The sequence below is a fragment of the Paenibacillus aestuarii genome, assembly GCF_027789125.1.
Lineage (GTDB): Bacteria > Bacillota > Bacilli > Paenibacillales > NBRC-103111 > Paenibacillus_E > Paenibacillus_E aestuarii.
The window spans coordinates 1-230,686 of record NZ_JAQFVF010000026.1 but is presented as its reverse complement, the minus strand read 5'-3'; the positions used below and the strand labels follow the sequence as shown (position 1 = coordinate 230,686).

Annotated in this window: 196 protein-coding genes, 3 pseudogenes and 2 riboswitches (1 of these 201 cut by a window edge); of the genes and pseudogenes, 32 read left to right on the top strand and 167 right to left on the bottom strand. The window is 49.7% G+C overall.

Going from position 1 to position 230,686, the window contains the following annotated elements; genetic code table 11:
- On the top strand, nt 1-432 hold the end of the coding sequence (locus O9139_RS12415; protein ID WP_270879787.1) for an ATP-binding protein. The gene continues 804 nt to the left of window position 1, outside the view; the window shows 432 of its 1,236 coding nt (coding positions 805-1,236); its start codon lies beyond the left edge, outside the window; the stop codon is at nt 430-432.
- A 2-nt stretch (nt 433-434) separates the two neighbouring features.
- Here the strand turns inward: O9139_RS12415 and O9139_RS12410 are convergent, their stop codons facing one another.
- Nucleotides 435-827, bottom strand: a complete 393-nt coding sequence (locus tag O9139_RS12410) for a DoxX family protein (protein ID WP_270879786.1) — start codon at nt 825-827, stop codon at nt 435-437.
- Nucleotides 828-1,025: 198 nt separating this feature from the next.
- Here O9139_RS12410 and O9139_RS12405 point away from each other — a divergent pair, with 198 nt between their 5' ends.
- Entirely contained in the window at nt 1,026-1,454 is a 429-nt protein-coding gene (locus O9139_RS12405; protein WP_270879785.1) for an SRPBCC family protein, read from the top strand.
- Nucleotides 1,455-1,646: 192 nt separating this feature from the next.
- Nucleotides 1,647-2,381, top strand: a complete 735-nt coding sequence (locus O9139_RS12400) for a YheC/YheD family protein (protein WP_270879784.1) — start codon at nt 1,647-1,649, stop codon at nt 2,379-2,381.
- 54 nt (nt 2,382-2,435) lie between these two features.
- On the opposite strand, the gene O9139_RS12395 is transcribed toward O9139_RS12400, so the two are convergent.
- From O9139_RS12395 to O9139_RS12310, 18 genes are all read right to left on the bottom strand, one after another.
- On the bottom strand, nt 2,436-3,764 hold the full coding sequence (locus tag O9139_RS12395) for a polysaccharide deacetylase family protein (protein WP_270879783.1): 1,329 nt from the start codon (nt 3,762-3,764) through the stop codon (nt 2,436-2,438).
- A 143-nt stretch (nt 3,765-3,907) separates the two neighbouring features.
- The gene (locus O9139_RS12390; RefSeq protein ID WP_270879782.1) at nt 3,908-7,036 is read right to left on the bottom strand and encodes an efflux RND transporter permease subunit; all 3,129 of its coding nucleotides are present in this window, start codon (nt 7,034-7,036) and stop codon (nt 3,908-3,910) included.
- 40 nt (nt 7,037-7,076) lie between these two features.
- The gene (locus tag O9139_RS12385; protein ID WP_270879781.1) at nt 7,077-7,691 is read right to left on the bottom strand and encodes a TetR/AcrR family transcriptional regulator; all 615 of its coding nucleotides are present in this window, start codon (nt 7,689-7,691) and stop codon (nt 7,077-7,079) included.
- 18 nt (nt 7,692-7,709) lie between these two features.
- The gene (locus O9139_RS12380; RefSeq protein ID WP_270879780.1) at nt 7,710-8,948 is read right to left on the bottom strand and encodes an efflux RND transporter periplasmic adaptor subunit; all 1,239 of its coding nucleotides are present in this window, start codon (nt 8,946-8,948) and stop codon (nt 7,710-7,712) included.
- A 192-nt stretch (nt 8,949-9,140) separates the two neighbouring features.
- Nucleotides 9,141-9,497 (bottom strand): hypothetical protein, encoded by a 357-nt coding sequence (locus tag O9139_RS12375; protein WP_270879779.1) that lies wholly within the window; start codon nt 9,495-9,497, stop codon nt 9,141-9,143.
- Nucleotides 9,498-9,687: 190 nt separating this feature from the next.
- On the bottom strand, nt 9,688-11,490 hold the full coding sequence (gene atzF / locus O9139_RS12370) for an allophanate hydrolase (protein WP_377525013.1): 1,803 nt from the start codon (nt 11,488-11,490) through the stop codon (nt 9,688-9,690).
- 13 nt (nt 11,491-11,503) lie between these two features.
- Complete coding sequence (gene uca, locus O9139_RS12365; RefSeq protein WP_270879778.1) at nt 11,504-15,136, bottom strand: urea carboxylase; 3,633 nt, start codon at nt 15,134-15,136, stop codon at nt 11,504-11,506.
- A 27-nt stretch (nt 15,137-15,163) separates the two neighbouring features.
- Nucleotides 15,164-15,814 carry an urea amidolyase associated protein UAAP2 gene (locus O9139_RS12360; protein WP_270879777.1) on the bottom strand — a complete coding sequence of 217 codons (651 nt, stop codon included), beginning with the start codon at nt 15,812-15,814 and terminating at the stop codon, nt 15,164-15,166.
- 46 nt (nt 15,815-15,860) lie between these two features.
- Nucleotides 15,861-16,580, bottom strand: coding sequence for an urea amidolyase associated protein UAAP1 (locus tag O9139_RS12355; protein ID WP_270879776.1), 720 nt, complete (start codon nt 16,578-16,580; stop codon nt 15,861-15,863).
- 36 nt (nt 16,581-16,616) lie between these two features.
- On the bottom strand, nt 16,617-17,981 hold the full coding sequence (locus tag O9139_RS12350) for an APC family permease (RefSeq protein WP_270879775.1): 1,365 nt from the start codon (nt 17,979-17,981) through the stop codon (nt 16,617-16,619).
- A 65-nt stretch (nt 17,982-18,046) separates the two neighbouring features.
- Nucleotides 18,047-18,184: riboswitch (guanidine-I (ykkC/yxkD leader) on the bottom strand.
- A gap of 181 nt (nt 18,185-18,365) precedes the next feature.
- Entirely contained in the window at nt 18,366-19,505 is a 1,140-nt protein-coding gene (locus O9139_RS12345; protein ID WP_270879818.1) for an ROK family transcriptional regulator, read from the bottom strand.
- Between the two features lie 36 nt (nt 19,506-19,541).
- Nucleotides 19,542-20,261 (bottom strand): glycerophosphodiester phosphodiesterase, encoded by a 720-nt coding sequence (locus O9139_RS12340; protein WP_270879774.1) that lies wholly within the window; start codon nt 20,259-20,261, stop codon nt 19,542-19,544.
- Nucleotides 20,262-20,275: 14 nt separating this feature from the next.
- A complete protein-coding gene (locus O9139_RS12335; RefSeq protein ID WP_270879773.1) occupies nt 20,276-21,577 on the bottom strand; it encodes an ABC transporter substrate-binding protein in 1,302 nt (433 codons plus the stop codon).
- Nucleotides 21,578-21,635: 58 nt separating this feature from the next.
- Nucleotides 21,636-22,559 carry a carbohydrate ABC transporter permease gene (locus O9139_RS12330; protein ID WP_270879772.1) on the bottom strand — a complete coding sequence of 308 codons (924 nt, stop codon included), beginning with the start codon at nt 22,557-22,559 and terminating at the stop codon, nt 21,636-21,638.
- A gap of 19 nt (nt 22,560-22,578) precedes the next feature.
- Complete coding sequence (locus O9139_RS12325) at nt 22,579-23,457, bottom strand: carbohydrate ABC transporter permease (protein ID WP_270879771.1); 879 nt, start codon at nt 23,455-23,457, stop codon at nt 22,579-22,581.
- Nucleotides 23,458-23,628: 171 nt separating this feature from the next.
- Nucleotides 23,629-25,428, bottom strand: coding sequence for a methyl-accepting chemotaxis protein (locus O9139_RS12320; protein WP_270879770.1), 1,800 nt, complete (start codon nt 25,426-25,428; stop codon nt 23,629-23,631).
- Nucleotides 25,429-25,542: 114 nt separating this feature from the next.
- The gene (locus tag O9139_RS12315) at nt 25,543-26,532 is read right to left on the bottom strand and encodes a GGDEF domain-containing protein (RefSeq protein WP_270879769.1); all 990 of its coding nucleotides are present in this window, start codon (nt 26,530-26,532) and stop codon (nt 25,543-25,545) included.
- The gene (locus O9139_RS12310) at nt 26,501-27,208 is read right to left on the bottom strand and encodes an HD-GYP domain-containing protein (RefSeq protein WP_270879768.1); all 708 of its coding nucleotides are present in this window, start codon (nt 27,206-27,208) and stop codon (nt 26,501-26,503) included. The genes O9139_RS12315 and O9139_RS12310 overlap by 32 nt, the downstream gene beginning before the upstream one ends.
- A 443-nt stretch (nt 27,209-27,651) precedes the next feature.
- Here O9139_RS12310 and O9139_RS12305 point away from each other — a divergent pair, with 443 nt between their 5' ends.
- A complete protein-coding gene (locus O9139_RS12305) occupies nt 27,652-28,170 on the top strand; it encodes a DUF2062 domain-containing protein (RefSeq protein WP_270879767.1) in 519 nt (172 codons plus the stop codon).
- 106 nt (nt 28,171-28,276) lie between these two features.
- Nucleotides 28,277-29,920 carry a family 14 glycosylhydrolase gene (locus O9139_RS12300; RefSeq protein ID WP_270879766.1) on the top strand — a complete coding sequence of 548 codons (1,644 nt, stop codon included), beginning with the start codon at nt 28,277-28,279 and terminating at the stop codon, nt 29,918-29,920.
- 353 nt (nt 29,921-30,273) lie between these two features.
- Here O9139_RS12300 and O9139_RS12295 read toward each other — a convergent pair whose 3' ends face one another.
- From O9139_RS12295 to O9139_RS12245, 11 genes are all read right to left on the bottom strand, one after another.
- Nucleotides 30,274-30,591 carry a DUF6092 family protein gene (locus O9139_RS12295; RefSeq protein ID WP_270879765.1) on the bottom strand — a complete coding sequence of 106 codons (318 nt, stop codon included), beginning with the start codon at nt 30,589-30,591 and terminating at the stop codon, nt 30,274-30,276.
- Nucleotides 30,563-31,102, bottom strand: coding sequence for a nitroreductase family protein (locus O9139_RS12290; protein WP_270879764.1), 540 nt, complete (start codon nt 31,100-31,102; stop codon nt 30,563-30,565). Before O9139_RS12290 ends, O9139_RS12295 begins: the two co-directional genes overlap by 29 nt.
- 20 nt (nt 31,103-31,122) lie before the next feature.
- Nucleotides 31,123-31,983 carry an NADPH-dependent oxidoreductase gene (locus O9139_RS12285; protein ID WP_270879763.1) on the bottom strand — a complete coding sequence of 287 codons (861 nt, stop codon included), beginning with the start codon at nt 31,981-31,983 and terminating at the stop codon, nt 31,123-31,125.
- A complete protein-coding gene (locus tag O9139_RS12280) occupies nt 31,980-32,927 on the bottom strand; it encodes an aminopeptidase (protein ID WP_270879762.1) in 948 nt (315 codons plus the stop codon). Before O9139_RS12280 ends, O9139_RS12285 begins: the two co-directional genes overlap by 4 nt.
- Nucleotides 32,928-32,972: 45 nt before the next feature.
- Entirely contained in the window at nt 32,973-33,644 is a 672-nt protein-coding gene (locus tag O9139_RS12275; RefSeq protein ID WP_270879761.1) for an AroM family protein, read from the bottom strand.
- Nucleotides 33,645-33,687: 43 nt separating this feature from the next.
- Entirely contained in the window at nt 33,688-34,635 is a 948-nt protein-coding gene (locus tag O9139_RS12270) for a DUF1177 domain-containing protein (protein ID WP_270879760.1), read from the bottom strand.
- A gap of 66 nt (nt 34,636-34,701) precedes the next feature.
- Nucleotides 34,702-35,763, bottom strand: coding sequence for a DUF917 domain-containing protein (locus O9139_RS12265; RefSeq protein ID WP_270879759.1), 1,062 nt, complete (start codon nt 35,761-35,763; stop codon nt 34,702-34,704).
- An 11-nt stretch (nt 35,764-35,774) separates the two neighbouring features.
- A complete protein-coding gene (locus tag O9139_RS12260; RefSeq protein WP_270879758.1) occupies nt 35,775-37,406 on the bottom strand; it encodes an OPT/YSL family transporter in 1,632 nt (543 codons plus the stop codon).
- On the bottom strand, nt 37,372-38,325 hold the full coding sequence (locus tag O9139_RS12255; protein ID WP_270879757.1) for a DMT family transporter: 954 nt from the start codon (nt 38,323-38,325) through the stop codon (nt 37,372-37,374). The genes O9139_RS12260 and O9139_RS12255 overlap by 35 nt, the downstream gene beginning before the upstream one ends.
- Nucleotides 38,318-38,977: an aspartate/glutamate racemase family protein gene (locus O9139_RS12250; RefSeq protein WP_270879756.1), complete on the bottom strand. Its 660-nt coding sequence runs from the start codon at nt 38,975-38,977 to the stop codon at nt 38,318-38,320. The genes O9139_RS12255 and O9139_RS12250 overlap by 8 nt, the downstream gene beginning before the upstream one ends.
- A gap of 154 nt (nt 38,978-39,131) precedes the next feature.
- The gene (locus O9139_RS12245) at nt 39,132-40,676 is read right to left on the bottom strand and encodes a PucR family transcriptional regulator (RefSeq protein ID WP_270879755.1); all 1,545 of its coding nucleotides are present in this window, start codon (nt 40,674-40,676) and stop codon (nt 39,132-39,134) included.
- Nucleotides 40,677-40,896: 220 nt separating this feature from the next.
- On the opposite strand from O9139_RS12245, the gene O9139_RS12240 reads away from it, so the two are divergent.
- On the top strand, nt 40,897-41,673 hold the full coding sequence (locus O9139_RS12240) for an NYN domain-containing protein (protein ID WP_270879817.1): 777 nt from the start codon (nt 40,897-40,899) through the stop codon (nt 41,671-41,673).
- A 247-nt stretch (nt 41,674-41,920) separates the two neighbouring features.
- Here the strand turns inward: O9139_RS12240 and O9139_RS12235 are convergent, their stop codons facing one another.
- Nucleotides 41,921-43,177, bottom strand: coding sequence for an MDR family MFS transporter (locus O9139_RS12235; protein WP_270879754.1), 1,257 nt, complete (start codon nt 43,175-43,177; stop codon nt 41,921-41,923).
- A 187-nt stretch (nt 43,178-43,364) separates the two neighbouring features.
- Here O9139_RS12235 and O9139_RS12230 point away from each other — a divergent pair, with 187 nt between their 5' ends.
- The 3 genes from O9139_RS12230 to O9139_RS12220 all read left to right on the top strand — a co-directional run bounded on the left by O9139_RS12230 (nt 43,365) and on the right by O9139_RS12220 (nt 45,717).
- Nucleotides 43,365-44,339: an SDR family NAD(P)-dependent oxidoreductase gene (locus O9139_RS12230; RefSeq protein ID WP_270879753.1), complete on the top strand. Its 975-nt coding sequence runs from the start codon at nt 43,365-43,367 to the stop codon at nt 44,337-44,339.
- A gap of 100 nt (nt 44,340-44,439) precedes the next feature.
- The gene (locus tag O9139_RS12225; RefSeq protein WP_270879752.1) at nt 44,440-44,961 is read left to right on the top strand and encodes a TetR/AcrR family transcriptional regulator; all 522 of its coding nucleotides are present in this window, start codon (nt 44,440-44,442) and stop codon (nt 44,959-44,961) included.
- A 129-nt stretch (nt 44,962-45,090) separates the two neighbouring features.
- On the top strand, nt 45,091-45,717 hold the full coding sequence (locus O9139_RS12220) for a 50S ribosomal protein L25 (RefSeq protein ID WP_270879751.1): 627 nt from the start codon (nt 45,091-45,093) through the stop codon (nt 45,715-45,717).
- 67 nt (nt 45,718-45,784) lie between these two features.
- On the opposite strand, the gene O9139_RS12215 is transcribed toward O9139_RS12220, so the two are convergent.
- The 6 genes from O9139_RS12215 to O9139_RS12190 form a co-directional block, all read right to left on the bottom strand.
- Entirely contained in the window at nt 45,785-46,285 is a 501-nt protein-coding gene (locus O9139_RS12215; protein WP_270879750.1) for a GNAT family N-acetyltransferase, read from the bottom strand.
- 113 nt (nt 46,286-46,398) lie between these two features.
- Nucleotides 46,399-46,638, bottom strand: a complete 240-nt coding sequence (locus tag O9139_RS12210; RefSeq protein WP_270879749.1) for an S-layer homology domain-containing protein — start codon at nt 46,636-46,638, stop codon at nt 46,399-46,401.
- A gap of 123 nt (nt 46,639-46,761) precedes the next feature.
- Nucleotides 46,762-47,337 (bottom strand): TetR/AcrR family transcriptional regulator, encoded by a 576-nt coding sequence (locus O9139_RS12205; RefSeq protein WP_270879748.1) that lies wholly within the window; start codon nt 47,335-47,337, stop codon nt 46,762-46,764.
- A gap of 95 nt (nt 47,338-47,432) precedes the next feature.
- Nucleotides 47,433-48,665 (bottom strand): MFS transporter, encoded by a 1,233-nt coding sequence (locus tag O9139_RS12200; RefSeq protein WP_270879747.1) that lies wholly within the window; start codon nt 48,663-48,665, stop codon nt 47,433-47,435.
- A gap of 32 nt (nt 48,666-48,697) precedes the next feature.
- On the bottom strand, nt 48,698-49,729 hold the full coding sequence (locus tag O9139_RS12195; RefSeq protein WP_270879746.1) for an ROK family protein: 1,032 nt from the start codon (nt 49,727-49,729) through the stop codon (nt 48,698-48,700).
- A gap of 85 nt (nt 49,730-49,814) precedes the next feature.
- The gene (locus tag O9139_RS12190) at nt 49,815-51,194 is read right to left on the bottom strand and encodes a DJ-1/PfpI family protein (RefSeq protein ID WP_270879745.1); all 1,380 of its coding nucleotides are present in this window, start codon (nt 51,192-51,194) and stop codon (nt 49,815-49,817) included.
- A 189-nt stretch (nt 51,195-51,383) separates the two neighbouring features.
- Here O9139_RS12190 and O9139_RS12185 point away from each other — a divergent pair, with 189 nt between their 5' ends.
- A complete protein-coding gene (locus tag O9139_RS12185; RefSeq protein ID WP_270879744.1) occupies nt 51,384-52,619 on the top strand; it encodes an MFS transporter in 1,236 nt (411 codons plus the stop codon).
- Nucleotides 52,620-52,726: 107 nt separating this feature from the next.
- On the opposite strand, the gene O9139_RS12180 is transcribed toward O9139_RS12185, so the two are convergent.
- The 4 genes from O9139_RS12180 to O9139_RS12165 all read right to left on the bottom strand — a co-directional run bounded on the left by O9139_RS12180 (nt 52,727) and on the right by O9139_RS12165 (nt 55,486).
- Nucleotides 52,727-53,605, bottom strand: coding sequence for a serine/threonine protein kinase (locus O9139_RS12180; protein WP_270879743.1), 879 nt, complete (start codon nt 53,603-53,605; stop codon nt 52,727-52,729).
- A 54-nt stretch (nt 53,606-53,659) separates the two neighbouring features.
- Complete coding sequence (locus O9139_RS12175) at nt 53,660-54,124, bottom strand: MarR family winged helix-turn-helix transcriptional regulator (RefSeq protein WP_270879742.1); 465 nt, start codon at nt 54,122-54,124, stop codon at nt 53,660-53,662.
- A 106-nt stretch (nt 54,125-54,230) separates the two neighbouring features.
- Entirely contained in the window at nt 54,231-54,812 is a 582-nt protein-coding gene (locus tag O9139_RS12170) for a histidine phosphatase family protein (RefSeq protein WP_270879741.1), read from the bottom strand.
- 188 nt (nt 54,813-55,000) lie between these two features.
- Complete coding sequence (locus tag O9139_RS12165) at nt 55,001-55,486, bottom strand: GNAT family N-acetyltransferase (protein ID WP_270879740.1); 486 nt, start codon at nt 55,484-55,486, stop codon at nt 55,001-55,003.
- Nucleotides 55,487-55,801: 315 nt separating this feature from the next.
- On the opposite strand from O9139_RS12165, the gene O9139_RS12160 reads away from it, so the two are divergent.
- Nucleotides 55,802-57,937 (top strand): GMC family oxidoreductase, encoded by a 2,136-nt coding sequence (locus O9139_RS12160; protein ID WP_270879739.1) that lies wholly within the window; start codon nt 55,802-55,804, stop codon nt 57,935-57,937.
- Between the two features lie 124 nt (nt 57,938-58,061).
- Here O9139_RS12160 and O9139_RS12155 read toward each other — a convergent pair whose 3' ends face one another.
- From O9139_RS12155 to O9139_RS12045, 23 genes and pseudogenes are all read right to left on the bottom strand, one after another.
- The gene (locus O9139_RS12155; RefSeq protein ID WP_270879738.1) at nt 58,062-59,639 is read right to left on the bottom strand and encodes a phytoene desaturase family protein; all 1,578 of its coding nucleotides are present in this window, start codon (nt 59,637-59,639) and stop codon (nt 58,062-58,064) included.
- 159 nt (nt 59,640-59,798) lie between these two features.
- The gene (locus tag O9139_RS12150) at nt 59,799-61,139 is read right to left on the bottom strand and encodes an LLM class flavin-dependent oxidoreductase (RefSeq protein WP_270879737.1); all 1,341 of its coding nucleotides are present in this window, start codon (nt 61,137-61,139) and stop codon (nt 59,799-59,801) included.
- Nucleotides 61,140-61,155: 16 nt separating this feature from the next.
- Entirely contained in the window at nt 61,156-62,298 is a 1,143-nt protein-coding gene (solA, locus tag O9139_RS12145) for an N-methyl-L-tryptophan oxidase (protein ID WP_270879736.1), read from the bottom strand.
- Complete coding sequence (locus O9139_RS12140) at nt 62,295-63,494, bottom strand: amidohydrolase (RefSeq protein ID WP_270879735.1); 1,200 nt, start codon at nt 63,492-63,494, stop codon at nt 62,295-62,297. Before O9139_RS12140 ends, solA begins: the two co-directional genes overlap by 4 nt.
- Nucleotides 63,464-64,519 (bottom strand): LLM class flavin-dependent oxidoreductase, encoded by a 1,056-nt coding sequence (locus tag O9139_RS12135; RefSeq protein WP_270879734.1) that lies wholly within the window; start codon nt 64,517-64,519, stop codon nt 63,464-63,466. The genes O9139_RS12140 and O9139_RS12135 overlap by 31 nt, the downstream gene beginning before the upstream one ends.
- 41 nt (nt 64,520-64,560) lie before the next feature.
- Nucleotides 64,561-65,430, bottom strand: coding sequence for a LysR family transcriptional regulator (locus tag O9139_RS12130; protein ID WP_270879733.1), 870 nt, complete (start codon nt 65,428-65,430; stop codon nt 64,561-64,563).
- A gap of 212 nt (nt 65,431-65,642) precedes the next feature.
- On the bottom strand, nt 65,643-66,185 hold the full coding sequence (locus O9139_RS12125) for a GNAT family N-acetyltransferase (protein ID WP_270879732.1): 543 nt from the start codon (nt 66,183-66,185) through the stop codon (nt 65,643-65,645).
- A 47-nt stretch (nt 66,186-66,232) separates the two neighbouring features.
- Nucleotides 66,233-68,239 carry an ABC transporter ATP-binding protein gene (locus O9139_RS12120; protein WP_270879731.1) on the bottom strand — a complete coding sequence of 669 codons (2,007 nt, stop codon included), beginning with the start codon at nt 68,237-68,239 and terminating at the stop codon, nt 66,233-66,235.
- Between the two features lie 12 nt (nt 68,240-68,251).
- Nucleotides 68,252-69,145 carry an ABC transporter permease gene (locus O9139_RS12115; RefSeq protein WP_270879730.1) on the bottom strand — a complete coding sequence of 298 codons (894 nt, stop codon included), beginning with the start codon at nt 69,143-69,145 and terminating at the stop codon, nt 68,252-68,254.
- Nucleotides 69,146-70,087 (bottom strand): ABC transporter permease, encoded by a 942-nt coding sequence (locus tag O9139_RS12110; RefSeq protein ID WP_270879729.1) that lies wholly within the window; start codon nt 70,085-70,087, stop codon nt 69,146-69,148.
- A 15-nt stretch (nt 70,088-70,102) separates the two neighbouring features.
- Nucleotides 70,103-71,746, bottom strand: coding sequence for an ABC transporter substrate-binding protein (locus O9139_RS12105; protein ID WP_270879728.1), 1,644 nt, complete (start codon nt 71,744-71,746; stop codon nt 70,103-70,105).
- Nucleotides 71,747-71,978: 232 nt separating this feature from the next.
- Nucleotides 71,979-73,109 carry an LLM class flavin-dependent oxidoreductase gene (locus O9139_RS12100; RefSeq protein ID WP_270879727.1) on the bottom strand — a complete coding sequence of 377 codons (1,131 nt, stop codon included), beginning with the start codon at nt 73,107-73,109 and terminating at the stop codon, nt 71,979-71,981.
- On the bottom strand, nt 73,106-73,654 hold the full coding sequence (locus O9139_RS12095; protein ID WP_270879726.1) for an OsmC family protein: 549 nt from the start codon (nt 73,652-73,654) through the stop codon (nt 73,106-73,108). The genes O9139_RS12100 and O9139_RS12095 overlap by 4 nt, the downstream gene beginning before the upstream one ends.
- Nucleotides 73,651-74,265 (bottom strand): thioredoxin family protein, encoded by a 615-nt coding sequence (locus O9139_RS12090; protein WP_270879725.1) that lies wholly within the window; start codon nt 74,263-74,265, stop codon nt 73,651-73,653. Before O9139_RS12090 ends, O9139_RS12095 begins: the two co-directional genes overlap by 4 nt.
- Before the next feature lie 19 nt (nt 74,266-74,284).
- Nucleotides 74,285-74,857 (bottom strand): GNAT family N-acetyltransferase, encoded by a 573-nt coding sequence (locus O9139_RS12085; protein WP_270879816.1) that lies wholly within the window; start codon nt 74,855-74,857, stop codon nt 74,285-74,287.
- A 63-nt stretch (nt 74,858-74,920) separates the two neighbouring features.
- A pseudogene (locus O9139_RS12080) lies at nt 74,921-75,283 on the bottom strand (GNAT family N-acetyltransferase); the annotation flags it as partial.
- Between the two features lie 51 nt (nt 75,284-75,334).
- A complete protein-coding gene (locus tag O9139_RS12075) occupies nt 75,335-76,693 on the bottom strand; it encodes an LLM class flavin-dependent oxidoreductase (protein WP_270879724.1) in 1,359 nt (452 codons plus the stop codon).
- Between the two features lie 17 nt (nt 76,694-76,710).
- Nucleotides 76,711-77,178 carry a DinB family protein gene (locus O9139_RS12070; RefSeq protein ID WP_270879723.1) on the bottom strand — a complete coding sequence of 156 codons (468 nt, stop codon included), beginning with the start codon at nt 77,176-77,178 and terminating at the stop codon, nt 76,711-76,713.
- A 43-nt stretch (nt 77,179-77,221) separates the two neighbouring features.
- On the bottom strand, nt 77,222-77,974 hold the full coding sequence (locus O9139_RS12065; RefSeq protein ID WP_270879722.1) for an amino acid ABC transporter ATP-binding protein: 753 nt from the start codon (nt 77,972-77,974) through the stop codon (nt 77,222-77,224).
- Between the two features lie 157 nt (nt 77,975-78,131).
- Nucleotides 78,132-78,800 (bottom strand): amino acid ABC transporter permease, encoded by a 669-nt coding sequence (locus O9139_RS12060; protein WP_270879721.1) that lies wholly within the window; start codon nt 78,798-78,800, stop codon nt 78,132-78,134.
- 54 nt (nt 78,801-78,854) lie between these two features.
- Entirely contained in the window at nt 78,855-79,562 is a 708-nt protein-coding gene (locus O9139_RS12055; protein ID WP_270879720.1) for an amino acid ABC transporter permease, read from the bottom strand.
- Nucleotides 79,563-79,595: 33 nt separating this feature from the next.
- Nucleotides 79,596-80,486, bottom strand: coding sequence for a transporter substrate-binding domain-containing protein (locus O9139_RS12050; RefSeq protein WP_377524975.1), 891 nt, complete (start codon nt 80,484-80,486; stop codon nt 79,596-79,598).
- Between the two features lie 30 nt (nt 80,487-80,516).
- Nucleotides 80,517-81,839, bottom strand: a complete 1,323-nt coding sequence (locus O9139_RS12045) for an LLM class flavin-dependent oxidoreductase (protein WP_270879719.1) — start codon at nt 81,837-81,839, stop codon at nt 80,517-80,519.
- A gap of 264 nt (nt 81,840-82,103) precedes the next feature.
- Between O9139_RS12045 and O9139_RS12040 the strand changes: the two genes are divergently transcribed.
- Nucleotides 82,104-83,309 carry an MFS transporter gene (locus O9139_RS12040; RefSeq protein WP_270879718.1) on the top strand — a complete coding sequence of 402 codons (1,206 nt, stop codon included), beginning with the start codon at nt 82,104-82,106 and terminating at the stop codon, nt 83,307-83,309.
- Between the two features lie 56 nt (nt 83,310-83,365).
- Here the strand turns inward: O9139_RS12040 and O9139_RS12035 are convergent, their stop codons facing one another.
- The 8 genes from O9139_RS12035 to O9139_RS12000 all read right to left on the bottom strand — a co-directional run bounded on the left by O9139_RS12035 (nt 83,366) and on the right by O9139_RS12000 (nt 92,965).
- Entirely contained in the window at nt 83,366-84,208 is an 843-nt protein-coding gene (locus O9139_RS12035) for a carbohydrate ABC transporter permease (protein WP_270879717.1), read from the bottom strand.
- Nucleotides 84,208-85,146, bottom strand: coding sequence for a carbohydrate ABC transporter permease (locus tag O9139_RS12030; RefSeq protein WP_270879716.1), 939 nt, complete (start codon nt 85,144-85,146; stop codon nt 84,208-84,210). Before O9139_RS12030 ends, O9139_RS12035 begins: the two co-directional genes overlap by 1 nt.
- A 24-nt stretch (nt 85,147-85,170) precedes the next feature.
- Nucleotides 85,171-86,517 (bottom strand): extracellular solute-binding protein, encoded by a 1,347-nt coding sequence (locus O9139_RS12025; protein ID WP_270879715.1) that lies wholly within the window; start codon nt 86,515-86,517, stop codon nt 85,171-85,173.
- Complete coding sequence (locus O9139_RS12020) at nt 86,501-87,466, bottom strand: amidohydrolase family protein (RefSeq protein WP_270879714.1); 966 nt, start codon at nt 87,464-87,466, stop codon at nt 86,501-86,503. Before O9139_RS12020 ends, O9139_RS12025 begins: the two co-directional genes overlap by 17 nt.
- A gap of 18 nt (nt 87,467-87,484) precedes the next feature.
- Complete coding sequence (argH, locus tag O9139_RS12015) at nt 87,485-88,945, bottom strand: argininosuccinate lyase (protein WP_270879713.1); 1,461 nt, start codon at nt 88,943-88,945, stop codon at nt 87,485-87,487.
- Between the two features lie 310 nt (nt 88,946-89,255).
- Nucleotides 89,256-90,254, bottom strand: a complete 999-nt coding sequence (locus O9139_RS12010; RefSeq protein ID WP_270879814.1) for an ABC transporter permease — start codon at nt 90,252-90,254, stop codon at nt 89,256-89,258.
- Nucleotides 90,247-91,785 (bottom strand): sugar ABC transporter ATP-binding protein, encoded by a 1,539-nt coding sequence (locus O9139_RS12005; RefSeq protein ID WP_270879712.1) that lies wholly within the window; start codon nt 91,783-91,785, stop codon nt 90,247-90,249. Before O9139_RS12005 ends, O9139_RS12010 begins: the two co-directional genes overlap by 8 nt.
- A gap of 82 nt (nt 91,786-91,867) precedes the next feature.
- Nucleotides 91,868-92,965 carry a sugar ABC transporter substrate-binding protein gene (locus O9139_RS12000; RefSeq protein WP_270879711.1) on the bottom strand — a complete coding sequence of 366 codons (1,098 nt, stop codon included), beginning with the start codon at nt 92,963-92,965 and terminating at the stop codon, nt 91,868-91,870.
- A gap of 179 nt (nt 92,966-93,144) precedes the next feature.
- Here O9139_RS12000 and O9139_RS11995 point away from each other — a divergent pair, with 179 nt between their 5' ends.
- Nucleotides 93,145-93,597, top strand: coding sequence for a DUF4395 domain-containing protein (locus O9139_RS11995; RefSeq protein ID WP_270879710.1), 453 nt, complete (start codon nt 93,145-93,147; stop codon nt 93,595-93,597).
- A 33-nt stretch (nt 93,598-93,630) separates the two neighbouring features.
- On the opposite strand, the gene O9139_RS11990 is transcribed toward O9139_RS11995, so the two are convergent.
- Nucleotides 93,631-94,062, bottom strand: coding sequence for a YjgB family protein (locus tag O9139_RS11990; RefSeq protein ID WP_270879709.1), 432 nt, complete (start codon nt 94,060-94,062; stop codon nt 93,631-93,633).
- On the opposite strand from O9139_RS11990, the gene O9139_RS11985 reads away from it, so the two are divergent.
- Nucleotides 94,040-94,303 (top strand): hypothetical protein, encoded by a 264-nt coding sequence (locus O9139_RS11985; protein WP_270879708.1) that lies wholly within the window; start codon nt 94,040-94,042, stop codon nt 94,301-94,303. The two genes, O9139_RS11990 and O9139_RS11985, sit on opposite strands and share 23 nt — an antisense overlap.
- A gap of 155 nt (nt 94,304-94,458) precedes the next feature.
- Here the strand turns inward: O9139_RS11985 and O9139_RS11980 are convergent, their stop codons facing one another.
- The 14 genes from O9139_RS11980 to O9139_RS11915 form a co-directional block, all read right to left on the bottom strand.
- Nucleotides 94,459-95,673, bottom strand: a complete 1,215-nt coding sequence (locus O9139_RS11980; protein ID WP_270879707.1) for a threonine synthase — start codon at nt 95,671-95,673, stop codon at nt 94,459-94,461.
- A 39-nt stretch (nt 95,674-95,712) separates the two neighbouring features.
- Complete coding sequence (locus O9139_RS11975) at nt 95,713-96,771, bottom strand: aliphatic sulfonate ABC transporter substrate-binding protein (protein WP_270879706.1); 1,059 nt, start codon at nt 96,769-96,771, stop codon at nt 95,713-95,715.
- The gene (locus O9139_RS11970; protein WP_270879705.1) at nt 96,768-98,141 is read right to left on the bottom strand and encodes an LLM class flavin-dependent oxidoreductase; all 1,374 of its coding nucleotides are present in this window, start codon (nt 98,139-98,141) and stop codon (nt 96,768-96,770) included. Before O9139_RS11970 ends, O9139_RS11975 begins: the two co-directional genes overlap by 4 nt.
- A 216-nt stretch (nt 98,142-98,357) precedes the next feature.
- The gene (locus O9139_RS11965) at nt 98,358-99,338 is read right to left on the bottom strand and encodes an aldo/keto reductase (RefSeq protein WP_270879704.1); all 981 of its coding nucleotides are present in this window, start codon (nt 99,336-99,338) and stop codon (nt 98,358-98,360) included.
- Between the two features lie 224 nt (nt 99,339-99,562).
- Complete coding sequence (locus O9139_RS11960) at nt 99,563-99,859, bottom strand: transposase (protein WP_377524963.1); 297 nt, start codon at nt 99,857-99,859, stop codon at nt 99,563-99,565.
- Between the two features lie 273 nt (nt 99,860-100,132).
- Nucleotides 100,133-101,125: a carbohydrate kinase family protein gene (locus O9139_RS11955; RefSeq protein ID WP_270879703.1), complete on the bottom strand. Its 993-nt coding sequence runs from the start codon at nt 101,123-101,125 to the stop codon at nt 100,133-100,135.
- Nucleotides 101,126-101,157: 32 nt separating this feature from the next.
- Nucleotides 101,158-102,780: a response regulator gene (locus O9139_RS11950; RefSeq protein WP_270879702.1), complete on the bottom strand. Its 1,623-nt coding sequence runs from the start codon at nt 102,778-102,780 to the stop codon at nt 101,158-101,160.
- Nucleotides 102,781-102,796: 16 nt separating this feature from the next.
- Entirely contained in the window at nt 102,797-104,272 is a 1,476-nt protein-coding gene (locus O9139_RS11945; RefSeq protein ID WP_270879701.1) for a glycoside hydrolase family 32 protein, read from the bottom strand.
- Between the two features lie 25 nt (nt 104,273-104,297).
- Nucleotides 104,298-105,128, bottom strand: a complete 831-nt coding sequence (locus O9139_RS11940; protein ID WP_270879700.1) for a carbohydrate ABC transporter permease — start codon at nt 105,126-105,128, stop codon at nt 104,298-104,300.
- A gap of 18 nt (nt 105,129-105,146) precedes the next feature.
- Nucleotides 105,147-106,079, bottom strand: coding sequence for a carbohydrate ABC transporter permease (locus O9139_RS11935; RefSeq protein WP_270879699.1), 933 nt, complete (start codon nt 106,077-106,079; stop codon nt 105,147-105,149).
- A gap of 125 nt (nt 106,080-106,204) precedes the next feature.
- On the bottom strand, nt 106,205-107,521 hold the full coding sequence (locus O9139_RS11930; RefSeq protein WP_270879698.1) for an extracellular solute-binding protein: 1,317 nt from the start codon (nt 107,519-107,521) through the stop codon (nt 106,205-106,207).
- Between the two features lie 183 nt (nt 107,522-107,704).
- Nucleotides 107,705-109,519, bottom strand: a complete 1,815-nt coding sequence (locus O9139_RS11925) for a cache domain-containing sensor histidine kinase (protein ID WP_270879697.1) — start codon at nt 109,517-109,519, stop codon at nt 107,705-107,707.
- 450 nt (nt 109,520-109,969) lie between these two features.
- A complete protein-coding gene (locus O9139_RS11920; RefSeq protein ID WP_270879696.1) occupies nt 109,970-113,029 on the bottom strand; it encodes an amino acid adenylation domain-containing protein in 3,060 nt (1,019 codons plus the stop codon).
- Between the two features lie 77 nt (nt 113,030-113,106).
- Nucleotides 113,107-114,852 (bottom strand): methyl-accepting chemotaxis protein, encoded by a 1,746-nt coding sequence (locus tag O9139_RS11915; RefSeq protein ID WP_270879695.1) that lies wholly within the window; start codon nt 114,850-114,852, stop codon nt 113,107-113,109.
- A 221-nt stretch (nt 114,853-115,073) separates the two neighbouring features.
- Nucleotides 115,074-115,161, bottom strand: a riboswitch (cyclic di-GMP riboswitch).
- 250 nt (nt 115,162-115,411) lie between these two features.
- Here O9139_RS11915 and O9139_RS11910 point away from each other — a divergent pair.
- Complete coding sequence (locus O9139_RS11910; RefSeq protein ID WP_270879694.1) at nt 115,412-116,656, top strand: esterase-like activity of phytase family protein; 1,245 nt, start codon at nt 115,412-115,414, stop codon at nt 116,654-116,656.
- Nucleotides 116,657-116,751: 95 nt separating this feature from the next.
- On the opposite strand, the gene O9139_RS11905 is transcribed toward O9139_RS11910, so the two are convergent.
- Nucleotides 116,752-117,927, bottom strand: a complete 1,176-nt coding sequence (locus O9139_RS11905) for an acyltransferase family protein (protein WP_270879693.1) — start codon at nt 117,925-117,927, stop codon at nt 116,752-116,754.
- A gap of 211 nt (nt 117,928-118,138) precedes the next feature.
- On the opposite strand from O9139_RS11905, the gene O9139_RS11900 reads away from it, so the two are divergent.
- The 4 genes from O9139_RS11900 to O9139_RS11885 all read left to right on the top strand — a co-directional run bounded on the left by O9139_RS11900 (nt 118,139) and on the right by O9139_RS11885 (nt 121,953).
- A complete protein-coding gene (locus O9139_RS11900; RefSeq protein WP_270879692.1) occupies nt 118,139-119,536 on the top strand; it encodes a carotenoid oxygenase family protein in 1,398 nt (465 codons plus the stop codon).
- A 26-nt stretch (nt 119,537-119,562) separates the two neighbouring features.
- On the top strand, nt 119,563-120,231 hold the full coding sequence (locus tag O9139_RS11895; RefSeq protein ID WP_270879691.1) for a VC0807 family protein: 669 nt from the start codon (nt 119,563-119,565) through the stop codon (nt 120,229-120,231).
- 130 nt (nt 120,232-120,361) lie between these two features.
- Nucleotides 120,362-120,808, top strand: coding sequence for a GNAT family N-acetyltransferase (locus O9139_RS11890; RefSeq protein ID WP_270879690.1), 447 nt, complete (start codon nt 120,362-120,364; stop codon nt 120,806-120,808).
- Between the two features lie 221 nt (nt 120,809-121,029).
- The gene (locus O9139_RS11885) at nt 121,030-121,953 is read left to right on the top strand and encodes an AEC family transporter (protein ID WP_270879689.1); all 924 of its coding nucleotides are present in this window, start codon (nt 121,030-121,032) and stop codon (nt 121,951-121,953) included.
- Between the two features lie 55 nt (nt 121,954-122,008).
- On the opposite strand, the gene O9139_RS11880 is transcribed toward O9139_RS11885, so the two are convergent.
- The 4 genes from O9139_RS11880 to O9139_RS11865 form a co-directional block, all read right to left on the bottom strand.
- Nucleotides 122,009-124,198 carry a PAS domain S-box protein gene (locus O9139_RS11880; RefSeq protein ID WP_270879688.1) on the bottom strand — a complete coding sequence of 730 codons (2,190 nt, stop codon included), beginning with the start codon at nt 124,196-124,198 and terminating at the stop codon, nt 122,009-122,011.
- Between the two features lie 189 nt (nt 124,199-124,387).
- Nucleotides 124,388-125,239 carry a carbohydrate ABC transporter permease gene (locus O9139_RS11875; protein ID WP_270879687.1) on the bottom strand — a complete coding sequence of 284 codons (852 nt, stop codon included), beginning with the start codon at nt 125,237-125,239 and terminating at the stop codon, nt 124,388-124,390.
- Nucleotides 125,199-126,164, bottom strand: a complete 966-nt coding sequence (locus tag O9139_RS11870; protein ID WP_270879686.1) for a carbohydrate ABC transporter permease — start codon at nt 126,162-126,164, stop codon at nt 125,199-125,201. Before O9139_RS11870 ends, O9139_RS11875 begins: the two co-directional genes overlap by 41 nt.
- Before the next feature lie 65 nt (nt 126,165-126,229).
- Nucleotides 126,230-127,546 (bottom strand): ABC transporter substrate-binding protein, encoded by a 1,317-nt coding sequence (locus O9139_RS11865; RefSeq protein WP_270879685.1) that lies wholly within the window; start codon nt 127,544-127,546, stop codon nt 126,230-126,232.
- A gap of 242 nt (nt 127,547-127,788) precedes the next feature.
- Here O9139_RS11865 and O9139_RS11860 point away from each other — a divergent pair, with 242 nt between their 5' ends.
- Entirely contained in the window at nt 127,789-130,125 is a 2,337-nt protein-coding gene (locus O9139_RS11860; protein WP_270879684.1) for a helix-turn-helix domain-containing protein, read from the top strand.
- Between the two features lie 210 nt (nt 130,126-130,335).
- Here O9139_RS11860 and O9139_RS11855 read toward each other — a convergent pair whose 3' ends face one another.
- From O9139_RS11855 to O9139_RS11810, 10 genes are all read right to left on the bottom strand, one after another.
- Nucleotides 130,336-132,699 carry a family 43 glycosylhydrolase gene (locus tag O9139_RS11855; RefSeq protein ID WP_270879683.1) on the bottom strand — a complete coding sequence of 788 codons (2,364 nt, stop codon included), beginning with the start codon at nt 132,697-132,699 and terminating at the stop codon, nt 130,336-130,338.
- 11 nt (nt 132,700-132,710) lie between these two features.
- Complete coding sequence (locus O9139_RS11850; protein WP_270879682.1) at nt 132,711-134,732, bottom strand: alpha-L-arabinofuranosidase C-terminal domain-containing protein; 2,022 nt, start codon at nt 134,730-134,732, stop codon at nt 132,711-132,713.
- A gap of 24 nt (nt 134,733-134,756) precedes the next feature.
- Nucleotides 134,757-135,650 (bottom strand): carbohydrate ABC transporter permease, encoded by an 894-nt coding sequence (locus O9139_RS11845; RefSeq protein ID WP_270879681.1) that lies wholly within the window; start codon nt 135,648-135,650, stop codon nt 134,757-134,759.
- A 14-nt stretch (nt 135,651-135,664) separates the two neighbouring features.
- Nucleotides 135,665-136,621: an ABC transporter permease gene (locus tag O9139_RS11840; protein ID WP_270879680.1), complete on the bottom strand. Its 957-nt coding sequence runs from the start codon at nt 136,619-136,621 to the stop codon at nt 135,665-135,667.
- Between the two features lie 27 nt (nt 136,622-136,648).
- The gene (locus O9139_RS11835; RefSeq protein ID WP_270879679.1) at nt 136,649-138,241 is read right to left on the bottom strand and encodes an extracellular solute-binding protein; all 1,593 of its coding nucleotides are present in this window, start codon (nt 138,239-138,241) and stop codon (nt 136,649-136,651) included.
- Between the two features lie 121 nt (nt 138,242-138,362).
- Nucleotides 138,363-139,979: a response regulator transcription factor gene (locus O9139_RS11830; protein WP_270879678.1), complete on the bottom strand. Its 1,617-nt coding sequence runs from the start codon at nt 139,977-139,979 to the stop codon at nt 138,363-138,365.
- Nucleotides 139,980-139,982: 3 nt separating this feature from the next.
- Nucleotides 139,983-141,761, bottom strand: coding sequence for a cache domain-containing sensor histidine kinase (locus O9139_RS11825; RefSeq protein WP_270879677.1), 1,779 nt, complete (start codon nt 141,759-141,761; stop codon nt 139,983-139,985).
- Between the two features lie 83 nt (nt 141,762-141,844).
- A complete protein-coding gene (locus tag O9139_RS11820; RefSeq protein WP_270879676.1) occupies nt 141,845-142,873 on the bottom strand; it encodes a family 43 glycosylhydrolase in 1,029 nt (342 codons plus the stop codon).
- A 21-nt stretch (nt 142,874-142,894) separates the two neighbouring features.
- The gene (locus tag O9139_RS11815) at nt 142,895-143,632 is read right to left on the bottom strand and encodes a family 43 glycosylhydrolase (protein WP_270879675.1); all 738 of its coding nucleotides are present in this window, start codon (nt 143,630-143,632) and stop codon (nt 142,895-142,897) included.
- Between the two features lie 113 nt (nt 143,633-143,745).
- Complete coding sequence (locus O9139_RS11810; RefSeq protein ID WP_270879674.1) at nt 143,746-144,606, bottom strand: helix-turn-helix transcriptional regulator; 861 nt, start codon at nt 144,604-144,606, stop codon at nt 143,746-143,748.
- Nucleotides 144,607-144,758: 152 nt separating this feature from the next.
- Here O9139_RS11810 and O9139_RS11805 point away from each other — a divergent pair, with 152 nt between their 5' ends.
- The 3 genes from O9139_RS11805 (at nt 144,759) to O9139_RS11795 (ending at nt 147,681) form a co-directional block, all read left to right on the top strand.
- Complete coding sequence (locus tag O9139_RS11805) at nt 144,759-146,273, top strand: sulfatase family protein (RefSeq protein ID WP_270879673.1); 1,515 nt, start codon at nt 144,759-144,761, stop codon at nt 146,271-146,273.
- Nucleotides 146,266-147,111, top strand: a complete 846-nt coding sequence (locus O9139_RS11800; protein ID WP_270879672.1) for an AraC family transcriptional regulator — start codon at nt 146,266-146,268, stop codon at nt 147,109-147,111. The genes O9139_RS11805 and O9139_RS11800 overlap by 8 nt, the downstream gene beginning before the upstream one ends.
- A 102-nt stretch (nt 147,112-147,213) precedes the next feature.
- Entirely contained in the window at nt 147,214-147,681 is a 468-nt protein-coding gene (locus O9139_RS11795) for a ferritin family protein (RefSeq protein ID WP_270879671.1), read from the top strand.
- A 68-nt stretch (nt 147,682-147,749) separates the two neighbouring features.
- Here the strand turns inward: O9139_RS11795 and O9139_RS11790 are convergent, their stop codons facing one another.
- From O9139_RS11790 to O9139_RS11740, 11 genes are all read right to left on the bottom strand, one after another.
- Nucleotides 147,750-148,304 carry a hypothetical protein gene (locus O9139_RS11790; RefSeq protein ID WP_270879670.1) on the bottom strand — a complete coding sequence of 185 codons (555 nt, stop codon included), beginning with the start codon at nt 148,302-148,304 and terminating at the stop codon, nt 147,750-147,752.
- A 39-nt stretch (nt 148,305-148,343) separates the two neighbouring features.
- The gene (locus O9139_RS11785) at nt 148,344-149,105 is read right to left on the bottom strand and encodes an RnfABCDGE type electron transport complex subunit D (RefSeq protein ID WP_270879669.1); all 762 of its coding nucleotides are present in this window, start codon (nt 149,103-149,105) and stop codon (nt 148,344-148,346) included.
- 42 nt (nt 149,106-149,147) lie between these two features.
- Nucleotides 149,148-150,032 (bottom strand): FAD:protein FMN transferase, encoded by an 885-nt coding sequence (locus tag O9139_RS11780; RefSeq protein WP_270879668.1) that lies wholly within the window; start codon nt 150,030-150,032, stop codon nt 149,148-149,150.
- A gap of 11 nt (nt 150,033-150,043) precedes the next feature.
- Nucleotides 150,044-150,469 carry an FMN-binding protein gene (locus tag O9139_RS11775; RefSeq protein ID WP_270879667.1) on the bottom strand — a complete coding sequence of 142 codons (426 nt, stop codon included), beginning with the start codon at nt 150,467-150,469 and terminating at the stop codon, nt 150,044-150,046.
- Between the two features lie 81 nt (nt 150,470-150,550).
- A complete protein-coding gene (locus O9139_RS11770; protein WP_270879666.1) occupies nt 150,551-151,822 on the bottom strand; it encodes a sensor histidine kinase in 1,272 nt (423 codons plus the stop codon).
- Complete coding sequence (locus O9139_RS11765) at nt 151,812-152,498, bottom strand: response regulator transcription factor (RefSeq protein ID WP_270879665.1); 687 nt, start codon at nt 152,496-152,498, stop codon at nt 151,812-151,814. Before O9139_RS11765 ends, O9139_RS11770 begins: the two co-directional genes overlap by 11 nt.
- 75 nt (nt 152,499-152,573) lie before the next feature.
- Nucleotides 152,574-153,137: a ferric reductase gene (locus O9139_RS11760; protein ID WP_270879664.1), complete on the bottom strand. Its 564-nt coding sequence runs from the start codon at nt 153,135-153,137 to the stop codon at nt 152,574-152,576.
- Nucleotides 153,138-153,148: 11 nt separating this feature from the next.
- On the bottom strand, nt 153,149-154,150 hold the full coding sequence (locus O9139_RS11755; protein ID WP_270879663.1) for an FAD:protein FMN transferase: 1,002 nt from the start codon (nt 154,148-154,150) through the stop codon (nt 153,149-153,151).
- A 5-nt stretch (nt 154,151-154,155) separates the two neighbouring features.
- A complete protein-coding gene (locus tag O9139_RS11750) occupies nt 154,156-154,497 on the bottom strand; it encodes a hypothetical protein (RefSeq protein ID WP_270879662.1) in 342 nt (113 codons plus the stop codon).
- Between the two features lie 205 nt (nt 154,498-154,702).
- Entirely contained in the window at nt 154,703-155,929 is a 1,227-nt protein-coding gene (locus tag O9139_RS11745; protein ID WP_270879661.1) for an MFS transporter, read from the bottom strand.
- A 163-nt stretch (nt 155,930-156,092) separates the two neighbouring features.
- Entirely contained in the window at nt 156,093-156,545 is a 453-nt protein-coding gene (locus O9139_RS11740; RefSeq protein ID WP_270879660.1) for a MarR family winged helix-turn-helix transcriptional regulator, read from the bottom strand.
- A 236-nt stretch (nt 156,546-156,781) separates the two neighbouring features.
- Here O9139_RS11740 and O9139_RS11735 point away from each other — a divergent pair, with 236 nt between their 5' ends.
- A complete protein-coding gene (locus O9139_RS11735) occupies nt 156,782-157,258 on the top strand; it encodes a glutathione peroxidase (protein WP_270879659.1) in 477 nt (158 codons plus the stop codon).
- Nucleotides 157,259-157,349: 91 nt separating this feature from the next.
- Here the strand turns inward: O9139_RS11735 and O9139_RS11730 are convergent, their stop codons facing one another.
- From O9139_RS11730 to O9139_RS11670, 13 genes are all read right to left on the bottom strand, one after another.
- Nucleotides 157,350-158,855, bottom strand: a complete 1,506-nt coding sequence (locus tag O9139_RS11730) for a response regulator transcription factor (protein WP_270879658.1) — start codon at nt 158,853-158,855, stop codon at nt 157,350-157,352.
- Nucleotides 158,852-160,576: a sensor histidine kinase gene (locus tag O9139_RS11725; RefSeq protein WP_270879657.1), complete on the bottom strand. Its 1,725-nt coding sequence runs from the start codon at nt 160,574-160,576 to the stop codon at nt 158,852-158,854. Before O9139_RS11725 ends, O9139_RS11730 begins: the two co-directional genes overlap by 4 nt.
- 36 nt (nt 160,577-160,612) lie before the next feature.
- A complete protein-coding gene (locus O9139_RS11720; protein ID WP_270879656.1) occupies nt 160,613-161,431 on the bottom strand; it encodes a carbohydrate ABC transporter permease in 819 nt (272 codons plus the stop codon).
- Entirely contained in the window at nt 161,428-162,351 is a 924-nt protein-coding gene (locus O9139_RS11715; RefSeq protein ID WP_377525057.1) for a carbohydrate ABC transporter permease, read from the bottom strand. Before O9139_RS11715 ends, O9139_RS11720 begins: the two co-directional genes overlap by 4 nt.
- 80 nt (nt 162,352-162,431) lie before the next feature.
- Nucleotides 162,432-163,772: an ABC transporter substrate-binding protein gene (locus O9139_RS11710; protein ID WP_270879655.1), complete on the bottom strand. Its 1,341-nt coding sequence runs from the start codon at nt 163,770-163,772 to the stop codon at nt 162,432-162,434.
- 147 nt (nt 163,773-163,919) lie between these two features.
- Nucleotides 163,920-165,242 carry an alpha-galactosidase gene (gene melA, locus O9139_RS11705; protein ID WP_270879654.1) on the bottom strand — a complete coding sequence of 441 codons (1,323 nt, stop codon included), beginning with the start codon at nt 165,240-165,242 and terminating at the stop codon, nt 163,920-163,922.
- A gap of 36 nt (nt 165,243-165,278) precedes the next feature.
- Nucleotides 165,279-166,055 carry an SDR family NAD(P)-dependent oxidoreductase gene (locus O9139_RS11700; RefSeq protein WP_270879653.1) on the bottom strand — a complete coding sequence of 259 codons (777 nt, stop codon included), beginning with the start codon at nt 166,053-166,055 and terminating at the stop codon, nt 165,279-165,281.
- A gap of 4 nt (nt 166,056-166,059) precedes the next feature.
- Nucleotides 166,060-166,905, bottom strand: a complete 846-nt coding sequence (locus O9139_RS11695; RefSeq protein ID WP_270879652.1) for an SDR family NAD(P)-dependent oxidoreductase — start codon at nt 166,903-166,905, stop codon at nt 166,060-166,062.
- A 21-nt stretch (nt 166,906-166,926) separates the two neighbouring features.
- Complete coding sequence (locus O9139_RS11690; protein WP_270879651.1) at nt 166,927-167,922, bottom strand: sugar phosphate isomerase/epimerase family protein; 996 nt, start codon at nt 167,920-167,922, stop codon at nt 166,927-166,929.
- A 33-nt stretch (nt 167,923-167,955) separates the two neighbouring features.
- The gene (locus O9139_RS11685; protein ID WP_270879650.1) at nt 167,956-168,723 is read right to left on the bottom strand and encodes an SDR family NAD(P)-dependent oxidoreductase; all 768 of its coding nucleotides are present in this window, start codon (nt 168,721-168,723) and stop codon (nt 167,956-167,958) included.
- Between the two features lie 19 nt (nt 168,724-168,742).
- A complete protein-coding gene (locus O9139_RS11680; protein WP_270879812.1) occupies nt 168,743-168,943 on the bottom strand; it encodes a fumarylacetoacetate hydrolase family protein in 201 nt (66 codons plus the stop codon).
- Nucleotides 168,944-168,967: 24 nt separating this feature from the next.
- Nucleotides 168,968-169,981 carry a zinc-dependent alcohol dehydrogenase gene (locus tag O9139_RS11675; protein WP_270879649.1) on the bottom strand — a complete coding sequence of 338 codons (1,014 nt, stop codon included), beginning with the start codon at nt 169,979-169,981 and terminating at the stop codon, nt 168,968-168,970.
- Nucleotides 169,982-170,017: 36 nt separating this feature from the next.
- Nucleotides 170,018-171,166: a mandelate racemase/muconate lactonizing enzyme family protein gene (locus tag O9139_RS11670; protein WP_270879648.1), complete on the bottom strand. Its 1,149-nt coding sequence runs from the start codon at nt 171,164-171,166 to the stop codon at nt 170,018-170,020.
- 201 nt (nt 171,167-171,367) lie between these two features.
- Here O9139_RS11670 and O9139_RS11665 point away from each other — a divergent pair, with 201 nt between their 5' ends.
- The gene (locus O9139_RS11665; protein WP_270879647.1) at nt 171,368-172,174 is read left to right on the top strand and encodes an IclR family transcriptional regulator; all 807 of its coding nucleotides are present in this window, start codon (nt 171,368-171,370) and stop codon (nt 172,172-172,174) included.
- A 122-nt stretch (nt 172,175-172,296) separates the two neighbouring features.
- On the opposite strand, the gene O9139_RS11660 is transcribed toward O9139_RS11665, so the two are convergent.
- From O9139_RS11660 to O9139_RS11640, 5 genes are all read right to left on the bottom strand, one after another.
- Complete coding sequence (locus O9139_RS11660; RefSeq protein ID WP_270879646.1) at nt 172,297-173,169, bottom strand: sugar phosphate isomerase/epimerase family protein; 873 nt, start codon at nt 173,167-173,169, stop codon at nt 172,297-172,299.
- Nucleotides 173,170-173,187: 18 nt separating this feature from the next.
- Complete coding sequence (locus O9139_RS11655) at nt 173,188-174,462, bottom strand: alpha-L-fucosidase (RefSeq protein ID WP_270879645.1); 1,275 nt, start codon at nt 174,460-174,462, stop codon at nt 173,188-173,190.
- A 23-nt stretch (nt 174,463-174,485) separates the two neighbouring features.
- Complete coding sequence (locus O9139_RS11650) at nt 174,486-176,198, bottom strand: ABC transporter substrate-binding protein (protein WP_270879644.1); 1,713 nt, start codon at nt 176,196-176,198, stop codon at nt 174,486-174,488.
- A gap of 94 nt (nt 176,199-176,292) precedes the next feature.
- The gene (locus O9139_RS11645; protein ID WP_270879643.1) at nt 176,293-177,228 is read right to left on the bottom strand and encodes a carbohydrate ABC transporter permease; all 936 of its coding nucleotides are present in this window, start codon (nt 177,226-177,228) and stop codon (nt 176,293-176,295) included.
- An 11-nt stretch (nt 177,229-177,239) separates the two neighbouring features.
- A complete protein-coding gene (locus O9139_RS11640) occupies nt 177,240-178,145 on the bottom strand; it encodes an ABC transporter permease (RefSeq protein ID WP_270879642.1) in 906 nt (301 codons plus the stop codon).
- A gap of 133 nt (nt 178,146-178,278) precedes the next feature.
- Between O9139_RS11640 and O9139_RS11635 the strand changes: the two genes are divergently transcribed.
- Both O9139_RS11635 and O9139_RS11630 read left to right on the top strand, forming a co-directional pair.
- Nucleotides 178,279-180,057: a sensor histidine kinase gene (locus O9139_RS11635; RefSeq protein WP_270879641.1), complete on the top strand. Its 1,779-nt coding sequence runs from the start codon at nt 178,279-178,281 to the stop codon at nt 180,055-180,057.
- Nucleotides 180,054-181,562: a response regulator transcription factor gene (locus tag O9139_RS11630; RefSeq protein WP_270879640.1), complete on the top strand. Its 1,509-nt coding sequence runs from the start codon at nt 180,054-180,056 to the stop codon at nt 181,560-181,562. The genes O9139_RS11635 and O9139_RS11630 overlap by 4 nt, the downstream gene beginning before the upstream one ends.
- Nucleotides 181,563-181,629: 67 nt before the next feature.
- On the opposite strand, the gene O9139_RS11625 is transcribed toward O9139_RS11630, so the two are convergent.
- The 27 genes and pseudogenes from O9139_RS11625 to O9139_RS11495 form a co-directional block, all read right to left on the bottom strand.
- Nucleotides 181,630-182,028, bottom strand: coding sequence for a hypothetical protein (locus O9139_RS11625; protein WP_270879811.1), 399 nt, complete (start codon nt 182,026-182,028; stop codon nt 181,630-181,632).
- A 108-nt stretch (nt 182,029-182,136) separates the two neighbouring features.
- Nucleotides 182,137-183,216 (bottom strand): permease, encoded by a 1,080-nt coding sequence (locus tag O9139_RS11620; RefSeq protein ID WP_270879639.1) that lies wholly within the window; start codon nt 183,214-183,216, stop codon nt 182,137-182,139.
- Nucleotides 183,217-183,396: 180 nt separating this feature from the next.
- A complete protein-coding gene (locus O9139_RS11615) occupies nt 183,397-184,083 on the bottom strand; it encodes an LrgB family protein (RefSeq protein WP_270879638.1) in 687 nt (228 codons plus the stop codon).
- Entirely contained in the window at nt 184,076-184,429 is a 354-nt protein-coding gene (locus tag O9139_RS11610) for a CidA/LrgA family protein (protein ID WP_270879637.1), read from the bottom strand. Before O9139_RS11610 ends, O9139_RS11615 begins: the two co-directional genes overlap by 8 nt.
- Before the next feature lie 20 nt (nt 184,430-184,449).
- Entirely contained in the window at nt 184,450-185,715 is a 1,266-nt protein-coding gene (gene larA, locus O9139_RS11605) for a nickel-dependent lactate racemase (RefSeq protein ID WP_270879636.1), read from the bottom strand.
- 15 nt (nt 185,716-185,730) lie between these two features.
- Nucleotides 185,731-187,857, bottom strand: a complete 2,127-nt coding sequence (locus tag O9139_RS11600; RefSeq protein WP_270879635.1) for a hypothetical protein — start codon at nt 187,855-187,857, stop codon at nt 185,731-185,733.
- On the bottom strand, nt 187,854-188,765 hold the full coding sequence (locus O9139_RS11595) for an NAD(P)-dependent oxidoreductase (protein WP_270879810.1): 912 nt from the start codon (nt 188,763-188,765) through the stop codon (nt 187,854-187,856). Before O9139_RS11595 ends, O9139_RS11600 begins: the two co-directional genes overlap by 4 nt.
- A 23-nt stretch (nt 188,766-188,788) precedes the next feature.
- The gene (locus O9139_RS11590; protein WP_270879634.1) at nt 188,789-189,670 is read right to left on the bottom strand and encodes a carbohydrate ABC transporter permease; all 882 of its coding nucleotides are present in this window, start codon (nt 189,668-189,670) and stop codon (nt 188,789-188,791) included.
- A gap of 31 nt (nt 189,671-189,701) precedes the next feature.
- Nucleotides 189,702-190,655 (bottom strand): ABC transporter permease, encoded by a 954-nt coding sequence (locus tag O9139_RS11585; protein ID WP_270879809.1) that lies wholly within the window; start codon nt 190,653-190,655, stop codon nt 189,702-189,704.
- Between the two features lie 215 nt (nt 190,656-190,870).
- Nucleotides 190,871-193,474 (bottom strand): hypothetical protein, encoded by a 2,604-nt coding sequence (locus O9139_RS11580; RefSeq protein WP_270879633.1) that lies wholly within the window; start codon nt 193,472-193,474, stop codon nt 190,871-190,873.
- A 134-nt stretch (nt 193,475-193,608) separates the two neighbouring features.
- Entirely contained in the window at nt 193,609-195,936 is a 2,328-nt protein-coding gene (locus O9139_RS11575; protein WP_270879632.1) for a helix-turn-helix domain-containing protein, read from the bottom strand.
- 149 nt (nt 195,937-196,085) lie between these two features.
- On the bottom strand, nt 196,086-197,642 hold the full coding sequence (locus tag O9139_RS11570; RefSeq protein ID WP_270879631.1) for a type 2 periplasmic-binding domain-containing protein: 1,557 nt from the start codon (nt 197,640-197,642) through the stop codon (nt 196,086-196,088).
- A 221-nt stretch (nt 197,643-197,863) separates the two neighbouring features.
- Nucleotides 197,864-199,315, bottom strand: coding sequence for a CoA-acylating methylmalonate-semialdehyde dehydrogenase (locus O9139_RS11565; RefSeq protein WP_270879630.1), 1,452 nt, complete (start codon nt 199,313-199,315; stop codon nt 197,864-197,866).
- Between the two features lie 17 nt (nt 199,316-199,332).
- Complete coding sequence (locus O9139_RS11560) at nt 199,333-200,505, bottom strand: iron-containing alcohol dehydrogenase (RefSeq protein ID WP_270879629.1); 1,173 nt, start codon at nt 200,503-200,505, stop codon at nt 199,333-199,335.
- Nucleotides 200,506-200,522: 17 nt separating this feature from the next.
- On the bottom strand, nt 200,523-202,667 hold the full coding sequence (locus O9139_RS11555; protein WP_270879628.1) for an alpha-amylase family protein: 2,145 nt from the start codon (nt 202,665-202,667) through the stop codon (nt 200,523-200,525).
- A 178-nt stretch (nt 202,668-202,845) separates the two neighbouring features.
- A pseudogene (locus O9139_RS11550) lies at nt 202,846-204,942 on the bottom strand (hypothetical protein); the annotation flags it as partial.
- 176 nt (nt 204,943-205,118) lie between these two features.
- Entirely contained in the window at nt 205,119-206,579 is a 1,461-nt protein-coding gene (locus tag O9139_RS11545; RefSeq protein ID WP_270879627.1) for an NAD-dependent malic enzyme, read from the bottom strand.
- Nucleotides 206,570-207,724, bottom strand: a complete 1,155-nt coding sequence (locus tag O9139_RS11540; RefSeq protein WP_270879626.1) for a glycerate kinase — start codon at nt 207,722-207,724, stop codon at nt 206,570-206,572. The genes O9139_RS11545 and O9139_RS11540 overlap by 10 nt, the downstream gene beginning before the upstream one ends.
- Nucleotides 207,725-207,760: 36 nt before the next feature.
- Nucleotides 207,761-209,944 (bottom strand): malate synthase G, encoded by a 2,184-nt coding sequence (locus O9139_RS11535; protein WP_270879625.1) that lies wholly within the window; start codon nt 209,942-209,944, stop codon nt 207,761-207,763.
- 20 nt (nt 209,945-209,964) lie between these two features.
- On the bottom strand, nt 209,965-210,732 hold the full coding sequence (locus tag O9139_RS11530) for a fumarylacetoacetate hydrolase family protein (RefSeq protein WP_270879624.1): 768 nt from the start codon (nt 210,730-210,732) through the stop codon (nt 209,965-209,967).
- Nucleotides 210,733-210,889: 157 nt separating this feature from the next.
- Nucleotides 210,890-211,636 carry an IclR family transcriptional regulator gene (locus O9139_RS11525; RefSeq protein ID WP_270879623.1) on the bottom strand — a complete coding sequence of 249 codons (747 nt, stop codon included), beginning with the start codon at nt 211,634-211,636 and terminating at the stop codon, nt 210,890-210,892.
- Nucleotides 211,637-211,853: 217 nt separating this feature from the next.
- On the bottom strand, nt 211,854-212,816 hold the full coding sequence (locus O9139_RS11520; protein WP_270879622.1) for a formylglycine-generating enzyme family protein: 963 nt from the start codon (nt 212,814-212,816) through the stop codon (nt 211,854-211,856).
- Nucleotides 212,817-212,964: 148 nt separating this feature from the next.
- A pseudogene (locus tag O9139_RS11515) lies at nt 212,965-213,219 on the bottom strand (chromate transporter); the annotation flags it as partial.
- A 318-nt stretch (nt 213,220-213,537) separates the two neighbouring features.
- On the bottom strand, nt 213,538-214,836 hold the full coding sequence (locus O9139_RS11510; RefSeq protein ID WP_270879621.1) for a VTT domain-containing protein: 1,299 nt from the start codon (nt 214,834-214,836) through the stop codon (nt 213,538-213,540).
- A 254-nt stretch (nt 214,837-215,090) separates the two neighbouring features.
- Nucleotides 215,091-216,080, bottom strand: coding sequence for a DUF3231 family protein (locus tag O9139_RS11505; protein WP_270879620.1), 990 nt, complete (start codon nt 216,078-216,080; stop codon nt 215,091-215,093).
- 275 nt (nt 216,081-216,355) lie between these two features.
- Nucleotides 216,356-216,586 carry a hypothetical protein gene (locus O9139_RS11500; RefSeq protein WP_270879619.1) on the bottom strand — a complete coding sequence of 77 codons (231 nt, stop codon included), beginning with the start codon at nt 216,584-216,586 and terminating at the stop codon, nt 216,356-216,358.
- A 307-nt stretch (nt 216,587-216,893) separates the two neighbouring features.
- A complete protein-coding gene (locus O9139_RS11495; protein WP_270879618.1) occupies nt 216,894-217,859 on the bottom strand; it encodes a ring-cleaving dioxygenase in 966 nt (321 codons plus the stop codon).
- Between the two features lie 291 nt (nt 217,860-218,150).
- Here O9139_RS11495 and O9139_RS11490 point away from each other — a divergent pair, with 291 nt between their 5' ends.
- Nucleotides 218,151-218,561 carry a heme-copper oxidase family protein gene (locus tag O9139_RS11490; RefSeq protein WP_270879617.1) on the top strand — a complete coding sequence of 137 codons (411 nt, stop codon included), beginning with the start codon at nt 218,151-218,153 and terminating at the stop codon, nt 218,559-218,561.
- 231 nt (nt 218,562-218,792) lie between these two features.
- Here the strand turns inward: O9139_RS11490 and O9139_RS11485 are convergent, their stop codons facing one another.
- The 7 genes from O9139_RS11485 to O9139_RS11455 form a co-directional block, all read right to left on the bottom strand.
- A complete protein-coding gene (locus tag O9139_RS11485; protein WP_270879616.1) occupies nt 218,793-219,791 on the bottom strand; it encodes a type I glyceraldehyde-3-phosphate dehydrogenase in 999 nt (332 codons plus the stop codon).
- A 124-nt stretch (nt 219,792-219,915) separates the two neighbouring features.
- A complete protein-coding gene (locus O9139_RS11480; protein ID WP_270879615.1) occupies nt 219,916-220,752 on the bottom strand; it encodes an alpha/beta fold hydrolase in 837 nt (278 codons plus the stop codon).
- A gap of 65 nt (nt 220,753-220,817) precedes the next feature.
- Complete coding sequence (locus tag O9139_RS11475) at nt 220,818-221,255, bottom strand: Dps family protein (RefSeq protein ID WP_270879614.1); 438 nt, start codon at nt 221,253-221,255, stop codon at nt 220,818-220,820.
- Nucleotides 221,256-221,305: 50 nt separating this feature from the next.
- Nucleotides 221,306-221,500 (bottom strand): CDGSH iron-sulfur domain-containing protein, encoded by a 195-nt coding sequence (locus O9139_RS11470; protein ID WP_270879613.1) that lies wholly within the window; start codon nt 221,498-221,500, stop codon nt 221,306-221,308.
- A 38-nt stretch (nt 221,501-221,538) separates the two neighbouring features.
- Nucleotides 221,539-223,371, bottom strand: a complete 1,833-nt coding sequence (locus O9139_RS11465) for an amidohydrolase (protein WP_270879612.1) — start codon at nt 223,369-223,371, stop codon at nt 221,539-221,541.
- 31 nt (nt 223,372-223,402) lie between these two features.
- Nucleotides 223,403-223,564, bottom strand: a complete 162-nt coding sequence (locus O9139_RS11460; RefSeq protein ID WP_377525053.1) for a DUF1427 family protein — start codon at nt 223,562-223,564, stop codon at nt 223,403-223,405.
- Nucleotides 223,565-223,948: 384 nt separating this feature from the next.
- Nucleotides 223,949-224,539 carry a hydrolase gene (locus O9139_RS11455; protein WP_270879808.1) on the bottom strand — a complete coding sequence of 197 codons (591 nt, stop codon included), beginning with the start codon at nt 224,537-224,539 and terminating at the stop codon, nt 223,949-223,951.
- 505 nt (nt 224,540-225,044) lie between these two features.
- Between O9139_RS11455 and O9139_RS11450 the strand changes: the two genes are divergently transcribed.
- The 4 genes from O9139_RS11450 (at nt 225,045) to O9139_RS11435 (ending at nt 228,319) form a co-directional block, all read left to right on the top strand.
- Nucleotides 225,045-225,683, top strand: a complete 639-nt coding sequence (locus O9139_RS11450) for a hydrolase (RefSeq protein WP_270879610.1) — start codon at nt 225,045-225,047, stop codon at nt 225,681-225,683.
- A 192-nt stretch (nt 225,684-225,875) separates the two neighbouring features.
- A complete protein-coding gene (locus O9139_RS11445; RefSeq protein ID WP_270879609.1) occupies nt 225,876-226,046 on the top strand; it encodes a hypothetical protein in 171 nt (56 codons plus the stop codon).
- 461 nt (nt 226,047-226,507) lie between these two features.
- A complete protein-coding gene (locus O9139_RS11440) occupies nt 226,508-227,392 on the top strand; it encodes a LysR family transcriptional regulator (RefSeq protein WP_270879608.1) in 885 nt (294 codons plus the stop codon).
- 51 nt (nt 227,393-227,443) lie between these two features.
- Complete coding sequence (locus tag O9139_RS11435) at nt 227,444-228,319, top strand: LysR family transcriptional regulator (protein WP_270879607.1); 876 nt, start codon at nt 227,444-227,446, stop codon at nt 228,317-228,319.
- Nucleotides 228,320-228,492: 173 nt separating this feature from the next.
- Here the strand turns inward: O9139_RS11435 and O9139_RS11430 are convergent, their stop codons facing one another.
- Nucleotides 228,493-230,049 (bottom strand): response regulator, encoded by a 1,557-nt coding sequence (locus tag O9139_RS11430; RefSeq protein ID WP_270879606.1) that lies wholly within the window; start codon nt 230,047-230,049, stop codon nt 228,493-228,495.
- Nucleotides 230,042-230,686: sensor histidine kinase (locus tag O9139_RS11425; protein WP_270879605.1), on the bottom strand; the 645-nt coding region annotated here is incomplete at its 5' end. The genes O9139_RS11430 and O9139_RS11425, both read right to left, overlap by 8 nt.

Genomic DNA, 230,686 nt, shown 5'->3' with positions numbered 1-230,686 from the left:
ATTAAATATATTGAATCGATACTCAGTTCATACGCATTGCTCAGAGGCGTTCAACTACAGATTGAGACGAAACACGAAGCGAACATTGAAGGTGACCGGCAAAAACTGAGACAAGCCTTGATCAATATAGTCAAGAATGGCATTGAAGCGATGGAACAAGGAGGCGTGTTGGAACTTAAATCCCAAATACGTGATAATAAGACTATAATTACGGTCACCGATACAGGCGTAGGGATGACGGTTGAGGAAATTAATCGCTTAGGCACTCCTTACTTTTCTAATAAAGATAAAGGGACAGGCCTTGGCACGATGGTCTCGTTCAGCATTATCAAGAACATGTCTGGAAGCATTGCTGTTGATAGCCAGAAAGGAAAAGGAACCGTCTTTACGATCGCCTTCCCCTTTGTGAAGCTGGTTGAAAAAATGTCTTAAGCCTATCTCTGCAAAGAAAAGAGCTTGCGCACTTGTTCATTTCGCAGCCAAAGGCTTCCCCAAATCAATATGGCCAAATAAACAGGAAATAAGATATTGGAAAAAAGAGGGGCATCCAGACGAATGTGTGTCGCCATCACTCCGCCAAAATAACCGGTCAACATCACTGCACCTATGAACGAGGTGCGTGGCAAAGCGAATAGAAGAGTTGAGATTAGTCCCAGTACGCCGATCAACACAATATGATGCTCCTGATATCCGAGCGAAACCGTAGACTCTACAACGAACGAAGGTTTAAATAATTTCATAATGCTGTCCATCAGCATAAACAAGATGGATATACCGCTGAAGACCCTGGCCGTCCACAGCCGTCCTTTAGAAATTGTGCCTTTCATCGTAAATCTCCCCCTTAAGAGAATATAGGATAATAAAAGTAGATGGCTCGAGCTCATGGAAAATTAATCCATACTCATAATACCGAATATATGTTCGTTTGTAAAGCGAATAGCCAAAAATATGGATTTTATTTCAAGCGCTTTTTAATGGTACAATTATCCATGAGTGTCAAAAAACATAGTGAGGCGGTATCCATAATGGAAACAGGCGAAAAAGCGACAATTACGGTTGAAATTACAGTTCATGCCCCAGTTGAACAAGTATGGAAGTTTTGGACCGAACCCGAGCATATTACGAAGTGGTCGTTTGCATCTGACGATTGGCATGCACCAACTGCCGAAAATGATTTAACGGTCGGCGGCAAGTTTTTAACAAGAATGGAAGCTAAGGACGGAAGCTTCGGCTTCGATTTTGGCGGCGTGTATGATGAAATTCGAACAAACGAATTTATCGCCTACACCCTTGGCGATGGAAGACGAGTGGCGATCACTTTTATTAGCCAAGACAGCGATACGAAGATCATTGAAGTATTTGAAGCGGAAACGACTTTCCCTCTGGAGCAGCAGCAAGCTGGCTGGCAGTCGTTTCTGAATAATTTTAAAGCGTATAGCGAGCGCTCTTTGTAAAATAGCAAATAGCGGAAGCCCCCCCCTTCCGCTATTCCCCATAAAATGCGAAATCTCATGCGTCGTTGGATGCCGCTCCCCGTCTCCCCTCACCAACACCCGTCACTCTATCCATAGTATTCGAAAGCCTATGCCCCATCAAAGCTCGTTCGCATATAATACCTCGACATGAACATGCAGGAGGTAGATGAAATGAAAAAGGTACGATACAAGATGGGGAAATTAGGCAAACATCTTTTCATGAAAAAATATAGCCGCATAAGCGATCTACTCCCTGACACAATGGCAGCAACAAGATCTAACCTGAACCATATGTTAAGAACATATAACGCCCTTTACTTAAAGCCAGATGAGGGCACGGGGGGCCGGGGCATTTATAAAATCAGTCGTACCGAGAACGGGTTCGTTCTAAGAGGCGGCACGACCTCAAGAAACTACGCTACAGCTGATGCCTTATACGATTCTCTTCAGCAATTAATTAATAGGGACAAATATATTGTTCAACAGGGAATTGAGATGCTCAAACATAATGGTCGCTCCTTCGATATCCGGGTAATGGTGCAAAAGAACAGAAGCGGGCAACTGGTAACGACGGGGATTATCGGACGGTTGGGCAGAGCGAACAAGATCGTGACCAATTATCACAGCGGAGGTACACCTTTACCTATAAGCAAACTTCTTCAATCGCATCTCAGTGGTGCTGACCTGGCAAACTATATTAGGAAGATCGAAACTTTAGGGAGAGAGGCGAGCAGCATTCTTGCAATTAGCTACACAAACAAAAGAGCTTTCGGCGTCGATATTGCCATTGATACCAAGATGAAGCCATGGATTCTAGAAATTAATACAGGGCCTGATATGAGTATTTTTAATGCGCTCAAAGACAAGACAATGTATAAAAGAATTTTGAGATATGCCAAATTCTAAAATTCGCATAAAAAACTCTCCTATACAGGAGAGTTTTCTTTACGTTTATAGGATTCATTGCTTCCTATATATATCCAAAAGCCTGGAAACGCTCACACATCTATAGCCCTGGTTTCGCAGCTTTTTCAGGACTAAACCCACCGCTTTAACCGTTTCTGATTGATCGCCGCCGGAATCGTGAAATAACACAATTTCCCCTCTTTTCGATGAAGTCATCACTGATTTCACAATATCCCTGAATCCAACTGCTTCATAATCGTAGGTATCAATTGAGCACATAATCGGCTTATATCCTAATTCGTTGACAATCTGCATGACTTTTGGATTTTTTTCCAAATAGGGCAGACGAAATAAACGTGTTCTTTTCCCGGTAATACGTCGGATGAGCAGTTCCGTATCTATTAACTCTTTGTAGATTTCGCTAGAAGTCAATTTCGTCAAATACGGATGATAAAATGAGTGATTGCCAATCTCGTGACCTTCATCAACGATTCTTCGCGCCAGTTCAGGATGTCTTTCAAGCTGTTCTCCGACGACAAAGAAGGTAGCCTTAGCGTCATACTGTCGCAATAAATCCAAAATGATAGGCGTATGAACAGGGTCAGGCCCGTCATCAAAAGTTAACGCAATGTGCCTGCTCTGCAAGCTGCAATTATAAATAGGCGGGACAACTCTGCCCTTCTCCTTCTTTTTATTCACAATAAATTCCATGATGGACTTGGCATCACCCAGTATTTTGGATTGCTGGATTAACGCTTGATTGTTAATTTTCCAAGTATGATTGCCCCTCCATCGGCGGAGACAAACATAGTCATTTTCATCCGTTACATAAATATTATAGCCCTGCCAGATGCACCGTTTGATAAATTCAAAGTCCTCCCCAATATTCACATGGAGGAAATTGATCCGTTCCCACGCGTATTTCTTAATGACTAATGTCGATCCTTTTACTCCTCCCGCCCGTTTTACAAACGTATTTTTATCTTCGTTGGCTAAATGCAAGCCAATCTTTTTTTTATTCTCAAAAAACATATACACCGTTCTTTTGCAGACGACATCGGCATTCATTTTATTCATCATCCGCAGTTGATTTGCAAGATAATTAGGGCCGTAGTAATCGTCGTCATCCATCTTGGCGATAATATCATGCTTGCATAACTTAATCCCAAAATTCAGGCACTCACCTAATGTTTTATTCTCGGACAATTGGTATACTGAAATATCTGGATGTGGTGCGGCTTTTTCCCTCCATTTTTTTAGATCCATTGAGCTTTGATTGAGTATAATCATCAATTCTTTTTCCCGCAGTCTTTGCTTCAAGTAATTTTCAAACACATTGTCAATAAATTCATCCCGCATCGTACAGCATATGACGGAAATCATGGATCTACCCCCTGACTGTTGCTACTTATTAATAAGTTATTAACGAGAGGAATTCGGTGCTTGGACACTAGTAAAAAATTGCCATGGACACAGTGCCAAAAAAAAAGAAGCACAGGCCGACTAAACGGCATATGCTTCTTGTACTATATGCTGGAGTGAACCGTGTTCGGCCCCTCATGATGGTGACCTATATCCGCCGAACTTCGCTTCATTTTCCACGTGATCAAAATTTTGTATAAGGATGGCACGACAACTAAGGTCAATACCGTCGAATAGATCAGCCCACTAATAATCGAAACCGCCATGGGCCGCCAGAGACTTCCCCCGGAAATAGCCATCGGCATAAGACCGCTAACCGCTGTTGCGGCAGTCAGCAGGATCGGACGAAGGCGCGCTTTCCCCGCTTCGACAATCGCATCGTTCAAGGCTAATCCCCGCTCTTCTCTCGCCTGCTCAACAAATTCGATCATTACGATCCCGTTTCGTACGACCATCCCTGAAAGACTCACCACGCCCATAAGTGCCATAAATCCGATAGGAGCACCTGTAATAAACAGTCCGATTAAAGATCCGCCCAAAGCCAGATAAACGGTCGATAAAATGAGGACGGGCGTGGTCAAGGAGTAAAATTGCATAGCGATAATGATATAAATCAGCATAAGCACCACCAAGGAAAGCTGCCCGATCGCTGCGAAGGACTTATCCCGCTCTTCATTTTCCCCGCCTACACTTAAGGAATAACCATCCGGCAGCTGCATCGCATCGAGCTTAGGCTGCAGCTCCTTCATCACATTGGCAGCCAGAGCACCATCCGTATAGGCCCGAACCGTTACGGTGCGCATCATATTATAACGCTGGATTTTGGAGAGCGATGTCGTGTTCTCAAAAGAAACAAACTCCTTCAGCGCATACAGCTGGCCGGTCTGCGAAGGAACCAACAAATTCTCAACCGTTTGATTCGCAGCCTGGGAGGTTACACCACGATCACTGTATAAACTGACATCCAGCAGCCGATTAGCCATCTGCATATCGGATACTTTCATGCCGTCCGTCGCCAGCCGAACTGTCGCAGATAAATCTTTATCCGTCACACCGAAAAAGTTCGCTTTATCCTTATCCAGCACCATATTTACGGTTGGAATGGGATCTCCGATATCATCCGACACATCCACGGCGCCTGGGACATCCCGAAGCAGCTGTTGGACTTGATTCGATATCGTTTTCAATTCGCCCAGCTCAGTCCCGCTGATCCGAATGGCGATAGGCGCTCCGACTGGAGGTCCGTTCTCCAATTCACGCGGAGTAATCTGCACACCGGGATAGAGCGCGGAAAGTCCCGCCCGCCACGCGGTGACCAGCTCGCCCGTTTTCACCTTGTGCTGATCGACGATCGCCAGCACTTGCCCGACCCGGCTGTCAAACTTATCAGCCTCGGTATAATAAAACTTAGGCGCCGACCGCCCGGCATATGCAGACACCTCTTTAACGCCAGGCTGCTTTTGAATCCAAGCACCAATCGCTTCCGTCGTGTCCGTCGTATCGGCAAACGTACTGCCCGTCGGCAGTTCAATATCAACCAGCAGCTGCTCTCGCTCGGCTGGCGGGAAATATTGAACGCCAAGCAATGGCAGCAGCCCAAAGCTGGACGTTCCTATCGCCATCGCGATAAGCCCGGCTAGCAGAGGACGCTTCATGATGCGTTTGAGCTGTTGTTCATAAAAAGCGCTCAGACGATAAAATTGACGCCCCAGCAACCCTGGATAGCGCTCCCTGGAATTCACGACAATCCTTCCCCGCCTCAGCACCCTCTCCTGCTGCCACTGACGCACGATCGGAACGACGGTGAGGGACATCACCATGGACACAATCAGCGTTGAGGTGATCACCAGCGGAATTGGGCGAATGAATTCGCCGATATTGCCTTTCAGGAAATACAGTGGAAAGAAAGCGGATGCCGTAGCCACTGTAGCCGTCAAAATCGATACGCCAACCTCACGGCTTCCCCTAAAAGCCGCCTGTCCCGGGGAGTCGCCGAGCTGCAGCCGCCGTTCGATATTATCGTTCACGACGATCGCATCGTCGACCAAAATACCGAGTACGATGACGAGCGCAACAATCGATATTTGGTTCAAATCGACGCCGAACAACTTCATCGGGATGAGCCCGATTAGAATGGACAGCGGAATCGCTGTGGAAACCAGCAGCGAGGTGCTGAACGATAGCCCTAAGGAACATACGATAATGACCGCAATAATTCCGATCAGCAGCTCTCTGCCCAGATCCGAGAACAGTTTGTTTACATTCTCTTTTTGGTTAAACGCAGAGACAAGCTGAACTTGCAAGGGGAGCTGCTTCTTCAGCGATTCCATCTTGGTATCGATTCGATCCTGCAGCGCAGGCACATCAACACCTTTTTGCGCTTTAATGGCGATGTCGATGGCCGGCTTCCCGTTATAGAAGATGCGCTGTTCCAACTTCTTGGGAGCCAGCGTCACGTCGGCAACATCTTTCAATTTCAAGGGTGAGCCCGCATTCGCAGTGCGATAAATAACCGTTTCCGCCACATCCTCGGGCGAGGCCCACTCCCCGGTCAATTGATGATATTTGCGCTGATTGTCTTGATCTATGGTTCCAATCGGAACCCGCTCGCGCGAATCTTGCAGCGCTTGTGCAATCAGTCCCCAGTGAAGATGGTATGCTTCCAGCTTGGCATCATTCAGTACCACTTTCACCTGTTGATCGGGAAGCCCAACAACCTCCACACTGCTGACCCCTGAGACGGTACGCAGCTGCTCCTTCCAATTTTCCGTCAAAGACCGCAGGCTTTCGAAATCTTCCGGACGCTCCACCACCAGGTGAAAAATTTGCTCCGATATTTCCGTTAAATTCGTATTAATAACCGGTTTATCCGCATCCGCCGGCAGATCTGCTTCTGCAGATTGCAATTTTTGCCGGAGCGTATCCCAGGATTGCTTGGTATCCGTACCAGGCACGAGCTCCACGACAATCGATGACACGCTTTCCTGAGACGTCGACGTCACCTTCAAAATATTTTCCATCTCATTGATCTTGTCTTCCAGCTTCTTGGTCACCAGTTGCTCGACCTTATCAGGAGAGGCACCGGCATAAATCGTGCGAATACTAGCCATCGTCGCGGTGATTTCCGGATTTTCCCGCTGCTGAAGCCCGATAAAATTGGTGATCCCAACGATCATCGCAATCAACATAAACAATAACGTAACCTTGCGATATTTCAGCGCCTTGGCGATCATTCATCCTCTTCCTTCCATTGACCATTGACTTGCAAAGGGGCTATTCGCATCCCAGGGTCATGTTGTAGATCATTTGCGTCACGACGCCGACGATCTTCGATAATTCCTCTTCGGTCAATTCCTGGACAATCACGTACTGCATGCACGTCTCATTTAACAAGCCATGGATCGCGCGCGCAGCCACTTCATATTGAAATTGGTCATACTCAGGGAATAATTGGAATTTCCGAAACAGCTTCATAATAATGCCAAGCAGGTTCTCGTCACAGGCTTTCGCGACGCTTTCCGCCTCGGCGAATTGCGAAGCTCCGTGAATCCGCATCATGTAGACAATGGATCGGTGATCACGATACAACGCCATACAGTTATAAATCGTTTCATATAAGCGCCTTGTCAGTTCTTCTTTCGGCATCTGCGGGGATACTTGTTCAGCGAAAATCTGATCGATTTGCTCGATCATCTGATCATTGGTGCTTTGGATAATCGATGTAAAAATACTCTCTTTGGTTTGAAAATACAGATAAAAGGTACCCTGAGCGACGCCCGCTCTTTTCACAATGTCGGAAACCTTCGTCTCATAGTAGCCTTTCTCTGAAAAAATCTCTAAAGCAGCTTTCAGCAGCTTTTGCTTTGTAAGTTCATTATCTTTTACCACGGTTTACCCCCGTTGCTTCTATTTCTGTTCTATCGTGACGTGCTCACCGTCTTGCAGTCGCAGCTGACCACGAGTAACGATTTTCTCACTGCCATCCAGGCCTGAAGTAATTTCCTGCTGGCTATCCTTGGTTTTCCCCGTTTGCACCTGACGCTTTTCCACTTGGTCCCCTTTGACCACAAACACATAGGCCTGCCCGTTCTCCCGCAGCACGGCGTCTGCCGGCACGGTTATCGACTCGCTAGCTTGGGGAGCGTTCAACTGGAGCTGCACCCTCGTACCCGGCTTTAACTTGCCAGCGGTGTTGCTTGCTTGCAGCTGCAGCTCAAATGTCTTCGTTTGCAAATCCGCCGTAGAGGCGAGATAGATCACTTTGCCGTTGAAAGTCTCGCCCGTTTCCGGATTGACAAAGCTCAATTCCGCTTGATCCTGCACCATCCGCCGATACGCGTCCGTGAGGTTCGCTTTGATTTTGACGACATTCTGCTGCTGCACTTTCGCGATCGCCATCCCGCTTGGCAGCGTCATGCCCACCTCAGCCGGCATATAGATCAGCACACCGCTGATTGGCGATTTAACGTCATAGTAAGACATGGAACGCTGCCATTCTTCCTGGGCGATTTGCGCACTTTTCAGTTGGTACTCCGCTGGACTGAGCGGGTTGCTCGTTTCCAGTGTCTTCTGTTTATCATTCAAAAGCTCAAGGTCCATGCGCGCCTGCTCCAGCTTCGTCTCCATCGACGTCAGCGCACTTTTCTCGCCGATGCCTTCGTCAAAATTATTCCGCATCTTGGCGTAGTCGCGCTCCAAATCAGAGATCGACAGCTTCGTCTTAGCAATGGACAGTTCGATTTCCTTCTTGTTGTCCGCCAAGTCTTTTTTCGCTTTATCCACCTGCTCCATCGCCGTTTGCAGGGCGGCATCGACCTTTTCTTTTTCCCGGTTCATATCCTTCTTATCGATTTCAAGAATCGTCTCGTCTTTCGATACCGTATCTCCACGGCTCTTATGTACTTGCGTGACATCACCGCTTACCTTCACGACGACATCCAACTCCATGAACGGAATGACATCCGCCGCCAGCTCCGCTTCCGTGCCCCACTTCGCCTTCTGCACATTTTGCACACCAACAACCTTTGCAGCCGTATCGCCGGCGCCAGCTGTCACCGGCACATCCTTCGCTTGACGCGCTCCGCATCCGGCTGCAATCAGCAGCAGGGACATCGCCGCAATAGCAAGGGCTCTTGTATGCTTCATCTCCATCTCCACGCTCCCGGAAATCATTATAGATCAGCCGACTGACTGATCAGTCAGTCACATCATATCAAAGTGAGATGTATATTACAAGCGACTAGAAGGCGACAGGGTTGAAATAGTTGGAGGTGCACGCTGTACAGCAAGTGAATTGAAAACACGCCGCTGCTCACAGCAGTCGGCGTGTGACTTGCTTTACAACATTCTCTCTTCCTGCTCATCCCACATCGCGAACAATGACGGCAGCGCAGCCCCTGTATAAGCCCCTACGACTCTGACATTTCGATGGACCAACTGCACGCCGACGATAACGGAGACAAATTCATCCTCCACACGCAGCTGCGCCACAGCCTCTTTATCCCCTGTGATCAGGACGAAGCCGTTCAGATCACTGCCATGAGGCTCAAGAACGACGACTTCAAAGCGGTCGATTCTTCCTTCCCTTTGCAATCGAATGCAGTACTGCATCGCATTGTCGAGCGTAGCTTTAGCCGACTTCTCGCGCCCCGCGATGATTTCTCCCCAACCGACGATCAGTGAACCTTTTGCCATATCGATCTCTCCCTTAACGTATATAGGTTAAATTTAACTTATTACAAAATTAACACACAGAATAAAACTATGTCAATATGGATATAGGTTAAATCTAACATAAATTTTCACAAAAAGAATAAGCAGTTGCCTCAACAACTGCCTACTCCCGCTTGCTTATACGTTATGCCATCCACCGCTCCGACTGAAATTATCCCAGAATTTCCAATGGCATATTGCGCCATCCCCCATAGACCGAAATATCTATAGCATCCAGAGCGGCATAGGCCTCGCACACAAATCCCTGGACGTGTCTACCATCCGCAAGTTCAATCTGCCCTATGCCCAGAGGAGCCGGAATCGAAGACACAAAAGATCCGAATGAAGATAGCGGCATTCTCCATAGCTCCAATGCGATCGACGTGCCTTCTGTTGTTCTTTTGATTAAGCCAGGCTTAGGCGGGCTTGTATTCAGCTTCACGAGCTGGTATTTCGCTGCAGTAGCTGCCTCGCTGACAAACTGCGCCCCACACCGAATCATCTGCGGCTCCAGGGCGTAACCACGCATGTGCAGGCCGCATACCGCTACTAGGATGCTATCCTCGCACAAATGGGCTGCGGTCAATGAACCACCGACCACGGTGGAAGCCGCCTTCCGCTCACCACCCCATACGCAGTCCCGCCATTGCTCAGCAGCTCCCAATAGCAAATCCTCCCGATCATTCCCAGCGAACAAGGTCACACCAAATGGCACCCCGTCTCCCGCTTCACCCGCTGGAAGCGCAACGGCGCAAAGATGCAGCAAATTGCAATGGTTCGTGTATTTGCCCATGTCTCGATTCGTGGCGACAGGGTCGTTCAAGACTTGCTCACGCGTCCAGGTTCCTCCGGCTGTCGGCATGACTAGTACAGCTCCCTGCAGCATCTGCGTCGTTTCGGCACGGTATGCCTGCAGTTGATGCATCGCCTTGAAGACAGAAGCCGCATCATAAGCTGGACTAGCCCCAGTCTTCAATATTTGTTCTGTTACCGGGTGTACAGTACCCGGATGGGAGTTGACGAAGTCTCCGAGAGACGCCCAGCGTTCAGCGACCCAAGGGCCTTCATATAATACGGCTGCTGCTTGGGCGAAGAGGTCCGTATTGACGTAGCTTACCGGTACACCGCTTGCCTCCATGCGGTCTACGGCATGCAGCCAAGCTGCACGATAAGCATCCTCATAGGGACCGAAAAATTCGGGTGCTTCCTTGGGCAAAAGCCACCTTAGCGGGGCCTGCGGCACTGGCTGCGAGGTATTTCGCGACCACGGGTCTCCCTCATGGGACCCCCGGACAACCGCATCCACGCCGGCCGCATCCTCCAAACTGTGAGCGAATACCGTGATGCAATCCAGACTCGCACATGCGGGCACCAAGCCTTTGGTCGGCCAAGCCCCTATGCTCGGCTTCAAGCCAACCAAGTTGTTCAGTGCGGCCGGAACGCGCCCCGATCCGGCGGTATCCGTACCTAGGGCAAACGCCGCCTGCCCTCTGGCGACCGCAACGGCCGAGCCTGAGCTCGAACCACCGCTGATCAGCTCCTGGCGCAAAGCATTGTGCGTATCCCCATAAGGGCTTCTTGTGCCGACGAGACCTGTGGCGAATTGATCAAGGTTCGCTTTGCCGATCGGAATCGCTCCCGCTTCAATAAGACGTTGCACGACCACAGCGTGCTCCGCTGGCATATAGGTGAAACCGGGGCAGCCTGCCGTTGTCGGCAATCCTTGCAGATCAATATTGTCCTTTATGGCAAATGGGATACCCCACAATGGGGAATCCGCTGACTTTTTCGACTCCAGCAAGTCCAAATAGGGCTGTATATGCGCCAAGGCGGGCGGGATGATCCATATATTCATCTCTTTGTCTCGCTCCGCTCTTGCCACGATCTCCAAGACGACTTGCTTCGGCGTAAGCGCACCTCTCTGGTACTGTTCCCGAAGCCAAGTAAAAGTTAGCTTTTGCGGTATTGGCATCATCGCGTTCCTCCCCCTAATTTGCTTTTTTCAAACCGATCATCAATTGCCCGGCATGCACACTATCACCCGGTTTTGCGTGGATCGAGGTGACAATACCGTCACACGTCGCTTTTTGTGAAAATTCCATCTTCATACTCTCCACAATGAATATTTCCTCTCCCGCTTTTACTCGCTGACCGGGCTCTACAAAAACCTTCCAGATCCTTCCGTGAATCGTGCTGCGCATCGGCACCGTGCCAGGCTGGAGCACCTCTTCCTCCGGAGCCTCTGCCGCATCCTGCTCAGATACATATTCCGCAAGCCCCTGCTCTTTCCAGCGGTCGCGCTCCGCACGGAAGGCGCGCTGCTGCTTGAACCGAAAGGCATCCGCACTTTCTTCGATAGAATCCAGAAACTGGAGATATTCTCCGAGACTAAAAGTCGTCTCCGTAATATCCGCTTCAAAACGTCCTCGCAGGAAGCTTTCCCGAAGCTCAAGCAGCTCGTCGGCCTCCACCGGATAAAACTGAATTTGGTCGAAGAAACGCAGCAACCATGGATTTTCAAAGCTCCGGGTCGTTCTCAGGCGGTTCCACATCTGAATCGTGCGGCCGACGAATTGATATCCGCCAGGTCCCTCCATCCCGTAAACACACATGTACGCACCGCCGATGCCTACTGCGTTTTCCGGCGTCCAGGTGCGGGCCGGGTTGTATTTGGTCGTGACCAGCCGGTGTCTCGGGTCGATTGGCGTAGCGACTGGAGCGCCCAGGTACACATCGCCAAGTCCCAGCACCAGATAGTTGGCATCGAACACGATGCTTTTGACCTCGTCCTCACTATCCAGCCCGTTAATCCGCCTTATAAATTCAAGATTGCTCGGACACCAGGGAGCATCAGGACGTACGTTTTGTTGATACCGCTCTGTGGCGAGCTTCGTTGCCGGATCGTCCCAGGACAGAGGAAGCCGGACAATGCGCGAAGGGACTGTGACGGATTCCAGTGGAGGTAAATGTTCATCCAGCTCCAGAATGATGCGACACGTCTCTTGCACCGAAATGCGGCTGCGGTCGATATGCACTTGCAGAGAACGGATGCCCGGCGTTAGATCGAGAACCGGGATGCGGCCTGATTCACGGATCGCCTGCATCAAGGCGTGGACTTGGAAGCGGAGCATGAGATCAAGCTCCATCGGTCCATACTCCACCAGCAGATTCTCATCTCCGCTGCAGCGAATAGCTATCGGAAACCTGCGCCCCGCTTGCTCGCTTATCAACAGCGGATAATCCGGCTTCAGGGAAAGCGCAGCCGATGAATCCACCTCATCCAGCAGAGGCAGCGTTACAGGCGGGATTAAACCCATACTTGCAGTACCCACCTGTTCCAGGTAAAGCTCCTGCTGCCGGCGCAGTTCATCCGCCTGTTCCAGTGTGATTAACTGGAAACGAATTTTGTCGCCGGGATGAAGCTGCCCCAGCTTCCATAATTCAGCCGTCGCCGTCGTCACCGGGCACACAAATCCCCCCAGGCTAGGCCCATCAGGTCCCAGAAGAATCGGCATGTCGCCGGTGAGATCCAGCGTACCGACAGCATACGCATTGTCGTGAATGTTGGAAGGATGCAGCCCTGCTTCCCCGCCGTCTTCGCGAGTCCATAGTGGCGCAGGTCCTATTAGCCGAACCCCCGTACGGGAACTGTTAAAATGTACTTCCCAGCTTGTTTCCGTCAACTGTGTCAAATATTCTTTCCGCAAATATTCCTCGGTCGAATGCGGCCCCGGGATCACACCGATCGTCCATTCCCGGGAGAACACCGGATATTGTTCCACGCCGAGGCCAACGGGTTGCACCGGATCATGCCCTTGGTTTACGCGAAGCACATCGCCAGTCCGAAGCGCTCTTCCACCATGGCCGCCAAATTGCCCCAGCGTAAAGGTAGCGCTGCTGCCGAGAATCCGAGGCATGTCGAATCCGCCGGCTACTAGCAAGTATGAACGCATGCCTTCCTTAGCTTCGCCAAAACTGAGCGTCTGCCCTTGGTTGGCATGAACCGGCTTGTAGAGCGGAACCGGGACACCGTCGAGCTCCGCTTCCATATCGGCGCCCGTGACGCAGAACCATAGATCGCTGCGGAAACGATAGGACCCACCCCGTAGGGTAAACTCCAAACCGCTCGCGTCCACCGGATTGCCGAGCAGCCTATTGCCCGTGCGGAAGGATAACGGATCCATCGGGCCGCACGGAGGAACCCCTACATCCCAGTGGCCGATACGCCCGGGCCAATCCTGCACCGTCGTCTGGACACCTCCATCCAGCACTTCCAGCGCCAGCTCTGTCGGCGCAAATCCGCTCAGCTGCTGTGTATGCACGTCCCCGTCCACGAAAGCGGTCTCCGCAAGCAGCGCCTGCAAATACTGCAGATTGGTCGTGATGCCGTACATCCGCGTTTCCTCCAGCGCACGGCTCAGTTTAAGGATCGCCGCCTCCCGGTCTTCAGCATGCACGATCAGCTTCGCCAGCATCGGATCATACAGCGTCGTTACCGTCACGCCATCCCGTACCCAAGTCTCAACACGCGCATGCTCAGAGAACTTGGCGCAATCCAGCTGTCCAGCACTCGGGCGAAACTGCTGCAAGCAATCCTCAGCATAAATGCGAGCTTGTATGCTGTGGCCTTGCGGTTTCTGCACAAGGGAATCCAACTGAACCAGTTCGTCAGCCGCCTCCCGTACCATCCATTCCACCAGATCAATCCCCAGCACTTCTTCAGTCACACCGTGTTCCACTTGCAGACGGGTATTGACCTCCAAAAAGTAAAATTCATATGTGCCAGGATCATATAAAAATTCGACCGTCCCCGCACTCCGGTAACCGACTTTAGCAGCCAGCCGCTTGGCAGCTTCCAGCATCGATACTCTTATATTTTCCGGGAAGTTTGGCGCCGGGCTTTCCTCGATCACCTTCTGGTTGCGCCGTTGAATGGAGCAATCCCGTTCCCCTAACGCAACGACCTCACCCCTACCGTTTCCGAAAATTTGCACTTCCACGTGACGGGCTTTGGCAATGTATTTTTCTATAAAGATTCCGGCATTCTTGAAATTGACCTCAGCCAAATGGCTAACCGCCTCATAAGCCGAACGCAATTGCTCTTCGTCTGCACACATCCTCATGCCGATGCCTCCACCGCCGGCCGTGCTCTTCAAGATCACAGGATAGCCGATGCTCGACGCTTTCGCCGCCGCCTCGTCCAGCCCCGTGATCAAATCGCTGCCCGGCAGCATAGGGACGCCCGCTTTTCCCGCAATTTCCCGGGCGGAATGTTTCAAACCGAACATCTCCATTTGCTCCGGTGTCGGTCCGATGAAGACGATACCGCGTTCCCGGCAGGCCCGCGCGAATTCGGCATTCTCACTCAGGAAGCCGTAGCCCGGATGGATCGCCTGAGCCCCCGTATCGATGGCTGCCTGCAAAATGAGGTCAGCATTCAGGTAACTGTCCTTAGCAGGACCTTCGCCGATTAGCACCGCTTCATCAGCCATATCGACGTGCAGGCTGTCCTGATCCGCCTTCGTATATACAGCCACAGAAGCTATGCCCAATCGGCGCAGTGTTCTTTGAATTCGTACCGCAATGGCACCACGATTTGCTATAAGAATTTTCGTAAACATTTAAGCACCTCTCCTCATAAATGGCTTCTAACAGTCCCAGATCAGCAAGCGGATCGGTGTCGGATTGTAAGCGTTGCATGGGTTATTCAACTGCGGACAGTTGCTGATGAGCACGGTTGTACGGGCGACGGCTCGCAGCTCCACATAACAGCCCGGCGCCGAGAGACCGTCAGCAAAGGTCAAACCGCCAGCCTCCGTGACGGGAACATTCATGAAGAAGTTGATGTTAGGCGCCAAATCACGCTTGGTGAACGTTTCGCCTCTTTGGGCCAGTTGCAGCATGAACGTATCCCGGCAATTGTGCATATGCACCTTGTCATGGGCATACCGCACCGTATTGCTTTGAGCGGAGCAAGCGCCGCCCAACGTGTCATGACGGCCGCACGTGTCGGCTACAATCTCGAGCAGCGGATTGCCGGACTCCGCATATAGCACGGAGCCAGTAGTCAAATAAATATTTCCTTGATTGACAATAGTTTGTACGGCGCTGTAATGGTCCGCGGGGTGGTCGGCGTCATAAAACAGCGTATCTGCGGCTTGATTGCCCATCAGATCAACAATGCGCAAAACTTGCCCCGGCTCCAAATCGTAGATCCAGCCGTCGCCGGCCAATACCATTTTGTCGTAGATGGCGTTCTCCGGAAGGCGGGAGCTCTCTGTTTTCTGCAAAAGCTGCATATATGTTAACCTCCTATTATTTGGTTTCCATCGTATACTGGAACAACTAGGTGCCAAGAAGATGATGATAGCTTCGGGTGTTGTCGAAAGACCTTTCGTTCTCAGGCCGGAAGTTGACACATAGATCGTCAGCATTTGGTGGCATGGCTGGCATCACCTCCATCAGGATTGGAACCGAGGGATAACGGCCTGCCGGGTCGAGCGGATTAGGTGTATTGGACAACACCAGCAGCACTTCCATTTCCGTCCGCATAGTGACAAATGCGCCTGCTTGGGCATGATTTGGGTTAAAACGCATCCGACCCTGCTCATCACATTGCACCTTCGCGAACCAATTCACCGGAGGCATCAGATCGCGCGTCCCCAGCCCATTGCGGACAAGCTCGACAATGAAATTGTCCTGCCCGCTGCGGAGCCAATCGTTTCGCTTGGTTTGGTAGTCCGTAATACCGTATTTCACATCCGTATGTTTCCTTGTCGTATATCCGCTGATCGGATCATGCCAGCCAAGACTGTCCTCGACAATACTGGCCATAACATTCCCGTTATCGCTCATCAGCACGTGCCCTTTGGTTAAATGAGCCGTATGCTGCGCTTTCAGTGTATCGGGCATATTGTAGCGCTCTGTCAAATCCCTTGAGTTGTAAAGCAACATAGCCAGATTTGCACCACTCGCTAGCGCCGTATAGCGAATTAGTTTCCCTGCCCCAACTCTACCCGACCATTTACCGCCGGGGTGTATCGTCGTATTCCAATGCTCATTCATATTCTTTCCTCCTGGTTTCAAAGTAAAATGCAAGCTTTAATCGTCCGCCATCATCGCGCGCAGCACCATCTGGCGCCTTTGCTCCCTCGCATCAAGGAGCGACTGTTTCAGCCAGCCCTTTGACAGTTTTGTCCGGTACGCATGGTAGATCACCCCTGCTGCCATCCAGGCGAAGCCCAGCCGGAGCGCATGTGAATCCAGCAAGGACAGGAGCCAGCAAATAAAGACAGCGCCTAACAGCGGGAATATGAAATATAGAAACGTTTGCGGCAAGGAACGCATTTTGCGTTTGAAGTAGCACTCGACAATGACGCAAACGTTAACGAATACGAAGGAGACCAGTGAACCAAAGCTGACAAATTTCACCGCCATATCCAAGCTGATCGAGAGCGCGAATAATGACAATACACTCACGAGCACTATGTTGTTCACTGGCGTCAAAAACTTAGCAGACAAGCGTCCGAAAAATCTTTTCGGCAAGATGGCATCACGTCCAAATACGAACAACAGGCGTGAAACGCTGGTGATCGACGTCAACCCTTGGGTAAAGATGGCAAGAATCATGACCATAATAAACATGAGGCCAAGTGCCGCACCGCCAATTTGCTTGATCAGCTCAAATCCTGCAGCATCCAGGTTAGCAAAACTGAGGCTTGGAAAAACCATTTGAATCAGCATAGAGAGAGAAATATACAAGATGCCTGCGACGATAATGATCAGCATAACAGCACGGGGAATGTTTTTCTTCGCATCCTTCGTTTCCTCCGCCATCGTTGTGACGACATCAAATCCGAGAAAAGAGAAACAAATTATAGAAGCTCCAGCTAATGCAGTCGAATAATGCGAGCTCCAATCGGCAAAAGGCAGGATTGCGGCAGGTTGCCCCATCAACGTACGGACGAGCAGAAAGCAAACCAATACAATAAAACAAATCTGAATCAGTACGAACAATTTGCTGACCAGCGCCGAGACTTTGATGCCCACAATATTGACGAGGGCCACCAACACATTGAGCAGTACAATCCATACAAACGATGGAACCGCCGGAAACTGGGCGTGCAAGAAGATGCCAAACGTCAGGTAAGCGATGAGCGGAGAAAAGAGATAATCCAACATGATCGCCCAACCGACCAGAAAGCCGAGATACGGATGAATCGCTTGCTTGACATAGGTGTATGCCGAACCGGATGTAGGAAATATTCCCGACAAAATACTGTAGCTCACGGCGGTAAAAACGATGGCCACTAAAGCCAAAACATAAGCCTCCGTAATTGAACCTTGTGAAGCGTCATAAGCAATACCGAATACTGAGAAATAAATCATGGGGGTCATCCAGGCCAATCCCAAAAAGGCCGCTTGAAACATCGTTAACGATTTGCGTAATGTCACATTTGATTCCATCCTCTTTCATCCTCTCCGCCTCTTTTTCTTTTGAATAAAAAAAGCCCGGGAAGATGTGAGTAACATCCTCCCGGGCTTTTATCCCTCCGTGAACACAGCCTGCACTTTTGAGCGCTTGCTGTGCGTTTCCTCTCGGACCAGTCCAGTTAACTTCACATAAGAATGAAGTTATAGCTAACTGCGGAACCCTAGAAAACAGTTTTATAATTCAATTATAGAACATAACATTAAATGTTATTATTCCTGCCAACAACTTTTCTTATGTGATAAATAATAACACAACTTTTGTTCCTTGACCATACCTAACAGTGAATAGTTTTCCGAAAAAATGGGTTCCTTGAAAATAAAAAAAGAGTCGAAATGCTCGCCCTTTTTGAAATGATCCTAATTGGGATGCCTCATCCAATGTTGGAAAACCAACGTTCCCGCTCCGATGCTGCAGTTATTGCGGCGATAATCGCTCAACACGATGTCGGCATGAGCCTTTGGAAGAGCTGTCTTGTTGAACATTTCCAAACAGGGGACCATAAACCACGATGACACCACGGTCAACTGTCCGCCAATAATGATCTCCGACGGGTTTAGCAGATTGGCCGAATTTCCGAGCGTTAGCCCCAGCCAGCTGCCGGCCTGCTCCAGAAGCGCTACCGCATCCTCATCTCCTTCAGCAAGCTGTGCAACAATTTCTTCGAAATTCGTCCGCTTCAATTGTTTCGTAATCGCCTCAACCGAAATATGCGCCTCTAAGCAGCCGTTCTGCCCGCAGCGGCATGACGTGCCATTGTCCCGCACTTTGATATGTCCGATCTCACCAGCTAGGTAACTTGACCCCGTGTACAATTTGCCCCGGAGCAGCAGTGCGCTTCCCACCCCCTCATCCAGGTAGACGCATAATGTATCCTGCAGCGAACGATTGCTCCGGATCCAGATCTCTCCGTTGGCAAAAGCCCTTACATTATTTTCCACGCGAATCGAAAGACTATACTTCTGCTCTGCCCATGTAGCCAAATCAAACGAGAACATGCCGGCATAAGGAGAGCGCAGTACAACGCCCGTGTCAGAGTCAACGACTCCCTGCATCCCGAAACCGATGCCCAGCAAGCGGCATGTTTCAGGCACATGCGCAAGCAGGCGGCCGATGATCGTCTCCATCTGCGCAAGCAGATAGTCCATCGCCACAGGTCCGTTTAGCGCAAGCTTCTCCTGATGGAGCAAAGCTGCATTGTAATTGATTAAGGCCCCTGCCAGATAGGTCCCTGTCACTTCAATCCCAATGGCCAGAAGCTTTTCCCGCCTCAGACGAAGCAGGACCGGTCGGCGACCGGCCCCTTTTACGGCTTGTGTCTGTACCTCTTCCACCCATTCCTTCTCCAGGCACTCGTTGATCAAATTCGTAATGGTTTGCTTCGTCAGCTGTGTCCTGCGGGCAATCTCTACCCGGGAGATCGAAGGCTCGTAGTGGAGCAACTCCAGCACCTTGCGCTGGTTGTTGAGCTTCATCCACTGGAAGCTGTTATAATTCATGCTCACACTGCTGCACTCCTTCTTGATCGCTTTCTGTTACACGTGCTGCATAGTTTGTAAACGTTGTGTTAATATATCAGGAAAATTAATCGTAGTCCCATCCACGCCGCACGCGAGGATATGCTCCATCAACTCCACGGAAAATGCGCCCCAGGCGCGAACCTCAAAGCCATGCGACTTGGCCAGCTCCACATCTGCCGCAGTCAACAGCTCTGCGCTAGGACATACTTGCTGTGCGCCAATCTCCTTCAGCCGCTCGAGAGCCGGGAGGTCAATCTGGCGAATCAGATGCCCGATGCGGATATCCGAGTCAAGCTTTCGAACCGCAACCAGATTATCAAAAAGAAACGAAGTAACCGTTACCTTCTCTTGTACACGATATCGCTTCACCAAGTCAAGCATCTTCTCTTCGACGTGGCGATCTTTAAGCTCCAATGCGAAAAACAAGTCCTTCCTGCCAAAAAATCGCAGAAATTCCTCGAATGTGACCAGCCGTTCTCCCGCATATTCAGGAGAGAACCAGGAGCCGGCGTCGAGCTCTGCGAGCTCGCTCCAATTGTAATCGCCAGGCGCCCCACTGCCATTCGTCGTCCGTTTCAGCTCATGATCGTGAAACAGAATGACCGTGCCATCTTTCGATAGGCGCAGGTCAGTTTCTATCCCGTTTGCGCCCATCTCCACACCTTTGTAAAATGCAGCCAGCGTATTCTCCGGCGCGTATTCCGACGCGCCACGATGTGCCAAATTCATAAACATAGGATGGTTCCCCCTTATTTGTAATCCTTGAGATATTTCTCGACGTCCGCCTGCAGCTTATCGAGCAAGACCTGCGGATCCGCCTTCGCGTCACCCTCAACCTTCTCTTGTGCCGACACGAGTCCATTCCAGATGACTGCGTCAGCAGGGCTGATACCGTTAGCTTTCAAATATTGGTTTTGCTCCATGATCGATTTAAACAAGGCGTCTTTCCCCAGCAAATCTTTAAATTGCGGCAGGTCTGCAGCCGTTTTGCGGATTGGCGCGTAACCTGTTGTCATACTGGTTTGCGCAGCATTCTCGGCATTCGTCAAGAACTGTACGAATTTCCAGGAAGCGGCTTCCGTCTCTTTATCGGATTGGAAGATCCCCAGGCTGTTGCCGCCAATCGGCACGTTGCGCGATTGAATGCTCGGCATGTAGGCGACGCCGATCTCGAACTTGTCGCCAACCTGCTTCTGGAAGCTCTTCAGCGAGGAGCCCGACCAGTACATCATCGCCAGCTTGCCGGCTGTGAAGTCTTCACCCGCTGTCTTGTGCTGGTTCGGCGCCATCGCTTTGTCTACGTTGACAAGATCCTGATAGGCTTTCAGCGTATCCACAGCTTCCTTGCTGTTCACCGTCGGTTTGCCGCTGGCGTCCAGAAGCGCGCCGCCACGATCCCAGACCATCGCTTGGAAATACCAAGGCGTATCCGTTGCCGAGCTAAAGCCCCAAACATCCGGCTTACCGTCGCCATTTGTATCCTGCGTAAGCTTTTTGGCGTTAGCCGTCAGCTCGTCCCATGTGCCCGGCGCTTTCAATCCAGCTTTATCCAGCATCGTCTTATTATAATAGAGGACAGGCGTACTGCTGTTGAACGGAATGGTCCACAGCTTGTTTTTATAACGGAAACGATCCCAGAACGCTGGATAGACATCCTGCTTGTCCTGATCGTTCATAAACTGCTCAATTGGAATCAGCTTGCCGCTGTCGGCCACTTGCGGAATCCCGTAGCGCTGGCCGAGTTGAACGACATTCGGGAGCGTGCCTGCAACAACGCCGGCCAACACCTTCTGCTCCATCGCATCGTAATCGCCCATGAAGTCAGCTTTGATTTTGATATGCGGATTTTGCGCTTCAAATTTCTTCGTCAAGTCCGCATACAAATCTTGGCTCGTGGACCAGAACGTCAGAGTGATGTCTTTCTCAGGCGCCGAAGAAGCATTCGTGCTAGCGCTAGCTGCCGTATTCGGCGAGCTTGCCGTCTCCTTTGCCCCGCAGCCGGTTGTTGCCGCCATCAGCAGAGCTAATAAAGCGATGGATGTTTTTTTCATGGTTTCTTTCTCCTCCTAAATAAATGTTTGTATATATGACAGGCTCATTGTCCGCAAGCTAAGCTTTGATTCCGGACTGCATGACCCCGCGAATAAAATATTTTTGCATCAACAAGAAGAAGGTTAGCACCGGGAGGATAATAAAAGTGGATGCTGCCATAAGCAAAGGCCATTGCGTGCCGAGCTCCACGTTGATCATATACCGCAGCCCGATTTGGACCGTACGCATGCTGGCGCTGCTCGTAATCATCAATGGCCATAAGTAGCTGTTCCAGGCATGCAAGAAAGCGAACAAACTCATGGTCGCCAGCACCGTCTTCGACAAGGGCAGCATGATGCGGAACAAAATGCCGAAGTGCGTGCAGCCGTCCATTTTGGCCGCCTCAAACAAATCCTTGGGCACTGTCAGGAAAAATTGTCTCAGCAAAAAAATGCCAAACACACTGGTTAAGCTGGGGGCAATAAGCCCGATATAACTATTCATCCATCCGAGCTGCTTTATTACCAAATATGACGGAATGATCGTCGATTCGAATGGAATCATCGTTGTGGCCACAATGAACAGAAACAAAAACCTGCGGCCCCATAGATTCACCCACGTGAGCGCATAAGCTGCGAACGAGCAGGTGATCAACTGCCCGACCACTACGCCGACCGCAATGATCGAGCTGTTGAGGAAGAAGCGGCCGAACGGCGCTGCATGCCATGCCGCTTTATAATTTCCCCACACCCATCGGCTGGGCAAAGCGAGGAAACTCGACGTAAAAATTTCGTCTCCCGGCTTGAAGGAAGAAGTGATCATCCAAATAAAGGGCAAAATCATCACCACGGAAGCGACCAGCAGCACCGCATGCTTCAAAAGTGCGCCGATCAAACCCGTTAGTGCTTTACGTTTCAAAAGAATGTTTCCTTCAGGCTTCTTATTCGCTGCACCTGAGCGCTCCAGATCAGCCATTCCAGAAACCGCCACTTTCGTATTCAATGTGTTTCCTCCTCCCGCTTCATTGGTAGTGAACGCGACGCCCTATTACAACCATTTGCAGCAAGGTAAGCGCCAAAATGATGATGAATATCGTAATCGCGATGGTGGATGCGTACCCCATTTGGAACGCTTCAAATGCATAATGGTACAGCTGCACGACGAGCAGCTCCGTACTTTGTGCAGGTCCGCCCTGCGTCATGACGTTAACCTGGGTGAAGGTTTGAAATTGCTCGATCGTCTGCAGAATTAGCATCAGCAGCGTCATTGGCGCAATCAGCGGAATTTTTATCTTCAGCACGATGTGCCAGCTGGTTGCTCCGTCAATCCGGGCCGCTTCCTCCAGGTGAGGGTCAATCGATTGCAGGGCAGCCAAGTATAAAATGACGCAATAGCCAGCCGTTTTCCACACTGCCATAATGGCCAAAGAAACCAGTGATGTCTGCTCGTCGTTCAGCCAGCGGTAAGGTCCGATCCCGAGCGGTTTCAACAGCGCGTTCATCAAGCCGTGGTCGGGATGATAAATCCACATCCACACGATGGATACGGCGACGGCCGACGTCACCATCGGCGCAAAGAAAACGGAACGGTAAGCGATGAGCCACGCTTTGCCCCCTTTGTCCAGCAGCAGCGCAAAGATTAGTCCGAGTAGCATAGAGCTAGGAACGGTCATGAACGCATAGAGGAATGTCCGCTTCAGCGTCATGTAGAACTCTTCATCGGTGAATAACCGGCGGTAATTGTCCAGCCCGATGAAGGATGGGTTAGGTCGCAGCATGTCCCACGAATAGAAGCTAAGCCAGAAGCAATAAATAATCGGAATAATAACGAACAGTCCGAGCATGACGAACGCCGGCGTCAAAAGCACGTAACCAGTGAGGTTCTCTTTCAGTCTATTCATAGCACGCTCCTTAATTAGTCAAATTAATTGACTTACTTGAGAGCAGTATAGCAAGCCTTTATCAGCGCATTGTTATCGCCTAATTAAGATTAAGTAAACCGTTATACTAAAAAAAAGGCTATTCCTCGACAGCCGGCCAGCTATCGAAGGAATAACCCTTTTCAACTATAGTTACTCTGAAATTTTGAAATTTTTCACAGAATCATTTAAATTAGCGCCCATCGCCGCAAGCTCTTGCACCGAACCCGCCAAGTTGCTTGCCAAATCAACCTGGCTTTCGATGATCTCTGACACTGCGTTAACGAGTTCACCGGAAGAGTTGGTCAGTGTAACCATCTCTTCCAAGCTGGCCGAGACTTGTTGCGAGCTTGCGGACATTTGCTCTGCTGCTGCGGAAGAATCATGAACTTGCCTCACGATCCCCTCGACGGATTCAAGGATGACGGCGAATGCTTCATTCACATCGTTCATCATTTTAATGCCATGATGAACCTCTTTCTTGTTAACTACCATCGATTGAATCGCCTTCTCGATATCAGTGCTGATCGCATGCGTAATGGTCACGACTTCTTGGGAAGAAATTTTCGACTCATCCGCTAACTTCTTCACTTCATCTGCGACGACGGCAAAACCTTTGCCCGCCTGTCCAGCGCGAGCCGCTTCAATGGCAGCGTTAAGCGCCAAAATATTGGTGCGAGAAGCGATTTCCCCGATTTTCGACGCGATATTGCGGATGCCGGAAGCCAGTTGCTTCAATCCGTCAATGGTCGAGGTAAGCTCTTCCGTAGAACGATTGATAATGCCCATCTGCTCGATCGAGCTATCGACCAATTGCTTGCCCTCTTTGGCCTGAGATTGCGATTGCAGCGAGCTTTCATATGTCATGGTTGCAGCTGCCGCCACTTTATTCACGCCAATCGCTGTTTCATTGACGGCCATCGAGATTTGCGCGATGCTTTCCGACTGCACCATAATGCTTTCGAGCACTGAGTTCATTTTCGTTTTCGAATCATGGGAGAATTCCAAGGATTGGTCTGAAGTGCTAAGAACCGTTTGCACGGAATCATTAATACGGCCGCTTGCGTGTTGCGTAACATCAATCATGCTGCGAATCTGATCGACCATTTGATCGAAGCCCTGGCTCAGTTGTCCAAGCTCGTCCTGCTTGGTCGAGCCGATCTTGTATCTCAGATCTCCGCCAGCGATAACACGGATTGCGTTCTGAAGCTTGCGAATCGGCGTTATGAAAGAACTAAACAGCGCAATAGCAACCGCTACAGTGGCTACTAATACGACAATACCTGTCACAAGCATGATGGTCGATGTATTGTTCAGTACGCTGCCAGTATGATCGCTGGCCACTTGAAAATCATTAGAATATTCGTTATAGAATTGATCGACGGATGCAAAGATCGTATTCATTAATTTTTGGGATTCATCGTACAAATACATCATATTGATATCCAGATCTGCTTTTTTAATACTTGGGTCTGTAATCATCCGGCTCGCTGTATCAAAGTTATTGATGTACTCCGTCGATGCTGTAATAATCTGACTGCGCCATTTATTTTCCTCGGGTGTTTTCGCTGTATCCCCGATCTTTTTAACGAGTTCATCATATACTTTCCTAGTATCCTTGAACTTCGCGATGTATGCTTGGTTCTTGGAAATTTCCAAACCAGAGCCGATAATATTCAGCTCTTGGACTCTATTTTTAAGTTCCATGACGGTTAACTTTAAATCCATTTTTTCATTTTGCAAAGATAAATTATGTTTGATTTGATTGATCTGATACATGTTGAAACCGATCATGGCCATGAAAATAATCAGAATTCCAGCAAAGCTTAACAATAACTTGAGCCTCATCGTGAACTGCAAATTCGGAATGACATTCTTTATTTTGTTAGGTTTAAAAGGCGACCGTAATTTCTTTAGATTCGATAGTAATCGGCTATACCAGACCATGATCATTGATTTCTCCCATCCTAATATACAGTATATCTATAATAACGAGCGGTTGTTTCTCCACAACTCTATGTCTACTTTTTCTTCCCACTCGGTTTCCTGCTTACTTAATCACTTCATTTATGAACCGTTGTTCTCACCTAATCGAATTTGCACAATATTGCTGGTTAGCTCTAGCTTAGCTTGTTTTTTTAGTTTTGCGGCATAGAGGGATATATCGCTAATATTCAGATTATCATTCGAATAAATATGAATAACGGCCAAAGAAAGACAGATCAGCGGGAATCTTGCTGCTTGATTGCTCCGGTCTAATGCGTCGATATAATTTTTGGAAAAGTCTTCCGCCGTATAAAATTTCGCTTTCGTTTCCTCAAAAGATTTAATTACTTCTTGGCAATAGCTGATGGAAGATTCCGCATTTAAACAGGCGACAAAATCGTCTCCGCCTACATGTCCTACGAATGCACAATGCTGCTTGCTTTCTTGAAGCAATAGGTTGCCTACCCATTTGATGACGTCATCGCCATATTTAAAGCCATATACATCGTTATATGCCTTAAAATGATCAATATCGATGTAAACAACTGAAAAGGGTTCATTCTCATTTATTTTCATCGACACATATTCATTAATCTTTTCATTACCCGGTAGTCCAGTCAACGGATTCTGCTGAACAGCTTCTTTGACTCTAACTTCCGTCATCAGCCCAAGCAATTCGTAAATAGGTACAACCCCGAAGAAGTCACCTTGTTCATTGGTCACAATGATATCATCATAGATATCCTCATAGGGACGTTCCATTGCTTTTCTTGAGACCTCATCGACTCTTGTATTCCAATCTAAAGTAATAAAATTCAAATACATCACATCTGTTAACCGCTTTTTATAATTAAGCGCCACACCGAATAACGTTCCTAGTAAACGGAACATATCTACACTTCGAATAATCCCTACAGGCTTTTTACCTCTTAAGACCACGTACGTTCGCGTCGATGACTTCTGCGACTTGATTTTATCTACAAAGGCACCGAGGGATTCATTCTCATCAACAGTATGACCTGGTTGGATATGTATCTCTTTAAGGCGAGGTACAGCTTCCCAATGTTCCATGTTCGACACACCTCATGTTCAGAAACTTAATGGTATCCGACTTTGTAGTTTCTCTGTGAATGATCTCTAGGAAAACATCGACTACCTCTGGATCAAACTGAGTACCCTTATGTTCACGCAACTGATGGATGGCGAAGTCAAGGCTTTGTTCAGAACGATACACCCTGCTCGCTGTCATAGCTTCAAACGAATCGGCAACAGATAAGATCCTTGCTGCTTTAGGAATTTCCTCCCCCTTCAAATTCAAAGGGTAACCGGTACCGTCATACTGCTCATGGTGATGTCTAACCATCTCCAAAATTTGCAATTCTTTAAAGATTTCATATTGCTTTAACTTGTTATAGCCGAATTCCGGATGTTTTTTGATGACTTCATATTCCGCAGGTGTCAATTTGGATGGTTTCAATAAAATATAGTCCGGTATATCCACTTTACCGATGTCATGCAAGAGACCGCCAAGATAATACTTGAAACATTCCTGCTTCAAACAATTGAATTCACAGGCAATCATCATGGCGTAATTCGCAACTCGCTCGGAATGCTTAACAATGGAGTTGTCTTTAGCAGACAAAATATTCATATAAGACTGCGTAAACTTGTACATTTCTTGCGTCATAACCGGAGAATAGAAGTGAAGTAAGTTCATTCTCTCGTTGTTGTCATCTTCGGTGAACACTTAAGCCTCCCAGAAACAAACCGACATTATTCTGCATTGTGATACGGTTCAACACCCTTATCATTTACCAGCCATTCATAATATGGCAGTAAAATAACATTAAAAAACCGAGGATCCCCTCAGTCTGATCTATTTATTAATATGGAAGACCTGCCATCATTTCTCCCTGCAATTCTTGCGAGTACATACATAGTTTAATTGGAGTTTATTTGCGCAATGTTAGGACAAAAGCAGTATTTTGTAAACTTTTCGTAAACATTTGTCGCAAAACAGACTAGAAACTATGATTCCTTGAGCCTCTAACCAGGTCATAAGAAGGGGGTTCTTGGTCCCATCACCATTGTCTCACGATGGCCTCCTAGTCGACCACTGCATAGTCTGAGCCCGCTCCCGGACGAATGTCTATTGATTTCCAGCCAACATTCATGGATGATAGACATGAAATGATTGAAAATATGACATTAGGTAAGGGGTACAAGGTGAACCTTAAGGTCAAACAATTTCTAGCCAAGTTGAAAGCTAAGATTCGAGTCAAATGGAATGAGCTATTGAATGATCCTTCCGGGCCGCATGTTGTCGCTCTAAGCTTTGCAATCGGAGCCCTGGCATTAATGCTCACCTTGCCGACACTCGGTCTTGCATTTTTGTTGATGCTCGCCATCATGAAATGGACCAAACATAGTTTGACAGCGGCATTAATCGGCTATTTTTTTACAAAACTCATCGCCTTTCCTCTAGCCCCTTTGGAACTCATGATTGGCAGAGTCCTGCTCCATGAAAATTTTGACCCTAACAGCCATAAGTGGACTTGGGCAAGAGGCATGCTGCATAAAGGCGCCGAGTTTATATTAGGCGCAAGCATTGTCGGTCTTGGATTAGCCGTTATTTTTTACTTTGTTATTAAACAGATTCTTCTTATGAGACTAAAAGCGAAAGCCAAGAAAACGAATGCTCAAGATTAAAAGAAATACAATAATTTCCACCTAATTCGTCAATACTTTTCGTTTGAAACCGTTTGCAAAATGGGTATGATGATGAGGCACGTAAATCACTTGTAGGAGGGATTTTATGAGCTTGAATTATCGCCCATCGTCTTTTGCCAAACTGCTTCTCGTGTTTGTCCTCACTGTTTCCATGGTGCTCACCGGTACGTGGAGGGCGGAAGCTGCCGTCGACAGCAGCTACAAAGTTTCTGTCATGCTCAACTTGCCTGACATCACGGATTTCAACGCGTTTGATGCCCAACTGGCAACATTGAAAAACAATGGCGTCAAAGTCGTCGAAGTGGATATGTGGTGGAACCATTTTGAACCGACGGCCCGGAATTCTTTTAATTGGAGCTACTATACGAATGTCTTCACCCACATTAAAAATGCCGGCTTGCTCATCGCCCCCATCTTCTCCTTCCATCAATGCGGCGGCAATGTTGGCGATAATTGCAACTTCCCGGTTCCAAGCTGGGTCTGGTCGCTCGGCACACAGGATCAAATGCAGTATAAATCAGAATCCGGCTATTATAATAACGAATATGTAGCCCCATTCTTCGCAACAAGTTACACGCTCTATGATGAAGCGTTCAAGTCCTTCGCCTCCGCGATGTCAGCTTTCAAGGGGTCGTTCTTCAAAATTTATATCGGCATGGGACCGGCGGGCGAACTTCGCTACCCAAGTTACAATGCCAATGACGGCTGGAGCTATCCGGGACGCGGCAAGCTGCAAGCGTACTCAGGCCCGGCGATCGCAAGCTTCCAAAGTGCCATGCAGACGAAGTACGGTACAATCGGCGCTGTTAACACCGCCTGGGGCACAAGCTTGACCGCTTTCTCGCAAGTGATGCCGCCGTCGAATGGCGACAGTTTCTTTAATACAGGCGGGTACAATGCGACATATGGCAAAGACTTTTTGACTTGGTACCAATCCGTCTTGACCACCCATATGAGCAATGTGATGAGCAAAGCCCATGCGGACCTGGATACTTTCGGCGTGCGTCTAGGCGGGAAGATGCCCGGCATTCATTGGCAGTACTCGAATCCGAGCGTGGCGCATGAAGCGGAAGATACGGCGGGCTTGTACAACTATTCGACGATGATTGATCAATTTAAAACGAGTAATGCCGACCTCGCTTTCACAGCGCTTGAATTGCAGGATAACAACGTCTATCCATACTATAGCCAGCCGCAAGCGCTCGTGCAGTACGTAGCGAATCTGTGTATTCAAAAAGGGGTTCCGCACGATGCGGAGAACGCGCTTGCCATCAGCGGGAATCAGACGCTCTACAACAGCGCTGCCTTCAATACATTCAACTACGGTTTCAACGGCTTCGCGCTGCTGCGGCTGGAGAACGTTGTGAATGCGAACGGGACTGCCACGAGCGAGCTGAGTCCGTTTACACAAACGCTCGCCCTGCAGCCGCAGCAAGTGACGGTGACGATCAACGGCGCGAATACGGTAACTGGCCAAAATGTGTACCTGATCGGAGACCGTATGGAATTCGGCGTTTGGAACACAAGCTATGCCATCCCGGCGACTTATGCGGGCAACGGCGTGTGGACGGCGACCTTCTATTTAGGCGCAAACCACACCTACAATTTTAAAGCCATCAAGAAGGACGGATCCGGCAATATCACTTGGGAAAATGGCAGTAATCACAGCTGGAGCGTTCCGTATGTGGCCGGAGGTTCTACACCGTATACGCTGAACTGGCAGAATTAAAGATAAGGCAAAAAGACCGTTATTGCCTGGGAAATGGCTTAACGGTCTTTTTATGTCTCCCCCACTTTGCGCGTTTACCATACTTCCTTACCTCCGTACCGGCCGGCATTCAAACAGTCATTGAGGCTAGTGTGGATAGCGGCCCGACGAGTTAATAGCATATAAGGACCGATGGGTGAATGCCCGTTGGTCCTTTTTATTTGCTTTCATTTAAAACAGGTGAATACCAAGAAATCAAAAAGCTGCCCTAAGGCAGCCTTTTGTTCTATAGCCTTCCTCGCACTTCACCCAAGCTCGCCATTACGCCTGCCCGCCTGGGCCATAAGGCCGTCAGGGCCGGTACCTCGCTTCTCTCACTCGGCATCTTGAAGCGTCACTTGCACGAGCCGGCTGATGGCCTCATCCAGCGCTTCCCCGAACGCTGCCGGGTTGGCCGTGACTTGCCAGCGGTTATCACGGATCACGGCCAGCGTGTCGCTTAGAGATTCATCACGGACGCCGGCGTCTTCCAGCAGCTGGACCGCTTTAGTCAGCGTATCGACCAGCCGCATCGGACCGTAAGCCTGCGGCTCCTTGTACAGGGCGCGCGCAGCTGTGAGAACATACCCGACAAAATCGAGGATCCGGTTATGCAGCTCTTCCTCAGATATGCTCCTTGCCATATTGATCATACGAAATAACCTCCCTCGACGGTTTGCTCGTTTTCGGGCGAGGCGGCTGATCCGCATAACCGAGCGTGATCAGCAGCTCCGGCACAACATCTTCCGGCAAGCGCAGCAGCTGCTGCACCGCTTTGGTGTGGAAGGAACGGGCCGGGCAGCTGGACACGCCGAGCGATTGAGCGGTCAGCAGGATATACGCCGCCGCAATCCCGAGATTGACGAAGCGCAGCGTTTCGGCCGTGTCGACGCCGCCTTTTTCCAGCGCTTCCTTTTGATTGGTGCAGAGCACCACCACAGCTGCCGGGTTGCCTGAGACGCCTTGGGCAAAGCGTTTGACCCGGCGAATCTGATGGGGATCCTGAACGATTACAAAATGCGATTCCTGCGCATTGCTGCCCGAGGGGCTGTTCAGCACCGCCTCTTCCAGTGCTGCGAAAATGTCTTCCGGCAGCCTGCGCGCCGTATCATAAGAACGCGTGCTGCGCCTCGTTTTAATCGACTCTAATACATTTAGGCTCATGCCTGCATCCCTCCGCCTCTTTATCGAATGGCAAAGCCCAGTTGTTCCAGTACTTGTTTCAAATTTTCTCGCAGGCTGGCCGAGGCTGCGATCGTTTCAGGACGCGTGCAGCGTCTAGCCGAATGCTCCGTCCACCCGTACTCGACGCCTACCCGCTCGGGCTCGCCGGCCATGGAGACTCTTCGTCCGTCGTAAGTTCTGCGCCCGATCATCGTCTCATCGTACGCAGCGAGCCCCTCATCCATCTGCGCCGTGGAATACTGCTCCTTATGCACGGTCACGCGCTCCGGCAGACGCGGCTTGACGCCTCGCCTTACGCCCTCCCGCTCGATGCCGACGGCTAAGCCAGCGAGCGCAAACACGCCTTCCGGGAAGCCCAGTTCGCTTGCCACGGCCGCCGGGTGATTGCGGATCGAGCCGACCGGCACGGCCGCCATCCCCATCGACTCTGCCGCCACCAAAGCATTCTGCAGCGCCAGAGCTGCATCGACCGACGCGAGCAGAAACATCTCCAGCGTATCCGCGGCAAACCGATACCCCTGCCGCTGGGTGATATATTTCAGGCGGTAAATGTCCGCGCAAAAGACGAGGAATACCGGCGCTTCCAGGATAAACGCCTGATTGCCCGAGAGCTCGGCCAGGCGGGCTTTGCGCTCATCATCTTGCACGACGATGATGCTGTACGCCTGCAAGTTGGAGGAAGTCGGCGCGCTTCTCGCGGACGTGAGGATCGCTTGCAGCGCCTCTTCCGGGATCGGCATGTTCTGAAACCCCCTGACTGATTCATGGGATGTCAGAACGTCCAGTGTCTCATTCATGATATGAGTCGGGAGATCTATCCCTTCCAGCTCGATTCGGCTGCGGATCTTCGCTTGGTTCATGCGAGTAAATTTCCGCGGTCCATAATTTTCAATTGATCGATATGGACGTCTGCTTTCGTCACCACACCGTCAATATGAACGCCTGCCGAAACCGTACCGCCGAACGTGTTGTTGCTGCCGAAGGCGACGTGGATCGTGCCATACACTTTCTCATCTTCGAGAACCACACCGGTAATTCTTGCTTTATCATTCGTTCCGATACCAAATTCACCCAGCTGGCGGCCGTCGCCATCACCCAGCTTGCCTAGCAGCCAATCGGCGGCTTCACCTTCCGCCGTGACGATCCGGCCTTGCTCGATGGTCAACAGCAGCGGTGAGCTCAATTTGCCGTAGTTCGCCAGCGACCCGTCTATCAAAATCTGCCCTGCGGCTGAGCCTTCAACTGGCGCGATGTAGCCCTCCCCGGACGGCAGATTGCCTGACTCTCCCGGATTCAAGTACACGCCGGTGCTGGGCACGCCGTCTCTTCCCTCGATCGAGAACGTGAGCGTATACCCGCCTTTGTCGATGCGTACCTGCTTGCCCCGCGTCAAAATGCCAGTCACTTTCTCGGTCAAGAACTTGACCTGCGAGTAGTCGGCGGCGATCGCTCCTTCCAGGAACATGTCTTCCGTAATCCCCGGCATCGTAGCCAGTCGTGCGCCTGCGGCAGCAGCCGCTTTGCGCGCTTGTGTATGCGTCAACGAATGCTCGGTGATGCATAGCACGACCTGGGAAGCGACCATCGCTGCCGCAAGCGGGGCAGGCGGCTCTTGGCCGGAGCGCTCCCGTTCTTGCATGACGGCCAGCATCGTTTCCGCGCCGAGGCTTTTACCGGCTTCATACACGGCTTCAGCCAGATCTTTCTTCACATCGTCGGTGACGATCAAGAAAGTTTCGCCCGCTTTCAGGCCCAGACAGTTTTGCAGTACATTTCTGCTGATGTCGATAAGTTGTTGGTTCATTTCGATTCCGCCCATTCTATACAATTTGGCATGCCATTCATATAATTAGATCATTTCAGATACTAATTTTGCCATAAGCGCATTCGACAAAACGACCGGCTTGCCGCTGATCTGCTGCACGAGCTCGCGTGCCTTCTCGGTGTAACCCATGCAATCCAGGAGAATCATATCTGACTTCGCCTTCAATTCATTGGCCGCTTTTTGGAAATTATTCTCGTCGTATTGATAAGGCGATGCAATGCCGAACACCGGGTGAAGCCCCAGCGGAGCATATTTCGGCTGCAGATTGTCCGTCTGCTCCGGCAGCGGCACCAACACGCCCAACTGACGGCCGCCTGCCATCGCTTTGATCGCCGGCGGAATAATCAGATCCGGTTCAATGAGATGAGCCGTATTCGTCTTCAGCCCCGGGAACACCCCCGTGCACAGAAGCAAGATTTGCGTGATGCCTGCCTCTTCCAGCTCGTAGATTTTCCGCTGCAGGATCGGCTGGATTTTCTCGCGCGCGAACACGACCGACTCGCCTGTTGTCAACCGGGATGTCAGCACGTAATCTCCTTGCTCGGGAGCCAGATTTTCTTCGATATACGACTTTGAAAATCCGTCCAATACTCCGACTTGCACCAATTCAGCGCGTCCTTCCAAGTACCGCTCTAAGATTGGGGCAACATCCGTGCGTGGCGCCTGACCAATGGTAATCATTCCCAAACGTTGCATAAGCCATTCCTCCCATCGTGTTCCGAAAAGAAAACCCCTGCGCTTAATCGCGCGGGGTGTTTTCTCCGCCGGTCTGCAAAATTTTCATCGAACCGTAAAGCTCTGTGATGCGGTTGAATTCGTCCTTATCGTAAAACTGGGTCGTGCCCCCGGTGAACTCCTTAGCCACTTCAACGGAGAACCGCACAGCCGTTGCAATATCAATCTCGTGACTGGCTCCTGTACCGCAACCCGGTACCGTCGACTGAGCAGTGATTGCTACGCCGACAACAGGCGCATCGGTAGCCACACAAGGCTGCAAAATGGAGTTGATATGATATAAGTCATTGCCGTATGGCGTAATATCCTGCGTAGTGATCGGGAACGTAACCGCCAATTGGCCGGTAGCCATCTCCATAAGGCGCACCAAGTCCTCGCTGATGCGGAGGATGTAGCCTTCTTTCACCGTCGGTGAAATGGCGATCCCTTTATGGTTAATCACGCGGTTGCCCTTGGTCGTATCGATGGACAAAATGGCTTCCATATCCGAGGTAACCTCGTGCTGGTTCATCGTCAAAATATCGACCGGCGAATCCATGAAATCGACCGGCTCATGCGGGCGCGTAGGTGCATCCGGACAAATGTGCGTACTGACGATGACATCACCCTTGAGGACGTCGCCCTTCACTTGCATGTCCGCCAGTTTCAATGCTGCACCAACTGCAGCCACAGCGCCGTCGGCGTCTGATACGAGTCCGATGCGGCTTGGACGCGCGCCGATGCCGCCAAGGCGGCCGATGATGCCGAGTGTCGGCGCTTGACCGCCCTTGCTTTTGCCTTCGCTTCCATGAATGACAATCTTGACAAAGTCCGTAGAACCCTTCTCACCGTCCACTTCATTTACAGTTATAGATACAGTAGGATAATCTGCGAACAGCTCCTTGATCGCTGCTCCGTTGACATTGGCACTATCCATTGCTTCCAGTACGGTCATGGTGTGTTTTAAAGACATTTGTACGTTCCTCCATCCAAGTTCTTATAATCTGTTAGATACACGCTGATAAAACTTTTAAAACTTTTAAACCAAATAAGGAATAATCGATCGCTTGACGATCTCTTCAACCGGTTTTAGCAAATTTTTGTTGTACATCGTGGTGCTCAGCAGCAGCTGCTGCTTCGGAACTGTGATGACAGCGACTTGCTGCCCCTTTTCCACTGCAGCTGTTACGATCGGCTTGGCCGTCTTCGCATCCAGCGTCATAATCAGATCAGGGAACGTGCAGAACCGCTCGCCATCCTTCTCCAAGGTCATATATTCGTTCCAGAACGTCATTTCATATTTGCCATCGATCCAAACCGTGCCCACGTCGAACCCGCCAGTCGTCTCCAGCGCGAAGTCTGTAACGGTTCCCATCGTCACGACTTGGCCGCCTAGCTTGCTGACAACAGCTTCGATCGCCGCCTCGCCGGTTTGCGACAAGAGCGCTTCACCGACTTGAATCGCCTGCGAAATCGCGCCCGGCGCACCGTTCATTCGCGCATAACCCGCAGTCACCGGGTTTCTTGCCACAGCCACGAGGCCGCCCGCTTCTACGGACGCCTTGCGAATCATGGACGCGGAACGCTCAAGTGAACCGGAAATGCTCATCTCGACATAATTGGCGTCCTTGCCGCCTACACCGGCTTGATGGGAAATATACCCATCCAGCTCAGACAAATTCATAGAGCCCATAGCCCCGGTTGGATGGGCCCGCCCGTTACAGGCGAAGTCCACCAACGGGATCCCGGTGATCGCGGATTGGAACCATCCGTTGACTGTCGTTCCAGCGCCATTCTCATTCGTATGGAGACCTTGGATCGGTCTGCCGATTTTTTGCGAGAGCATTTCCAGCGCTTTGGCGTAGTGAATGGGCATAACGAACTGGTCTTTGGCTGCGGGCGCCCCAACCATGGAGACGGTGACGAACAGATCATCCTCCGCAAACTTGTCGATTGGGGTAAGCTCGATCTGCCCGACTTCTAAAGCCAGACGGCCGATCTTGAGTCCTTCCTCGATCCAGCCACCACCGCCGCCACCTAGGACGGCTCCGCCGTAAACCGCGTATTCAACCATTTTTGCATCGATCTTGATGTTCCCCAAAGCGTTCGGCCTCACTTTCTGAATTTAAATATCGAGTTGAAGAAGCTATAGAGCGCGTCACCGGCAATAAAACCTGCGGCCAGAATGCTCATCGGTGTCTCGGCTTCTTTCTTCCAAATGCGAGTCACGATAATCCGGATTACGATACCTGCCAACACCGCCCAACAAGCATTAGGCGTAAGAATTAACAGACCAGTGGCAAACAAAACGCCGATCTGACGGCTCGGCCCGCCAATGAACTGAAGAATAGCGCCTGGGATCGCCCAAAGCAGCAGCTGCTTGGCAATTTCCGGTGAAGCGCCGGCTTTGATCGTGGATACATACACTTTATCAATCGGTGGTACAAGATTTTGCGCAAAATAAGTTTTGTAAGTCACAATTACCGTCAATAAAGCCACACCAAAAGCGATCATACCTGTAATGTACTGCTGTTTTCTGCCGGCAAGCTCATATTCAGGGTCCGCACCGTCACCACGCAAAATATGTCCTGTCTTGAGGTCGTATCCCATGTCCGCGAAAGCCGGACCTGTCGAGGCGCTGAAACCTGCCAATAGTGCCAGGGCTACCGGCGGGAAGCCGATCAGCATACCGAACAATAACGTAATGAAAGCGACGGCAAAAGCTGGGAACCAGCCGGAGTGCATCGCCGCAATCCCGACGATCAACTCATGAACGAACGCTGCAAATGCGGCGAAGAACAAGAACCCGATAAGCATGCCAAGCGACATCTTCGTCAGCAAACCGCCGATAATCGCGATGATTAGTGCAATAATCAGGTACGCCACGAAGCCGAAGCCGAGTGCGCGTTTTGCTTCTTTGATCGGACGCGTCAGGACGGCGCCGTCGGAAGTTGCAGCCGTTTCATGGGCGGCCTTATTGTCAGCAGCTTTGTTCTGTCTGCTGAAGATCAGAATCGAAACCTGGATCAGCGCAACAATGCCGGCGCCAATCATCGTGCCGTGCGCGATATACAGGCTGTTGACATCGACATGGAACCACGGCACCGAATATTGGCGAAGCATAAGACCGAGGCCGAACATCGTCAGCGCCCAAATGTTCCCGATGAACGCCACGCCGAAAGCCGACATCGAAATGTGAAACCACGAGCCGATCAAGCCGATTGCTGTCCCGACCCCTAGCAGGCCGGCACGCTTGCCGCCCTTATCGCCAGCAAGAATCGATTCAGCCGTCGCAACCCCTGGCGCCCAAGTGCCGGAAGCTGGAAACAGCTTGGAATCGAAAATTTTATACAAAATGCCGGCATCCACGAACATCGCCAGAGCGGCCCCTATCAGCATCGGCACGATTAACTCCGGTGTCCCCATAGCAAATGGAATGCCGATCGGAATCAGCAGGCTGTTCGCCGCCCCGAACGTAGACGAGGAGATCGATGTTTGCACAAGGTTTTGCCGGTGAACGGATTTATATTTTTTGAAAATCTTGATTGGAATTCGCGCAATCAGCATGGCCACCAACGCCCCGATAATCGCCGTATTCGGCGTCACGCCAAGCGTTGTAACGATTTGCATACCGATGATAGCGCCAATCACAGCTGTTACGATGTTTAGAATTAAGGCGAATGGTTCAAAAATTCTGGGGTGTTTCTTCTCATTTCCCTCTTGCTCCGTTTGATGATTTTTCACTGACAATCCCCCGTTTCATCTTTTGAAAAGCGATTTCTTTAAAAAAACCTTTTTGCCATGTTCCAAACATCACACCAATGAATACAAGGGCTGCTCCGGCAATTTTGCCCGTAGATATCACATGACGGAAAACGATAAGATCGAGAAGCATCGTCATCAGGGGCTGCAAGTTCAGCAAAATTGCGGCTTTCGACGCTCCGACCGTCTGCATCCCTTTATTCCACCACACGTTGGTTAACCCCTGTGCGATGAGAATCGAGCCCAAGGCAAGCCCCCAAATCCAGAGCGAATGATGCCACTCTATCTTTGAAAATGTGAAAACGAATGGATCGAACAGCAAGCTGCTAAGCGCGAAACAGTACACCGTTACGATGAATGGAGATAAGCCGCTCGACAGGATACGTACGAAGATCAAGTTGCACGAAAAGGTAAACGCCCCGCCCAGCATCAGTAAATCTCCTGTATGCATATGAAAACCGGTAAGTCCCAGCGCCATCGATAACCCTGCGGTTGCCACCAGACAGCCTGCAATCATTCGCCAAGTAATCTTCTCCTTGAGGAAGAGCGCCGCAAGCCCGGCAGTAATTAGCGGAGAAAGCGTAAAGATTAATGAAGCATTGGTTGCCGTCGTCCGCTGCAAGCCTTGGTAGAGGAAAACCTGATTGGCGATAAGTCCGATCGTTGCAGACAACAGCAGGAGCAGGAATTGTTTGCGGTTGATCGGAACAACGATCTTACTGACAAAAGCCCAAATCAGAAAGACGATCCCGATCACCGTCAAGCTGAGCGCTGACAGAAAGTAAGGTGAAAATTCCTGCAATAAAATTTGTCGTGAAATATAGTTCAGCGACCAAAAAAAGACACAAAGAATGAGGAGTACGTAAGACTTAAGCGACGAGTAAACCTTGGTGTCAGCCAACGGTCTGCCCACTGTTCAGCTGCTTGTAGAACGTGGAGGCAAATAAGCCCTGTGCTTCGACCGCATCGATCACAAGCACGTTCAGTTCCTTCCTAAGAACGTCGGCCAGACTAATCGTAGAGAAGCCCGTGCAGGCGAAGACGATCACTTCCGTCCCTTGCTCCATCAAGCTGCGCGCTGCCTCAATCGCCTTGTCGCGTCCCGCCGGGGTCATCAGGTCTGTCGTATTGGTCACGCCTTCCGGCCGGATGGAGGTGACCAGCAGGTCGCCGAGCAGCTGCTTCATCGCGATCGGCACGTCTTCCGTAATGCCCATGACGCCGACCTTCTTGCCGATCGATAGCGCCATGTGCGAGGCGGCGCTTCCGGCGCCGATGACCGGAATGGATACGTTGGCGCGCAGCTGCTTGATTGCCGGGTCTGCCGCACAGCTGATAATAAGCAGCTTGCATCCTTCGGCTTCCAAAGCTTGTCCGAGCGCCACAATTTTGGGAATAGCCAGCTCTTCCGTTTCCTCATTAAAAATGCCAAGCGGTTGATCCGGAATGCACTTGCTGATAACAGGCACCCCATAGAGACTAGTGATCATGCTGCCGTGCTGTTCCAGCACTTCTTCATTGGTCGTTGTCAGAACGCGAATTAGACCGATCATCGTTCTTCATTCCTTCCCTTTAGGGTGGCTTAGTGTTGACTTTGTTACGAATTTATTAATTATTAGTTTAATCTCTATTAAATGTGACAACAATGTGTCGAAACACCAAAATGAACAAAAGCTTATTGTGCTGAGAGCACAATAAGCCTTTTGTTCATTCCGTTTTATTTAAAAGGTAAAATGCCGTGCACAAGTAATAAACAAACCGGTTCAAAGGGTTGTCCAAATCAAGATTCGCAATCTCTTTTATTCGATCTATCCTATATTTGACAGAATTTCTGTGAACATACATGCGATTTGCAGTCTCGATCAGACTGCCGCCGGTCGCAAGGTAATAATAAAGCGTTGTCACAAGATCCGACCCGTTCTCTTTGTCGTAAAGTGACAATCTGCCAATTTTCTTATCAATCAGCGGATGGAAGTTCACGTAATCCGAAGCTTCCAGGAGCAGATGGAACATCTCCACCTCTTCAAAAGTGAACATCTGCCGGTTCTTATCCAGTCGCGATCCAAGGGCTATCGCTTTCTTCGCTTCCTTGTAGCTGCGATTAACTTCCAACAGCGGCTGTTTGCCGCCGAAGCCGCAGCGGATCTTGCCATCTTGCTCGAAAAACGGCCGCAGCATGTCGCTCCAGTCTTTGAGCGCCTCCATGTCGTGGGCCTGCTTTTTCACAGGAGCGTCCGGTGCGGAGGCGAGCAGCAGCAAGAGCCGGTTCGCCTGCTGCTGGAAGTGGGCGCGGACTTTGCGCTTGGCCGATTGCCGGTTGACGAGTTCAATCACTTGCGCAAACAATGGAGCTGTATCGCCGGGCACAGCCGCTTCGCCTTCGATCAGGCACACCTCCCACAGCCATTCCGGCTGTAAGCCAAGCTGCTTGCCTTTGTTCTCTACCTCTTGGTTCGTGAGCGGCAAGCCCATTAACAACTCCTCGAACAAAGTTCCCCTTAGCCTCTGTTCGGTGTCGTAAGCCGTTTTTCTGCGCATAAACTCCAAAGCAAATACCAGGCGTGCCTGTTCGATACAGACAAACTCCAGCTCATCGAGCTCTTGCTTGCCGACAACAAGCCGGCCGACAAACTGATTGTCCACCGTGACGTCCCATTGCCTGCTTATCATGGAGGGCTCGTAAGACGCGGTTGCAGGTGAGGAAACGAGCAGCTCGCCGGTATTGCCGAGCACCCAGATCGGGCATTTGACCAGCTTCGCCACGTTGTCCGCAACGACCTGAATGCCGCTATTGCTAAGCACGAGATTGGTCAGCGTCTTGTATACCTCTTCCGACCTTCGCAGCAGCGCAGCTTGCTTGTCCAAAATTTGTTCCATCACGGTGTACGTAATGTCTATGTACGGTACCCCGTTCGGTATCTGAATAATCGGGAGGTGATGCTTGTTGCTTAAATCGATTGCTGCCTGCGGAATGCCGTTCATGAAACGCTCGGGCTTGATCCCCAGGGCAGCGGCTCCCGTCTGCGCCAGCTGCTCGACCAGATTCAGCAGCAGCTCGGGGTCGTGCCGGATGGAATAGCCCGTCGTCAGGATAAGCTCGCCTTCGCGCAACCACCCCTTCACATCCGGCACTTCCATAATATCTATGTATCGCACAATGCGATGGAGTCCCTGTTCACCGCTGACTAGCTTAGCATTCTTCAGAATGGGCAGCTTCAACAAATCCTCAACAGTAAGCCCTTTGAATTTCATGTCATTCACCTGCTTCGCCAGATTGGTTTCAACTATTGTAACATAGGGGTATTTGTTTTGTTAGAGATGGGGGTGTGGAGCTAATTGTTAAAATAAACCACATTTCTCCGCTACATCGAATCCCAGCCTTTTTATAATGAGTTATCAGAATCATAATTAGAAGGAATTTCCATTATATGCATTGAATAAGTGGATGGAATGGAGGTTGTTATCCTTGAAGGTGGCCATTTATGTAGACTATGATAATTTGTATAAGAGATTAAAAAGTTACAATATCCATCCTGTCAGAGACCTTAATTTCTTTCAAAAACTCACTGAAAAATTTAGAAATTCCGGGCATGATGTAATTAAATTTATTTCATTTGCTAATTTTGAAGACTCCGATTTTGAAGCAGTGGATCAAACTAAAATTCATAATTTTGGAGTAGATGTAAGGCACTGTTCCCTTGATGGCAAGAGCTCAACAGATATTGAGATGACCGTTGAGATGATGAGGGATCTATACAAGGATGCACGAATCGAGGCTTTTGTAATTATTTCAAACGATAGAGATTACATCCCAGTAGTTAAGTCAATAAAAGCAGAAGGAAAGATCACTTATACGTTGACAACCAAAAATGGAGTTAGCTCAATTGTAAATGTTTTCTCAGATTATCATCAGTTCTTAGAAGACTTGTTTGATATATTTATTGACATCTCCGCATTTGACGAAAAAGATATTTTGTCTCAGAAAGCCTTCGATGTCTCAAGTTTCTTTTATAAATCAAAATTCTGGGAACGGTTTAGGGAGTCAGGTTCTCCTGTAACACTTAGAGGGTATGCTATACAACTAAAGAGAACTTTTCGCGATTCGCAATCTAATATCGAACATTACTTTCACCATGCACACATTTTAAAGTATATTGAGATCGTTGAAATTGAAGGTGTAAAGTATTTAAGAGGTGGAAGTCGTATTCATGAATTCATTAGTGAGGATGATAAATCAGTTGCACTCTAAAATTTTCCATGATATAATTACCAATAATTAACTACCTAACTACATAACTACGTTTGATCAAAAAGGTCTCTTACACCACGTACGAGGCCTTTTTTGTTTATGCCTAAAAATACTTTCATTACCCTCGATTGTTCACAAGCTATGATAGTCCGAATTAGAGTTAGGATTTGCTTCATTTCATATAAAAAAAGCCCGCCCCTGGCTTACCAAGTGCGGACTCCCTTTCGCAGCTATGCTAAAACGATAATCAAACGCTCTGCAGCGGCGCCGCCGTGAATCGCTCCCCTTTTTGATAGCACCAAGTGCTTAGTAGTGTGAGCACGCCCATGGCGATAAATAAAGGCAAAATCCCGACATGCGTCAGCATCGGCAGCCCGATGGACGGGCCGAGAAAGCGTCCTAAGTCGCGGAAGTTTTGCGCGCCGAAGTAGGCGCCCTTCAGATGACTGGGGGCGATGCGATCGGTCAGCGTGTTGCCCGCCGGGAAGCAGAGCACCTCACCGATGGAGAACACGACCATGGCGCCGACCATCGTCCACGGCGTGTGCGCTAAGGCAAAGCCGACGCCGCCAAGCGCATACAACCAGTTACCCACTTTGACCGAGGCTAAGGGGGAGCGCTTTTCCATGTACAGACTGATCGGGTACTGGCAGCATACGACTGTGATGGCATTGGTCGTCATCAGCATCGCATAGAGCCAGACGCCATTCTCGAAATGATCCTCCACATATGGCGAAATTGTCGTTAATTGTGTGTATGTAAACTGCATAATGATACCGCCCAGCAAGAAAAGTCCCAAAGCGCGATCGTGCGTGACGACTTTCCAGGCGTCCCCGATTTTGGTGCTTCCGCTTTGCTTTTCAGAGGCTGTGGGGGTTACCCCATATTTTTTTAACAGGATAAAAAGAAAACTGCCGTACACCAAATAAAAAGCTCCGGTAACGATAAAAGCAATCGCCCCGCCGACAAACCCGCCGGCTGCTCCCAGAACCGGACCGATCGCAAAACCGGCATTGTTGGCAATGTACCGGATTGAATACGCACGATAACGCTTCTCAGGCTCCGTTAAGTCACTGATCATCGCTACGGACACCGGTTCGAAGCAGGACCGGCATATGCCATGCAGCAAGTTGAGCGCGACGAACAACCAGGCATAAATATTGACGGCAAAGCCAAAAAAAACGATCGACCATGCAAATAGCGCGAATAACATAACCCGCGTGCGCCCCCACCGGTCGGACAACGCTCCGCCGAAGAAGCCGAATATCATGCTGGACAGCGAAGCTGAACCGACGCTAAGTCCGATTGCGGTCGCGCTCATGGTCGAGTGCTGAGTCAAATAAATGGCCAAAAACGGAACCGTCATCGAAGTCGCAATTCGAGACAATGCCGTTCCGATGAACAATTGAATGACAATGGGATGAAATCCAAAATTCCAAGAGGCTCTGACCGGATCTTGCGTAGTCGGAGCCGAATTGCTTAATTCAACGGGATTGTTGCTCATGATCGTTCTCCTTTGCAGCCATGAGGAAATGAATGATGACGCGGAGCGCGCAATAGTGTAAATTATGCTCCTTCTTTAATGAATTGTAAATGCTATTGTGCGTAAAAATATTTGTTATTGACCAATCAATAACAGCATGATACGATGATTACATGTTAGTGATTGATCAATAACTAAATGGAAAGGGATGATACCATTGGAAAAAGCAATTGTTATTGGAGCAACAGGCGGTACGGGCGCAGCGATCACGGCAGAATTGGTCAAACGAGGGATCCGCACCATTGCATTTGGACGTTCACAGCAGAAATTGGCGCAGCTTGCAGTCAGGCTAGGCTCCCCCAAGCATTTGACACTTGCCGTTGGTGATGCCATGCGTCCTGAAGAAATTGCTGCTGGGGCAGGTGACGCAGACGTGTTGTTCCACTGTGCGAATGTCCCCTACCACGAGATGGTGAGCAAGCTCATTCCGCTTGGCGAATCGGTGATGGAGGCGGCCGAACGGCTTGCGCTGAAAGTGGTGGCGATTGACGGAATTTATCCTTACGGGCGTAGGCGGATGGATCTGGTGACGGAAGACCACCCCAAACAACCGCACACGATAAAAGGCAAAGTGCGCTTGGAGTACGAGCGGATGCTGTTCAGCAAGCGGTGGACGCAAGCCCAGACCATGATTGTTCGCCTGCCCGATTATTATGGACCTACGGCTAATGAAGCCTCGTATTTAGGTTCAACCCTGGAAGCGATAGCGGCTGGCAAAATGGCTTTTTTCATCGGCAATATGCACGTTCCCCGCGAATACGTCTACTTGCCGGATGCAGCTGCGATGGTGGTCGAACTTGCAAACCATGACTCCGCCTTTGGACAGAATTGGAATATTCCTGGAGCCGGGCTTATTTCGGGGCGGGAGATCGTGCGCTTGGCACAAAAAGCTAGCGGCTACGTGAAGCCTGTCATTCCTTTGAAAAAATTAGCGCTGTCGTTGATCGGTATGAGCGAACCCGTGATGAAAGAAATTGTCGAGATGCTTTATTTGACGGAGCAGCCGCTGACGCTAAGCGGAGTCAAATATGAACGGTTCATCGGACCGATCATCGCGACGCCGGGTATTGCCGCGACTGTGACGGCTTTGCAGGAAGAGAAAAAGGCTTCTTTTGTAATTTAGTTATTGATCAATTAATAACTTATCCTGTTGCATTGTTATTATAGCAGCTGTATACTGAGCTTAATTATTGATCAATCACTTTCCTTAGGAGGAGACGAGGTTGGCTAAAACCGAAGCACAGTCTACGAATCGCAAATTGGAAATCATCTCTGCGGCGATCGAAGTTTTCGCGGAAGTCGGATATTACCGGGCTACGACGGCGCAAGTTGCGGAACGCGCGAGCATTTCGCAGCCTTATATTTTTCGTTTTTTCGCGACCAAAGAAAGTCTGCTATTAACTGCGCTGGAAGTATCTTGGTCACGGGTCATCGAGTCCTTCCGCAAAGTACTGGAGACGAGTTCGCCGGAATTGCTGGAGACCAGGTTAATCCTGGAATACGAGCATATACAGGCGCTGCACCTGAATGAAATTTTGCTGCAAATGCAGGCGCAGACGATGCGGGAAACATCGATTCAGGAGACGATGCGCAGCGGATTCAAGGAAGTCCGTGAGATGGTCCTGAATGCCTTCCGGGAGGCCGGTATCGATAAGCCCGAAGAGCGGGCGATGCTGTTCCTCGCCCGTGGCATGCTGTGCAACGTTGCTGTCGCGCTTCATATGCCTGAATTGATGAAAGGCTGAGCGTCTGCAGCTGTTATTTCTGGATGGAACCTCCAAAGTTGGGCATGCTATGAACTAGCTGTTACTCACCCGGTTGTGCGAGCCAGACTCCACGGGATACCGGCTAAACTTTAGGAGGTTTTCTTTCATATGGCTGTCTCTTTACAAGCGGAAGTCCGCAAACAAGCAACGAAAGCAGAAATTAAACAATTGCGCGCCGAGGGAAAAATTCCCGCTGTCGTGTACGGCAAGAAAACGGCGGCTACGATTCTCACGGTTAATTTGAAAGACTTGCAAGCCGTTCTTCGGCAAAATCCTCATGCCATTATTGATTTGGCTATCTCCGGCTCCAAGAACCAGCCGGTCATGATTACAGAAATTCAGCGCAATCCGCTGAACCGCCGGGAGCTGTACCATATCGACTTCCATCAGATTAATATGGATGAGCCGATTAAAACCGTCGTTGCGCTGGAGTTTACCGGCGATGCGATCGGTGCGCGCGAAGGCGGCATTATGCAGATTCTGATGCACGACATCGAGATTCGTTGCATGCCGAGCCAAGTTCCGGCTTCCATTCAAGTCGATGTATCGAACTTGGGGCTCGGGGACAACCTGCACGCCAGTCAAATCACCATACCAGCCGGCATTGAACTGAAATCCGACCCGAATGATATCCTCGTGACGATTCTTGTGCCGCAGAAGGAAACAAAAACAACAGAGACCGAAGAACCTGCTGCTGAAGCGGAGACGGCTGCTGAGGCGGTTACGGCTGGTTAGCCGAAAGAAAGGCCTGAAGTCATGCCAAGAGGCCCTGCGCCAAGCGCAGCGGCTTCTTTGTGTTATCCTATATTTCTTTTTCCATAATAAAATCATCCATGACAAAGCCGTTCCCAATATCCGCAACTTGTTCCCTTACGGTCTTGAAACCTTTTTTCTCATATACGGCGATACTGGATGCGTTATAACGATTAACCGTCAGCCAAATATGGCTTGCGTTTTGTTCTTTGCCCAATTGCTCAAGAAAAGCCATCGCTTGGCTGGCAACCCCCCGTCCCCGGTGCTCCTTGGCTACATAAAATTTGCTTAGGAACATCTTCCCCGCCTCTTGCTTGACCGACATATAGCCGACTGCGGAACCGTCATGCTGGATCAAGTAATAGTGGTAGCCCTGTTGACGGATCTGATCGCTAATCGCCGCAATGGATTGAAACTTATCAACCATGTAATCAATCTGCTCGATGGTTATTAACGATACATAATATTCGCGCCATATTTCGGCCGCCAACCGGGCCACTTCAGAGATTTCCCCCTCTGTGTTCACGTGCAAAAATGAAAGCTGCTGCATGATCTCTATCCGCCTCTCCTGGATCTTTCCTTACAGGATAGCACAATGTTTAGGCGAAAAAAAGAAGATGTCCCCCGCCACATGCAAAGCATAGGGACACCTTCTATCAAAGATTAATGACCGTTAAACGCTCGGAATACGGCCGTGACCGCTTCCGCACGGGTCGTTTGCCCTTGAGGCATAAACGTTCCGTTTGCATAGCCATCCATAATATGGTTGGCGGATAGTGTAGCTACAGCATCTAGCGCCCACTGCGCAATGTCGGCCTGAAGATAGGCGTTGGTTTGTTCAGCAAGGCCATGCTGCAGTCCTTTCGTGAACCAGAATGGCGAACCGTTCTCATGCGGAATCAAAGCCGCGATCTCTGCGGCGCGCGCGGCGTTTAATTCCAGTTGTGTGAGTTTTGTTCAGGAATCTATGTAGATCTCGCTTCGTTAAACGAATGATCGTTTATTTACAGCTTATAAATAATGCCATTAGCTTCTAATGGCATCCCAGCTTAATTGAACGTAAAGCTTAAATTCTTCATCAATATCGGTCAATTGTTGATTATGATACGCTTTGGCGAGTTGCACCAAAGGCTGATAACAGTACGAAAGCAACAGCTCCGCTTTCATAGGCTTCAACTTGCCGTCCTGTATTTGCTTTTCAAAATGACGAAACAAAGGCTCGAACATCGGTGAAGTTGCTTCATCCAAACACAACTTGTTCATTAGTGGCGACGTCGAGAATTGTTCCAAGAAGAGGAACCAATCTTTATTCTCGATCATGAAGGCCAGCGAATTTGTCATAAACATGTGGCAGAGCTCTTTGGCATCCATATCTTCATGGACATTCATGACCATGCTTCTGCTAAGCTTTTCTTTTACACTTAAATAAAGCTTGAGTAATAAATCCTCCTTGCTCTCATAATAAACATAAATCGTTGATGATGAAAGTCCGGCTCGCTTGGCGATCTTGGACATTGAAATATCAACGAAACCAATCTCGTTAATGAGTTGGATGGTAGAATCGAATATCGCTTGATTTTTATTTTCGTCTTTGCGTCTCATGCCACCTACGTTAAACGATCATTCGATTAAAATCAAGACACTTCCAGACAATGTTCAGATCCGATTATTTTTACGGCAAAGACTTATCGATAAGCTTAATCAAGAAACATGGCCTTCGACTTTGTTGGATTCAGCAAGATGCGGTTGACTTGCTCTGCGCTCACCAGCATCAAGATCAGGAATCCCAGCAATACAAAAGAGAACAAAGATATACTCGTCTGCGTAGCGATGAATCCGAATAAGGGCGGAAGAAAGGTGCTGCCCGTATAAGCCGTAGCCATCTGATACCCCATTAGCTTCGCTGAATTTTCCTTCCCAAACCGCGCCGGCGTTTCATGAAGCAGCCCTGGATAAATCGGAGCAAGCCCGAAGCCAATTAATATGAGCCCAACCAGGGAGAACTTGCCAGGCAATGGCAGCAATAGGATGGCTGCGCCGGCAATGGCAATCAGCTGACCGCAGCGGATTAATACACGATTGTGAACTTTCAATGTAATAAAGCCGGTAACGAACCTTCCAAACGTAATGCCTGCATAGTACAAAGAGATCCATAAAGCTGCCGTTTCAGCTGAAATATGTCTTGCACCGACCAGATAACTAGCCCCCCATAACCCTGCCGTACTTTCAACCCCGCAGTATAGCAAAAAGGAAATGAGCGTAAATTTGACACCTGCGATGCCAAGGATATTCGTTCGGGCACTTCCACCTGACGCGTGGAGCATAACGTCACTCTGCTCAGCCAGCCCCCCATCCGGAGCATGTTCCGGCTTACGACGAAGGGCGATTCGATTCCAAAGTGGCAGCGAAACCAATAAAATAATGACAAGTGCAAATTGTATGATGGATACCGCTGTATAGCCGCTCCGCCAAGAGTTATGACCGGCTAGATAAGCTGACATAATAATCGGTCCCAGTGTTGCTCCCACGCCCCAAAAGCAGTGTAACCAGTTCATATGATGCGCCTGATAATTTTCTGCTACAAAATGATTCAGTGCCGCATCCACAGAACCTGCGCCCAGACCTAGAGGAATAGCCAGAATAATGAGCCAGATTAGCGAAGGCGCCATTGAGAAGCCCAGCAGCGCTCCCGCCGTCAGGAAGCAGCTTATGAGCGTAACTTTGCCCGTCCCCAATCGCTGCACGATACTCCCGCTTGCCAAACTGGATACGATTGTGCCTCCCGCTACAACCATGGATAATAGTCCGGCAGCGCCGACAGAAGTACCTAAGTCAGGCCACATGACCGGCCAGGCTGAACCGAGCAATGAATCGGGCAATCCCAAGCTAATGAATGCGAGATAAATAATAATTAGGAACCAAGTTGCCATCGAATATCTCCTTCTCCTTTCAACATCAATCTTTATCTTCGTTTTTCCACCAACTGCAGCGAATAGGACAGGCTCTCCAGCGTCATCGTAATTAATCCGAACATATAGTCCTCATCCGGATTCTGCAGTAACATCAACTGCGGCATATGCATATCCGGAATACAGCTCAGACATGCCTGGCGGATCCGCTCTACATCACCAGGCTGCATCAGGCTTCCCGTCAAAGCGACCGTCGCCGGATTCATGATAGCGATCAACGAAGACACCGCATGAGCCGCTAAAGTATGAAACGTAGTGCGATCATGCAGCTGCCTCAGCTGCTCCTCCCGGGACATGCCGTACGGCAAAAAAGCGATCTCCCCGGCAAATCGGGTACTCCCCCGGTGGATGCGCCCATCCACCATAAGGCCTGCTCCCGGCAAGCTGCCCTCAATAAAGGTCGCAACAGCGACAGGCTGATCTTCTTCATAATCCTGTTTCTGGTAAAAGCCGTAGACCGTCATGTTCATGTCATTTTCCAATATGACCTCTATCCCATATTTGTCGCGTAAGTAAGCTTCCAGCTCCACGTTCACGAGCTCAGGAATATCGCCCAGATTAATGACCCCGTGATTCACGGCTCCTGGAACACCGATCCCGATCGCCCGAATCTGCGGATATTGCGAGATGAGTCTAGCAGTCACCCGATCGATAGCTGCCGTATCCATCAGAGCACTCTCTTCGCATCCTCGTTCCACTGCCTCACCAGCGAGATTGGCTACCAGGTATTCCAAGGAATGAACGTTCACGCCAGCTCTAATCACCATGCATCCAATATAAGAAAAGTTCACGTTATATTGATACACTTTAGCCGGCCGGCCTCCGTTCGATTCCTCGACATTCAATTCCAGCAGCTCTCCGCTGGCCAACAGGTCATTTAGAATGCTGCCGCAAGTAGCTATACTTAAGCCAGTGGCCATCGCCATGGCAGACTTCGTCGCTTGTTTCATCGTTTTGAGCGTCTGCCGGACCAGTTCCTCGTTCATTTTCTTGACGCGAATCGTATTGTTGATTATCGGGTTCATCAAGGAGTCCACACCTTCATCTTACTTTTGATAATACTTTTAATAAGTATTATGATAAATGATTTCGCTTTATGTGTCTAACGCTTTATCTCATAGAACGAGCACTAACCTCTAGTCCTCTCTTTATGTTTCGAATGAATCGTCTATCTATCCAAAGTGTAATCAGCAAGGCAGCTAAAATAAGCAAAACCGGCGTACTGAACGCTTCATAGGAAAAAGGGTTGCCTTTCAGGTTAAGATGGGTCGCACGGTATTCCAACCGTTTGGCGCCGTACTTGGCGGTAAGGACATCCTCTTGTTTGGCTAAATCTTCAAGCGGAGCGTCAAACATGAACCGGCCAGCTGAGCCGCTATGAATAAACTCCGGTGCCACATGGTCACCTTGTTCTATCCACTTTTTAACATCCGCAGCAGCTAAAGTCTCCGCCTCCACACCCGGAACGAACAAGCGATCCAGCTTCGGCGCATTGGTCATTTGATATCTAGTGACAAGATTAAGGTGATACTTCGTCACGATCGGCTGCTGGGAATCGGAGATCGTAGATAACTTCGTCGTTCCGGAAGCGGCATAAGTATCAAAAATCGTCGTAAGTGTTCCGTCATCCATCCCGTTATACAACAATACCCCTGCGCTTTTTTTGTTCCAGTGGAATGCCTGGTTCAACGTAAATACGAGTTCCGTTCGATCCACATGATATGGGTCTACTTGCGGATTCTTCACAAAAGAATAAAACGGGTAATTCAGTTCCTTCGCTATTTTCTCCGCCATCGGTTCGCCTAATTGCTGTGAAATCACATAGAGGATGGCATCGATGCCCGAAGTCAGCGCTGCTGAAGAAACGATGTTCCCGTCAACGACATAACGCACATCTCTTCTCCATTTTGTATCCGGATACTTATCGGTTTCATGGTAATCAAAGCTTTTCCAGTCGGTAATCGCTTCTTTTCCTTTTAATAGGCCTGTATCCGCCAGATTCAGCCCGCCGGCGCAAATGCTTATCAGCTTCGTATCCGCATGTTTTTGGATCCATTCTCGCACAGGTTTATACTTGGCCTCGTCGACCATCGGCATGGCCGGAATGACAATGAGGTCGGGACTTTTGCCTAATAGGCGATCCAGTTCATCAAAGGAATAGTGGGGGAGCAGGTCCAAACCGCCGGAGAGTGTTTTTACATTTTTGTCCGGGGCAACGGCATATACGTTATAAGATTCGGTCATGGCGAACATCTCATAAGGCACCATGAAATCGAACACTTCAGTCGTCGGATCGGATAAAAGAACAGCTACTGTAGGCTTATTCGGATTGTGCTCAGGGATGCTCACATTTGATAAAGCAGGCATCGGTGTTGGCCGAGTGGGGAGCCAATAGCCATGATTGGAGTGAATGTACCCATAGGCACCGCTCCCGCCGAAAAAGATAACGAACAAAATGACAAAAATAATCATACGTAAAAATAGCTTCATCGCTGATTCTCCTCTAACTTAAATTTTCTCGCTAGGCTGCCATCACATCGTTGCATGGAATTTTATGTAATTAAATTACCATACCCCCCTTGGGTATGTCAATGAATGTTTTTTATTCAATTCAATCGCCGGCTTGGTCGATGTTATGTTATAATCAACACGTTTAAATCATCGAAGGAAGTGATCTTCTTGGACGATGCAAATCGTTTCGCGATGAAGCGGTCCTATTTTACGAATTTTTGGATAGCCCGGTTTTTTTCTTCCATTGCTTTCCAAATGGCCTCTGTAGCCATCGGTTGGCAGATGTACAACCTGACGCATGACGCCTTCAGCCTCGGACTTGTGGGATTGGCGGAATTCGTCCCCATGGTCCTGCTGACTCTGATTGTCGGGCAAGTCGCCGACCGTTTCGACCGTCGGAAGATCGTCGTGATCTGCCAGGTCGTCGAATGCGCCTTTCTCGCTTTGATGCTGGTAGGAAATTTGGGCGGGTGGCTCGGAAGCAGCCAAATCCTGCTGGTTGCCGCTATTCTCGGCGCTTGCCGCGCGTTTGAAGGGCCGGCTTCTTCCGCTTTTTTGCCACAGCTTGTCTCCAAGGAGATGCTGCCCAAGGCCATCGCCTGGACCACCTCCACTTGGCAGACATCGTCCATCATTGGCCCGACGATTGGCGGCTTGCTGTTTGCCATTAGCCCCAACTTGGTGTATGGCACCGCGGTTGCGGCTTTATTGGCCTCGGCCGTGCTTATTTCTTTCATTCGCGTAGAACTCCGCGTCCGGAAGGCGGAACCGGTCTCCTTACGTACGATATTTTCGGGCATCGAATTCGTATGGCGTCACCCGATGATTCTCGGCACGATATCGCTTGATCTATTTGCTGTGCTGCTTGGCGGTGCGACGGCGCTGCTGCCGATTTTCGCCCAGGACATTCTCCACACAGGGCCTTGGGGGCTTGGCTTGATGCGGACAGCTCCGGCCATCGGCGCATTATTGATGTCGCTTGTGCTCGCCCGCTACCCGCTGCAAAAGGCGGCAGGTCCCGCTTTATTCGGAGCGCTGGCGGTTTTTGGCTTGGCGACGATCCTTTTCGCGGTTTCCACCGACTTGACGGTATCCTTAGTTGCTTTGTTCCTTACAGGAGCTTCCGATGTGGTCAGCGTTGTGATAAGGTCTTCCTTAGTTCAGCTGCATACCCCCGATGAGATGAGGGGCCGGGTGAACGCGGTCAACTCCCTATTCATCGGAACGTCCAATCAACTTGGCGAATTCGAGTCGGGAACGATGGCAGGGTTCTTCGGAGCGGTGCCGGCGGTCATTATCGGCGGTATCGGCACGCTTGCCGTCGCTGGGCTATGGATGATCCTGTTCCCGCAATTGCGGCGACTGCGCGGGCTGACCGGCAGCTTGGAGAAGAAGTCGGCATGAAAATAAAATGAAAATAAACACCTTTCATTGTGGCGAGTGGGCTTAGGCTCACTTTGTTGGCCAGGTGAAAGGTGTTTTTTTGTTTGTCGGCTGAGAGGAACTCGCCTTTACCTATTCATATAATCTATAACCGCCAAATCCCAAGCCGCCTTAAACTCCAACACTGTGCCATATCGATTCCCTCTATCCGGATCAACGGATTTTAAAGCGATCTCGTAAAGTTCCTCTCCTGCTTCCCAATGTTCAAACGAACGGTCAAGCTCTCCACCAAGCACAGCAAACGCCAATGCGCCCATGTTAAAAACGTTGGTACAACCGTCGATTTCAGCACCTAGCAAGAATTCTTCAGGAGACATAAAGCGTGAAGAGCCCCACATTCTTCCCATTGTATTGACATAAGGTCTTCTTTGATAGAGATCAATATCACATATTTTTGTCTCATTTTTGGAGAAATCGTACAGCAGACTTCCATCATAAAAGTCAATGGCAACAAAACCTTTTTTCTCTACAAATTCATGAAAAGTAAAAATGCGATCCAGCGAAAGTAACCTCTTGGCCACGAACAAATGTTTATACCTATAAAATGGAGATCTCGGGTCTCGGTATTTCGCCGGAGGCGGAAACGACCAATGGGGGTGCAGCGTTTCGCCGTCAAACCATTCAAACACTGCGGCATAACCAGAGCCAACTTCGTAATGATCGACAAGTTGAATTAAAGAGGGGTGGCTTAGTTCACTATAAAGGGGCATAGCGTTTTGCAAATGATGAATGGCTTCTTGAGGATCGCCTGTGAAAGCTGTACCTCTGGCACCTGCATATTTGATGAAAAATTTACCGTTATTGTTCTCAATGCCAAAGCTAATATTGCCGGAATCCTGCTGGGCAAAGACATCAAATACTCGCCCTATTTTCGAAAGCCAGCCAAAATCATGATCTTCTTGGAGCACGAATGTTACATCATCGATTGTAACGATTGGATTGTGCATCTGCTTCCTCCTATTCCCCATACATCATTGCCTGCAGGCTCAGAGGTAATTTAGTCAATACCCACTCTCCACCAACCTATCTAATAACTCCCTCTGAATTCGAAGCAAAGCTTGAATATCGTCATCAGACATTTTTTCTAATGCGTATAGCATGGCTTTGTAAGAGATTGAACGCTTGCTTGAACGCTTCGACACTTCTTCTCCTTTAACCGTTAAACTTACCTGCACTTCTCTTCGATCTTTCTCAGAATAGTTCCTTTCAATTAAACCCATCTTCACCAATTTATCAACACCAACACTTATCGTACTCTTGGATGAGACAAGCCTTTCCGCCAACTCTTGTTGCGTTAATTCAGGAAATGCGAATAACGTATTCAAGATCGATAATTGTTGCAATGTCAGCCCAAAACTCTCCGCATTCTTGCTAGTAAATTTAGCTGTTGTCTTGTTAATCGCCCATAAGGACTGGTACACTTCCTGTACTCGTTTAACTTTGGGATCGTTGAAATTCAGTTCCATTCAGGGCACTCCTCCGCAAAATAGTTCATTTGTAAACTGTTCGTTTATAAACCATTTTACTTCAGATAAAGATAGAAATAAATATTTGATCTTTCGTTTTTCGCCTTTAGCATTTCCATAGTCGCTCTACAGACGCTAATTTCTTATCTACAAATTCAAGTTTATAAATATCAGGTTTGCTTGTTTGCTGCCAAAATTCAAATCCATAGGCAGAGTCAAAATAATTCAATATAATCGTCATGATATTCCCATGCGTACCAATAACGATTCTCTTGTCTTCATAGTCATCCAATAATTTCATAATAATCGGTATAGCTCGCTCTTGAGCTTGCCTTGTTGTCTCACCTTCGGGCATACAAAAATCAATATCTGCAAACGATTTTTCAATAGCCATTCGCAATTGTTCATCCGGTACCGGATGTTTCAAGGTGGCAATTGATCGTTCCACCAGTTCGTCGTATGGGATAATTTCTTTCTGTAATAATTCTGCTAGCGGAGTGACCGTTTCTTTGGCTCGATGATAGGAACTAGAAATGATGACATCAATGGCTTCGCAGCACAATAACTCAGCGACTTTCTTGGCATCAGCTTGGCCTTGATCATTGAGACTTGCGCCACGTGCTGTTGATTCAAGCTCAACTGAAAAAGGGGCAATCCCATGCCGAACAAAATAAATGTAGGTTGACATCCATCATTCCCCTTAAGGTTCGATAATTCCAGCCATCTATAATAATACCGTAAGGAGCTGGAAACAGCCCCCCTTACTTAAATGATGTTTTCAAGCGATAACGCCACCATTGATGTGGTGTTTTTTGTTTTTGCTGTTAGCGCTGGGAACAAAAAAAGACCCTCAGCCACAGGCTGAGCGTCTACGTTTTACAGATAGGCAACCATTGTGACCGATGTGCCCACCACGCCAACCTCTTGAAATCCGAAGCTTCGATACAATCGGGCTGCCGGCAAATTACCCGGATCTACGCTCAATGAGACTCCCTCCACGCCGTTAGCTTTCAGCTCATGGATAAGCGCTATCATCAATGCTTTTCCAATACCTTTTCCACGATAGTCAGCCCTTAATGCCATGCCAAGTTCCGGAATATCATCACGGACATAACCGAAACCTTTATTTTCTTCACTATAGTAACGAGCTGTAATAGAACCGACAGAGTGACCTTCCTTATTCACTGCAACGAAACCTAGATCCCCATTCCTCCCCCAGCCTTCTACATACTTAGATAAAAAAGGTTCTAAAATCATGTTTCTGCTAATCGGGGCCTGGCCATCGGGCACATATAAAGATTCATACAACATTTCCCATAAAAAGGGGACATCCTGCTCGGTTACTGGGCGGATAGTAAACATATTCGTTGACAGCTCCTGGTTATAGACAATTTTAATTTCGGTGCGTTTCGTTTAATCTTATAACTGAATGATATGAATGAACACGGATAAAATTAAATTAACCAAAATTCCCCATTACAAACAGACCGCTACATATGCCCGGCTACGTTTTTATCTAGCTGAAAACCCACTGCAGGTGTTACACTAAATCTTGGAAGTCTGTAAGTCCTACATCCCCTGATAACAATTGCGGCGAGATCACCAACGAAGTGTAAGCGCTTTAAACTTTCACCTTATGCACAGGGACGATCGAGAAAGTTAAAGGAGAGATGGTTTATGAGGATGAGTTTGGATTCGAGCAAGGTGCAGGCGATCTTGGAGGCGGTCGTCGATCGGATGATTCCGGGGGACGCTTGGCCATCGGCAAGCGCGAATGGCGTCTTGACCTACCTGGAACGTCGCGCCGGCGAGGATATCAATACCTGGGTTGAATGGATTGAACCAGGACTTCTTGCGCTGGATGCAGCGGCGAGGGCCCGCTATGATCAACCATTTGCAGCACTGTCCACTGACGAGCAAGATACATTGTTACGCGACGCGGAACATGAACGTCTTAGCGGATTTACCGCCGTTTCACAGCAGTTGTTTTTTTCCACGCTGTTGAGTCTGGTTGTTGAGGGTTATTACGGCAGCCCAGGTGCCGGCGGGAATCCCGAGGGGAAGTCGTGGGACATGGTCGGTTTTCGTCCCGGCCCCGTTCCAGGCTCCGGCCAAGAAGAACCGGTCCTGGAGAGCGATTTGCCGCAGATGAACCTCGATCAGCTCAAGGACCGGTACGATGCGATCGTTATCGGAGCTGGAGCCGGCGGCTCGGTAGCTGCGGCAGTACTGGCCGAATCGGGACAACGCGTACTCGTGGTTGAGCGCGGAAATTGGCTCCGATACCACGAAGTCGGCAGCGATCATGTGCGCAATCATCGTTTTAGCAAGTACGGCCATAACACGGGGCCTGAGCTTACGGGAAATCCTCGTACGGTTCTATTGGCCAACGGAGAAGAGCGGATTACGGCCCCTTTTGAGGGCGATTACCATAATAACGCAATGACAGTCGGCGGCGGCACACGCGTCTACGGTGCGCAAGCATGGCGGTTTCATGCGGACGATTTTCGGATGGCGACTCGCTATGGGATTCCAGATGGCAGTTCACTCCGTGATTGGCCCATCCGTTACGAAGATCTCGAGCCGTATTACGAGCGGGCGGAGTGGGAAGTCGGCGTCTCCGGCGACGGGGATGCCCATCCCGGACGAGGCGCCCGGCGTCGCCCTTATCCAATGCCAGCGATGCCGAGAACGCTGGAAGCCGAGCGTTTGGCTCAGGCTGCAGCCAAATTGGGTTGGAACGCGGGGCCGGTGCCGCTGCTCATCAACTCGGTCGAACGCGACGGCCGCCCGGCCTGCGGACGCTGCGGCCAGTGCGTCGGCTTCGCGTGTCCGACCAACAGCAAGAATGGCGGCCACAATACGATGTTATTGCGGGCGATCAAGACCGGCAATTGCGATCTGATTTGCAATGCCATCGTGGAGCGCATCGATACCGAAGGCGGCAAGACCGCCACAGGCGTTCGGCTTGTGCAGGAGGCGCCCGGCTCGCCCCAACAACGCCGTCAAATCCGTTCCGGACACGTCGTGGTCGCAGCCGGAGCGATCGAAAGTGCACGCTTGCTGCTCAATTCGGCAAGCGACGCCGAGCCGCAAGGGATAGGCAATCGGCACGGGCAGGTCGGCAGGCATCTTCAGGGGCACGTCTATTCGGGCGCCTACGGTCTCTTTGATGAGCCGGTGCAGGACGGCCTTGGACCAGGGGTGAGCATTGCCTCCTTCCAATTTGCCCATGGGAATGGAGGCGGCATTATCGGAGGCGGGATGCTCGCCAACGAATTTACAAGGCTCCCGCTTATTCATTGGAACCGGGCGCTTGCGCCGGATGCCGACAGGTGGGGGAGCGCAGGCAAAGCGATGATGCGCGATAGCTACCTGCGCACCAGTCATATTCAAGGTCCTATCCAGGATATTCCAAATCCCGAATCCAGAGTACGGCTCTCGCCGAAGGTTAAGGACCGCTTCGGCCTCCCTGTGGCGCAGCTCTCGGGCGGCGTCCATCCCGAGTCCTTGCGAGCCGCCGCCATGCTCGCTGAGCAAGGCGAGGCTTGGCTCTGGGCCGCCGGTGCAACCCGGGTATGGCGCACTGTGCCGGGGGGCGGGCTCAGCGCAGGGCAGCATCAGGCCGGGACCCTCCGCATGGGAGACGATCCTGCGACATCCGTCACCGATCCCACGGGCCGCATTCACGGCTACGACAATCTTTGGGTGAGCGACGGCTCTGTGCACGTGACGAATGGCGGGGTGAATCCTGTGCTGACAATTCTAGCCTTGGCTTTCCGCACGGCAGAAAATCTCGTGAAACAAGCGTAGCTGCTAAGCTACAAAAGAAAGCTGACCGGGCAGCCCATGAGCTGGCCGGTCAGCTGCCTTTCTCCTGCTAATCCACATAATAGTGCCAAACGTGGCCCATCTTTTGTTTGCTTACGCGCTGCCTCTATTGAGACAGCAGCTTTTGGGCGACGATATAGCCGGATCCGCCGTTAATTCCATGCCCCGGCCATGTAGCAGCCCCAAGCATGAACAAGTTCGGCACTTCCGTCTGATGGCTCGGCTGCGCCGGCAGCGGGCGGAACAGATAGCTTTGCGCCAAATCATGCGAACCGCCGTACGGATCACCAGGGCCCGAGTTCGGGTTATAGCGCGCAATCGTATCTGGCGTCACAACCGCGTGACCGATAACCGCATTCGGAATGTTAGGGATATGCTTGCCGACGATGTTCAGCACACGCTCGACGAATCGCTCGGTGAGCTCCGGAGTCCAAGTGCCGTCGCCGACGTCGATTTGATTAGCAGCATCGCCTCGTGGACGGCAGGGCACTTCCAGCACTTGAACGCGCATGATCGCCTTGCCCGCCGGCGCACGGGTCGGATCGAGATTCGTCGAGCAATCGACCGTAAAAGTCGGCTTCGCCGGGAGCAAATCCGCCATACCTTGGGCAATCGCCTGCGTGAACCCATCGAGTCCATCCGTCAAATGCGGCTGGCCGACCTTGTTAAACCGCGCATCCGGCCAACGCGGAGGCTCGCTGAGCGCAAGATGGATCTGCACGCAGCCACGCCCGTAGCGGAACTGCTTCGCTTGCGCGCGCAGCGGAGGGCTGACTTCAGCGTCGGCGAGTAACGAGAGGTACAGCTGGTCAGGTCCCGTCGAAGCAACGACCGCCGATGCCGCCTGGTATTCCTCGCCGTCTGATGTCCGCACGCCAACAGCACGGCCGTTCTTGACCATAATGCGCTGCGCTAACACGCCGGTGCGAATGGTACCGCCCTGGTCTTGGATCAGCTGCACAAGAGCTTCCACAAGCTTCTCGCTGCCGCCCTCAGGGATGGGCATGCCGCCGCCCATCAAAGCCATGGCGGTAAGCGGGACCCAGATGCCGCTTCCGACCTCGTCAGGCGTACGACCTAGATGAGTGACCCACGACGCCAGCATCGCGCGAAGCGCAGTGGATTGAAAGGAGCTGACCACATTGCGTGCGGTCGTAAAGATAGAAGCAGCAAAATCCGAGTATCCCGACCGGCCTTTGGTGTGAAGAAGTTGATGAATGATTTCCGAGGCTTGGGGGCTGGAGAGGTCCAAATTAAAGAGGGAAAATACGTCGCCTGCATAAGGAGTGAGTGTTTCAAACATACGCGCCAGGACGGCGCCGTCCCCAGGTGCCAACCGCTCCGCTTCTGCGACTAGATCCTCCATCGAACGGGAAAACACCCCGGTTCGGCCATCCTCCATGGAAACACCGGTCGGAAGCTCTGTATTGATGTAACGGAGCCCGCGCGCTTCAAGCGCTTCCCGAAAATCTGCATAAGCGGGTCCCGTCAGCAGCAGCGGGTGGGCTGCCGCATACACGTCGTGCTTAAAGCCCGGAAGGGTGAGTTCTTCGGTGCGCAGGAAGCCGCCGGGACGATCGTTTTTCTCCAGCACGAGTACGCTGCGGCCGGCTCTAGTCAAATAGGCGGCGGCAATTAACGCATTGTGGCCGCTTCCAATCATAATGACATCATAAGTCTTCAATGTCATAGGCCTCCTTTTTAGGTTCGTTACATCTATTCTAACGAACGCTATGGGAGACGTAAGTCACTTCATGTCGATAGAATCGCTAGGGTACAAATTTACTTAAACGCAATAAAAAAAGCCCCGGCACGCAGCCGTGAGCTTCGACATCCATTCCACTTATTGTAAAATATATTGTTCTCCTTTGGCGTTACGGTTTTCAGGAAACGGCAATCCCAAGTTGCCACGCAGCGTATCCGCTTCATACTCCTCACGAAACAGTCCGCGCTGCTGCAAAATCGGCACCACTTGGTCGACGAATTCCTCCAAGCCCTTTGGCGTGGCGGAGCCTACAATAAAGCCGTCTGCGGCGCCAGCCTCAAACCAGTTCTGCAGCTTGTCAGCGACCGACTCCGGCGTTCCGATGAAGGAAGGCTTCGGTGTAGCGACACGCAAGGCCACCTGCCGCAAGGTCAGTTGTTCAGCTTTTGCCCACGCCTTCATGCGGTCTGTCGCGCTTTGGAAGCTGTTTTTGCCCAAATCTCCAAGATCCGGGAACGGTTCATCAAGCGCATACTGGGAGAAGTCATGATGCTCATAGAACCTACCCAAAAAGTCCAAAGCTTTATCTATCGATACCAGATTGGCGATTTCTTCGTATTTGCGTTCAGCTTCCTCGACCGTCCTACCGATAATCGGGCCAATTCCCGGCATAATCACGATTTCTTCTGGCTTCCTGCCGAACGCTGAAGCACGCTTTTTCACGTTGTCGTAATACTGTTTCGCCTCCTCCACCGTCTCTTGGCCGGTAAAAATGGCATTCGCCCATTTGGCAGCGAAATGCTTACCCGATTCGGAGGCGCCCGCCTGGAAAATAACAGGCTGCCCCTGCTTGGATCTCGCAATGTTCAGCGGCCCTTTTACGGAGAAGTAGTCTCCGGAGAAATTGAGCGTATGCATTTTCTCGCGATCGAAGAAGACGCCGGTCTCTTTGTTGCGGACAAACGCATCATCCTCCCAGGAGTCCCACAGTCCTGTCGCAACCTTCAAATATTCATTGGCGATCTTGTAACGCTCCGAATGCGTCGGATGCTGCTGTTCCGTTTTGCCGTAATTGAGCGCTGAACCTTCAAGCGGGGAAGTCACCACGTTCCAGCCGGCTCTTCCTCCGCTGATCATATCCAGCGATCCGAATTGTCGGGACACCGTAAACGGTTCGCTGTACGATGTCGATAACGTGCCTACCAAACCGATTTTCGAGCTGATGCCTGCAAGCGCGCTGAGAATGGTGATCGGTTCGAAACGATTCAGGAAATGAGGAATCGATTTCTCAGTAATATACAATCCGTCGGCGATGAAGACGAAATCAAACTTGCCTTCCTCCGCTTTTAGTGTCCATTTTTTATAGAGTTCAAAGTTCACGCTCGCATCTGTAATAGCATCGGGATGCCTCCATCCGGATATGTTCCCGCCAACACCGTGAAGAATAGCTCCCAGCTTCAGTTGTCTTTTCGTTCCCATCTCTTTCCCCTGCTTTCTATAACGTCTTCGAATTGAATCTCGATAAAGCGAATGGTTCGATGTCCACGATTGGGCTGCGTCCCTCAACAAGATCGGCCAAAACAGAACCGATGGCACTGGAGAATTTGAAGCCATGGCCGGAAAAACCGCCTGCCAGCCACACGCGATCGTCATTCGGATGCTTGTCGATAATAAAATGCTCGTCGGGAGTCAACTCGTATTTGCATACCGCTGAACGCAGCAGCTTGCCGGCGGCCCTTGGCATATAAGCTTCCAAAGTGCGCCGCAGATCCCCTTCGTCCTGCGCCAAGCTTCCGAAAGGGGCCGGTTCTTCTCCCGGCTGCCAAGACAAGCCGCCATCATGACGCCCCAGCTTAATCCCAGCGCCAGCAATGCTGGGAAAACCATAGTATCCGCCTTCTTCCGTATCCAGTGTGAATCCTGGAAAGGTCTCCGCCTCATAAAGCCCGGCCTCAGCTTGAAACCACGCGACGGTTTTCCTTACCGCGCGAATCGGCATCGACACGAACGGCTGCAGTGCTTGAAACCAAGCACCGGCACTGATAATCAACCGGCTGGCAGTGAACGTACCGACGCGGGTCTTGACGCGCACGCCTTCACCATCCGGTTCGATATGCTGAACCGGCGTATACGGCAGAAGCATGGCTCCATGGGACAGCGCCAACTGTCTATAGGCCGCTATGCAGCGCTCGCTGAATAGATAGCCTGCATGGGGCTCATACAGAGCTTCGTACGTTTCCGGCAGTCGGATTCCAGACCAGCGGCGCTGAACTTCCTCCGCTTCAAGCAGTTCCACCTGAATACCGGCACGGTCCGTATCTTTCAAGCGGCTCAGAAACTTGGACTTAAACCGGTCCGCCATATTGAGCACACCTGAACGGACAAGCAACTGCTCCCCGCTCTCCTCTTCCAACTCCCGCCATAACCGGTCGGCTTCCAAGGCTAAGCGGATATATATAGGCCCGCCACTGTAGGCATGCCGAATCAGTCTAGGCTCACCGTGATGGCTGCCCTCCGTATGAGGGGGATCGAAGGCATCGATGAGCAGCGTGCGGATTCCCCTCTTAGCTAGGTGATATCCTGTGCTCATGCCCATCGAACCGGCTCCGACGACGATGACGTCGAACGATTGGCTCATGCTCCCCCTCCTTCAGGCAGCTGCTGCGCTGCGAACCGGTTCAACTCCGCAATCGCCAGATCGGCGAAGAAGGCGGCGCTGGACGCCAGCGCCCGCTCATCGATATCGAAGGCCGGATGGTGCCATTCCCGCGGTCCGGCTGTGCCGACGAAAGCAAAAAATCCCGGCACCTGCTTCTGGTAAATGGCAAAATCCTCGCCGGCCGGAGAGGGCTTCGGCTCCACAACCTTGAATCCGAGCCGCTCTGCCGCCAGCGCAGCCGCTTCCGCCAGCGCCGCATCGTTGTTAACGGGAGGCGGGCCTTGCACCCAGCGGAGGGACGCTTTGGCCCCGTAGGCGGCCGCTACACCGTTCACCACTTCCCCGAACCGCTTCATCACACGAGCCCTCACTTCCTCGTCAAAAGTCCGTACCGTCCCGTCAAAAACCGCTTTCTCCGGGATCACATTCCAGGCCGTACCGCTATTAAGCCTCGTGACGCTAACCACCGCGCTCTCCAACGGGCTGACGTTGCGGCTGACGATCGCTTGCAGCGCCGTAATCACATGTGCCGCAACCACGATCGGATCGACGCTTGCCTCGGGAACGGCGGCATGAGAGCCGACGCCTTCAAGCTCGACCAGGAAGCCGTCGGCGGCTGCCATCAAAGGCCCGGACTTAATGCCGATCGTCCCTACAGGCAAATCCGGCTTATTGTGCATGCCATATATCGCCCGAACCCCCGAGAGCGCACCGCTTTGCACGACCTTGGCGGCGCCGGCCGCCTTCTCCTCCGCCGGCTGGAAGATGAGCCGCACCGTCCCCGGCAGCTCGCGCTCCCGCTCTTTCAGGAGGAAGGCGGCCCCCAGCATGGCGGCGGTGTGGAAATCGTGCCCGCAGGCGTGCATCACACCCGGGTGCTTGGAGGAGAATGGCAGCCCCGTCTCCTCGGTAATCGGCAGCGCGTCGATATCGGCCCGCAAAGCAATGACTGGCCCGTCTTGCAGCCCTCCTACCTCGGCGATCAGCCCTGTTTGTAAGGGAAATTGTGCAGCTGCATGAATGCCCGCCTCCTCCAGCTGTTTACGGATATAGACAGTTGTCTCATGCTCCTTGTGCGATAGTTCCGGATACTGATGGAGATGTCGCCGAATGTCGATCAGCCTTTGTTCAATGGCTTCGGCGCTCAGGACAGTCCTGCGGCCTTCTGCTCCCATGCTTGCACCTCCTCCGTGGCGAACGCTTCGTGAAGCAAGGTATACGATCGCTTACGCTGCTCGAAGCTTTTCAGGCTGCTGGAAACGACGATAAACTCCTTCACGCCGTAGCGGCGTTGAAGCTCAAGCAGCCTGCTCCGCACCGACGCCTTCGTTCCCTTAACGATTTGGGCTTGCTGCGTATCGATCGTATAAGCCTCGCTCGACTGCCTGCCATATTCCTCCGCTTGCTCAATCGTTCCGACCGTCAACGTTTTGCCGCTGGCCAGCTTGATTTTGAAGAGCTTATATTCTCCCGCCAGCTCCTGAGCCTCCTCCTCGCTATCGGCAACGATAACGGATAAAGCCAGGATCGGATGCGGGGAAAGTCCGTCTTTGGACTGGAAACGCTCGGCGTATACTTTGAACGCTTCAGCCGCTGCTTGCTCGTCGCTGTTGATAAAGAGAGCGAACACATAGGGCAGGCCCGACTCAGCCGCCGTTTCCGCACTCGCTGCGCTGGTACCAAGGACATAAATATCAGCGGGCTGATCCACTAAAGGGCCGGCCACGATGCCTGCAAGCGGATGTTCATCGGGAACCTGGTTGGCGACATAAGCTTGCAGCTCTTTCAATTTCTCAGAAAGTGTCGCCGGTTCCGTAACCCCCTGCTGCAGCGCCCGTGTCGAACGAGGAAGTCCGCCTGGAGCGCGGCCTACGCCGAGATCGACTCGACCGGGAGCAAGCGAGGCGAGAACGTTGAAATTTTCCGCCACCTTATATGGGCTGTAATGCTGCAGCATGACCCCGCCAGAGCCAATTCGGATGTGCTCCGTCTTCGCCAGCAAGTGCGCGATCAGCACTTCCGGCGATGAACCTGCAACCTTGGCGGAATCGTGATGCTCAGACACCCAGAACCGGTTATAGCCGAGGCGTTCCGCCAGCTGCGCCAGCTCGATGGTATGGGCGAACGCCTCCGTAGGCGCCTGCTCCGGCAGTATCGGGGTCTGATCCAAAATACTTAGCTTAAATTGTTGATTTCCCATTGTCACTCATCTCCATTATCATTGAATGATTCAAACATGATTCAAACCAACCGGTTTGAAAGCAAAAATTGTACGATATCCGACTGTTGGCCATTCAGACTAATAATATTGGTCTGCAATGCAACACCGGCCGCTTCTGTCACGTCGATAGGGGTCAGAATTCCATCGCTGACCTCCTTGCGCACACATAGCCCCGGCAGAAAGCAAATTCCAGCGCGATTCAGCACCAGCTTCTTGGCGGTCTCAGCATTGTCAGTATGTATCTCAATAGCCGGAGGCATATTCAAATTTTGAAACACCCAATGGATCCTCATCCAATCGAGCGAGCCGCATTCGAAGAACACGAACGATTCTTCCGCGAGCTGATCTGCGGAAATCGTCGCGCTGCCCGCAAGCGGATGGTCCGAATGGGTATACAACCGGATCGGGTCGACGTAATATTTCACCGACTGCAGGTTCGGATGGCTAACATGCCGGACAAAGCCGATATCCAGCTCGCGGTTCAGCACTTTATTGACGATATCGTCGGTTATGGCGGTCGTCAGCTTAATCTGCAGCCCGGGATATTCATTTTTCAGCTTGGGCAGCAGCTCCGGAATCATATAATTTGCCGCTGATGCGGTGCAGCCGATGCGCAGCTCGCTCTGAATCGTCCGTTCCCGCTGAATATGCTGCTTGCCTTTGCGGAAAATTTGCAGCAGCTGCTGGGCGTATGGGAAGAACTGCCTGCCTTTCTCCGTGAGCTGAACTTGCTTGCCCATCCGGTCAAAGAGTTTGCAATCGAGCTCCCGCTCGAGCGATTGAATCCTCGCCGTTACCGAGGGCTGAGATAGGAACAGCACTTCCGCAGCCTTGTTGAAACTGCCGTAATGAAACACATACACAAAGGCCTCAATGTTCTCAATGTTCATAAGCATTTCTCCTGATCGACGTCTTATAGGAATGATCCCGCAACAGCAAAAAAGACCTGAAAAGCTATTCGCCCGACCGAATGGTACGACCGATGACAAGCTTCGCAGATCTCCGGATGCCCGGTTGACAGCTAACGTTATTTCCTACAATGTACCGATAAATACCAAGTATGTCAATCGGAATTTAATGTTTTGATGCAAATATAGGTTTCCTATGCCTCCAGTGTGAGATGTGAAGCCTCCTCCAGCTTCAGTCGATAGCATTTGACAAGCGTTTCGCCATTCTGGATATCTTTATCGACTGCCCTCTCGAATCCGAGCCGTTCATACAGTTTGACGGCGGACGCCATCATATCGGAAGTATGCAGATGCAAGTAAGGCGCGTTCAAAGCGCGCGCCCTGCGCACGCCTTCCCGCAGCAATGCAGTCGCAACTCCCCTGCCCCGCGCCCAAGGAACGACGGACAGCAGCCGCAGAATCGGACCTTCAATGTGCAGCGCAGGCAATCCATAGGCGCGTTCAGAGCCTACAAACAATAAGGCGCTCCCGACAATCCGGCCACCCAGCTCCGCCACGAGGCGGGCTTCCGGTCCGTCGCCTTCGACAGATCGCGCGATCGATTCCCGATAAGCGTCCCACCGGTCTTTCGGCAAGTCAGAGGCATACTGCTCATAAGCGGCAAGTGCTACGCTGCGGATCGCCTCCTGATCGGCAGCCTGTGCATTGCGGATACGAAGCGTTTCGAAGACTCCCATAGCCAGCTCAACCTCCATGACAGATCTTTATTAAACTAAAATGACTACTACAACGGATCATGGCAGGCTACGAAATGATCGGAGCCGATGGCCCGCAAAGCCGGCGCCTCCACGGCACATCTCGCAGTGGCCGCTGGACAGCGTGTGCGGAAGCGGCAGCCGGAAGGAGGGTTCGCCGGAGACGGAATCTCTCCCTCGACGGAAGCGAATTCGCGCCGGCGATTCGGGTCGGGAATAGGAACAGAAGCGATCAGCCCTCTCGTATAATGGTGCGCCGGACGAAGGAATAGCCGCTCGCTTGGCGCAATCTCTACCAGCTTCCCTAAATACATGACGCCGATCCGATCCGATACGTATCGAACCACGTTGAGTCCGTGCCCGATGAAGAGGAGCGTCATATTCAGCTGCTGGCGCAGGTCCTGAAGTAAATTGACGATCTGGGCCTGCACCGATACGTCGAGGGCGGACACAGCTTCGTCTGCGAGAATGAACTTCGGCCGCAGAGCGATGGCTCTGGCGATGCCGATCCGCTGCCGCTGTCCGCCGGAAAACTCATGCGGATAACGATCATACGCAGAGGGACTCAAACCAACGAGCTGAAGCAGCTCCTCTACCTGCTCCCTTTTTTCACTGGGGCGGACATTACCATGAACGGCAAATGGCTCGCCGATGATGTCGCCGACTTTCCATCGCGGGTCCACTGAACCGTACGGGTCCTGGAAGATCATCTGCATATGCTTTCTCGCTTCACGCAGCCGAGCGCCGGACAACGCTGTCAGCTGCTGATCTTCAAAGCGCACGGAGCCGGAGGTCGGCCGCTCTAATTGCAGCATGACCCGCCCCAGCGTCGACTTGCCGCTCCCCGACTCGCCGACCAGACCGAACGTCTCCCCTTTTCGGATGGAAAACGACACATCATCGACGGCCTGGATCACCTTGTGAGCCCGCGAGAAGAACGACCCGCCTACAGGGTAATGCTTCGTCACATGACTCAGCTCGATCAGCGGCTGCAGCGTCCTATCCGTCTCCCCAACACGCATAGCTCCGATTACCTCCGTCTTGCCCCGCTCAGAACCCTCCAGCAGCTGCCCAACGTTCCAGCAGGCTGACTGCCGGCCATCGCGATCTTGCAGCTCCGGTGCCTCCCTGGCACACCGCTCCGAAGCATAGGGGCAGCGAGGATGAAATCTGCAGCCTTCAGGCAGGTCGGCGAGACCCGGAATCGAGCCCGGTATGGCATAGAGGCGCTGCGATTTGTCGCTGTCCAGCGTCGTGATGGATTGCAGCAAGCCTTGCGTATAAGGATGATGAGGCTGAGTAAAGAGCTCCTCAGCAGTCGCCTGCTCAACGATCTTGCCCGCATACATGACCACAATCCGATCGGCGATCTGGGCGGCAATGCCGAGATCGTGGGTGATCAGCAGGACGGACATCCGGTATTCCGTCTTCAATTCTTGCAGCAGCTGCAGGATCTGTGCCTGGATTGTAACGTCCAGCGCCGTCGTCGGCTCATCGGCGATGAGCAGCTCCGGCTCACAGCTGAGCGCCATGGCGATCATCGCCCGCTGCAGCATGCCGCCTGACAGCTCGCCGGGGTACGCCTTCATCCGCAGCTCCGGCTCGGGAATGCCTACACGGCGAAGCAGCTCGACTCCGCGCTGCCAAGCCTGATTGGCCGTGCTGTTGTGGTCATGCCGGCAAATCGTCTCCACGATTTGACTTCCGATGGTAAACACCGGGTCAAATGCCGCCATCGGCTCCTGGAAGACCATGGCCATTTTTTTACCCCGCAATGATTGCAGGGATAGCTTAGAAAGATCCGATATATCGATACCATCCACTTTAATCGCACCTGACGTTATGGAGCCGTTCTCCTCGTCGATAAGGCGCATGATCGCTTTGGAGGTGACTGACTTCCCGCTGCCCGATTCGCCTACCAGACAGACGATCTCACCTGACTCAATCGAAAAGCTAACGTCATGAATAGCCTGAAGCGTGCCGCGTGCGGTGGCGAAATCGACGCTCAAACGTTCAATGTCCAGTATGTGACTCATCCTGCTTCCCTCCTAAGTGCGGCTTTTTTTCGGGTCCAGCGCGTCCCGCAGCTCATCCCCGATGATATTAACCGCAAGAACGAATAAAGTAATAGCTAAGCCGGGAAACGTACAAATCCACCAGGCGACGGACAGATAGCCCCGTCCTTGCGAGAGCAGCGCGCCCCAATCAGGAATCTCTTTCAATACACCTAGTCCGAGAAAGCTCAGACCCGATCCTGTCAAAATTGAAGTGCCGACGCCGATAGCAGCCATCACGAGCAAAGGTGACAGCGAATTCGGAAGTACATGTTTCAAAAAAATGGAAAATTCACCGGCTCCGATTGAACGCGAAGCCACGACAAAGGAGCGGCTCTTCATGCTTAAAATCTGGCCACGCAGCAATCGCGCATAATTGGGAATCGAGGCCAAGGCTACGGCCAGTACAATGTTCCATAATCCGGGGCCCAAGACAGCCGCAACGGCCAAAGCAAGCAGGACGCCGGGGATGGTCATGACGATGTCGATGATTCGCATCAGCATACTATCTACCCTGCCGCCGAAATAGCCCGATATTGCGCCGATCGTCCCGCCGGCGAGGCTGCCGACGATCACCGAAGCAAAGCCGATGAACAGCGACTCTCTGGCTCCATATACGATAACGCTAAGGACATCCCGGCCGAAATAATCGGTTCCCAGCCAGTGCGACTTGCCCGGCGCCTCAAGGATATGATCCGTCTGCATATCGGTCGGCGAATAAGGGGCGATCCACTGCGGCACAAGCGCACAGGCGACAAGGACGGCAATAACCAGGACGGAGGCGAACAGCAGCCCTTTCGGCACAGACCATTGCGGGAAGGCGCGTGAACGTGCGGCGACACGGCCTCTTACCCGACCTATTATTTTTACAGTTGCAGCAGTCCTCATTTAATTACCTCCTACACGCTGGATACGTCTGACCCGTGGATCGATGTACGCATACGAAATATCGACCAAAGCGTTCACAATGACATACACAATGGCCGTAAACAGAATCACACCTTGGACGACTGGCAAATCTTTGGCCATGATAGCATCGGAAATAATTCTGCCGATCCCTTGGCGGGAGAACACCGTTTCGATCACCACGGTGCCGGCGAGCATCTCCCCAATCAAGATCCCCATCATCGTCACAGCGGGAATGAGCGCGTTGCGCAGGGCGTGCCGGTACATCACAGCCCGCTCCCGCAAGCCTTTGGCCCTCAGCGTAACAATGAACGGCTCGCCTAACACTTCCAGCATCGAATTGCGGACCATCCGGACGATGAAGCCGGCGCCGAGCATACCGAGCGTAAGCGCCGGGAGGACGACCGTCTCGGGTCCGTCCGATCCCATCGCCGGCAGCCAGCCGAGCGAAACGGAGAAGATCAGAATCAGTAGAATCCCCGACCAGAACGTTGGCATTGAGATGCCGAACAGTCCGACGATTCTGGCGACAATATCGATCGTTTTATTGCGGTGAATTGCCGACAAAACGCCAAGTACAACCCCGACGGCAATGGAAACCATCGATGCTGATGCGGTCAACAACAATGTGGCGGGAAAATGCGTCAATATCTTCGGCAGCACCGGATCTGAGTTCACGAGCGACTTGCCGAAGTCCCCCTGGAGGACATGACTGAAATATTGGATAAACTGCTCGTAGAAAGGGCGGTCAACCCCAAGCTGCCTGCGCAGATTGGCGATCGCTTCAGGGCTCATCGCGCTCGGATCTATCATATTCATTACGACGTCACCGGGCAGCACGTACAGAATACAGAACACCAGCATGGAAGAGCCTAAGACGACGCCCAGTGAGCTCAACAAGCGAAAAGCTGCTGCTTTGATCATCTTTCGCGGCCTCCTCTATTTTTTTACGAGTGAAACATCATTAAATAACGGGTAGCCGAGCGCATCAAATTTCAGCCCGTTCAAGCTTTTGGAAGCCGCCACCGTATAAGGGAACACGTAGATAGGCAGGATCACCGCATTATCAATAATAGAGTGCTGCACCTTTTTATAAATCTCTTTTCGCTTCGCCGTGTCCGTCTCCACAACCCCTTGCTCGAGCAACTGATCGACCTCAGCGTCCGACAAATGGGACAAGGAAGGGCGAACATTCGGCGCTGTCGTATGATAAAACGAATTGAGCGCCACCGGGTCTGAGTTCACTTGGCTGTTGCCGTATAGATCATAACCTTGATTCGTATAAACGACCGTTTGTACGTCTTTCGTAATCTCCACTTCCACGGCAATGCCGACTTTTTTGAGCTGCTGCTGGATCATGGCCGCAATGTCATTGCGTTTTTCGCGGTTGGGGGACCCGTCGACATAGTGCAGCGTCAGTTTCTTTCCGTCCTTCTCGCGAACCCCGTCCGCTCCCTTCACCCAACCCAGTTCATCAAGCAGTCGGTTGGCTTTATCCAAGTCCGGCTTGATCGCATTTTCCAGGGAAGCATCGTACCCGAATGCGCTAGGCGCGAGAGGCGACCAAGCCCGCTGATACGTGCCGAGGTACAGCGTCTTCACAATCGCGTCAATATCGACAGCCGATTGAACAGCTTGCCGGGCTTTCACGTCGTTCCACGGCGGGCGGCTCTGATTAAAAAACAGCGTGTACGGAAGTCCGCCTGTATTCACCTGCAGCAGCTGCAGCTTGGCATCGTTTTTGAGCGATACGATGTTTTGCGGTGGGACCGTCTCGGCGGCAGTGACCTGACCGCTTTGAACGCTGCCGATGCGCGTCGCTTCCTCTGGGATGATTTTGAACGTTATGGCGTCCAGGTACGATTTCCCTTTATTGCTGACGAGCTCCGGCGCCCAGTTGTAATCCGGGTTGCGCTCGAACTTAATCTCAGCGTTGTCTTCCCATTTCACGAATTTGAATGGCCCGGTGCCTACTGGATTTTTGCCGAATTGATCGCCGTACTTTTTGGCAGCCGTTGGGGAGACGATGCCCAGCATCGCTTGGCTCAAGTTGCCAAGAAAAGCGACGGACGGCGTTTCCAAATTCAGCTTAATCGTATACTCGTCTATGACTTCGGATGATTTATACGGTTTGAGCAAAGCCGTTGCATTGGCTGCCTTCGTCGCCGGATCGAGAATGCGGTCAAAGCTGTATTTGACGGCTTCGGCGTTAAACGGCGTGCCGTCGTGGAACTTGACGTCTTTTCGCAGCTTGAATGTGTAGCTCTTCCCGTCCGGGGATATCGTCCATTCGGTAGCCAGCCACGGCTTGATCGTGTTGTCGGGCAGCTGGACGACCAAGCTGTCATACATCGTTCTGAATACACGTACAGCTACAGCTAAGCCGGAGCGATGCGGATCGAGCGAGTCCGGCGAAGTGGCAAGTGCGTACGTAATCTCACCGCCCTGTGCGGCCGCCTGTGTCGTAGCTCCTGCGGAAGCTGCTGTTCCCGATTGCGACGCCGGTTTGTCTCCACACGCCGACAACACCAAAACAATAACCATCATCAACGCGAATACTGTGACCCATTTAGACCTTCTCATAGACCTCCATCACCCTCCCGATTCACCCAATTCTAATAATTCCTATTGGTTATCTATGAATTAGTTTTACTCAATTTACCACCGCCCACAGTCAGCGTCAACACATCCCATTCCAGAGATCTTCTATCCGTGGATAGAAGATTTCTATAGGTCCCGCTGCGGATGCGGTGACACAGCAAAACCAGCCTTCTTCTCCTCCAGAAGACTGGTTACCGTGTTCCTATTCGCTTATCTACACGCGAAGAACGCTTTCAGACCCGGCCTTCGACGACGATGGCGATGGAGATGGAGACAGTGATGGCGCCTGAACCACCCCCTGAACCGGAGGCCGGCTCCATACCGTGCTGGGAATCTCCTTACGCAAGATAGGCGCGACCTCCTTGGCGAATCGCTCGATCTGCTCGCGCTGTTCTGTTTCCGTCAATCCGTCGACGCTGATCGACAACACCTGATGACCATAAGCCTCATGGTATTTCAAAATCTTCTCAACGACACTATCGGGACTGCCGACCAGGATCGGACCGTTCGCCAAATTGTCCTCCAAACTCGTGAACGGCGATTGGTTATGCTTCGCCGAATCCGTCGAATGGAAAGCATTGTAATAAGGACGGTACCGCTCAATGGCTTCCTCCCGGGTATCAGCCAAATACAAGCTGCCCGCCCCCGCTCCGACAATTGCTTGGCTCGGATCGTGCCCATAATGCTCCAGCCGTACGCGGTAATGGTCAATCAGCGCTTTATATTTAGCCATCGGGTGAAACGAATTGGACGAAAAGATCGGTTCCCCGTATCGAGCGGCCAGTTCCGTTGACAACGGACTGGAGGCGCTGCCGTGCCATACCGGAATCTGCGGCTGGTAAGGCTTCGGCAGTACAGTGACTTCGTTTAATGGAGGGCGGTATTTGCCCGCCCACGTCACTTGCTCTTCGCTCCACAGCCGCTTGAGCAGCGCATACCGCTCTGCCAGGGAATCCCACTGCTCCTCTTCCGTGATGCCAAAAAGCGGGTAATGGCGCGGATCATTGCCTTTGCCGATAATCATTTCGAATCGACCGCCAGACAAGTGATCCAGCGTTGCGTAATCCTCCGCCACCCGAACCGGGTCGAGTACGCTGAGCACCGTAACCGTCGTCAGCAGCCTGATCGCGTTCGTTCTGGCGGCAATAGCCGTCAGCAGCACTGGCGGAGATGCGGATAGAAATGGAGGGCCATGGCGCTCTCCAATGCCGTAAGCGTCAAAGCCCAACTGCTCGGCAAGCATCGCTTGCTGGACGATATTTTGAAACTTTTGCTGCGTGGTCAGCATTTGTCCGGTTACTGCGTTGGGAATGTTCATCACTAAGCTGAACAAGGCGAATTTCATAGACGCTCACCAGTCTTGCTTTGTTCTGCCACCAGTTCTCCCTGAATATGCTGCGGATGCTTCAAAAGATTGAAAACCGGGCATACCCGCTCGATTTCTTCATGAAGCGCCTGCAGCGTCTCCAGGGACTCCTCCGATTGGATGTAGAGCTTGTAGCGAATATTGTGCGGGTACACCGGAATATGCTCATAACCGGGTCTGCCGGCAAGCGGATGCATCTCCCCCTCGACCTCAACCTCCAGTGATTCGAGCGAAACGCCACGCTCCGCAGCTTGAATGAGCGCAATGTGCGTTAAGCAGCTGCTTAGCACGCCAAGCTGCAGCTCAGGCGAAGATGGGCCCAGGTTGTAACCCGCAAAGTCTAACGGACTGTCGCTGATGACTTGAAAATCACGGATGCGAATTTCTCTTACCCCGCTGCGTCCAAGCGCTCTTGCTCTGGCACTGAATCGATTGGCGGCTGCTTCCGGCTGCTGTTCCGCCTTGGCTCTGCGAGCGAATAAAGCTTCCCGTTTTTGAAGCAAATACTCATTCAAGCGGCTCATCGGGACGCCTCCCCGATAATCTGTTTCAGCACATTCACGATGGCCGTCTTTTCCTGCTCGCGCACTTCACCTCTTTGTTCTTTCAAGTAGGAGAGCAGCGGCTTCTTAACGTCGTCTTCCAGTGCTGATATCGCTTTTCCACGGCCGTCCCACTCCGGGTGCTCGTTCCAAAAAGCTTCTTTCCACTCGCCGAGAAGCTCCGTAATTTCATCCGGCCGCTCGATGAACACTCCAAGCTCCTCGCCGTTTTTATCAAAGAAAATATAGGTCGGAATGTGACTCTTGCCGTCTCGATACGGATAGGCTGCGGCAATGTCCGTATTGTGCGGATCGCGGGGAAGCACATGCACATTCAACTTCCCGGTATCTTGGGCAATCCTCCCGAACAGCGGCAAATTGGCGACGACATCCCCGCACCAGTCATGGGCAAGGACAAGAACGTCAACAGGATCTTGCAAGTTGTCAAAGTAAGACCTCTCTTCAGCGCTAAGCTCAAATGCTGCAAAATTTCGCTGCAATGTGTTCTGATTCACTTGTGCCTGCTCGATAAAAGATGGCACAGAGACCGCGTCGCGAAATGCCTGCTCTCGTCTTTCTTGGGAAATAGCCACTATAAAAATCCTCCTTCAACTAAGTTAATTGTTGAGCTTCCACATGACCCTTTTTCGCCAGAAGATCCGCTTCAAATAATTCAGGATTGACGACCTTTCTCAGCAGGTGCATCGTGCCGTCTCCATTGCCGTGATCGACTGAACGGATGCGCTCATAGCCTTTGCGTTCGTACATGGCCAGAAGCCATGGATGCTTCTCTGCAGTGGCCAATGTCAGTGCCGATGCCCCCAGCTTATCGCAGATGATCGCCTCTTCGACCCAATTCAGCAGCTTGGTGCCGATTCCGCTCCCTTGATATTCGGGGTGCACGGCAAACCATTTCACAAATGGCAGATCGGAGTCCCATCGCACTAAGGGCTCTTTGGACAATGTCAGTGTTGCCGCAATGACGCCGTCCGCTTCAAGGACATAGCACTCATTTTTGGCTATATTGTCTCGAATCTGCTCAAGATCGGCATGAGCAGCCGGCCATTTCAGTTCCAGCTCGCGAATGGTTACATAGGCATCGTAGATCACATCAAGCAGCCTTTCGGCATCATCCGGCGTGGCAAGCCGATACTGTACGTCAGCGGATACTGGATGACTGGGCAAGTCCTTTTGATAAGCCAGCACCTGGTCCCAATTTCCGCTAAATATCGGGATCCGGTAATATCCGACCCTTTCGTAAAGCGCAGCAGCTTCCGGCTGTTTGGGACCGGTTTGCAGCTTCAGGCTGCGATAGCCGAACGCTGCAGCGAGCCGTTCCAATTCTGCAAGGATGGCCTGCGCCACGCCTTGGCGGCGATACCCGCTGCGGGTATACATCCGCTTCACTTCGCCCGAAGCAGCGTCCAAGGGCCGCAGGGCTCCGCAGCCAACCGGAAACCCATCGATGCGGGCAACCACGAACGCCGCCCGGGGCACCTCCACATCCGAAGGTTGAAAGCCGGCGGTTCCGTCCGACTCATATAGCGCTCCTAATTGTTCACTCAGCTCACGGATCAGCAGCTCCGAATCTGCACTCCGTATATCTTCCATATTAACCGTCAACGAAATTCCCACCCTTGTCTCCCTCCTGTGAATGATTATCTAAACGCCGCTTGTCTGGTGGTCCTCGCTTGGCACCCCATCCTTTTGCTCAACATACCTGTTCTTCGGTATGGGAAGGCCCAGGTTTCCCCGCAGCGTGTCGCTTTCATATTCAGTACGGAACAGCCCGCGCTGCTGCAAAATCGGTACGACTTGATCGATGAACTGCTCCAAGGCGTTAGGCACAGCGGAGCCGATCATGAAACCGTCCGCCCCTCCTTGTTCGAACCACTGCTGCAATTTGTCCGCTACCTGCTCGGGAGTACCGATGAAACCGCTGCGTGGCGTAGCGGTCTGTAAGGCTGCTTCCCGCAGCGTCAGACCTTTCTCCTTCGCATTCTGCTTGATGCGGTCCGTCGTGCTCTGGAAGCTGTTCCTGCCGAGATCGCCCAATTCCGGGAACGGCGCGTCCAGCTCATATTGAGAGAAATCATGATGCTCGAAGTACCGTCCCAGATAACGGAGTGCATCCTCCGCCGATACGAGCGAAGCCGTCTCCTGGTATTTGCGCTCCGCCTCTTCCTCCGTGCTGCCGATGATCGGGCTGATGCCAGGGAAGACGAGAACGTTGTCGGGATTACGGCCAAAGGTGGCGGCCCGTTTCTTTACGTCACGATAGAAGCTTACGGCATCTTCCAACGTCTCATGCCCGGTAAAGATCGCGTCCGCATGTTTGGCGGCATAATTTTTTCCCACCTCTGAAGAACCCGCCTGGAAAATAACCGGATGCCCCTGCCTCGACCTGGCGATGTTGAGCGGACCTTTAACGGAGAAGAATTCACCTTGGTGGTTCAGCGTATGCAACTTCGCCGGATCGAAGAAAACCCCCGACGCCTTGTCGCGAACGAATGCATCGTCCTCCCACGAATCCCAAAGACCGCGCGCCACCTCAATGAATTCCGTCGCAATCCGATACCGAAGATCGTGATCGGGGTGCTCCTTCTTGCCATAATTGAGCGCCGAACCTTCGAGTGGCGAGGTGACGATATTCCAGCCTGCACGGCCGCCACTGATCGTATCGAGCGATCCGAACTGCCTGGCGACAGTGAACGGCTCGCTATAGGACGTAGATAACGTACCTACCAGTCCTATATGCTGGCTCACACCGGCAAGCGCACTTAAGATGGTTAACGGTTCAAAGCGATTGAGAAAATGGGGAATCGACTTTTCATTGATATAGAGGCCATCTGCAATAAACACGAGATCCAGCTTGCCCGCCTCTGCTTTGGTTACCCATTTCTTATAGAGTTCAAAATTCACGCTGGCATCCGCGCTGGCATCCGGATGCCGCCAAGCGGACGTACTGCTGCCGACACCATGAAGCATCGCGCCCAGTTTCAATTGTCTTCGCACGGACATGTGCATTTCCTCCTCGTTTACACGGCAGACGCCGCCTGTTTGATGCGCTCGATTTGCCCGATATGATGGTTCACATGTCTAATAAAACCATTGACAATATCGGTAAGGGTCACCGTGTCACCTTTTGCATTAATCCCGCTTTTGCCGTAATCATCGCTGCTTAGGCGGCGAAACAGCAGGCTGTTGTACCGCAGCAGCTGTCCGAACGCTTCCAGCACATCCGCAGCCGCACCTTCATTCGCCCGTTGGCCGCTTACCCAAGCATCCTGGTTAAAAGCGGGAAGCTTTGCGGAAGTGCCTGCCAAAATATCACGGATCCGGAACGACACCACAAGATTATGATCCGCAAGGTGAGAGAGCACTTCCGTAACACTCCATGATTGCGGATTCGCTTTCCACGAAAGCTCCTCTTTCGTTAAGCCTTGGATAGCTTCCGATAATTGGCGGTGCGTATTCAAATACGCATCAAGATCGATTTGACTCATAGTCAGATCCTCCTCAATATGGTTGAATTTGGTGTTGTTTTTGCTAAATAGAATAGGTCAGCTCAGGGCGGATCCTGCCTAAAAACTGTTTCGTCCGTTCCTCTTTCGGCTGATAGAACAGCTCGGCGGGCTTGCCTTCCTCGACGATCACGCCGCCGTCCATGAACACAACATGGCTGGCCACCTCTTGGGCGAACGCCATTTCATGCGTGACGATGATCATCGTGATGCCTTCCTTGGCGATCTTGCGGATGACGGCGAGCACCTCGCCGACCAATTCCGGATCGAGCGCAGAGGTCGGCTCGTCGAACAGAATGACTTCCGGGTTCAAAGCCAGCGCCCGGGCAATGCCGACACGCTGCTGCTGACCGCCTGACAGCTGGGAAGGATATGCATCGAGCTTGCCCCCGAGCCCCACCTTTTCCAACAGCTCGATGCTACGCTGCCTCGCCTCCTCTTTTGGCATCCGCTTGACGATGATCAGCCCTTCCATCACATTTTCCAAAGCTGTCTTATGGCGGAACAAGTTGTACTGCTGGAACACCATCGCCGTTTTTTGCCGCAGCTGATGGATCTCCTTCTTGGCTGCGCGCTTGCAATCGACGCTGAACTCGCCAATCGTAATCGTCCCTTCACTCGGCTTTTCCAAATAGTTCACACAGCGTAGAAGCGTCGTTTTCCCTGAACCGCTCGGGCCGAGAATCGCCACGACTTCGCCTTTGTTCACTTGGAGATCGATGCCTTTGAGCACTTGAATGCGTCCAAACGATTTGGTGATTCCAGATAAGGTGATCATCCTAATCACTTCCTTCATGAGCCTGACCTGCACATTAAACATTTATTTCCCATAGAAATACTATGAATTAAAAGTGTATGTATCCACGATACCATTCAGCTCTGAGATCGTCTAATAGAGTTCCTCTATCGAACGATTCAACTATTCGATCTAAGCTCTACGCCACGCCCCCCCGGTTGTAACGATTCAACCTTTTCTCCAGCAGGGCAGATCCGTATTCAGCTGCTATCGTCAACACCCAGTACATCGCTGCTGCGGCGATGTACGCCTCGAGGTACTTCCAGTTCCTCATCGCGACGATATGCGCTGTCCCGTTCAATTCCTGTAAGGAGATAGTGAAAGCTAGCGACGAGCCGTGCAGTAGGCCGACGAATTTACTCAGTAAGTTCGGCAAACTGGACATGAGGGCTTGTGGCAGCACGATCCGCTTCATCGCTTGTGGCGTCGTCATCCCCACCGAATAGGCGGCCTCCAGCTGCCCGACACTGACAGATAGAATCCCGGAGCGGATCGTCTCCGACATATAAGCGCCGATATTCAGCGTGAATGCGACAAAAATGAACGTAATCAGCGGAATGACACTTGAGCGGACACTCCAGCCAAATTTGACGGCCAAAGCGTCAAAGATCATCGGAAACGCAAAGTAAACCAGCATAATGTGAAGCAGAATCGGTGTGCCACGGAAAAAAGAGACATACAGCTGCGCAAGGCGGTGAATGTATTTGATCTTGTACATGCGGATGAAGGCAACGGCTCCACCGAGGATAAATCCTGTAAATAACGGAACGATAGAGATAACCAGCGTGAGCGGAAGCGCCTTAAACATCGCGAGGAACGCCTCCAGCATAAATGCGAAATCAATCTGAATAGGGGATCCCTCCTATACACCATGAGCGGCTGCTGCCGACCCTTCGAAGCGGTTGATCCGTCGCTCCGCCAGCCGGTACACATACTCAACGATTAAGACAATGGCATAATAAATGATGGAAAGTGCAATCCATATTTCAAGAAAATGGTACGTCGTGCCGAGCATCTCTGCGCGCCCGACGACATCCATGACCCCGAGCGTATAGGCCAGAGACGTATCCTTCAATGTACCGATGATCAAATTGCCGACGTTCGGAAACGCCACCCTCCACGCTTGTGGCAGTACAATCCTCTTCAAGACGTAATAACCGCTCATCCCGATCGAGTAACCGGCTTCCGCCTGTCCCCGGTCTACGGCGTTCACCGCCGAGCGCACGATTTCCGAGAAATAGGCGGCGAAGTGAAGCGCATAGGTGAGGATCACGAACACAAGCGGCTGGACATCGGATACATCAACGCCCACTGCTTTAAGCAGCTCGGGGACGCCGTAGTAGACAAGGAACATTTGGATCAAAATTGGAGTCCCTCTTGTGAACGAGATATAGACGACTACGATTCTGTTCAGAACGGGAACGCCATACAGTCTCGGCAGCGCCACGACGAGCCCGATCAACACCCCTAGGATGACGGAGGCGGCCACGATGAATAATGTAATGTGCAAAAACGCGAGCAGCTTTGGAAAATATACCCAAACCAACGAAAAATCAAACGCCTTCCCCATCGTCTCACCTGTGCTTTCCCGCAGTCGGGCGTATTATTCGTTTACCGTGAAGTCCTCGCCAAGCCACTGTTTGCTCAACTTAGCCAGCGTCCCGTCCTTCTTGATCTCCCGGATGGCCTCGTCGATTTTGCCTTTCAGATCGTTCTCATCTTTGCGCAGCACGTAATAGATTTTCGACGTGTAGAGTACAGGGCCGACCACTTTTTGCTGTGCGTCCGCATCACGGTTTTGATTCGCGACAGCAAATGGCGTGCTGATCGTAGCATCGACGCGCCCTGCTTTCAGTTGGTTAATGACGTCGTTCGTACCGCCGCTTCCCGAAAACACCAACTCGTAAGGATTGCCGTGTGACTTGTTGTAGTCTTGAAGCCAAGCCGCCCCATTGCTGCCCGGCGAGGAAATCACCTTTTTCCCCTTCAGATCTTCGATGGATTGGATCTTGTTATTATCCTTATTGACGACGAGTTTGCTTGGCCAAATATTATACGCTTCGTCGTTGAACAGAAACTTGGATTGCCGTTCCGTATTCACTTCATACTGATTGACGGCCAGATCAATCTTTCCGGCTTCCAGGCTGAGGAGGATGTTCGGGAACTCCATCGTCTTGAACTCGAACTCATAACCGGGCAATCGCTTATCGATCTCCTTCGTCAGCTCGATGTCATACCCGGTCAAATTCCCCTTATCGTCGAGAAAGGTCACGTTCTTGAACGTGCCGCTCGTGCCGACGACGATTTTCTTTACTTTCGCCGGTGCGGCCGAGCCGGCGGTCGCCGCAGGCGCCGAACCAGACACGGCGCTGGAAGCAGCTGTTGCAGCAGCTGGTGCAGCAGCATCCTTCGATCCGCAGCCGGCCAGCAGAAGCAAAGATGCTAGCGTTACTGTAGCGGTTTTCATAGTGTTCACGTTTTTCAAAGATTTCATTGGATTCTTCCCCCTCATATGATTGAAATATTACACAGATACTTTTCCGCTATAACGATTCTCCGGCACCGCAAGCCCAAGATTGCCTCGCAGCGTTTCATGTTCATACGCTTTACGGAATAAGCCCCGCTCCTGCAGGATCGGCACGACGAGATCGACGAAATCAGCCAATCCATTCGGCACCACCGTGCGCACATTAAAGCCGTCGGCAGCGCCCCCCTCGAACCACTGCTGGATCTGGTCCGCCACCCGCTCCGGTGTACCGATGAAATTGCTGCGTGGCGTCGAAGCTCTCAGTGCTACTTGGCGCAGCGTAAGGCCCTGCTCCTTCGCCTCCCGCTTGATTCGCTCCGTCGTGCTGCGGAAGCTGTTGTCGCCGAAGTCGCCAAGATCAGGAAACGGCTCGTCGAGCGGAAACTGCGCGAAGTCAAAATGTTCGAAGTACCTGCCCAAATAATTGAGCGCCTGCTGAATGTCCACCAGTTCGGCGATCTCCCGATATTTGCTCTCTGCCTCCGCTTCTGTACGACCAACGATGGGGCCAATGCCAGGAAAAATCAAAATATCGTCGGCATTCCGCCCAAAGGCTACAGCTCGTGCCTTGACGTCCTGATAAAATTGTCTGGCCTCCTCGAACGTCTCATGGCCCGAATATACCGCATCAGCCGACTTGGCGGCGAGGTCTTTGCCCGATTCCGACGAACCCGCCTGGAATATAACCGGATACCCCTGCTTGGAACGCGCGATATTGAGCGGTCCTTGAACGTCAAAATGCTTGCCTTTGTGCCCAAGCGTATGCAGCTTAGCCGGGTCGAAAAACACTCCGCTCGCCTTATCCCTGACAAAAGCGTCGTCCTCCCAGGAATCCCACAGCCCCTTGACGACTTCCAAATGTTCCTCGGCGATCTCATAACGCAGCGCATGGTGCGGATGCTCGCCTTTACCGAAGTTCAGCGCCGATCCTTCCAACGGCGATGTCACAACGTTCCAGCCCGCTCGACCACCGCTGATGTGATCCAGCGAAGCAAATTGCCGGGCAACCGTGAACGGTTCGCTGTAAGAGGTGGACAGCGTCGCAACGAGCCCGATGTGGGACGTAGCACCAGCTAGTGCGGTCAGCAGCGTCAACGGCTCGAACCGATTCAGAAAGTGCGGATTGGATTTCTCATTGATGTATAACCCGTCGGCGATAAACAGTAAGTCGAATTTTCCTTCTTCCGCCTTGCGCGCCTGCTGCTTATAAAATTCAATGTCGACACTCGCATTGACGGGAACGTCCGGATGTCTCCAGAAAGAGATGCTGTTTCCGACGCCATTCAAGTTGGCTCCAAGCCTTAATGTACGTTGTGCCATAGACCCTCCTATTTCACTCATAATACCCATCGGTATTATCGGGATTTGTTCTTGCCTTTATACTGTAACCTAAAGTTGGCCGGTCGTGGTTATCACAATGTTCTATACGAGGATTTAAAACTTCTATCGACGACAAGGCCGACTCTCATAAAATCTGACTATAAACAAATAGAAAACTTCAATTAGCGCTCGCACATAACAAGTGTTACTGTTTCTTTTATATTGAAATCCTTTAGCCAATCCAATAGAAAGAGAGTTGACGCCATGGAACCTGTTTGGAAACGAAACCTTTATATTTTATGGGTCGGGTTGTTTTTCAACCATTTGGCCTATACGTTGTCGGTTCCGTTCTTCCCGATTTTTCTGGAGCACGATTTAGGTGTAAAAGCCGGGGTTGAAGCTTGGGCCGGCGTTTCCATCTCGCTCAGCTTCCTGATCAGCGGCCTCTGCGCCCCGTTCTGGGGCTCTATTGCGGACAGGTACGGCAAGAAGCCGATGCTGATCCGCTCCGGTATCGGATTGGGGCTCGCCCATCTGGCCAATTATTTAGTGCATGATCCCTATTCCTTCATCCTGGTGCGGGTATTCCAAGGTTTGATGGCCGGCTTCAGCCCGCTATCCGTTGCCTTCGTCGGCTCCAACACGCCGGATAAGCATGTCGGCAGCGCACTGGGCATCATCTCCACAGCGACGGCAGCCGGCAGTATTCTCGGTCCGTTAGCAGGCGGCTTATGCAGCCATTGGTTCGGCCTTCGCGAATGCTTTATCGTCTCTGGGCTTATCACGCTCATGTCGGCTGTCATCATCATTTTTGGGGTAAAAGAAGTACATGAGCGCCAAACAGGCCCGCGCGAGCGGATGTGGCGTGACCTCAAACAAGCCGTTGCCAAACCGGGAATCTTGCCGATGTACGCCCTTCTTTTTATCGTCTCCACCTCGGTAACGGTTCTGGAGCCACTGCTAGCCCTTTATGTCGTGCAGCTCGGAGGCAGTGCGGACAGCGCCACACTCAGCTCGGGGATTGTGTTCTCCGCAGTCGGCGTCGCCACCGTCATAATGGGTCCCTATTGGGGCAAGATTGGCGGCAAAATCGGCTATGAGAAGACACTGTTCATCGGATTAATCGGCGGGGCCCTTGGCAATTTGCTGCAGCTTGTTTTTCACGATTTGGTCGGCTTCGGGGTGCTGCGATTCTCCTATGGCCTGTTCTTCGCAGCGGTATTCCCAGCGATGAATGCACTCATTGTGCAATATGCCGATGCCGAATATCGCAGTAAAGCCATCAGCTTAAGCCAATCATTCAGCCAGTTCGGCATCGTTGCCGGTCCGCTGCTTGGCGGTATGCTTGGCGGCTGGCTTGGCATCCACAGCTTGTTTATGCTGACTGGAGTCACCTTGTTTGCTGCCGGATGGTATATTCGCCTGCGGCATGCGAAACGTTCCGAGCCAGCGTTCGAACGTCCGCTATAGGAAACGACAAGAAGCCATGCTTCCACCCGGAAGCATGGCTTTCTTTATAGGCTCCTTCATTTCATGCCGGTTGTTGCAATGCCACGAATAATTTGCTTCTGGAAGCAAATAAACACGAGGATGAGCGGGAAGATCGAAAGCGTCGCCCCCGCCATCACTTGAATCCAATTGCTGCTGTCCTTCGCTTCGCTGGAGAAGAAAGCCATCCCTACGGGAATCGTATACATATCATCGGACTGCGTTACGATCAAGGGCCAAATAAATGCATTCCAGCTCCCCAAGAACGTTAATATACAGAGTGTGGCCAACGCCGACCGGCTAAGCGGCACGACAATCTTGGCCAGGATGGCCAGCTCGCCTAACCCGTCAATGCGCGCCGCATCCAACAGCTCGGACGGCAGCGATTCCAGAAACTGCTTCATAAGGAAAATGCCGAATCCGGTCATGAAGCCGGGAAACAGCACACCCCAATATGTATCCACCCAGCCCAGCTTTGTGGAGATTAAGTACCACGGGATAATGAGCATCTCTGTCGGTACCATCAGTGTGCTGAGAATAAAGAGGAAGATCACCTGCTTACCGAAGAAGGAAAACTTCGCCACGATATATCCGACAAGCGTGTCGAACACGGCCACACTGGCCGTCGTCCAGATGGCGACAATCGCGCTGTTTACGATCCACACGCCATACTCGGTTTGCCGGAATAGATCCGCATAATGGCCCCATAGCGCTGTTTTCGGCACCAAACTTAACGAATACATATCTTCAGGCGCCTTCAAGGAGGTGGCGATCATCCACAAGAACGGAAAACCTACAATAATCAACCCCAGTGTCAAAAGCCCATAACGAACCGAAGCAATAGCCGCCCTGCCAAAAGAAACGCGAGTACTCGGTACCATCAATACTCCACCTTCCTTTCCACCAGCTTCAGCTGAATCGCCACTAGCGCCAAAATCATCACGAACAGAACCGCTGAGCCGGCGGAGGCATAACCCATATTAAAGCTTTTAAAGGCGGAATTATAAATATGCAGCACGATCGAGATCGTTGAATTCAGCGGTCCGCCCCCCGTCATATTGAGCACCTGGGTAAACGACTGAAGGTAGCTGATCGTGGCCATAACAACCGAAAAAACAATCACCGGATTAAGCAGCGGTATAGTAATGTGAATCCAGCGGCGAAAACGCCCGGCCCCGTCAATTGAAGCAGCATCGTAATATATGGCAGGGATATTGTCGAGTCCGGCTACAAATATCAGCATTTGAAACCCGATGTTCTGCCATACCATCACCGCTGCGATCAAATAGATCGCTTGTGTAGTGGAATAGAGGAACGGTTGGGCGTCTAATCCCCATGCCAACAGCCATGCATTCACAATCCCATTCTTCATGAAGATCCAGCGGAATACCCAGCTGACAGCGACGACACTCGTAATATAAGGGAGGAAATAGGCAGCCCGGTAAAAACCTCGAAGGACAGCAACTCGCCGCACCAGCAGCGCGATGGCCATGCCAACAGACAACTGACCGATGACGCCAAGCACCACGTAAACAGCTGTATTGGTCAATGCAGTGAGAAATACTGTGTCTTCGAACAAAGCTTGGTAGTTGGCCAAGCCGACGAACGGTTTATTCTCCGAAAGCATATCCCACTGGCGGAAACTGATATTGAACGCATACAGCATGGGAATAATCCGCACCGTAATAAAGAATAAAATGGGAAGCAGCAGACAGCCATAAATGAATAAATACCTTTTATAATAGTAGCTAATGGTGAATCTTGGGACCGTATGTCCTTGCTTGCGAGTCCCTTTGACCCGCTGGATCGTTTCCTCCATCTCCCCCTTGCCTCCTGTAGACATTTATTTGGCAGTGCCTGCTTTAGCCCAATAATCGTCATATAACTTCTGCGTTTTCCCAACCAAATCCGTAAAAGCCTGCTCTGCAGGAACATGTTTGAGCAGCACTTGATCTACCGCATCGATAAACAGCTGCCGCTCTTGCGTCTCGTCGACGAAGAAATGCGCATTGCCATCGGCTAATTGAGAAATGAACGGCCCAAGTTTTTCGTCCTTCACGTACTTATCTTGTAAAGCAACCTCCTTCTTAGCTGGCAGCTCCCCGGTTTTTTCTACCCATTGCTCCTGTACACCCTTACTCGTCAAAAATTGCAGAAACTCGACCGCCGCTTCCAGCTTCTTGCCAGTTACGTTCTTGGGAATGGCGTTTGCCCAGAACGACGCCGGAGCCGATTTTCCTTTGTATGAAGGAAGCGGAGCAATAGCGTAATTCAAGTTCGGCGCATCTTTCTGCAGCGAGCCCAGACGGTAAGAGCCGTCGATATTCATCGCCGCATGACCGGTCTTGAACGCATTGGCATCGTCGGTATAAAATCCGTTAATGCCGACTTTATGTACAGTCGCAAAATCGATCAAATACTGAAAAGCCTCCAGCCCCGACGGTGAATCTTTCCACAGCACTTTGCGCTTATCCTCGCTCGTGTCCTTACCTCCAGCCTGATAGACCAACCCATCACGATACCAATGGTGAAGCTGAGCGCCCGGCTCCCAAGCAAGCCCTTCCGTTACGAACTGTCCGTTGGCATCTTTCTCCGTCAACTTCTTCGCCGTATCAACAAGCTCCGTCCATGTAGCAGGCGGCTTTGTAATTCCCGCTTTCGCGAACAAATCTTTGTTATAGAAAAGGCCCAGCGTCCGCACTCCCGTCGGGATTGCGTAATACTTTCCATTCAGCTTGGCTGCACCAACGAAGGGAAAAAATTCCTTTTCGATCTCAGAGGCCGGAAAGCTATTGTCCGGCAATGGCTGCAAATAACCGGACGATACGTATTTCGGCAGCCAGCCGTAGTACAGGTTAATGACATCAGGGCCTTTGCCTGCCGGCACTAATGTAGCCACCTTCTGATTATATTGATCGTAAGGAAAATTGGTTTGCTTCACTTTAATGTTAGGGTGCTTCTGCTCAAATTCCTTGATAAGCGCATTGACAAGCTCCACCTTGGCGGCATATTCATACTGCCAGTATTCAATAGTCACAGGCTCACTGGTTCCGGTTGAGGCAGCAGGAGCCGGCGACGCAGAAGAGGCGGCTGTACCTGACGTTGTTACGCTGTTCGTTCCTGTGCAGCCTGACAGCACAGCAGCCAGGGATACGACTGCGACGAGGGATTTGTTACGAATGAATGGCACGATCATCATCTCCTTGGGATAAATGGGTAGGAATATCAAGCTTGAGCAGCCTTCTGGCATTGTTACCGAATATGAGTTCGATCTCGGATTCACGGAACCGCAAATCCCGACAGACGCGAACCTGATCCTGTAAATATCGGTACGGGTATCCACGAGGGAAACCCATCGCATCCGTTCCGAACACGATACGCTCCGGACCGATCAATTCGAAGGTATTACGGAACAGCAGCTCCAGATTGAGCTCATAGGGCATCCAGCGCACCCATTGATTGGAGCCGGACGTATCTACGTACACATTCGGGCAGCTCCAACATAAATGCAGCAGCTCCTGATAATAGCCCGCTCCGAAATGAGGGATGATGAACGGGATCTCCGGATATTTACGCGCTGTGTTAAATATCGCCAAAGGGCTGATGTTGGGATGATGCACAATGCCACCGGCGTGACCGAGAAGCCCGAAGTGAATGAGAACCGGCAGGCGGCGCTCAGCTGCGAACGACCAGACCGGTTCAAGCGACGGGGCATCGAAAGGCAGCGGGGTAAGCGGCCCGAACAGCTTATAACCTCGCAGGCCGAGTTCATCGACAGCGGCTTTCAGCTGACCCGCTGCATCCTCCTCTTCAATGGGATGCGAAGCGAATCCCGTAAACTTGTTCGGATGCTTGCCGATCTGCTCGGCCAATATTTCGTTGCTAAGCCCCGTCAGAAAATTCATGCCGCCGATAGCGTATTTATCCAATTCATCTGACCATCGGTCGATTAAAGGTTTATCAGCTTCCTCCGCTTGATCCTCAGGTGAGGGAAAATCCCACGACAGTCTCATTCTTTCCGACCGTTCCCCAGCGTATTGACGAATTAAGGGGTGCTGCGCTTTTCTCGGCCGTACCGGCTCCCGGTAGCCTAAATGCCCGTGAATATCGAATACAGAAAAATTGGGATTCTGAAACATAGTAACCTCCAGTCTTGGCTACACTACCGGCAGGTAGGAGACCAAAATATGATCAAGCTGAAGCACGGTGCTGCGAATAGCGCCTAGCTTTTCATCATGCCACTCTTCAAATCCTTGTCTGTTCAACGCCTGCTCCTTAAGCGCCCGCATAACTTCTTGGGAACTTGGCCCGCCACGAAGTGAACGAATCCGCACAAAGTGTTCAGGGTCCAGTGCACGCTGCAGCTGCATCTCGGTTAGGCGAAGCTTACGGCCGACTGCTTTGACAGATGCATCGTTTAACGCCTGCAAAGTCACTCCTCGCACAGAGTGCCCTTCCTTAGCGACATAACCGACGACTTCGCCAACGATCTCATGGGCCTTGCGAAAAGACAGCCCTTCTATCCGCACCAACGTATCCGCAAGCTCGGTTACGGTGGCAAAACTGTTCTTAGCTCGGCGGTAGACCGTCACGCGGTCAACCGACGCCGTAGAAATAATGGCGGCCAGCAAGCGGTAAACAGACGATAGCGTTTCGAGACTTTTCCAGATATAGGGCTGCATGTCGTCCTCTGTATCCACGATGTCGCCGTAAGGTGTATTATGCAGCAACGTGAATACGGTTTGAGCATTGCCAATACATGATGACAGTAGGGATCGGGCATGCTCTAGTCCAACCGGATTCCGCTTTTGCGGCATAATTGAACTGATTTGGACGAAATCGTCCGCCAGACGAAGAACGCCGAATTCTTGCGTACACCACTGAAGCAAATCTTGTACGAATCTGCCCGCATTCGCAGATGCAAGCTGTGACGCAGCAGCAGCCTCTCCCGCATAGTCCGCTGCGCTGACGGCATCGTAGGAATTTTCGATGAGACCGGCGAAGCCAAGCAGCTCGGCGACGAGCTCCCGGTCAAGCGGATAGCCCGAGGTCGTCAACGCAGCTGCACCAAGACTGCTCACATTGCAGGTATCATAAGCGTTCTTAAACCGCTTGATATCTCTTTCCAGAATGTAAGCCGCTGCAGATATGTAGTGGGCTATGGTGGTCGGCTGCGCCTGTTGCGTGTGAGTTAGCGCGATATATATCGTGTCTACATGCTCTGCAGCAAAAGCCAATAACGCTTTATGCAGAATCAAAGCGGACTCGATAACTTCCAGGATTTTGTCGCGCAGCACCATCCGGTATAAGGCAATCCCCATATCGTTGCGGCTGCGCCCGATGTGCAGGTTTCCAGCCGTGTCACCGGCAGCGGACAGAAGCTCATGCTCCATTTCGAAGAATAAATCTTCGAATTCGCCTGTGTACGTGCTGTTGAGAAACCGGTCGAGATTCAAGTCGAGCAGCGCACTGGCGATAAAGCCCGCATCAGCCTTATCAATCAAACCCTGCTGATGAAGCATAATCAGGTGCGCTTTATGAATGGCGATCATCGGCTCAAGCAGATAAGCCTGTGCTTGACGATAAGCTGGCTCCAGCACCACCTTGTTATAGATCATTCATTTCATCCCTTTCTACATAAAAAAAACAAGAGCCTCACTGCACCAACATCCTGCAGTGTAAGTTCTTGTCTCTAGTTAACCAGTCGACATTTTCAAATCATTATATTCCTATTTGTTTAGTGCGAATTGCTTGTAGAGAACTATAGCACCCTTATCTGGGAACGTCAACCAATTTTCATATAGAATAAATCTATCTAAGAATTAACAAAATCAATTCCTCATGAATAAACAAGAACCAGTCACGCAACTGTTGCGTGACTGGTTATGTCTGCCGGAGGCAGTTACTTTTTCAAGCGGCAAATACCTATCAACCATTCTTCTTGCGCCGGTTGAGATGCACAAATGTCACCGCCAAAGCCAGAACGAGCACTGCACCCTTCACAATGTCGAAGGCAAAGTAAGGCAAATTCAGCATCGTCAGCCCATTGATGAGCACGCCGATCAGCAAAGCGCCGAAGAACGTACCGATGACATTGGGCTTGCCCGCGCCGAACACAGAGTAGCCGACAAACACGGCAGCGACGGAATCCATCAAGAGACCTGCGCCAGCATCTACTTGCCCGGAACCGATACGCGCTGCGTACAAGATGCCGCCAATAGCTGCGAACAGGCCGGAAAGCACGTAGGCGACCAGGCGGATGCGGTTCACTGAAATACCGGCAAGCCGTGCCGCTTCCCGGTTGCCTCCGGTAATATACAGCTGGCGCCCCCAACGGGTATAAGTCAAAAATAGATGTACGAGTGCCACGGCAACGATCATGAGCAGCACTGGAACGGGCACTCCGAACAGCTTGCCTTGTCCGATCCACAGGAAGTCGGGCGAGAATTTCCCCGGCGCCTTCGTTCCATCCGTCATTGGCATATTATTGTAGATGGAGTAGCCTTTTGTATACGTTTTATGAATACCCGCAATCACATACATGACGGCAAGTGTGGCTAACAGATCGGGAATACGGACGCGAACGATTAAAAAAGCGTTAATCAGTCCAATCACGACGCCGATCACGAGCGGCACGATAATCACGACAATGAGTGGCTGGTTGAACCAGACCATCAATGTCGCCGCAACGACGGTAGTCAACGACACCGTAGAACCTACGGACAAGTCAAAGCCATCCACAATCTGGGAAAGCGTGACGCCAATGGCGACGAACATCGTAATGGAGATCGCGCGCAAAATATCAGCAATATTATCGTAGGAAAAAAACGCTGAATTGACAGCGGAAAATACAACAATAACGAGCGCAATAATGAGCAATGCACCATATTTAAAGGAAAAATCTAGCCATGAATGACGGTTATTCAAGTTCAACTTGTACTGCCTCCCCTGCGCTCGCATAAAATAAGATTTGATCCTGCGTTGCTTCTTCCCGAGACAGTTCCTTCACGATCGATCCGTAGCTCATGACGAGAATCCGATCGGCAATCCCCAGCACTTCGGCAAGTTCACAAGAAAAATAAACAATTCCTTTGCCTTGAACGGCCAGCTCGCCGATCAAACGAAACATATCGCTCTTCGCCCCGACATCGACGCCTTTGGTCGGTTCGTCGAACAAATACACGTCCGCATCCGTCGGCAGCCACTTGCCGACAGCCACCTTTTGCTGGTTGCCGCCGCTCAGCAGCTTCACAGGCTGGTCCAGGCTTTGCGTGACGATGCCCAGCCCATTAACGGCCCGTTCAGCATGCCGGCGCTCGGCGACCGCCTTGATGAAGCCAAGCGGTGAACTCAGCTCGCGCAGGCTCGGCAGCGACAAGTTGGTCTTCACCGATTCCTCCACAAGGACGCCCTGCGCCCGCCGCTCCTCAGGCACCAGCACGATGCCGGCGCGAATGGCATCGTGCGGTTGCGCCAAGCGGAGGCGGCGGCCATTCAGCAGCACTTCGCCGCGATCCGCCACATCCGCGCCCGCAAGCAGCCGGGATAACTCGGTCTTCCCCGCTCCGACGAGACCGACGACGGCCACAATCTCACTGCGGCGTACTGTGAAGTTCACGTCGCGCACCTTCGTCCCGCGACTTAAGTTGCGCACCTCCAGCAGCGTCTCGCCGATCGTCGTCTGCAGCTTCGGAAACTCTTCCTCGAATGGTTTGCCGATCATCGTCTCGATGATGGACTTCGGATTCGTCGCCCCTGTTGCGATCGTCTCCACACGCTCGCCATCCCGCATCACCGTGATCCGGTCACACAAGGCGAACACTTCGTCTAACCGGTGCGAAATGAAAATACAGGCGACCCCGTCATCCCGCAGCCCGCGCATAACTGCGAACAGCCTTCCAGCTTCCTCCAAACTAAGCGGAGCCGTCGGCTCGTCGAAAATAATGACCTTCGCCTGCTGCGCCACGGCTTTGGCAATTAAGACCAGCTGCTTCTGAGCGATGGTCAGCTCTTCTGCCTTGCTGCGCACCGCGATGTCATTCGCCCCGATCGCCGCCAAAATGCGCTCCGCTTCCCGGTGCAGCAACGACCAACGCACAGTGCCAAAACCACGGCTGCGCACGATATGGTCTAACATGACATTCTCCGTTACGGTTAATTCCGGTACGAGTACTGTATCAACCTCTTGATAGACACAAGCGATGCCGTGATTCATCGCGTCCAGCGGTGTGCGGAACCTTAGCGGCACACCATTCATCACAATTTCTCCGGCATCAGCCGTATAGGCGCCGGAGCAAATTTTCATCAGCGTGCTCTTGCCGGCCCCATTCGCTCCCAGAAGCGCATGGATTTCGCCGCCGAACACGCTGAAATCTACATTCCGCAGCGCGGGGATGCCTGCGAAACTTTTCACGATACCGCGCATCGCCAATTCCAACTGGCCGTTCGTAGCCGTCATCTTGCTTCCCCTCCTTATTCATGACGCTGCCTCGTAAATCAAAATCCCATCGCGAAGTGCGATGGGATTTCGAACAGCATGTTTACTTTTTAGCCTGCTTCTCAAGATCCTTCAGCCAATCCGTATACCCCTGCTCACTGCCTCCCCAGCCTTTCACAAACTGTGCGAGTTGGTCTGTTGTCACCTGCTTATCTTTCGGAAGCGCATCACGCGATACATAAACCGGATCCAGCACGACCGTATCCTGCGTTTGATCGCCGTGCAATTTTTGGTACAGGTAACGCACTTGAATGCGTCCGATATCTTTTGGATCTACGGCTGCAGATGCGACCCATGGGCTCTTCGGATCTTGAATCATCTGTAAATCCTCATCGCTCATATCAATGCCGTACACTTTAATTTCTGTACGTCCTGCCTGCTGAATGGCGCGTGCCGCTCCCTTTGCGAACTCATCCCAGGAAGCCCAGACAGCGGTAATATCGCCTTTGTTCGGATATTTCTTCAAGATCGCTTCCATTTGCGCTTGCGTATCCAGCGCTGTATTGTTTGTCGCTGCGCCGAACGCCGCGATTTCTTTCAAATCCTTATTTGTATCCATGAACGACTTGTACGCAATTTGACGGCGCTCCATCGGCGCGAATCCGGCTACCCAGATTTTCACGATATTGCCTTTGCCGCCTGCGTCTTTGCCCAATTGCTCCAAGGTTTGTTGAGCCATCTTTTGATCGCCTTGTTCGAGGTTCGTAACGCCCGGCACTTGTAAGGTCGCATCGAAAGCAATGACCGGAATTTTCTTATCGACCGCTTTCTTCACGCCGGACTCCAACGCTTCCGCTGTGCCGTGATCAATCAGAATACCGTCAAACTTCTGGTTAATGGCCGCATCCAGGTTGGAAGACATTTTCGCCAGATCATTCTCGGAATTGAAAACCGTTAGCTTGCCGCCGAGCTTCTCCGTTTGCTCTTTGACGCCGTCTATGTACTGCGCGGAAAAGGTGCCGATATTGAGCTGGGTCACCAGCGCAATCTTCTTACCAGCCAGCGATGTGGACCCGCTTCCTGTGGAAGCCGCGGGCGCCGATGCCGCCGCTCCGCTTGACGCGGTTTCCGTCTTGCCGCAACCTGCAAGCAATCCCCCTGCAAGCGTCAATGAAAGTACACTCAAAACCCATTTGTTCATTCTGATTCTCTCTCCTTTATCCCCTTATATCCAATGTAATTACTCGGAAATTTATCTCATATTAGCATCCAAGAATTAACTCGTCAATACATGTTACAAAAAATATTTAAGTATATCGGAATTGTCGGAATTAATGTATAATAAGTTAAATAAGATGAATGAACCGAATGGAGGCCAATATGACTCATCCAACTATCCCGCTCAATTATGATTGTGTAGACGAAGTTCCCTTGCAGCGTGTGCGCGGCAATCAATTCGGCATCCTGCTGAGCATCATCGCCAGCGTCCTCACCCAGCAGCTGTGGATTCTCGTTCTTCCCTTGATCGTGCAACTCGTTAGCCGGCAATTTGGAATCAAATATAATTTATTTGTCCGTTTGTTTGCCCCCATTTTTCCTGTTAGTGAGCAAACAGAAAGCCGTGAGCTGCTGCGCTTTAACAACTTATTGGCGATCCTTTTTCTCGTTGTGACGTTGGTCGCGCATGCTTTCAACCTCCATATTATCTCTTACGTCAGCCTAGGCATGCTTACTGTCGCTGTGATCCTCGCGCTTTGCGGATTCTGTCTTGGCTGTTTTATATATTTTCAATGGAAACAATTCATCGCTTTAAGAAAAATAAAAAAGCAATGAAAGGGCGTTAATCCCTTTCATTGCTTTTTCTTATTAGCCTGCCATATTGTTAACCGCATCCTTGGCATCAAAAACAGAAATATGATCTACTTTTCCAGTCGATTTGGGAATAATAAATTTGAGTTGAAAAACATCCGATGCTTTGTATATATAAATCGTGTCATCGCCGTTCACTTTGGTATCCGTCGGCTTCCCTAACGCCTGCTCGATTTGACTCAGCGTGATCGTGTGAAGCTTCGGATCGGTGGAACGAACATCGATAATTTGACTGCCCTTGTTATAACCGATGACGGCATTTTTCTTAGCAAATGTTTCATAAATGTCACTGCCTATTGCATCCTTGTTTTCCGCTTTGCCCCATGCTTGGGCTACCTCATCGCTGTGGCCGGTTTTGGCAGCAAACGGAATGCCCGATACTTTCCCTGATTTCGCCAGTTCAAGCATGTCTTTGATTTGCGCATTCACGGAAGACGAAGCTGCTGGAGACGGTTTGGACGCTGTGCTGCCGGTAGTCGTTGCTGGCTTAGAAGTCGCAGCCGGGCTGCTTGATGTAGTGTTGGGTGCAGCAGACGGACTTGGTGAAGCGGTTGGACTCGGCGCAACACTTGGCGATGCGCTGGCCGTAGGCGCAGCAGCGCTTGCAGTCGGCTTTTCATTTGCAGAACATGCGGTGAACATAAGTACACTTGCAACCAGCATGGGATAAATGGCAGATTTTCTATAGAAATTTTTCATCATATTCGCTCCTCTAGGCTTGTGTACTTGATCTTGCAATTCTTCTAACGAGATGATGATCAATAATGTTGCATCTCAATAAAAGAAAAGCGTCCCTCTGCGAACAGAGCGACGCGATATATCAGATTAACCTCTTTGCAGTGTATCCTGAGGATCCAAGATCGGCACTTCGACCTTCACGGTTTCCGGATATTTGATGCCGCTGCCCGTGTTCAGTGCGACGACGGTCTCCCCGTCCTTGATCCAGCCGCTTGCCCTGAGCTTGCGCGCAGCCGAGAACGTCGCCGCTCCCTCCGGACAGACGAATGCGCCTTCCATGCTGGCAATCTTCTTCTGCTCCTCAAGCAGCTCATCATCTTCAATCGCAATGGCGCAGCCGTCCGTCTTGTAGATCGCTTCCAGCACGAGAAAATCCCCGAGCGCTTTCGGCACGTTAATGCCGAAGGCAACCGTTGTGGAATCGGCCCAGAACTCCGAGTCCGTTTTCCCTTCCTCCCACGCTTTGACAATCGGCGCGCAGCCTGCCGCCTGAACAGCAACGAGACGCGGCAGCTTGTCCTCGATCCAGCCAAGCTCGGCGAGCTCCCGCAGCGCTTTATAGATGCCAATGAGGCCAACGCCTCCGCCGGTCGGATACAGGATGACGTCAGGCAGCTTCCAATCCAGCTGCTCCGCGATCTCCAGCCCCATCGTCTTCTTCCCTTCGATCCGGTAAGGTTCTTTCAGCGTGGAGGCATCGAACAGGTCAAACGCTTTTACCGCATGGCCGACGATTTTCCCGGCATCGCTGATAAGTCCGTTCACCAGGTTCAAATTGGCTCCGGAGACGGCGCATTCGTTCCTAGTAATGAGCGGCGCTCCTACCGGCATCACGATCGATGCGCGAATGCCGGCTCGCGCCGCATACAAAGACCAAGCGGCGCCAGCATTGCCGTTCGTCGGCATCGCCAGCTCCTCGACGCCGAGTTCCTTGGCCTTCGAAACGCCGACAGCCGCGCCGCGCGCTTTGAAGCTGCCCGTAGGAATGATCCCTTCGTCCTTCATCCATAGATGCTCGATCCCCATATCTTTGCCTAGACGACTCATCGGCAGCAGCGGCGTCATCCCTTCACCCAGGGACACGACGTGTTCCGGCGATTTTACAGGGAGCAGCTCATGATACCGCCATAGGTTCGAAGGCCTGCCGACCAGATCTGCAGGCTTCAGCTGCGTTTTCAAGCTCGCCAAGTCGTAATCGACCAATAAAGGAGAACCGCAGGTGCATAGTTGTTGTATCACATCCGGATTGTAGGTTTCATGACATTTGGGACAATGCAGTTGAGACAGGAAGCTAAAAGACATCAGAAATCACTATCCTTTACATTGAATAAGATCGGCTCATTATTTGTTCTCTGCTTTTAATTCTTGCAGCGCCTTCTCGATAAAGCTGTTATCCACCACTTTGGAAGCATCGATTTTCCCCTTCAACCCGCCTACCGAATTCAACAAGTCTGCGGTATTTTGCTGCGTTTGAATGACCTCCGGCGTAATCGGTACATTGGCTGGCGTAGAGTTGGCCAACACGCGGCGCATCGTCTCCTTATCCTGCTTTTTCAAATTCGAGTACAAATCAATCGCTTCATCCGTATGTTCGTTTTGCCACTTTGTCGCTTTTTCCGTGACCTTCAAATATAAGACTACAAGATCCGGGTGCTCTTCTGCAAATTTGCTGCGAACGATTTGGAACCCTGGCGTGTAGGACTTGATCGAGCTTCCGTCTGTGAGCACTCTAGCGCCGTTTTTCAACACTTGAACGGATTGGAACGGCTCCCAGATGGCCCAGGCGTCGACTTTGCCGGTCTCAAAAGCCGGCTGCGCTTCGTCAGGCTGGAGCTGGATAATTTTCACATCGTCAGGTTTGAGGCCGGCAAATTCCAGCGCTTTGTACAGCAAGCCGTAAGAGCTGCTGGCCTTGGCTACGGCGATTTGTTTGCCTTTCAAGTCCTGGAGCGACTTAATCGGACTGTCTTTGGGAACCAGGATGACATCTCCTTTTTCACCGAGACTCGCTGTGGATATCTCCTTGAACTTCACATCGGCCGCCTGTCCGGCGAGCACAGGAATATTCCCCACACGGCCAAAATCAAGCCGGTCAGAGGCAAGCGATTCAAAATAAGCCGGCCCGCTCTGAAACTCTACCCAGTTTACCTTAGCGCCAACTTTACTGAATTCTTCCTCAAACCAACCTTTTTCTTTCGCCGCCAAGATCGGCCAAATGCTTTGTTGGATTCCGATATTGACGACCACTTGATTTTTGTTGGCATCATTGGTTTTGCCAGCTCCCTGTGCGCTTGCCTCTTTGGAAGCAGGAGCAGATGACGGAACAGACCCGCAGCCCGCGATAATCCCTAATCCTAAAATAAGTGCTGTTGTTACCATGACTCCCTTAATCTTTTTCATCGTATAGCCCTCCTGTTTGTTTCATAAAGTTCTGCCGAAGCCGGCTGTGCGGCAAACCGGTTGCCCGGGTGCGGTAGCCCGTAATGCTCACGCAGCGTCGTACCCGTGTACTCCGTCCGGAACAACCCTCTGCGCTGCAGCTCGGGCACGACGAGATCGAGGAAGTCCTCCAGTCCTCCGTTCATCAGCTGCGGCATAATGTTGAAGCCATCCGCTGCCCCGTTCTTGAACCAGTGCTCCATCACATCGGCGATTTGCTGCGGCGTGCCTGTGATCGTCTGGTGGCCGCGTCCCCCAGCCAGCCGCTGCAGCAGCTGCCGCAATGTCAGATTCTCTCGCTGCGCCAGCTCGACGATCAAATGCGTGCGGCTCTGGTGCCCACGCACTTCTTGCTCCGGCAGCTGCGGCAGCGGGCCATCCAGCGGGCAACCGGTCAGATCAAAGCCGATCCGATTGGACAGCATCATCAAGCTGTAAGCCGGGTTGGAGAGCTCCACGAGCTTCGCTTCCTTCTCTCTGGCTTCCGCCTCGGTGCGGCCGATGATCGGGCATATGCCCGGCAAAATGACAACGTGTTCCGGCAGCCGCTGCAGCTGAACTGCCCGCTGCTTCATATCGCGATAGAAAGATTCCGCTTCTTCAAAAGTTTGCTGCGCGGTGAAAATCGCTTCCGCATACGCGGCAGCGAACTGCCTGCCGTTCTGCGAAGAACCGGCCTGGACAAGCAGCGGCCGCCCCTGCGGCCCGCGGGAGATGTTCAGCGGCCCCTTCACGGCAAAATGCTCCCCTTTATGATGAAACTCGTGAACCTTGGCGCTGTCGGCATAAATGCCGGCTTCCTTGTCTCTGACCAGCGCATCGTCTTCCCAGCTGTCCCACAGCTTTGTCGTTACCTCCAGAAATTCCCTGGCCCGCTCATAGCGCGCAGCATGTTCAGGGATTTGCTCATAATTGAAATTTTGCGCTTCCGCATCCGTCCCTGACGTGATGATATTCCAACCGGCGCGGCCCCCGCTGAGGTGGTCAAGCGAGGCAAACCGCCGAGCCAGATTGAACGGCTCGTTGAAGCTCGTGGACAAGGTCGCGATCAGGCCGATTCGCTTGGTGACGACGGCGAGCGCCGACAGTAGCGTCAGCGGCTCGTAGCCGCCGATCGCTCCATAGCGCGCCGCATTCGGCGTGGTCGCCAGCCGATCCGCGAAGAACAGCGAATCCAGCTTGGCCGCTTCCGCTTTGGCCGCCAGGCGCTGATAGAAAGCGAAATCCAGCAGATGCTCCGGATTCGTCTGCGGATGCCGCCATGCGGCCTCGTGATGCCCGAGCGGGGAAACAAACAAGTTCAAATGAAGTTGACGATGCGCATTGCCCATAACGATACCACCCTATCTCGTAAAATTAGAAAAAGCTCCCGAAGCAAGAACGGCCGCACGCAATGCGAATACGGTGTCCTTGAATTTGGGAGCCTTTGGTTGACCAATTGGCTGTCTGTATGATTTCTCATATCATACCTGAATTAATCCGATTATACAAGTAGGAAAAATAAGTTTTAAGAAAGTGACAGTGACGCGAGAGCTGCAGAGCCTATATCACTGCGGACCAACCACAGGATGAGGAACGTAAGGCTCCTCCAGCATCGCAATTTCTTCAGGTGTCAGGATGACCGAAAGTGCAGCCACGGCTTCCTCCAGGTGAGACTCTTTCGTCGCTCCGACAATCGGGGCCGTCACGGGCGCTTTCTGCAGCAACCAGGCAAGCGAGATTTGAGCGCGGGAGACGCCATGTTTTTCCGCAATGGACGCCACTCGTTCGACGATGAATCTGTCTGTATGTGCGGTCGCATCATATTTCCTTTTGGCCGTTTGATCGGATTCGGAACGATGTGATCTTTCTGACCAATCTCGCGTCAACCTGCCGCCCGCAAGCGGACTGTATGGAATGACACCGATTTTCTCATCTAGGCAAAGCGGCATCATCTCTCTTTCCTCTTCACGGTAAATGAGGTTGAGATGATTCTGCATCGATACAAAGCGGGTCCAGCCATGCTGCTCCGCAACATGCAGCGCCTTCAGAAACTGCCAGGCGAACATGGCGGAAGCACCGATGTATCTGGCCTTTCCGGCCTTCACCACATCATGAAGCGCTTCCATCGTCTCTTCGATTGGCGTGTGATAATCCCAGCGGTGAATTTGGTACAAATCCACATAATCGGTTCCCAATCGCTTCAAGCTTTGATCAATTTCACTCATAATCGCCTTACGGGAAAGGCCGGAACCGTTCGGCCCCTGATGCATGCGGCCATGCACCTTTGTTGCCAGAACAATTTCATCTCGATTGGCATAATCCCTAAGAGCCCGCCCGACAATTTCTTCACTTACCCCACCAGAATAAACATTTGCCGTATCAAAAAAATTGATGCCGAGTTCAAGCGCTTTTTTAATGATCGGCCGGCTGCGCTCTTCATCTAGCACCCATGGATGGATCCATGCTTTCGAGTCACCAAACCCCATACAGCCCAGACAAATCCGGGATACGTCAATCCCTGTATTTCCGAGTCTCACATATTCCACTTAATCGTTCCTCACTTTCTACCGGAAGCTATTTCCTTATCATTTTCACCTCTTTATTATGCACCTCCAGCTAAATCCACCGTTATCCCATTCGTGCCAAATGATTGCCTAATCCTCTCACGGCGCTTATTCTTGTTGCGCAAGTTGTGCTGCAAGTTGTGTGGCCGAACAGAAAAAAGCCAGCTGACTGGTTATACCCCTGTCAAGTAGACAGATGAAAAAAGCTAAGCTGCCAACGCGCACCGGTACTCTATCGGTACGCGTTGTTTTAATTTGGCTTGAAAACGGTGGTAGTTGTATTCGTATATATATTCTTCCACGGCTTGCCGAATTGCCTTTCCTGATTTAAACTGGTTGAGGTACAACTTCTCTGTTTTGAGATGCGAAAAGAAGGATTCGATGCACGCGTTATCCAGGCAGGTTGCTTTGCGAGAGTGGCTGCCTTTAACGCCGAATGCCTCTAATCGTGTGTTGTACGCCTGAGACGTGTATTGGAAGCCCTGGCTCACTTTTACGCACATCGAAAGACTCTCCGTTTTGCCATTTCTTCACCCAACCTTCAGTTGAGAACAGTTGCGAATCCTTTCTCGCTGAGCTACCACCTTGTAACTCGCAGAACCCTCTACATACGCTTTAACCGCCTTTAATTTGAATTCTTCTGTGTACGTTTGAAATGTTTGTCCTTTTTTAGCCATAAAAAAAATCCCCTCCAAGTGGCACTCGAGCCTCCATGATAACATGAAGGTTTTTTTGAGTGTCTACTTGAAGGGGATAATACCAGACCGCTGGCTTCTTTAATCCGTTCCAACCTTACTTGCTTCATAGGTGTTCATAAAAGAGAGTACTTCCGCATGCGCTGGTAGCGAAGGAATCGCCCCATAACGGGTGGTCGTCAATGCTGCCGCCGCATTGGCGAATCGGAGCATCCGCCGCATCTGCTCGTCAGTGAAGCTGTGTGGATCTGCTGCATCAACACTCAACTGGAACAGCACGGCACCGATAAAGGAATCTCCTGCGCCTGTTGTGTCTACGGCTTTCACCGCACAGCCAAGATCAGAGACCTTACGTGTCCCCCCCAATGTGAACCATGTGGCACCTTGTGCACCTCGCGTAAGCAGTACATGCTTTACACTTCCAATGAAAAGCGAGGAGATCGCCGCCGCCTCATCTTCGATCCCCGTAATGAACGCCAACTCTTCATCACTGATTTTAACCATATGGCTGTATGGGATGAACGCCTGGATCGTTTGGCGGCACTCTTCGGCGCTCTTCCAGAGCGGAAGCCTAACATTCGGATCAAAGCTGATAAAGCCGCCACTGCGCTTTACCGCTTCAATAGCGCGTAGATGCGCATATTTTACCGGCGCTTCAATGAGATCGACGGAGCCAAAATGCAGCACGTCGCCCAGCCCGAATTCGCATGCACCGATATCCGTCTCATTCAGCAGCATATCCGCGCTAGGCTTGCGATAGAAGGAGAAATCACGGCTGCCGTCAGCCTGCAAACTGACAAAAGCCAGAGCCGTATTCGCCTCCAGCGTTCGGAATACATAGCGTGTGTCGACGCCTGACTGCTCCATCGTCTCAACCAGGAAGTCGCCAAAAGCATCTTCCCCCAGCTTGCCGATAAAGAAACTGCGTCCTCCCAGTTTCGCAACCGTGCAGGCTACATTGGCCGGAGCCCCACCGGCCGCTTTGCCGAACCCGCTCACTTGCTTGAGCGGGATGCCAGTTTCAGCCGGAATAAAGTCGATCAGGGCTTCCCCGATCGTATAAACGGATCTCATAACGGTTCCTCCTCATTCTTGTGTTGACGATGTTAATCGCTGGTCATATGGATCACATGCTTATGCCGCCGATATTCGTCCGGGGTCATACCAAACTTGCTTTTAAAGACCCGATAAAAATATTTATCATCCTTGAAGCCAACTTGGGAAGCCACCTCATATACTTTTTTATCGCTGTTCTGCAAAAGCTCGATCCCTTTCTTAATCCTAACATCCGATAAATATTTACTGAAAGTGACGCCCAAGTGATTTTTGAGCATCACACCCAAGTAATTCGGGCTAAAAAAGAAATGAGCAGCCACCGTATCTAAAGACAAATCCTCCATATAATGCTCATCAATATATTGGATGCAAGTTTCCACGACCGACTCGTGTTTCCGCGAACGGCTCTTCTGAATCATGCCGATCCAGCAGTAAAGCGTGTCGAGAAACTTTTTTTTGCAATCGAAATAATCTACACTTGCCGACAATTTGGCTTCCGTCTCAATCAAGAGATCCAGATGCTGCTGTTCCGTGACGAAATCCTTCATCACCGTAGCAATGGCCGATATCATGCGCAGCACAGTCTTGCTGCATGAATCCGGATGCGGCAGCCCTTCCGCCACGAGCTTTGCAAAAAATTCCTCCGCTTGTCCGCCGAGGTACTCACTTTTATTTTTGCGAATGATTTCCCGAAACTGTTCTTCTTCTCTCCAATAAACATAAGGGATCGTACGGTTAAATGTGCTAATTTCCGTAAACTGGATCACCCTGTGATCCGGTAGAAAATATCGGAATGATATCGCCGTCAACGCCTCATCAAAGGAACGGCTCACCTCATAAGCAATGTTGTCGCATCCCGCTCCAACGCCAATCGTTAACCGCCATCCGAACTGCCGGCCAGCTTGCTCGGCGAACTGCTCAAGCAGCTGTGTAAACTTAGCGAGTTCCCCTGCCTGATTGTCAGACAAGGAGATGACCGAAATCAGCAGTTGCTTATCCTCACGGGAATAAAAAGAGACGGAGGGACCGAAATGGGCCGCCTGCGCCTCCATGCTCCTTAGCAAAGCGCTCTTCACACGGTTTTCACTTTCCAGCGCATCGATCAGTTGACCTGCGTCCTGAAGTTTGGCAGTTACGACAATACCTCTACGCCCGAGAGCAAACTGCCGGCAAATCTCCTCTCGTTGGGCTTCTGTTATTGTTCCGGCAATCCAGTCTAGGAGCAGACCCTCATAATAAGCCGTGAGCGTTCTGTCGAGCTGCTTTTTGATTTGTTGCGTTTCGAGCAAGCTTTCTCTTTCTTTCCGAATACTGCTCTCCACTTTATCCAAAATTTCACAAATGCTATCCTCTTTAATGGGCTTGAGCAAATAATCAAAAGCTCCTAGCTGAACCGCTTTTTGTGCATATTCAAAATAACGATAGCCGCTAAGGATGATCACTTTGATAGCCTGACCTGAATCGTTCAACTTTTCGATAAATTCGAGACCATCCAGAACGGGCATCTTAATATCGGTAAAGACGATATCGATATTCGTGGTATGGATGACTTCAAGGGCATCGTGACCGTTCTTGGCTTCACGTACATGGCAGCCTGGTCTAGCCTCCCTGATTATGCTGGCTAGTACTCTTCGTTGTATCACTTCATCATCCACGACCAGAATGTTTAACATGAGAGCCTCCTGACATTTAGACTTGTGCGCTTACCACTCTTTGCAGAGGAGATACTTGAAGCGATACCAATTGAACGCTTCCCTCCAAGGCATAAATGCCCATCCCCTGCTGGGTTTCCTGCGGAAACACCAAATCCGTTAGAACCGCTTCACCTTCACCGGCAAACACTTCAACTGAAGAATGGTCTACCCAAATCTGTATGTATAGGCGCCCGTCCTCCGCCTCCACCTGCACCGTATGTCTGCCAGGAAAGTCCACATGGAAGCCTGTATCGCCCGAGCAGGAACGGTCGATGAAAAGCTCTTTGGTCCCTGGTCGATACCCGATCAAAGTCTCGCCTGCCTCCGAAGCCCGGACTTTGAAACCAAACTCCTCGGCCGTCCCCAGTTCAAATACCGCTTCCAGCTTGAAGCAGGTTAAAGCTAGCATGGACAGCGGGTTGGTTCCTGGATTTACTTGGATAGAATCCCACTGGAAAGTATTCGTCTGCAAAGCATTCAATTCTTGAACAGGCTGCTGAACCAATCTTAGAACATGATTATGGCTCTTCAACGCAAGTGTTCTCGGCAAGGTCATCGCACTGCGCCAGCCTACGGTCGGCGTAACCTGCGCATACTTCCAGTTACTCATCCAGCCCATGTAAATGCGGCGCCCGTCTTCATCCGGAATGCCCGACCAGGTGACCCCCGCATAGTTGTCTCTCCCTGCATCAAGCCATTGAATATGCTCAGGTGCCGCTTCGTTTTTAAACACCGTACCATCGAATTGACCGATAAAATATTGCGTCCGTGAGCCTTCCGGATAAGCCGGATCATTGCCGATGCTAACTAGCATGACCCATTTGGTATAAGCCGGGTCGCCGTCCACCGGAAGCTCGAATAAATCCGGGCACTCCCATACGCCGATATGCGCGCCTTCTCCCTCGCCAAACTCGCTGGCAAACGCCCATTCCCGCAAATTGGGAGAGGTGTACAGGCGTACGGTCTGACCGGCAGCCAGAATCATCACCCATTGCTGGGTCATCTTATGCCAGAACACCTTCGGATCGCGGAAATCTGGAAAGCGCGAGTCGGCGAGCACCGGATTGCCGCTATATTTGGTCCAGGTTCTGCCGGAATCTGAACTGTAGGCTAAGCTTTGACACTCACGGACTGCACCGCTTTCCGGATCCTGGCTGTGATGCGTGAAGATGGCGACTATTCCGGCCCCTCCACCGAAGAAACCGGACGTATCCTTCTCATCCACGACTGCGCTGCCGGAGAAAATCTGTCCGTGCTCATCCGGCGCCAGCGCAATCGGAGCATGATCCCAATTGATTAGATCCTTGCTAATCGCGTGCCCCCAATGCATAGGTCCCCACGTAATCCCATAAGGGTGGTATTGATAGAACAGATGGTACTCGCCCTGGAAGTAGACAAGTCCGTTAGGATCGTTCATCCACTGCTGCTGCGGTGTAAAATGAAACTGCGGTCTGTACGGATCATTAATCATACTATTCCCCTCGACTTTCAATTGATTAGCCTTTTATTCCTGTACTCGTTATACCCTGCACATAGTATTTTTGCAATAACAAAAAGATCAGTACGATCGGCAAGGTCGTAAATGTCAGCGTCGCCATGATTTGTCCATAGTAGACCGGCGGCAGCGTGAAAAAGGTTTGAATGCCAAGCTGAATGTTCCTTAAAGATTCACCTGTCGTGACTAGAATCGGCCACATAAAGTCGCCCCAATGAGAAATGAAATCAAGAATGAATACCGTTGTAAACACAGGGCCGGACAAAGGTACGACGATGCTCAGAAACGTCCGGATCGGTGATGATCCGTCCATCGCCGCCGATTCCAACAGCTCGTTCGGTATGTCCATGAAGAACTGGCGGAACATGAATATGCTGAAGCAATTGGCGATAAATGGAACAATGAGCGCGAGCCACGTATTGACCCAACTTAAGCTGTTAACGATAAAATAAAGCGGCATTACAATGCTTTCAAACGGTACGATCATCAGTGCGATGATGCACGTGAGTATGAGATGCTTACCTTTGAAATGAAGCTTGGCAAGCGCGTACCCGCATATCGAATTCACGCCAAGCCCGCTTATCCCGATCACAGAAACGTAGAACAAGCTGTTAAATAAATATTTCATCATCGGAATCCGCTGGAATGCTTTGACATAATTTTCGAAGGTAATCTGTGTAGGAAGCAAGGATGTGATCGAGCCCAAATCGGAAAAAATTTGATTCTCCGGTTTGAGTGAGGACACGACCATCCACAGCAGCGGGATGATGAAAAGCACTGTCATGATGCTGTTAGACACATAGAGGAATACATTAAGCTTACGGTCAGGCACAGAAATTTCACCTTCCTATCATCTGTCTTTTAACCATTTTTTCATGGAAAATGAAATCACGACTACAATCAGAAAGAAGATTACGGACACAGCCGAAGCATACCCCGCATTTCTGAATTGAAAGCCTTGCTGGTAAATCAGCAGCGCCAGCGTTCTCGTCGAGTTCTCCGGTCCGCCGTTCGTCATCACGTATGGCTGGGTAAACAGCTTTACAGCTTGAATCGTTGTAATCGTGAGTACGAACACAGTGACATTGTATAGGCTCGGCAGCGTTATATAACGAAGCTGCTGAATTCGGTTAGCCCCATCGATCGCAGAGGCCTCATACAAATCTTTAGGAATGCTCTGCAGTCCAGCCAAAAAAATCATCATTTGATATCCTGCAGCCTGCCAAACAGACATGAAGATAATAGAATTCATCGCCTGATCCGCGCTTCGCAGGAAGGGTTGCTTCGGAATGCCGAGTACATGCAGCGCGGAATTGATCAAGCCCTCGTTGGGATTGTATAGGGAAATCCACAGAATGGCGATGACTGTCATGGAAGTAATCACCGGACTGAAGTAGGCGATCCGAAACACATTCCTCAGCTTCAATTGGTTGTTAACCAGCAAGGCAAGCATGAGGGCTACCGCTGACTGTACGGGAACGACAATGACCGTGAAATACAACGTATTATAAAGTGATTTATAAAAAAGTTTATCCTTGAACAGGATGATGTAATTATCCAGGCCGATAAATTTAATCTGATCCGGCCGCAGCAAGTTAAACTTCGTAAAGCCGAACACGACGGCAAGCAGAAAAGGCAGCAGCAGGAAGAAGAGGAGCAGGAATACCGCCGGTAAAATGAAGGCGTATCCCATTATCGATTCCCGGCGCTTTTGATAACCAATCGATGCGATCTTGGCGTTCTTGTTTGTCTCCATTTGAACTTGTGTGCTTAAGCTCTGCATGCTTCATCACCCCTCCTTTCTATATATCCAACCTTAACGTTCATGAACCTGCATGCGGGCAAGCGGCACGGAGTCCCGGCTTTTTCCGAAGTCCCCCATGCCGCCGTTTCCTTCCTGTTCGCTATCTATTCATTTTTAAAATTACGCTTAAATTCATCATCGTAAGACGACGCAACGCCATCCAGCGACTTCTTCACATCGGCCCCCATCATAATGTCAGTCAGCGCCTCGGCAAATTTTTGCGTTAGCACCGGATAGGCAGGCGTCACCGGTCTAGCATGAGATACCGTGGTCACCTGCTCTTTGATAACTCTCATCGGCAGATCATTATACTCTGGCAAGCTGTCATATGCCGATTTTCGGCTGGCAGGCATGCTGTTCGCTTTCGCAAGCTGCGCAGAGCTATCCTTATTCGTCATCCACTTGACAACCTCGGCTGCTTCCATCGGATGCTTGCTATCCGTCGATACGCCGATGGCCCAACTGCCCGATGGCGAGCTTAAGCTGCCGCTTGCACTTCTTGGAAAATACGTGATACCCCATTCCAAATCCGGATAGTTCTTAAAGCCGGGGATGTTCCACGGTCCGCCCAGTTTCGTCGCCGCCTTGCCCTCTTCGAACTCGGTTGGCTTCGGATCGATGTTGAACAGCTTCTCGTTAGCCAGCTTTTGCAGGAATTTGGCTGCTTCCATGCCTTTATCGCTGTTCACCCATCCTTGGGCTGTTGTCCCTTCTTTATTAACGATATCGCTTCCGCCGGAGATCCACAGCTGCTCGAACGCATAAGTCATCCATTCGCCTTTGTCATTGATCATGTTCGTGCCGAAGACATCGTTCTGTGCTGTCTTTTTCATCACGTCATACCACTGATCCCATGTCCATGCGTTTTCCATTTTCGTTGGAGGCTCAATGCCGTACTGCTTCATAATCTTCTTGTTGTAGAACAAGACTACGGAGGATTCGGACAGCCCCGCTGCGTAAAACTTTCCTTTAAAAGTACCCTGCTGAATAATCGAAGGCACGAAGTCGTTCAAGTCATCTTTTGTATAATACGGATCCAACGGGATAATAATATCGGATGCTGCGTAGTTGGCGACATTCGGTCCGTCCATAGATACTACATCCGGCAGTGTATGAGAAGCTACAGCTGCATTGATCTTATCTTCATAAGCAAAAGAGTTCCCACGGGTAATCGTCTCCATCTTCAGCTTGATTTTTCCTTGGTAAGCCTTATTAAACTCCTCCACTCGTCTTACGTAGAAATCATCTTCCGGCCCGCTGGCTTGCGGTCTCCAGTAAGAAATCTCCACTTCTTTCTGAGCGGACTGGCTATTGTCACCGGCAGCCCCTGCACTTGAAACGTTGGACCCGCCGGTCGAGCAACCACACAGCATAGAGATAGCTACCAATCCCGTCACTGTCATTGTCATTTTCTTGTTCATCTATACCCCTCCAGAAACGATTTCTTGTTTACGCTTTCATCATAGCGTGACGAGCAAGCTGATCCTACTCTAAAAAACGTGAAATAGTGGACATTTGCTTCGAAAACCCTTTCATTCCAATGAAAATGAGAAATGCCTCTATGGAGAGCGCTCGATGATGAGTGCCTCCGCTAGAGGCAAATACTAAGCGGACAAGGGCAAGGTGATCGTAATTTTCGTACCTGCAAGCAGTTTGGATTCAATCGTCACACCGTACGGCTGACCATAGATCAGCTTCACCCGTTTATGTACATTCTCAATTCCAATCGACTTCGTCATCGTCCCTGGATCTTCCGCAGCTGCCAGTACGCGGGATATGACGGATGCTTCCATACCCTTTCCGTTATCTTCAATTAAAAAGATTCTCAACTCCCCTTCAATCCGCCCCGATACCCGAACCCATCCGCCTTCCTCCCTATCTTCCAGGCCGTGAATAATTGCATTTTCAATGAAGGGCTGTAGAAAAAATTTAGGGACCGTGTATCGATATAACTCAGGATCCAGTTGATACTCAATATGAAACTTATTTTCAAATCGCTGCTTCATGATATAATCATAGCTTTTAAGGTAATTTACATCTTCGCCAAAGGCGACTTCGCCCGACTTCTTCGCCGTATACTCCAGCATCTCCGACAGTTCGACAAGCATTGTACTGATGACCTTCTGTTTGTTCTCAATCGCCAGATAATTAATAATGTTGAGCGTGTTATATAGAAAATGCGGATTGAATTGAAAATTCAATGCCTTAAGCTCCGCTTCCATTTCTTTGAGACTAGTCTCATAATTTTGCTCGATCAAAGTCTGAATTTTATCATTCATTTGATTGAACTTATGAATAATCAGATTGACTTCACTCGTGCCCTGCGACTCAATCCTGGTGTGAAAATTCCCCTCGCCGATTTGTTTAATCCCCCACATCAACTTCTTAAGCGGCATTGTTATCCGGCTCGAGAATAAAGAAGCCAATAAAATGGACAGGACAAGAATCAGAATTGTGGAGTATACCGTGTAGCTCACCATGTTAGGGACGGTTTGCAATAAATTGTCGTAAGGGATGAATACAGCCGAAATCCAGCCTGTTGTGGGAATCTGGTCATAACAGACAACCATTTTTTTACCTTGCACACGGATGACCTGCGTTCCGCTTGGCTGTTTCAATATGCTCTGAATCCACGCTTCATCGAAGGGCGGTGCCGCTCCATGTTTCGAAGTCGATATGACCTTCAAATCATTCGTAAAAACGTAATAATACGAATCCTTCACGACCAGGCTTTCTCTGAAAACCCTGCTGATCATCGATTCTTTAAAGTTAACTAGTAGAATCGGCCGTTCTGCGTCCTTGTCCATAGGCTTCAATAGATTATTAGTGACACGGGAGAAATTAATAAGCCGAGTCGCCGTGAAGACGAACTGATCTTTGCTGCTGGGGACCGCTGTTGAGGCAAAGTACTTCTCCAACAAATTGTAGGTTGGAATCCATAAGGTCTGTTCATTCGCCTGTAATCCGATATGGTAAATGTCCGAAGCGGAGAAATCTTTCTTAGGGATCCAGAAGAACGGGTTGCCCCCAAACGTATAATCTTTCGTTGCCAAATTTACCGAATACACATCTTCCGATGTCGGGAAATACTTTTGCAAAATCCTCGTGATTTTCCGATCCGTTTCATAATCCAAATAGCGCTTCTGCAAGTCGGTTGTGTTAAATAAGTCATATAAGTCCTCGTCCAGATGCATATTGATCGCACTTTGCTCGACGCTTGCAAACTTAGCCTCCAGCGACTGGTCACTGCTTTTCACCAAACTGAGAAACGTACCGCTTGCATTCTCCAGAACAACTTGCGAGCTCTTCACATAATAACCTACACCAAGCACAATCATCGAAACGGCAATCAATGCAATATACGATAAGGTAAGCCGTACTCTTAAGCTTAATTTGCTAAATCCTATGGGCGCTTTCATCTCGTACCTCCGCTGGATGCTCACATATCTGACTCCATGAATTACCCTGCAATTTGCTTATCTTGGACTATAATGAATATCCGCTTATCCTGCAATAGAAAAATATCCATGCTGCCCACTTAAGCCATTGTGTAAAAGATCTTTAAAATCAAAAATCTGCCCAAGGCTTGCAAGGGCAGACTCCGTGTTGTATGGTCACTCCATCCATAGGATTACCTGAACAAATAAAGCGACCCAATAGCTAAAATAGGCACGACAAAAAAAATGACGGCCAGTCGAATCGATATGATATCTTCCCGTGAAAACACGATGACACAACCTTCCCCAAAAAAGTTATCCCAAAGTATATGCACACCATTTGGAAAGGGGAACTCTTGACACAAAAAAACCCTCTTGCCCTGACCGTAAGAAATTTGCATCCTACGCGCCCACAAGAGGGATTCATTCCTTTTAAGCCGTTGGGAAATAGCCCCGATCGACGGCATGTGCCACTAATTTACTTGCTAGCTCTTCAACACCTGGCAGGGAGACAGCTGCGCTCATCTTCCGGAAGGACGCCTCGCTGGAATAACTGTACGGCGAAGTACGCACCCCGTCACCGTCCAGCAAAGCCATAGCCAACTGAACGCCTTCTTGGCTCACCTTGTTCCCTTCTTGCAGAACCCATCTCTCAAATTCCTTCAGCGGAACAAGATCAATCGCATACCCTTGAGCCGTCAGGGCGTCGATTAACGCCTCATAACGCTCCTGGACCGGGTTGCAAATATGGTAGACTTCACCTAACGTCCGTTGTTTCATCAGATCCACCATGAAGCTGGCAGCAAAGTTAACAGGCGTAATATCTACATGTGTGTTCACGGATGGGGCCTTGCCCAGGAGAAGGAAAGCTTTGATCATCCGGTAGAAGAAGTTTTCGTTAATATTTTTCTGGAAATGGCCTGTCACACTATGGCACGAAAGGTTGCCTGCGCGATAAATGGAGCAAGGCAACCCTGCTTGAATCGCTTCGGCGACGACTTTCTCCGCCTGGAGCTTGCTGTTTGTATACACACTCTCCAATTTCACATCGAAGAAATCTACAGCATGCTCGGAGACCGTCTCCCAAATACCTGCAGCCGCCATATCCTCAGGAATTCCGATGGTCGAGATGAAATGGAAGGCAATCGATGGCTTGTCGTAGACGAATTGGAGCAGGTTTTGCGTGCCGATCACATTCGTTGCCTGGAATTCGCCGGCACTGCCGAAATGGCGAACATCCGCACCGGCATGAATGATCGAAGTGATTGTTGAAGCCAACCGTTGAAAATCGTCTGCAGACAAACCTAAGTTTTTGCTGACCAAATCACCTTCAACCACTCGCAGCCTATTCGTATACTTGGTAAATAAATCCTGACCAAAGTAAGTGTCCAGCGTGCTCCACACCCGGGAAATGCCATTCTCCCCCACTTTCGAACGAACAAGGGTATGGATCGTAGCTTCTGTCGTGGTCAGCAACTCATAGATCAGATGCGAGCCCAAATACCCTGTTCCGCCGGTGACCAAAATGTCGGTGCCAAGCCCGTCCTTGCCCTGAACTTCGATCTTCGGAAGAACCGGCAGCTCCTTAAGGCTTTTGAACTCGGTAATTTCGATATCTTCTTCATCGGAATGGGCCGTTAAAGTAGAGATGTGCATAGCCAGCTCTTGAACGGTTTTGTGCTCATAAAGATCATTCATCCGCAAGCTGAGATAGTCTAACTTCAGGTGCGACAGCGCCATCATCACGGCCAGCGAGTCTCCGCCGATTTCGAAGAAGCTCACATTACGGCTTACTTTGGTATGACCCAACACTTCGCACCATACTGCAGCGATCGCTTGTTCCAAGTCACCGACCGGCGCTTCGTAAGGCATGTCGGATTCCGCAAGATCGACGTTATCCATCATAATCAGCTTGTTGCGGTCCACTTTGCCTGTAGGGGAAAGCGGAATTTGCTCCAAATGATAGAAGTAGCTTGGAATCATATAGTACGGTACGTAAGATTTCAGATGCTCACGCAGCTCCGCACTGGAAACAGCCTTTTTCTCCGTATAAAAGCAAGAGAGATGCTTGACGACATTATTGTCCTTGATGGCCACAACGGCTGCATCCAGAACAGCCGGGTGCTTGGACAAGGCATTCTCGATCTCGCCGATTTCAATCCGGAAGCCCCGTAATTTCAGCTGCCCATCCTTGCGGTACTGGAACTCGATACTGCCCTCGGGCAAAATCTTGACGATATCACCGGACTTGTACACGAAGGAGCCGGGTTCAGTACTGAACGGATTAGCTACGAAGACTTCGTTTGTTTTTTCAGGGAGATTCAGATACCCCTTGGCGAGAGCGAACGTTTCAATGTACAGCTCGCCTTCTTCGCCTACATCTGCCAAAGTACCGTCGGGCTTAACGACATAGAGCTTATAATTGCCAATCGGATATCCGATCGGGACGCTCACGGATTGACTTTTCCAATAGTCAGTAACCTTATAGGTAGTCGTAATGACGGTGCACTCTGTCGGCCCATACGCGTTCATAATGGTTGTCTTCGTCCCGAACTTGTCCTGGAATTTGCGCACATGATCGGAGAGCAGCGCTTCTCCGCCGACAATGATGTTTTTGACTCGCTGCCACTTGGCCTCAGGGGCCTGCGTTGTCGCTTCTGCCAATCGGTTAAACACGGATGTCGGAATACAACCGATTTGCGTAACCTGCTGTCGCTCGAGAAGATCCAGGAACAGTTCAGGTGTCAGCTGCTCTTCCTTGGTCAGAATGACCAGCTTCGCTCCGCTCAGCAAGCCATTGAACGTATCCAAGATAGAAGCATCGAAGCTGAACGTAGAAAATTGCGTGATGACATCCTCATTCGTCAGGCCCAGGCTTTGCGTGAACGTATTCCACAGGTTAACTACACCTCTATGAGCGATCAGCGTCCCCTTCGGCTTGCCGGTAGAGCCGGATGTGTAAATTACATACGCCAAATCGTCAGGCGAAAGGCTGGCATCCTCGAAACCGCCCTCCCCTTCCGCAAAACAGTGCTCAACCGAAACCGGTCTGCCTACTCCTAAGCTGAGCGATAAATTTCCAGCGGTTTCCGCATATTTATCTTTGATAATGAGCTGTTTGCAGCTTGCGTTGTCTAAAATATATCGATTGCGTTCAATCGGGTGCTCCGGGTCGATCGGCACATAAGTGCCGCCTAGCCGCAAAACACCGAAAATAGAAATGACGGTTTCCGGACTGCGCTCCATATAAATGCCGATAAAATCGCCCTTGCGGCAGCCAGCCTTGGCCAGCATATCCGCAACCTGGGAGCTTTTATGATCCAGTTCGGCGTAGCTCAGTTCAATGTCACCGAAGGAGATCGCTGCTTTATGGGCGTTTAACGTAGCTGCTCGTCGAAAGCAAGAGGTGATCGTTTCCGTTTCAGGGTAGCGTTCATCCGTTTTGTTCAATTCTCTGTAAATAGACGGACTCCTATCGATGAGGTTAAGCATGGTTTCTCTCCTTTGATATCTCTATATCATGCAGCAAGCCAGGCATGAAATGCTGGAAATGCTGTTGGATCATGAAGTTATTTCATCTCCGTCTCGAATTTGCCAACCATAAAATTCAGTTCTTCCGCAACGCCGGACAACTTGCTGGCAAAGTTGCTGACGTCTTGCACCGACGATTCTTGCGTAAGCACGGTTTCCATAATTTTACTTGTGCTGTCGGATGTCTTGCGGGAAATGCTCGCCAATTCGCTCATCATGGCCGTAACCTGCTCCGTGCTGGCTGACATCTGCTGCGTCGCCGAGGAAATGTCGAGCACCTGATCCGAAACCAATTGTGTCGCATCCATAATGTTGCTGAAAGACTCTCCGGTTTCCTTGGCAATACCGAGCCCCTTCTCGGTTTCCACCGTTCCACGCGTCACGAAGGTAACCGCTGTGCTCGTTTCCGTGCGAATGTCGGCAATGAGCTCTTCGATCTGCATCGTCGAATTCTTCGATTGATCCGCTAACTTGCGAACTTCACTCGCTACAACCGCGAAGCCTTTGCCGTGCTCACCCGCACGTGCGGCCTCAATGCTCGCATTCAGAGCAAGCAGATCGGTTTGTGAGGAAATGTTTTTGATCAGGCTGAGAATATTGCCGATTTCTTCAGACTTTGCTTCTAACAGATTGATCGAGCCGGAGGTCGAAATCGAGTTGGAATTGATGCGCGCCATCTGATCCGAAATCGTTTGAACAGCGACGTTGCCCACTTCCGACAAGCTCTTCATTTCTTGGGACGCAGAGGCAACCTGACTTGCGTTCTGAGCAATCACATTCAGCGAGTTGGAAATTTCCTCGACCGAACGTCCGCATTCTTCCGTGGAATTTTTCTGGAGGCTGACGTGCGTATTCATATCTTTAACCTCGGTCGTAATCAACTCGATGCTGCGGCGATTATCCTCGGTAATTCCGAACAATTCTTGCGATGCTTCGGATACACTGTTTGCAGTCTGTTTGATGCTCGTCAATACTTCGCGAATATTCGCCAGCATGACATTGAACTTACGGTTCAACTCGCCGAAGCTGCCGTTCTCCTTCAGCATAAAATTAAACTTGCCGTGTGATGCGAGTTCAATGCCTTGTACCAGCTGATTAATTGGAAGCAGGGTTCTTCTCGCTGCTAAATATTGCGCACCTCCGCAAATGACCAAGGCAATCAGCAGCAGGATCACAGAGCTGCGGATAAATGTTTTTTGCGCTTCGGGAATCATCTTCGCGTCTACATCCACGGCGAAGTAGGCGGCTACCTTCCCGTTATCGTCAATAAGCGGGTAAAGCACACTGAGCCAGGTGCCATAGTCATCGTTATAGAACGAAGTGAAGGTCTCGGACTTGGTTTTCAGCATTTCTCTTACGCCATCGGCGACCCCTTTAGGCTGTTCATACATATCCCCGATATTCAGGCCAGCTTCTTGAAATGCTTTAATAACGTGAGTAGGGAACGCAATTACAGAGGTTTTATTGCCATCTTGCAGCTCTGCTCCGAAGATGTACGCCTGCGCCACGTTCGCGTTGTACGCCGAGAAATTGTCAAATTCCTTCGTTAATCTTTGCTGCTCACTGGCATCCCAGCGCTTGTCGCTTAGGGCTCCTTGAACGTCTTTGTAAGAAATCCCCTTCGCCCATACCGAAGTCATATTGTGCGTCTGTTTTTTCAGCGTATCGGACAAAATTTCATTCTGAAAATAAGCGCTGACTGAAATCAGCAACACCCCAATAATCAGCAAATTTAACATCGAGAACATTAAGTTTTTGCCAAAGTAGTTTTTCGTCTTAAACATAATCACACACCCTATTTAATGGTTTTTGGAGGGAATATTCGGCATATTCCGCAATTCTTTTTCACATCATCTTGCATAGTTGTTCGTATTCATTAGCTTAGTGTTAAAGATATATTAAGCTTGGACCAGCTCCTTTGTAGCGCATACGAATCATCGCCTCAAGATTGAACGCAAAAAAAGAACCTTCCGACAAGGTTCATAGGTGATCTCCACGATGTCCTTGCGGCAACCGGCTGCCGTTCGCGCTGCTTCGCGGTTAGGCCCTTGGCTTTGCGTCTCACAGTTTCCTATGATTTGCCTTTATCACAAATATTTCATGAAATGACTTTTTTATATTATTACTAATTACCCATCAATGGAATAAGACTTTTAACCTATAGAGTGTAATTTCAACAAATTTTCACAAATCCACCCCCTCAAATTACCCTCAGCACTGCATCCTCAAGCTTGGTTGTTCGGCGCGTTAAATTTATGTAAATTTTGTCAGATCCTATTGTCCCGTTTCATTATAGATCACTATAATGGAGGAGATAGATGATGGGGAGAGAAGGTGTAAGACGTGAAGGTAAGAAAACTCGTATCCGCAAGTGCCGTTGCCGGTCTGTTGATGGTTGCTCCATACGCAGCCACGGCAGCCACTCCTTTGACAACACAAGCTGCATCGGCAGACGGCCATTCGAACAAGGCCGCTAACCCGCTTAAGCCAGTCAAGCATGTAACGAATCACAGCGTCGGGCAGCTCACCTTTATCGGCGAACAACGTATTGCCAATGATGCGAAATTCGACGAAACACTCGTCGGCGGACTATCCGGCATCGATTACAGCCCTCGTACGCATCAGTGGATCCTCATCAGTGACGATCGCTCGGACAACGCCCCGGCCCGATTCTACACCGCGAAGCTTAAATATGATACCAAGAGCTTCTACAACATCGAGCTTACGGGTATGACACCATTCAAACAGCAAGACGGCACTACGTTTCCAAACAAAAAGGATTTTACGGCTAACCAAAAAGGGATCGTCCCCGACCTGGAATCGATTCGTTTCGATCCGCACAACAACTCGATCTGGTATACAAGTGAAGGCGACCGTACCCTTGGATTTAACCCTTTTATTTATCAAGCCTCGTTAAAAGGGAAATACTTGTCATCCGTGCAAATTCCAAGCGCATTCCAAATGAATTCAAGCACCGACACCGCCCCGCAGAAAGGCTTCCGCAACAACCTTGCCCTGGAGGGAAGCAGCTTTAGCCCTGACGGCAACTATTATTTTACAGCGATGGAAGCTGCGCTATATCAGGATGGCGATATTTCCACCGTTGATGCCGGTTCATATTCCCGCATTACGAAGTATAATCGCAGCGGCGACATCATCGCTCAATACGCATATCCAATTGATGCCATCCCTGCCAAACCGGGAGCAGGCAAAAGCGCCGACAACGGCGTATCGGAAATGCTCGCGGTCAACGACCACCAGTTCCTCATCCTGGAACGGTCCGGGGTCCAAGCTGATGATGGCAGCTATGCCAATTATATTCGCATCTATGAAGCGGATACCGCTGGGGCCTCCAATGTCAATACCGTCGATTCGCTTAAAACAGGCCAATTTACGCCAGTTAGCAAGAAGCTGATTTTGAATCTCAATACGCTCGGCCTGCCGAAGCTCGACAATGTGGAAGGCATTGCTTGGGGACCGAAGCTGCAAAACGGGCACGACAGCCTGGTCCTCGTTTCGGACAACAATTTCGGTGCATCGCAGGTGACGCAGCTGCTGGCCTTTGACGTCGCGCCTGAGGCGAAGTAACCAAGCATCCCAATGGAAAAAGGGTTACCCTCCCATTATCAGGGGGTAGCCCTTTTTATTCCTCTATGAAAGCTTGCGATGGTCATCCTCTTCAATCATAGAATATCCTTAACAAAAGGAATCCTTCTCAGCACCCCCCAGCTGAGGAGAAAGCTGCCGGCAGTCCCTGCCAAACTGACGATCAGAAATTTAACAAAGACAGGCCATGCCATATTCACCAGTGCATACTGCAGAAGCACAACCACAGGAACGTGGATGATATACACGGCGAATGCGTTTGCAGCCAGTTCCCGGCCCAGGGCATGACTGGTATTGAGATGCTCACGACCTACATAGATCAACCCGATGCACAGCCCAAAGCACATAACCGTGTCATAGAAGGAATAAAATAAGGAGCCTGCGTTCAGCCCTCCACCACGGAAAAACGAAAACCCGTACAAATAGCTTCCCATGTAATAGAGCCCTGCTAAAAAAAGGCCCGTACCCAGACACGTCCTGCCAATGGGTGCTGAAAGTTTTGTCAACCAATCGTTACGGTAAGCCAGAATCCCCAACAGGAAGAAACTGGCATATTGCGGGACATGCGCGAACTCCGTCTGAATGATCCCAAGGAATCCGACCCATTTGTCAATGGGATACTCAATTCTCACAATAAAGGTCAAGAGGGCGACAAGTACCGCCAAGCCGCCAATCGAAATAAGCCGTGGTTCCCTTAACCTTAAGGGCCGCCTGTTTCTCATGACCAATCGGAGTAATCCATAGATGACCGCGTAAAAAAGCAAATGCTCCAGAAACCACAGATGGCCGAACTGAACATCAGGCCAAGAAGGTCCACTCCAATCGGCTGGTTTAGGCTTCCCAAAGGCAAAGAATACATCGCGGAGATATGACCAATACGAAATGGTTCCGTACGGCCTGAAGTTTACATAATAGGCATACATCATGGCCGGAATAAGGAGAAGAAAACCTGCGGCAAGCGGGATTCCGATTCGTTGGAGCCGGTCTTTCAGAAATCGCCCGACGCCTTTGCGATCTAGGGACTGCGGCAAAAAATAGCCCGAGATTAGAAAAAACAAAGACATAAAGAATGCAGCATTCACGGCAAAAAAAGGCCCGAGATTGATGGTCTGATCGCTTTTAAAAAACCAAAATCCTCCCGATCCGCCATAAGGCTGACCTGCATGATGGGCAATCACCAGCATCGTTAGCCCGACCTTTAAATGGTCTAAGTAATGAAGCCGCGGCTTGGCTATCGTCTTCATTGTATTCATCCTATGCAGCCCCTCAAAGTTCATTTCATGCAACTCCAATCCTACGGACCAACGGTCGGTACGTCAAGGTAAAAAATGGATATTATTTTTTTGAAAATGAGGAAAACAGGATTGACAGACCGACAGTTGGTACGTAATATGAATATCAGAAGGTAGATACCGACGGTCGGTTTGTGTTCGGTCTCGAATATGATGTGGAGGTTAAAACAAGATGACTGAACAACTCTTTCAACTTGGTTTTACAAATCTGGACAGAGAAAATACCGGAATCGTGCTGCAGATAGAAGGGCGCATCCCTACTTGGCTAAGCGGATCTTTGTTCCGCAACGGCCCAGCCAAATTCAATACGGACTCCGGATGGCACACACACTGGTTTGACGGCCTGGCCATGATTCACAAATTCGCATTTTATGATGAACGCATCTATTATTCGAACCGTTTTCTCCGGACAAAAGCCTATGAACTCGCAATGACTACCGGTGAAATGAGTTCGGGCTTCGCTACAGTCGGCGGCAAACCGGTTCAAGGTGCCAATAACACCAACGTCAATGTGAGCAAAATCGATGGCAAATTCGTTGCTTTAACCGAATCACCGGGAGTTATTGAATTTGATCCGTACAGTTTGGAGACGAAAGGCATTTTCGACTTTCCAGACGCCTTGCAAGGGCATTTGACTACCGCCCATCCCCATTACGACTTAGCTTCCAAGAGATACGTGAATTTTACCGTGCAATTCGGGCCAACCTGCACCTACAACCTATATTCGATCGCTCCCGCTTCCAGAAAGCGCGAACTGCTGTGTGCGGTACCGACCTCCGAGCCGGCTTATATTCATAGCTTTTCGAATACGCAAAACTATGTGATTTTGGCAGAATACCCGTATGTCGCCAATCCGCTTGAGTTGATGGCCGGAGGCAAACCGTTTATTGATCATTTTCAATGGAAGCCATCGCAAGGCACGAAGTTTTATGTCGTTCGCAAAGCGGATGGGCAGCTAGTAAAAACCTTTGAAGCAGAGGCGTTCTTCTCCTTCCATCATGTCAACGCCTTTGAGGTCAAGGATGGATTGATTCTCGATGTGTGTGCATCCAACAATGCGAATATCGTCGGCACCTTACAGGTGGATGAATTAACCAATGACAAGTCATATGAAAGAAATCCGGTGCAATTTCGCAGATACCGGTTATCCACTGATTCCACTTACGCGTCCTACGAGACGCTTTCTCCGGAGTCGATAGATTTGCCGTCAGTGAACTATTCTAGCAATAGCGGGCGTGCCTATCGCTACGCCTATGGCATCTCAACCAATCGGGTCCACCCGGAGAAATACGCCAACCAATTGGTGAAGGTTGATATCGATGCGGGGGTATCGAAGATTTGGCGCGAATCCGCTTGTTATCCCGGCGAACCGGTTTTCGTCCCCCATCCTCACGCTGCGGCGGAAGATGAAGGCGTTCTGCTTTCAGTCGTGCTAGACGGCAAGCAAGGACAATCCTTCCTCTTGCTGCTCGACGCACAAAGCATGGAGGAAATGGGCAGAGCACTTGTGCCCCACCATATACCTTTCGGCTTTCACGGTATGTTTACGGAAGAACAGTATCAAGCTTAATAGAAATCACTGGAGGATGATAGCTAATGAACACCCCAACATCGGTAAGACCGGCTGCAAAAAAAGATATCGTGCGAGGCATCGTGACGACCCTGCTGATTAATGGCGCACTGCCTCTTCTTGCTTATGAGCTGCTCCGCTCACATATGACGAGTATTAGCGCTTTGTCCATAGCAACGCTTATCCCGCTTCTGGATAATTTATACGGCTTAATGAAACATCGCAAACTTGACGTTTTTGCCGTCTTTATGTTATTCAGCTTTATCCTTGGTCTGCTTATGATCACGATGGGAGGAAGCGAGCAGCTTCTCTTAATTCGCGAATCATTCGTAACCGCGATTATGGGTATTATCTTTCTAGGGTCGCTCTTCTTGCCGCGTCCGCTCATCTTTTACTTTGCCATGCGCTTTACTGTTGGAAATGATCCCCAGCGAACGGCGGTATTTGCTGCGAATTGGAAATATCAATACTTCCGCTTTGTCATGCGGCTCATGACGGCGGTTTGGGGAATCGCCTTGCTCGGGGAAGCACTGGTGCGGACAATCCTCGTGTACCGGCTGACCGTTACCCAATTCCTTGCGCTTTCCAATTTTGTGATGTATGGGTTTATTGGCGCTGCCATTATATGGACCATTTATTATCGCCGGCATTCTCAGAAGAAATTGAGGGAGATTATCGCTAGAGAAGCGAAATGAACCGCTACGCCGGTACACAAACAAGAACGTCTCCGCCGCATCATGCGAGCAGAGACGTTCTTTGATTTAGAATTGAATTTTAATTCATAACATTGTATATTTATGTAATTATAACGAGGAGGGCTGCACAATGTCTTTATTGATAAGAAATGCTGAATTCGATGACTTGGACGGTTTAACCGAGCTCATGTATGCGTACATCGTTGGTTTTTATAAGAAACCGCAACCTGACATTGAAAAACTTCATTTGTTGATTCAAACGCTTTTCGAGAAAAAAGAAGGTGTACAATTCGTGGCATTATTAGATGGGCGTTTAGTTGGTTTTGCTACGTTGTACTTTACATTCAGTACGATGAAGGCAGATAAATACACAGTAATGAACGACCTTTTTGTTCTTGAGCCGTTTCGGGACACTGAAGTGGAAGCCCAACTGTTCCGGGAATGTCACAAGTATACTAAGGAGCATCAATTTACGCACATGTCTTGGATCACAGCTGCCGATAATAAACGAGCGCAAAAGTTTTTTGATAACATGGGTGGCGTTCAAGGAGACTGGGTCCAATACTCCATGATCTAAGCTTTATGACTCTCGATAAGCAAGACAGTCCGTCAAGGTCAATTTTTCACCCAGCAGCACAACAATAAAGACAAGCGTGACAAACGGCGTAAAGAATCAATGCGATGAAAATCGGAAATTGGCTCATTTTATAGGCAGAATCTATCAAGCAAATTGATTTCTGGTCTTAGACAACTTTTTTGCGATTAGGCTATAGTTAAGATAAAAGGAGAAATTTCCAAATGATTCAGACGGTGTTGGGTACGCTTTTTGAAGTCATTGTACCGCTTTCTATTCCTGTCATTGCAGGTGCTCTATTAAAACGCTTCACGAATATGGAAACCAAGCCTTTAACTACACTCTACTTGTATTTTTTAAGCCCGGCCATCATCTTGGAAACTTTAACGACAGCGCAGATTTCCTATGATGACGTCTATTTGACGGTCGGCTTTTGCTTGCTGAATCTGATCTTGCTATGGTCCGTCGCCACTGTGGCTGCCAAACTCCTCAAACTGCCTGCTCCTGAGCAAGCCGGCCTTACGCTAATCTCGACCTTGACCAATAGTGTGAACTACGGTCTTCCGCTTGTGCTCCTTGCTTTAGGTAAGCTGGGATTGGATAAAGCCTCCATTTACGTCGTCATCCAAATGGTAATCGTGAATACAATTGGCGTCTATTTTGCGGCACGCTCACAGTTTTCCTTCCAAAATGCGGTGAAATCCGTGTTCTCACTGCCTGCTATCTATATGGCCATACTAGCTGCACTATTGCGGTTATTTGACCTGCATCTCCCCGCTGGCATTCAAACGGGCGTAGCCATGGTCGCAGGAGCATACTCTCCAGTCGTCTTGGCTATACTGGGTGCACAAATGATAGGTGTAAAAAATGCTGAACTGGACCGACAAGTCAACGCCGGCTTTTGGACGGGTCTTACCATTCGCATGGTGATTTCCCCATTGATCGCTTGTTTTTGCTTGTTTGTCTTGCACGTACAAGGCATTCTATATGCGGTGCTCTTCATTCTATCTTCCATGCCTGTTGCCGTGAATGCGGTCGTCTTAGCAGAGAGATTCAATGCTTCACCCAAATTGGTATCGAAATGCATCTTATGGACCACATTAGGTTCATTTCTTGTACTGCCTGTACTTATTGGTTTTGTAAAATAGTGCTTCTAGTCAATGCGGGTGCAGCTGCCGTTGATTGCTCTCCCGGAACATGCCACTAACCTAACACGGGCAAAGTGATTTCAATTTTAGTTCCTTGGTTCACTTCACTTTCAACATGAATGTGACCGGCGTGATTTTCGATAATTTTTTTACTCACCATAAAGCCTAATCCAGTTCCTTTTTCTTTGGTTGTATAGAAAGGTTGCCCTAACTTCGAAAGGACGTCTTTCGGAATGCCGCACCCTTCATCGATGAGTCGAATCCGCAATTGTTGATTCTCATCGTTGCTGATTTGAATTCTGATTTCCCCACCTTTAGGCATTGCTTCGATTGCATTTTTAATAAAGTTAATAAACACCTGCTTCAATTGATTTTCATCACAGTAGATCTGGGCAGAACCCGGGGTAAATTCTGTTTTAAACTGCACATTATTAAGGATGGCTTGTGTGTCTAATAGCGTGATCACTTGATGAAGCAGCACACAGATGTCTTTTTTCTCATACTTCACGGATTGCGGTTTGGCAAGAATTAATAACTCACTAAGTATCATTTCAATTCTATTGATTTCGGAAGCCATGATGTCGAAATACTTTTGTTTCTCCCCAAATCCTGATTTCATCAGTTGGATAAAACCTTTAATAGAAGTAATCGGATTTCGGATCTCATGAGCGATTCCGGCTGCCAATTGTCCGGCGACAGATAACTTCTCCGAATTGTTCATATGTTCTTGTGCCATTTTCCAACCGGTGATATCCCGCATAGTCACTGCCCAGCCGTTCTGGTTGCCTTTACTGTCATGGGTAGGTGAAGCCGTCAAAATGACGAAAACAGACTCTCCGTTTTTTCGTTTGCGCACCGTTTCAATGCCGACGATGGATTGGCCTTGTGATACTTTGTCATACCTACGTTTCATTTCTTCAATGCCTTCAGCAGGAATGATAGGAAGGTTATGGATGTCCAGGCCAAGCACTTCTTCTTTCTTCCATCCAAAAACCTTCTCAAATGCTAAATTAACTCTTTGGACCTGGCAATCATTGTTAAAAACGATAATGGTATCGGCATTATTTTCGATAAAGGATTCCAACTGTTGGGTTTTAGCACGAAGCTCCTGTGTCGCACGTTTTCTGGCTGTGACGTCCCGACAGATCCCCGTAATTCCAATAATCGTCCCATGATGGTCCCGAAGTGGGGAAAGCGTCGCTTCGACATCAAGCAGCTGGCCGTCTTTGCGCTGGCGGACGGTTGCAAAGCCGACAATGGTTTCTCCCTCTTGGATGCGTTGATGAGTTCGTTCCATCGCTTCCTGCAGGGAATCGGGAATCATAGGTAACCTCTTACCTTTAATTTCCTCAGCAGACCAGCCAAACAGCGTTTCAAACGCCGGATTCACTTCTAAAATAATACCTTCGTTATTAATCATCCAAATCGCATCCGCATTATTTTCTATGAAGGATTCTAACTGTTGGGTTTTGGCATGAAGCTCTTGTTCCGCCCGCTTTCTCGCCGTTACATCACGACAGATCCCGGTAATCCCGAGGATCGTTCCATCATGGTCGCGGAGTGGGGACAGAGTCGCCTCTACATCAAGCAGCTGGCCATCTTTTCGCTGGCGGATGGTTTCAAAACCGACAATGGTTTCCCCTGCTTTGATGCGTTGATGGGTCTGTTCCATCGCTGCCTGCAGGAAATCAGGAATCATAGGCAGCTTCTCGCCTTTAATTTCGTCGGCAGACCAGCCAAACAGCGTTTCAAACGCCGGATTCACCGCTAAAATGGTATCCTCACAATCCATCATCCAAATCGCATCCGCATTATGTTCGATAAAAGAGGCCAATTGCGTGGCTTTTATTTTAAGTTCATTTTTAGCGAAATTACTGCATGTCGTCTCTTTGATTTGGGCAATAAAAAAAAGAGGCTGTCTTCGCTCATCTCTGACGATAGACAACACTAACAACGCCTTTATCATATAACCGCTTTTATGAATATATCTTTTCTCCATTTGATACGATTCCAGTTTATCGCCTAGTAATTGGTCTATGACGTTCATAGACATGTTTAAATCATCAGGATGTGTGATGTCCTGATAGGTCATGTTCAACAGTTCCGACTCCACAAAACCCATAATTTGACAAAACGCTTCATTGACCTCCAACCACTTTCCATCCTTTGATGCTACTGCCATACCTATGGGAGCGTACTTAAAAGAATTAGCGAATACTTCGTTATAATTCAGTTGAGTTTCCATTCTTCCTCCTAGGCATATATATTTGCAATTAAAGGAATTAGACAAGCGTGCCGTGAAATCCTTTTATTTGTTGCAGCTTCATGACAAAAAGGGAACAGCTGCGGACGATGCACCTGCTCCCTTGATTCGAGCTCCATATTTCCCGTTAAAGCCCGCAAGCAGGATAACGGGAGCACTTCAAGCTGCGGCTTACTCTTTGACAGCACCGGCTGTCAAACCAGCCACCATATACTTTTGAAAAAACAAGAACAAAATAACAATCGGAATCGTCGCCGTCACGCACACCGTCATGATATTGGCCCAGTCATAGGCCACTTCTCCCATATACCGGATCGATATACCTGGATTTAGCGTACGCAAGTTATCCTTATTTATGAGGGTTAATGAATATAGCAAATCGTCCCACGAAAGAATGAACGTATAGATGCCTACGGAGAATATCCCCGGCTTTGACAGCGGAAATATAATGCGGAACAGAATGCCGAACCGGCTGCAGCCATCGATCTTGGCGGCTTCTTCGAGCGAAAGCGGAATGTTATCAAAAAATACTTTAATCATCCAGATTGAGAATGGCAGCGAAGCTGTTGTTAATGCAATAACTAAACCTGCATGCGTGTTAAGCAGGCCATACGATTTGTACATCGCATAAAGCGCGATCAGGAGCGAAACGACCGGCAGCATCTGCGTGGATAAGATGGCGAACATGAGTGCATTTTTAAATTTAAAATGGAACCTGGAAAAGCCGTAGCCGGCAAACATGGCTACAAGCAGCGTAATCAATGTCGTGCAGCCGCTGACCAGCAAGCTGTTGCGGTAATAAATAACGAAGTAATTGTCAGCAAAGAGCTTGATATAATGCTCAAGGACAGGCTTATTCGGTATCCATTCCGGCGGAATCCGGAACAGCACGGAATTGTCTTTGAACGAAGTCACAAACATCCAGTACAGCGGAAAGATAAGGAAGAGAACGAAAAGCAGCAATCCGGCATACGGTCCGAGATTAGCCAGCTTGCTTCGATGTAATGGAGCTGATTTGTGCATGTTTCTTCTTCCCCTTTCCAGGTGCCGGTGCATCTTCTCCCAAAGCAAACAGCTTGTTATAAAGGCTGGAAATGAGCACCATAATAATGAGCCATAGCGCGCCTATTGCTGCACCCTTCCCTAAATTCATCTGGACGAAAGCTGCTTTATAGCTGTAAATCGCCAGTGTTGTCGTCTTGTTCAGCGGTCCCCCGCCAGTCATAATCCAGAAGAGCGGGAACATTTTGAAGTTTTCGATGATCGAAATTAACGTAATCGTCTTGATGTTGTTTTTTAGCAATGGCAGCGTAATGTTAAATAAGATCTGCCTGCGGTTCGCGCCGTCAATTCGCGCCGCCTCGTACATGTCTTCGGAGATGCCCTGCATGCCTGCGAGCAGCATCGTACTCATAAACGGTAGTTGACGCCAGAGTGCCGTTACAATCACGGCCGGCAGAGCGAGATCCATGTTCGTTAACCATTCCTGGGGCTTGTCGATGATGTGAAGCTGCTGCAGCACATAGTTCATCAAGCCGTATTGCGGCTGGAATAGCCACATCCAGAGCAGCGCCGAAACGATGGTCGGCACGATCCACGGAATGAGGATGAGGGTGCGGAAAAACTTTTTAAAACGGATCGAGCTGTTCAGAATAAGCGCCAGCGACACACCCAGCACAAACTGGATACTGACGATGCAAAGTACATACTTTAAGGTCACGAAAAGGGCTGAGAAAAATTCTCCGTCCTGCAATATTTCTTTGTAGTTGGCAAAGTTGTTCCACGGCTGACTCTTCATGCTCAGCAGCGACACTTTGAAAAAGCTCATCGAAATCGATTTCACAATCGGAATGCCGATCGTGAAAAGGAGCATGACGACCGCCGGTATAATCAGCACAAGTAAAAATATACGGTCTTTCGCCAGTTCGGAAAGCCTTCTTCCTCTCATCTAGGTTCACTCCTATCCGGTAGCGAAAAAATCCCTGAAAGGGATTTCCCACCGGCCATTTATGTTTATTTCAAGGATGTTTTTAACTTCGCATCAAGCTCCTCCGCAGCTTTCTCCGGCGTAGCGGTGTCGGTCGAGACTTTCAGCAGCGCATCGGCCATATCGATGTAGGCTTGTTCCATGCCCGGGTGATTTTTTGGCAGCGGTTGAATGTTGTTCATTTGTTGCATCAGCACTTTATCAAATTCGCTTTCCGTGAACATGGAGCTCAACGATTTGCGCGCAGAGATGACGTCATTTTGTTTGTGATAAATGGAGATCGCATCTTTATCTGTCAAATATTTAATGAAATCGGCAGCAGCTTGCTTGTGCTTGGAGTCAGCGGAAATGACCAAACCGTGCGCTTCGCCGATGGACACGCTTTTGCCGGTTGCTCCTGCAGGGATCGGTGCCGCTCCCCAGACTTGGTCAAACGCTTCGCCTTTTCCACTCAAATTACGGAACACAGCTTTGCCATAATTGCCGTCTACATACATGCCTAGCTGGCCGATCGAGAATAGATTGCGAAGATCTTTCAGCTTCGCGCCGGACGGACCGACGCCATCCTTCACCAAACCTTTATAGTAGTTGAGCGTACTGACCATCTGTGGCGTATTCGCATTCACTTTGCCGTCACTTCCAAGAATGGAGCCGCCAAAGCTGTACAGATTCCGCATGGCAATCTCACCGTTAATAGCCAGCTTATCGGTTGGTTCGCCGAAGCCGTAAATTTTTTGACCGCTATCTGTTTTCAGGTTAGAAATGAGTTTGGCATCCTTCAGCAGCTCATCCATCGTTGCAGGCGCTTTGTCCGGCAGCCCCGCTTTTTTGAAGATTTCCTTATTATAGTAGAGAATGTATGGCGTAGGTGCCCAAGGCACGCCCATCAACTTGCCGTTGTAGGAAAAGTCCTCCTTGAAGCTCGGCATTAAATCATCCACATACGCCTTGCCCATGAGATCATCGAGAGGCGTAATAATATCGGAAGCAGCATAAGAGCCGAACCAAGCCGGAAATGTTTGAATAATATCCGGAGCATTGCCGGTCGACGCCATGACGAATGTTTGCTGTTTGATATCGGAGAAAGGAATGCCTACAAACTCGATTTTGACATTTGGATTTTTTGCTTCGTAATTTTTCACCATTTCTTCCAAAGCGCCTTTGGTTGCCGCTTCACTAATACTCCATGACGCAAACGTTAATTTTATCGGATCACCGCTTTTTCCTGCATCCGCTGTTGCACTTGCTTCTTGAGATTTGTCCGAGTTGGATCCGCATGCGGTCAGCGCACCGACCAGCAATACGGCGGATAGCGTTAGATATGCCGTCTTTTTCATCTTCATTGTTGTGTTCCTCCCTTTTTGTCAAAGCCCATTGTCATGTTCCGTTCACACATTCATTATCGATGTCCGCCGTTCATGCGTATATCTTCAATGTGCTACGAAAGCTTAAAAATCATGACTTTACGTATCAACAAGTCCTAACATTGCTCATTAATTTCTGACATTTAGGTCTATTTTAGCTTCATTTAGGCCGCCAAGCCTACATTAACGCCCTCATTTATGTCATAATATGAATACTTTCAATGAAACGGGTGAACATATTGTTTGCTTTTGCGAAGCTCCAGTCCTCCATGAAGGAACTGCCAAACGTATTTTGGACTTATTTCATTTCTTATTTTCTCGTCATCCTTTTACCGCTGATTGCGTTAAGTTATGCTTCTTATAACTTCACCGTCTCTACGCTTGAAGATGAATTGAGCCAAGCGACGATCCATGCGTCCAAACAGAAGAACGCTTCTATTGAGAACGCTATCTCAGAGATGCAATCGATTGCGATTCGTATCGGACTCGACGGCCGGATTGCCAGCTATTTGAACGATTCAGCGAACCAGTTTCTGCTCAATGAAACGCGCGATATTTTAAAAACCGCTTCTTCCGCCAATGAGGCGATTCAGTCGATCGATTTTTATGCCAAAGATACCAACCTAATCATTGCCTCCAACGGCTATACACGCCCTTATACGTCAAGCATGCCGGATATTTGGGTTCAAGAAGGACTGGCGTCCAAAGAAATGGGCTTCTGGTTAAGCTCGCGCCAAGCCAACGGTATTGATCTGGATAAAATTGTAACGTATGTCTTGAAGGTGCCTGTTCAGCGCAGCGAAGTTCAAGGCTTGCTCGCCGTACACATCCACGAATCCATGCTGAGCGGCTTACTTCAAATGATGGAAGGCAATCCGCACACCGCCACTTATATTCTGGACCCGCAGAGCAACGTCATCTCCGCCTCTACCGCTGCTGATCTGCAGCCGGAGCATGTCCAGCATTTGTTCACGGAGAGCAGCAATGCCCTTTCCAGCATCGGGTACTGCATCGTCAACCAGAAGGGTGAACGGATTCTTATTACGTATGTGAAAACATTGCATAACCATTGGACAATCGTGACAGAAACGCCTTTGCAATATTTGTTCTCCAAGCTTTCCTATATTCGCACCGTTGCTTGGGCAGCCTTTACCGTTTTAGTCTTATTGGGGCTTATTTTGTCCTATTTTATGTCTTTAAAAATGGCCAGTCCTATTCAACACCTGCTTAAGAAAACGCTTCCTTATAATAAAAAAAGCGACGATGCAACCAAGCTGCCCCTCGCGCCAAAGAACGAGCTTGAAACGATTTCCCACATTCTTGACCATGTCTTTCGTAAAAATGAAACCTGGGAACAACAGTTTCACCTCAATTTGCCTGTTTTGCGCGAACGGTTTTTGTTATCATTGATTCATCATAAGTATAACAGTGTCGATGAAATTAACAGCAAGCTGGAATTTTTACATCTTCAGTTTCCATTCTCGCAGCACGTCATCGTCCTTATTGAAATCGATGAATACAACATGCTGGCGACTAGTTACTCCGCCGTCGACCAAAATTTGTATAAATATGCCATGGTCAATATTGCCGAAGAGATCGCTGCAAGCAATCGGATCTCGCTTGCAGCGGAATCGGATGAACATCAACTCGCGCTATTGATTAATATGGACGGGGATCCACAGCAAATGAAGCACGAGCTTGCGGTGATCGGCGAGCAGATTAAGGATGTAATCAACCGCTTATTGAAAATTTCTGTCACCATCGGGATCGGGCGACCCTATCCGCAAATCATGGAGGTCCCTTACTCCTACAAAGAAGCAAGCGAAGTGATTCGCTCCAAATTCATAGCCGGAACCAATACGGTGTTATGTTACGAGGATTTGCTTCAGGAAGTGGAGGAGGACTTCTATCTGCCTCCTCATTTTACGAACCACCTGTATAACTTCCTGAAAGCAGGTCAACTCAAAGAAGCTCTCGGCATTCTGGAAGAGCTGTATGTAGAGATGAAATCTCGACCAAAGCTAAGTGAGGAGGTTATTTGGCGGACGTACAACCTCATTGTGGAGGATCTCCTGGGGAATTTGCATCATTTTCAAGGACATACGGAGACGATTTTCGGCAAAAATCACAACTTGTTTCGTGAGCTTGCATCCAAAGAAACGATTCAAGCGATTCATGAATGGATATGCGGATTGATCGTCACGATTCATCATGCATTAGAGCAGCAGCAGCCGAAGAAGAATACGTATATCGATACGATCGTCACGTATATGGATGCGAATTACAATCAGGATCTATCCGTGGAGATGATCGCCGAGCAGGTAAGCTTGAATTCTGCTTATGCGAGCCGACTGTTTAAGCAGGAAACCGGCAAAACGATGCTTGAATATTTAACGATTAAACGGCTTGAGGTCAGCAAGGTGATGCTGATGGAAACAGAGCAAACGATTTTGGATATTGCTTCGAAAGTAGGCTATAACAACGTGAACAGCTTTATCCGCTTTTTCAAACGGTATGAAGGCGTGACGCCGGGGGATTATCGTAAAGCTATTCGATAAGTGAGAAAAAAAGTAGGACCGCCCACCCGCACCAGGTTGTTCGGTCCTACTCTTTTATTTGACTTGTAACTGATGTGGGCCGCCTCTTCGCTTATTCCACTTATTCCACACTCGCCCATTTCAGTTCCCACTCTGCACCAAATGCCGGGAAAAATACGCCCTCGACATTCGGTTTCTTCACGAAGAGTCGATTGCGGAAATACTTTTCGACTATGTACTGCCCGTGAGCGACAACGGTGAAATCGTCCAGGCCGTCGATACACCACTCAGACCGACTCGGCCAAGAAGAAACGCATTCGGATCCGTCCATCTTAAGATAGGCTCGCTATCATCGCCTATGAATAACGCAATGGACGCCCCCCTCAGCTTTACGGTCACCCTGCGTGTCTGGCCCGGCTCAAACCTCAGAGAGGCCGTTGCCTCGTCCACTGTATGTTCGTAGCTTACCCGCCTTAGTGTGACGCTGCCCGGATGGAAGGCAAGCGCGTAACCCATGAACGCATCTTTCACTTGATCGCGGAAGTCGGACTCGTTCGTCGTCCGCAGGAGTACGCCGGCCTCTTCCGTCGTCGTTTCTTTCAGCGTCACATCAAAGCTTACGTTGTAATCAGCCCAACGGGAATCGCCACCGAATCGATTGATAAGGCCGACAGCGTTCGGCTTGATGATCAGCGGTTCCTTGAACGGAACGGCCAGATTCGCTTCGACGTATCGTAGCGCGACCTCGCCTTTCCCTCGGCGCAGGGATAGCCACTGCGGCCCTTGCTTCAGCGTGAACTCACCGAGCGGGACTTTCGTCCACTCCGCATCGCCGGCGAATAATGAAGCGTCCAGCTTGACTTCCCTGGTCGTCCCGTTCGTCTCGATCACCACGGTCGATCCAGCTGACGATTTGGCCGCCTGCACCGAGAGCAGATAGCTGCCGTCTTCACGAAGATTTACCGGAAAAGAGAGACCGTCGCCCTTGTTCGACAACGCTACGGCATCACTGCCATCCGGTGTTATTCCCGCTCGGATGTCAGGGTTGCCTTCACGAACGCCATGCACAGCTTCTAACATCCCGGGCAGCGGTTTAATGGCCTCCCTATCACTGCTGCCGTTGGCCTCATTCGAAAAGGCGGTATAGTGCAGCTCCGGTTTCACCCCTTTCGCCCATCCATATCCGATGCGTCCAGCTTTCCCGGCCATCCCGGTTTGCTCCAGCTTATGCAGCCCATCCCAATAGAGGCTCGTAGCGGTGCTGCCTGACTCAACACGGATCGTATGGAGCTTCGTCAGATCCGTCCCCTTGGGCAACGGCTTCGTCACCACAACCGACTCGGCGCCATTCACGCGATCGATCAGCGAGAGCTCCATCGTTGCTCCATTCACACGGGCCATGCGGTAATTATCCGCATCTTCATAGGCAAATATGGCATACATCGAAGAGGTCTGCCCGACCTTTTCCACAGCACCATTGAAGCTGAAATTGTACTCGGCCGTGTAGAAGCCCCCCGTGCGTGTTCGCGTTAGCAGCGTTTCGCCGCCCCCTGCTTGACTCCCAGCCTCCCACTTTTCGCCGGATGGCGCAGCGCCAGGAACGTCGCGGAATTCCGGCATCCTTGGCGCTTCCTGAGGAGTCCCGTGCGTCGGCCCGAGAACGGACATTTTATCACCATTGAAAACAAGTCGGTCCATGTTCAGCTTTCGCACCGGAGGCCCCTCCGCCGAACGTCCGACCAGATTATGGTAGACGATATAATAGGAGTCCATATCCGGTCCCATAACCGTCGCACTGTGTCCAAGACCATTGAAGTCGTTGGCAGTGGAAATAAGGATCGGGTTATTCTCCGGAATGGCATACGTGCCTAGCGGGGATTCATGGTTGACCCCGTAATTGACGCGGTACCCTTTGCTAAAAACGTGATTGCCCGTGTAGGTGATGAAATAACGCCCATTCCGCTTGATGATCATCGAGCCTTCCGTCCAATGCCCGAGGGAGGCGTTTAGCTGCTTATCCTCTCCGATTGTATACGGATCGGACATCAGGCTCGCCATAATGCCGCCAAATTTGGCATGGGTGAAATACCATTGATCATCGTCGTCAATAAAAACAGAACCATCAATCGTGAGGCCGAGATTATCCGTTTTCTTCACGAACGGCCCCGTCGGCTTGTCGCTTTGCAGCACGTAATGTCCTTTGCCCGCCGGCGATGTGTACATGTAGAACGAGCCGTTCCCATATACAACTTCCGGCGCATAAGCACCCTCGCTGACAGGCTCCTCCGTCACTAAACCCTCATAGCGCCAATTCACAAGATCGTCGGAACTCCAGGCTTTAATCCCGATTCGCCGATCCTTTGTGCTGCAGTAAAGGTAATACTTCCCATTATAACGCAGCACATAGGGATCGCCGATGCCATAATCTTCCCATTGCTGGTCTAATGTGAACGGGTTCTGATACGTCTGGCGCAAAACCGGCTCCCCCCTATCCGTTACTTTGTTTCCCCCGAGCTTCGGCTGTATGAGCAAAATCGCGGAAATCAGAACAGACGCCGCCAATAAAACGATCCAATTCCTCTTCATTCGCAGCATGCTATTATCCTTTATGCCCGATCGCGAGTGACTTCCAATACATAGACCGACGACCCCTTTAACTGACAGCTCACAACAGCGCTTAAGAAGGATACCTCATGACTTTGACAAACGACGGAATTCGGGTGCTGCACGTTATTGATGCATTCATAATGGTCCGCTGTCAACTCCACAAGATGAGCCGTACCCGACTCGGCAAATTCGCCCAGTTCTACTTCAGTTATCGTATCTTCGAGGCTGCGATTCACCATAAATACGGTTAGCTTATCTCCACCATCATTGATACAAGCCACGACGTCCAAATTTGGCAGGTCTTCCAACTGCGGCGCTATTGGCACCAGGCTGTTGACCTTGAAGCTGCCGCATTCGGTACGGCTTTGCACCACATAGCTCACGTCCCTATTGGCATACATGTTCATCACATAATAAGTCGGCGTGCCATAAACGGTTAAGGCGTGCCCGGTCCTGCCCGATGACTTCCCTCTAAACTGATCCGCATAGTAATCCCCGACTCGAATACAGCCGCCAAGCCAGCCGTTGACCAAATCGGAGAAGCTGCCGATCTCAATCAAATCGCTATTGCGAATAAATTCGTTCAAATTCGCTGCATTGGCAGCTGCCGCTTCAAGGGTATGTTCATTGGGGAGCTTTTTACGGATCGTGTTCGGATAATACATCGTATTGTATTCCGTGATCGCCAATTTCAGATGAGCATATCTACTCGTCGAACGGAAGAGCTCTCGCAATTGGCCTACGGTTTCCCTTGTCCATTCCGGATATGAGAGCATCGCTTTGTAACGCTCTACTTTCGGCGTACTCTCATTCATCCCAAAGCGATTGTACCCGTGATACAAATGTAACGTTAAATAATCGATGTGCTCTGCAGCCATCTCCAGCAGCGGCTTATTCCAGTCCATTTGAACATGTCCGCATGCGAGCAGCTTAATCTCAGGATCAATGGCCTTCATAGCTTGAGCAAATTGCACGTATCGTACTGCGAATTGCTCCGCATTGCAATGCCCGACCTGCCACGCTCCCCAGACTTCGTTGCCGATCTCCCAGTACTTCACCCCGTATGGTTCAGGGTGCCCATTGGCAGCTCGTAGTTTTCCCATTGGCGTATCCGCACCGCCATTACAATATTCAACCCAATCCGCCGCTTCCTGCGGTGTGCCTGAACCATCGTTCACACAGATTAACGGCTCTACCTGCAAATCACGGCAAAACTGGATAAACTCATCCGTGCCAAAATATTTATTCGTCCAGCCGCCCCATGCTTCATTGATCACGCAAGGACGCTCATATACAGGCCCTATAGCCTGCTGCCAATGGTAGGCACTGATATAATTCCCTGCAAGCCGCATCATGCCGGGGTTCAGGTCCCGGGTCATATCCATGACTTCCTTGCGAACATTGCCCTCACTGTCCGAAGGAAGCAGCGAGAGATGATCCAGCCATAGCATCCCCGTGGATACATGATCCCGCCAACGTTCATGCTCCGCAGGCACATATAATCGAAACTCCGCCTGCTCGCAAGACCTGCTGACCGGTATTCGCGCCGCATAGTGCTGCCAATTGTGGCTTCGAATATCGATTCGTGCGGAACCCAGCACTTCTTCGCTCTTCCAATCCACAATCTCTGCCATCACGAACTTGATTTCGATGGAGGCTCTGGCATAGAGGGCCAGCTCATAGCCGTTAAGATCCTGCTTCACCGCAATGGCCTGACGGATCCCAGCGTAGGCTTCGTCATCACTATAGATACGGACCATCTGGCTATGGCCGGAATGACGCGCAGCCGCAGGTTCGAACGCATATTGCGTGCTTTTCCCATTCGTATAAGGCCGCCAGCGCCCGGAAAGTCCCCGATAGGTCACATCTGTACTCTCAAAATCCATATCCGCAAGCGGATAAGCTAACATCGCCTCCATATGATCACGGATATCCTCAACAAAATGCCCGAATACATAAGGATTTATTTGATCTGCACCGACTTGATTCGTATTCACCTGGATCTTGGCTCTTGCTTGCATGCATTCAACGCTTCCTTCCATTCATTATCCTTTTAATGAACCAATCATAACGCCCTTCACAAAATGCTTTTGTACAAAAGGATACATCAGCAGCACCGGTAAGCTGGAAATAATTATCACGACATATTTGATACTCTCAGCAAGCAGAATCTTGGATTCCAGCCCAACACTGCTGTCCACCGCATCCGCCTGGCTCACCATCAGCACTTCACGCAGCACAAGCTGTAACGGGTACAAATCCTTACTGCGAATATAAATCAGAGCATTGAAGAACGAATTCCAGTGACCGACCGCATAAAAGAGAACCATCACCGCCAAAATAGGCTTCGATAACGGTAAAATGACGTGGGTAAGCAGCTTCCAATTCGAGCAGCCATCGATATGAGCCGCTTCCTGAATCTCCCAAGGAATGCTGGATTGAAAATAAGTTCTCATCACAATCAAGTTATAAGTGGCAATCGCTCCGGGAATGACTAGCGCCCACATCGTATCGACCATCCCTAAATTTTTCACGAGCAAATAAGACGGAATGAGACCCCCACTGAAGAACATCGTAAGTGTAACGAAAAACATAATGATTCCCCGACCCGGCAGATCAGGTCGCGATAGCGGATAGGCTGCTAATGTCGTCATAACCAGGTTGATGGCCGTGCCTACAGCCGTATACAGAATAGTATTTCCATACCCGTTCCAGATCTGCTCATTATGCATGACGTTCCGATAAGCCTCCAGCGTAATCTGTTTGGGCAGCAAGACGACTTCCCCATTCAGCACCAGTGCGGGATCACTGAAGGAGGCGCTAACGATAAAAATAAGCGGATAGAGGACAACGACGACGATAAGGAGCGCCAATGCGTTAACGACGGTATCGAAGATGACTTCATCCGACTTCCTTTTCTTGCGCGTTAGCTGCTGCATGACTTGTTCCCTCCTCACCATAAACTTGTTTCTGCCTTTTTACGGGCAAAGCGATTCACGAGCAATAGCAGCGCCAGGTTGATGATGGAATTAAACAAGCCGATCGCAGCCGTATAGCTGTACTCCCCTTTTAAAATCCCTGACGAGTAGACGAATGTGGAAATGACATCGCTGGATTCCAAATTCAAATTATTTTGCATGAGTAAAATTTTCTCAAACCCAACGTTCATGAAATGTCCGACATCGAGAATAAGCAAAATCACGATAACCGGTAGGATCCCCGGAATGGACACGTGCCAAATGCGCCGTAATCGGCTAGCGCCATCCATCTTGGCCGCTTCGTACAGCTGCGGGTTGACTCCGCTTAGCGCTGCAATATAAATAATCGACTGCCAGCCCATATTTTGCCAAATGTTAGAACTGATGAAAATCGGCTTGAACCATGCCGCAGAATCGAAAAACCGTACCGGTTCTCCGCCAAATGCTTCAATAATCGTGTTCACCGGGCCCCCTCGCGGAGCTAAAAACAACATCAGCATCCCGACCATAACGACGATGGAAATGAAATGGGGGATATACGTAATGTTTTGCACAATTTTACTGAACGCCTTGTTACGGATTTCAGTCACGAGTACTGCCAGCAAGATCGGTATTGGAAAAGCAAACAATAAAGAGAATAAGTTAATGGAAACTGTGTTCCAGAGAAGTCTCCAGAAATAATACGATTCTATGAATCGCTTGAAATGATCCAGCCCCACCCATGCGCTGCCGGTGATCCCTTTGGCAGGACTGAAATTTTTGAAGGCAATTTGCAGCCCGTACAAAGGTCCATAATGAAAGACAAGGTACCATAGGATCGGAATGAGCAGCATCAAGTAGAGATCATAGCGGCTGCTCATCGCTCTCAAGAGGCTGGAGCGCCTCGTTTGGGTTGAAGACGAGGCACTCGCCATATTTGCCAATTTGTTCATCTGCAGCCCTCCAGCTGTCCATGACGCTTATTTTTGCTGTTTGAGGTTATCATAGGCGACCTGATACAGCTTCTGCAGTTCATCAATTTTCATTTTCTTTAACGTAGCCTGGAATTCACCCCATTTATCGAAGCTAAGGGCGCCGGCAATAAATTTGGTACTTTGCTCTTCGTAATATTTATCAATATCATTACGCAGCACATTGATCTGTTGAGCGGTTTGCTCATCAAACATAGGGGACGCATAACGAATCTTCTGCATATAAGGATCGAGTTTCTTTTGCGCTTCTTGAACTTGCGGCGGATTGATATACGAAGCGACCTTTTCACTGATCAGATGCGGCGCGCCGCCTCCGGCGTACGGGGTAATCTTGGATTGATTGCCTGTCGCCAAGAAGGCGTCCGTATAGTAAGGAATGCCATCCCGAATCTCATAGTTATCGCCTTTGCGGCCGAAGCGCAGCAGCGTGGAGCCTTCGTCTCCATAGAAATAATCGATCCAACGCATCGTCGCTTCCGGATACTTGTTCACCGAGGTGATGGCGAATGCGCCGAAATCCCTTGGCACAGGCGCTGCTAACTGCAATTGGTCACCATGCGGTCCTTTGACAGGAGCAATCCCGATATATTGATCGGCTACCTTCGTATCCAGCATCGGATTGTTCGTCTGATCGAAGAAGAAGCCGGTATTTCCCGTCCCTTGCTTCGTCAGATATTGAGCTTCCTTCTGCGTGAACAGCTCTTGATCCAACAGCTTCTCCGAATACAGCTTATTTAAATACATCAATAATTCTTTATTTCGATCGCTGCCCATCCAAATATTAACTTTGTCATTTTCCAGGTTAATGTTATACCCCAACTGAAAATCCAATCCAAATGATCCAGCCATGATCGGGACGATGCTGAGACCGTTCCGTGCCGTCATCGGAAGTTCATCTTGCTTGCCGTTACCATTCGGATCTTTATCCCGGAATGCTTTCAGCACTTCGTAAAGCTCATCCGTCGTTTGCGGTTCCTTCAGATTCAGCTTCTTCAGCCATGCTTGATTCATCCAGCGCTTATCCGTTTTGGCAGCGTTGACAGTTACGATACCCGGCAAGGCATAGATGTGGCCTTCAGGTGTTGTAATGGCGGAACGAATCTCTGGATACGTTTCCATTAACTTTTTCAAATTTGGCGCGTACGCATCAATCAGCTTCTCAAGCGGAATGAGTTGACCTGCGGAACCGTAGCGAATCGCCTCTAAAGGTGTAAGACCTGAGCGATACATAGCGTCAGGAAGCTCATTGGAAGCAAACAACAAGTTCTTCTTCTCATTAAAGCCATCCGTAGGCGCTTCGATAAATTCAACTTGAACATTGCTCATTTTTTCATAGTCCTGGAACACAGGCATATCCTTGAACGGCCCATTGGTTGGCGCAATTCTTGTGAACATCTTCAGCTTGATCGGATCCTTGACGATGGGAAATCCATCGGAAGACACGCTTTTCGTATCCTTCGCTTGGTTATTTCCCTCTTTCGCCGTACTCGCCGTATTCGCTGTATTCGAGCTGCAGGCGCTCAGTGTTAAACTGGACACTACAACGGCGCTCAGCAGTGCCGTCCCCCATTTTCTTTTCATTCTTTTGTTCCTCCGTTCAAGTCGTTGTTTTCACCCGGTAAGAAAGCGTTTTCTATGGGTTGATTTAAGTATAGTGAAATATTTCTTAGGGCAGATTCAACATTTATGACTTTCCATTCTACTATTTTGACTGTTTCAGCTGATCCATGTACGCCTGGGGCGTCATGCCGGTTATGCTTTTAAACACTTTGAAGAAATACGTGTAACTGACAAAACCGACCTCACTGCTGATCTGTTTCAAGGCATAGGAAGACGATTCCATCAGCATGGAGCTCTTTTTAATGCGCACCCGATTCAAATACTCCGTAAACGTCATTTGCGTCTCCTCTTTGAACAATCTGCTCAAATAAGAGGGGTTCAAATTCAAGGCGTTCGCCGTCGTGTCCAATGAAATATTAGCGGCATAATGGTCCGCAATGAATTGCACTGCTTTCGTGATATGGCGCGAAAGCTTTGAAGACGAGCCTCCTGTATGCTGCTGTTGCTGCTTGATCGCTTCAACCATACGCGCATAGTAAGCTAGCAGCCATCCTTCCAGCTCGGCAACGCTTTCCACTCGTCCAAGCTCGTTTCTCGCGGGCGCATGCTCATAATCGGCTAACGAAGCTTGCGGATGATACCGCTGCCAGGTCATGTCCACAAGCTGCAGCATTTGGCTCACAATCGCTTGTACCGGATTGGCGTAAACCGGCTGGCTGCGCAGATCAGCAAAGACGGAGGCAATGAGTTGGTGCATTCGCTCTAGATCCAACTGCTCCAGGAATAGCAGCAGCTGCTTCTGCTCTTCCATATATAGGGAATCCCTGCGGGAAGATGCATGCAGTCCCTGATCCAGCATGCCGTCCACGTCCTGGTTCGCTTTGGCGTAGCTAGCGCCAACCAGCCGCAAGCTGCCACAAAGCGTGCCCAAGGCAAAGACGCATTTCAGGTTGAGGAATTTTTCGAGGGAATGGGCAAGCGCGCTCATCGCTTGATTGATTTGCGTAGTCACCGCATGCTCGCTTCGATCCTCCGAAGCGAACAGAACCATAAACCGCCCCTCCCCCACATAGCCGACTGTCCTCTTGTGAATGTCACCTACGGCCATCTGCATCACTTCCGTAGCCTGCTGCACGAAGCGGTTTTTTTGGACATCGGTTAAAGACTCTGTCAATAACAGGAAAGGTACGATTTGTATCACTGCTGTTACGTACGTTAAGGCGAGTGGATAAAGATCGTTATCCCGTGCATAAGCCTGCAAAGCTTCGCCCGCTCCATGCACATCTCTAGCCAAATTCGCCACATGCTCACGAAGAATCACCGGGCTGAGTCGTTCAATCATTTTGCTTTGCGCGCTTCGCACTTCTTGTTCCCGTTCTTCATGCTGTAATTGTTGTACCGCTTTATTCAAAAGCGTGAGCAGCGCACTCGTGTTCAAGCGATGCTTGAGCAAATAATCCATCGCCCCGTTCATCAGACAAGTCCGCACGTAGTCGTAATCGTCAAAACTGCTCAGCATGATCATCTTCACTTGCGGAAAACTTTCCTTCATTCTTCGGCTCAATTCGACCCCATTCATGACCGGCATGCTCACATCTACAATCGCGATATGCGGAGGCTGTTGTTCCATCATGGACAGTGCCATAGCCCCGTTATGCGCTTCGCCGCATAAGGTAAACCCCATCTTTTCCCAGTCCACCATACTCTTCACATCGTGTCTGGCCAAAGCGTCATCATCCACTAACAATACGCGAAACATGTCTCATCCCTCCTGATGGATTGCATCCGTACCCGGCAGCAGCGGGAACCTGATCAGGACCATGGTGTAGCTGTCAGGCTCACTATAAACAAAGACGCCGTAAGGCTCCCCGAATAAGCGAACGATGCGCTCATGCACGTTGCGAACCCCCATGCCGCTAAAGCGTGTATACGCTTGCACTTTATTTACTTCAAACAGCGCGTCAATCTGTTCCTGGGACATCCCTTTGCCGTTATCTCTGACCTCGATGCGCAGTTCATTATGCTCTTTGTAGATGCGAACTCGCATCACACCCTCATGCTCTGCGGAAGATAGGCCATGGACGATAGCGTTTTCCACAAGCGGTTGAAGCATTAACTTCAGTACGCTGACCTGTAAAAGCCCTTCATGTTCGACTTCGATATTCACCAGAATCGGTTTGACATATTTGTATTTCTCGATCGTTACGTAACTTCGCACGTACTGCAGTTCTTCTTGTAAGGTGAGAAACTCATTGGTATTTCCTAATACACCACGCATAAGCTCGATTAAAGATTCAGAAACTTCAACGATATTCGGTACCCCATTAAGCTTCGCCAAGTATTTGACTGTATTCAGTGTATTATATAGAAAATGCGGCCGGATTTGCGCCTGCAACACCGCCAGCTCCGCTTCCCGCTTCTCCTTCTCTGTCGCTACGATGCCCTCAAGCAAGCGCTTTAACTCATCAACCATGCTTTTGAAAACCTGATAAAGCTGGCCAATTTCATCCTTGGAACGAATTTCCACCGCCGGCAGCGTCATATTGCCTTCCATGACATGCATCATCATCGACCTCAGCCGGCGAATATTTCTTGTGATCCTTGAAGAAACCTGCAGCGTGCCGATGACAATAATCATAAACACGATGATAGCTACGGTCGCCAGCACATTACGGATCCGCGCCGTCTCCGTTAATAACGACTTCATCGGCACGAAGGCTACCGTAGACCAGCCCGTACTGTCGGATTCCCGCGTGACGACGAGGTAAGATTTCTGGTCGATCACTTTTTCAACGGCACCATGAGTACCGCTCAACTCCTGATTGAGCTGGGTGACCTGCTCCTTTTTCAGAACGCTGGATTGCGGTTCATAAATAAATTCATTTTTTCTGTCCACCACGTACAGCATGCTGTCTGATGTAGGTTTGACGTCATAGATGCGCTTAATGAATTCGTCATTCAGATCGAACATCACCAGCCCGATTAACTGCCGGTTATAGCGGAGTTCGCGTCCGGTCACAATGGAATTATTGAATCCGGTTTGATGGAAATAAGCATGACCGGAACCATTTTGCAGCAAATCCTCCATCATCGGTGTGTGTAAAACGGTCTTGTCCAGCCAAGGGGCGCCGACGAAAAACACTTTCCCGTTCAAGCCGATGACGGCCGCTCGGGAAATGTACGGCTTGTAAGCAATCAGTGCAGACAGAAACTCCTCGATTCTCTTCTGCTCCTGAAACCATTCGTAGCTCGGTTCCTCCGTCTTGCTCTCCAGTGTATCCAGCACCGTTTTATTGGTAGCGACCACCGTATTTAAGCGGCTCACTTCCTCCAATCGGATATTCAAAGACTCGTCCGCCTGGCGGATGCTTTCCATAACGGAAGTAATCGCATTATTCTTCACCGTTTCTCTCATGTATAAATAGACGATACTCGTCACAGCAGAGATGCCAATGAGCGTAACCAAACTGAAGGCTACAAAAATCTTCCCTTGGATGCTTCCCGCAGGTGAAATCCACTTTCTTACAGAAGTCAACTTCATAAACCGGCAACCCCTTCCATGTCTGCTATCGAAGAAAAAAACATGAACCCAGCCCGATCTCGAGCTTGATTCATGTTTTAATATTACTCACTGCACGGCGCTATGCATAGCCCCTCGCGATCTGCTTGGACTTGAAGCCGCACAATGCCGACACGTGTGCGGAATGGAGCGGTCCGGTCATTCCCAAACAACGTTGACAGGAGTCTGCCCTCGCGATCGATAAACATCGTGCCGTGGCCGCCATGCGGAACCGCCAGCCGCCTTGGGGCATAAGGTCCATATACGTGATCTGCAACGGCGTACATCAAATCGTACGTGCCGTCTACCCGCTTATCGCCATTCCATTCCGCTGCACCCAGAATATACTTACCTCTATATTTGACGATAAAAGCCCCTTCATAGCCAACACGCTGACCATCCGAACAGAGCAGCTTGCGGGGCTCTTCGGCAAAGCCCGTCATATTGGCCTTCATCCTGGCAATTTTACCGTCTTGCCAAACAAAATACACTTGACCGTCATCATCCTGGAACAAGCTGGAGTCAATATCTGTATTCGTCATTCGACCCATATCGATATAAGGGCCTTCCGCTTGGCCGGATACGCTTTTGATCATGCCGGTTCCGCCGCCTTGCAGCGAATACGTGATCCAGAACGTTCCATACAGATAGATCATCTCCGGCGCCCAGAGACAAGGATGCTCATAAATATTGTTTTCCCAAGTGCCATTCTCGGATAAATCCCATACCTTGGCTACATGACTCCACACCCGCAGATCCGTTGAGCGCCACACGTGAAGCTGATTATTTTCATACCAGAAATCCCCATGTGGCTGATCGGAGGTCCCCGTCAAATAATACATGCCATCCGGTCCCTTGCTAATATGGGGATCGCGAATCAACAAGTCGCCGGCCGGTTGAAGGTTCCCGACAGCCCCTTTTTCCAACACCACGCCTTCGATCGGCCGAATGAAACCTGGACCTGCAATTGTCATCGGGACAACGGCAGGATAGTGCTCAACTGCTGAATAGCTACCGCAACCCGTAAAAGAGGCATACAGCTGATCGTCCAGCCCCGTAAATAAGGTGACTTGTCCGCCATGGGGGATTGCCAAATATCTCCGGCTATATGGACCTTAGATCGACTCGCTGACCGCCACAAAAGTATCTACGGCATCACTCCCCATCCTTTCAAGCGGATCTGCGCAGAACATATAGTACAACCGATCCCGTTTGTATAAAAAAGCGCCGTATGCGCCTACCTGCAAATTGCCTGTGTAGGAGGGATGATCCTCTCGCCCCGCCACCTTCCAAGGCTGCACTTCCACCATGCGGGGAAGTTCCTCCAGACCGGTCATGTCCTCTTTCATTTTGGCAATTCGGCCATTGCCGTAAACCCAGTAGACAGCCCCGTCTTCATCCTCAAATAAAGAGGCATCATGCCCGTCCGCTGTCATTTGCCCCATGTCAAGATAAGGGCCTTTCACCGTAGCGGACAAGCTTTTCAGCAAGCCGGTTCCTCCTTGGCGCAGCCCGTAAGTGATCCAGAACGTCCCCTTCGCGACGTGAATTTCCGGGGAACAAAGCCCAGAAGAGTCCTTGCTCGCTTGTTGCCATGTGCCCGCTTGCGCCAAATCCCACACAGCCGTTGGCCCCGTCCAACCCTTCAGGTCCGAGGACGTCCATATTTCCACCTTGCCGCCATCCGTCGTCCCGGTCAAATAGTACAACTGATCCGGCCCTGTGCAGACACTGGCATCTTTCAAAGGCACATCCAGATTGGGTTTTATTTGTACCGCAGAGGCACAATAGCCCGTACATGCGGACCATTCCGTCTCAGGATGCGGGGGATGCATGATAAAATCGCTCTTCATCGTATTCTTCCTTTCCTCAACCCGGTTATCGTTCTGAAGATAAGTATAACGCGCTTCAAACGAACGCTTAATAGAGAAAGCGGTGTGTCAAGTGAGGAAAAGGGACATCATCATTACGGCTTGCTGCCCGGTGAATGCCCAAAATAGTTGCGATAAGCCCGCGAGAACGAATACAGGCTGGGATAGCCAACCGTATAAGCAACCTCAGTGATATTCCGATCCCTTCGTGCAATCAGCAGGGCTGCCTTCTCCATTTTAAGCCGGTATAAGTAACGGTTAGGGGATTCCCCCATCATTTTTTTGAATATATCCGAAAAATAAGACCGGTGGACCCCCGCCGCCTCCGCAATCTCCTTGACGCTGATCCCTTCCATGTAATGCAATTGCATAAAATCAAGGGAGCGCTTCAGCCAGGGGATGTCTGCCAAACTGTCTTTGGCGGCGCGATGTGCGCTTCCTTCATGGAGAAGCAGGGCAAAGATCGCATACAGCTTCTCCTGCAGCGCTAAAGTGAAGCCGACATCCTGGACGCGATCCGAGTGATCAGCAACATGATGAAGAAGCGCCACCGCTTTATTCAAGATTTCGTCGCTGCCTCTTGCACGCAGAATGGGCGCAGCTGGCGTGAGCCCTAACGATTGCAGCAGGGGGGCGGCCTGCGGGCCTTGAAAAGCGATCCAAATCAGCTTTAAAGGCTTATCCGGTTCGTAGATCCGATATGAATACGATTCATCTGGAAAGAAGCAGACCATATCGCCGGAGTGGAGAATCTCTTCCCGGTCTTCAAACTGAAGCAGCAACCGGCCCTCGACCACGAAATGAAAGCTGTAACATTCAATTCTTCTCGGACCGACCTGATAATTAGGCTTGGCAACGTTATGCCCGAGGCGGAGACACCACAAACCGCTCATTTTGACAAACGCATTCGGATTTAAATAGAAATGTTGGGCATATTCATGTGCATATTCCTGCATCGTGCTGTTTCTCCTCATGAGTAAGGGATAACTTTAGATCTCCATCATAAACCTAACAAAATGTTAAATCAATCTGCAATTGTGTTATTTCCAATTCGCTTAAATCCCTTTATTCTATACATAATAAGTAGTTATTTTGGAGGAATTCATAGATGAAGAAACCTAATATATTGTTAATCACAAGTGATCAACAGCATTGGAATACGCTGGGGGCTTTTAACTCTGATATTCAGACACCGAATCTCGATCGTCTGGTGAAGGAAGGAACAACGTTTACACGCTCGTATTGCCCGAACCCTACGTGCACACCGACAAGAGCTTCCATCATTACAGGCATGTATCCGAGCCAACACGGCGCTTGGACGTTAGGCACGAAACTGTTCGAAGATGTTCATACGGTCGGTGAAGATTTTCATGAAGCCGGGTATAAGTCTGCGCTTGTAGGCAAAGCCCATTTTCAGCCCTTAGCATCGACGGAGCAGTACCCATCGCTTGAGGCTTATCCGATTTTGCAGGATCTTGATTTTTGGCGCGAACATAATGGGCCTTTTTACGGCTTTGATCATGTCGAGTTAGCACGTAATCATACGAACGAGGCGCATGTCGGTCAACATTATGCACTATGGATGGAAGCTAAAGGCTGTTTGAATTGGCGCGACTATTTCCTGCCTCCGACAGGTACGATGGATCCTTCCCTTCTTCATAAATGGCCGATTCCAGAGGAATACCACTACAATACCTGGATTGCCGAAAGAACAGGCGCTCTGCTGGAACAATATAAAGATGACGATCAAAGCTTCTTCCTCTGGTCCAGCTTCTTTGATCCGCACCCGGATTATTTGGTTCCGGAACCGTGGGATACGATGTATGATCCGGAGCAGCTGACGATCCCGGTTGCGGCACCTGGCGAGCATGAGCAGAATCCGCCACATTTTCAATTAACGCAAATGGAGAAGCCGGACTTTGCACCTTGGAATGAAGGCAAGTTCCAAGTGCATGGCTATCATTCCCATTCCGCGTTATATTCCGAACATGATCGCAAGCAGCTGGTGGCCACCTACTACGGCATGATCAGCCTGATGGACAAATACATTGGGCAAATTCTGAACAAGCTGGATGAACTTGGCCTTGCCGACAATACGATCGTGGTCTTTACGACAGACCATGGGCACTTCTTTGGTCAACATGGTCTTCAAGCCAAAGGTGGCTTCCATTACGAAGACTTGATCAAAATTCCATTCATCGTCAGGTATCCAGGGAACGTGCCCGCCGGTGTGACCTCACCTGCCATACAGTCGTTAGTCGATTTGGCACCTACTTTTTTATCGCTATGTGATATTCCCGTTCCTCACCACATGACAGGCTTGGATCAGTCACAAGTATGGTGCGGGCAGAAGAGCCAGGTCAGGGACCATGCCATCTGCGAGTTCCGGCATACACCGACAACGATTCATCAAAAAACATATGTGGATGAAAGATACAAAATTACCGTGTATTATAACCAGACTTATGGCGAAATTTTTGACTTGCACAATGACCCGGGTGAAATCTGCAACTTATGGAATGATCCCGAGTACCAACCATTAAAAACAGAGCTCCTGCTGAAGTATGTATGGGCAGAACTGGGCAAAGAATCCATGCCGATGCCTCGGGTCTGGCATGCATGACATCGGCAAGTCCGGGCCTATCCATCACTTGCCTTCCATTGGAGCGCCGCCTCCTCTGAGTGTGCAGTATTTGGGGATTAATGATTGCGAACCGGGCTACCGCAATATTCGTAAACTGGCCAAAATCACCGTATTCGGTTTCGTGCGCTCAGGGCAAGGCTTTGTTAAGGTCGATAACCAGACGTATACAGCTTCACGGGGAGACGTCTTTATCCTTCCAGCAGGCTGCCGCCATGAAGTCGCCTCCGACAGAGATCACGAGAAACCGTGGAGCTATATATGGCTTAACATTAGTGGAAACTGGATCCTCAAGATGCTCGAAGCCTATCAACTGCTTCCTCATATCGTGACGCAGGATCGCGGGTTGGAACATCTGTTTACCGAGGCGATTGCCCTCGCTGAACAAAAATCGGTTGACGGCACGCAGGACGCGCAAGCCGAACTCGAGGTCATCGTGATGCGAATCATCGTCGGCCTCTCTGCAGCATTACGCAAAAGAGGGGATGCTTTACCATCAAGAGTGCAGGCGATCAAGCAATTATTGGATAAAAGCGTCCTCCAACCCTTCGATTCGGCCGGGCTGTCTTCCCATTTTGGCATTTCGATCAAGCAAATCAATCGCCTGTTTAAACGAGAGACCGGAACGACCATCTATAGCTATATCCTCACACAAAAGCTGGAAATCGCGAAACGAATGCTGCTGGATTCGCAGATGACGATAAGCGATATTGGATATAAGCTTGGCTATGTCGATCCTCATTATTTTTCCAATTTGTTCAACACTAAAACTGGTGTGCGGCCGAGTGATTATCGCAAAATTTTTAGCAACGCTCCATGATTTATTAGCGATTTCGCACCCTGCCGCACCGGCTGGGCGTCACCAGATCCGATCTCCGCACATACCCTGAACTAATTAATCCTATATGAGGAGGGCTTAATTATGTATTGGGGATATGGGTATCCATACTACCGTATCGCATTTACACCTGTTTGGATGATTAGCCATGACCAAGCGCTGCAGTCCATGAAAGAAGCGGTACAGGATGAACGACACGATGAATTATTTTACGATGAGCTCATCAAACTTGCACCTACGGCTGAACAAGCTGCCATCCTTTCATCCATTCGCGATGATGAACGCGGCCACAATGCCATGTTTCGCCACATGTACAAAGATATGACCGGGCAAAATATTCCAGCCGCCAGTAACGAGCCGTACCCGCGGGTTAGCAATTATCAAAAGGGAATTGAACAGGCGATGCAAGGAGAATGGAACGCTGTAGAGAAATACCGCAAAATATGGTTCGGTCTGCCGGAAGGAATCTATCGGGATACGGTATTAGGGATTATTTTGGACGAACAGAAGCACGCCAGTAAATATAACTATTTGTTTACATTAAACCGTTAGGCTGAAGGTTCAATAAGCCAATGCATGCTGCCTGATCCAGCAAATGCATTGGCTTATTGAAGTTTCGTTTATAAAAAAGCATGAATGAAGAATAAAACAGCGAATGCCAGTCCGGACCGCAAGTGCCACTTCCGATCCAATCTCCGATATCGCAATAATCCCGATAGGGGAACCGGAAGAAGTACGAGCAAGGCAAGCAAGCCGCTTATATTGTTAAAATCGAATTTAAAGCCATACATAAAGACGGCAATTGTATGCAGAACGATAAAGGCGATAGCGATAATCGCCATTGGGGTATGCCATCTGCGCGCGAAGCGCAGCAATCCGGCCAGACCTTTTTTCACATGGCCTAAACCATCCCATACCCGCTGCTTCATAATTAGAAGAAGCGCATAGTACGCCAGTACAAAAAATAAGGCGATTCTTGCATTGGAGCCAAAATCTTTAAATGTATGTTCAAACTGTCTGCTGTGCAGCGTTTCTGATGAAAGCTGTAATAACCCCTTAAGCTCCCAAATGATGAGTAGGACAGCAATCACAATCGCTGCAACCACCCCGATGCGCTCCTTTTTGGGTATCCATGCTTGGGTTAGCCTAACAGCTTCCTTTTCCTGTATATTCACGATAAATTTTCCTCCGAATGTTTTCTAAAATAGTACTGCCTAAATACTTAGGCTTGCTGATTTGGTAGTTGCGGTTACGCGTTTTAATACATACTGGCATAGATTTCCTACTAGCAGCCCGATAAATAAATACATCAAGCCTCCGAAGAGCCCATAAACGACTGCTCCAATTACCGCACTTAAGATGCCAAAAATCAATTGATCTCTATCTTTTGCTGGCGTTGTCGGCGGATCTGTAAGCATAAAGAGGGCGAAGAAAAGCGTTGCATTGAGAAAAGGCGATCGAAGGGCATCACCTGCATCACCCCTATGCAAGATACCCATTATCAGTAGAAGCACAAAATAAGTTCCTAGAAATGAAAAGACCATCGGGAATTTATTTACGCGATTCGTAATGATGTATCCGCCGATCAGCAGAATAACGCTTGTCCAGGCAGGAAGATCCGCAAACGCTCCCCACCAGCTTTGTCCTGTTTGAAACAATAGGATCGACGCTAGGAGGGCGAATGCAGCCGGATTAAAGATCGGTTTTTTCTTGAAGACAAGCAAATATTTAGACAATATCGCGATGAGGACAGTCGCTGCAACCACATACCACGAAGTACTTGTGCTCAAAATCAAAGCAATGATGACCCCGGTTATCATCGCGCTGTCAGGGAAAGCCTTTTTCTTTTTGGCTATTGATGCGCATAAGAAATCGGCAGAGACGGAAACACCAACCGCAATGAAACTATTAAGGATTCCTCTGAAATCCTGTGAATAAACAACAGCGATTAGCAGAAAGGCCATCATGGAGATCATGACGTATCCCTTGGGTGTTCGAAGCCACTTACTAAAGGACACTTAAATCCCCCCTATACGATAGACTTGTAAATCTGAATCTATCAAGATGCCTTGGAGATTCACTTGTTCGACTAACGTTACCCCACGTTCCTTCCCCAATAAAAAAGCTGCTGTGGAAAAAGCGTCCGCCATTAGTGCATAAGGAGCAACCACACTGCAGCTGATCCATTCATTCGGAGAAACGCTTCGCTCCGGGTCAAAGAGGTGATGAATGCCTGTGTGGGTTGGGCTTCTGCGCTCATAGCTTCCAGAGGTACAGACTGCCTCGTTCGAAACTTCAATCCTTTGTATGGTCTGAGCTTTGTTCAGGGGATGTTGGATTTCGACTCCCCATTTATCACCGTTCTCATCCAACCCACCGGCATATAAGTCACCGCCAGCATTCACAATAAACCCTGCGAATTCCTTCAATTCATTTGCCGCTAAATCAATCGCAAATCCTTTGGCGACAGCGCCTAGATCAATCACTAACGGCTTGTTAATAGACAAGGTGCGATGCTCCTCGTCCAGGATGATATCTTGATAAGTAGCTGAATCCGCTACAGCATGATGAAGTGTTGCCCGAGTTAAATAGTGTTGATTAAATCCATGATCCTCCATAGCTTTTCCTACCGTCGGATCAAACTTGCCATTCGTCCATTTGGCTACTTCCAACGCAAATCGCAATGGCTCAAATAATAATGGACTAATCTGGACAGCCGTGCCAATCTGCCGTGTTGCCTGCATTAATTCGCTATCCTGGCTAAACCTGCTGCAGGCTTGCTCGACCTTTCGAAACAGTTCAAAAGCTCGATCGACAGCCGCCTCGGCCTTATCCCTTGATTTATCCGCAACAACGACTTGTATGTCAACGACGGTATCCATAAATAGCTTCGTTTTTCTCATGATGATCACCACTAGGCATTCAGCGCTTGTGCAAGTGCTTGATCTACAGCGTCTTTAAACGCTTGTGTACTGTAGGTTGCCCCTGACACATTCTTCACTTGCGCACTTTGGATGCGAACGACTTCCTGTGGCAGATCGACGACATCTTGTTCAGAGTAATGCATGGCAAAATCACTGATTTCCACATCGGTGATCTTATCCGCTTTCATCGTTACCGCAACCTGGATTTCTCCCCGGCGATTAGATCCAGTTCCATAGAACGTTCCATCTTTATATTTGCTATTCGATTGAATGCTGCTTGTTTTCACACTCGCTTGACTATATGAGGCTGGCTGCTGCAAAGCCGCCTGCGTTTCGGTAGCGAAATATCCGGCTGCGTAGATCGCCCCAATGGCCGTTGAACATAAGACAATCCATTTCTTATCCATTTTTGCCATATAAAAAATCCTCCAATACTAGGATGAATCCCTTTTTCAGTATACGAGGCGTACATTTAAATTTTCTTAAAACGCATAAAATTACTTATGGTTTACTGTTTTTTTGGGAAAAGTAATTTGAAATTCGCTTCCAACGGATAATTGCGTTCGAACACGAATCGTCCCTTTATGTGCATGCACAATCCATTCCGCAATCGAAAGCCCCAGACCTGTTCCGCCTTCGTAACGGCTGCGGCTCTTATCCCCTCTATAGAATCGTTCAAAAATTCGCGGGAGATCCGCCTCGCTGATTCCGCAACCACTGTCTTTGATAACAATCCCAACGGAATGCGATGATGGATGACAGCTAACTTCAATGGAACCTTCAGGTGGTGTAAATTTCAAAGCGTTATCCAATAAAATGATAAACAGTTGTCGGAGGCGATGCTCGTCGCCCCAGATCACGGAGGGTTCAATTTGGGCATGAATTTGAATGAACTTCGTTTCCGCCAACAGCGCAAATTGCTCTGTGATCTCCTGGAGAAGCTGATCCACAGGAACCGCTGCTGTATGAATTTGTAGCTGGTTGGAGTCCGTCCTGGCTAGTGTCAACAGGTCATCAGTGAGCCGCCCCATTCGCTTACTTTCCTTTAAAATAAGAGCGATGTTCTCGCTCTCTTCTTCGATGGTGTGCTGCGGGTGCCGAAACAAAAGCTCAGACCGCGCTTGAATCACCGCAATTGGCGTCCGTAATTCATGCGAGGCATCGGCCACAAATTGCTGCTGCTTATCCCATGATTTGCGAATCGGTATGAGCGAGCGTCCTGCTAAATAGAATCCGGCGAGAATAGAGAAGAGCACGCCTGCTAAACAGCCAATGATAAGATCGGTGCGAAGGGATTGGAGCATTTTATTCGCATCTTCTAGGCTCCTAAGGACGATCACATAAGAGACATGCGGAGCAGCTGTAGAATCAACCGCTTCATTCATAGGATTGCTAAATCCCAGTACCCGATATTCCCTTCCTTCCGAGAAGACATTCTGCAGGGAGCCGTTCATGGTTATATCCTTAAATTGTTCCGCCTCTTCCATGGTAAACATATGTTTGGGATACTGATTCAGGAGATGGCCTTGCTCATCCCAAAAAAAGTAAGAAGTGATCCGGTCCGCATCAGGCTCGGGATGATCAGCCTGGAGCATCTGATCAATGGAACTCAGCTGCATAGATCGTGCCGTATTCGTGATCGCCTCATCCGCTTGTCGGTTCAACCGAAACCCCAGATGCGCATACAAGATGAATCCGAACACGAATAAGACCAACATCAGCACCGCGGAATTCAATAACACTAATTGGCGACGTGTTTTACTGAACATGAGGATCTCCCTTCAATAAATACCCTACCCCGCGAATGGTTTTTAAGAAGTGGTCCCCTCCATACGGTGCTAGCTTCTTGCGCAGATGATGAACATAAACATCAACTGCCGATGAAGCCGAGTCTGAATCGAACCCCCAGATCCTTTCGAAAATCTGGTCTCTGGACAAAATTTGATCCTTATTGCGGAGGAAAAATTCAAATAGCTCATATTCCTTTGGCGTGAGTTTCAAAGGCTGCTCATCAACGAAAGCATCTCTTTGATTATTGATGAGTACGATGGGCCCGCAAGTCAAATTTCCTTCCAGATCGACGCTTCCTCGCCGTCTGAGCACAGCTCTTACTCTGGCTAGTAAAATGGAAGTCGTAAACGGCTTCGTTACATAATCATCCGCGCCTGCATCCAGACCTCTGACGCAATCCTCGACACTGTCCATTGCCGTTAACATGATGACTGGTGTCAGCACTTGGTGCTTCCGTAACTGCTTGACGATATCAAGTCCGCTCAAACCAGGTAACATCACATCCAGGATAATAAGATCAAAGCTTCCTTGTTCCGCGAGGAAATACCCTTCTTCTCCCGTAGAAACACCCGTGGTGACGAAAGCCTCATTATCGAATATCTCCATAATCGCTCCAAGCAAAGCAAGATCATCTTCTACAATCAATAATTTCAACACAAACACCCCATACACAGTTCAGTTTATAGGATTATTTTAACAGAAAAATAACCGCCAAAAAGGCGGTAGTTATTAAACCGATATTCGATGGGAGGTTCTGACTTTGCGTGCAACGAAGCCGCGAATCACAGATACACCTAGTACTGCAGCGATTGTAATGAGATACATGGCATGAACCGCGGAACTTTTGGTGTCCGTCCCCAAATAATATCCATGAATGAAAGCCATGAAAAATGACGGATATGCCATTAAGTGAAGGACGAACCAGACAGACTTCTTCAGCTTATTGCGGAGGTCTGTTGTGAAAATCACGATTAACATGAGGTAACCGGAAATCGTGCCGAACCCGTTCAAAATTGGGTGTTGCTTCGCTGTAAAAGGAATCAAAACCTCGCTCCATGTATACGGCATATAAGCATCAATAACTGTAATCACACCATGCAATAAACCGATTCCCGTACCCGCTAATGTAAAAAAGTTATGCAGCTTATACATGATCTTTTTCCAGGCTGCAGGCAGAATTGGCATGCTGTAGGATATCCCCAGGCAAATCCCGATGGTGAGAAACAAATACGATACGATGCCTAATGAGCGAATCATCTGCCAAATCGGCAAGTTAATGATAGTTTGTAACATTGTGGTTCCTCCTATCCGTTCTTCATCAAACCGTGAAAATGAAAGTTACCTGTATCGACTGACTTCCAGCTAGACTCGATAGATGCGCTTGACCCGTACATATGACATTGACGGTCTTCCGTAAACACGAGCGCTTCATAGCCAGGAGCGCGTGCCAAGAGCAACCGAGCTCCTTCTTCTCTGCCCAAAATACAAATGGTTTTGGACCAGATCTCGCACTCAACCGGGTCTTCGCCGATAACTGTACATTGCACTGTGTCGCTAGTGCTTGACCGCATCGTGCGAGGATCGATGAGATGATGCTGAGCTCCTTGTTGGTTGTGCCAGCGTCTACCTAACTTGCTGGATGTGGCGGCTGCCTTTTCGGAGCAGCTCATGACGCCGAGCTCTTTCTCAGGGTTCCAGGGATCTTCAATCTCGATGCTCCACGGGTGCCCGTTCGCCGGATCAGAGCTCCATGCAAGAAGATCTCCTCCAGCGTTTAGGAGCCCTTGCTCCACGCCGCGCTTTTTTCGAAAATAAGAGGCGAGGCGCTTGACCGCCCAACTTTTTACAATCCCCCCCAGATCCAACTGCAAACCTGCCGGCAGTCTTACAGATTTCATCCTGGCATCGATCGCAATTGAAGGGGCAAGTGCCTTATGGTCATGATAGAGTTGCTTCGACTGCAGACTGTTAACACCCAGCTGTTCGAACGATGCGCTGTAGCCCGCCCCTTCCAAGGCCTGCAGAACAAAGGGTTCGAATACATGCTCTGTCTTGATGCGGTACACCTCCGCGAGCTGTAACACCTCCAGCATGTGGTCGGATACTAAGCAGGTTTCGCCATTCGCCCTATTCAAGTAACACAGCTCACTATCCATCCGAAATCGACTAAATCGCTGTTCGACCGTCTCAAACCAATTTTGCGTTAAGAGAAGTAATGGCTCCACTCCGCTCGCCGCTGCCTGAAACTTAAATTCGATCCGTGTATTCATAGCGCGGAAACTATGTTCATATCTGCCATGTGTCATTATCATTACGACCTTCCAGTTCGCGAGTGCGAGAACGTTTGCGAGCTGCTGCTCGAGCTGCTGCTCTCCCTGTCGGATAAATCGCTTTGCTGATTGCTGGAGCTCAGATCCGTTGAGCCAGAAACACCCGACGTCTCGCTATTGCCGGATACGATTTGACTAGCCCAGCGATCCATATCATCTTGTGACCCTGCATCTGCTGTCACCTTTGTGTCTGTGGTGCCGTTATTGGCTGCTGTCGTCGCTTGCGCAAATGCTGGACTTGCTTTCACTTCATGGAAGAGAAAAGCTGCCGTTACCGAAGCAATCATGCCTACCTGCCATTTAAACCATTTGGATTGTTTCACATTCGTTCCTCCTATTAAAATCCTCTCATAGAGAACCATTGTGTTCGTCGTTAATAAATTCATTATGCTTCACCTTCCTGAATTGACCATGAGAGTTTCCTTAACATTTACTGAACAAAGGAATACGGTTGACAAAATAAAAAGTCCCTGTCGCTTCTGACAAGGACTTTCCGTTATGCGATTATATTTACCGATTGGTTTCTTCCTAAGATGAACTTTGCGATCTTTCCTTCTCCGCGGAAGGGTGCTGCAGCAATGCGAACTTCGGTAATTTCAACATCAAGGCCACGGCTAAGAGCATGATTCCGCTAATGGCAAATATCGTCGGGATTGGTAAGCGGATGGCCAGAAAGCCGCCGAGCAAAGGACCGAGCATAATGCCCAGCTGATTGGCCGACTGATTCAAGCCGAACGCTCGGCTGCGGAAGCTAGGTTCCGTCTGCTGGGCGATGAACGCATTTAGCGCCGGGAAGACCGCGGCAAAAAAGAGCCCGTATACAAATCGGAGCGACCCGAATGTAATTAAATTATGGAAAAAGATTTGGAGCACGCTTCCGATGCCTCCACCGATTAAGCCGATAAACAATACTTTCTCATAACCGACCTTGGTTCCATGCTTCCCCCAACGCGGTGAGGCGATCAGCGTAGCGATGCCCACGGCCGAGAAAATGATTCCGGCGTTCAGGGAGGCCGCGGAATCACTCGAACCGAGCTTTAATACATAGACAGTCAGCAGCGGCTCGATGAGCATGATGGAAGTTGAGGTGATAAAGACAATCACCAAGGCAAGCATCAATGAACGGTTAGCAGCGGCGGACTTGAGGTCATTGATCACAGAGGAACGCTTTGCCTCCATTTTCTTGAAGGACGGCTCTTGCACGCCAAACAACGCAATCAGGAATGCGATAAGTACCATAACGCCTGCGATGAGAAAAGTATCTCGCGGTCCGACCAGGTGACTGACGACGCCTCCAGTCAATGGACCCAAGATGGACGAAGTGGCCGTAGCCGTCGAGATGATGCCGAGCGCGTAGCCGACATGCTTCTCGGGCGTGTTCGTGGCCACTAAAGCGATAGCGGACGGAATATACCCTGCCAGTAAGCCCTCCAATATTCTTGCTGCGATTAGCTCGTATGGATTTTGAACGAGAAAATACAAGAAATAAGCGAGCGATAAGCAGAGTCCCGCCCGCAGCATCATCAGCTTCCGGCCGTGCTTGTCAGCGACGGAGCCCCAAAATGGTGCAATCAAGGAGCTGGCCAGGAACGTTACAGCTAGTACGACTCCCGTCCATGCCTCCAAATGGTCTTGCACGCCCAAATCGTTTTGCAGAAAAATGGACATAAACGGAATCGAGACCGAATAAGCCATACCGACCAGAAAAGTCCCGGTCCATAAGACGAACAGATTCCGTTTCCACGAGAATTCCAATTCGAAGCACTTCCTTTTTCTAAAATAATGATCTTGGTTCTATCTTACATGAAAATGGTGGTGTTGTGGTCGCAGTTCTCAAAAAAGTAACGAGCCGAATCTCGCTAGATGCAAGATTCCGGCTCGTTTATTTTCTCGTAGCGATTATTATACCGTGGTCCCCTTATTCTGCACGGCGTGCAATTTCATTGGTCCTGGCTAGCAAATCTTTAAGCTGGCTTAATGATTGTACATATTTTTCAAAAGAACCGCATATTTCAGCGAAAATATGGATCGATACCTGCGACATCTGTTCCCTCAATGATGCCCCTTTGTCCGTTAGCCCGATCTCGACCTTCCTTTCATCCGCTATAGACCGTTTGCGGATCACGAGACCGGATTCCTGTAGCCGCTTCAGCAGCGGTGTCAAAGTACCGGAATCCAGCAGCAATCTATCACCAAGCTCCGTTACAGTGCTTGTCCCTGTTTCCCAGAGCACGACCATCACTAAATATTGTGGATACGTAAGGCCAAACTTCTCCAGAACAGGCCGATATATACGCGTTAATTCACGGGAAGTGGCATAGACCGTGAAACAGAGCATATCTTCAAGCTTCATTTCATCTTTATTATCCATCACAATTCCCCCTATTATTTAGATTATTTACATTCTAACACTCAATCTATTTATTTATCACAATTTAATTTCTCGTTATATATAGAAGGTTGTTAAAAATAGCCTCATTCTAAATTTTACAAAATTAAATTTATAACAATTCAATTGACAATAACACATCCCAAGTGTACAATTCAACTCATAAGGTTTTACACAATATAATTTTACAAAATATATTTTCAGGAGGATTGAATCTTATGTCCATCTATAATTTCAATGTAAAAACTGCAAAAGGCCAACAAAAATCAATTGGCGACTATCGAGACAAAGTCATGCTGATTGTGAATACGGCAAGTAAATGTGCATTTACTCCACAATTCAAAGAGCTTCAAGAGATATATAAGCAATACAAGGACAGTGGTCTTGAAATCCTCGGCTTTCCCTGCAATCAGTTCGGCAGCGGCGAGAAAGGAGACAATGAAGAAATCCAAAGCTTTTGCGAGATTAACTTTGGCGTAACCTTCCCGCTCTTCGATAAGATTGATGTCAATGGCCCGAATGCGGATCCACTTTATAGCTTTTTAAAGAAAGAAGCCAAAGGCGTGCTGGGCTCTGAGTCGATAAAATGGAATTTCACCAAGTTTCTTGTTGATCGTCGAGGCAATGTTGTAAAACGTTACGGTTCGACTGACAAGCCTTCCGCGATCGTCGAAGATCTGAAAAAATTGCTATAACAGTATTCAGCAATAAACGGCAACCGCTTGGCGGCTGCCGTTTATTTTTATACAAATCGAACATAATAAAGTTATCTCGACATCGACATTATCACTTCATTACATTACCCAAATGAATCTTCCTGTAATCGGACGGATAACTGTCATAATGCTCTGTAAATAGCTTCGTAAAATGCCGTGTGCTGTAATAACCGACTTGTTCGGCAATTTGTTTGACCTGCAGATTCGTATTCAGCAGCAGTTCCTTCGCTTTCTGCATGCGGATGTTCGTTACGTATTTGACAAATGTAACACCCGCTTTTTTATGGAAAACCATGCTTAGGTGATTAGCCGTCACTTGTAATTGATGGGCAATTTGCCCGATCCCGATATCGTCCATATAATGATTCTCAATATACTGGATCACCTGCTCCGCCAAATCCCCGGCAAGCGGATCTTTTTGCTTCTTGTCCAGCAGTACGGTTTCTCCTAATTGTCTCAGACTGCGGATCATCACATCGGGACTGGCGTCTTCCACCAGTGAAACACCGACTGTAAAGCTCAAGAATCGATTGACCGAGCGCTTTTCCTCAGGAGAAAGCAGTTCCTTGTTCAGCAAAACATGCTCCAGTTCGTTCACCGCAGCCTGATAATTCAAAAAGTTCCTGGCCTGCAAGTGATGCTTGAGACTGTTTAACAGGCCGCTTAGCTTTGTTTTATGCGGAGAGCCTGACGCCGCCTCCAGATCACTCCTGGCAATCGTGCCGCCCACTCCGCATAAAGCGCGCAAGCTGCTCCTGCTCTGCAGTTGTTGAAGCTGTACATTCAATTGTTCAAACCCTAGGCATTCGCATGTACGAAGAACGGTGATCTGCACGTCGGGATGATAACAAGCCGCCTTGAGCTCCAACCATTGAAAAAAGCGCTGCACCCGCTCCTTGCCTCCGGCGCCCGTGTTCGGATCCCAAGCGCCTACTGTGGCCAATTCACCATTAGGCAAAGCCAGCAAAGCAAACTGGTTGCCGTGAATCAATGCGTCATTCATGCCCTTGCGAAGGTCATCGTACATTTGGCATGTAAGGTCCGGGATCTCATTGCCTTGTTTAGCCGTATCAAAGACAATGGATGCTCCAACGAAAAAGCCCCGATAGAACAAGCTATTCCGATCTTCAGATCGCAAAGAGGTCAATCCGTGACAGAGGGCAAATAAGCTGTTTTCGAACTGCTGATTCAATAGCCGCATGAATTCCAAATCGTACTTCGCCGTTTGATGGAGCGCCTTTTCCAGCTCAACGGGGTCGACAGGTTTGAGCAAATATTCGGAAGCCCCTAGTTTCAACGCTTCCTGGGCATAAGCAAAATCAGAAAATCCGCTCAAAATAATCCACTTGGTGCAGGGTGAAATGTCTTTCCCCGCACGCATCGCTTCCAATCCATTCAACTTCGGCATGCGGATATCAACAATGACGACGCCCGGCTTATGCTGTTTCACCAGCTCGATAAGCTCCTCGCCGTTGGTTGCCTCCCCCACAATATCCCATTCGGATTCCATATCCTGGATCATGCTGACCAAACTTGCCCTAATTAGACTCTCATCATCAGCAACAATCAACTTCATGCTCGACTCACATCCTTCAATGGGATTTGCATGCGGACCTCTGTCCCTTCAGCCGGGCTGCTTTTTACGGTCATAACCGCATCCTCAAAAGCCAGCCGCAAACGCTCCCTGACATTGCTGATACCTACGGCTACCTTCGCTTTGCTTTCATCAAATCCTAAGCCGTTATCGCAGATACGAATGATCAAATCCGGCTCCATTATGGCAATATCTACCGTGAGTTCGCAGGACCGGTCACTCGGCTCGATGCCATGTATAATGGCGTTCTCTACAATCGGCTGCAGCAGCAGCTTGGGGATTTGAATCGAAAGCGCTTGCGGATCGCAGAACAAGCGGACGTCCAGCTTCTCAGGGAAACGAATCTGCTGGAGCTCGCAATACTTCTCCAGGAAGTCCATTTCCTCCTGCAGCATGGCGATATCCTTATGCTCCAGTGTGTACCTGAGCATTCCGCTGAGCGATAAAATTGCGCGTTCCAGCAGCATGCTCTTACCTGTACGATTCAAACCGATAAAACCATTCAATGTATTATAAAGAAAATGCGGCTGAATTTGCGATTGCAAAGCCCGGTACTCTGCATTCCGTTGACCCAGCACTGCCTTGTATTCCCGATCAATCAGCTCGTCAAGCTTGAAAATCATCGTATTTAGACTTCGGCCCAATTGGGAAATTTCGTCATTTCCCTTCACTTCATAGAACGTATGCATATCTCCGCGCTGCACACGTTTCATGACCTGAATCATTCGCTTGAAAGGCATTACCATCCAGTGAGAAACCGTGAAATACAGGATCAAAGCGACAAGCAAGCCGGCTGCCGCAATGGCGATTCCGACCGCATATACCCGGCGCAGATGCATGTTCATGAACGTCTCCGGTGAGAGAACGGCAATTTTCCAGTTCGAACGAGGAATCGTCTCGCTGATCACCTGATACGAGTCATCGTTCTCCGAAGCACGTTGATTACCAGAAGCAACCTGCTGCTGCAAATCCTTCGAAATTGGGGAGTTTGCGTAGATCATTTGATTGTTATCATCCAGGATAACCGCAATGGAGCCCTGATTTAAGCGGATGCCCTGCATAATTTTTTCCAGTACATCGGTGTCCGCATCCGCCATAATGATGCCGAGCGGCCTTCTGGAGTCGGGATCCTTGATCAGTCTGGCTACGGAAAACACCTCTTCTCCGCCGCCATCCAAATAATTTTGCTTGTGGACACTGATGAACGCGACATCGCCGTCTGCCTTCAGCGCCTTAATATACCAATCTTGCTTATCAAAAGGGAACCCTTTCAACACTTTGTCCGAATAACTGTAAGGGGGCGTGATGTAGACAGAGCCATCCATAGGAAGCAGGATCGTTCCCAGAATATCTTTTCTCATATTTGTAAAGGATTTGGGCAGCGTATTATGCAGCACTTCTTCAGCTTGATACTGCTCATAGGGGGATAAAAGCTGCCATTGGAAGGTAGATTTGAGTTTGAGAGAGCGCATCACCTCATCGTTTAAATACGGGGTGACCGTCATGCGTTCCAAATCGTCTTGATACGTCTCAATATCGAAGGTAAGTGCAGTTAGAGTCCCCTCAAGCAGAGAGGACTCTTGTTTTTTGATCAGATTCATATAGTACGAAGGCAGCTGTGTCACAACGCCGACGATGGGGATGACGATTGTGATGAAGAAAAGCAGCGATAACTTGAACCGGATCGACTGCCTGATATGCAACGCCTCCTTGATATTCGCCGGAGATGAAATCCGGCGTCAGCCCTTAATCGCTCCGGAAGCAAGCCCGTTGACGAAATAACGCTGCAAAAATAAGTAAACGAGGGTCATCGGGATAGCGCCCATGAAGGATCCGGCTGCCACCCAGCCCACATTGCTCGTATATTGACCGAAAAACGCGGAGAGCGCGACCGTAATCGTACGCAGCTCGGGCTTTTGCAAGAAAAAGACAGAGAACTGATAGTCGTTCCAAACGGCTACGCCGGACAAAATAACGACGGTTGCCGTCACCGGCTTCAGCAGCGGCAAAATCACCGTGAAAAATAGTTGAAAGCGGCCAGCGCCGTCAATCATCGCTGCTTCGTCCAAATCCCGGGGAATCGTGCTGATAAAACCTGTATACAAGAAAATCGTCATCGGCAAGTTAAACGTAATGAAGAGCAAAATAATGCCCCAATACTGATTCATCCCGCCAATATCTACCATAAATTTATACAATGGAACGAGAATCGTCAATGGGGGAACGATCAGCGCCGAAACAAATACGGCATAAATAAATTTGTTCCACCCAGTTTGACGCCGTGCCAACGGATAAGCCGCAATGGAACCGATCGCCACAATCAGCACGATGGAGCACACGGTAACAATCAAATTACTGCGAAAAGCGGAAGCCAGATGCGCCTCCTTCCAGGCATCGAGGAAATTGCCGAAGTAAAAATAACCGGGAAACATCCATTTCGAGCTGAGGTCGGCGACTTCCTTGAAGGCCGTTGTGACTAACACGTAGAACGGTAAAATATGCAAAAGACAGATGACGAGCGATAGCAAGGTCGGCCAAAATCTTTTGTTCTTTGTCATGCGTTGACCTCCCTCCTTCTAAGAAATACGAGCGCTGTAATACTCACGAGCGAAATCAGAATAAACATGAGAATGCCGATTGTCGCTGCATAGCCCGCGTCTTCCCTGCCGAAATACAGCAAATACATGATCGAGGATAAGGAAGCGGACGCATATCCCGGGCCGCTGTTGGTCAAGGCGACGATGACGTCAAACAGCTTCAGACCGCCGATCAAATTGAGCACCATACTCACCGTAAAGGCCGGAGCAATGAGCGGCCAGGTAACGTGGGCGAATCGTTTCCAAGGCCCTGCGCCGTCAATTGTGGCCGCTTCATAATAATCCCTAGGAATCGACTGTAACCCGGCCAAATATAGCACCATCGCAATACCTAGATATTGGTACGTATTGACAAAAGTAATAATCCATACGTTCTTTACGGGGTCCCCCAACAGATTGGCAGGCTGGTCTCCGAACAGAAGTAAAATATCGTTAATGGCTCCGCCTTGATACTGGAAGAAGAAGTACCAGATGTAGCCCATGATGAGCGAGCTGATAATTACGGGCAAATAAATAATGGTACGGACAAAGCCCCTGGTCCGTATGTTCATATTCAGAAAGAGTGCATAGAGCAAACCGATGATATTTTGAAAAACCGAACTTCCGACACCGTATATAACCGTATTCTTGATAACCTTGATAATTTCCGGATCTTGAAACATCCGCTTATAGTTTTCAAAACCGATCCATTTATAGTCCAGGTTGTAACCGTCCCAGTTCGTAAACGAGATCTTCATGCCTTTAAAAAAAGGATAAAAAATAAACACGCAAAACAACAGAAGCGCGGGCACATAGAGGAGATTTAGCATTGCCCCGCTTCGAATCATGCGCGCCCACGCCGTCTCCGGCGTTCGGACCTGTGGCTTAGCCTGTACAGCCATTGATTTCGTTTCAGCCATGCGAGCACCTTCTTATCGAAAGATTAAGAAAGGGAGGGTGGTTGACCCTCCCTTTGCAGAGATTACTGACTGCGCAGTCGCAAATATTCGGACTTCATCTTATCGGAGAATTGCTGCGGCGTGACCGTTCCCGCCAATAGCGCGACACCTGTTTTACACATCACGTCCCACATGCCGTTCGGCAAATAGACGCGGTCGAAATAAGGGAACACACGAATGCTTTCGAACTGTTTGTAGTAAGCGGTGAATTCGTGGTTGGATTCAATATTTTTCAAACCTGCCGGCAGCTTAGTCGCATTGGCGATTTTGGACATATTCGCTGGTTTGGCAAAGAACGCGATTAATTTCTTCGATTCCGCCAAATGCTTGCCATCTTTCCAGGCGCCCATCGTATAACGCTCGCCGCCCGAGAACGATTGGCCGTCGCCTTCCACCATGGATGTCAATGGAGCAATGCCGATTTTGGCGTTTTTATTGTATTTATACACTTCATCTGCAAACGATGGCGCCCCGAATACGAAGGCCACTTTGCCTTGCGCGAACAGCTGCGGCATATCTGCGTATTTGGCGGTCAGCACATCTTTGTTGATGTAGCCTTTCTTGCCCATATCCGCCAGTTTTTGCGCCAGTGGCGTCCATTTGTTCCAATCGAACGTGCCGTTGAGCAGCGTTTGGGCATCATTCGTCGCCGGACTGATGAACATCGAGGTCGCGTACAAATCGGAGAATCCGCCGATCATACCGTTATCGACGCCTGACATAAAGAACGGCGTTACCGCACCGTTGCTGCCGGTTTTGATCTTATCTGCAGCCGCCATCAATTCATCGAACGTTTTGGGCGGTGTAATGCCGTATTTATCGAGAATTTCGGCGTTATAGGAGATCCCGTCCTTCGCTTCGCTCATGACGAGCGCTTCTACCTTGCCGTCCTTATCCGTCACAACCGGTTTAATGGTGTCCGTCAAATCTTTAGCCCACGGCTCATCGCGCAGGTCAGCCAAAAATTTGCCGTAGCGGATGACAGCCCAACCGTGTGTATCGAACACATCAGGCAGATCGTTGGCTGCCATTTTTACTTTCAAAATATTCTCGTATTCAGCGCCAGGGAATTGAAACTCTACCGAAATATTCGGATTTTCCTTGGTAAAGTCTGCTGCAATGCCTTTCATCATTTCTTGGTTAGGAAGCTCAGAGATCGTGCTGTACACGGTTAACTTGATTTTGTCGCCGCTTGCTTTCGCATCCGCCGGCGCTGGAGCGCTGGATTGCGCTGCCGCAGGACTGTTTGCTGGGGCTGGCGTCGAAGCTCCCGTTGAACTGCTGCTGGGTCGGGTCGAACATGCGGAGAGTACAACGCTGAGGGATAAGCCGATAGCCATTACACTAAAAAATGATTTTTTCATTTTTATGCGAATCCTCCCTTTTATCTCATACTTCATACCTTGCTCACATCACTATCATAACCCGAATGGCAACGCTTTCATATGATCCAAATCTACGATTTGAGCGCTAATTTTCATGATGATGGACTTGGCATCCGAAATAGAGAATCAAGAGTAGTGCTTGAACTGAGGGAGCCACTTGCGGTTAGCTGCGAACATGTCGTCAACCATCGAGCGGATCTCAGCCAGGCTAAGTACAGCGGAAGTCAAAGGATCGAAACAGATGGCATGAAAAATTTTGCGCGGATCGCCGGTCAGCGCTCCTTCTACCGCCAGTTCCTCGCATCTTGCGCTAGTGTTGACCAGAACGGCCAGTTGGTCCGGCAGCGATCCGACGTGAATCGGGCTTAACCGCCCTCGTGAAGCCAGCACCGGCACTTCCACACAGCAGCCTTCCGGCAAATTATCGATCAATCCGAAATTGCGGACATTGCCGTTGAATTCGAACAGCGTGCCATCGCCAATGGTCGCGTTAAAGATGTAAGAAGCGTATTCCTCGCCCCGCTGCAGATTAATCGGACTATCCCGCCACGCTTCCATTTGCTGCTGCCAGCCTGCGCGCAATCGCTCGGCGTAGGTGATGGTCGCCGCATAGGCACCGGGATTCCAACCCGTGCCATGCGTGCAGTACGTTTCGATCAAATCCGGACGCTTGCGGAACCAGGCATTGTACTCCGAATTATGTCCGCTCGATTCGGTCACATAATAATCCAGATGCAGGAACATTTCGTTCCGTACCTGCTCCTCGTTATAAATCTCCGGACGATTCAGGACCGCGTCACGAATCAAAGGATAAGCATCCTTGCCGTTCCATTTATAGTCCAAGTAAAACGCTTGGTGATTAATGCCGGCACAACGGTAAGTAATCTCGCTCATTGGTGCGCCGATCCAGTCTGCCAGCATCTTGGCCGTCCCTTGAACACTGTGGCACAAACCTGTCACTTGCACGCTGCTTTCGCTCTGCATGGCCCTGATCAGCATGGCCATCGGATTGGAATAATTCAGAAAAATTGCATCTGGACAATAACGCTCGATATCCCGGCAAATATCCAGCATCACCGGCACCGTGCGGAGAAAACGGAAAATGCCCGCCGGCCCACGGGTATCACCAATATTGATATCCACGCCGTACGATTTCGGGATTTCCAGATCCGTCCGCCATACATCCAAATCATTAACGAGGATCGTGCAGACCACGCCATTCGCTCCCTTGAGCGCCTCCGCCCTGTCCGTTGTCGCCTCGACCTGCGCTTTATAGTTCCCTGCAGCGATCAGATTCTCGACGGCGCGTTGGGCATAACTCAAACGCTCGGCGCTAATGTCCATCAAAGCGATCGTGCAATCCTGAAAAGCTTCAAATGTCAGTAAATCGCGAACGAGATTTTTCGTAAACACCAAGCTGCCTGCTCCGATAAAAGCAATTTTCGTCATCCGTGCTTCACTCCTCTCCCTTGCATAAGAGACTCGTTAACGTAATCCGATGCCGCCGTCCACCGTCAATTGCTGCCCGGTAATTTGCCCCGCCATCGCCGAGGCGATAAAGACGACGGCTGCAGCAATATCTGCGCCGGTCTGCATGCGGCCCATCGGCATGCGGCGCACCGCCTGCTCCAGCGAATCGCCGTCTTCGCCGTTCGAAGCCAGCCGAGCCAGCTCGCCGTCGGAGGCAACCCAGCCAGGGTGAACGCAGTTCACCCTGATCTTGTGCACGGCCAGTGCGCCAGCTAAGTTGCGTGTCAGGGTGACTAACCCGCCTTTGGAAATCGCATAGGCCAATGTCTCCGGCGCTCCCTTGGTTGCGTGCAGCGAGCCAATATTGATGATGCTGCCTCCCCCCCGTTGGATCATCCCTGGGACGGCAGCTTGACATGCCAAATAAGCACCTTTCAAATTAATGTCCATCACACGGTTCCAAAACGTTTCATCCGTTTCAGACAGATCCGCACGCGGAAAGATGCCAGCATTGTTGACCAGGATGTCCAGGCCTCCGAACGCCTCCTCCGCATAGGCCACCATACGAGCCACATCAGCGGATTTGGAGACATCGCTGTGAATAAATCTGGCCGTATAACCGCCTTGGCGCCACCGTTCAGCCGTCTCTTCACCTCGATCATCTACGTCGGCGAGCACGACATTAGCACCGAGTCGGAGCAGCTGTTCAGCAATGTCTGCCCCGATCCCTTTGGCGGCGCCGGTAACGAGCGCTGTTTTCCCTGCCAGTTGGAACATGGACGCGTCGTTCATCGTTTCACCCTCCCTGCCGTTCCCCAGCTGCCTGGGTTAGCATCGCCGACTGCCCCTGCTCCGCTGCTGCCCGTTCATAAGCCACACGTGGGATTTGCGTGGCCAGCTTCCCTCCGCTGACATCGATCATCGTCCCCGTTATGTAGCCGGCAAAATCGGAGGCGAGAAAGCAGATCAAGTAAGCGACATCTTCCTTTTTCCCCCAGCGACGCAGGGTTAGCGTATCCAGCAGACGCTGCTGCTGCGCTTCCGGCTGTTCGGCAAAATGGTTCATATCGGTCGGGATCATGCCGGGGGCATAACAATTGACGGTTATGTTCCACGGACCCAATTCCCCGGCCAGCACGCGAGTGAACTGCTCGACGCCAGCTTTGGAAGAGGCATAAGCTGCGCTTCCGTAGGAAGGAACGATCGCTGCGAAGGAGGCGGCGTTGATAATCCGCCCGGATTGCTGCTTTTTCATGATCGGTGCTACGGCCTTGCACATTAGAAAGGTTCCCTTCAGATTAATATCCAGGTTTAGATCCCAGACTTCCTCGGCGAGCGCCTCCACAGGACCTCCCCCTGCAACACCGGCATTATTGACAAGAATATCAATGCGGCCGTACGTTTGCTCAACCTTGCGCACCACCTGTTCGATCTGCAGATAGTCTCGGACATCGCATTGGAACTGAGCGCCCTGATACCCCTGGCGGGCAAATTCTTCTTTCATTTCGGTCAGATTCGCTTCGTTAATGTCCGTGATGACGGTGATGACCCCTTCACTGGCTAAGGTTAAGGCAATTTCTTTGCCGATTCCTCGTCCTGCCCCTGTGACAATTGCCACTTGCCCTCTTAAATCGATATGCACTCCACCCATCTCCTCTCCGGTTTACAGCAGCATCCGCGCCTTCGACTCACTTTGTGAACGCATTAAATTGTGCATATAGGCCACGCTGGCAAACAGCTGTCGCTGTTCATAAGCCATGATATTCGCCTCCGTATCGCCCTTCTCGTAAGGCGTCCGCCAGTCGCCAGGAGGCTTCGCCTGCGCCTGCACGAAGCGGATTACGCTTGCCAGCTGCGAGGCGGATCGTGCCGGATATTCCGGCCAATAATCGTCGCAAAGCACTCGGGTATGGCGCGCTTCCAGAGCGCCCAGCTCAAGCGACATGTTGACATTCGGGCACACCGCTTCGAACACCTCGAACAAAGCGGCAAAATCCACGCTGCCTTGGCCAAGCGGACAGCGCACAAGACGATAGCCTTCCTCGCTCAAGTAGATCCAATAGTCCTTGAGATGCACGTGCTTCAAATGCCCGCCAATGGTGCGGGCGAAAGCGACCGGCTCTTCGGCGGTAGCCAGTGGATTGCCTGTATCCAGCGTGATGCCAAAATGGGGCGAGCCGATTTCCTCGCACAGCCAGAGCAATTCCTCGGAGGCGAGATCCTGATGGTTCTCCACCGCCAACGTGACACCGCACGCTTCTGCCGCTTGGACAGCCTCCTTCAAACCAGTCAAAGCTTCGTGCAGGAACGGCTGCCAGCTTCCGGCGAAATTGCGCCGGTCACCGCCAAACCCTGCGCCGCCGACCACTGTGCGAACGATCGGTGCGCCCAGTCGGGCAGCTGTCTCGCACGCTGCGGCCAGCGTTTTCGGATTGTACCCGCCTGAAGCCACGACGATATAAAAATCCCGTTCGCGGGCGGCCTGCGCCAGCGCATCGACATCCTCGCCTTCCAGGAGCGAAACCGGCAGTTCAATCCCTTGCAGGCCGTATTCGACAGCCTGTTCCAGCAGCTGCGATGCCGTAATGCGCAGACGGCTGGATTTGGGATGGATGCCCATCGCGTAGGTGGTACCATATACGGAAAGACCAATCTTCATGAATGATCACCCTTTTTATCAGATTGCAGGTTGCTATCTCGCTGTCCAACCGCCGTCAACAACAAGCGAGGTGCCGGTCATGAAGCTCGAAGCATCCGACGCCATATACACCACCGCGCCGATCAGCTCCTCCTGCCTTCCCCAGCGGCCTAATGCAATATTGTCGATGAAAAATTTGTTGGCCTCCGGGTTGTTCATCACCACTTGATTCAGCTCCGTAGCAAAAGGTCCGGGACATAACGCATTCACCGTAATGTTGTAGGGCGCCCATTCCAGCGCCAGCACTTTCGTCAGCTGAATGAGCCCGCCTTTGCTTGAACAGTAGGCTCCCCGTTCCGGAAGCGCAATGCTCCCCAGCATCGATGACATATTAATTACTCTTCCGTAACGCTGCTGCTTCATGACTTTGCCAACAGCCCGGGAGCATAAGAAGGGGGCTTTCAAATTCGTATTTTGCACCAGATCCCAGCTGGCTTCATCAAATTCTTCAATCGGTTTGCGTACATTGATGCCGGCATTATTAATGAGGATGTCGATTCGACCGAACTCGCCGATGACGGATTCGACCATCGCGTCCACCTGCTCTGCAACCGTGACATCGACCGCAATCCCCAGCGTTCTCCGCCCTGTTGATTGCGCAATCGCTTCTGCTGACGCAACGGCCTTCTCCTTGTTTCTGCTAGTGACGACTACATCAGCCCCCGCTTCTGCCAGCGCTTGTGCCATCACCTTGCCCAGCCCTCCCGTCCCGCCTGTAATTAATGCGACACGGCCATCCAATTTGAATAGTTCCAGACTCATAGGGTTCGCACGTCCCTCCTTAATCGGTCTCAGCCTGATATGTCGTGGTCAACAATCCGATGTTCTCAATCGCAATTTCCGTAACATCCCCATCTTTGAGCCATACTTGCGGATTGCGCCCCATCCCGACGCCAAACAGCGTGCCCGAACTGATGATATCACCTCGCTGCAGCGTGATGGTTCGGGAGAGAAACGACAGCAAATAAGGAACGTTAAAGATGAGTTCCTAATTGTATGAGCTTCATTATTCCTGCAGCTCCTTCTCGGAATCACTCAACGTTAACATGATTTTGGCGGTCTTGCCCGGATTGGCAATCAAAGTTTCAAAACAGGCGCCGCCTTGCTCCAGTGGCGCGTGTTTCGTCCAAGGGGCCAAACTGACTCTTCCTTCGCTAATCCACTGCAGTGCCGTCTCAAAATCGTCGGAATGATAAGCAAAGGCGCCCGTCACTTGAATCTCGCTGCGGATCAACTTGTTCACAGGCAGCATGCTGGCTTCTTCATGCAAACCGGTAAACACAACCCGGCCTCCCGGATTTACATGATCCACACAGGTTTGTCGCGTGATTTGCATGCCCACAGCGTCAACAGCGGCATCAAAGGTTCCATCGGCCAAATCGCTAACATGGCGAGCCGTCTGCGCGCCAAGCTCTTCGGCAATCTCCAAACGTTCCTCGTTAATATCGATAACGGCTACGTTTCGAAGCCCGAAGGCGTGCGCTGCTTGAAGCGCGAGGAGCCCGATCGGACCCGCTCCCATGATCAGCAAGCGATCTGTGGGAAACGGTTTCAAAAGCTTGCAAATGTGCACGGCACAGGCAAACGGCTCGGTGAGCGCCCCCTCATCCATGCTTACGTGCGATGGCAGCGCATGGACGTTCTTCTCCGCTACCGTGACGAATTCGGCGAAGGCTCCCGGCCGGTGCGCACCGAGCAGCTGCCGCTCACGGCATAATTGCGCTGCTCCCGTCGTGCAAGCCCGGCAGCGCCCGCAGGACACCAGCGGATTCGCCGTCACCCGCTCCCCGGGACTAAACCGTGAAACGGCGCTTCCTGTCATCGCGATCGTCCCGGCAAATTCATGCCCCATAATGAGCGGAGGCTTCCGCAAGGAATTATGACCCAAATACCCGCTTAATTCCGATCCGCAAATCCCTGCGCGTTCCACCCGAATTAACACTTCATCCGCTTTGGGTACGGGAATTTCCACCTCCCGCATGTGCATGCTTCTCGGTCCTTCATAGATTAATGCTTTCACCGTCACCCCTCCTCTCCGTCTCCTTGAATGGTTTCATCAATCCAACTTGGATCTTTTCTCCCAGCCTTGCTTAAAGAGCGGCAGCCAGTGTCCGGGATCGTAAGGATGTTTAGCGATTTCCTCCAAATTGAGGTCGATTCCGAGACCCGGACCATCCGGCGGCTGCAGGTAGCCGTTCTCCACCTTCAACGATGGCATCAGCAAGCGTTCTTCCCAAGGATCATTAAACTCATCGAAAATCTCATGAATAAAAAAGTTCGGCGTCGCCATGTTTAAATGTGCGCAGACCACCGAGCAGATCGGTCCTTGAGCGCTATGCGGCGCTGTGACGCCATTATGCGCGTGAACCATGCCGCAAATTTGCTTGGAAGCCGCAATCCCGAGATATTGGGGCTCCAACTGGACAATATGTACCGCATCATGCTTCAGCAGCTCGGCAAACTGCTCGCGATTGTAATAATCTTCGCCACAGGCAACAGGAACAGGGCTGCGCTTTGCGACCTCGACCATGGAAGAGATCCGTCCAGGAGGCACAGGCGCTTCAAACCATGTCGGTTTGTATGGCAGCATCGCGTCAGCGAATTGCAGGGCCGTATGTACGCTAAACCGGTTATGTCCTTCGATTAAAATATCGACGTCTGGGCCGACCGCCTCACGAACAGCAGCTATAATCTCCAGCGCCAGTTGAAAATCTTTCTTCTCCACGGTCCGCCACGCATTGCCGAACGGATCGAACTTGAGCGCCGTGTAACCTCTGGCGACAACTTCTTTGGCTTTGTCGTGAAAACTTTGCGGTTCTCTGGGCCCGCGATACCAGCCGTTGGCGTAGCAGCGGAGCTTATCATGGCAGCTTCCGCCGATCAGCTTGTATAATGGCTGCCCAGCCTCTTTGCCGATAATGTCCCAGCAAGCGGTTTCAATAGCAGCCAGCGCCGATCCTTGGATCTGCCCGCCATCGGAGTAAACGTCACGCGTCATTTTCAAGGCAATTGTTTCTACATCATGGACATCCATGCCAATGTACAAGTGTTTCAGCTCATGGATGGCAGCCTCAACCGTTTTGGCAAAACCGTTCAGCGTACCTTCGCCGATTCCATAAACGCCTTCTTTCGTGTGGAGTTTGACAAACAGCCAATTTTTCCATGAATTCCCGACGATAAACGTTTCCACATTTGTAATGATCATGTCGATTCATGTCCTTTCTTATTTCTAATATAGAAACTTTATTTCCGTTCTTATCACCACTATAAAACTGCTCCCATAATCTGTCAACGCAAAAATTCTTCATTGACTATAGGTATTCCATCCCCTAACATTAAGAAATAGAAATATTATTTCTAATACGAAAATGATGCGTGAAGCGCCTTTATACTAGGAGGGAACAGCATGGCTCGAAGAGTCATAACGACAGGAGAAAGCAAAGATAAGGTAGCTTCATCAACTGTTTTAAAAGCATTGAATGTGCTCCACGTGCTTTCGGAACTATGCGATCAACAGCTTGACGGCGCGTCCGTCAGTCAAATATCCCGTCTTTCGAACGAAAGTCCCAGCAGTGTGTGCAAACATTTGGCGGCTTTTCAAAAAATGGGGCTCGTGGAGCAAGATAGCCATACCGAGCGCTACCGAATCGGCGTCTATTCACTGCGTTTGGCCGCAATCGCCCAGAAGACGTTAAATGTTCGCGATATTGCAGCGCCATATCTGAAGAAGATTGCCGATCAGTTCGGGGAAACCGTGCACCTCGTCGTTCGGGACGGCCACCAGGTCGTCTATGTCGACAAGGTCGAATCGTCCAAGACGATCCGCATGCATTCGCAGATCGGCCTTCGCAACCCGATGTATTGCACAGGTGTCGGCAAAGCCATTCTGGCATTTTCTCCGCTCTCCCTAGTTGATGAGATTGCCGCAGATGGGTTTACCGCCTACACGCCCAGCACGCTTGTCACGCGAGAAGATCTGCTTCGCGATCTGGAGCAAATCAGACGGAGAGGTTATTCCATTGACGACGGTGAGCACGAATCGGATGTGCGCTGTGCAGCAGCCCCTATTTTTAATCACTTGAACGAACCCGTCGCCTCCCTCAGCATTTCTGGCCCCAAATGGCGAATTAACGATTCGCTGTTGCAAGAATTCGGCTTAACCGTGCACGACGTAGCGCTTCATATTTCCAGAGGACTAGGCTGCGTGCAGTAACATGGTTCCACGGTTGTGAGGCTTCACAAAAAAAGGAAGGAGCTCAGCTCCTTCCTTTTTTCTATTCACCTTGTTTCGCCTAACGCCTCACGCCTCAGACCTCAGGCAGCAGGCCGTAAGCCTCAAGCCTCCTGCCATAACCGCCGCAAATTATTCATGGCGATCTTGGAGGCGGACTTGCATTCCTCCATCCCTTCAAATTCAACCGTCATGTACCCGTCATAGCCCGATGCCTTAATGAGCTTCAGGATTCGACGCAGGTCAAGATCTCCCTGGCCAACGATCGCGCCTCTTAAATAGTTGCCATTTGACGTTCTGAACCAAGGGCCTTCTCCAGGATCCTCGTCATAATGCCGGAAATAAAAGTCTTTCACATGGATCAGCGAAGCATAGGGCAAGTTTTTGCGCACACCGATGAGAGGCTGCTCATCGACGCACATGAAATTGCCGATATCGAGCGTTGTCTTGAAATTGGGGCGATTGACCTCAGTCAATACGCGCTGCACACGATCGCTCGCCTGTACGCTGAAGCCGTGGTTCTCAATGGTTGTCGTGATCCCATATTGAGCGGCATAATCGGCAATCAGGCAGCTTCCTTTTACCATCGCATGCAGATGCTCTTCGAACCATTGAATGGTCATCGCTTCAGGCGGCAAGGTGAAGGCCGTCACATCATGGCGCATATGCTTCATACCGAGTTTATGCACCAAATCGACATGCTGCTTGACACGCTCCACTTCAGCTTCGAAAGCGTCTTCGGTAGGCTGGACGAAGTTCGTGGGCATCGAATAATTGGATAGCTCTATTCCCGCTTCCTTGGCCTTCTCCCGGACAGCAATCGCCAGCTCAGGCTGGTCGACAAGCGTAAAGCCATAAGGTACGATTTCCATATGCTCGCCGCCATGCTCTGAAATCCACGCAATTGCGTCCAGAACGGTCATTTCACCTGTTTTTAACGCTCCTAACAAACTATATGTACTAAGTCCGACCTTCAACGCTGATCACCTCATCTTCTATTCGATCTCCAGCGCGATGACCGTATCCCTATCATCAGGCAGCTCAGCGCCGGTTAAATGAATGAAAGCCCCGCTTGCCGTGTCTGAATACTGCTCTGCCATCCAAGGCAAAGATACTTTAAGCTCTGAGCCGTCTGCAAGGAGACGCGCCTTCTTGATTTTCCCTTTGAGTCCCGAAAAATAAAGAGGACCGATGCCACGATCAAATACGTGGGCATATAACATGGATCCGTTCTGCGTGTAACGTCCCCATTCCGGCTTCGGCAGCTCGGATGCTCCGCAGCCATAGATGCTTTCGCCATTACGCTGCATCCATTCGCCTACAGCCGATAAAATCTCAAGCGACGGCTTCGGAATTTCCCCTCGTGCATCCGGTCCCACATTCAGGAGCATATTGCCGCCCTTGCTAATACATTCCACTAAAGCTCGAATCACTTGCTTCGGTGACTTATAGGCCTGATCCTTCGCATGATAGCCCCAGTTGTCATTGAGTGTAATACAGGCTTCCCAAGGTACGTTCAAACCGTTCTGATCCACAATACCGCCAGGCGGGACGATTTGCTCAGGGGAATAAAAGTCGCCGGCATACACCTCCGGCTCGCTCGCTTTAATATTGCCGCCAAGCCGGTTATCGATAATAATGTCTGGCTGCAGGGAGCGAATCATGTGAACAAGCTCCGTTGCCCGCCACTTTTCCCCCGTCATCTCATCGTAAGAGAAGTCGAACCACATGATATCGATTTTACCGTAATTTGTTAACAGTTCTTTGACTTGAGCATGCAGATAGTCGACATAGCGTTCGAACTGAATGGCCTTGTTCCGAAAAGCTTCGTTACCCCGCATCGGATGAATCCGATCCCCGTAGGCAGGATAATCTTCATGATGCCAATCAATGAGCGAATAATAAAAACCGACCTTTAAGCCTTCATCGCGAAACGCCTCCACATATTCCTGAATCAAGTCCCGCTGCGCAGGCGAATTCGTCGCTTTGTACGCTGTAAACTCGCTGTCAAAAAGACAGAACCCATCGTGATGCTTCGTCGTCAGCACTGCGTATTGCTGCCCCGCCGCTTTCGCTGCTCTCGCCCAGGCCCGTGGATCGTAGCGATCCGGATCAAACTCATGGAAGTAGGGTTCGTACGCCTCATTGCTCAGCTTTTCGACGCTTCGTACCCACTCCCCCCTTGCGGGGATGGCATACAATCCCCAATGAATGAACATACCGAAACGCGCTTCTCGAAACCAGGCTGTTCGCTCCCAACGTTTATTCATGTTTTGCCTCCTTCGTGTATCTGTTATTTTTTATTGTTCATTTTATCGTAAGCATCTTGATAAATTTGAATAAATTGGTCCATTCCCGAATCTTTGAGGCCCTTCACGTAAGCATCCCAATCCTTATCGATGCTCTTGGCTCCCATAATAAACTGCAGCATAGACTGCTTCACATAATCTGTAATAATCGGCTTCAATTGCTTGACTTGATTGGCTTGATCGTTCGTCAAGAAAATGTCCGTCGGGAATTCTTCCTTCGGTTGATGGCCTTCATACAATTCCTTAGTCGCCTTATACAAGCGAGTTTCCAAACCATCCATCGTATAAATATCTTGGCTGGCGGTATACGCCGTTTCACGATATTCTGACGAGCGAAGGCCCGGTCCCATTTGATTCCAATGGTCGTTCTGAACTTGACCTACCCCGTAAGACGTTTCTTTTACCTTGAACTTAGCTGCAGTTCCACGCGTGTTCTTATCCGTCGGCTCCGCCTTCACCCAATTCCGGCCTTCTTCGCCAAAATTGGATAAGGTCGTGCCTTCATCCGAGTACAAATAATCGGCAAGACGAATAGCTGCTTCCGGATTCGCATTTTTGTTCGTCACGGCAAATACCGAGTTCCCAATGCCAATATAATGCGGTGTGAACGATACGCCGTCTGGTCCTGTCAGCGGGGCAATCGGATCATAGTCTTTGTGGCGCGTAGCCGTTGGCGAGGCATCGGTGAATTCCCCGAACCAGCCTGCGGGGATCGCCCCGGCAATGGCAACATCAGGACTGTTCCCTTTTTGCGAAAGCGCATCCGATTTTTGCGTAAACGCTTCTTTATCAATCAAACCTTCTGCGTACAGTTTGTTTAAAAATTGCAGTCCTTTTTTGAAGCCGGGCTGATCGACGGACGTCGCCAACTTGCCGCCATTCATCATGAAATAGTTGTTGTCCGCATTGTAATAAACGAAAGCGTTCATAATGAACGATTCAACATCCGTATGCCAGCCTGTCGGTGAACCCGTTAAGGCAATTTCGTCCGCTTTGCCATTGCCATTCGGATCTTTCTCCTTGAACGCTTTGAGCATGTTATAGAAATCGTCTGTCGTCTTCGGTGCGCTGAGGCCAAGCTTTTGCAGCCACTTGGTGTTGACCCACATCTTGGAAGAGAACTGGCAATGATAACATTCATTCACAGAAGGTATCGCATAAATGTTGCCGTCCGGCGCAGTGATCGCCTTCTCCAAATACGGAATATCTTTGAACGCTTGCTTGATGTTCGGTGCGTATTGATCGATCAGCTTATTGAGAGGCAGGAGTACGCCTTGTTGACCGTACAACAGCTGCTCCTCTTTTGTGAGATTCCCTTGCATGAAAATATCGGGATAATCACCGCTGGCCAGCAGCAGCTGCTTCTTCTCATTCAACGCGGCTGTCTCACCAGGGACAAGCTGCCAGTTCAAATGAATATTCGTCTTTCCTTCCAAATATTTGGTAAACCAATTCGTATTCAAATCAGCAATATTCGCCGATTGCGGTGCGAACGCGCTCATCGTAATTTTATTTTTTACAATCGGAAAGCCTGTTGCGTTGAAGTCAGCTCCTCCGCCTTTGCTCCCCGTTCCACTTGGGCTCGTGCTGCTGTTCGCTGGACCTTCGCTATTGGACGTGCAGCCGACTGCAAACAAAGTGAAGAATACTATGAGGACCACCGAAAGCCTCGATCTGTTGGTTCTTTTACTTCCCATACGCAAACCCTCCTTGTTTTTCATAGACCTGCATGCATAAGAGAACAACATCTGCTCGCTGTGCTCCGCATCCCTCCTTTCGATAGCTAACGCGTTACCCTTTCAGAGAGCCAATCAGCAACCCTTTCACAAAATGCTGCTGCACGAACGGATACAGGATAAGGACAGGTGCGCTCGCCACGATAATTAGCGAATATTTAAGCAGTTCTTTTAATCCTTGCCGATCCGCAAGCTCCTTGACATCTTTAACCATCGTGGGGTCGATGGAGTTCAGAATCAGTATGTTGCGTAAAATGAGCTGCAGCGGATATAAACGAGCTGATTTGAGAAAAATCAACGCTTCGAAGTAGGAGTTCCAGTAGCCAATAGCATACATGAGCACAAGAACGGCAATAATCGGTTTAGACAGCGGAATGACGATGCGCAGCAGGAACTTAAAGTCGCCGCATCCGTCCAAATGCGCAGCCTCGGTTAGCTCCGATGGGATCGATGTCTGGAAAAACGTTCTCGCCAGAATAACTTGCCATACCGAAATGGCACCAGGAATAATCATCGCCCACCTCGTGTCGAGCATGCCCAATCCTTTGACGGTCAAGTAATAAGGAATTAACCCCCCATTGAACAGCATCGTAAAAATGAACAGCGCCGTGATCAGGTTGCGCCCATACAAGCTCTTCCGTGATAAGGGGTAAGCCGCTGTGATCGTCAGCGTCACGCTAAGCAGTGTCCCAAAGAAAAGATAAAATAGAGAATTACTGTACCCCGTCAAAATTTGCGGATTTTGAAATACCGCCTGATACCCGCGAAGCGTCGGTTCAACCGGAAGCAGCCACACTTTGCCTGAGATGACGGCTGACGAGGAGCTGAATGATGAGCTCACGATGTAGATGAGCGGATAGGCAACAATAATTAAACAAACTGTCAAAAACAAGTACACACCGCACAAATAGAATCGGTCGATCATGTTCTCTTGAATGCGGGCAGGTCGCTTTCGCGCTTCCAACGACAGTGTCTGTTCTGGTTGAGTCATAGCCTTCCCTCCTACCACAAGCTTGTCTCTGAATTTTTCCTTGCCACATAGTTGACGACAATAAGCAGCAGCAGATTCACGATCGCATTGAAGAGTCCGACAGCTGCGGAAAAGCTGAAGTTTGCTCCGACCAAGCCCATTTTGTATACATAAGTAGAGATAACCTCGGACGCTCCGACATTAATGGCGTTTTGCATCAAGTACACCTTTTCGAATCCAACGTTCATGATTTGCCCTGCATTCAAAATAAGCAAGATGACAGCCGTTGGCCTCAGGCTCGGCCAGTCAATATGTTTCATCCGTTGAAACCGTGTTGCGCCATCCACCTTCGCCGCCTCATACAAATGCGGATCTACTCCTGCCAATGCCGCAATGTAAATGACGGAGGCATATCCCGTAAACTGCCAAACATCGGAGAGGACATACACCGTTTTGAAATACGCCGGCTTTGACATTACATTTTCTGCTGGAAATCCGAATTTATCGGCTAACAGATGGACGAAGCCAAGCTGCGGGGAAAGGAACAACATGATGATTGAAACCATGATGACCGTTGAAATGAAGTAAGGTGCAAAGGTAACCAATTGAACGGTCCGCTTGAAAATTCCGTTTTTCAATTCATTCAAAGCCAGGGCAAGCAGGATCGGCGCCGGGAATCCGACAAGAAGAGCGTACAAGCTAAGCAGCACCGTATTTTTGATAACTCTCCAAAATATCGGCAAATGGAAGAAGTCCACAAAATGTTTGAAGCCTATCCAATCGCTTCCCCATATTCCTTTGGTAACCACATAGTTTTTAAAAGCAATTTGCACCCCGGCCATCGGCACGTATTTAAAAATGATCAGATAAACAAGCGAAGGCAAAAGAATCAAATAGAGCTGCCAGTTTTTCTTTATCATTTTAAGTGCTATACTCATGATACTCCCCCTCAAGACGATGACTGATGCGCTGTTTATTAAGCGCTTACACAACTTATCATATAGGAGGCTGGAAAATATTTATAGTGATCATTTTCAAGCCCTAGTGTCCATTTATAAGGTGGTGTAATTCGTGAAACCGAAGCCTGCATTCAGCTATCAGAACTTATCGATTGTAAAAAAAATGGCCATCGGCTATATCATCATCATCTTCATTCCGATTCTTTCATTCGGTCTTTTCCTCTATAATCTCAACTACAACAGCTTTCTCGAAGAATACGCGCAAGGCAGGCAGAAGATTGTCAATCAAGTATTAAACAATATCACCGTAAGCACGGTACAGATCGAGGCCGCTTACCAGCTTTTTCAAAACAATTCGAACACGATTGCCTATTTGAGCGAGAATTACCGGAGCGATTACGAGCAAGTATCCAATTTTTTGACTTACATCAGACCCTTATTCTCTTATATTTTGTCATCCAACCGACTGATTGATAGTATGACGATTTATATGGAACAGCAGAATGGGATGGTGTTTCGGCCTGAAATGGCCAAGATGGAAGAGTTTAAACTAGGGGAAAGCATCAAAAAGCTTCCGCTTGGTGTAGGAAAGTGGATCACGTTCAATACGGGATCGGATCAAGACATCAATCTCCATTTTTTTCACAAAATTGGGAATCGGAACTTTGAGCAAGACATCGGCCTTCTCGATATCAAGGTAACCGCTAATTTAATTAAACCGTTATTTGAATCGCTCAATTTGAACAATCGCAGCAATTTATACGTGCTTGATCACGATAATCAGATCATTTCTTATACTGAAAAGATTCCTCTCTCCGAGGATTCGCAGAAAGCCCTTCTGGCTGATGCATCCCAAACGAATGCGAAGTATGCGTATCAAACGATTAACGGCAATAAAGTGTTGATTGAATCGTTTTACGCAGACAGCCTTAAGCTGCATTTTGTGATGATGGAGCAAGTGGACGACGTCTTTATCGGGATTAAAAAAAACAAGTATGTGCTCGTTTTAATTGTCGCCCTCCTTCTGTTACTGCTTTCTGGTATCTATTATTTAATTGCCAGCTCGATTACGAAGCGCATTTTGAAGCTTTCCAAGCATATGCGTCAGGTTGACGAGAACTATTTTCCGTTATACCGCGGCGAGATTAATAAAGACGAAGTCGGGCATCTAACCTCCTCTTATAACGCGATGATCAGGCGGATGGACGAGCTGGTCAATACCGTGCATCGTTCGGAAATGCTGCGGAAGGAATCGGCTTATCTCATGATGCAGGCGCAAATCAAGCCTCATTTTCTATACAATACACTCGAATCCATACGCATGATCGCGGAAACGAACGATGACCCGGAAGCGGCCGAAATGTCCTATACGCTGGGCAAACTATTTCGATACAGCTTGTCTGGAGCGAAAAGCGAAACTTCCTTGCGGGAAGAAGTCGATAATGTAAAGGACTATATCAAAATTCAACAAATCAGACTCGTAGATCGACTGCAAGTATCTTTGGATATCGAAGCGGCTATCGACGATTTTCTTTGTCCCCACTATATCCTGCAGCCGATCATTGAGAATAGCATTGTTCACGGGATTGCGAATGTCCGCAAGCAAGGCACGCTTTCGATTCGTATTTGGGATGATGTTACGTTCATGTACATTGCTGTGAGCGATTCCGGTACAGGCATCGGAGAGGAGCGCCTCGCCCTCATTCAAGGCGTCTTGAATGGGAAACTGGACGGCAAACTTTTGCACAAGGGCGAAGGCGGCCTTGGCATTATGAATGTAAACGAACGCTTAAAAATGTTTTATGGTGAGGGATCAGGTATTCATATGGAGAGTAAGCTGAACGAGGGAACGACATGTCTGCTCAAATTAGCTAAGGAGGCCGTACAATGAGGCTATTGGTAGTCGATGACGAACCAATTATTTTGAACGGAATCATCCGTATGATCCAGAAAGCGCATACCCCTTTTATGGAAATCGTGGGCGCTTCCGACGGCATCGATGCACTGGAAAAGCTAACCTGCTTTCAGCCCGATCTCATTCTTACGGATATTCATATGCCCGAAATGGACGGACTCGCTCTCATTAAGGAAATCCAAGATCGAAACCTTTGCAATCGCTTCGTTATTTTGACCGGCTACGGCGACTTCGCTTATGCCAGACAAGCGATGCGCTATCATGTCATCGATTATTTGTTGAAACCGATTAACAAGGAAGAACTCATTAGCCTCCTGGGTACAATCGGGCGTGCTATTCAGGAGGAGCAGGAACGAACCACCGCGCACGACTTGCTGCTGCTCAAAGAACATATGTTGTACCATACGCCGCTTGAAGAATTACCCATCAAACCTGAACAACTAGAGCTTCTCCTTCCTTATCCGTCTACAACGGTCATCATCTTCCAGGCATACGACAATGAACCTCAACTGGCGCCTGAACAACTCGACGGTATCCTGCAAGCTTTAAAACTGGTTTGCAAAAAAATCTATAACATTCACTCACATTTTTTACGGCAAACGATTCTCATTGCATCTGGGGACCATGTTGTGACGGACGCTGAGCTGCAGCAAGCATGCGGCGATTTATTAGGCGCGGAGAAGATGCTTGAGCGCGGCTGCTGCGTAGGGGCCAGTGAAAGCCAAGATGACAAGCTAGATTTACGCAGCCTGTATATGGAAGCAATGGCCTCCCTGTTGTTCAAAAGATATTTTGGCAGCTATGGCCCCACCAAACAGAAACCGGGGAACATAACCGGCCGCTATGATAATCTTGTGCAATATATTGAGCATTCCATACAGCAGCAAATTCCGATTGAGCAGATCGAGAAGGAGATTCAGCCGATCCTCCTCTATTTCTCTGGCAGCGATTGCCAAAGCAAGCTGCGCGAGCAGTTTCTCGTCTGCATCGGACTGTATGTGCAGAACGTCGGCTTAACGCCTGAAGCGATCTGGGGAGACCAAGTCGCCGCCCAGCTCTTTTCAGCCGGCGGCAGCATGCTGGAGGATGTCCGAATAGCGGAGATCCTTGGAGAGCTTATCCGCTATTTGCATCGTACCCAGCTGCATCAGCCGAACATCCGTACCATTGATAAAATCATTGCTTTCGTGGAACAAAATTATAAGCAGGATTTATCGCTCGATGTCGTAGCCGATTATGTGAACATGCACCCCAGCTACATCAGCATGTTGTTTCGCAAGGAGATGGGACTCACCTTTCTTCATTACTTGCATACGTTTCGCTTGGCCAAAGCCAAGCAAATCATGCAAGAGAATCCGGATTGGCCCATCAACACGATTGCAGAGCTTGTTGGCTACGAGAATCCGCGGCATTTCTTCAAAGTGTTTAAAAAATTCGAAAACAGCACGCCTGGGCAATTCCGAATCGGCAACTCCTTTTGACATCGCCTAACAAAAAGACCGTGGCTAGCCCTTACATCGGCTAAACACGGTCTATTCTTAGTGCGGCTTATTCCTCATGTTCGCGTTCGCAAACAACGCTAGTAAATATATTTAACGGAAATAGCGTTGGCACGATGCGGCCCGGCATTTGCACAAATTCGATGAAACCTCTGCCTACGCGTATCAACTTCCCGTGCAGCTCACCGATATCTTCCGCGGTGGCCGTCACATCAAAGGGCTTAGTCGTTCTTACACGTTCTTTCAGCACGATAAAGAAAGAGGTTTGGATAACGACGACCGTTGATCCGACAGTAAAAGAAGAAGCGGTCACGTTGGCAAGCTTGCCTGTCGTTTGGGTCAGTTGCGGAAATCCCGGCTGGAATACGGTTACCGTCCGACCCACCAGCGATTGCAGCCGTTGAACCAATGTAATGTTCTGAGGGGCTGGACAGCCTTCGATGTTCATATCACTCAAAATAATCTCCTCCTGTAAGCAGCTCGTTAATACTACTTAAGTTTATGCTCATCTGGAGATTAAGTCTGGGTGCTTACAGAATCATTTAAATTGGCAGTCTTATAAGACCAGCGCACCGATAATACCGCTCAAAATCCCAAGTACAACGACGGAAGCCGCAACAAACAAGAGAACTTTCTTCGGAAAGGATCTGGAAACCATTAGCAGTGAAGGCAAGCTGACTGAAGGCAATGTCAGCAACAACGCAGCTGCCGGACCTGTTCCTAGCCCGAAAGACATGAAGGTCTGAATAATCGGAATTTCCGCAGCCGTCGGAATGACAAACAGCATGCCGGCAACCGCGAAGCCTATGATGAGCAGAATACCGGCTACTTGGGTTTCACCCATTGCTGGGAATAACCATGCTCGGAATGCGCCGATCAGCAGAACCGAGATGATGTACGCGGGAACGATGTGCAAAATCATCGCCCCTACACTGCGCAGCCATCTGTTCAGTAATGGGCGCGCTTGTTCTACTTCTACTGCCTTCTGTGCGTCTGACAAGCTCTTCGGCACCTTATCGTTGGCGTTGGCAAAACGGTTAGCGATGTAACTAACGCCGAAGGTTAAGATGATTCCGAAGGCGAGACGGATCAGTGTGAACTTCCAAGACAGAACAAAGGTCATGAACACCAGAGTAGCCGGGTTCAGGGTCGGGTTGCCGAGCCAGAAGGCCAGACTGGCCCCTACGGACGCGTTCTTCTTCCGCAGGCCTACTGCCAGCGGAGCTGCGCAACAAGTGCACATCATGCCGGGAATGGCGGCGACGCCTCCGACGAACGTACTGCCGAAGGACGTTTTGCCAAGAACTTTATACAGCCACCCGGATGGAAGCAGCACCTGAAGCAGCGAACCGAGCATAATCCCCAGGACGGCAGCTTTCCATACGGATTTGTAATAGGCTAGGGCATAATCCCAGGCTGATTGCCAAGACGGATCGGGGGCGACCGGATTTTTGCCGGTAATGATCGAAGCCCCGAGGGAATGCTTGGTTGCTGCATCGATGGCTTTCCAATAATAAGGCCACCATTTGACGTAGGTTAGACCTGCAATAGCAATAATCAAAAATAAGATAGCCATGATCATGGCCTTTTTGTTCGTCGGTTCCATTGAGGAAAGGGAATGATTATTTTCTGTCATTTGATCCTCCATATCAAAGTTTTACTTATCACAGCATGTCCATGTTTTATTTTACAACTTTTCAGCTTGGAAGTGATATAAGCTTTATGAAAAAACACCAAATGGGAATGTTCGTTCCCATTAGTCAACAAAATAAAAAAAGCCGCTCATCGAGCAGCCTAAGTACTTTCATTAAAATCTTTATAGCAGCCAGTATAACGGGATTACTAGCACAGAAATGAGAATCCCCGTCGCCGCCATAGCAAATCCGCTCACGCTGGCTTGCAGCTCCGATTCCTTGACCAGCCTGGCGGTCCCGATGCCATGAGAGGCTGTGCCGATCGCAGTTCCTATGGCGATGTCGCTGCGGACACCGCACTTTCTTAACAGCTCAGGGCCAATCATGCTGCCGATCAAGCCGGTCAAGGTGGTCACAATGACGCCCAATTCAGGCACGCCGCCTAAGTGGCGGACGATTTCAACAGAGATTGGCGTTGTCACCGATTTGGGTATCATCGTGACCCAGATGCTCTTGGCCGCGCCCAAGCTCCAAGCCAAGCCGCCCGCACAAATAAGCGCGCTCAAGGATCCTGCCGTGAGTCCGGCAAAAATAGACGCCAGGTTGCTGCGGATGGACTTCATCTGCTTATACAGCGGGACACCCAGGCCTACGGTGGCCGGTCCCAAAAGCAGTGCTACTGAATCTCCGCCGACTCTATAGGCCTCATAGGGAATTCGGCACACCAGCAGGATCACGATAATGCCGAGCGAAGTGACAAATAACGGATGGACCTTAGGCCATCTCCCATGAAGCCACTGCGCTGCGGCATAGACGACGAGCGTTAAGGAAATGCCGAACATCGGCTGCTGAAAAATCGAACTATCCACGAGAAGCAGCCCCCTTCTTTTTCAGCATAGCAGTCGTCACCCAGCCGCTGATTAAGAGGCCGGCCAGCGTACTGACGATGAGGCTGACGGCAACCTGCAGCAGCGCGCTCTGAATCAGCGGCCAGACAGCTATGATGCCCACGATATAGGGCACAAAGAAAGCAAGCATGTGCCGCAGCAGAAATTGCGAGCTGCTCTCAACCCATTCCAGCTTGACCAGACCGGTAAACAGCGAAAGCGTAAACAAAATCAGCCCGATCACATTACCGGGTAGTGGAACATGGGCCACTTGCTGCAAAGCGATACCTAGCATGTTAAAGCCAAGAAGAATAGCAAAACCTTGCATAACATACGGCTCCTTCCCCGCTAATCCCGCACATAAGGAATAGTCAGAGGTCCCATGGGCAGAACAGCCACCGACATCTGCTCGCCGTATGTAAGCCGCAGCTGCGCTAATGCCGATTCGATGCTTTCAATTGGCTTTAGCATGGCGTTCCGAACTGCTTCGTCCGAAAGCTCCGAACGCATGTACACATCGGCCCAAGTCAGCACTACAGCCTGCTTCTGAACCTGCCATTGATCGAACCGCTGAAATGCGGGGTCCTCGATGAGCGCCAGCAGTTCCTGGGGCGTTTTGCGCATTTTCAATATATCCGCATAGTGCCCATGATCGGGTATGCCGTCGGAGCATTCGGCTGCACAAATAATGGCCCCGCCCTGCTTTACGATTTTATGGGCAGCGCTCATTCCTTTCACTGCTTGGTACAGGTTCTGGTCAAGCGGATAACCCGAATTCGAAGTAATAACGACATCAAACCGCTCCGCGACTGGAACCATCGCATGCTCCTTAACAAATGCGCAGCCCTTGTCATGGACCTCTATCAATTCCCCGGCAAACACGGCCGTGATGTCCTTATATTTATTTAAGGTCACGTTCAGCACAAAATGCGGTTTGCACATATGATTGACTTCACGAGCCATCAACTGCAGAGGGTTGTTATGCATATTCCCCCATGTGGCAAGCGGATCTCCAATCATGCGCGCATTGTGAAAGGTCAGGATCGTCTCAATGCCGGCAATTCCCGGCATAATGCCCTTAGGCCCGCCTGAGAACCCGGCAAAAAAGTGCGGCTCGATAAATCCGGTGACGATACGAATATCCGCTTCTACATACGCCTTATTCAAATAAACGTCGCAGCCAAATGTACTCGTCCCGACCTTCGTCAGCTCTTCGGCATGCTGACAGTGATGATTGATGACACGAATCCGCTCAACAACCTGTTCCCCCAACATTTGTATAAATTCTTCTCGGGTCTGGTCACGGTGCGTGCCCGTTCCGTTGATGATCACAAATTGCTCCGGCGGAACGTGCGACAGCTCCTCCAATATCCAAGGAACGAGCTTATGATTGGGGGTCGGTCTTGTCAGGTCGCTTATGACGATCGCCACTTTATCCGTAGACTTTACAGTCTGCTTCAACGGGAGCGCTCCCAGCGGGCTGCGCAATGCCGCCAGCACGGCTGCTTGTTCATCCTTCAGCCCGTTGATATGGCGAGGCTCGATCACAACCGCATCATCCGGCACCTCGATCGGCATCACGCCTTTACCGTATAGAAGCTCCACTTTTTTCAAGCGCAAATCTCCTTTCTATGCCTCTTCGCTGTGCTGCCTTTGAAGCCTCCTGGCCCGCTCCACATCGGCGCGCACGTCTTCCAGATAATAAGGGTAGCCGAAGGTCCGCTTGACCCGGGCCATGAAGTAAGGTTTGTTGTGCAGGCTCCAGTAGTGGCCCAGCTTTTCCCAATGCAAGGCTGCTTGCTCCAGCAGCGTAACCGCATGAAATTGAAACGAAGCGCTTCCGCTGAGCAGAAAGCGGTTCAGGTCCAGTGCGGCTTGAAATTTACACGCATAATATCTGGCCATCTCCACATAAGCCAACAAATCGTAAAGCGTGCAGGCCGCATGAGAGCAGCAAAGCTCGCCCAAATCTTGCTGCAGCTTCGCAGCAACCCGTTCGGTTTGAACTGCTGCTTGCTGCAAAGCTGCAATGATATCATTCGGTGTCTCACGATAGGCTAGAATAGCCTCCTCTGTATTGCCCTCATGCTCCGCCTTGGCGAAATCCGCGATCGACATGACCCCGACACCAGGCATCGGCGATGAGCTCATAAAATCAGCGATCGTTTTGAACCCGGTAACTTCAGATAAACAGCTTTCTGGATGCCATTGAAAGTCGTAATCGATCCAAAATAAACGGTTTACGGCCGGGATGATTGCAGATGCGCTGCGCAAGCCCTCCAAGAATAGAGGGGCATGATCCGTGCCATAGTGCGCTTGCAGAAGATGCGTCCAAGTCGCATCGTCCGTCTCCGGATCGTAGGACAGGCGACCCCATAACTGAAACTGGAACAGATGGCGCTCGAAATCATACGTCCACGTCTTATGTCCATGATCGACATGCTGAAAATCTTTCCCCCACAAATAACCGTCAGCTCCCCAATAAAAGCCCTTCACATAAGGCTTGAGCATCCCTAATACATATTTCCGGACATACTCAGGGTCGCCCCAGCGGTGGGTGAACACATCGTCATTTCGAACGGTAAATAAAATGTTCGTATTTTCCAAATCAATGCCTTCCCAGGCCCCCCACAGGTTCTCGAATTGCGGTTCCGGATGGGAGTAGCAGTGCGCGTTGGAATATTTCCAGCTGATATGGAATTGAGACGGATCGAACTGGGTTTGAACCATGTCTTTAATTTCTTTTCCGGCGTTTTGCATATTCGTACGATGAATGAAGGGGATTTCTCTGCCTGATTGTTTGATCGCTTCCACGTAGGTTTCGACAATCCATTTCTCCCGTTCATATCCGCTGCCATCCATCCATTCGCTCGCTGAAGTCCCCAGCCCTTTGAGCTCAGGGTAGGTGAGGAGAAGCTGCAGCACCATCTCTCTAACATAATCACGGATAAGCTCCGATTGACCCCGATAACGGTTAAGCGGATATCCGACACGGTGAATGAGATGGTCGTACATATTCCCGAAGTCCCCTACCGCTTCCGGAAGTCCAAGACCGCGAGCCACCTCTGGCGTGAGGCGAATGTTCCACGTAAATAAGTAGACATCGATGCCCCGGCTGGCAGCATAACGGAACAATTCGCGGAAAAACCGGATATTGCGATCGATCTCGGCATCGCTGTAAGGGTTGGCGGCTCGGAACGCCGGAGAAACAACCATCAAGTGGTACGGATGCTCCGACCATAAACTGAGGCAGTTGTACCGGTTTAAAGCGAGCATATCGATATACGCTTGCCAAAACCGGATATCCATACACGTCTTCTCGTTCAGGACAAAAGGATCCCCGGAGTCAAAAGGCGCGTAGGGCAGATTAAACTTGATGCCTCGCAATCGCAATGCGGGCTTGCGTCGGAGCTCCTCGCCATCTCTGAGCTCCGCTCCGCGCGCCAGCCGTTCGGCATATTCCAGACAGCCGTACATCAGCCCACGCGAATCGACTCCTTCTATACGGATCAAGTCGCCTCGACGGGCAATTCGGAAGCTCTGTTCCTCATCGGTTCCGCTTCCTTTGGGCTGGCGCAGCTTTTGGATGACCATGCCCTTCTCAGGCTCCATAACAGGCCCTTGTCCGCTGAACTGTTCGACATAGAACGAACCTTTGACCGTCAAACTTTTTTTCATTTGCGCTACGCCAAACTGAACCAGTTCATCGTTATTATCATATACGATCTTCAAATAATTTCCCGTCTTCGTCATCATGCTATTGTTCCTGCCCTATATAATTTAATAAGCGCCTGCGTACCGCTTTCCGCCTCTCCGGATTCCGCCAAACGTTCGTATAACGTTCTAGCCAGCGATAAGCCGTGGGCTTCGAGCCCCATGGATTCGGCTGCTTGCAGCGCAATGCCCAGATCCTTGATCATGTGCTTGACATAGAACCCAGGCGCATAATTCCCTGCAATGATCCGGGGAGCCAGATTGCTTAACGACCAGCTGCCGGCCGCCCCGGTTTCGATGCTTTTCAAGACGGTCGTCGGGTTCAGTCCGGAACGCTCCGCATAAGCCAACGCCTCGGATACACCCATCATATTGGCGGCAATGGCAATTTGGTTGCACATTTTGGTATGCTGTCCGGCACCGGCCTTGCCTTGATACACAATATTGGAACCCATAGCCTGCAGCACGGGTAGAGCTGCTTCGAACACCTCTTCATCGCCACCGACCATGATCGATAGCTTGCCATCCCGCGCACCGATATCGCCGCCGGAGACGGGAGCATCCAGCGCCCGTACTCCGCGCTTCAGACACTCTTCATAAATTCGCGCAGCTAACTCCGGGCTTGAGGTGGTCATGTCAATGAGCACTGCCCCTTCCTTGGCTGCTGCCAGAACGCCCGTCTGACCGAGGACGATCTGTTCAACATCCCGGGGATATTCCACCATCGTGATCGTGACATCCGCTTGCTGGGCTACGCCATCCGCACTATCATGCCAAACCGCTCCTTCCTGCAGCAGTTCGTCCGCTTTGCTTTTAGTCCGGTTATAGACATGAAGCCGGTATCCTGCTTTCATAAGATTGCGGGCCATACTTTTGCCCATAACGCCTAAGCCAATAAAGCCGATTACGGCCTTTTCCGTTGACAAATTCATCCTCTTTACCTTCCTTATCCATGGAATGTTGGACTGCTAGCCTAACCTTTGACTGAACCGAGCATAACGCCTTTGGCAAAGTGCTTCTGTAAAAACGGATAGACCAGCAGAATCGGAACCATCGCCAGCATGATGGCGGCCATTCGTATCGTTTCCTGCGGAACGATCCGGTCGTCACCGCCTGCTCCAGCCTGCCCGACGCCCGTGGAGTCGGAATCAATGACCAGTGATTTGATCAACACTTGGAGCGTCCACTTTTTAGAATCCGATATATAAATTAGCGCGTTAAAATACGTGTTCCAATGCGACACGGCAAAAAAGAGCATGAAGGCGGCAATTGCCGGCATCGATAAAGGAATAATGATCCTGAGAAAGACACCAATCTCCGTGCACCCATCGATTCGGGCCGATTCTTCCAGCTCAGGCGGGTGTGACTCCAAGAAGCTCTTAATCACGAGCAGGCTCCATGCGCTGGTCAGCGTCGGCCAAATGAGCGACCAATAGGAGTTAAGCAGACCAAGCTGCTTGATCAGCAAATAACTTGGCAAAATGCCCGCATTGAAGACAAGGGTGAACACCACAGCGCCAAGCAAAACCCCTCTGCCTGGCAGCGTTTTCTTCGTAAGCACATATGCAAAACTGAAGGATACAATCAGATTCAGAATCGTCCCGACCACGGTAACAAACACCGTACTCTTCAGCGCATGAATGAAACTGTTCGTCGATAAAATATATTTATAAGCTGACAACGACCATTTATCGGGAAATAAATAAAATTTTAACGGAACATACACCTTCGGATCGGTGAACGAAACGCTGAACACATAAAGAAACGGAAACAAACAGACCAGAGAAATGATGGCCAACAGTGAATAATTCACGTAGTCGAACAAAGTTAACTTCTTTTTAGCAACGAAACTCATCGTGCCAGCCTCCTTTTCGTGAAGCGCGTTGTTAGTAGATCCCTTCGTGCCCCAGTTTTTTTACAATGTAATTGGATACCATGACCAGGATCAGGCCGACCACGCCTTTGAACATGCCGACGGTCACACCGGTGCTGACTTTACCCTGCAGCACGCCGATCGAATACGCATACGTATCGAATACTTCGCCTACAGAGGAAACCAGCGGATTCATCATCAGCAGCACTTGCTCAAAGCCGACATCGGCCATATGCCCTAAGCGCAGGATTAACAAAATAATAATGGTTGGCCGGATTGCAGGCAGTGTAATATGCCAGATTTGTCTCCATCTTGTGGCACCGTCCACAACTGCAGCTTCATATCGCTGAGGATCTACGCCTGCCATAGCTGCCAAAAAGATGATGGTTCCCCATCCGGCTTCCTTCCACATATTTTGCGCCGTAATCAACGCCCAGAAATAATTCGGATTGGAAAGAAAGGCAATCTGCTCGTACCCCCAGCCTGTGATGACTTTATTCACAATGCCGACATCCGAAGACAAAATGAAAAACGTAAGACTGACAACAACGACCCAGGACAAAAAATGCGGCAAGTAAACGATGGATTGATTGAATCTTTTAAAAGCCTCGTGCCGCACTTCGTTCAGCATGAGCGCAAGCACAATCGGAACCGGAAACATAAAGATCAAGCCGAAAATATTAATGGCAAACGTATTCCGGAGCATTAAATAGAAGCTTGGATCCGTGAACAGTTCGGCAAAATGCTTCATCCCCACCCATTCGCTCCCGCTAATCCCCGCGTACGGGTTGTACTCTGTAAAGGCCAGCAGCAGCCCCCACAGCGGAACAAATTTAAATAAAATAAAATAAAGAGCGCCCGGTAAAGCAAGCAAATACACGTATTTGTGCCGGGCCAATTGTCTCCAGCTGCGGGAACGGGCCTGCGTAACGCCCTTCGTTGAAAGCCCTGCCGTCGATTGCATCATCATGCACCTCTCTTTTGTTTTGAAAACCCTTCCATTACACGATTTAGTATAGGCTCGGGGTTGCAGGCAGCCAATAGACAATTCTTGAGGATCACCGGCTCCGACTCGCTATAGTCAATTATTGTCTTTGCGGCAAAATCTGTCCGAAAGCTCGTGAAAAAAAGACGGGTGCTCTCCCATTCAATAGGAAAGCTCCCGTCGTTCCTGCTTCGTGATTACGAGCTGCTGTGAATCAAATAATACGGCTGATTGGATAGGGTTTCGTTAAAACCCGGCAAATAACAAGCTGCGCCATGAGAATCGCGGACTTCAAAAAAGTACAAAATTGGATACGGTGAGTCTGTGTAGGCATCGGGGATTTCAGCGACAAACCCGCTCTCTGTTCGCTGTGCCTCGGTTTGCCGATAAGCCTCGACTTGATTCAAATGCCGATAGTGCACAATAACCGTAGGTTCTCTATCAGACTCGCTTGCTCTCACCTCAGCCAGCAAGCGAACCTTTGTCCCAGCATCGAAACCTGCAGGCGGTGTATGCGTAAGCTGGTAGCGGTCAAAGGCTTCACCTTCCAGCAGCTGGCTCACCGCTTGGCGAGTGGATAGTGGAATGGCACCTCGCCGAAGAAGCTCCATCGCCGCCAAGTCCGTATCAATATCCGTCATTCGCGCAGCCCAGTTCCCGCGCATGTAGGACACAACCCCAAACGTGATATCCTCTTTGTACACGCCTCTTGTTACAGAAACGATATGCATCCAGGCTTCCTTGGCCAAGTGGTAAGAGCGGATGGCCGCTTCCAGGCACTGCTCATCATCGTTGTGTTCAAACAGGGCGTACGCCACTCCTGCCCTTAATTTGGCAGCGAAAAATGTCCCCAGCCCTGCCTGAACCTCGACATCCGTCGCCCAGCGTCGGAAGACAGGATCTTCCGCATCCCTCACTTTGGCATAGGCTTGACCGATAGCGACCTCTGCTTGCTCGGCAAGCTTCTGCAGGCGGTCCGCCACGCCAAGCGGTGAGAGCTTGCCGCTAAGCGATCCGTTGCTTAGATCGGCGACATACTCGTTGATGCCATAGAAGAGCGCCGGGTCAGCCGGGCTTACGGCACCGAACGTTTTGGGCGACGGTGTGTCGAAATCATAGGGCGACGGATCGCCCCCGGCGACGATCGGCATATTGGCATACATCTCAGGCCAATAGACGTTGTTCGCCGCCGAAGGCATATGCGCGACTGTGATCAGCGGCAAAATTCGGCTTGCATGCGCCAAAGCTTGCTCACAAGCCTCGGCAGCCGCCCCGAACCGGGATTTGGTGTATCGGCGCCACGAAGCGGGTTCGGCTTGCGGATTGTACAGCAGACGGCCCCACAGCCGGTAGCTATACTCGTATTTTTTCCACTCTTCACCATTTAATTGAAGCGTACGATCTTGATAGACCTCCCTGCCGCCTACCGAACCCGAATTCTTTCTGCCTTTAAAAGATAGCGGTTCGCATAGTTCAACGCCGAGACTTCCGCCCAACGTCCCCATTGCCCCATAACCCGCTGCGATTGCGGGATCTCCCCAAAGCAGCAGCCTTTGTGTGCCTGGCCAAAGACGGAACAATACGTCGTAGTCTCTCTTCTCCTTGAGAAAATCTGCATAGCCGTATCGTGTAAATCTGCGATACGTTGCTGTGATCGACATCAGGTCATCACGATCGGTCCGCTCTACCGGCAGCTCCATGCTGCGGATCGCAGCTTGATGGTAGGGGAGGCCCATATGCTCCGCCCAATATTTCGGAGATACCACGACAGGCAGCCCGACCTCCCTCGCAGCCTGCATTCTGACATCGTCGATCCCCTTGGCATGGAGATCCAGTTCTATTCGTCGCCCGCAAGCAGCCATGCCTGCGAAAACCTCCTGCCAGAACGCTTCTGCCGGCTCCGGTATCCCTCCCTCATAATGGGTACGGATCGTAACACCGTCAATGTACGGGCATTGTTGCAGCAGCTTGCGCAGCGCGTGATGGCAATATGCCGCATGAGACGCTGCGTTCAAGCCCGTTATCACATACCTGGCATTCGGGCTGTCGCTCGGATCATAAGCATGCGTCCAAAGCCCCAGTTGAAAATGAATGCCCCTCCGCCGGCAGGCTTGGCCAATATACAGAAGCGTGCTGAAATTACGATCCACTTCGCCGTCAGGAAGCCCTTGCACTTTGACATCATACTCAGGGAGCGTAATCAAATAAGGATAAGGGAAGCAAAAATAATTATCCTGCACACCAGGATCATGCCCGTAGTCATATCCCATCCCCAGAGCAAGATGGAACCTGTTAAAGCGATGCGTCGCTAATTCAGTCAAGTAGGCATCCCAGAAGTTGCGATCGTGAAACCAAATCTTATCTTCCTGTTCGCTGGCAAAGATGCGGTTTACAGACCTTACAGGGGAAGCCGGACGATCGGAGTGGGGCTTGATCTGTTTCAATGCTTCCAACGGATCATCCGCATATCGAATGATGTCAGCTAATTCCAGAATGGCATACATGACGCCTTGGGTGTCACTTCCAGTAATGTCCAGAATCTTGGACGTCTCCGATTCCGTCCAATGCATGCTAAAAGCACCGCTTACTGCGGACGTATCGCCCTCCACTGCTTCTTCCGGGGGAGTAAGCCGAAGGCTCAAGCCTGCGTTCTCAACGAGCAATGTCGACGCTTCGCTCATGCGAATCCCCTTGCTTACGCACATTTCCTGCAAATATTGAACCGCCCAGTTAATCGATTCATGATAAGCTTTCGCATCGTCAGGTAATCTGAGGAGTGTGAGCTCATTTTTTTCACCCATACGTCATCCTCCTTCGGAATAAAGATCATTTTGGCCGTTCACAATAAGAGGCGCCTCTTCACGGCAGGTATTCATCGTACCTCCAAATCGGCGCCTCATCCCGTCATCGTCACGGTTCTATCTATGCAATTTCCTCAACGCTGTCTTGTACGGAAGGCGCTTGGCGACATTTTCATAAACCGCTGGAAAATACGGTTCAAGTTACGTTCCGAGTAGCCTACGGCGATCGCAATTTCGCTCACGTTTTGATCGGTTTCCGCCAGCAATCTTTTGGCTTCGTCAACTTTGCATTCTACGACGTAGTCAAGGAAGTTAACACCCATCTCTTTTTTAAACAGTCGGCTTAAATAGGAGGGGCTAAGCCCAACCTGGTCGGCACACTGCACGAGGGACAGATCACTGCCGCAATTATCCCTAATATGCCGGCACACTTGCTGAATTACGGATTGCCCGGAATCATTGCGGCATTGTGAAGTAATCAATATATAATTCGGGAATAAAGTACCTGCAAACCAATCGGCAATTTCCTCCGACGTGTGCATGGCATGCAGATGCCCATACCAATCATGCTCTAAGAGATCAAGCAGATTCGTCCCTTGCTTCTCTAACGATGTGATTAATGCAGAGAGCAGAAGGTGATAGCTCTGATAAATAAACCGGTAAGACTGTGAGGCGCAGATCGCTTCCGTAAAAGCCGCCAACCCTTCCACCGCTCCATCCGACTCCCCTTGCTCCAAGGAACTGATAATGGAGGTTTCATGTTCACGAGGATAGCGGTTCGACGCCTGTTTCTTCTCATTCTCAAGCTGTTCAATAAACAGCACACTTTCCGTCTTATGGAAAATTCTGTATTGCAATGCACTCTCTGCCTCTTTACACGAAACAGGCACATCCTCAATGTGAAAATAAAACCGCCCGACGCCTGCCGAAGCTTTGATGGACAGGTGCTTTTCCAGCGAAATACAGACCGATTGCGCATAGTCCAAGGCCATTCGATGCATTGTTTCCTGCTCGATATCCACGCTAAATTGCAGCAGCGCGACCCCTCTACCTTTGTCAGGGATGACATATCCCTGTATATTGGCGTTTGCTTGCAGCAGTTCTTGCATAACATTGGAGATAACGAAAGCGATGATCCCTTTTTCTTCAGGACGAAAGCGCTTATCTCTCGCCAGATTGTCAGCGTCTACAATAATTACGACATTCGTCGAATGTACGGAAACGCCGTTAGCTTCACAATCGCGCAATAAAGGCTCTTTCCTCAAATATTCCCCATTCACCAACTGCTGAAGGAATTTTTCCCTAAGCGTCGGCTGGATGCTTGCCATAAAACCACCTAACTTTTCTGTCTCCTTATTCAGGAAGTCCAAACATGCTTTGATGTAATCGAGCTCGTTATCTTTATTTTGAATGTGTCCGATGCGCAGCTCTTTGCTGTGCTTGATCAATTGCCCGATCGGATTATACGCCCGCTTGGAGTTAAAGTAAGTCAGCAGCACGCCAAAGAAAATAAAAATAATTAAGAACAGCAGCGTAACGCCCCGAATCCAATTAAGCTGATTAGCAATGATTTGCTCCGGTACAATGGTTACGTAAATTCGGCCATAAATGTTTTTGGTATACAAGAAGTGGGCCGTGTCTCCGTCAATCCCTTTCGCCAAGAAGCTGCCTGAGTTCGCGCTCAAGTCCATGATTCCGTTGATGCTTGGCAAACTTCTTAATAAAGATACTGCTTGTTCATAGCCGATTTCGCTGCTCCCTGGCACACGCACTTGGTGGATGACAAATAAATTCTGCTCGACTGGAAGCAGATACGTATCCGGATCCATAAACGCACTGAAAGCGGATTTCTCAATTTCAAAAGCAAGAACTCCCTTTACTTGCGTCCCTCCCGTGTTCGGGAGGACCCGTGCGAACGTCACGTACCCATCTTTTTGCGCAGAAGGCATATAAGACCATCGAGAAATATTTCCCTCTTGGAGGATTTGATCGATATCCTTTTCATACGGATAGTTTTCCTTCTCAATGGCCCCATAGCGGTTCGATAAGACTACATTTTCCTTCGTATTATAAAAATAAATCTCATTCACGAAGCTGTCGCTGTTTTTGACCAAATTAATTTTATCCAAAAAATCCCGATGCCACAGCCAGCTGTCATTCTTGTTCGGATCAATGAAGAAGTCCGTCAAAATAGGATCGACGGCGAGCTGTAGGGACTCCTGCTCAATCGACTGCAGCACCCGCTCCGACCGATCCTTCATCGAGGACAGCGACGACGTGCTTTCGTTCATAATCTGCTCCTGGGTCCGCTTCATGGAAAATTGATAGTATACGGCACTTGCCAGTATTAAAGGGATGCAAACTGAGATGCAACCAAGCCAAATAAGCTTATACAAATACTTGCCCTGATTCGTGATATGCTTGGAACTTGACTGACGAATGAGTGTAATCCAGTTAAACATAAAGCCCCCCACATCATATAGCATGTATGTACTGAACAGTATACTTCGCTTTTACCAGGCGCGATCCCTTCGGCCGATTAGAACTCATTTTCTAAATAAAAGAGGAGGGCCACAAACTGCCTTTGCGACCTCTCCGACCTCTCCATGTTCTACTTTCCAAAATATTGCTTGTAGCTTTCGGCAAATTCCTTGTACGCCTTTTTCAAGTCCGGATTTTCGTTCAGCTTATCGACATAGCTCTTATATTCGTCCATCGTAATTTGGCCGACAATAGCCTTCGTCACCATGGCCTGCCACTCTTTTTCATATTTAGGCCAAACGCTGGTCCATGTGCTCGAGTTAATAATGGAGAATGGATTGAGCTTCCCTACCTGTCCGTACACTTCCACTTCTTTCAATTTGGCGTCATTATAAGCCTTAGGAGCTGATGGATTCAGCACTTTCATTTTATTGTTAAACGCCAGTGAGAATACTTGGTTGGCATTGGTCGTCACTTGTTTGACGCCCAGATCCGTCAACATCGGCTGTCCGTCCACGACTTTATGATGCACGCCTTCGATACCATAATAGTTGAAATCGGTGTACTCCGGAGTTGTCGTCTTCTCAAAATAATCGAGGATTTGCTTCACTTTCGCTTCTGGCACTTTCTTGGAAATATAGAATGCGCCGAACGTTGGATTGGCCAAGCTGACCGTTACGCCGCCCGGTCCTTTGAGCGGAGGAAGCGTTATCACTTTCGCATCTGGCTGCGTCTTCTTATTCTCCTGCTCCCATGAATAATCGCGCCAAATATTGCGCACATACGAAGCCGCCCGTCCTGTAGCGTACATTTCTTCGGCTTGCGTTTTCTTCATCGACGAGAATTCTTTGGCAAGAATGCCGTCGGCGTATAGTTTGCGGAACCAGCTCACCATTTCCGTATAATTCGGAGTCAGATAATTTCTCATTAGACCGCCGTCTTTATCATAGACAGGGTCCAGACCTCCGAATGCCCCTGAGAACGTTTCATCCCCGTCAGCCAACAAGAAACCGTGTCCGATCAGGCCCACCGTATCCTTTTTGCCGTTGCCATCCACATCGCTGTCCACGATATTCTTCATATCAGCCGCATACTCGTCAATCGTCGTCGGCACCGGCAAGTTCAGCTTATCCAGCCAATCCTTGCGCATCTTGATGCCCAAATCGATTTGAGGACGGTTACGCGGAAGTCCGTAAATCTTTCCGTTCAGTTTCATAAAATTCCAAACGTTAGGTCCGGCATTATTTTTCATATTCGGATATTTGCTGAAGTCGCCAAGGAACGGTGTTAAATCCCAAAATGCACCTTGGTTAATCGCTTGCAGAAGCGTCGGGCGGGTAATATTCGTGGATACGATAATTTCCGGCAGGTTGCCGGAAGCCAGCACCAGGTCAAACTTGGTATCGTAGTCACCGGATGGAACCCATTCTACATTTAACTGCGTATTGGTCCGCTTCTGCCATTCCGTCCAATATTCATCGTTCATGTTCGGCACATCCGCATACGACGGCACCAAAAACTGCAGCTTTAACGGCTCTTTCGCTGCCGCCGCACTGGCATCGCTTGGCTTGGCCGATTTGTCCGTGCTCCCAGCGGTCTGGCTGCTGTCTCCACAGCCTGCCAACACCCCGGCGGTAAGCACGCCGGCCATCACCACACTCAAACACTTTCGATACAGCTTAGACATTTGAACCCTCCTCATCTTGTTTAACAACATTCGTACAAAGCGTCTCCACGCTTGGAGTCTATATTTCGCATAGAGAAGCGCTTTCATTTTGTATTGTATCCCCTTGCAAGAAGGCAGTTTAGCGACATTTTTTGATTTTCAACCTGATTTTGCACCTAAAGCAAATAATGTCCGGTGGGAATAAAATGTCTGTTCCTCATTGTAGCATGCTCCGCTAGCCGTTAATAGCGTGCTGTCATCATCTTTTTGCGTGTGTAAAACTCGACGCCATCTCGACCGTTTGCATGGAGGTCTCCGTAAAATGATTTCTTATAACCCGAGAACGGGAAGAATGCCATCGGCGCCGGCACACCTACATTGACCCCAAGCATTCCCGCATCGATCCGGTCGCGGAACTGCCTGATCGCTTTGGCGCTGTCCGTATACAGGCACGCTCCATTAGCAAATTCCGAACGATTTGCGATGTGAATCGCTTCTTCCAGCGTATCTGCGCGCACCACGCTCAGCACAGGAGCAAAAATTTCTTCCTGCCAAATCTTCATGTCCGTCTGAACCCGGTCAAAAATGGTCGGTCCGACGAAATAACCGCTCTCCTGCGTCTGAACTGCGCATCTTCCATCTACGACAAGCGATGCGCCTTCCTGAACGCCCGCTTCGATGTAGTTCAATGTTCTCTCTTTATGGGAAGAGCGAATAACAGGTCCCAGGAATACGTCTGGCTCAAGCCCGTTGCCGATCTTGATTCGCTCAGAAGCCTCCTTCAGCTTCTGAATGAGCGGTTCGGCAATAGCGCCGACAGCGACAACGACTGCACAAGCCATGCAGCGTTCACCCGCGGAGCCGAAGGCGGCATTAATAATATTGCTGACAGCAAGGTCGAGGTCGGCGTCGGGCAGCACTATGCTGTGGTTTTTGGCCCCTGCCAGCGCTTGAACCCGTTTGCCTTCGGCTGCTGCCGAGCGATACACATGCTCAGCTACAGGCTGGGAGCCGACAAAGGAGATGGCCTGAATGTCCGGGTGCTCGATCATGCCGTTCACGATCTCTCTAGCGCCGTGGACAATGCTGAATACACCGGCAGGCAACCCAGCCTCGGTCAAAAGCTCTGCTAAACGATTCGCCAAGAGCGGCGTCCTTTCGGAGGGCTTCAGAATAAACGCATTGCCGCACGCAATCGCGAGTGGAAACATCCAGCAGGGCACCATCATCGGAAAATTAAAAGGGGTAATGCCTGCAACGATCCCCAGCGGATAACGGTACATGCCGGATTCGATGCCGGTTGCGATATCTGGCAGCTGGGAGCCCATCATCAAAGTCGGTGCCCCTGCTGCAAATTCGACACACTCAATTCCGCGCTGCACTTCACCGTACGCTTCAGTGTAGCTTTTGCCATTCTCCTGCGTGATGAGACGGGCCAGCTCTTCCCAATGGCTTACCAGCAGCTGCTGGTAAGCGAATAGGATGCGAGCACGCTTCGGAACGGGCGTATCTCTCCAAGCTTCAAAGCTGCTGCGGGCGGCAGCCACTGCAGCTTGCAGATCCTCCTTCGATGACAGCGGCACGCGTGCAATGACTTCACCTGTTGCCGGGTTGGGCACGTCCTCGTAGGTGGAATTTACCGGCGGGACCCAACGCCCGCCGATGTAATTTTGCAAGTTCGGTATAGTTGCCATTATTGAAAAACAGCTCCTTATTCAATTTGGTACGCATAGCATGTACGATACAACGCTTCAATCACTTCCGCCGTTACCGGTCTCGGATGGTTGCCGGGACTTCCGCTAGCGATGGCGTCGGCGGCCATCTTCGGGATGGCGCTGGAGAATTGCTCCTTATCCAGCCCCCAACCATGCAGATTGGGTATTTTTAACAGCCTGCAAAGCGACTTGACTTCTTCAATAACGGCTAAAACGAGCCGTTTGCTGCCTTCGGCCGCCAAATCCGGCCTCATGATCCTTCCGATTGCAGCAACCCGTTCCTCGGCGTATTCAGCCGTAAACTCCAGTACGGCCGGCAGCAGCATGGCGTTGGATATGCCGTGCGGAACATGAAACAAAGCCCCGAGCGGGCGAGACATGCCGTGCACAAGCGTGACCGAAGCATTGGAGAAAGCAGCTCCCGCCAGCATGGACCCCAGCGCAATTTGCGCGAAATCTTCCGTTTCCCCCTTCTTGGTGTAGCAGATCGGCAAATGCTTGATTAACAAATCGATCGCCTGCAGCGCCCATCCGTCAGTCATCGGGTTGGCTTTCTTAGACCAGTACGCCTCAATAGCATGACATAAGGCGTCGATGCCTGAAGACGCAATAACCGAAGCCGGACATGACATGCATAGCAGCGCATCCACGATGGCTACTTGCGGAAGCAGTTCGGGCTGGGCAATCATCATTTTAACATTCGTGCTCGTGTTGATAATGACCGTTACTTTCGTGACCTCAGAGCCCGTCCCAGCCGTCGTCGGGACGGCGATGAGCGGCAGCGGGCGGTGAGCGAACGCTTTGCTGCCCCCGACATAATCGGAGATATCTCCGCTATTTGTCATCATGACTGCAGCCGCTTTAGCCGCATCGATGCAGCTGCCGCCCCCGACCGCAATAAGGACGTCACATTGTTCCGCTCTGCAAACCTCCAGCACCTCTTGCAAATGCCGATCGGTCGGCTCCGTAGCCACACCTGTGTACACGGCGCTAGGAATACCAGCCTGCTGCAAATGGATTCTGCATGTCTCAACATGGCCGATCTTTTCCATTATAGGGTCACTTACAATCAATGCCTTGCGGCCAAGTCCTGCCGCATAAGTGCCCACTTGCGAGAATGCGCCTAATCCGTAAACAATCCGGCCTGGCAGTAAAATCTCATGAACCATGCCATCCATTCCCCCCGTTATTCAAAAACAACGACTTCATAATCCATAACGCTGGACAAGCGAACGGAAACAGCCTGTTCATCGGCCGTTAACGCTAACGGGCTGTGATCCGTCAATGTAAATGCCCGTTTAGGCTGGAATTCCCCGTCCAAAGGAACGCTTACCGTAATATCTCGCGCAGGGATCAGCCCGCTGAACATTCTCCTGCCGCCGTTTATATTCACAAGGTGAACAAGACGTTTGCCGTCCTGAACCCGTAAAGTCGCGAGCAGCGTATCTGGACCTTCTACACGCAGCGGAAGTGTATCCCTCGTTGTCCAGCGGACCGCATTGACAATCAGCAATGCCCAATCCGGGTAGCCGACTTTGGCAAAAGCCTTGTCCGGCTGGCCGGGGAAATACGCGATTCGACCGCCCGAAGCAAGCTCGTTGGTTATGAGCATCGGCATCCCTGTATCCGGTTCCAGCGTATAGGACATTCCTTCCGGGAATACTCGGAATGGAGCGGATAACGTTAACGGCACAGCGGATGACGGGTCAGACAGCACTCGGCAATAGTTATGCGACGCCGGGATCACTTGGGTGTTCCCAAGCTGTGCCAATAAAGGATGGGAAGCATCGCACACATTCATGTAGCTTTGTTTGAACACGCCGTTATTCTCGCCCATCACTGAGTCCGTGCTGATATAAGAAGCCTTGAATAAATCCGCGAGCTGGAAATCGTCACGCTGCTTTCCATCCGGATCGAACAAGGATGTTTCAAACGTGGCAATCAAGCTGCCGCCATTCTGGGCATAGCTTCTCAAAGACGCAGCCGTCTCCTCCGACATACAGGCGGTCGATGGCAAGATAATCGTCCGGTATTTGCTTAGATCCCCCTGCTTGACGACCGCATCCGAAATGATATCGAACGGAATGTGAGCGTCGGATAGCGCTAATTCGATCCCGCGAATGGCATCCACATATTTTAATTGCGGTTGTTCCTTGCCATAGTAGAAGAGAGTATCCTGGGAGTAAACGATGGCCACATTCGCACCCGATCGGTCTTCGTGGTAATAGGACTGATTCTCCGCTACAAAATGGTACAAGGACTTCACAGCCGGGAAACCGCGCTGGTCTTGATGGCCTTGGATCGGACCACCCGATAGATTGAGAATGGCATTGCCGCCATTAGCGTAAATCTGTGCCATATACACCTTTTGTTCAGCAGGCGGCACAGCATTTCTGCGCCAAGGCCAAGCTTGGAAGTAAGACGCAAGTACCCATGGCTGATGATCGCTCACATTGTCCAGGAAGTTGGCCTCTTCAGCCGGCCAGAGCAGGAAATCCCAATGGCTCGTGTCTCCGTCCACACGTACCCGGGTTTGGGCCTCCACTTGCACGGCATCAATGTACGCAGCCATCCGTTCAATATCAAGGGCGCCTTTGGTCGTCCATCCGGTCTCCCCGAAGCATACGCTGTTGCACATGACCGGCATGTTCGGATCGAGCGATTTTACCAATTCATATAAGAAACGGGACCGATCGACGACGCGCTGCTGACGCCATCTTTGAAACGTGCCCCAAGCCGGGTCGTTCCAATCCTCTTTGACCGGGATGGCGAAGCCCGAGTAGGCGCCGAACGCTTCCTTGCACCGGGCACAATGACAAATACCGTTGCCATAAGAGGAGAAGCCATAGCTGCCTCCGCCGAATTTAATGCCGTCCACCTCGTACCGGGTTACGATCTCGCGTAAAATTTCCGCTAAATATTCGTTCTGGTATCCGCTTAACGGACAAGCGATATAAAAGTCACCCAAGTCCTGATTCGCCTTGTAGGGTTTGCCTTCATGGTCGCGTGAGCACCAATCCGGATGCTCCTGCGCAGCATTGCCGGGTATCAAGCTTAGATCCATAGCCGCCACCGCTCGGATATCATAGGCGTGAACCGCTTTCACGATATCGCCGGTCAAGTCCCTGTCACCGAGAAACGGGCTTTTCCGGATGGAAAGATGGGTCGGATGAACCGTCACATAACCTGCGCAAAAAAAGGATAGGACATTGGCACCCAGCTCGTGCAAATCTTTCGCAAAACGCTCCGTATCAAAATCTTTGCAATCCACATCGCGGATTGTTAAATGTACGCCTCTACTTCGCTTTCTCAACCAATCTGAATTTGCCATATCCATCCTCCTGTTGAGTTTGTTCGCTTCGTTCGAGTCTGATTATAGGTGCAGTCCCTTCTGCATCCTATAGACACTTCTTGCATCCACTCACTCGCTTGCCGAAGCGCAAGTATTGTCCGGGGGGACACCATTTGTCTGCAGCATGACTGTGAATGATGGGTCCCCGAGACGTTCCTTATTGCTGGTCTCCGGCTGCAAAAGCAATATCAGCCCGTACTTGCGGACGGAATAGCGCCCATGAAAAAGGAGTTTTGCCCAGGTGCATCAGCGGATGCTCCTTATAGTGCGAACTTGTCACTGCGACCAGCTTTTCCCAATGTCCGGCAGCTTGCGGGGCTTGTAACAAGCGCACGGCCTGCTGCCGCTGACTTTCGTCACCCGTTCTTTCATATCGGCGGTACGCGACGGCAGCACGCAATTTATCAGCCATATAGAGATTTAAATACGCCCACGCTTCAATGTCCGCTTTTTCACAGCATAGCTCAGGTTGATCGCACGGAAGAGCATCCAGCCGCTGCAGTCCTTCCATCGCATCGGCTTGGAGTGTGTCTGCCAATTGAAGCGGAGTCACCCGATTGGAAACAACGCCGTTAAGCTCCTGTTCCACGTATTCCGATACGGACAAATAGTCGGGATTGAACGTTTTTCGTTCCAGCAAATCTTGCAGCGAAATAAACGAAGCCCCGTTATCATATTCCGCTTCATCGGTGGACAGGAAGCCTTCGGCATACAACGTAAAATCCCACGTAAATGCGTACATCGAGGCGAGTGCCATCGGCATTTTGCAGACGGAAGCATAGGCCTGTAGGAGCGTTTCTCCTACAGGCGCTCTGTAGTGCCGCTCAATCGCCTGCGCAAACACCTCATCCTTCGTAGCAGGGTCATAGAGCAGCCGGCCCCAGAGCATGTAGTACAGCCAATTTTTTTCAAACAGATAGGTCCAGTTGAGGTGATCGCTGTCCGGCGAATGCGAATAATCGATGCCGGGGATCATGCATTCAGACCCGACATAATAGCCTCCTACATATTCCTGGCCGTTCTCGGCAATATGCTGACGAATGAAATCAGGCTGCGCCCAGCGGAGGGTGAAGAAGTCTTCATTCCGTACCATCCATGTAATTTTGTAATTGCTCGGCGTCGGTTTCCAATAGCCTTCCATCCCATCCGAGCCACCATGGGTCAGCAGCAGCTTGGGCGATGAGTAGGCATGGGACCAATTAAATTTCACTTCAACCCATACAGGCTCAGGCAGAAACCCGTTTTGTTCAATGGCGGTTCTTGTGATGGAAGGATCTACGGAGAAGGGAGCACGATGAATGAATTTCACCGGCCGGCTTGCGCTCCTCATGCCCTCGAAATACACTTCATTGACCCAGTCCTGCCGGCTCTGAGCGGTCATGTCGTTCATTCGCTCCCCTAAAGAGATGCCAAGGCCTGTCAAGTCAGGGTACTCATCAATCAATTGCGTCACGCATTCCCGCGTATATTGCATAATCTGCTCTGTCGAATACGAATCTCCGTAATGATAAAAGGACTCATCACTGATGGCTTGAGGGTCATAGTGTTCCCGAAACGATTCCGATACGAAAATATTCCAATTGACCATATACGTCTCGATTCCCCGCTGTTTCGCCATTCGAAACAACGCAGACCAATAGGTTTTCCATTCCGCCAATTCCTCATCGGTAAATGGACATGCCTTCGGGTAATGAACCGGACGAATCATGTACGGAAAAGGATGCAGGTTCCACAGCGTAAGCACGTTATAGCGGTTTACGGCCATCATATCTAGAAACTTTTGCCAAAATGCCAAATCGCGAACCGTCTCCTTTTGGAGTTCAAAGCACGCGTTCTTGCGGTAGCTTGACCACGGTAAATTAAACTTGACCGCACGAAATGGAAAACGAGCGTTCACGACACACGCTTGCACGTCCGCCAGCGATCCCGTTCGCTGAAGCTGCTCTTCAAGCTCCAGGGTACCGTACATGGCCCCCGCTTCCTCGCCGGCGATCACAAACAGCGTTGATGTGTGGTCAGCTTCCCCTCTGCGAAGCTCAAAACCTTCCGGAGTCACTGCACCGTCCACTTCAATTCCGTATTGCTCCGCTTCGCTGCGATCCGCGAGGATGATCACCCTGTCTATGGCAGCAACGCTCCCCCTCGTTGAAATCTGCACACTCGCTTCGAGTTTACTCAAGGTCTCCTGCAGTCTGGCTGCTGCAAAATGGATCATTGAAGATTCTCGGCGGTACACCACATTTGTAGCCATTGTCTGTCTCCCCTTCCTGCATCTTCTCTATCTTTCTTGCTCATTGTACCTAACCTGCAATTGGCATATAACTGACAGTTCTTGAATCGCCCGCTGATGAAGCGCATGGACAAAGAATTGCTGACGGAACAAAATTTGTCTGCATCAAAAAAGACCGGCCGCTAGGCCGGTCTCCCTGATTAGTACATCAGCATGTTTTCTTGCAAAAGCTGGGAACCGCGCGCGTTCTCACCAGACTGATATTCCGGCGGAATCCGTCTGGCCACCCCGGTACGTACCGCTGCCTCCACCACAGCGTCGCGCACGCGTGGCACAACCTTATCGTTAAAAATGCTGGGGATAATGTATTGCTCGTTCAGTTCTTCATCCATCACGATAGAGGCAATCGCTCCGGCTGCAGCCAGCTTCATTTCCTCATTTATACACGAAGCACGGCAGTCGAGTGCGCCACGGAATATGCCCGGAAAACAGAGTACATTGTTGATCTGATTCGGATAATCGCTCCGCCCCGTAGCCAAAACCCTCACCCAAGGCTGGGCAAGCTCCGGGTCAATCTCCGGTTCCGGATTCGCCATGGCGAACACGATCGGATCCTTGGCCATCAAGCGGAGATCCGAAGCTTTCAGCACGCCGGGACCTGATACGCCGATGAACACGTCCGCACCGCCGATGACCTCCGATAGCCCTCCCTGTCTGCGCTCCGGATTTGTAATCGCTGCGATGCGATCCAGCGTCGGGTTCCCATAAGCGCTACCCGGCACCAAAGCCCCGCACCGGTCTACAGCAATAATGCTCCGCACCCCCGCTGCCTGCAGCATCCCAATGCATGCCGCTCCTGCTGCTCCGATGCCGCAAACGACCACACGTATTTGCTCAATCGATTTGCCGACTAGACGCAGCGCATTCAGCAGACCCGCCAGCAGCACAACCGCCGTTCCATGCTGGTCATCATGAAACACAGGAATATCCAGCTCTTCCTGAAGCCTGCGTTCAATCTCAAAACAGCGAGGAGAGCTGATATCTTCCAAGTTGATCCCGCCAAATGTCGGCGAAATCGCTTTGACAATTTGCAAAATTTCTTCCGTATCCTTCGTTTGCAGACAAATCGGGAACGCATCCACATCGGCAAATTGCTTAAATAACATCGCCTTGCCTTCCATAACCGGCATCGAAGCCTCAGGGCCGATGTCGCCAAGGCCCAGAACCGCAGTCCCATCCGTAATGACGGCAACCGTATTCCGTTTTGCTGTTAAGGTGTATGCCTTCTGCGGATCTTCCTTGATCGCCATGCAGACTCGCGCGACGCCTGGCGTATATACCCGAGACAGATCCTCCCTGTTTTTGATCGGCGTTTTGGGCGTTACTTGAATCTTGCCCCCAAGGTGGGCAAGAAACGTGCTATCCGAAACATGCACAACCCGTGCTCCCTTCAGGGCATTGACCGCACGAATCAGCTGCTGGTCATCCTCAGCGTTCAGTTGAACGGTCAGATCTTGAACAATCACGGACTTACCCGCCCGGATCATATCCATAGCGACCAAATCTCCGCCTGCATGATGAATGGCCGTGGCCACTTCGCCGAAGGTGATGAGCGATTTATCAATTTCGATCCGCAGGATCATGCTTGTGGTTATAGACATTCCGCTTCCCTCCTGTTGCCGCTGGCGGCTTGTATGAGTCGGGCGACGTTTTCCGACGTACGCATGAGTAGCACTTCAGCATGCTCCATGGCAGATTCCAACGACATGGGTCCAGACACAATGGAGTGGCAGCTTACAAAATAGGCGTATAAATCCTCATACCCTTGCCCAAGGCCGCCGGATATCAGAATTGCCTTCACGCCCAGCTCCTTCGCTTGTTGAGCGACATAGACTGGCAATTTGCCGTACATCGTTTGGGAGTCGCTTCGGCCTTCTCCCGTAATGACCCAGTCTGCCACTCGCAGTTTACGCTCAAGGCCGGATGCTTCCGCCATAATCTTAGCGCCAGGCACGAGCTCGGCGCCAAGCATAAGGAAAGCAAACCCGAGCCCACCTGCTGCGCCTGCTCCCGGAATGCTTTGAGCGCTGCGGCCTGTATGGTGCTCGATGAGCGAGGCATAAGCATGCAAGGAGGCGTCAAGCACCTCCACTTGCTCCAGCGAGGCACCTTTCTGGGGTCCGAATACCGCAGAAGCCCCCCTTGGCCCGCATAAAGGATTGTCTACATCGCAAGCTACCGTAATTTGGCTTTCTTTGATTCTGGGGTCTACCCCTGTTAAATCAACGGAACGGATGCTTGCTAAGGACAAAGCTATGGAGAGCACCTGCTGGCCGTTCTCATCCGCAAATACGCCACCCAGCGCCTGGAGCATGCCTAACCCGCCATCATTCGTCGCACTTCCGCCCAGTCCAATGATGAATTGCCTGTAGCCTTCATCCAGAGCTGCAATCAGCAGCTCTCCGACGCCTAAAGTTGTCGCTTGCAGCGGATTCCTTGCCGATTGCGGCACCAACGTCAGACCCGCAGCCTGCGCAACTTCAATTACGGCTGTCTGTTGATCGCCTAAGACGCCATATTTGGAGGCCACCCTCGCCATGTTGGGCCCAGTGACTTCAACCTCCATCACTTTGCCTCCGGTTGCGTCCACCAGCGTATCGAGCGTTCCTTCCCCGCCATCCGCCAAAGGGACGGTTTCCACAATCGCTTCCGGATATCCGGATTCAATGCCTTTCTTCATGAGGGCTGCAACCTGTGAAGCTGTCCTACATCCTTTATACGAATCCGGTGCAACCAGAATACGCATGCATATACCGCTCCTTTCTACATGAGGATGATACGGTTAGGCCTTCAAGGCTGCGCCACTGGTTTTAAAGGCTCTGCGATAACGATGCAAAATGGGTTCCGTATAACCATTGGGCTGATCATAGCCTTGAAGCACCAATTCGAGCGCTGCTTGAAACGCCGCCGACCGTTCATAATCGGCTGACATGCTGCGATATGCAGGATCGTTCGCGTTCTGATTATCGACGATGGACGCCATTCGCCGCATCGTCTCGATCACTTGTTCTTCGCTGCAGATGCCGTGGTGCAGCCAGTTGGCCAGATGCTGGCTGGAAATCCGCAGCGTTGCCCGGTCCTCCATTAGGCCGATGTTATTGATATCAGGAACTTTCGAACAGCCAATTCCCTGCTCCACCCAGCGAACGACATATCCGAGTATTCCTTGGGCATTATTATCCAATTCCTGCTGGATCTCCTCTTGGGACCATGAGGCATCCGGCGACACAGGAATCTCCAGAATTTGATCGATATAGCTCGCGCTATGCTTGAGCAGCTGCGCTTGAACTTCTTTTACATCCACCTGGTGATAATGTAAAGCGTGCAACGTTGCCGCAGTCGGCGAAGGCACCCAAGCTGTTGTGCAGCCCGCTTCTAACTGGCTGTTTTTTTGCTTGAGCATCTCCTTCATCAGATCCGGCATCGCCCACATCCCCTTGCCAATCTGCGCTTTGCCCTGCAAGCCGCAAGTCAGTCCGACATGAACATTCGAACGTTCGTAGCCCTGCAGCCAAGTGGAAGATTTCATCTGATTCTTCCTGATCATTGGTCCGGCTTCCATGGAGGTATGCATCTCGTCGCCTGTTCGATCCAGAAATCCTGTGTTGATGAACACGATTCTGTCTTTAACCTCACGGATGCAGGCTTTCAAATTCAAAGATGTGCGCCGTTCTTCGTCCATCACGCCAATCTTAATCGTGTGGCGCTCAAGACCGAGCAAATCCTCTACCCGATTAAACAGCGTGTTGGCAAAGGCAACTTCTTCCGAGCCGTGCATTTTGGGTTTTACAATATAGATGGATCCTTTATTGGAATTCCGGTAAAGACTGTTGCCGATCACATCATGCATGGCGATAGCGCTGGTCACTACGGCGTCTAGAATGCCTTCGGGCACGTCGTTTCCATTTCGATCCAGAATAGCATCGATCGTCATCAAATGTCCGACATTACGCACAAAAAGAAGGGAACGGCCGGGCAGTTCGAAAGCTTTGCCTTCCGCTGACACGTAGCTGCGATCTGAATGAAGCGCACGGGTTACGGTTGCGTCGCCTTTTTGGAAGGATGCCTGCAAAGTCCCTTTCATGAGACCCAGCCAATTGCGGTACACGTCGACCTTATCTTCCGCATCTACAGCAGCAACGGAATCTTCGCAGTCCATGATCGTCGTAATCGCCGCTTCCAAGAGGATGTCCTTTACGCCTGCCGGGTCATTTTGACCGATCCGGTGATGGCGGTCGATTTGAATTTCGATATGGAGCCCGTTATTGCTCAGCAAAACAGCCGCCGGACTGCTTGGACTGCCTTGATACCCGACGAACAGAGCGCTCTCTTGCAGACCGACAACCTCTCCGTTCGTCAGAACGATCTGCAGTTGCCCGTCAGCAACGGAATAGGCAACCACTTCCGCATGCGAGTTCTTCGTTAAAGGCGCTGCTTGGTCCAAAAATGATTTCCCATAGGCAATGACCTTCAGACCGCGCGCTGCATTGTACGAAGCACCTCGTTCGGCACCATCGCTGTCATCAATGACGTCTGTGCCATATAGGGCATCATACAGGCTTCCCCACCTCGAGTTCGCCGCATTCAGCGCATAGCGCGCATTGTTCACAGGTACGACCAGCTGCGGGCCGGATTGCTTGGCGATTTCTTCATCGACATTTTGCGTCGTAATCTGAAAATCTTCGGCTTCCGGTTCCAAATAACCAATTTGATACAAATAAGCTTTATATGTCTCCGCATCAAAATCGTCCCGGTGCTGTTTATGCCACTGGTTCAGCAGCCCTTGAAGCTCATCGCGCTTATGCAGCAGTGCCTGGTTTACCGGAGTCAGCTCGTCAATCAACAATTCCAGCTGTCCCCAGAACTTATCCGCGCTTAAGCCGGTTCCCGGCAAAACCTCAGACTCCAGAAAACGATGCAGACCGGATGCAACTTGCAGATTTCCTACATGGATATATGGATTCATAGTTTCTCCATCTCCTTCGTTTACTGAGAATTGGTTTGCACAGGGTTGGACAAACGACCGATGCCTTCGATCCAGCAGTCCACGACATCTCCATGGCGTACATAGTCCGATCCTGCCGGCGTTCCTGTCAAAATCACGTCACCCGGATTCAAGGTCATGAAACGGCTGATATACGCTATCATCTCATCAATTGGCGTAATGATGTGTTCCATCGTTGCATCCTGCTTCATCACACCGTTAACAGCTGCCTGAATCCGAGCAGTGCGATAGTTGAAATCCGTCTCAATGACCGGTCCCAGCGGACAGAACGTGTCGAACGCTTTTCCAATCGTCCAATGTCCCTCCGGATGGAAATAATTAAAGGCTCCCAAATCGTTAGCCACGGTAAAACCGAAAATGACGTCATCTGCCTGGGTCGGATGGATATCCTTGGCTGTGCGCCCAATAATGACAGCCAGCTCCGATTCAAACTTAATTTCTGCTGTTCCCTGAGGCAAAATGACTGCATCCCCCGGACCAACGACAGCTGTTAAAGGTTTGAAAAATAAAATAGGCAATTCTGGAACCGGAGGCTTCTCCGTATGGTCGGGAACAAAGTTTTTGCCGATGCCAATAATATGATTCGGTACTAGCGGAGCTCTCAGCGAAACCTGCTCCAGTTCAAAACTTCGTCCTGTCTTCTCTCGCCCCGAGAACATATCCCCGACAAACTCATGAATACTATGCCCTTCCAAGTAACCGCTGCGTATTGTATTCTCGGCAGGCAGCGAAAATCTCACTAGTTTCATTGTCTTATTCGCACCTTTCGTTCATTATACTGAACAGTGTTCATAAATTACTGTTAACCATATCTTCCCATACGGGAACTTGGTTGTCAATGACTGAAATGGCCTAAATACAACAAAAAATCCCGGCACGCTTGAAGTAAGCGTCCGGGATTTAAACCTATAGACTCGTCGAAAGAGCTGCTGCCAACTTTGTAATGGCTTGAATGGCCTCTTCCCTTTTCATTTCCCAAGTGTGAACGGGCATCGAGCAGCTCACGGCAGCGATGATCTCACCCCTGCGCCGAATCGGCACGGATACACAGCAGAAGCCCATGACGCCTTCCTGAATGTCCAAGGCATAGCCTGTATGCCGAACTTTGTCCAGTTCTTGAATGAATGCCTCACGATTGTCTATCGTATGGACGGTCCGTTGTGGCAGCTGTTCATGGGGCAGCAGCTCACGGACTTGTCCAGCTTCCATGTCGGACATCAGCGCTTTCCCAAGCCCAGTGGAATGAGCCGGAAAGCGCACACCGGGGCCGGATACCATCTGCACAGGCGAAGGCGCTTCAATTTTGGCCAAATAGAGCACTTCACTTCCGTCCAAACGAGCCAGTTGAACCGTTTCCTGAAGCTTGCGCATCACAGGCTCAGCCGCACGTCTGAATTCATCAATGAGATCGAACTGCCGGAAATAGGCGCTCCCATAATTACCCAGCGCGCTTCCTACCGCATACGTTTCATTACGATCCCGATTAATCCACTGCAGCCTCTCCATCGTATGCAGCAGCGAGTGCAGCGTGCTTTTGCTGATGCTTAACTGCTTGGAAATATCCGAAAGCTTCCATGTATAGGGCTCCTCGGCTAACAGCGTTAAGACAGCATGTGCCCGATCCAACGCAGGAACGGAATACTTCGTGTCCAATCCATCACATCCTACTCAACGAATATGTATCCAACCGGATCTCCGGCTATGACGAGATTAATACTTTATTATAGTTACAAATAAAGCGGGAAGTCCATCGTAACCTTGTAACGATTATTTTACAGCATGAGGATGCATTCTCCATCGTCAAAAAAGCAGCTGCTTATGCAGCTGCCAGTTTACGCGCTAATTTTGATTCTCAACTGCTCCCATCCTTCTAAGCATCAGCCGCACAGCGGAATCCCATATTTCCCGCCGAGCTGTCTGGTGTATTTTTGCTGCGCGCAGCAATGCGGTATCGATTGCAATAGGATTTGTGGCACAAATAGGAGCCACCACGCATCACACGGCTTGTCCCGCTTTGGGGACCTACAGGATTTACCCTTGGACCGTTCACATGGAAGGTCGGATGAAACCAATCCGAGCACCACTCCCAAACATTTCCTGACATTTGATACAATCCGTACCCATTCGGTTCAAAGGACTTCACGGGCGCAGTCCCAATAAAACCGTCACTCGCGTTGTTCTTTTGAGGGAATTTCCCCTGCCATATATTGCACATATGTTTGCCTTCCGGTTTGAGCTCATCCCCCCAAGGATACCTCTTTTGGACCAAGCCTCCCCTAGCGGCAAACTCCCACTCCGCTTCTGTAGGCAAGCGTTTGCCCGCCCACTCGCAGTAGGCCAACGCATCATTCCAAGAAATATGAATGGCCGGATGATCAAGTCTATCTTCAATCCCTGATCCCGCCCCTTCAGGAGCACACCAGCTAGCCCCTTCAACCGCAAGCCACCACGGCGTTTGCTGGGTGGAGCCCAGGATCTTGACACCGGTTTCAGGGACAAACAGGTGGAACACGAACGACCACCCAAAATTCTCCGCTTCCGTTACATAGCCTGTTGCTTCTACAAACTCTTTGAATTGGAGATTGGTCACTGCACACGGATCTATATAAAACGGGGCTACGCTTACAGAACGCACCGGTCCTTCCCCATCTGAAGGAAAGCCCTCCTGATCATCGGTGCCCATAAGGAATTCCCCGCCCTGCACATATATCATATCCTGCTTGGCAAGCTGCTCTGTCTTAGGGGCGAGCTGCTCTTGCTTTTCAAATGGCGTGAAGGTAAGTTGATTTCTTGATACGGAGCAGCAAGACGGTTTTTCTTTCGAATCAGTCATAATGAGGTCTCTCCTTCTCAATTTGAACTTAATTAAAAAACACGATACCTAATAAGCCTGATACTAGAATGACTGCCATCGGATGCATTTTGTACTTCATAACTCCTAAAATAACACCGCCGGTGATCAGAAGTCCAATAAAAGCTTTTGCTACCGAAGCGCCGGGCACCCCGGCCAATCGATATCCGATAAACGCTGATGCATTGACACCGATCCCTCCAGGCGCCGAACCTGCAATAGATAGCACATCGGACATCTCATTGCCATTTACCCACTGCCGTTTTTGCACAACCTCTCTTTCCAGAACCGGAATCATAGCGTAACCGCCACCGAATGTGGTAGGCCCAATTTTGAAAAAGGCCCAAAAGATGTTCCATAACTGTTTCCATGAAGCTCCGTTCATGATAATCACCCTCCTTTTACCATTTCTATTTATGGGCTAATTATAACTCACTTTAGTCCATATTGGAATAAAGTTGTGGTTCATAGATGATTAGCATAACTAATAGAGTGTATTTACTGCGATTATAAGAACCTATTTCACACATAATCCCGATGTAATTTGTATGTTTATATCAATATGAGTGAATGTCGCAAAAAAAGGACAGTCAGATTTCTCTGAATGACCTAAGTCCTTGCCCATTCCTTTAGATTCTTTTCGCTAGTAGCGTTGAATCCGGTAATTATTCAAAATGTTTATTTTCATGTACGTTCGCTTGATCTAAGATGAAGTCGAAAAGTTCATCTTGTCGCGTTGAATAAGCCGAAATATTTCTAACAAAATGACATTCAAACTCAGCCAAACCCCGCCGAACACGTAACCGGCCACGACATCGCTCGGATACTGGATGTTGAAATAAATTCGGCTTAGCCCCACGAGCAAGGAGACCGCAAGGACAAAGATAACAGCTCCTGTTCGCACCCATGTCACATGCAAATGCCGTACAAACAGAAACATCGCAAACCCCAGGAAAATGATCGTGATTAACGTTTGTTCACTTGGGAATGTCCCCACTACGTTCTGAGGTCCCGTGCGATGAAAAAGCCTTCTCAACCCTTCGTCCCACACTTCACCGCCGATCAAAACGAACAGCATAAATCCAATCTCGAGCAGACGATCTTTCGATTTGAGTAAGATCCATACGATCGTTAAAGCGGCTATCGTCAAAAGTACCGAAAGCGAGGCCAAATCTGCGAAACGATTCATCCACGTACTCCACCAGCTTTCCTCAAACAAAACCAGAACGATAAACGTTGTGACTTCGTCGAAATCAGCGAACTCATTGCCCACAAAATCTTCAATCAATCCTGCCATCAAAATAAACAAAGTAAGGAACACACAAAATGAGGCAAGCAGCAAAAATCGAACCCTTCCTAAAGAATGAAAAGTCGCCACGCCTGCACTTAATCCCTTTGCGGTTGAACTGTAGATTTGTTCTCTGTATCTTTTGAATACATAAACGATGATGAACATTAGCGCGGCAATCACACCTGCAATCAACAAATATTTGGTTATCGTATGATGAAATTGCTCCCATTTGGGACCCAGAATTTTGCCTAGTGAAATAAACGTGCCTGTCCATATGAAAGCGCCTGGATATGCATAAAGCATATAGGTTCGAAGCGGCATACGCGTAACGCCGGAAAAATAGCCTGTGAAATGTCGGATGCCTGGTATGAAATAAGCAATAATTAAGAGCTTATTCCCATAACGTTCGAACCAGCCCGATGTCTTCTGCAGCTTATCCGGACCAAAATGGATCTTGGCGCCATGCTTCTCAAAGAAAGGTTTTCCTAATTTAAACCCAATCCAATAGGACAAGGTCATTCCAAGCGAGGCGCCACAGCCGGCCGTAAGTATACTTACGACCCAGTTCAAATGCCCCTGGTAGATCATAAGCCCAGAATAGGTCATCAGAACTTCCCCCGGTAAGGGAAGTGCGAGAAGTTCAAGCATGAGCGCAATCCCCAACACATAATAACCATACTGATCCAGCAATCCTTGTATGAAATGTACCACATGTACCTCCACGAAGTTAACAACGTTATGACTAAAAAGACTTCGCTTTACCAAAAAAGTTCAGATTTTATATTGTTATTTTTTTACTATTTTAAGTAAAAATACCCTTTGAGCATGAATGCCCAAGGGGTATGCACAATGTTCAACTGCCCCTCATTCGTGTTTGTGGGATACAGCGTGATTCGAAAAAAATGATCTGCAAGTTTTTCCAAATAAGAAGCCACTCTATATGAAGCGGCTTCCTTGTGATATCCTTATTTCTTTAAGAAATTACGGTCAACAGCTTCTGGTGGTTGTTCCAACCATCCATTGTCAATCATGATATTTGCGCCATCTTCCAGATATAACATGACTTCCGTTTGGCATTTCATAAATAAAGCACCGATATCTTTTCTACCGTTTAGCGAAATGCCATTGGCATATTCCCTAATTTTCACATTAAACATGTCAATTTTGTGAAAAAGCATGAGTTTATCAGAAAATGGTGAGATCGTGGAAGTAGTTACCAAATGATCTTTCAGAGTCGGGGCGGGCAAACCTTCTTTAGACAACTTTTCTGTTAACAATTCGATATGGTTATGATTGATATCCTTTCCTCGCTCTAGAAACTTTCTTACCTTTTTGTCATCTGCTACTTGAGCAAATCCAATAATAAGTGCTTTGCTCGTGATATCGTTATTAATATTTCCGAAAATATGCGCAATTTCCAATCCATGCAGAGGCCTAGTTTTTTCAAAAAAAGAGCCTAAAAACTTTTGACTATGTACAAAATCAACTTTTTCGGGGGGCTGAATAACAGGCGAATTCATAAGCTCATTTTTAGATTCTAATATCACCGCAACCACTGACAGCATTTTCATTGTATCATTCACGCATTTGATGTAAAAATCCCGAATGTCTTTATTTGTAACTAATGGAATAGCCACCGTATAGAGACTCAGTCCTGCTTTGCTCGAATACATCAAATAATGAAGGTAAAACTCATCAAGAAATAGACGAGGTGCTCTCAAGTTCACGTCACTATCGGTAAAACCAACAGGTCTTGGAAAATCTGCTTGATCAAAGAAATGTTCAATTTTTAGGATATATTTATTGCATACATTCCAAGCATATTCTAGAGCGACCTTAATATCGGGATTATCTACATGCTTCAGATAATAACTCAGCACACATTTTCCCATTGCGTTTCCCATATAAGTCGCCCAGAGTTTCCCCATTTCTGTTGCAGTAAGTTCTAATTTCATCCAAATCTAGTCCTTTTTTCTTAAGTGAAAAACATGATCATATAAAATCCTTCCCAATACGAGGAAAAATATGTATGACGGAAAGTAACAAAAGGACTACTGCTCAAAAGATCCTCGATTCGAAACAAAAAGCCCTCAAGAACCACACCATCGGTGTATTTCGCGAGGGTTGGTACGTTCCGTCCTCAGGAGAGTATTTCACGGGAGTCGAAAATTACCGCTCCTATTGGTGGGCTAGAAGGGCCCGCTCATCGCGGTGCGGGGAGACTCTATCGCTAAATCAAGCTCTTTATGCCCCGCAGCCACTCATAAAAACCTTTATCCAAAAATAGATCAGGGATGTACGTCTGCGTGTAATTGCAGTTAGGGCAAAGAAGTACCAACCCTTGTTCTAGAACTTTAGGGTATAATTTCTCGTGTTTGCTGTTGTTTCCGCAAGTAAGAGGATGCACTCCATCTGCTTGCTGGTAATCTTTGATACGTTGCTTGATTTCTTCTTGGTTCATTTTTATCCCCTTCATATGTCGAGCTCAGCTACCACCATTCGAAATTTTCAAATAGAACTTTACCCATCTTGACGATAACAATTATACACGATGTGCTCATCTACAACACCCCAAATATTCAAAGTGCCCATAAGCATTCAGGTCATCGACTGATTCGAGCATCTAAGTTCCTGAATAACTAAAAAAGCAGCTGCCACCGCAGCTGCTCCTCCAAGCCCTAGCCCACCTATCGCTTTGCCTTATAAAACTTATAATACTGAGATCATACTGTTCCTCTGTTCAGCACCATTCATTATTCGCAAAATGCTCACCGGTCACCACTGGACCCCAACGGCAGAATGGGAAAACGTACCTGGATAGGTTTTAGCCCTTTTTCGATATCTGTGCGGTTAGCCTCGAACCATTCAGGAAGCATCAATTTTTCGCCTAATACATCTGGCTGTTCATCAACTGCAAAGCCGGGCGGATCCGTGGCGATTTCAAACAGGATGCCACCTGCTTCACGAAAGTATATCGCATGGAAATATTGGCGGTCGATAATTGGTGTAGGATGAAAGCCATGTTGCTCTACATGCGCTCTCCATGAAGCATGATCCTCATTATCCTCCGCGCGCCATGCAATATGATGAACGGTACCGGCACCGCTGATGCCCCACTCCATTGGCGCAATGTTTACATCTATCATATTGCCAATATTCCCTTTCGTTTTAAAGCGAACAAAGTCCTCATCTTGTTCAACCTTTTGAAGACCCAAGACCTGCTCTAGTACGTCCATCGTTTTTTCGGGAGCCGTACTATACAGGACAGCACCGCCAAAACCTTTGATCGCTTTTTCTATTGAAACGCCGCCGAACGACCACTGACTCAACTCTCCATCCTTACGCTCTACAATCTCTAGCTGTATACCATCCTGATCTGAGAATGTTAAGTAATTCTCGTCAAACCTCGTCTTTAAGGAATACGGAACACCGAAACTTTCCAGACGCAGTTTCCAAAAATCGAGTGCACCTAAAGGAACGATATATGTTATGATACCGACCTGTCCTCCGCCAATTTGCCCTTTACGACCATATTCATATGGAAAGAAGGTGATGATTGTACCTGGACTGCCTGCTTCATTGCCAAAATACAAATGGTAAACTTCCGGAGCGTCGAAGTTAATTGTTTTTTTTACAAGTCTCAGTCCAAGTACCCCTGCATAAAAGTCGACATTTTTTTGCGCATCTTTTACAAATGCTGTTATATGATGAATCCCTTCCGTTTGCATGACCATTTAGCAACACTCCTTGTATGATCTTTCCTTGCTCATGTCCTATCATATTGAAAATATGATTCATGAACAATTCTATTATTTCTATATCACGTATTACATTAACCTATACCTTCGAGGGAGCAGCTCATATAAGCAAAATCTATAGATCTATAGTTAGAATCGTATTGATAGTTACTTGTTAGAGCTTATAAGATGGAGTCGAATAAACTTTCAATTGAAAGAAGTTTAAGTAGCAGAATCATTCCCGGCCGGATGAATTGTTCTTCATACCATTAACAAGGGAGAAATTATATGGGAGTACGCTTTTTAAAAATGGCAGTGGTTTATATTTTAGTCGGTATTTGCATCGGTATTTACATGGGTACAACTCTAAACTTTGCATTGACGAGCGTACACGCTCATGCAAATCTTTTCGGGTGGGCAACATTGGCTCTTTGCGGATTTACGTATCTTCGGTTTCCCAAAGCAGCAGAATCTCCTTTAGCTAAGTGGCACTTCTGGTTGCAAGGCATCGGCCTGCCCATCATGCTTATTACCCTCACCTTAATGGCCCATGGCTACTCTCCTGAATGGGTGACAACGTTCAAGCGTATCGGTGAGGCAGTAGCCGGAACCGGTATCTTGATTTTTGCTGTCAATGTTTTTACTAACGTAAAAGAAGTGGACGTTCAAAATCATCATAAGCATGATATTTCCCTGTAATAATCGTTTGTGAAAATCTGAAAACATGGGGACCTACGCGAACTCCGTGAAATAATTCGGGATCGAACGCATAGCTCATTGATGTACACGGAAATGCTCCCCATACGGTAGTCAGGCGAAATCATAAAACCAGCCACTTTAAGGGGAGCTTTTTCATGCTTAGGAACGATTATAAGCCAAACGACCTCAGTCCAAAAGAATACTGGACTAAGGCCGCTTAATTGTTTTTATTTATTTTGCAACAAGAAAAGCAGCAACCTCAGCTAGCCGGGAAGCATAACCCCATTCATTATCATACCAAGCGGCTACGGATAAAAGCCCACCCTGCACTTGCGTCAATGGCAGGTCTATAATCGATGAATGCGGATCCCCTACAATACGGGAAGAGGCCCATTCACCCTCCAGCACATTTAGAACTCCCTTCAGCTCGCCTTCTTTAGCTGCATGACGGAACATGTTATTGATCTCCTGAACGGAACATGATTTCTCTGTTATAAGATTAAGCTCCGCAATGCTGCCTGTGCGAGTTGGGATTCGATACGCCTTTCCAGTAATTTGGAGATCATTCCAAATAAACTTGAGCGCCTTAGCTGCTCCCGAAGATGATGGAATGATATTTTCAGCTGCCGCCCAAGAATCCCGCCGATCCTTCATAGGCTGATCTGTTAATGATTGTGTATTGGTATATGAATGAACCGTTGAGAACAAGCCGTATTGAATGCCGTAATTTTCTCTAACTAATTTTACTACCGGTGCCAATGCATTGGTTGTACAGCTCGCCATACTGATAATTTTATGCTTTTCCGGATCGAAGCTGCTGAGATTAATTCCTTTAAGCAAAACAGCGTCGCAGTCTTCGAGACTTTTACTTGGTCCGCTGACAAGCACACGCTTAGCGCCGCGATCCAAATGCAATTGTGCAACAGACCTGGTTACAGCGCGTCCCGTACAGTCAATCACCAGCTCAACACCCAGTTTATCCCAATTCGGCACTTCACTGGACGAATTCAGATATCGGATTTCTCGGTCACCGATGATGATAGCTCCTTCTCGACTGGAAACCTCTTCATGCCAACGCTTATAGTTGGTATCCACCTCGTAAAGCGCCGCAAGCGTAGACTCATCTTTGATGTCAGAGATTGAAAAGGGCACAAAGAGCTTCTCCTGTAGTGCTACTCTAAGTAACTGCCGACCGATTCGGCCGAACCCGAAAATTGCAATTTTACCCATGATATCCTCCCATTGTGGTAAAGAAAAGACCTTGAAAAAAGCAACATATTAAGCTCTCTTTTCCAGGCCTTGACTTTACCTTTCATTTTTTTAGCCAAACATGAATGCTATTCTCTTTATATAATTAGTTATTCAAGAAGTCAATTAAAGCTTTATTGAATTGATCGGGGTGAGTCGCATTTACGCCATGCGGTCCACCTTTAATGACAACAAGCTCACTGCCCTTTACCGCTTCATGGGAGAGCTTACCGCTTACTTCAAGCGCAACAGTCGCATCAGAATCACCATGGATAACAAGCAACGGGATATCGAATTTAGCCAAATCGCCTCGGAAGTCGGTCCGGCCGAAAGCAGCAACACAATCCAGCGTCCCTTTGGGAGAAGCGAAAGAAGCGATTTCAAGGTTGTGCAAACGGCAGGATTCGCTGACGAGGTCAGTTCTGTCCCCTGCTTTAAAGAAATTATGGGTGAAGCCGTCAAGGAAGGCAATCCGGTCTTTTTTTAGCCCGTCTTGGAAGCCTCGAATGGTCGCTTCATCCAGACCTCCTTCCGGATGCTCTGTGGATTTGTATAAAAATGGAGGAACTGCAGCTGCCAATACGGCCTTTTTAACACGGCTTGTTCCATATGTACCAACGTATCGGGCAACCTCTCCGCCGCCCATCGAGAATCCGACCAGTGTTACATCGTTAAGGTCGAGCTGTTCAATCAGCTTATGGAGATCCGCCACGAACGTATCATAGTCGTAGCCGTTCCACGGTTGGGAGGATTGTCCGAACCCACGCCGGTCATATGTAATTACACGGTAGCCCGCTTCAATGAGCGCTGGAACCTGATTTTCCCACGAGCGTCCGCTGAGCGGCCAACCATGGATCAGAATGACAGGTTTACCTGCACCAAGATCTTCAAAATACAATTCAATGGGTTGTCCGTTTTCTGTTCCGACTGTTAATTTAGACATGTTTCATACTTCCTTTCGAATTGGGTTTGGTGAGTCAGACAATGGATCTGATACGTGCATTTCAATTAGCCTAAGAATGATTTAAGCATCCATACATGCTTTTCCAGAGAGCTATGAATAGCGAGAAGCATATCTCCCGTTGTCTCATCACCTTCACGGTCGGCAATACTCATGCCCTCTTTAAGCTCACCCACAATCATCCCAAAGTCAGCTACAAGTATGCGGACCATCTCATTTGCATTCTCATTGCCTGCCGCATCCTGCACTGTAGCTTTTTCGATAATTTCATGAAATGTCGCTACCGGACTACCGCCTAATGCCAGCAGCCTCTCGGCAAGATTGTCCACATGAAGCGCAGCCTCCGTATAAAGCTCTTCAAACTTCAAATGCAAAGTGAAGAACTGCGGTCCTTTCACATACCAGTGATAGTTATGAAGTTTGGTGAATAACAAACTCCAGTTAGCGATCTGAGTATTAAGAACTTCCGTCAGTTTTTGTGTCATGAAAGAGCTCCTTTCGAATATAGCCTGATTAGAGGCATTGAACTCATAAACTAAACTCGAGGCGCGCTTTCAAACTTGCCTTTGTGAGTCAAGTCGCAGAACGGTTTTTGACCGGATAAACCGCACCGGCAAAGAATAAAACTTTCCTTGGTCTCAAAACGGTTTCCCACCGCATCTACCATTTCTACTTTGCCCGTAATTCGCAATGGTCCATTATCGTTTACTTTGATCGTAACTTCAGACATGACGATATCACTCCTATGGATATTTTGGTAAAACACACCTAAAAGACGAAGCAATCCAGGTCACAAAAGCCGCTTCCGTGATGATGGTTGCATCCATGATGATGGTGCACCTGATTATGCACTTGAACGCCTGCCCCACCGCCTCCGTAATTTGTATCCTTGTAGTAACCTCCAAAGAAGTTATGCGGAGACCAGTCTGGACTCGCTTTTGGAGCCGGCGGCGACAAATGGTGAAATTCATGGGTACCGTAAACAATCTTGCCCCCTACTACAGTGAAGACAGATTCAATTTTTTTAATAGCTTCTTCGGAGACACGAAAGAAGTTATCGGATAGAATCGAAAAATCGGCATATTGATCCGCTTTGATTTGCCCTTTCACATCTTCTTCCTTGGAAAACCATGCATTTCCTGATGTGTACATTCGAAGCGCTTCATGCCTCTCTACACGATTGGAAGCAGGATATAAACTTAGCCCGCCAAGTGTCTTACCCGTCACCAGCCAGTATAAAGCTACCCAAGGATTATAGCTGGCCACTCTGGTTGCATCTGTCCCTACGCCAACACGTAATCCGGATTTAATCATCTTGCTGATCGGTGGAGCATTCTCTGCTGCTTCGGCCCCATATCTTTCGACGAAATATTCCCCTTGGAAGGCCATTCTGCTTTGAACCGCGATCGAACCGCCTAATGCAACGACACGCTCCAGATCCTTCTCCCGAATCGTTTCGGCATGGTCCAGAATCCAGCGCAAGTCTTTGAAGGGAACCTCTTTATTCACGCGCTCAAATACATCGAGAAATCGCGTGATGGATTCCCCATAAGTAGCATGAAGACGGAATGGCCAACGTTGCTCTACGAGATGTCTGGTGACGTCGAATAGCTCAGTTTCCAATACGGCGGGAAGCTCCGGACGGGGCTCAATAAAATCTTCGAAGTCCGCTGCGCTGTAAACAAGCATTTCTCCGGCACCATTATGACGATAGTAGGAGCTTCCCGTGTACGGCTGCGTCGCAGCGGTCCATGTTTTAAAATCACTCAATTCATTTTTGGAATGCTGGGTGAATAAGTTATACGCCGTGCGAACCGTAATTTCCCCGCGTTTATCAAGCTCATCAAAAACCTGATAATCATCGGGATAGTTCTGAAAGCCCCCTCCTGCGTCAATAACGCTTGTGACGCCGAATCGATTGAGTTCCCTCATGAACAATCGGGTTGAGTTCAATTGATCCTCGTATGAAAGCTTCGGTCCTTTTGCCAAGGTCGCATACAAAATAGTAGCATTAGGTCTAGCGATGAGCATTCCTGTCGGATTCCCGTTGCTATCCCTTTGAATTTCTCCGCCTGGCGGATTCGGCGTATCCTTCGTATATCCGATAACACGCAGGGCTGCTTTATTCAAGAAGGCCTGACGGTAAAGATTGAGGATAAATACCGGTGTTTCCGGAGCAATCCGATTGATTTCATCCAAAGTCGGCATCCGGCGTTCCACGAATTGGAACTCTGTCCAGCCGCCAACAACACGGACCCAGTGAGGCGCTGGCGTACGATCCACCTGCTTTTTCAGCATGCGCAAAGCATCCGCTACAGAAGGCACGCCGTCCCATCGAAGCTCAAGATTATAATTGAGACCGCCTCGAATGAGATGAATGTGAGAATCGTTCAAACCTGGAATTAACATGCGTTTATTGGCGTTTACAACTTGCGTGGAAGGCCCTACATATTTCATGATTTCGGCATCGTCCCCCACGGCCAGGAAATGGCCGTCATTTACTGCAACTGCTGTGGCTGTTGGATTAGCGTCGTCCATCGTCACGATTAGAGCATTATGAATGACTAGGTCTGCTTCAACAATCGTCGTTCTCTCAGCCATGAATGAAATCTCTCCTTTGAAATTTATTGTGTTATTTGCGGCTTAGCCAAAGTTGTATCCAAGGTATCAACCGTTGTCCTAAAAACATACCCAGGAGCCCAAGCAATCCTAAAAAGGGCGGCGCCGGAGAGGGAATCTTAAGCGATTGAAAAACAACGCCAATGACAATGCCTGTAGCTAATGCGAGCAACATGGAGCCCCACATACGAATTTCCCTCCTTTAATCCCGTCAATCGGATGTTCTTTAACGATTGTTCATGCAAATAGCTTCCGTATATAAGTCTATAAATCACGATTCTTTCTATCAATAAGGCTTTCTCTATATGAGCCATAGGAATCAGTTATACATTAAACCTTATTTTATTTCGTGATGATGGTGATTAAGGGCTCCATTCCCAGATTGATCCGACTGCTGCGTGGCGGCAATATCAATGCCGGGGAATGTCCAAATCCTTCAGATCCGCAAAATCAGCCGATGTTTTGCCGTATGCGACGGATGAAACCATCGACAGTACAACAGCTGATGAAAAATTCACGAAGCAGCATCTTGCTCCGTGAATTCTTCACATGCTCTCGATTACTGCCCTTCGTGACCGCCAAACATGGCTTGTGAATAGATAATGCCCAATCCGTATGCGCCGCCGTGTTCTTTTGCAATGTCCGTCGTAGCTTTATAAGTCTCGGAACGCGCCCAGTCGCGCTGCAGCTCCAGCAAGTACTGTTCCCAAGTGATCGGCGTAGCACCGGCTTGAATCATGCGCTCAATCGCCATTTTGTGTGCTTCTGGCGATACACCGCCGGAAGTATCGGTTACGATATACACTTCATACCCTTGATCGATAGCGGAAAGAACGGCTGACAGATCGCAAACTTCTGTCCACAGACCTGAAACGACGAGCTTTTTATTGCCATAGCTGTTCACTTTATCTACGACTCGTTGATCTTCCCATGCATTCATCGTTGTGCGGTCGATCGGCTCCTGATCCGGGAATACCGCTTGAATTTCCGGGAAAATCGGTCCGCTGAACGATTTCGAAGCTACTGTTGTCAGAACGGTCGGAACATTGAACGCCTTGGCTGCTTTGGCAAGACCAGTTACATTGTTGCGCAGCGCTTGAATATCGATCGAGGATGTGCCAAAAGCCATTTGCGGCTGGTGGTCGATCATCAGCAGCGTATGGTTCGTCGGCGTCAGCAATCTTGGGGACGGAACTGCCTTTGCATGGATAGCGTCTTTCGCTCCGCTTGCTTGCGGCGTATCTGCTTTTGCTACAAGCATGGAACCAAAAGTGGTTGACGCAACGACGCCTGTTAGAAGAGCTAGTGTTGTCACTGTACGGCTGTTAAGCATTTTTTTCATGGTGATTTTCTCCTTTTGGGTTAAATTGTTTTTTCATAAATCAATATATAAGTTCACGTTTCTTTCTATCAATATGACATTCTCTATAACAGCCATAGGAATCGATTATATGAAAGCCGGGTTGCATTTATTTGACGGCCATTGAATTTCTTATTCATATCATATATTTGGTCTGTATAGATTTTCTCTATGGGTTATATAGAAATCTAAGTATTGTTAGCACGCTTGCATTTCAATAAATTGATTACAAACAGCAGGTTTCAAACTATTTGGATTTGCTGTAACTATAAATATAGAAGGCAGGGATTTTTGTATGTTTAACAGTAAGACAGATTTACTTACGGCTGACAATTCAGCAATTATTCTCATTGACCATCAGCCTCAAATGCTGTTCGGTGTGCAAAGCGCTGATCGCCAATCCATCATTAACAATACGGTTGGACTTGCAAAAGCAGCCAAAGTATTCCATGCACCCATTATTCTTACAACGGTTGCCGCTGAGTCGTTTTCAGGTCCAATTCATCCGCATATTCAGGAAGTATTTCCTGAGATAAAGCCGATTGACCGTACATCCATGAATTCTTGGGAAGACGAGAACTTCGTCGAGGCTGTGAAACAAACAGGCCGTAAGAAGCTCATTATGGCAGCGCTTTGGACAGAGGTTTGCCTTGCTTTCCCTGTCATTTCAGCCCTTAAAGATGGTTATGAAGTCTACATTGTAACGGATGCTTCCGGCGGGACGACAACAGATGCACATAACATGTCCATTCAACGCATGATACAGGCAGGAGCCATCCCGGTTACTTGGCTATCCGTTCTGCTAGAGTACCAACGCGACTGGGCTCGTCAAGAAACCTATGATCCGGTATTGGCGGTTGCTATGCAGCATAGTGGCGCTTACGGTGCTGGCATTGTTTATGCACAAGCGATGTTTGGCGGACACGGAGGATAAACGCTTTAAAGTGCATAAGGACAGTCCGATTAACATATATCGACTGTCCTTTTTCTATTCCGCTATTCATTGGCGGCGTATACTACACAGTTTCTGGCATATGGTCATTTCCTTACAAGCGAAGCCATGCCGTATCATCACTAATTCATTGGTAATTGATAAATTACGTCAAGGAAAGGATGTAGATGAAAAGTGACACCATTCCAAATAAACGAATGGCTGGATGAATACAATGACTATATGCTTCTCTATAAAATGTTCGGTGATCAAACATACTTAAATGAAGTAGAAGAAATCATACTTAGTATGGAAAAATATGTTGGTAGAATGCTAATGATTGAAAAATTCAAGCTTGCATTATAGGAGGATTTGTTGAAAGACGGGGAGGAATTCTTATTGCACGAAAGAGCTGCAGCAAAGTTGAATGTGAGGCGCTTGCCGATCGATTGCGCATAGTCGCAACCCCTCGGCTTGCCACATCGGAGGGCATCATTTCCGTTACGGTGAGCCTTGGTGTGCTAACAGCCCCGTATTATTATATACGGGGTTATATGTTGTTCACATAGTGTCCCTAACGCACCAACCCAAAATTTAGCAACCATCACCTGAAATCTAGCGGATATATTGCATGACAGGTTACCTCTTATAATGTTTACAAAGACCAGCAATCACCCTGATCACGCTCATCACCATGAGCGGGTGACCACCTATTACGGGAAGCACTAAGATAAACACCCCTATGCTTCACTCACAATGAGAACCGCTTTTTTGTTTGAACATCTTTGCAGCTACTACAAATGATCATCCGAATCGGAAGGGGATATATGATGGAATTGCGCCAGCTTGAATATTTTATTCAAATATGCAAATCAGGAAGTCTTACGAAAGCCAAAGAACAATTAGGGGTTACCCAGCCTACGTTAAGTCAGCAAATTCGAGTATTGGAAGACGAGTATAACACTCTATTGTTCAACCGGGTTGGTAGGGGAGTGGAGTTGACGGAAGCAGGAAGAATTCTCTTGAATAAGGGGAATTCCATTATGAAACTTCTTGAGGAAGCCCGAAATAAGATATGCGGTCAGAACCATATAACGAGAGAAACACTTACCATTAGTTGTTGCCCTTCCGAAATGGAATATCTAGCTCCTACTTTCCTAAGATTTCACCAAAAGTATCCAAATACGCAGTTAAAAATTATCGAGGCGGAGGATGTAGAACTTCACCTTCAAGAGCATAGGGTTGACATTGGCATTACCTCGAATCCTATATCTAATCATTTAGTAGTTCCAACACATCTATATAGGCAAGAAATGGCACTATTGCTTCACACCAGTCATCCTATGGCAGATAAAGTATCTATTCCTTTTCGAGCTTTGAAGCAGATGAATTCGATCACGTTTCTAGGACAATACAAATCATTAATTGACATGTATGGTCTCTCTTGTGGCTTTACTTTGGAGTCGATGATCGAAACGACCTCAGCCTCACTATTGATTCATTGGGTTCGTCAAGGACATGGAGCAGCTCTTCTACCGAACTCTTTGATCAGAAGTTTAAATGATGATTCCTTGCGTATTATAAGGATCGAAGGCCAGGTTCCTACTTGGGATATATCCCTTGTGCATCTCAACTCTGCGACGATGAGAGCAACAACACGTGCATTCATTCAAGATATGAACCAATTTGTAAGGATTGCTGAGACTGGATAAATGTATGGGTGAATACAGGAAAACGATGAGCGAGGAGAGGTGTAAACATAAGTGTTCAGGCAATTAGAGTGCTTCATTCAAATTTGTAAAGACGGCAGCTTTACGAAAGCTGCGGAAGTATTATTGGTTTCTCAGCCAACATTAAGTCAGCAGATCCGCTACTTGGAGACTGAGGTTGGTACCCCATTGTTCGAGCGGTTTGGTAGAGGGATAAAAGTTACACCTGCCGGGAAAATTCTTTATGAAAAAGCCCTTTCCGTAATGGGACTAATTGAAGAATCGAAAAAAGAAACGCATGAGCTGCGTCACGCTCGGACCAATAAACTTTTGATAGGCATCTCGCCTAACAACTTCATTCATTTATTGCCCAGTTTAGCGAAATTCCACGATAAGTACCCGGATATCATCTTAAAGTTTTTGGGGACAGAGGATGCATCTAAACAATTACTGGATGAGAACATTCATATTGGTATTACGGATGAGCCCGAACCGCACATAGATATTCAAATGATGCATTTATACCATGAAGAATTAGCTTTGGTCGTTAATAAGGATCACCCATGGGCAGACAGAAAGGTTATTTCTTTACGGGAACTAGAAGATTTAGATGGTGTTTTATTGGCTAAAGACTTACAAATCTTCAGACATATTCATACGTTCGGTAATAAGTTCACCCATACACTGCAATTCGAGTCTACCTCAACGATCATACTTCTTTCCATGGTCTTACATAAAATGGGTGCTGCTATTTTACCTGTTTCTTTGATCGAAAGCTTTTCTTGTCAAGGTATGAGGATGATTCGTCTTGTGGAACCCACACCTACGCGAGAGATCAAAATGATCTATCTCAAGCGCCAGTTCCATACCCCATCTGTTCAAGCCTTTGTTCATTATCTTCTAGAAATGACGAAAACTAAACAGATCTGACATATTTCAAAGCTTGGAGTTTGATGACAAAAAGCGTGACTAGTAAGCCTTGTCGCATTACACGCATCGCCTGTGTTAACAAACTCCTCCTCCCACCTGGAACAATATTTCAATAGGTGATTGCGTGCAATCGAATGATTTGAAGATCCTGCAATGCGCAGTATCATCTTAGCTCATACATGGATTCCAAATAGCCTTCGCTGGCGCCGGTATTCCAGCGCTGTAATGCCTTCGGTATCCTTGAATAATCTCGTAAAATGCTTCACATTTTCAAATCCAACCTGATCACTGATTTCGTAGACTTTCAAATCGGAGTGCACCAGCAGCTCCTTCGCCTTGTCCAGCCGTAACCGGCGAACATAATTCGAGAAACTCTCACCGCTATATTCATGGAAAGCTTGGCTGAAATATGAGTAATTGAGTGAGAAATGGTTAGATACGACCGCCATGTTCAAATTGTCGGCATAATGCGTCTGCAAGTAGGCGAGAACTTTTTGCATCGTATTTTCATCCGTAGGTGCCTGCTCTCTCTGATCTTGGATGAACTGATCCAGACGTTTGAGAAGCTGCTCGACAGCTGCATAATAATGTTCAAATCGATCGAAATTGCCGATATGTCCAACACTAGCGTACGGCCTTAATTGGTCTAGCCCTCTATTTCCGTAGATGTGGAACACCTTATCGAACAGCTCTTCATTAAACAGCTGGCTGATCCGCTCCAGGTAGCCGATTTCACAACAGCTAATGATACGAGCATCTAGAATTTGATCGAGAAGCTGCTTCATTTCCTTCTCGCGTCCCATTCCCATCAAATTCGATAATCGATGAATCAACTCAACAGGAACGACATGCCGCTCATTGCGCTCACTTATGCTGGTGTAGTCCAGCACATCGAGTTCTGGAAGTACAATACTGTATTTCAAGGCTTCCTTCGCTTGACAGTGTGCCCACCTTAGCTGCTCCATCCCTTGAACAGACTCGCTGATCGCGATCCGAAGCTGCGAATCATATACACTCAGCCTCCACCGTTCCGCCAACTGGTAGATCATAACCGGATTTCGCGCGATCATAATCGTTCCGCCTTCTCCATCACGCGTGAGCATCCAATCCACATGCCCTTGTAACAGCTCAGCGATCTGATTCCTGAAAGAAGCAGCATCCGCAGGCAGTGATCTTCCTCCGCGTCGCGAAAGCAAGCCCAGCGTATATCCTGCATCCAACCAGCTAAACCCGGCCAGCTTCAGCTTGTTCTGCGTTATCGCATCACCCGCATCCTTCTGAGTCAAATGCCGGATAACTAGATCGGCAGCAATTAGGCTGGCCTCTTCGCCCGCCTTATCTGCTCGCTCTTCTCTCATCCTTATGTCCTGTATTAATCGCTCCAGGACGGCAAACAACTCCTCCCGCATCACAGGCTTCACAAGATACTCCTTCACAGCATAGCGAATTGCTTTCCGTGCATATTCGAACTCATTATAGCCAGAGAGCAATACAACCTCGGGTTTAACCGGATGGTCTTGCAGCTGCTCGAGCAGTTCGATCCCATTCATAATGGGCATGCGGATATCTGTGAACATAATATCTACAGACTCCTGACGAAGCAGCTCCAGCGCCTCTTGTCCATTCTCGGCAAATCGGTAGTTGAACAGATTAGGAAACTGCCTCTCAATCAACGATTGCAAGCCCCTCCGAATGATCTTCTCGTCGTCTACGATCAACAAGCTAATCATAGTTGTCTAATCCCCCTCCCATGACCCGATACGGCAAAGTCATGATTATACGTGTATAGCTTCCTTCCTGACTCTCGATCTGAATCCCATATTCGGTTCCATAACTCATCACTAGGCGTTGGTCCACATTACGCATACCGATTCCATTGCTGTCGTGGTTTTTCTTGCGAACGAATAATTGCCGGGCATCCTGGTAAGCGGACTCTTCCATTCGGAGCATTCGATTCAATAAAACCAGCTTCGCTTCCGGTATGCCACAGCCGTTGTCAGATATCTCTATGACACAATCTTCAACACGCCGGACGGCAGAGATCGTAATGACAAGATTTCCGTCGCTGGAATGCATGCGGCTCATCCCATGCTTGATTGCATTCTCGACAATGGGCTGCAATGACATTTTGAGCGATTCCTGCTTGAGGCATTCCGGTTCAACCGACAATCGGAGATCAAGTCTTCCATCATAACGGATGTTCATGACGGATACATAATGCAGGACCTGCTGAATCTCATCCTTGAGCATCACGTGGTCCCGCTTCCATTCCATCGAATAGCGCATCATACCACCTAGCGAGGTCATTATATCCGATATTAGGTATTGCCCCTCAATCTCCGCCAGCATCTTAACGTTCTCTAGTGT

Bases quoted from the DNA above. Each gene is read 5' to 3' on its own strand.
- O9139_RS12410 (WP_270879786.1), bottom strand. From the start codon at position 827: ATGAAAGGCACAATTTCTAAAGGACGGCTGTGGACGGCCAGGGTCTTC.
- O9139_RS12405 (WP_270879785.1), top strand. From the start codon at position 1,026: ATGGAAACAGGCGAAAAAGCGACAATTACGGTTGAAATTACAGTTCAT.
- O9139_RS12400 (WP_270879784.1), top strand. From the start codon at position 1,647: ATGAAAAAGGTACGATACAAGATGGGGAAATTAGGCAAACATCTTTTC.
- O9139_RS12395 (WP_270879783.1), bottom strand. From the start codon at position 3,764: ATGATTTCCGTCATATGCTGTACGATGCGGGATGAATTTATTGACAAT.
- O9139_RS12390 (WP_270879782.1), bottom strand. From the start codon at position 7,036: ATGATCGCCAAGGCGCTGAAATATCGCAAGGTTACGTTATTGTTTATG.
- O9139_RS12380 (WP_270879780.1), bottom strand. From the start codon at position 8,948: ATGAAGCATACAAGAGCCCTTGCTATTGCGGCGATGTCCCTGCTGCTG.
- O9139_RS12375 (WP_270879779.1), bottom strand. From the start codon at position 9,497: ATGGCAAAAGGTTCACTGATCGTCGGTTGGGGAGAAATCATCGCGGGG.
- atzF (WP_377525013.1), bottom strand. From the start codon at position 11,490: ATGATGCCAATACCGCAAAAGCTAACTTTTACTTGGCTTCGGGAACAG.
- uca (WP_270879778.1), bottom strand. From the start codon at position 15,136: ATGTTTACGAAAATTCTTATAGCAAATCGTGGTGCCATTGCGGTACGA.
- O9139_RS12360 (WP_270879777.1), bottom strand. From the start codon at position 15,814: ATGCAGCTTTTGCAGAAAACAGAGAGCTCCCGCCTTCCGGAGAACGCC.
- O9139_RS12355 (WP_270879776.1), bottom strand. From the start codon at position 16,580: ATGAATGAGCATTGGAATACGACGATACACCCCGGCGGTAAATGGTCG.
- O9139_RS12350 (WP_270879775.1), bottom strand. From the start codon at position 17,981: ATGGAATCAAATGTGACATTACGCAAATCGTTAACGATGTTTCAAGCG.
- O9139_RS12345 (WP_270879818.1), bottom strand. From the start codon at position 19,505: ATGAATTATAACAGCTTCCAGTGGATGAAGCTCAACAACCAGCGCAAG.
- O9139_RS12340 (WP_270879774.1), bottom strand. From the start codon at position 20,261: ATGTTTATGAATTTGGCACATCGTGGCGCGTCGGAATACGCGCCGGAG.
- O9139_RS12335 (WP_270879773.1), bottom strand. From the start codon at position 21,577: ATGAAAAAAACATCCATCGCTTTATTAGCTCTGCTGATGGCGGCAACA.
- O9139_RS12325 (WP_270879771.1), bottom strand. From the start codon at position 23,457: ATGAATAGACTGAAAGAGAACCTCACTGGTTACGTGCTTTTGACGCCG.
- O9139_RS12320 (WP_270879770.1), bottom strand. From the start codon at position 25,428: ATGATCATGGTCTGGTATAGCCGATTACTATCGAATCTAAAGAAATTA.
- O9139_RS12315 (WP_270879769.1), bottom strand. From the start codon at position 26,532: ATGGAACATTGGGAAGCTGTACCTCGCCTTAAAGAGATACATATCCAA.
- O9139_RS12305 (WP_270879767.1), top strand. From the start codon at position 27,652: ATGATTGAAAATATGACATTAGGTAAGGGGTACAAGGTGAACCTTAAG.
- O9139_RS12300 (WP_270879766.1), top strand. From the start codon at position 28,277: ATGAGCTTGAATTATCGCCCATCGTCTTTTGCCAAACTGCTTCTCGTG.
- O9139_RS12295 (WP_270879765.1), bottom strand. From the start codon at position 30,591: ATGATCAATATGGCAAGGAGCATATCTGAGGAAGAGCTGCATAACCGG.
- O9139_RS12290 (WP_270879764.1), bottom strand. From the start codon at position 31,102: ATGAGCCTAAATGTATTAGAGTCGATTAAAACGAGGCGCAGCACGCGT.
- O9139_RS12285 (WP_270879763.1), bottom strand. From the start codon at position 31,983: ATGAACCAAGCGAAGATCCGCAGCCGAATCGAGCTGGAAGGGATAGAT.
- O9139_RS12280 (WP_270879762.1), bottom strand. From the start codon at position 32,927: ATGAACCAACAACTTATCGACATCAGCAGAAATGTACTGCAAAACTGT.
- O9139_RS12275 (WP_270879761.1), bottom strand. From the start codon at position 33,644: ATGCAACGTTTGGGAATGATTACCATTGGTCAGGCGCCACGCACGGAT.
- O9139_RS12270 (WP_270879760.1), bottom strand. From the start codon at position 34,635: ATGTCTTTAAAACACACCATGACCGTACTGGAAGCAATGGATAGTGCC.
- O9139_RS12250 (WP_270879756.1), bottom strand. From the start codon at position 38,977: ATGATCGGTCTAATTCGCGTTCTGACAACGACCAATGAAGAAGTGCTG.
- O9139_RS12245 (WP_270879755.1), bottom strand. From the start codon at position 40,676: ATGAAATTCAAAGGGCTTACTGTTGAGGATTTGTTGAAGCTGCCCATT.
- O9139_RS12235 (WP_270879754.1), bottom strand. From the start codon at position 43,177: ATGAGCAACAATCCCGTTGAATTAAGCAATTCGGCTCCGACTACGCAA.
- O9139_RS12230 (WP_270879753.1), top strand. From the start codon at position 43,365: ATGATACCATTGGAAAAAGCAATTGTTATTGGAGCAACAGGCGGTACG.
- O9139_RS12220 (WP_270879751.1), top strand. From the start codon at position 45,091: ATGGCTGTCTCTTTACAAGCGGAAGTCCGCAAACAAGCAACGAAAGCA.
- O9139_RS12215 (WP_270879750.1), bottom strand. From the start codon at position 46,285: ATGCAGCAGCTTTCATTTTTGCACGTGAACACAGAGGGGGAAATCTCT.
- O9139_RS12205 (WP_270879748.1), bottom strand. From the start codon at position 47,337: ATGAGACGCAAAGACGAAAATAAAAATCAAGCGATATTCGATTCTACC.
- O9139_RS12200 (WP_270879747.1), bottom strand. From the start codon at position 48,665: ATGGCAACTTGGTTCCTAATTATTATTTATCTCGCATTCATTAGCTTG.
- O9139_RS12195 (WP_270879746.1), bottom strand. From the start codon at position 49,729: ATGAACCCGATAATCAACAATACGATTCGCGTCAAGAAAATGAACGAG.
- O9139_RS12190 (WP_270879745.1), bottom strand. From the start codon at position 51,194: ATGAAGCTATTTTTACGTATGATTATTTTTGTCATTTTGTTCGTTATC.
- O9139_RS12180 (WP_270879743.1), bottom strand. From the start codon at position 53,605: ATGCACAATCCAATCGTTACAATCGATGATGTAACATTCGTGCTCCAA.
- O9139_RS12175 (WP_270879742.1), bottom strand. From the start codon at position 54,124: ATGGAACTGAATTTCAACGATCCCAAAGTTAAACGAGTACAGGAAGTG.
- O9139_RS12170 (WP_270879741.1), bottom strand. From the start codon at position 54,812: ATGTCAACCTACATTTATTTTGTTCGGCATGGGATTGCCCCTTTTTCA.
- O9139_RS12165 (WP_270879740.1), bottom strand. From the start codon at position 55,486: ATGTTTACTATCCGCCCAGTAACCGAGCAGGATGTCCCCTTTTTATGG.
- O9139_RS12160 (WP_270879739.1), top strand. From the start codon at position 55,802: ATGAGGATGAGTTTGGATTCGAGCAAGGTGCAGGCGATCTTGGAGGCG.
- O9139_RS12150 (WP_270879737.1), bottom strand. From the start codon at position 61,139: ATGGGAACGAAAAGACAACTGAAGCTGGGAGCTATTCTTCACGGTGTT.
- solA (WP_270879736.1), bottom strand. From the start codon at position 62,298: ATGAGCCAATCGTTCGACGTCATCGTCGTCGGAGCCGGTTCGATGGGC.
- O9139_RS12140 (WP_270879735.1), bottom strand. From the start codon at position 63,494: ATGGGAGCAGAAGGCCGCAGGACTGTCCTGAGCGCCGAAGCCATTGAA.
- O9139_RS12135 (WP_270879734.1), bottom strand. From the start codon at position 64,519: ATGGGAAATCAACAATTTAAGCTAAGTATTTTGGATCAGACCCCGATA.
- O9139_RS12130 (WP_270879733.1), bottom strand. From the start codon at position 65,430: ATGAACATTGAGAACATTGAGGCCTTTGTGTATGTGTTTCATTACGGC.
- O9139_RS12125 (WP_270879732.1), bottom strand. From the start codon at position 66,185: ATGGGAGTCTTCGAAACGCTTCGTATCCGCAATGCACAGGCTGCCGAT.
- O9139_RS12120 (WP_270879731.1), bottom strand. From the start codon at position 68,239: ATGAGTCACATACTGGACATTGAACGTTTGAGCGTCGATTTCGCCACC.
- O9139_RS12115 (WP_270879730.1), bottom strand. From the start codon at position 69,145: ATGAGGACTGCTGCAACTGTAAAAATAATAGGTCGGGTAAGAGGCCGT.
- O9139_RS12110 (WP_270879729.1), bottom strand. From the start codon at position 70,087: ATGATCAAAGCAGCAGCTTTTCGCTTGTTGAGCTCACTGGGCGTCGTC.
- O9139_RS12105 (WP_270879728.1), bottom strand. From the start codon at position 71,746: ATGAGAAGGTCTAAATGGGTCACAGTATTCGCGTTGATGATGGTTATT.
- O9139_RS12100 (WP_270879727.1), bottom strand. From the start codon at position 73,109: ATGAAATTCGCCTTGTTCAGCTTAGTGATGAACATTCCCAACGCAGTA.
- O9139_RS12095 (WP_270879726.1), bottom strand. From the start codon at position 73,654: ATGAGCCGCTTGAATGAGTATTTGCTTCAAAAACGGGAAGCTTTATTC.
- O9139_RS12075 (WP_270879724.1), bottom strand. From the start codon at position 76,693: ATGTCCGTGCGAAGACAATTGAAACTGGGCGCGATGCTTCATGGTGTC.
- O9139_RS12070 (WP_270879723.1), bottom strand. From the start codon at position 77,178: ATGAGTCAAATCGATCTTGATGCGTATTTGAATACGCACCGCCAATTA.
- O9139_RS12065 (WP_270879722.1), bottom strand. From the start codon at position 77,974: ATGATCACCTTATCTGGAATCACCAAATCGTTTGGACGCATTCAAGTG.
- O9139_RS12060 (WP_270879721.1), bottom strand. From the start codon at position 78,800: ATGTTTAAGGCGCTTCCGCTCACGCTGGTTATCTCTATCGTTCCGTTA.
- O9139_RS12055 (WP_270879720.1), bottom strand. From the start codon at position 79,562: ATGGGGAAGGCGTTTGATTTTTCGTTGGTTTGGGTATATTTTCCAAAG.
- O9139_RS12050 (WP_377524975.1), bottom strand. From the start codon at position 80,486: ATGAAATCTTTGAAAAACGTGAACACTATGAAAACCGCTACAGTAACG.
- O9139_RS12045 (WP_270879719.1), bottom strand. From the start codon at position 81,839: ATGGCACAACGTACATTAAGGCTTGGAGCCAACTTGAATGGCGTCGGA.
- O9139_RS12040 (WP_270879718.1), top strand. From the start codon at position 82,104: ATGGAACCTGTTTGGAAACGAAACCTTTATATTTTATGGGTCGGGTTG.
- O9139_RS12035 (WP_270879717.1), bottom strand. From the start codon at position 84,208: ATGGTACCGAGTACTCGCGTTTCTTTTGGCAGGGCGGCTATTGCTTCG.
- O9139_RS12030 (WP_270879716.1), bottom strand. From the start codon at position 85,146: ATGGAGGAAACGATCCAGCGGGTCAAAGGGACTCGCAAGCAAGGACAT.
- O9139_RS12020 (WP_270879714.1), bottom strand. From the start codon at position 87,466: ATGTTTCAGAATCCCAATTTTTCTGTATTCGATATTCACGGGCATTTA.
- argH (WP_270879713.1), bottom strand. From the start codon at position 88,945: ATGATCTATAACAAGGTGGTGCTGGAGCCAGCTTATCGTCAAGCACAG.
- O9139_RS12005 (WP_270879712.1), bottom strand. From the start codon at position 91,785: ATGACGGCTACGAACGGCCAGTTGGAATTGGCGATGCGCGGTATCGTG.
- O9139_RS12000 (WP_270879711.1), bottom strand. From the start codon at position 92,965: ATGAACAAATGGGTTTTGAGTGTACTTTCATTGACGCTTGCAGGGGGA.
- O9139_RS11995 (WP_270879710.1), top strand. From the start codon at position 93,145: ATGACTCATCCAACTATCCCGCTCAATTATGATTGTGTAGACGAAGTT.
- O9139_RS11985 (WP_270879708.1), top strand. From the start codon at position 94,040: ATGTCTTTGATTTGCGCATTCACGGAAGACGAAGCTGCTGGAGACGGT.
- O9139_RS11980 (WP_270879707.1), bottom strand. From the start codon at position 95,673: ATGTCTTTTAGCTTCCTGTCTCAACTGCATTGTCCCAAATGTCATGAA.
- O9139_RS11975 (WP_270879706.1), bottom strand. From the start codon at position 96,771: ATGAAAAAGATTAAGGGAGTCATGGTAACAACAGCACTTATTTTAGGA.
- O9139_RS11970 (WP_270879705.1), bottom strand. From the start codon at position 98,141: ATGGGCAATGCGCATCGTCAACTTCATTTGAACTTGTTTGTTTCCCCG.
- O9139_RS11960 (WP_377524963.1), bottom strand. From the start codon at position 99,859: ATGTGCGTAAAAGTGAGCCAGGGCTTCCAATACACGTCTCAGGCGTAC.
- O9139_RS11955 (WP_270879703.1), bottom strand. From the start codon at position 101,125: ATGAGATCCGTTTATACGATCGGGGAAGCCCTGATCGACTTTATTCCG.
- O9139_RS11950 (WP_270879702.1), bottom strand. From the start codon at position 102,780: ATGTTAAACATTCTGGTCGTGGATGATGAAGTGATACAACGAAGAGTA.
- O9139_RS11945 (WP_270879701.1), bottom strand. From the start codon at position 104,272: ATGATTAATGATCCGTACAGACCGCAGTTTCATTTTACACCGCAGCAG.
- O9139_RS11935 (WP_270879699.1), bottom strand. From the start codon at position 106,079: ATGCAGAGCTTAAGCACACAAGTTCAAATGGAGACAAACAAGAACGCC.
- O9139_RS11930 (WP_270879698.1), bottom strand. From the start codon at position 107,521: ATGAACAAGAAAATGACAATGACAGTGACGGGATTGGTAGCTATCTCT.
- O9139_RS11925 (WP_270879697.1), bottom strand. From the start codon at position 109,519: ATGAAAGCGCCCATAGGATTTAGCAAATTAAGCTTAAGAGTACGGCTT.
- O9139_RS11920 (WP_270879696.1), bottom strand. From the start codon at position 113,029: ATGCTTAACCTCATCGATAGGAGTCCGTCTATTTACAGAGAATTGAAC.
- O9139_RS11915 (WP_270879695.1), bottom strand. From the start codon at position 114,852: ATGTTTAAGACGAAAAACTACTTTGGCAAAAACTTAATGTTCTCGATG.
- O9139_RS11905 (WP_270879693.1), bottom strand. From the start codon at position 117,927: ATGAATACAATGAAGACGATAGCCAAGCCGCGGCTTCATTACTTAGAC.
- O9139_RS11900 (WP_270879692.1), top strand. From the start codon at position 118,139: ATGACTGAACAACTCTTTCAACTTGGTTTTACAAATCTGGACAGAGAA.
- O9139_RS11895 (WP_270879691.1), top strand. From the start codon at position 119,563: ATGAACACCCCAACATCGGTAAGACCGGCTGCAAAAAAAGATATCGTG.
- O9139_RS11890 (WP_270879690.1), top strand. From the start codon at position 120,362: ATGTCTTTATTGATAAGAAATGCTGAATTCGATGACTTGGACGGTTTA.
- O9139_RS11885 (WP_270879689.1), top strand. From the start codon at position 121,030: ATGATTCAGACGGTGTTGGGTACGCTTTTTGAAGTCATTGTACCGCTT.
- O9139_RS11880 (WP_270879688.1), bottom strand. From the start codon at position 124,198: ATGGAAACTCAACTGAATTATAACGAAGTATTCGCTAATTCTTTTAAG.
- O9139_RS11875 (WP_270879687.1), bottom strand. From the start codon at position 125,239: ATGCACAAATCAGCTCCATTACATCGAAGCAAGCTGGCTAATCTCGGA.
- O9139_RS11870 (WP_270879686.1), bottom strand. From the start codon at position 126,164: ATGAGAGGAAGAAGGCTTTCCGAACTGGCGAAAGACCGTATATTTTTA.
- O9139_RS11865 (WP_270879685.1), bottom strand. From the start codon at position 127,546: ATGAAGATGAAAAAGACGGCATATCTAACGCTATCCGCCGTATTGCTG.
- O9139_RS11860 (WP_270879684.1), top strand. From the start codon at position 127,789: ATGAAACGGGTGAACATATTGTTTGCTTTTGCGAAGCTCCAGTCCTCC.
- O9139_RS11855 (WP_270879683.1), bottom strand. From the start codon at position 132,699: ATGCTGCGAATGAAGAGGAATTGGATCGTTTTATTGGCGGCGTCTGTT.
- O9139_RS11850 (WP_270879682.1), bottom strand. From the start codon at position 134,732: ATGCAAGCAAGAGCCAAGATCCAGGTGAATACGAATCAAGTCGGTGCA.
- O9139_RS11845 (WP_270879681.1), bottom strand. From the start codon at position 135,650: ATGCAGCAGCTAACGCGCAAGAAAAGGAAGTCGGATGAAGTCATCTTC.
- O9139_RS11840 (WP_270879680.1), bottom strand. From the start codon at position 136,621: ATGAACAAATTGGCAAATATGGCGAGTGCCTCGTCTTCAACCCAAACG.
- O9139_RS11835 (WP_270879679.1), bottom strand. From the start codon at position 138,241: ATGAAAAGAAAATGGGGGACGGCACTGCTGAGCGCCGTTGTAGTGTCC.
- O9139_RS11830 (WP_270879678.1), bottom strand. From the start codon at position 139,979: ATGTTTCGCGTATTGTTAGTGGATGATGACGCTTTGGCCAGACACGAT.
- O9139_RS11825 (WP_270879677.1), bottom strand. From the start codon at position 141,761: ATGAAGTTGACTTCTGTAAGAAAGTGGATTTCACCTGCGGGAAGCATC.
- O9139_RS11815 (WP_270879675.1), bottom strand. From the start codon at position 143,632: ATGAAGAGCGATTTTATCATGCATCCCCCGCATCCTGAGACGGAATGG.
- O9139_RS11810 (WP_270879674.1), bottom strand. From the start codon at position 144,606: ATGCAGGAATATGCACATGAATATGCCCAACATTTCTATTTAAATCCG.
- O9139_RS11805 (WP_270879673.1), top strand. From the start codon at position 144,759: ATGAAGAAACCTAATATATTGTTAATCACAAGTGATCAACAGCATTGG.
- O9139_RS11800 (WP_270879672.1), top strand. From the start codon at position 146,266: ATGCATGACATCGGCAAGTCCGGGCCTATCCATCACTTGCCTTCCATT.
- O9139_RS11795 (WP_270879671.1), top strand. From the start codon at position 147,214: ATGTATTGGGGATATGGGTATCCATACTACCGTATCGCATTTACACCT.
- O9139_RS11785 (WP_270879669.1), bottom strand. From the start codon at position 149,105: ATGATCTCCATGATGGCCTTTCTGCTAATCGCTGTTGTTTATTCACAG.
- O9139_RS11780 (WP_270879668.1), bottom strand. From the start codon at position 150,032: ATGAGAAAAACGAAGCTATTTATGGATACCGTCGTTGACATACAAGTC.
- O9139_RS11775 (WP_270879667.1), bottom strand. From the start codon at position 150,469: ATGGCAAAAATGGATAAGAAATGGATTGTCTTATGTTCAACGGCCATT.
- O9139_RS11770 (WP_270879666.1), bottom strand. From the start codon at position 151,822: ATGTTCAGTAAAACACGTCGCCAATTAGTGTTATTGAATTCCGCGGTG.
- O9139_RS11760 (WP_270879664.1), bottom strand. From the start codon at position 153,137: ATGTTACAAACTATCATTAACTTGCCGATTTGGCAGATGATTCGCTCA.
- O9139_RS11755 (WP_270879663.1), bottom strand. From the start codon at position 154,150: ATGACACATGGCAGATATGAACATAGTTTCCGCGCTATGAATACACGG.
- O9139_RS11740 (WP_270879660.1), bottom strand. From the start codon at position 156,545: ATGGATAATAAAGATGAAATGAAGCTTGAAGATATGCTCTGTTTCACG.
- O9139_RS11735 (WP_270879659.1), top strand. From the start codon at position 156,782: ATGTCCATCTATAATTTCAATGTAAAAACTGCAAAAGGCCAACAAAAA.
- O9139_RS11730 (WP_270879658.1), bottom strand. From the start codon at position 158,855: ATGAAGTTGATTGTTGCTGATGATGAGAGTCTAATTAGGGCAAGTTTG.
- O9139_RS11720 (WP_270879656.1), bottom strand. From the start codon at position 161,431: ATGACAAAGAACAAAAGATTTTGGCCGACCTTGCTATCGCTCGTCATC.
- O9139_RS11715 (WP_377525057.1), bottom strand. From the start codon at position 162,351: ATGGCTGTACAGGCTAAGCCACAGGTCCGAACGCCGGAGACGGCGTGG.
- O9139_RS11710 (WP_270879655.1), bottom strand. From the start codon at position 163,772: ATGAAAAAATCATTTTTTAGTGTAATGGCTATCGGCTTATCCCTCAGC.
- melA (WP_270879654.1), bottom strand. From the start codon at position 165,242: ATGACGAAAATTGCTTTTATCGGAGCAGGCAGCTTGGTGTTTACGAAA.
- O9139_RS11700 (WP_270879653.1), bottom strand. From the start codon at position 166,055: ATGAACGACGCGTCCATGTTCCAACTGGCAGGGAAAACAGCGCTCGTT.
- O9139_RS11690 (WP_270879651.1), bottom strand. From the start codon at position 167,922: ATGAAGATTGGTCTTTCCGTATATGGTACCACCTACGCGATGGGCATC.
- O9139_RS11685 (WP_270879650.1), bottom strand. From the start codon at position 168,723: ATGAGTCTGGAACTATTCAAATTGGATGGCCGTGTCGCATTAATTACA.
- O9139_RS11670 (WP_270879648.1), bottom strand. From the start codon at position 171,166: ATGATCATTACAAATGTGGAAACGTTTATCGTCGGGAATTCATGGAAA.
- O9139_RS11665 (WP_270879647.1), top strand. From the start codon at position 171,368: ATGGCTCGAAGAGTCATAACGACAGGAGAAAGCAAAGATAAGGTAGCT.
- O9139_RS11655 (WP_270879645.1), bottom strand. From the start codon at position 174,462: ATGAATAAACGTTGGGAGCGAACAGCCTGGTTTCGAGAAGCGCGTTTC.
- O9139_RS11650 (WP_270879644.1), bottom strand. From the start codon at position 176,198: ATGGGAAGTAAAAGAACCAACAGATCGAGGCTTTCGGTGGTCCTCATA.
- O9139_RS11645 (WP_270879643.1), bottom strand. From the start codon at position 177,228: ATGACTCAACCAGAACAGACACTGTCGTTGGAAGCGCGAAAGCGACCT.
- O9139_RS11640 (WP_270879642.1), bottom strand. From the start codon at position 178,145: ATGAGTATAGCACTTAAAATGATAAAGAAAAACTGGCAGCTCTATTTG.
- O9139_RS11630 (WP_270879640.1), top strand. From the start codon at position 180,054: ATGAGGCTATTGGTAGTCGATGACGAACCAATTATTTTGAACGGAATC.
- O9139_RS11625 (WP_270879811.1), bottom strand. From the start codon at position 182,028: ATGAACATCGAAGGCTGTCCAGCCCCTCAGAACATTACATTGGTTCAA.
- O9139_RS11620 (WP_270879639.1), bottom strand. From the start codon at position 183,216: ATGACAGAAAATAATCATTCCCTTTCCTCAATGGAACCGACGAACAAA.
- O9139_RS11610 (WP_270879637.1), bottom strand. From the start codon at position 184,429: ATGCAAGGTTTTGCTATTCTTCTTGGCTTTAACATGCTAGGTATCGCT.
- O9139_RS11600 (WP_270879635.1), bottom strand. From the start codon at position 187,857: ATGATGACGAAGACGGGAAATTATTTGAAGATCGTATATGATAATAAC.
- O9139_RS11590 (WP_270879634.1), bottom strand. From the start codon at position 189,670: ATGAGTTTCGTTGCTAAAAAGAAGTTAACTTTGTTCGACTACGTGAAT.
- O9139_RS11585 (WP_270879809.1), bottom strand. From the start codon at position 190,655: ATGATGCAATCGACGGCAGGGCTTTCAACGAAGGGCGTTACGCAGGCC.
- O9139_RS11580 (WP_270879633.1), bottom strand. From the start codon at position 193,474: ATGGGTGAAAAAAATGAGCTCACACTCCTCAGATTACCTGACGATGCG.
- O9139_RS11575 (WP_270879632.1), bottom strand. From the start codon at position 195,936: ATGTTTAACTGGATTACACTCATTCGTCAGTCAAGTTCCAAGCATATC.
- O9139_RS11570 (WP_270879631.1), bottom strand. From the start codon at position 197,642: ATGTCTAAGCTGTATCGAAAGTGTTTGAGTGTGGTGATGGCCGGCGTG.
- O9139_RS11565 (WP_270879630.1), bottom strand. From the start codon at position 199,315: ATGGCAACTATACCGAACTTGCAAAATTACATCGGCGGGCGTTGGGTC.
- O9139_RS11560 (WP_270879629.1), bottom strand. From the start codon at position 200,505: ATGGTTCATGAGATTTTACTGCCAGGCCGGATTGTTTACGGATTAGGC.
- O9139_RS11555 (WP_270879628.1), bottom strand. From the start codon at position 202,667: ATGGCAAATTCAGATTGGTTGAGAAAGCGAAGTAGAGGCGTACATTTA.
- O9139_RS11545 (WP_270879627.1), bottom strand. From the start codon at position 206,579: ATGTCTATAACCACAAGCATGATCCTGCGGATCGAAATTGATAAATCG.
- O9139_RS11540 (WP_270879626.1), bottom strand. From the start codon at position 207,724: ATGCGTATTCTGGTTGCACCGGATTCGTATAAAGGATGTAGGACAGCT.
- O9139_RS11535 (WP_270879625.1), bottom strand. From the start codon at position 209,944: ATGAATCCATATATCCATGTAGGAAATCTGCAAGTTGCATCCGGTCTG.
- O9139_RS11530 (WP_270879624.1), bottom strand. From the start codon at position 210,732: ATGAAACTAGTGAGATTTTCGCTGCCTGCCGAGAATACAATACGCAGC.
- O9139_RS11520 (WP_270879622.1), bottom strand. From the start codon at position 212,816: ATGACTGATTCGAAAGAAAAACCGTCTTGCTGCTCCGTATCAAGAAAT.
- O9139_RS11505 (WP_270879620.1), bottom strand. From the start codon at position 216,080: ATGAAATTAGAACTTACTGCAACAGAAATGGGGAAACTCTGGGCGACT.
- O9139_RS11500 (WP_270879619.1), bottom strand. From the start codon at position 216,586: ATGAACCAAGAAGAAATCAAGCAACGTATCAAAGATTACCAGCAAGCA.
- O9139_RS11495 (WP_270879618.1), bottom strand. From the start codon at position 217,859: ATGGTCATGCAAACGGAAGGGATTCATCATATAACAGCATTTGTAAAA.
- O9139_RS11490 (WP_270879617.1), top strand. From the start codon at position 218,151: ATGGGAGTACGCTTTTTAAAAATGGCAGTGGTTTATATTTTAGTCGGT.
- O9139_RS11485 (WP_270879616.1), bottom strand. From the start codon at position 219,791: ATGGGTAAAATTGCAATTTTCGGGTTCGGCCGAATCGGTCGGCAGTTA.
- O9139_RS11480 (WP_270879615.1), bottom strand. From the start codon at position 220,752: ATGTCTAAATTAACAGTCGGAACAGAAAACGGACAACCCATTGAATTG.
- O9139_RS11475 (WP_270879614.1), bottom strand. From the start codon at position 221,255: ATGACACAAAAACTGACGGAAGTTCTTAATACTCAGATCGCTAACTGG.
- O9139_RS11470 (WP_270879613.1), bottom strand. From the start codon at position 221,500: ATGTCTGAAGTTACGATCAAAGTAAACGATAATGGACCATTGCGAATT.
- O9139_RS11465 (WP_270879612.1), bottom strand. From the start codon at position 223,371: ATGGCTGAGAGAACGACGATTGTTGAAGCAGACCTAGTCATTCATAAT.
- O9139_RS11460 (WP_377525053.1), bottom strand. From the start codon at position 223,564: ATGTTGCTCGCATTAGCTACAGGCATTGTCATTGGCGTTGTTTTTCAA.
- O9139_RS11455 (WP_270879808.1), bottom strand. From the start codon at position 224,539: ATGATCGACCACCAGCCGCAAATGGCTTTTGGCACATCCTCGATCGAT.
- O9139_RS11450 (WP_270879610.1), top strand. From the start codon at position 225,045: ATGTTTAACAGTAAGACAGATTTACTTACGGCTGACAATTCAGCAATT.
- O9139_RS11440 (WP_270879608.1), top strand. From the start codon at position 226,508: ATGATGGAATTGCGCCAGCTTGAATATTTTATTCAAATATGCAAATCA.
- O9139_RS11430 (WP_270879606.1), bottom strand. From the start codon at position 230,049: ATGATTAGCTTGTTGATCGTAGACGACGAGAAGATCATTCGGAGGGGC.